Source organism: Agromyces sp. NPDC058110 (assembly GCF_042884735.1).
GTDB lineage: Bacteria > Actinomycetota > Actinomycetes > Actinomycetales > Microbacteriaceae > Agromyces.
This window is the reverse complement of sequence record NZ_JBHVTI010000002.1, coordinates 167219-396325: the sequence shown is the minus strand read 5'-3', so window position 1 is coordinate 396325 and position 229107 is coordinate 167219. Positions and strand designations below refer to the sequence as shown.

The window sequence follows — 229107 nt, the reverse complement described above, 5'->3', positions numbered from 1 at the left end:
CGCGCGGCGCGGCTGGCGACCCTGACGGGTGCGGGCCGGGGCGGCGGGGGCCTCGGCGGGAGCCGCCTCGACGGGGGCGTCGACGGCCTCGTCGGCGCCCACGGCGGGGGCCGCGGGCTCGGCCTGGATCTCGACGACGGGCGCCTCGACGACGGGCGCCTCGACGACGGCCTGAGCCGCGTCGCCCTCGGCCGCGGTCTCGCCCGCCTGGTGGTCGGCGATGAGGTCGACGAGCTCGCCCTTGCGGCGCTTGGAGGCGCCGGCGATGCCGAGCGAGGCCGCGAGCTCCTGGAGCTCGGCCACCTTCAGGGCGGACAGTCGGGTGCGGTTGGCCGCGCTCTGATCGGCGTGGTCGGTTGCGTTGGTCACTGGGTATGTTCCTTTCCCCTGGTGGCAAGAGCTGCCGACCCAGGAGAGCTGGTCGCCGGCGCGTCAGCGGTCATGCGCGAAGCGCAGACGTGCGCGAGTGCGAAAGCAATGGGATTGCGGGAATTGCACGATGCGACGTTGAACGCAAACGGTGCGTCGCTCGTCGGGTGCTCTTCCATGCTATCACCCGACGAGCGCTGCGCCGACTCGCGACGCACCTGTGGAGAACGGAAACGGAGAGCGGGCTCCCCGCGGTCAGTCAGCCGCCGGCGCGACCGTCGCCCCGAGGAAGTCGACCGCCAGGGGCAGCGGCTGCCATGCCGTCTCGGCCTCGTCCTCGACGAGCCGGATGGCGTCGGCCCGTGCGCTCGGATCGCTCGCGAGCACCAGGATCGACGGCCCGGCACCCGACACCACGGCCGGGTGGCCAGCGGCGCGGAGCACGCGGATCAGCCGGTCGGTCTCGGGCATCGCCTGTGCGCGGTAGTTCTGGTGCAGCTTGTCTTCGGTTGCCTGGAGCAGCAGCTCGGGGCTCTGGATGAGGGCGGCGATGAGCAGCGCCGAACGCGACACGTTGAACACGGCGTCTTCGTGGGGCACCGACTCGGGCTGCAGCGAACGCGCGAGCGCCGTGGACATCTCGTGCTCGGGCACGAGCACGAGCGGGGAGACGCCGCGGTGCACGATGAGCTTCTTGTGCCGCGGCCCCTCGGGGGTGACCCACGCGATCGTGAGCCCGCCGAAGAGCGCGGGCGCGACGTTGTCGGGGTGGCCCTCGAGCTCGGTCGCGATCTCGAGCAGGTCGTCGGCGCTGAAGTCGACGACGCCCTCGAGCAGACCGGATGCCGCGACCACGCCGGCGACGATCGCCGCACCCGACGAGCCGAGCCCGCGCCCGTGCGGGATGCTGTTGTGCGCCACGAGGCGGATCGAGGGGAGCTCGACGCCCGCGCGGGCGAACGTGTGCGCGATGGCGCGCACCACGAGGTGCGTCTCGTCGAGCGGCACCTCGCCCTCGCCGACGCCGTGCACGTGGATCTCGTGGGCCGCCGCATCGGTCGCCTCGACCTCGAGCTCGTCGTACCGCGCGAGCGCGAGGCCGAGCGTGTCGAACCCGGGGCCGAGGTTGGCGCTCGTCGCGGGGACCTTGACCTGCACCCGACGACCGACGAGGTCTGCGGGGCCGGTCGCCGTCGACGCGGCCGACATGCTCATGAGGTGAGTCCGAGCACGGCGGCGACCTGGGCCGTGTCGACGGGCACGATCGTGGGCTGCACGTCGGAGCCGTCGGCCGTGCGGAGGGCCCACTGGGGGTCCTTCAGGCCGTGGCCGGTGACCGTGAGCACCACGCGCGCGCCCGCGGGGATGACGCCGGCGGCGGAGCGCTCGAGCAGGCCGGCGACCGAGATGGCCGACGCGGGCTCGACGAAGATGCCGACCTCGGCCGAGAGGATGCGCTGCGCCTCGAGGATCTTGTCGTCGTCGATCGCGCCGAAGTAGCCGTCGGTCTCGTCGCGGGCCGAGAGCGCGAGCTCCCAAGAGGCCGGGTTGCCGATGCGGATCGCACTCGCGATGGTCTCGGGGTTCCGCACCGGCTCGCCGCGCACGATCGGCGCGGAGCCCGAGGCCTGGAAGCCGAACATGCGGGGCATGCGCGTGGCGTTGCCCGCCGCGATGTCTTCACGGTAGCCACGCGTGTACGCGGTGTAGTTGCCCGCGTTGCCGACCGGGATGAAGTGGAAGTCGGGCGCGTCGCCGTGGGCCTCGACGATCTCGAAGGCCGCGGTCTTCTGCCCCTCGATGCGGTCGTTGTTGACCGAGTTGACCAGGTGCACCGGGTAGTTCGCCGCGAGGTCGCGGGCGATGTCGAGGCAGTCGTCGAAGTTGCCCTGCACCTGCAGGAGCTCGCCGTTGTGCGCGATGGCCTGGCTCAGCTTGCCCATCGCGATCTTGCCCTCGGGCACGAGCACGGCGGCCTTGATGCCGGCGTGCGTCGCGTAGGCCGCGGCCGAGGCCGAGGTGTTGCCGGTCGACGCGCAGATGACGACCTTCGCGCCGCGCTCGACCGCCTTCGTCACGGCCATGGTCATGCCGCGGTCCTTGAACGAGCCGGTCGGGTTCATGCCCTCGTACTTGACCCACACGTCGGCGCCCGTCCGGCGCGAGAGCGCCGGTGCCGGCAGGAGCGGCGTGCCGCCCTCGCCGAGCGTGACGACCGGCGTGGCCTCGGTGACGTCGAGGCGGTCGGCGTACTCGCGGATGACGCCGCGCCACTGACGCGAATCGGCCTTGGGGGTGATGGGGGTGTTCACAATGCTCCTTCGACTCGGAGGACGGACGCGACTGATGCGACGACGGGGTTCTCGGCGAGGGAGGTGACGGTCTCGGCGAGCGCGGACTCCGTCGCCTCGTGCGTCCCGATCACCAGCGTAGCCCGCTCGGAGCCTCCGCTCACCGTCTGCTGGAGTTGCTCGACGGACACGCCGTGCTCGCTGAAGACCCGGGCGATGCGCTCGAGCACGCCGGGCTCGTCGACGACCTCGAGCGTGATCGCGTACCGCGTCGTGATGCGGCCGATGTCGAACATCGGCAGCTCGGCGTGCGTGGACTCGGCCATGCCGGGGCCGCCGATGACGTGCCGGCGGGCGATGGCCACGAGGTCGCCGAGCACGGCCGAGGCGGTCTGCACGCCTCCGGCGCCGGCGCCGTAGAACATCAGCGGGCCGGCGGCGGATGCCTCGACGAAGACGGCGTTGTTCGCGCCGCGCACCGAGGCGAGCGGGTGCTCGCGCGGTACGAGTGCGGGGTAGACGCGTGCGGAGACGCCCTCCTCGCCGGTCTCGGCGTCGACGAGGCGCTCGCAGATCGCGAGGAGCTTCACGACGAAGCCGGCCCGACGGGCCGAGTCGACCTGCGCGGCGCTCACCTCGGTGATGCCCTCGCGGTGCACGGACTCGACCGGCACGTTCGTGTGGAAGGCGATGCTCGCGAGGATCGCGGCCTTCTGCGCGGCGTCGTAGCCGCCGATGTCGGCCGTGGGGTCGGCCTCGGCGTAGCCGAGCTCGGTGGCCGTCGCGAGGGCGTCTTCGAGGGACGCGCCCGTGGTGTCCATGCGGTCGAGGATGAAGTTCGTCGTGCCGTTCACGATGCCGAGGATGCGCTCGACGCGGTCGCCGGCGAGCGACTCGCGGAGCGGCCGGAGGATCGGGATCGCACCGCCGACGGCGGCCTCGTACGAGAGCTGCGCACCGACCTGCTCGGCAGCCGCGAAGAGCTCGGGGCCGTGGGTCGCGAGCAGCGCCTTGTTGCCGGTGACCACGTCGGCGCCCGAGGCGATCGCGCGCAGCACGAGCGTGCGCGCGGGCTCGAGGCCGCCCATGAGCTCGATGACGATGTCGGATCCGAGGATCAGGGCGTCGGCGTCGGTCGTGAGGAGCTCGCGTGGCAGGTCGACGTCGCGCTTCGCGTCGACGTCGCGCACCGCGATGCCGACGAGCTCGATGCGCGCGCCTATGCGCTGGGCGAGCTCGTCGCCGTGCTCGAGGAGGAGCCGGGCGACCTGCGAGCCGACCGAGCCGGCTCCGAGGAGGCCGACTCGGATGGAGCGGTACTCGATCATGCGGTGGTTCCTCCGGTGGAGTTCGGTGCGGAGTGCGGTGCAGCGTGAGGTGATGCGGGCGGTGCCGCGAGTCCGGCGTCGCGCGCGAGCAGGTCGTCGACCGTCTCGCCGTGCACGATCACGCGGGAGGCTCCGTCGCGCACGGCGACGACGGGCGGGCGGGGCACGTGGTTGTAGTTGTTCGCGAGCGACCAGCAGTAGGCGCCGGTGGCCGCGACGGCGACCAGGTCGCCGGGGCCGACGTCGTGCGGCAGGTAGTCGGCGTCGACGACGATGTCGCCCGACTCGCAGTGCTTGCCCGCGACGCGCACGAGCGACGGGCGTTCGTCGGAGATGCGGCCCGCGAGTCGCACCGTGTAGTCGGCGCCGTAGAGCGCGGTGCGGGCGTTGTCGCTCATGCCGCCGTCGACCGAGACGTAGTGGCGCCAGCCGCCCTCGATCGGCACGGGCTTCACGGTGCCGACCGTGTAGAGCGTGATGCCGGCCGGGCCGATGATCGAGCGGCCCGGCTCGAAGGCGAGCTTCGGCACGGGCACGCCGTGGTCGCGGCACGCGCGCGCGACGGCGTCGGCGATGCCCTGCGAGATCTGCTCGATCGGCGTCGGGTCGTCGGCCGACGTGTAGGCGATGCCGAAGCCGCCGCCGAGGTTCAGCTCGGGCAGGGGCGCGACGCGCGCGAGCTCGGCGTGCGCGGCGAGCAGGCGTTCGGCGGACTCGGCGAAGCCGGCCGAGTCGAAGATCTGCGAGCCGATGTGGCAGTGCAGGCCGAGGAAGTCGAGCGACGCGTGCGAGCGGATGCGCGTGCCGAGCTCGACCGCACGGTCGAGCGAGACGCCGAACTTCTGGTCTTCGTGCGCGGTCGCGAGGAACTCGTGCGTCGAGGCGTGCACGCCGCTGTTGACGCGCAGGCGCACGCGCTGCACGCGGCCGGCGCGTTCGGCGGCCTCGGCGACGCGCTCGATCTCGATCTCGGAGTCGAGGATGATCGCCCCGACGCCCGCGCCGACGGCGCGTTCGATCTCGGCGAGCGACTTGTTGTTGCCGTGGAACCCGATGCGGGCGGGGTCGGCCCCGGCTGCGAGGGCGACCGCGAGCTCGCCGCCGCTGCACACGTCGACCGCCAGGCCCTCGCCCGTGACCCAGCGCACGATCTCGCTCGAGAGGAAGGCCTTGCCCGCGTAGTAGACCGCGGCCGAGGTGCCGACGGATGCCGCGGCCGCCTCGAATGCGGCCAGCATGCGCCGTGCGCGGGCCCGGGCGTCGGCCTCGTCGACAACGTAGAGCGGCGTGCCGTAGGCGGCCGCGAGCGTCTCGGCGTCGACGCCGCCGACGACGATCCGGCCTGCGTCGTCGCGGTGCGCGCCGATGGGCCAGACCTGGTCGGCGAGCGCGTTGGCGTCGGCTGGCGCGTGCAGCCATCCGGGGACTGCGGTGGTCGTTGCCACGGGGAACCTTCGGGGACGTGGTGGATCGTGAGCCTCGCTCGCGGCGAGCGAACCCGGATCGATTCGGCGAAGCCTGCTGCGAACCGCCCTTGTGGAGCGGCCTCCGGCGAGTCTACCGAGTGCTCAGGCCGCGGCCGAATCGCGTGACGCCGACGTCAGTCGCAGCTGCCGGTGACCTCGAGCGACTCCTCGTCGAGCGCGAGATCGCGCGCCTGGAACGAGATGACGGCCTGCCCGGGCGTGACCTCGATGCCCGAGACCTCGGCCCCCTGCGGCAGGCGGTCGGCCACGCACACGTCGAGCGGGTTGCGGAGCAGACCGGGCAGGTCGTCGAGCACGAGCGAGCGGTCGCCCGACCCCAGCTCGACGCCGACGGGCGTCAGCAGCACCGACGTGCCGGCGGCCTCGGCTTCGGCAGTCACCGAGTAGCCGACCTCGATGCCGAGGAGCTCGATGCTGCCCCGATATCCGACGACGCCGTCGCCGAGCGTGATCTCGCCGTCGACGCCGGGCACGTCGACGAGCGCGTTGAGGGCGGCCTCGTCGGCGGTCACCGTGCCCTCGACGAAGTCGATCGTGCCGCCCTGCTGCACGGGCACGCCGTTCGCGACGAGGTGCACGGCGATCGGCGAGCCGTCGACCTGCAGGTCGGGCGCATCGGCGGTGATCCGGCCGATCGATCCGGTGAGCAGCTGCGCGAGCATGGAGAACCCGCCGATCTGCACGTCGACGTCGCCCTCGACCTGCTCGGGGAGTCCGGCCTCGGCCTGCTCGGAGATGCGCTGCTCGATGGCCGAGCGGGTGACCAGGTCGGCGATCACGAGGAGCGCCGCGACGACGAGCACGATCGCGCCGGCGATGATCCAGCCGCGCCCGGTGCGACGTCGACCGGCGCCCGACCCGGCGGCGGGGCGGCCGGTGTCTCGCGGCGCGGCGTCCCCGCCCACGCCCGCGCCAGCGCCGGCCGCGCCAGGAGCGCCGGCCGCGGTCGAGGAGGCAGCGCCCGCGGTCACGCCGTCAGGGATGACCTCGGTCGGCTGGTGATCGGCCGACAGCGGCTCGAGCACCGCGGTCGGCTGCAACTGCTCGTCGGGCTCGGGGGCCGCCCCGTCGGGCTCGGCCGCATCGGGCGCCCGGCCCGCGACCGCGGCGTCGTCGGACGCGCGGCCGCCCGCGGCATCCGTCTCGTCGAAGTCGTCGCGGGGTGTGCTCACGTGAACCTCCGTGCTGATGGTGCCTGGCGTGCGTGCGTGCCGGAGCAGCGTACCCGGGTCACATGCGCTCTGGCGCGGAGACCCCCAGCAGGTCGAGGCCGTTGCGGATGACCTGGCCGGTCGCGTCGTTCAGCCACAGGCGAGTACGGTGCAGGTCGCCGATGGGCTCCTCGCCGAGCGGCAGCACGCGGCAGTTGTCGTACCAGCGGTGGTAGAGACCCGCCAGTTCTTCGATGTAGCGCGCGACGCGGTGCGGCTCGCGCAGCTCGGCCGCCTGGGCCACGATGCGCGGGAACTCCTGCAGCGCGCCCAGCAGGGCCGACTCGGTCTCGTGCTCGAGCAGCTCGGGCGCGAAGCTCGAGCGATCGACGCCGACGGATGCCGCGTTGCGATCGACCGCACAGGTGCGGGCGTGGGCGTACTGCACGTAGAAGACGGGGTTGTCGTTCGTGCGGCGCGTGAGGATCTCGGGGTCGATCGTGAGCGGCGAGTCGGCCGGGTAGCGCGCGAGCGTGTAGCGCAGCGCGTCGGTGCCGAGCCAGGCCTGCAGATCGTCGAGCTCGATGATGTTGCCCGCGCGCTTGGAGAGCTTCGCGCCGTTGATCGAGACGAGCTGCCCGATGAGCACCTCGATGTCGCGCTCGGGGTCGTCGCCCGCGGCGCCGGCGAGCGCCTTCAGGCGGTGCACGTAGCCGTGGTGGTCCGCCCCGAGCAGGTAGATCTTGTGGCCGAAGCCGCGGTCGCCCTTGTCGAGGTAATAGGCGGCGTCGGCCGCGAAGTACGTGTACACGCCGTTGCCGCGGCGGATCACGCGGTCCTTGTCGTCGCCGAAGTCGGTGGTCTGCACCCAGACCGCGTCATCCTTGTCGTAGACGTGCCCCTGCGCGCGCAGGCGCTCGACGGCGGTGTCGACGTCGGACAAGCCGTCGTCGTTCTTCGCGTGCAGGCGGCGCTCGCTGGTCCAGATGTCGAAGTGCACGTTGAAGCGCTCGAGCGACGCCTCGATCTCCCCGAGCTGCAGCTCGTAGGCGATCTCGGTCGCGGTGTGCAGCGCTACGTCGTCGGCGAGCGAGAGCAGGTTCGGCTCGCGCGCCAGCACGCGCTGCGCGAGGTCGGCGATGTAGCTGCCCGGGTAGCCGCCCTCGGGCGTCGGCTCGCCCTTGGCCGCGGCCAGCACCGAGAGGCCGAAGTTCTGCATCTGGTTGCCCGCGTCGTTGATGTAGTACTCGTTCGCTACGTCGGCGCCCGCCGCGCGCAGCACGCGCGAGATGGCGTCGCCGAGGGCGGCCCAGCGGGTGTGGCCGATGTGCAGCGGCCCGGTCGGGTTGGCCGACACGAACTCGAGGTTGATGCGCGAGCCGGCCAGCTTGTCGGTGCGTCCGTAGGCGGCGCCCGCGTCGACGATGGCCTTGGCCAGCGCACCGGCGGCGGCCGCGTCGAGGCGCACGTTGATGAAGCCGGGGCCGGCGACCTCGGCGCTCGTGATGCCGTCGACCTCGGCGAGGCCCTCGGCCAGGTCGGTCGCGATCTCTCGCGGGTTGGAGCCGAGCGGCTTCGCGAGGCGCATCGCGATGTTCGACGCCCAGTCGCCGTGGTCGCGGTTCTTGGGGCGCTCGAGCACGATCTGCTCGGGCGTCAGGGCCACCTCGACCTCGGCGCCGGCGTGCCGACGTCGCTCGACCATGGCGGTCACGAGGTCGAACAGGGCGCGCGAGAGGTCGTCGGGAGTCACCCGCAAATCCTACCGTTCGACGTTGTACAGTCTGTCCATGCCCCGCCCTGCCGTGCTCCAGCCCGCCCGCCGACTCCGTTCCGCGCTCGGAACGACGCTGCTCGTCGCGGCATCCGTGGCGCTGCTGGCGGGGTGCAGCCCCTCCGGCGCAGACCCGAGCACGACGGCGGAGCCCGGTGCGTCGGGGGCACCGGCGGCGACCGAACCCGGTGCGACGACGGAGCCCTCGCCCGTCGAGACCGTCGAACCGCCGACGCCCTTCGAGATCGCCTGCGACGCGCTGGTCACGCCCGACCAGCTGTACGCGTTCAACCCGAACTTCGGCGCCGCGCCCGACTACGAGCCCGAGGCGGCCACGGTCGTGACGGTGGCGACGGATGCCGCGGGCACCGCGTGCGGCTACCTGAACCAGACGAGCGGCGAACTCGTCGAGGTGGCCGTGGCGACGCCCTCCGCCGACGCGCTCACCGGCTACGCGAACGACGCCGCGACGAGCAGCAACGCCGTGCCCACGTACGGCACCCCGCCCGAGGTCTCGGGCTACTTCGAACAGGGCGGCAGCCACGGCCAGGTGCAGGTGTTCACCGGCGACTACTGGGTCGTGCTCGACTCGACCGACTTCTTCGAGCCCGGCGACGCGCAGGGACTCGTCGAGGCCGTGATCTCGAACCTGCCGACGAGCTGACCCGCAACCCGACCCGCAGAGGAGCGACGCATGGCGGCCAACACGCCCGGTACCCCGTCCTGGCTGGGGGCCGTCAACGACCGGGCGGGCCTCTCGGTGCTGCTCGACCACGGTCCGCTCACGCGCAACCGCATCTGCGAGCTCGTCGGCGTCTCCAAGCCGACCGCGTCGCAGATGATGAGCCGCCTGCTGCAGCTCGGCGCCGTCGAGGAGCAGGGCCTGCTCGCGGGGTCCGCCGGGCGCGCCGCCGTCGTGTACGCCGCCCGCACCGACCGGCGCGTGGGCGTCGCGCTCGACCTCGACGCCTTCGAGCTCCGGGCGACCGTCGTCGACGCCGCAGGCACCGACCGGCCGGTCGTGCGAATGCCGCTCCCGCGCGACCCCACCGCCCGCTCGGCCGTCGAGGAGGTGCGTCGGGCCATCGACGCGGCGAGCGAGGCCGCGGGCACCTCCCCCGACGCGGTGCACACGGTGTGCCTCGGGATCCCCGGGTACGTCGACCCGGGGGCGGGCGGCGAGCTCTTCAGCGAGACCCTGCCCGGATGGCCGGTGCGCGGGCTCCGCACGATCCTCGAGGACGACCTCGGACGCACCGTGCTCATCGAGAACGACGTCAACCTGGCCGCCCTCGCCGAGCGCGAGTTCGGCGCCGCCGTCGGCGGCGACGTGTTCGCGCTGCTCTGGCTCGGCAACGGCGTCGGCGCCTCGTTCGACGTGGCGGGCGACCTGCACCGGGGCTCCTACGGCGGCGCCGGCGAGATCGGGTTCCTCCCCGTCTCGAGCGAGGCGAGCGCGCTCGACCCCGCCGCGCGCACCGTCCAGGACCTCGTGGGCGGCCGCGCGGTCGCCCTCCTCGCCCAGCGGCACGGCATCGACGCCGACGGGTTCCACGCCGCACGCGAGGCGCTCGCCGATCCCGGTGCCGACGACGCGCGCCGGGCGGTCTTCGACGACCTCGCCGAGCGCGTCGCCCACATCGCGCTCCCCGTCATCGCGACGCTCGATCCACGGCTGATCGTGCTCGCCGGCCCGACCGCCAACCTCGGCGGCGACGCCTTCGCGCAGGCGGTGGCGGGCGGCATCCGACGCATCAGCCGCTGGTACCCCGAGGTGCGCGCGACGAGCGTCGAGGGCGACGCCGTGCTGCGCGGGGCGCGGAGCCTGCTCGGAAGCCGGGTGCGCGAGGAACTGCTCGACTCGGTCGCGGCGCTCGGGCGCGTCTGAGCCCGCGCAAACGGTGCTAGTGTTGACGGCTGTGCGCCTCCGTAGCTCAGGGGATAGAGCGCCGGTTTCCGGTACCGTAGGTCGGGGGTTCGAATCCCTCCGGGGGCACAGATCCCGTCGTCGTTCGACGGTCACCCAACGAAACGCGTCGTTCGTTCGTCTCTTCAGGTGACGGCGGATCCTCCGCCGTCGGGAGGAGCCCCGATTGGCCCGCACGTGGGACGCCGTCGCGACCAGACTCGTCGCCGAACGCGGTGATGCGCTCACGCGCTACGCGTTCCTGCTGACGGGCGACGCCGACGACGCGTCCGACCTCGTGCAGGACGCGCTGGTGCGCACGTTCGGCACCCCGCGCGTGCGGCTCGACCTGCCGCGCGCCGACGCGTACGTGCGCCGGGCCATCCTGAACGCGGTCATCGACCGGTCGCGGCGCGACAGCACCTGGCGTCGCGTGCGCCACCTCGCGGTCGCCCCCGCGTCGGCCGACCCCGAGTCGGAGCGCACCGACGAGCGGCTCGACCTCATGCACCGCATCCGCGCGCTCGCGCCCCGTCAGGCCGCCTGCATCGTGCTGCGGTACTACGAGGACCTCACGGTCGACCAGGTCGCGGCGACGCTCGGGCTGAGCTCCGGTGCCGTCAAGCGCTACCTGAGCGACGCGCTGCGGGCGCTCTCCTCCTCGATCCGAGCCTCCGACGCGCCCGCACCGCGCCCGGCTCCGACCCGAACGGAGGGCGATCATGTCGCCTGACCCAGACCCCCGGTTCGATCCCGACGACCTCTCGAGGGCGCTCGCCCGCGAGGCGGATGCCGCGGGCGGCCGCCCCGTCGACCTCGACGCCGTGCTCCGCGGCAGCCGGGCGCGGCGGCACCGACGTCGTCGGGCCGTGATCGGCGTCACGGCGTCGGTCTCGGGCCTCCTGGTCGTCGGTGCGCTCGCGTTCGGCGTCGCATCGCTCGGGGACGTCTCGACGACCGCGGGGTCGAGCGCCGAGTCCGCGTCCGCCCCCGCCGAGTCAGCCTCCGAGTCCGCCTCTGTCCCCGCCGACGGCGGCGAGGCGCAGGGGCAGGCGCCGGAGTTCGTCGCGCCGCAGGACGGCGACCAATTCGGCACCGACGGCCTGGTGGTCTCCCCCGACGCCCTGAACCGCTGCGGCGAGCCGGTCGCCCGCGCCACCGAGACCTCGACGAGCCCGCTCACGGCGACGGTGCTCGAGCCGACCGACCCGGTCGCGCCCGGCGCCCAGGGCGTCGTCCGGGTGCGCGTGGCCAACACGGGCACGACGGTCGTCGAGGGCTCGGTTCGCGCGGCACCGTCGATCACGGTCTCGGATGCCGGGACCACCGTGTGGCACCCGGCGCTCTCGATCGGCGACGCGCTCGTGCCCGTGCGCCTCGCGCCGGGCGAGCACGTCGACCTCGACGGACGGTTCACCGCGGCATCCTGCACCTCGGCCGACGAGCAGGACGGCACCATCGCCGCCTCGCTGCCGCCGCTCGCCCCCGGTTCGTACGACCTCTCGGCGGTGGTGCCGTTCGTCGCCTCCACCGGTGACGAGGCGATCCTCGTGGTCTCCCCGACCGCCCCGCTGACCGTCCGCTGAGAGCGCAGCGCCGCGGCATGGACGACGTCACCGGGGGCCCATAGACTCGGATCCGGTCCGTTCCCGGGGTCTGGAAGGCATTGGTGCATGACGTCGAACCGTCGTAGTCCGGCGATCATCGCGAGCGCGCTCGGCATCGTGCTCGCCCTCGCGGGGGTCGCCCCGGCGTGGGCCGAGACGCCCGTCGAGTTCGGGCAGAGCCCGATCGTCGACACCGTCGGAGCGCTCGACGGCCGCACCGACGACGTGCTCGCCGCCATCGAGCGCACCGCCGACGACACCGGGCGGCAGCTCTTCGTGGCGTACGTGAGCGAGTTCGAGAGCCCCGCGCAGGCCGACACCTGGGCGAACGACACCGCGGTCGCCAACAACATGGGCGACGAGGACTACCTGCTCGCCGTCGCCGTCGACGGCCGCGCCTACTACCTGTCTGCCGCCGACAACGCGCAGGTCTCCGCCGAGGAGATCCAGCGCATCAGCCTCGAGGAGATCGAGCCAGAGCTCGTCGACGGCGATTGGGCCGGCGCCGCGATCGCCGCGGCCGAGGCGCTCGACACGGGCGGCTCCGGCTCGGGGGGTTCCGGCTGGGGCTGGGTCTGGTTCCTCGTGGCGGCCGCCGCGATCGTCGCCGTCATCGCGATCGTGCTCTCGCGGCGTTCCAAGCGCTCCCGCACGACGGGTGGCCAGGGCAGCGGCCCGTCCGGTGCTCCCCCTGTTCCGCTCGACGACCTGCGCCGCACCGCGGGCTCGGCGCTCGTGCAGGCCGACGACGCCATGAAGACCAGCGAGGAGGAGCTCGGCTTCGCCACCGCCTCCTACGGCGACGACGCCACCTCCGCGTTCCGCGCGGCGCTCGCCGAGGCGAAGGCGAAGGTCGCCGACGCGTTCGGCCTGCAGCAGCGCCTCGACGACGACACGCCCGACTCCGATGCCGACCGGCGTGCCGCCTACGAGGGCATCATCCGCCTCACGGGCGAGGCCGACGCCCTCCTCGACGCGCAGGCCGAGGCGTTCGACGCGCTTCGCGACCTCGAGCGCAACGCGCCGGCCGAGCTCGAGCGCGTCGCCGCGGAGGCCGCGACCGCGGAGGCCGCCGTCGCGCCGGCCGCCGAGCGGCTGCGCGCACTCGGCGAGACCTATGCGGCGTCGGCGCTCGCGGCCGTGGCCGACAACCCGACCCAGGCGACCTCGCGCATCGCGTTCGCGACGGAGGCGCTCGCGCGGGCGCGCACCGCCGTCACGGCCTCGGAGACGGCGGATGCGGCCGTCGCGATCCGCGCCGCCGAGGAGTCCGCCGACCAGGCGGCGCTGCTGACCGCCGCCGTCGAGCGGCTCGCCGCCGACCTCGCGCAGGCCGATCGCGCCGTCGAGGCCGGCGTCGCCGACCTCGAGGCCGACGTGGTCGCCGCCCGCGCCCTCGGCGGCGACGCCGCGCAGACCGCCGAGCGCACGGCCACCGCCGCGGCCGAGCTGCGCGCGGGTGCGGGCGCAGCCCGACGCGACCCGCTCGCCGCCGTCGCGAGGCTGACGCAGGCGAACCAGGAGATCGACGCCGTCATCGCCGGGGCGCGCGCCGCAGCAGAGCAAGCGGCCAGGGCCGACGCGCTCCGCGAACGCGCCATCGGCAGCGCACGTGCGCAGGTGCAGACGGCCGAGGACTACCTCGTGGCGCGACGCGGCGCGGTCGGCACCGAGGCCCGCACACGGCTCGCCTCGGCGGCCCAGCTGCTCCAGCAGGCCCAGACCGCCGCCGACCCGTCGCCCGCCGTCGAATCGGCGCAGCGCGCCGAGCGGCTCGCCGCGGAGGCCCTCTCGCTCGCACGCAACGATGTCGAGGGCTTCGGCGGCGGGTTCGGCGGCATGGGCGCCGGCGCGGCCGGCGGCGGGTCGCGAGGCGGGTCGGGCGGCGACCTCATGGGAGCCGTGCTCGGCGGCATCCTCATCGACTCGATGCTCGGCGGCGGCCGCGGTCGCTCCGGCGGGTCCGGCGGCTTCGGCGGCTCGGGCGGCGGGTTCGGCGGATTCGGCGGCTCGGGCGGCGGCAGGTCCGGCGGCGGCCGCTCGGCCGGCAGCTTCGGCGGCAGCTCGACGCGAGGCCGACGCGGGAGCGGGGGCCGATTCTGAACCACCAGCGCCACGAGACGGACGACCGGCGCGGCATCCCGCACTCGGTCGCCGCCGGCGAACCGGGCAACACGTGCAGTACCTGACGATCACCTGACGAAAGGAACCACCATGACCAAGCAGTCCATCTTCGGGAGGATCTCGACCCTCCTGCGCGCGAACATCAACGCGCTCATCGACCAGGCCGAAGACCCGCAGAAGATGCTCGACCAGATGGTGCGCGACTTCACCAACAGCATCGCCGACGCCGAGGCCGCGATCGCCGAGACCATCGGCAACCTGCGCCTGCTCGAGGACGACCACCGCGAAGACGTCGAGGCCGCCCGCACCTGGGGCGAGAAGGCGATCGCCGCAAGCCGCAAGGGCGACGAACTGCGCGCCTCCGGCGACGCCGCCGGGGCCGACAAGTTCGACAACCTCGCCAAGGTCGCGCTCGGCCGCCAGATCTCCTCCGAGAACGAGGCCAAGGCCGCCGAACCGCAGATCGCCTCGCAGACCCAGGTCGTCGAGCAGCTGAAGTCCGGCCTGAACGGCATGAAGGAGAAGCTGGTCCAGCTGAAGAACAAGCGGTCCGAGCTGCTCGCGCGCGCCAAGACCGCCGAGGCGCAGCGCCAGGTGCACGACGCCGTCAAGTCGATCGACATCCTCGACCCCACGAGCGAGCTCGGTCGCTTCGAGGACAAGATCCGTCGCGAGGAGGCCGTCGTCCGCGGACAGGCCGAGCTCGCCGCATCGAGCCTCGACGCCCAGTTCAACGAGCTCGACGACCTCGGCGAGCTGACCGAGGTCGACGCCCGCCTGGCCGCGCTCAAGGCCGGCGGCAGCCAGGGAGCGATCTCGGGCTGACCTCCGCACGACCCGTCCACGGCGGGGTCGGTCGCGTCTGCGATCGACCCCGCCGCGGTCGTTCCGGCCCGTGCCGGTCGCGCAGCCCGAGTCGATCGCGCGATACTGGGCTCATGCCCGCTACCTTCGTCGTCGTCCCGCTCTGGCAGGGCTCCGTCTCCTCCCGCGCGATGAGCCTCGCCGACGGCGCCGCGGCGATCCTCGGCGACCTCCCCGCCGCCGCGACGGTGAGCGTCGACGTGCCGATCGAGGCGGGCGAGGCGCTCGGCACGGGCATCCGCCGCTACAGCGCCGTGCGGCGCACGCGCGAGCGCACCGAGGAGGCCCTCGCGGGCATCGCCGGCACCGCGATCACCGTGGGCGGCGACTGCGGGGTCGCCCTGCCGGGGGTCGCGCACGCGTCCAAGCGCTGGAGCGGCGAGCTGGCGGTGCTCTGGCTCGACGCGCATCCCGACCTGAACACCCCCGACTCGTCGCCCTCCGGCGGATTCGGCGGCATGGCGCTCCGGCACATCGCGGGCGACGGGGCCGACGGCCTCGCGCTCGACGACGACAGCCGGGTCGCCCCGAACCGGCTCGTGCTCGGCGGCGTGCGCGCGATCGACGCAGAGGAGCACCGGTTCATCGAGGAGCACGGCATCGACGTGCTCACCGTCGAGGACCTCTCCGACCCCACCGTGGTCATCGCCTCGCTCGAGGCCACGGGCGCCTCGCGGGTGTTCGTGCACATCGACCTCGACGTGCTCGATCCGTCGGCGCTGGCCGGCCTCTCGTACCCCATGCCGTTCGGCGTGGATGCCACGACGCTGGTGGCGCTCGTGAAGGCCGTGGTCGAGCGGTTCCCGTTGGCCGGGGCCGCGATCACCGGATTCGCGCCCAGCTCCCCCGAGGCCGCCGACGACGACCTGCCGACGATCCTGCGACTGCTCGGAGCGCTCGCGAGCGGTGCGCCCGCCGAGGGCCGCGCCGGCGACCCCGCGGCATCCGCTTCCGCATCGCGCTGACCGAGGGCCGGCCCGAGGCCGGAGGCCGCAGACGGCCCACCCGCGTTCGCACCGGCGCCACTGGCATCGGACCCGCCGGAGCGCAAGGGGTGCCCCCGGCGCTCCCCGCTGCCTAGGCTTGGGCCACTGGCCCGCACCCGCGGGTGCGAGAGGAGACCGATGCAACGCGAAGTCGACGTCGTCGTACTCGGGGCGGGGCCGGTGGGCGAGAACGTCGCCGACCGGGTGCGCGCCGCCGGACTCGACGTGGTGGTGGTCGAGCACGAGCTCGTCGGCGGCGAGTGCTCGTACTGGGCGTGCGTGCCCTCGAAGGTGCTGCTGCGCAGCGCCGCCGCCCTGCGCGCCGCCAAGCGCGTGCCCGGTGCCGCCGACGCGGTCACCGGCGGCCTCGACGTCGAGGCGGTGCTGCGCCGACGCGACTACTGGGTGTCGGACTGGAGCGACCACGGCGCGGTCGAATGGCTCGAGGGCGCGGGCATCGGGCTCGAGCGCGGCCACGGCCGGCTCGACGGCGCGCGCCGCGTCGTCATCGCGCACGACGACGGTCTCGACGATGCCGACGGCGCAGGAGGCTCCGACGCGGGCACGGCCGACGGCGCAGGAGGCTCCGACGCGGGCACGGCCGCCGGCGCCGTGACGCTCGTCGCACGCCATGCCGTCGTGGTGGCGACCGGCAGCGACCCGGTGATCCCGCCGATCCCGGGTCTGGCCGAGTCTGCCCCGTGGACCAGCCGGGAGGCCACCAGCGTCGAACGCGTTCCCCGCAGGCTCGCGATCATCGGCGGCGGCGTGGTCGCGTGCGAGATGGCCACCGCCTACGCCGGATTCGGCACCGAGGTCACGGTGCTCGCGCGCAGCAGCCTCCTCGGCGGCATGGAGCCCTTCGTCGGCGACGCCGTGGCCGAGGGCCTGCGCGGCCTGGGTGCCACCGTGCGCACCGGGGTGCAGGCGACAGCGGTCGAACGCACCGACGGCGGCGAGGTCGTGCTGACGCTCGACGACGGCAGCACCGTGTCCGCCGACGAGGTGCTCGTCGCGACCGGGCGCAAGCCGCGCACCGACGCCATCGGGCTCGAGACGGTCGGGCTCGTGCCGGGCGACTGGCTGCGCGTCGACGACAGCCTCAGGGTCGAGGGCGTCGAGGGCGTCGAGGGCGTCGAGGGCGTCGAGGTGGCCTCCGACGGCTCCGGCGGCGCCTCCGACGCCGAAGCGGCCCCGCCGTGGCTCTACGCCGCGGGCGACGTGAACCACCGGGCGCTGCTGACCCATCAGGGCAAGTATCAGGGTCGCGCGGTCGGCGACCTCGTCGCGGCCCGTGCCACGGGGCATCCGGTCGATCTCGCCGACTGGGGCGTGCACGTCGCCACCGCCGATCACGTCGCCGTCCCGCAGGTGGTGTTCGCCGAACCTGAGGCGGTCGCCGTGGGACTCACCGAGGCCCAGGCCGTGCGGTCGGGCCGTCGGGTGCGCACCGCCGAGGTCGCGATGACGTCGGCGAGCGGCACGGGCATCCTCGCCGACGGCGCGGACGGTCGGGCGAAGCTCGTGGTCGACGACGAGCGAGGCACGGTCGTGGGCGCCACCTTCACCGGACAGGACGTCGCCGAGCTGCTGCACGCGGCGACCGTCGCGATCGTCGGCGAGGTGCCGGTCGACCGCCTCTGGCACGCCGTGCCCGCGTTCCCGACCGTGAGCGAGATCTGGCTGCGGCTGCTCGAGGAGCTCGGCCGGCCCGAGGCGACCGCATGAGCCGGCGGACCCTCCGCCTGACCGATTCACCGATCAGCCGGGCCGGGTTCTGGTGGGCGACCTGCGTCGGGTTCGTCTGGGGCACGCTCTGGAGCACCGGGCGCGTGGAGCGCCGCCACGGCCTGCTCGTGTTCACCGGCATGCCCGGCTGGACCTTCGGCCGCGGCGGCTCGTGCGTCGGCGCCTGCTACCTCACGAACCGCAACGACTCCGACACGGTGCTCGGGCACGAGGCCGTGCACAAGCAGCAGTGGCTGAAGTACGGCATGCTGCTGCCCGTGCTCTACCTGCTCGCGGGGCGCGATCCGCTGAGGAACCGGTTCGAGATCGAGGCCGGGCTCGAGGCGGGCGGCTACCTGCCGAAGCGACGACGACGATCGGATGCCGCGGGGCGGGCGGCCTGAGCGACGTACGCGGTCGCGGGCGGCCGTGCCCGGGGCATCCGCTCGCCGTGCACCGACGACGAAGGCCGGCGCCCCGACTGGGAGCACCGGCCTTCGACAGCCTGCGCGACTACTCGGCGAGCGCCGCGGCGAGCGAGTCCACGAGCGCGGGCATGCCCGCCGGCCAGGTGAAGCTCAGCGCGGTGGGCGGCGAGACCGACGACACCGTGATGGGGTCGTAGACCTGCGCCACGCGACCCGCCTTGACGGCGGGGATCGCCTGCGTCTCGGGCTTCGTGAGCAGGGTCGCCGCCGTCGCCTCGTCGGACGAGTAGTTGACGATGACATCGGCGTCGAGCTTGTCGAGCTGCTCGTAGCTCAGCTCGTAGAAGAAGCCGCCGTCGCTCGTGTCGAGCTCTGCGACGCTCGGGGCGACCTCGAGGCCGAGCTCGGTGAGGATGCCGATGCGCGGGTCTGCGCCGGTGTAGACGTAGACGAGGCCGTCGCCGTCCCAGATGCCGGCGACCGTCTTGCCCTCGAACTCGGGGTGCGCGGCGGCCTGCTCGGCGAGGGTGTCGTCGATGTCGGCGAGCACCTGCTCGCCCTCGGCCTCACGGCCGAGCGCCTTCGCGGTGATCGAGATCGTGTCGTCCCAGTCGGTGGTCCAGGCGGCCTCGGGGTAGGCGACGACGGGGGCGATGTCGCTGAGCGTGTCGTACTGCTCCTCGGTGAGGCCCGAGTACGGGGCGACGATGAGGTCGGGCGCGGCCTCGATGAACTCCTCGTAGGGGATGGTCGCGCCGCCCTCGTCGTCGTTGATCACGACGGGGTGTTCGACGCCGGCGTCGTCGTAGGCCGCCTCGACCCACGGCAGGAGGTTGCCCTCGCCGACGGTCCAGCTCTGCTCGGCGACCGCCACGGGGTAGACGCCGACGGCGATCGCGGCCTCGGTCGAGCCCCAGCCCCAGGTGGCGACGCGCTCGGGCGCCTGCTCGACGACGGTCTCACCGAAGGCGTGCTCGATCGTGATCGGGAAGCCGGTGCCGACGGCCGAGTCGGATGCCGCGGTGGGCTCGTCGGTCGTGCCCGAGGCGCAGGCGGTCAGGGTCAGGGCCGTGGCGGCGATGCCGGCCAGGGCGATGAGCGGACGTCGAAGACGCACGGAGAACTCCTCGTTCGGTGTGTGGGGATAAGGAAAGGCTAACCTAAGTGCACCAGCGGGGCGAACCCGACCGGTCACGGACGCGTCACGATTCGGCGGCGGGCGGCTCTTCCGACGCGTCGGGCCCCGGCGCAGGCGCCGACGTTGACGCGGACGCGGCGGCTCCGAGCGCCGCCGTGTGGAACCGCCCGACCGGCACGATCATCGGCGACCCGGCGACCGGGTCGGGGATCACCGAGGCCTCGAGGGCGAACGCGCGCTGCACGGTCTCGGGCGTCAGGATGTCGCCCGGCCGCCCCTCGGCGATGATCGCCCCCGCCGACATGACGACGAGGTGGTCGGCGTAGCGCGCCGCGAGGTTGAGCTCGTGCAGCACCATCACCACCGTCGTGCCGCGCTCGCGGTTCAGTTGGGTGAGCAGGTCGAGCAGCTCGAGCTGGTGCGTCACGTCGAGGTAGGTCGTCGGCTCGTCGAGCAGCACGATGTCGGTCTGCTGCGCGAGCACCATGGCGATCCAGACGCGCTGGCGCTGGCCGCCCGACAGCTCCTCGAGCCGGCGGTCGGCGAGGTCGGCGATGCCGGTCGCGGCGAGCGCCTCGGCCACGAACCGGTCGTCGTCGCTCGAGTGCCGGCCGAACCAGCCCTGGTGGGGGTAGCGGCCGCGGCCCACCAGCTCGGCCACCCGCACGCCGTCGGGGGCGATCGACGACTGCGGCAGCACGCCGATGCGGCGTGCGAGCTCGCGGCGCGGCATCGCGGCCACGTCGCGGCCGTCGAGCGTGACGCGCCCGGCGTCGAGCTGGTGCAGCCGGGCGAACCCGCGGAGCAGGGTCGACTTGCCGCACGCGTTGGGGCCCACGATGGCCGTGATGCGACCCGTCGGGATCACGAGGTCGAGTCCGTCGATGACGCGGCGCCCGTCGTAGCCGAGGCCGACGCCGACTGCGGCGAGCCCGTCGGCGGCGGTCCCGGTCGCGGTCACGGCGGCGGTCGCGGTCGCGGTCGACGGAACGGATGCCGGCACGGAGGCGGTCATGCGCTGGCCTTTCTCTCGGAGCGGGCGAGCAGCCACAGCATGTACGGAGCACCGATGAGGCCGGTCACGATGCCGACCGGCGCGGTGAACTGGGGCAGGGCGAACTGGCCGACCACGTCGGCGCCGAGGGTGAGCACGGCGCCGGTCATGACCGAGGCCGCGAGCGCCGCTCCCCCGTCGTCGACGAGCCGCCTGGCGATGGCCGGGGCGATCAGCGCGACGAAGGCGATCGGCCCCGCGACCGAGGTCGCGACCGCGATGAGCAGCACCGCGATGAGCAGCAGGATGCCGCGGCGCACGTTCGTGCGCACGCCGAGCGAGCTCGCGTGGTCGTCGCCGAGCGCCAGCACCGGCAGCCCCTTCGCGAACACGGCGACGAGGAGGCATCCGACCAGGACCCCGGCGATGAGCAGGGTGAGCGCGTCGCCGCGCACGTCGGAGACGCTGCCGACCGTCCAGAGCAGCGCGGCCTGAGCCTGCCGCACCTCGGCGCGCGCGAGCTGCCAGGCGATGAGCGAGCCGCAGACGTACGCGAGGCCGACGCCGACGAGCACGAAGCGCACCCCGTGCAGGCCCTGGCGCCACGCGGCCGCACAGATGACGAACGCCACCAGGAGCGCGCCGGCGAGCGCGAAGCCCGACACCACGGCACCGGCGAGTCCGAGTCCGAGGATCGCCCACACCGCGCCGAGGCTCGCACCGGTCGAGACGCCGAGGATGTCGGGGCTCGCGAGCGGGTTGCGCAGCACGGCCTGGAACACGGCGCCCGCGAGGCCGAACGCCGCGCCGACGAAGACCGCCGCGAGGATCCGCGGCAGACGGAGCTTGAACACCACGAGCTGCTCCGTGCGATCGCCCTGGCCGAACAGGGTCGCGAGCACGCGATCGGGCGCGACGCTCGCCGCGCCCGACGAGATCGCGATGAGGGCGAAGACGAGCGCGAGCGCCGTGCCGATCGCCAGGGTCGTGATCAGTCGCCGCCGGTTGCGTCGTCGCACGGAGCCCACGAGGAGGCGGACGTCGTCGGCGGTCGGAGCTGAGGCCCCGGCCGGGGGCATCGGGGTCTTCGTGAGGTCGGCCGTCGTCATCAGAGGCCCGCCACGTTCCGGCTGCGGGCGATCGCGATGAGCACGGGCGCACCGAGGAAGGCCGTGACGACGCCGGCCTCGAGCTCGGCGTTCGGCACGATGAGGCGGCCGATGACGTCGGCCGCGAGCAGCATGATCGGCCCGAACAGCAGCGCGGTCGGCATGATCCACCGGTAGTCGGACCCGACGAGGCGACGGGCCGCGTGCGGCACGACGAGGCCCACGAGCGCGATGGGTCCGGCGAGCGCCGTCGCGGTGCCGCAGAGCAGCACGAGGGCGATGCCCGACACCGCACGGGTCGTGCCGACCCGCTGTCCGAGCGCGTTCGCCACGTCGTCGCCGAGGGCGATCAGGTTGAGGCGGTTCGCGAGCATGAAGGCGACGACGGCGCCCACCGCGATGAACGGCCAGAGGACGGCCGCGACGTCGAGCCCCCGACCGGTCAGCGAGCCGACGGCCCAGAACCGGTACTGGTTGAACGTCTCGGTGTCGCGCAGCAGCACGAGGGCGATGAGCGGGGTGATGAAGGCGGTCACGGCCGCGCCGACGAGGGCGAGCCGCACCGGCCTGCCGCGCCCGAGCGAGAACACGATCGCGGCCGCGGCGGCGGCGCCGGCGAACGCGAACCAGATGTAGCCGAGCGGCGAGCTGACGCCGAGGAGCGCGATGCAGAGCACGACCGCGAGCGAGGCGCCCGAGTTGAGGCCGAGCAGGCCGGGGTCGGCGATGGGGTTGCGCGTGACCCCCTGGATGAGCGTGCCTGCGAGCCCCAGGGCCACACCGGCGAGCAGGCCGATGACGGTGCGCGGCACGCGCAGCTGCCACACGACGTTGTGGTCGGCGTTCGCGGGGTCGGGCCCGATGATCGCCTGCCAGACGACGCCGGGGTCGATCGAGCGGACGCCGAGGGCGAGGCTCGCCGCGACGACCACGAGGAGTGCGAGTGCGCTGCCGACGAGCACGGCGATCGCGCGTCCGCTCCCGACGCGACGGGTGCGCCGCCGCCCGGGCGCGGCGCCGACCGGGTCGACCGGGTCGGCCGCCGGGGTCGCAGCCGTGGTGGCGCCCGCGTCGGCGGGCCGCACGGCGTCGTCGACGGGCATGCCGGTCTCCCGGTTCATTCGAGTTCGGCGCGCCCGCGGCGCCAGTACCCCATGAACGCGACCTGGCGGCGGTCGAGCCCCGCCTCGCGCACGAGGAACCTGCGCAGGCCCGTGATGACCGACGCCTCTCCGGCGAGCCAGGCGTAGCAGGCCCCGTCGAGGCTCTGCCCTGCGGGCACGTCCCAGAGCGGCGTGTCGGGCAGGTCGGCACGCTCGGCCGCGGCGAGCGCGGCGGCGGCCTCGTCGCCTCCGGCGCGGGTCACGCCGAGGTCGGCGAGGTGGCGCACGACCCAGTCGCGCACGGCGGGCGCGAGCAGCGCGCCGTGCTGGGCGTGCGCGTCATCGCCGACGCGGTCGGCGTGGGCACCGGTGTCGCGCGGGAGCCACCGCACGTCGACGCCGTCGGGCGCGCGCACCTCGAGCACGTCGCCCGACTCGGGCACCTCGAGGAACGCCGCCCCGACGGAGTTCTCGGGGAGCGATTCGAGGATCGCGCAGATCGCGGGCGTCGCGGTCTCGTCGCCGGCGAGCAGGAGGGTTCCGACGTCGCCGGGGCGCCAGTCGATACCGACCGTGCGGCCCGCGCCGAACTCGTCGGGGCCGATGAGCACGAGCTCGTCGCCCGGCTTCGCACGACCGGCCCATCGGGACGCCGGGCCGACGTCGCCGTGGCAGGCGAAGACGATGTCGACCTCGCGCCGGTCGGGCCGCACGGCGCGCACCGTGTAGGTGCGGAAGGGGTTGCGCAGCTCGGCGGGCAGTTCGCGCCACTGCGAGTACCAGTCCTCGCCGTCGGGGAACGACGCGAAGCCGTTCGACTCGAGCGGCAGCACGACCTTGACCCGCTGGTCGAGCCCGGCCGTGCCGAAGTCCACGAGGTCGTCCCCGGTGAACGTGACGTTCACGAAGGTCGGCGAGAGGGGTTCGACGCGCGCGACCGTGACGGCGAAGTTGCGGTATGCGGGCCGGTCGCGACGGGGGGCTTCGGCGACTGAGGTAAGCATTACCTAAGTGTCGCACACCGTCCCGCGGCATCCGAACCGGCCGGAGATCACCAGACGATCGGATGCCGCGGCGCACGCCGCAGCCGGCGCTCGAGATGCGCCGCGAGCGAGAACAGCGTCTCCTCGCCGCCCGGTCGGCCGATGAGCTGCACGCCCATCGGCACGCCCGCCTCCGTGAACTCCACCGGCACGGTGATCGCGGGCAGCCCCGCGACGTTCACGAACGACGTGAACGGCGTGACCTGCACCTGCTGGGCGAAGTTGCGCTCGCCGTCATCGGCGTCGTACCAGCCGACGGCGGGCGGTTCGAGCGCGAGCGCGGGCGTCAGCACGGCGTCGTACGACGCGAACCTCGCGATGACGCGCCGCTCGAAGTCCGAGAGCCACGAGAGCGCCTCGGCGAGCTGCCGCGCGGGCAGTGCCCGCCCCCGCTCCAGCAGCCACCGGGTGAGGGGCTCGAGCAGCGCGAAGCGCTCGTCGTCGACGGGGATCGAGGCCGCACCGGCCTGCCAGATCGTGCGGAACGCCCCGGCATAGCCGGGTTCCGGCGCCGGCGGCACCTCCTCGATGCCGTGACGGCCCTCGAGCACCGAGATCGCCCGCTCCAGCGCGGAGCGCGCGGCAGGCGCGATCGCGATGTCGTAGGCGTCGTCCCACGGGGTCTCGGTCATCACGCCGATCTGGAACCGGCCCTCGCCGCGGATCGCCGCGCCCAGGTAGGGGCCGTCGTCGCCGGGCGCCCGCACGGCGTAGGGGTGCGACGCCGGATACCCGGTCGGCGCGATCATGCCGTCGAGCAGCAGCGCCGCGTCGGCGACGGTGCGACCGATCGCGCCGGCCACACCGAGGCCCGCGAGCCCGCCGAGCCCCGACCCCGCAGGCACGCGCCCGCGGGAGGGCTTGATGCCCACGAGCCCGCAGACCGCCGCCGGGATGCGGATCGAACCGCCGCCGTCGGAGCCCGGCGCGAACGGCAGCATGCCCGACGCCACGGCCGACGCCGCTCCCCCGCTCGAGCCGCCCGCTCCGAGCGTCGGCGCCCACGGGTTGCGCGTCGGTCGCCCCACGAGCGCCTCGGTGTACGACGGCAGGCCGAACTCGGGCGTCGCGGTCTTGCCGAGGCTCACCGCGCCCGCCGCGTCGACGGCCCGCACGAGGTCGTCGGAGGCATCGGGCACGAACCCGGCGAACGCCCTCGACCCGTACGCGACGGGCACGCCCTCCCGCTCGTGCAGGTCCTTGTCGGCGAGCGGCATGCCCCACAGCGGAGCGGCCTTCGGCACCGACTCGGTCACGAACCTCGCGCGTTCGAGCGCACGTTCGGGCGTGATGGTCGCGAACGCGCCGAGCTCGGGGTCGAGCCGTTCGGCGCGATCGAGGTAGTGGCCCGCGAGTTCGACCGGCGACACCTCCCCGCGCTGCAGCAGCTGATGGAGTTCGAGTGCGGTGAGCTCGTGCAGTTCCACACCCTCGAGCCTACGACGGCGATCACCCGCGCCGCCCTCGCCGCCCTCGCAGCCCTCGCAGCCCGCACGGCTGCCGCTAGCATGGCGCCCGTGGGCACGAATCCGGGGGGCGCCGCGCTGGCGACGTCGATCACGCGGCATCCGCTGATCTGGGGCGTCGGCTGGAGCGTCGTGCTCGGCGCCGCGCTGGTGCTGTCGGTGGCGCTCGACGCGCACGGCCTGCTCGACTGGCTCCTCATCGCCCTGCTCGTGCTGCCGTCGACGGCGGCGACGATCGCCGTGCTCGTCGCGACGCCCAGGGCACACTTCGAGGCCATGTCGTCGGTGTTCTCGCACTTCTTCGTGCGCTACCTCGCGCTCGTCTTCGGCGTCGTCGCCTGGAGCGCCTCGGTCGTCGTCGGCGCGACGATCTCGCAGGCGATCCAGCTCGCCGCCGAAGGGCGCGAAGACGAGATCGTCGGCATCGGCTTCGACGTCATGCTCGTCATCGTGCCGGTCGTGGCCGCCGTGCTCTGGGGCGCGTTCGTGCTGCGCTGCGCGTGGTTCCTCGCGCGCGTGCGCGGCTGGGCCGAGTCGCCCTCGTCGCACCGGGTGCCCGCGCATCTGCTCGAGGGGCGCCCCGGCCTGCGTCGGGTCGTGGTCGGCCTCGCGCATCCGGCCCTGTTCGCGGCGACGGGCCTCGTCGTGTCCGTCGCCGTGCCGTTCGCGGCGGGAACCGTCGAGATCGCGCTCTGACGCCGGCTACTTCAGCGATCGCTGCAGGAGCACGGTGCCGAGCCAGCGGTCGAACTTGAACCCGACGCGCCCCATGCGGCCGATCTCGGTGAAGCCGAACTTCTCGTGCAGCGCGATCGAGGCCTCGGCGCCCTGGTCGGCGATGACGGCGAGCATCTCCTTCAGGCCCGCGGCCTTCGCGCGGGCGATCAGCTCGCCGAGCAGCGCGCGCCCGAGCCCCTTGCCCGCTGCCGCTGGGCCGAGGTAGATCGAGTTCTCGACGGTGAACCGGTAGGCGCGCTTGGGTTTCCACGGCGCGACGAGCGCGTAGCCGAGCAGCTGGCCGGAGGGCGACTCGGCGACCAGGAACGGCATGCCGAGCTTCGTCAGGTGGGCGAACTTCGCCTTCCACTCCTTCAGGGTCATCGCGTCTTCGTCGAACGTGACCGTGGAGTTCGCGACGTAGTAGTTGTAGATCTCGCGCACCGCGGGCAGGTCGGCGGCGACCGCGTCGCGGATCTCGAAGGAGAACGGCGCCTCGGGTTCGACGGGCTTGCGCAGGTGGCGCGGAAGTTCGCGGCGCGGCTGGTATTCCTCCTCGAGCATGCCGACCACCCTACGCCGCGCAGGTCGCCTGCGGATGTCGCGATCTCGGCCCTCGGGCGGGCAAGGGGGCGGATGCCACGGCATCCGCCCGGCGCATCGTCGAGCCGATCAGGCGATCGACCAGTCGACGGGCGCCGCACCCTGCGCGGCGAGCAGTTCGTCGGCGCGGCTGAACGGCCGCGAGCCGAAGAACCCGCGCCGCGCCGAGAGCGGACTCGGGTGCGCGGACTCGATGACCGGCGTCCCGCCGAGCAGCGGTCGCAGCTGCTGCGCGTCATTGCCCCAGAGGATCGCGACGAGCGGCGTGCCGCGTGCGGCGAGCACACGGATCGCGTGATCGGTGACCTGCTCCCAGCCCCTCCGGCGGTGCGAGCCCGCCTCGCCGGGGCGCACGGTCAGCACCCGGTTCAGCAGCATGACGCCGTTCGCCGTCCACGACGAGAGGTCGCCGTGCGCGGGCGGCTCGACGCCGAGGTCGGCGGCGAGCTCGGCGTAGACGTTCGAGAGGCTCCTGGGCAGTGGGCGCACGTGGCGTTCGACCGCGAACGAGAGGCCGATCGGATGCCCCGGGGTCGGGTACGGGTCCTGGCCCACGACGAGCACGCGGACGTCGTCGAGCGGCGCGGCGAACGCGCGGAGCACCAGGTCGGCCGCGGGGAGCACGCCGCGCCCGGCGGCGGACTCGGCGCGGAGGAACGCCTCGACCTCGGCGAGGGCGGGGGCGACGGGCTCGAGCGCCCTCGCCCAGCCGGGGTCGATGCGCCCGGCCGCGACGAGGTCGTCGAGCGTGCCGAGGCCGTCGAAGGCCGCGGGCACCGCGGTCGCGCCGCGCGCGGTCGGGTCGGCGAGGCCGTCGAACACGCCGAACCCGTCGAGCGGCTCGCCGCCCGCGGACGGCATGTCAGGCGCCGAGCGTCGAGACGAGCACGCCGCCGTCGGCGGGGAGCACGCGCCAGACGCTGCCGGATCCCACGACCCGCAGGCCGCCCTCGCCCACGATGAGCGCCGTGCGCTCGTCGATGCCGAGCGCGCTCTCGATGAGCCCGGCCTCGACCGCGGCGACGAGGCGCGACAGGTTTCCGCGCTGCGCGACATGCGCGTCGACCGCGACGTCGATGAGCCCGATGCCGGCCTCGACCTCGAACTCCTCACCCGGTTCGGAGGGGTCCTCGGGCGACACGACCACGCCGTCGATGCGCGAACCGCCGCCGAGCGAGCCCTCCGCGGCGATCATCGCCCCGGCCGAGACGCCGAGGTACGGCACGCCGGAGGCGACCTGTCGCCTGAGCTCGCCGAACACCGGCTCGATGCCCGCCCTGACCTCCTCGACGATGCCGCCGCCGACCACGATGGCGTCGACGTCGGCGATCGAGGCGAGGTCGACGGATCCGCCGCGCTCGGCAGCGGTCACGTGCGGCTCGAAGTCGCCTGCGGCGCGGAGCACGTCGACGAGCACCTCGGCCTGCTGCACGCCGGCCGGGTGCAGCGAGAGCACCGCGACGCGGGGCCGCTCGCGGCCCGCGGCCCGGCCGCGGGCGGTCGCCTCCGCGAGGAACGGCTCGTAGAGCGGGGCGTGCGCGGCGCTCAGCGCACCGCCGCCGACCAGGTGCACGCTCATGCGACCGACCCCGCCTCATCGGCGGCGTCGGCCGCGCCGAGCAGGTGCACGGGCGGCAGCGCGGACCAGGGGAACACGATCCAGTCGTCGGTGCGCTTGTAGTCGAAGTCGGGCTCGAGCACCGTGTGCGACTTGGTGTACAGCGTGGCGCTGCGCACCTCGGCGCCGGCGTCGCCGAGGATGCCGACGACCTTCGCGAGCGTGCGACCCGAGTCGGAGACGTCGTCGACGAGGAGCACGCGCTTGCCGCTCAGGGCCGGCGCATCGAGCATCGGCGGGTGCAGGATCGGCTCGTCGAGTCGCTCGTCGATGCCCGTGTAGAACTCCACGTTGATCGACCCGCACGCCTTCGTGCCGAGGGCGTAGGCGATCGACCCGGCGAACAGCAGGCCGCCGCGCGCGATCGCGATCACCACGTCGGGCTGGAACCCGGAGGCGAGCACCTCGGTCGCGACCTTTCGCGAGGCGACGGCGAAGTCGTCCCAGGTGAGGATCTCCTTGCGGATCGCATCGCCGGTCGTGCCGGCGTCATTCGCATCGAACGTCATGCGTCAAGGCTAGCCGTCCGGTCGGGGCTCGCGTTCGGCGTGATCCCGGGCGTCCGGTGGCCGCACCGCCGGCCGCCGTCCGCGTCAGCCCCGGGGCGCGTCGGGCGGGCCGCCTGCGTGCGATCCGCCCTCCGACTCGCCCTCGGCGGTGCCGGGGCCGCCGGGCGGTCGACCGGGCCCCGCCTCCTCGTCGGCCTCGGTCGGGTCGAACAGCTCGAGCATCGCCCCGGTGCCTCCGGTGCGCTGCGTGCGCACCTGGTTCACCCGGTCGCCGATGTACGAGATGACCGTCGCCGACGCCGTGCCCACGATCACGACCCCTCCCGCCATGAGGAACACCGCGTAGACGCGGCCCTCGGTCGTGATCGGGTACATGTCGCCGTACCCGACGGTGGCGAGGGTCACGATGGCCCACCAGACCGAGTCGCCGAACGTCGTGATCGTCGCCCCCGGCGCGTCGCGCTCGGCCTGGAGCGTGGCAAGCGAGACGAAGTAGACGAAGACGATCGCATAGGTCGTGCCGTAGATGATGATGTTCGCCCGCACGGCGGCGCCGTTGCGGCGTTGCAGGTACGGCACCTCGCGGAGCAGCGTGAGCACGCGGAAGGCCCGGAAGACGGGGATGACCGCCGAGAGCATGTCGATGGGGTGGGTGCGCACGAATCGCCACCTGCCGCCGCGCGGCGTGAGCGCGATGCGCACGACCACGTCGGTCACGAACACGAGCCAGGCCGCCATGAGCGCCAGGAACAGCGCGGACCCGGGTCCGCGCGGGATCCAGGGCGCGAGCACGTAGACCGTGTAGGCGACGATGAAGACCACGCCGAGCACCACGAGCGGCACCGTCGTGACGCGTTCCCATGCGTCGCGGCGCGGCGCCGGCGCGGGGGGCGCGGCGGCCATCACCCCTCCGAGCGCACGGTCAGGGGCCCCTTTGCGACCAGGTGCGGCGCCGACTGCGCCACGGGCTTCACGACGATCAGGTCGAGGTCGACGTGCCGCGGCTTCGTGATGGCATCGACGATGACCTCGGCGATGTCCTCCGCGACGAGCGGTTCGGGCACGCTGCTGTAGACGGCGTCCGCCCTGGCCCGGTCGCCGCCGAAGCGCACGAGGGCGAACTCGTCGGTCTTCACCATGCCGGGAGCGACCTCGATGACGCGCAGCGGCTCGCCGTTCAGCTCGAGCCGCAGCACCTCGGTGAGCGCGTGCGCGGCGAACTTGGCCGCGTTGTAGCCGCCGCCGCCGACGTACGCCGTGTGACCCGCGATGGAGGTCACGTTCAGGATGTCGGCGACCCCGCGGTCGACCGCGCCCCGGCGGAGCAACGGCAGCAGTGCCGAGATCACGCGCTTGACGGCGAGCACGTTGACCTCGAACATCCACGCCCAGTCGTCGACCGACGAGCCCTCGACGCTGTCGAGCCCCTTCGCGCCGCCCGCGTTGTTCACGAGGGCGTGCACCGGACCGGTGGCCTCGAGGTGGTCCCGCAGCGCGTCGACGTCGGACTGCACGGTGAGGTCGGCGACGAAGACCTCCGCCCCGGTCTCGGCGGCGAGCCCGCGCAGGCGGTCCTCGCGGCGGGCGACGCCGACGACCTGCCAGCCCGCGGCGCGGAACGCGCGCACGGTGGCCGCTCCGATGCCCGAACTCGCACCCGTCACGACCGCACGCAGATCACTCATGCGCCCATTCTGCCGTGCGGAGCGCGCACGCCGCGCGCACCCGCCGCGGAACGCGCCCGTCGGCGCCCGCCCTGCTGCCCAGTCGGCCTCGCCCCGCCGGGCCCGACCCGCCGTCGAGCCGACGCCGACCTGCGGCATCCGCTCCGCTGCGCTTGAATGGACGGATGCAGCCCACCGCCGCGCCGAAGCACCAGACCAGGCGACGGGTGCCCCTCTGGGACAACGCGCGCTGGATCGCCATCGCCCTCGTCGTGATCGGCCACGGCATCCTGCCGCTCATCGCCGAGTCCGACAGCGCGTACAGCGTGTACCTGTTCATCTACTCGTTCCACGTGGCCGTCTTCGTCACGGTGAGCGGGTACTTCGCGAAGTCGGGGCCGCCGAGCGCGAAGGCGCTGAAGCAGATCCTCACCGACATCGTGTTCCCGTACCTCATCTTCGAGACGATCTGGACGGTCATCAAGTGGGCGCTCGGCGGCGAGTTCGCGCTCGACTTCACGACCGCGTCGTGGACGCTCTGGTTCCTGATCGCGCTCGCGATCTGGCGCATCGTGCTCCCCTACCTCGTGCTGCTGCGGTACCCGCTGCTCATCGCGATCCTCATCTCGATCGGCGCGGGCTACACCGAGACGATCGACTCGACGCTCGCCCTCTCGCGCACGTTCGGCATGCTGCCGTTCTTCGTGTTCGGCTGGAAGCTGCGGCAGTGGCAGGTCACCGATCGCTGGCTCGACCTGTCGACGGCCGTCACGTGGCGCTGGCGAGCCGGCGCGATCGCGCTGCTCGGCGCCGTGCTGGTGTTCATGCCCGCGACGATCGAGACGCTCCGCGATCTGAAGCTGCGCAGGTTCATGCTCTACGACGAGTCGTACGTCGCTATCGGGTACGACGAGCCGTGGTCGGGGCTCATCCGGCTCGTGCTGCTGCTGGTCGCCATGGTGCTCGCGGTCGCGTTCCTGCTCCTCATGCCGCGCGGCAAGCACTGGTTCACGGCGTTCGGCGGCGCGACGATGTACATCTACCTGCTGCATCCGTTCGTGCTCTACCCGTTCCGCGAGACGCCGCTGCTCGAGGGCGATCAGCCGTTCTGGGTGCTGCCCGCGATGATGCTCTTCTGCGTCGGCATCTCGATCGTGCTCGCACTGAAGCCCGTCCGGCGGGTGTTCCGCCCCCTCGTCGAGCCCCGGGCGCGCTGGCTGTTCCGCCCCGAGCCGTCGACGGCGACGGGCACGATCGTGCTGCCGCCGCATCCGAACGACCCCTGACCGGCGGGCCGGCCGCCGAGAGCCTGCGCGACCTCGCGCGACCTCGCCGGTCGCGCCGTGACGCCGTGTTTCGCGGGCCGTTGCCGCCCGTGCCCGCCGAACGTAGCGTGTCCTCATCGCGGCGAGCCCGCACCCGAATCACGAGCACGCCCCAGAAGGAGAACACGATGAGCGACCGCGCCGCCGACTGGCGTTTCGAGACCAAGCAGGTGCACTCCGGCGCCGCGCCCGACCCGGTGACGCATGCGCGCGCGACGCCGATCTACCAGACCACGTCGTACGTGTTCGACAACGCGCAGCACGCGCAGAACCTCTTCGCGCTGGCCGAGTTCGGCAACATCTACACGCGCATCATGAACCCCACGCAGGCGGTCGTCGAGGAGCGCCTCGCCGCGCTCGAGGGCGGCTCGGGCGCGCTGCTCGTGGCTTCGGGCCAGGCGGCGGAGACCTTCGCGGTGCTGAACATCGCGCAGGCGGGCGACCACATCGTGTCGTCGAGCTCCATCTACGGCGGCACGTACAACCTCTTCAAGTACACCCTCGGCAAGCTCGGCATCGAGACCACCTTCGTCGAGAACCAGGACGACCCCGAGGAGTGGCGCCGCGCCGTGCGCCCGAACACGAAGCTCTTCTTCGCCGAGACGATCGGCAACCCGAAGATCAACGTGCTCGACATCGAGCTCGTCGCGGGCATCGCGCACGAGGCGGGCGTGCCGCTCATCGTCGACAACACGATCGCGACGCCGTACCTGATCCGCCCGTTCGAGCACGGCGCCGACATCATCGTGCACTCGGCCACGAAGTTCCTCGGCGGCCACGGCACGGTCATCGGCGGCATCATCGTCGACGGCGGAACGTTCGAGTGGTCGAAGAACGTCGAGAAGTTCCCGGGCCTGACCGAGCCCGACCCCTCGTACCACGGCGCGAGCTACACGGCCGCGGTCGGCGACCCACTCGCCTACATCATCAAGGCGCGCGTGCAGCTGCTGCGCGACCTCGGCGCGTCGATCGCCCCGGCGAGCGCGTGGCAGCTGATCCAGGGCATCGAGACGCTCTCGCTGCGCCTCGAGCGCCACGTGTCGAATGCGCAGGAGATCGCGGAGTGGCTCGACAACCACCCCGACGTCGCGAGCGTCAACTACTCCGGGCTTCCCTCGAGCCCGTGGTACGCCGCGGCGAACAAGTACGCCCCGAAGGGCGTCGGCGCGGTGCTGTCGTTCGAGCTCAAGGGCGGCGTCGACGCCGGCCGCGCGCTCGTCGACAACCTCGACCTGTTCAGCCATCTCGCGAACATCGGCGACGTGCGCTCGCTCGTGATCCACCCGGCGTCGACGACGCACTCGCAGCTCACGCCCGAGCAGCAGCTCACGACCGGCGTCACGCCGGGCCTCGTGCGCCTCTCGGTCGGCATCGAGAACGTCGACGACCTCAAGTCCGACCTCGAGGCGGGCTTCGCGGCGGCTCGCGCGGCGACGGCGGCCGCGCGCCTCTAGCGCCGACGCGGCCGGCCCCGGCCGGCACGACACGAAACGGCGGATGCCGCGGGCAGCACGCGCCCGCGGCATCCGCCGTTCCCCGTACCGCCCGAATCCGCCGGCGCGGCACCGGCGCACCCGCTCGTGTAACAAAGCCGCGGAGCGCCCCGGCATTCGGGAGAATCGAGAGCATGGACTGGCAGACCACGACCGACGCGACACCGGTGCCGATCATCCCCGAGGCGCAGATGCTCGCGGTCGCCGGTCGCGCGCCCGTGACCGGCGCGTGGCGGGCAGGCGACCCCGTCGGCGACCGCCGGTTCGTGCAGGTCGGCGATCTCGCGCTCGAGTCGGGGCGCACGCTGCCCGGCATCGGCATCGCCTACGAGTCGTGGGGCGAGCTCTCCCCCGCCCGCGACAACGCGGTGCTCGTGCTGCACGCCCTCACGGGCGACAGCCACGTGGTCGGGCCCACCGGGCCGGCTCACGCGAGCGCGGGCTGGTGGCCCGGCGTCGTCGGCCCCGGACTCGCCCTCGACACCGACCGCTGGTTCGTCGTCGCGCCCAACGTGCTCGGCGGGTGCCAGGGCTCGACCGGGCCGTCGTCGCTCGCGCCCGACGGCGCCGAGTGGGGGTCGCGGTTCCCGCTCCTCACGATCCGCGACCAGGTGCGGGCGCAGATCGCGTTCGCCCGCGAGCTCGGCATCGAGCGGTTCGCGGCGGTCGTCGGCGGCTCGATGGGCGCGATGCACGTGCTCGAGTGGGCGATCGAGGCGCCCGCCGCGGTCGAGCGCATCGCGGTGCTCGCCGCGCCGGCCGCGACCACCGCCGACCAGATCGCGCTGAACTCGGTGCAGCTCGAGGCCGTGCGCTCCGACCCCGCGTTCCGCGACGGCGACTACTACGACGCGCCCGACGGCGTCGGGCCCACGCGCGGCCTCGCGCTGGCGCGGCGCATGGCGATGCTGAACTACCGCACCGCAGCCGAGCTCAACGACCGGTTCGAGCGCAGCTGGCAGAGCGACCTCGACCCGCTCGGCGGCGGCGGCAGGTTCGCCGTGGAGTCCTACCTCGACTTCCACGGCAACAAGTTCACGCGCCGGTTCGACGCGAACAGCTACCTCGTGCTCACCGAGGCCATGAACTCGCACGACATCGCCCGCGGGCGGGGCAGTGTCGCCGACGCCCTCGCGCGCGTCGAGGCGAAGAGCCTCGTGCTCGGCATCGACAGCGACCGCTACTTCCCGCTCGCCGGGCAGGTCGAGCTCGCGGCGGGCCTGCCGCACAGCGTGCACGGCGCCGATCCCGTCGTCGTGCACTCCCCGTACGGCCACGACGCGTTCCTCATCGAGCACGAGGTCGTCGGCGCGGCACTGGCCGACCTGCTCGCCCGCTGACCGCGGGCGGCCTCTCCGGTAGGGTTCGAGGTGACGGGCCGTGCCACCCGGCACGGCAGCCGGAGGGGAACGGACGACGACGACCGTCGTGGTCGTGGCGCACACCGACGAGGGGGTGCAATGAAGCGCATCCACAAGGAACGCGATCGCCTGCTGCGGCGGCTCGCGCGCATCACCGGTGCCACGGGCGCCGTCTGCGCCTTCCTGTGCCTGCTCGTCCCGGGCTCGGCGAGCACGCCCGAGCTCGCGATCGCGCTCGCGTTGACGATCGTGCTCACCGGGCTCGTCTTCGTGTTCACCACCCGGGGCTCGCTCGCCGCCGCGGCCGGCGTGGTCGTGGCATCCGTCACCCTCCTGCTGACCCTCGGCTCGGCGCCCGTGGCCGACCCGGCCACCGTGACCGCGCTCGCCGTCACCGGCGGCGTCACGTCGGCGTCCATCGCGGCCCCGCTCGTCGTGCGCCCGCGCGGCGTGCTGCTCGTGTGCATCTCGGCCGCGCTCCTGGTGGTCTCGACCGTGATCGCCTCCGTGATCGCGGGGCACGGCCTCGCCGACGTCGTGCTGACCACGATCGTGGGCTGGTCGGCGCTCGCCGTGCTCGGCGCCTGGCTCGACAACGGCATCGGCATCGCCGAGGTGCGCATCGGCGAGGTCGGGCGCGCGCACGAGGCGGAGCGCATCGCCAGCGAGCTCGAGGCCCAGCAGCGTCAGGACGCGCGCGTGCTGCACGACACCGTGCTCGCCACGCTCTCGCTGCTCGCGCACTCCGGCGTCGGCGTCGGCGCGAACGCGCTGCGCGACCAGGCGGGCGACGACGCGCGCCTGCTGCGCCAGCTGCGCCTCGGCGTGCCGCTCGACAACGGGTCGAACGCGATCTTCTCGCCAGGCTCGCACGACGACCTGCTGAGCACCACCTTCGAGTCGGTGCGCCAGCGCTTCGTGCGCATGGGCCTCGACGTGAACTGGCACGGCGCGGGGCAGCTCATCCTGCCCCGCGAGACGCTCGATGCGCTGGTCGGCGCGCTGGGCGAGTGCCTCGAGAACGTTCGGCGGCACTCGGGCGTGTCCGAGGCCGACGTCACCATCACCGACGACGACCACGCCGTGCGTGCCATGGTCAGCGATGCCGGCACCGGGTTCGCGCCCGACTCGGTCGACCCGGCGCGACTCGGATACGCCGAGTCCGTGGTCGGGCGCCTGAACGCCGTCGGCGGGCGCGCCCGCGTCTTCTCCTCGCCCGGCTCCGGCACGACCGTCATGCTGGAGGTGCCGAAGCCATGAGCACCAGGCCCGGAGCCCTCGCCTCCACGTTCGGCGAGCACTCGTTCCTGCGCCCCGCGCGGTCGGCGCGGGCGGCGAGCAACATCCGCTCGAGCCACGGCGGGCGGCGGCTCGCGGTCGGCGCGACGATCGCGGCCGGCATCATCATCCTGGGCCACCTCGTGCACGCGTCGACCATGGCGCCGTACTTCCCGCCCGGGCTCGGCCCGTGGGCGGGCTGGATCGCCCTCGCGGTGGTCGTCACGGTCGGGTGCATCGGCTGGCAGGTGTTCCGGGGCATGCCCGACTGGCTGTACCTGCTGCTGCTCGCGGGGCTCATCGCGCCGGCCTGGCTCGACATCCAGGCCACCTCGGGCCTGGCGCAGATCGGGGTGCTGCCGACGGCCGCCCCGGCGATCGGCGCCGTGCTCATGCCCGTCTCGACGATCCGCTCGCGCGTGATCCCGATCGTGGTCGCGTGCGGGGTGGCGATCGCGATCGCGGTCGAGGCCGTCGCGCAGATCCCGACCGTGGGCGCGGCCGCCGTGCCGCTCTTCGCGATCGCGGTCGGCACCGTGCTGCCCGTGGCGGTGACGGTCGCGATGCTGCGCGGCTTCAGCCGGGTCGTGCGCCACGAGGCCGACCTCTCGCTCGTGCAGAGCACAGTCGGCACGGCGCGCTCGGCGGTCGGCATGCGCGCCTCCGAGGAGCTCGCCCAGCTCGACTTCGACGCCGAGAACCTGCTCGAGGACGTCGCGGCCGGTCGCATCGGGCTGCCGCTTTCGTCGACCGATGCCGCACGCGCCGGCGAGCTCGCCGCCCGCCTGCGCATCCGGCTCATCGAGGGGCGCAACGACACGTGGCTGCGGCACGCGGTCGCGGAGTCGCAGTACCTCAGCGGACGCGTGCAGGTCGACGACCCGACCGGGCTCGCCGGGCCGCTTTCGGCCGCGCAGCGCGAGGGCCTGCTGCTCGCGCTGTGGCTGCTCGTGGCCGATCCGGCGAAGCCGTCGGCCGTGCCCGCCTCGGTCGAGGTGAGCTGCCGCGAACCCGAGGAGCCCGCGATCGACGACGCCGATCCCGACGCCGACGTGGCGCACCTCGCGACCTCCGTCGACATCACGATCCACGTCGAGGGGGTCACACATCGACGCGTCGACCCCGCAACGTGGGACGCAGTCGCTAGTGTCGGAGTGCACCAGTTGGTCAGCGCTGCCTCGGGGTTCCGCATCGAGATCACCTGTCGCATCGAACCCGAGGCGCACGCGCCGGGCCAGATCCACCCGTCTGGCCGACCGATTGAGGAGAAGTCGAATGGCTGACACCGCTGAACCGATCCGGTTGGCGATCGTCGACGATCACCGCATGCTGCTCGGGGCGCTCTCCGAGTGGCTCCGCGGCACCGCGGCCGACATCGACCTCGTCGCCGCCGTGCCGTCGTGGTCCGAGCTGCTCGCCCACCCCGAGTTCCCGGTCGACGTGGTGCTCCTCGACCTCGACCTGCGCGACAACATCCCGGTCTCCCTCAAGCTGTCGATGCTGAAGTCGGCGGGCGTGCAGACCATGCTCATGAGCACCTACTCCGAGCCCGCCGTGGTGCGCGAGGCGCTGGGCTCGGGCGCGCTGGGCTACCTCGTGAAGTCCGAACCGGTCGAGAACATCGTCGAGGCGATCCGCGCGGCCCGCAACGGCGAGACCTACCTCACGCACGAGCTCGCGGTCGCGCTCGCGGCCGAGGGCACGGTGCCCAAGCTGTCGGCGCAGGAGCGCCGGGTGATGGCGCTCTACGGCGCGGGCCAGCCGGTCAAGGCGGTCGCCTTCCAGCTCGGCATCTCCGAAGAGACGGCGAAGAGCTACCTCAAGCGCATCCGCGAGAAGTACCGCCTGTCGGGCTTCGACGTGGGCACGAAGGTGGCGCTGCGCAAGCGGGCGATCCTCGACGGCATCCTGCTGCAGTCCGACTGAGCCTCACCGAGCGGATGCCGCGTGGCGCCGCCGTGGGCCGATCGACCCGTTCGACCGGCTCGCCGTTCAGGCGTCGACGGCCTCCATGGCCCCCGTCGCATACGGCACGACGACGCCGCGGCGACCGCGCGAACGGTCGATCGCGAACGACGCGAGCGCGAGCACGACGCCCGCGAACGTGAGGCCGAGTCCGATCCAGATGGGTGCCACGTAGCCGAGTCCGCCCGCGATCGCGATCCCGCCGAGCAGCGCGCCGAGGCTGTTGCCGATGTTCAGCGCCGAGTGGTTCAGGGCGGCGGCGATCGACTGGCTGTCGCGCGCGACATCCATGAGGCGTGCCTGGATCGTCGGCGAGAGCGCTGCCGAGGAGCCGCCGATGAGGAACACGCCGACGAAGAGGCCGACGGGGTACGCGGCGGTGAGCCCGAGCACGAACAGCGCGACGGCGAGCACCGCGAAGAACAGGTACATGCTGCGTCGCACGCTCCAGTCGGCGAGGCGCCCGCCGACGAGGTTGCCGATCGTCATCCCGAGGCCGAACGCGACGAGCACGACGGGCACCATCGCCGCGGGAAGGCCGGTGACCTCGGTCGCGAGCGGTGCGACGTAGCTGTACACGGCGAAGAGCCCGCCGAAGCCGATGGCGCCGATCGCGAGGGCGAACCAGACCTGCACGCGCGAGAAGGCCTTGAGCTCGCGCGCGAGCGTGGCGCCGGGGTCGCCCGGCTGCCAGGGCACGGCGATCGAGACGGCGACGAACGTGAGCGCGAAGATGCCCGCGACGGCGAGGTAGGCGGTGCGCCAGCCCTGCACCTGCCCGAGCCAGGTGATCAGCGGCACGCCGATGACGTTCGCGATCGTGAGGCCCGAGAGCACGAGGGCGACGCCGCGTGCGCGCTTGCCCGGGCCCATGAGGCTCGCGGCGACGAGCGAGGCGATGCCGAAGTACGCACCGTGCGGCAGCGCCGAGAGGAACCGCGCGGCGAGCACGAGCTCGAAGGTCGGCAGCACGGCCGAGGCGATCGTGCCGAGCGTGAACACGACGAGCAGGGTCATCAGCAGGCGCTTGCGCGGCCATCGGGCGGCGACGGCCGCGATGGTGGGTGCCCCGACTACGACGCCGAGCGCGTACGCCGAGATGATCCACCCGGCCTGGGCGTTCGCGTCGTCGGGCGAGCTCGCGGCGAGCGCGGGCAGCAGGTCGCGACCGATCTCGGGCAGCAGGCCCATGGCGACGAACTCGGTCGAGCCGATGCCGAACCCGCCGAGGGCGAGGGCGAGCAGCGCGAGGCGCACGCGGGTCGGCGACAGGGTCGACGTCTGGTCGGTTCGGCTACTCATCCGTCGATTGTCGCACAGGAATCGAATCGATTCGATGACGAGACGCGAGATGACGGCTCGGCACGCGGCCATGCCCCTCGCGAGGCCGGCGCGACCGCGTCGCAGACGTCAGCGCAGCTCAGGCGCCTCGGCGGAGGTCGCCGCGAGCTTCGGTCGCACCCGCCCCTTGACGAAGAAGATCGCGAGGAGCGCCAAGAGGATGTAGGCGTAGTTGAACAGCGCCGCCACCGAAAGCAGCCCGTCCGAGCCGCTCGTCGCACCGTGCGCGTCGATGCCGCCGGTGGCGAGGATCGTGGTCGGGTCGGTCGCCGCGTGCAGCAGCATCGCGTAGACGAGGCTGCCGGTGACGCGCATGGACAGGTACATCATGGCGCCGAAGCCGAACGCGTAGACGACGGTGACCACGACGTTCAGCACCGGCTGCCCGCTCAGCACGTTGACCGAGTGCAGCAGGCCGAACAGCAGCGACGAGAGCAGCATGACCACGCGCTCGCTGTACCCGCCCTTGCGGAGCAGGTTCACCCCGACGCCGCGCGTGATCAGCTCCTCGGCGAATCCGATGCAGAGGCCGAGCAGCAGGGTCGTGAGCACCACGGCGACCGAGTATGCCGACCAGTTCGTCGCGAACAGTCGGATCACGATCGGGATGACCACCAGGGCCACCGCGAGCCACATCCACGGGCGTCCGGCAATGGGCTGCCGACCGAGGATGCCCGGCCACCAGCCGACCGACCAGACGAACACGGCCAGCAGCGCGGCCGCGAGGACGATGGGGAGCGCGACACCGAAGAAGATGCTCGACGGATCGCCGAAAAGGTTCTGCTCGTCGATCAGGCCGCCGAACACCGCGCCGACCAGCCGCCCCAGCAATTCGTACACCGCCGCGTAGACGACGGTGATCAGGACCGCCCGCCACCACCCGCCACGGTTCCAGAAGCGCTTCCAAGCGGATCCGTTCTCCACGTGCACGGTCATGCGGGCATCCCTCTCGATCGACTCCGCCCAGTATGGACGGCGCGACGGCGCCGGGTCGAGAGGCGCGGCGGAGCCGGGCCGCCCGGGACTAGCCGGTCGCCTCGTCGTCGATCGCCGCCTCGAGCCGCTCGACCTTCGCGTCGAGCTCGCCCGAGTATCCGGGCCGGATGTCGGCCTTCAGCACGAGCGAGACGCGCGAGCCGTATGCACCGACCGCCTCGGTCGCCCGTCGCACCACGTCGAACACCTCGTCCCACTCGCCCTCGAGTTCGGTGAACATCGAGGTCGTGCGGTTCGGCAGGCCGGACTCCCGCACGATCCTGACGGCCGCGGCGACGGCGTCGTGCACGCTGCCGTCGCTGCGGCCCGTTCCGCTCGGTGCGACCGAGAATGCCACCAGCATGAGTCCTCCTCACGGGGTGCGCTCACCCGGTGATGGGCGCAGGTTCCCGCCTGACCCCAGCCTGCCACAGCGCCGCGACGGCCCACACGAGCAGTGTCGCGAGCAGCGCCACCTTGAGCGTCAGCACCAGCACGAACGCCGGGTCCGCGGCGAGCAGCCACCCGTACCAGTACGGGTAGATCACCTGCGTGCAGAGGGCGATCGCCGCAGCCAGCACGGCGGGCACCGCGAACCGCCTCGGGCGGTAGACGAGTCCGAGCACGACGGGGGCCGCCAGCCAGGCGATGAACTGCGGCGATCCCACCTTGTTCGCGAGCATGAGCACCACGACGAACGCGAGCGCGAGCGGCGGCAGCAGGCGCCCGATCGTCGCGCCCCGGCGCACGGCGCGCACCCCGAGCAGCACGACGGCGAGCACGCCCGCGGCCATGATCGGCGTCGTGAGCCCCGCCGCGGCATCCGCCCCGGGCCCCTCGATCTGGAACGTCAGGATCTCCCGCGAGTACTCGACGTTCACGTCGGGCGAGCCCGCGACGATCTGCCAGAGCCACACGACCGCGAGCGGCGCCTCGACCTGCAGGCCGCGACCGGCCTGCTCCTCGATGAAGCCGAACGCGTTGAGGCCGGCGCCCGCGAGCACGCTGACGCCGAGGATGCCGACGCTCAGGGCGACGGCGATGCCGACGACCTCGAGGCGCCGCCGACCGGCGATCACGAGCGCCGCGACGAGCGCAGCCGGCCACACCTTCACCCACGCGCCGATCGTGAGCAGCACGGCGGCGACCCGCGGACGGCCGGCGGCCATGAGCAGGCCCAGCACGGCGATGGGCACCGTGACCGCGTCGATGCGGCCGAGCGCGATCGGGCCGAGCAGCACGAGGAACCCGAGCCACCACCAGGCCGCCACGCGTCGCGTGCGCGAGAGGCGCGCCGAGCCGAGCAGCACCGAGAACGCGACGGCGTCGAGCACGGCCACGATCACGAGCCAGGTCTGCGCGTACCACGCCGAACCGAGCGCGAGCGAGGCCGCCATCGGCACGAACGCGAGGATCGGGTACACCCAGGGCGTGTCGATGCCCATGCGCACCCAGCCGTTCGCCGCGTTCTCGGCCCACACCCGGTAGACGCCGGTCACGTCGCCGAGCGGCAGGCCGGGCGCCGCGAGGTTCAGCCAGACGAGCAGGGCGTGCACGAGCACGAACGCGCCCCAGAGCGCGGCTCGCGTGCCCAGCAGACGACGGACGGATGCCGCGGGCGCGCCGCGCTCGCTCCCGTCCGTCATGACGGCGAGCCTATCCGAGTGTCACATTCCGCCACGCTCCGAGCGGGCGGGCCGTCGATCGACGAAGCTTGGAGCACGACCCCACCGGAGGCAGCCATGACCCGACGCCCACTCGCCGCGATCCTCGTCGCGGCATCCGCAGCCCTCGCCCTCGCGGCCTGCTCCTCCGGCGGCTCGGGCGACACCGGATCGTCCGACGACGCGTCCGCTTCGGGGTACGTCACCGAGGGCAAGTTCACCGTCGGCACCGGCGAGCCCGCGTACTTCCCGTGGGTCATCGACGACGCACCCGAATCGGGCGAGGGCTTCGAGCCCGCCGTGGCCTACGCGGTCGCCGAGCAGCTCGGCTTCTCGGCCGACGACGTCGTCTGGGTGCGCACGACCTTCGACCAGGCCATCGCGCCGGGCCCGAAGGACTTCGACATCAACCTCCAGCAGTTCTCGATCACGCCCGAGCGCGCCGAGAACGTCGACTTCTCGTCGCCGTACTACGAGACCACGCAGGTCGTCGTCACGATCGAGGGCTCGCCCGCGGCATCCGCCACCTCGATCGCCGACCTGAAAGACCTCCTGATCGGCGCGCAGGTGGGCACGACGAGCTTCGACGCGATCGAGAGCGAGATCGCGCCCTCGGCCGGTGCGCAGGTGTTCAACACGAACGACGACGCCAAGCTCGCGCTGCAGAACGGCACGGTCGACGCGATCGTCGTCGACCTGCCGACCGCGTTCTACCTGACGGGCGCCGAGCTCGACGGCGGCAAGATCGTGGGCCAGCTGCCCGCGACCTCCGGCGGCGACGAGTTCGGCCTCGTGCTGGCGAAGGACTCGCCGCTGACCGCGGATGTCACGGCCGCCGTCGACGCGCTGCGAGCAGACGGCACCCTCGACGAGCTCGCGACCACGTGGCTCGGCGGCGACGCGGCGCCGCTGCTCGACTGAGCGCTCCGGCCCCGATCGACTGAGACGACCGGCGGCGCACCCGGGCGATCGAGTGCGCCGCTACCTTTGCATGGTGGCTGAATCAACGAAGGCGGGCGGCTCGCGCCGCCCGGCCGACCCGGGCGCAGCGGGCGCGTCCGGCGCGTCCGCGTGGCGGCCGAGCGAGCTCGAGCTCTCGCGCCGCGCGTTCCGGCGCACGCAGACGCGACGCTCGGTCCTGGTCAGCGCGGTCTCCACGATCGTGTTCGCCGGCCTGCTGCTCTGGGCCGTCGCGGGCTCCCCCGGCTGGACGAAGGTGCGGGAGTCCTTCTTCGACCCCGAGGTCGCGATCGCGTCGCTGCCCCGCATCCTCGAGGGGCTCTGGCTGAACATCCAGGTGCTCGTCGTCGCGGCGATCGGCGTGGTGATCTTCGCGCTGCTGCTCGCGACGCTGCGCACGCTCCGCGGTCCGGTGTTCTTCCCGCTCCGCGCCCTCGCGGCGGGCTACACCGACCTGTTCCGCGGCATGCCGCTCATCATCGTGCTCTACCTCGTGGGCTACGGCATTCCGGGCCTCGACTTCTTCCCGCGCGTGCCCGTTGCGGTGTGGGGCACCATCGCGCTGATCCTCACGTACTCGGCGTACGTGTCCGAGGTGTTCCGCGCCGGCATCGAGGCGGTGCACCCGTCGCAGCGCCTCGCCGCGCGTTCGCTCGGCCTCAGCCACGGCCAGACCATGCGTCGCGTGGTGCTGCCGCAGGCGCTGCGCAAGGTCACCCCCGCGCTCATGAACGACTTCGTCGCCATGCAGAAGGACGTCGGCCTCATCTCGGTGCTCGGCGCGATCGACGCGGTGCGCGCCGCCCAGATCGAGGTCGCGCACTACTTCAACTTCACGCCGTACGTCGTGGCCGGGCTGCTGTTCGTGCTGCTCGCCTGGCCCATGATCCGGCTGACCGATTGGCTCACGGCGCGCATGCGCGTGCGGGAGCAGGGCGGGAGCATCGTATGAGCGCATCGACGCCGACCGGCGCACCGGCCCCGCAGCAGGCCGCGCCCGGCCTGCTGCGCCTGCGCGGCATCCGCCGCTCGTACGGCGAGAAGCTCGTGCTCGACGGGGTCGACCTCGACGTCGACGCGCACGAGGTGGTCGCGCTGGTCGGCGCCTCTGGCTCGGGCAAGTCGACGCTGCTGCGCACGATCAACCTGCTCGAGACCATCGACGACGGCGTGATCCTGCTCGACGGCGAAGACGTGAGCGACCCGCGCGTCGACGCCGACCGGGTGCGCGCGCGCATCGGCGTGGTCTTCCAGCACTACAACCTCTTCCCGCACCTCAGCGTGCTCGACAACGTCACGCTCGCCGCGCGGCTCGTGCACCGGATGCCGCGGGCGGCCGCCGAGGCGAAGGCGCTCGAGCTGCTCGGCTCGGTGGGCCTGGCCGAATTCGCGAAGGCGTTCCCCGACCGGCTCTCCGGCGGGCAGCAGCAGCGCGTCGCGATCGTGCGCGCCATCGCGACTGGGCCCGAGCTGCTGCTGCTCGACGAGGTCACGAGCGCACTCGACCCCGAGCTCGTCGGCGAGGTGCTCGCGCTGGTGCGCTCGCTCGCCGAGCGCGGCACGACGATCGTCATGGCGACGCATGAGATGGCGTTCGCGCGCGAGGTCGCCGACCGGGTCGTGTTCCTCGACGCGGGTCGCATCATCGAGGACGCGCCCGCGCAGAAGTTCTTCGCATCGCCCCGCGAGGCGCGCACGCGCGAGTTCCTCACGAGGTTCCTGGGCGCGTAGGCGGCCCGGGGGCTCCGGGCGTCAGCCGGCGCGGTGCGCGAGCAGGTCGCCGACGACTCCGGGCACGGCCTGCGCGATGTCGAGCGCGACGACGGGACCGCCGCCGTTCGCGGTGCTGGCGCGCAGCGCCGCCTCGCCCTGGATCCACGCGGCCGTCGCGGCGAGCGCGGTGAGCGGCTCGGCGCTCTCGGCGAGCTCGGCGTGATGGGTCGCCGCGAGCGAGCCGAGGATGCCGCCGAGCACGTCGCCGGTGCCGCCCGACGCGAGCCAGTGCGTCGGCGCCTCGACCCGGTACCGGTTGCCTGCGGGATCGCAGACGTGCGTGGTGGCGCCCTTCAGCAGCACGACGACGCCGAGTTCGCGCGCGGCCCGCTCGGCCCAGGCGGCGGGGTCGGCGCGGATCTGCTCGAGGCTCGAGGGCACCTCGCGCGCGGCCAGCAGCCTCGCGAGCTCCCGGAGATGCGGCGTGATCACGGTCGGGGCCGTGTGCGTGCCCACCAGGTCGAGCGCCCCCGCGTCGAGCACCACCGGCACGCCGTCGGCGAGCGCATGCTGCAGGTCGCCGAGCAGCACGAACGAGCGCCTCGTCGGGTCGATGCCCGAGCCGAGCACCCAGGCCTGCACGCGCCCGCGGCCGACGACCGTCTCGGGCCTGCGCAGCAGCACCGCGGCTCGCACGGTCCGCGGTCCGATGAATCGCACGAGTCCGACACCCGTGCGATGCGCGGCCTCCACGCCGAGCACCGCGGCGCCGGGGAACTGGATCGAGCCGGAGACCAGCCCGAGCACGCCCCGCGAGTACTTGTCGTCGTGGGCGCCCGGCGGCGTGATCCACGCGGCGGCGTCTGCAGCGGACCAGGTTCTCCACTCGGTGGCCATGCTCCAACGATAGGTTGGATGGCGATGTCAGCGACAGCCCTCGAACCCATCAGCCTCTCCCCTCGTGTCGTGGTCTTCGACTACGGCGAGGTCATCTCGCGGGCGCCGAGCGACGACGACCGCGCCGCGCTGGTGCGCCGCGCCGGCGCGACCGGCGGCGAGCCGGAGTTCTGGCGGGCGTACTGGCGCCATCGCGAAGCGCTCGACCAGGGCACCGCCTCGATCGCCGAGTACTGGGCGGCCGTCGCCCACGACCTCGGCGCCGACTGGACCCCGGTCGACGTGCACGAGCTCTGGGCCATCGACCACCGCGGCTGGCTGAGCGTCGACCCCGGCACGCTGGGCGTGCTGCACGCGCTGCGCGACGGCGGCACCCGGCTCGCCCTGCTGTCGAACGCGGGCGCCGACTACTCCGGCTGGCTCCGCTCGGGGTCCTTCGCCCCGCTGTTCGAGCGCGTGTTCGTGAGCGGCGAGCTCGGGCTCGTGAAGCCGGGCGCCGCGATCTACGAGCACGTCATCTCCGAACTCGGCATCGAGCCCGCGCAGTTCGTCTTCGTCGACAACAAGGCCGAGAACGTGGCCGGGTCGCTCGCGGTCGGCGGCGACGCGCACGTCTTCACCGATGCCGCGACGCTCGAGGCCTGGCTGAGGGAGCTCGCCGCATGAGCACCGCACCCCGCCCCGACGTCGCGCCCGAGGCATCCGCCCTCTTCACGCCGCTGACGATCAGGGGCCTCACGATCCGCAACCGCGTGTGGGTGCCGCCGCTCTGCCAGTACTCGGTGACCGAGCGCGACGGCGTGCCGCACGACTGGCACCTCGTGCACCTCGGATCGATGGCCGTGGGCGGGGCCGGCCTCGTGATCGCCGAGGCGACGGCGGTCAGCCCCGAGGGCCGCATCTCCGACTACGACACGGGCCTCTGGAACGACGAGCAGGCCGAGGCCTGGTCGCGCGTGACCCGCTTCATCAAGTCGCAGGGGGCCGCGGCCGGCATCCAGCTCGCGCACGCCGGGCGCAAGGCCTCCGTGTGGCCCGAGACGGTGCGCAAGCGCGGCTCGCAGCCGCTCGACGAGGGCGGATGGCAGACCGTGTCGGCGTCCGCGCAGGCCTTCCACGGCCTGCGCGAACCCGTCGCGCTCGACGAGGCCGGCATCCGCGGGGTCATCGACGACTTCCGCGCCGCCGCACGGCGTGCGCTCGACGCCGGCTTCGACCTGGTCGAGGTGCACGCCGCGCACGGCTACCTCGTGCACCAGTTCCTCTCGCCGCTGTCGAACCTGCGCGACGACGCCTGGGGCGGCGACCTCGCGGGGCGCGCGCGCCTGCTGCTCGAGATCGTCCGCGAGGTGCGCGCCGAGATCGGCGACGACGTGCCCCTGTTCGTGCGCTTCTCGGCGACCGACTGGGCCGAGGGCGGCTGGGACGAGGCGCAGACCGCCATCGTCGCACGCTGGTGCGAAGAGGCCGGGGCCGACTTCTTCGACGTGTCGACGGGCGGCCTCGTCGCCCACGCCGAGATCCCCGTCGGCCCGGGCTACCAGGCCGGGCACGCCGAGTACGTCGGCGAGCACGGCGAGGTCGCCGTCTCCGCCGTCGGCCGCATCACGAACGCCGCGCACGCCGAGCAGCTCGTCGCCTCGGGCGCCGCCGACGCCGTGATGTTCGGCAAGGCGATGATGCGCGACCCGCACTTCGCCCTGCGCGCGGCTCACGAACTCGGCGCGGGCAGCGAGATGTGGCCCGTGCAATACCTGCGGGCCAGGCCCGAGGTGAACGACGGCGAGTGGTGAGCGCCCCGCCGGACTGCTGGCGGTGCGCCCCCGGGCGGATCAGGCCGTTCCGGCGGAGGACTGCCGCATCCGCATCGCCTGCTCCATGCGCTCGGCCGAGAACTGCCCGAGCGCGAAGATGTTGCCCTCGCTGTCGGTGAACCACGCGCTCCGCTCGGTGCCGAAGTCGGCGACGCCGTCGACGGTCTTGAGGCCGGGCAGGTCGTAGTCCTCGAACACGACGCCGTGCGTACGCAGCGCGGTCATGTCGCGATCGAGATCGTCGGTCATGAGGTTGAACGCGGTGTTCTGCGCCGTGCCGGCGTAGTCGGTGCGGTAGACCATCACGATGGTTCCGCCGATCTCGTAGAAGAGCGCCTCGCCCTCCATGTCGTCGTAGACCGGATCGCAGGCCAGCACGTCGTGCCACCACGTCTTGGCCCGATCGAGGTCCGACGCAGGGAGCACGGCCGTCGCCATGAGTTTCTCGAACATGATGATTCCTCGACTCCTCGGGTCGGGCGCGAGTCTACGCCGGGCGCCCCGGCTCCGAACCGCGATCGGAACACGTGGCACTCCCCTGCAGGCATCCCGAGGATCAGCCTGCGAGTCGGTCGGCGAGGTCACGCGACGCGCACGCGAGGCGGGCCGGGCGCACGCGAACGGCCGACCGCGGCATCCGTTCGATCGGATGCCGCGGTCGGCCGTCTCAGCGTCGGAAGGCCCCGCTCGCACGGGGCACCCGATCACCCCCGCCTGGTCGCGTCCTGCACTTCGCCGACGAGCTCCTCGATGATGTCCTCGAGGAAGATCACGCCGGTCGTCGCACCCTGCTCGTCGAACGCCCGCGCGACGTGCGTGCCGAGGCGGCGCATCGTCGCGAGGGCGTCTTCGAGGTCGGTGCCGTCGAAGATCGACACGAGGCGACGCACGCGCTTCGCCGGGATCGGGTCGTCGAACTCGTCGTCGCGCAGGTCGATGACGTCCTTCAGGTGCACGTAGCCCTCGGGGTCGCCGTCGGCATCGACGATGACGTAGCGCGAGTAGCCGCGACGGGCGACGGCCCGCTCGACGTCGGCCGGCGTCGCCGTCTGCGGCAGGCTCACGAGCGTCGACAGCGGGAGCGCGACGTCCGCGACCCGCTTGGCCGTGAACTCGAACGCCGCCGTGAGCGTGCCGCTCGCGTCGGCGAGCACGCCCTCGGCGCGCGACCGGTCGACGATGGTCTGCACCTCGTCGAGCGTGAAGGTCGAGTTGGCCTCGCTCTTCGGCTCGACGCCGAACAGTCGCAGCACGCCGTTCGCGGTCGCGTTCAGGGCCACGATCACCGGCCGGAAGACCCGGGCGATGAACACCAGCGGCGGCGCGAGCAGCAGCACGGCGCGCTCCGGCAGCGAGAACGAGAGGTTCTTCGGCACCATCTCGCCGAACACCACGTGCAGGTACGACACGAGCACGAGCGTCACGATGAAGGCGACCGTCGAGATCACGGCCTCCGACCAGCCCGTGAGGTGCAGCGGCACCTCGAGCAGGTGGTGGATCGCCGGCTCCGACACGTTCAGGATCAGCAGGGAGCAGATCGTGATGCCGAGCTGGCTCATGGCCAGCATGAGCGTGGCGTGCTCCATGGCCCAGAGCGCGGTCTTCGCGCTCCGCCTGCCCTGCTCCGCGAGCGGTTCGATCTGCGAGCGGCGGGCCGAGATCACCGCGAACTCGGCGCCCACGAAGAAGGCGTTGGCGAGCAGCAGCACGACCAGCCAGACGATGCCCATCCAGTCGCTCATCGCTCACCACCTTCCTCCGCGTCGCCCTCGGGCTCGGGGTCGGGCACGTACTTCAGTCGGTCGATGCGGCGCCCTTCGAGGCGCTGCACGACGAGCGTGCCGGTCTCGATGCGCACCTCGTCGCCGATGGCCGGCAGGCGGCCGAGCTCGGAGATCACGTATCCGGCGACGGTCTCGTAGTCGCCGTTCTCTGGCACGCGGATGCCCGTGCGGTCGACGAGCTCGTCGGGGCGCAGGATGCCGGGGAAGGCGACCGAGTCGGCGCGGCGCACGATGCCGGCGCGCGTGCGGTCGTGCTCGTCGGCGACCTCGCCCACGAGCTCCTCGACCAGGTCTTCGAGGGTCGCGACGCCTGCGGTGCCGCCGTACTCGTCGACGACCACGGCCATCTGGTAGCCGCGGGCGCGGAGCTCGCCGAGCAGCACGTCGAGGGTCATCGTCTCGGGCACGCGCAGCGCCTCGGACTGGAGGGCGGATGCCGGGACATCCGCCCGTCGCTCGCGGGGCACCGCGACCGCCTGCTTGACGTGCACGAGCCCCACGACGTCGTCGAGGTTCTCGTCGTAGACCGGGAAGCGCGAGAAGCCCGTCTGGCGCGCGAGCTCGAGCACCGTCTCGGCCGAGTCCTGGCGCTGCACCGCCGAGACCGCCGGCCGCGGCGTCATGACATCGGATGCGTCGTGGTCGGCGAAGCGGAGGGTGCGGCCGAGGAGGGTCGCCGTGTCCTGCTCGAGCAGGCCCGCGCTCGCGGAACGGCGCACGAGCGAGGAGAGCTCCTCGGCCGAGCGTGCTCCGGAGAGCTCCTCCTTCGGCTCGATGCCGAACGCCCGGATCAGGCCGTTCGCGCTGCCGTTGAGCACCGCGATCGCCGGGCGGAAGACCCAGGTGAACGCCGTCTGGAACGGCATGACCACCTTGGCCGTGGCGAGCGGCAGCGCGAGCGCGAAGTTCTTCGGCACGAGCTCGCCGATCACCATGGAGAGCAGCGTCGCGATCACGACCGCCGTGATCGCACCGACCGGACGGATGACCGCCTCGGGCACGCCGATCGCGCCGAGCGGCCCCGCGAGCAGCGAGCTGATCGCGGGTTCCATCGTGTAGCCGGTGAGCAGCGTGGTCAGCGTGATGCCGAGCTGCGCGCTCGAGAGGTGCGTCGAGGTGATCTTCAACGCCGAGATGGTGAGCGAGAGCCTCGTCTCACCTCGCGAACGGCGCGCCTCGAGATCGGCGCGATCGAGGTTGACGAGCGCGAACTCGCTCGCAACGTACAAGCCCGTGCCGACCGTGAGGAGGAGTCCGATTCCGAGCAGGATCCACTCAGACATGGGCACCGCCCCGGTCGATCACGGGCGAGGGTCTATGACTGGGATTGGCAGAGGGAGGATCGTCCATTGTGGGATCGAGTATATCGGCGCCCCGCCGCCGGATTCCCGGCAATCTCGCGGCATCCGCTACCAACTGACCGGCAGTGCCTTGCCCTCCTCGTAGCCGGCGGCGGACTGGATGCCGACGCGGGCCCGCTCGCGGAACTGCGCGAGGTCGCGCGCGCCCGCGTAGGTGAACGAGCTGCGCACGCCGGAGGTGATCATGTCGAGCAGGTCCTCGAGCGAGGGCCGCAGCGGGTCGAGGTAGATCGACGACGACGAGATGCCCTCCGCGAAGAGCTCCTTCCGGGCCAGCTCGTACGGCGAGAGCCGGTCGAAGCGCTCCCGCACGGCCTTCGTCGACGCCATGCCCCAGCTCTCCTTGTAGAGCCGACCGTTCGCGTCGCGGGCCAGCGACCCGGGCGCCTCGATCGTGCCGGCGAACCACGAGCCGATCATGACCGACGACGCGCCCGCCGCGAGGGCGAGCGCCACGTCGCGCGGGTACCGCACGCCGCCGTCGGCCCACACCCTCGCGCCGAGCTCGCGCGCCGCCTCGGCGGTCTCGAGCACGGCCGAGAACTGCGGGCGCCCGACGGCGGTCATCATGCGGGTCGTGCACATCGCGCCGGGCCCGACGCCGACCTTGAGCACGTCGGCACCGGCGTCGACGAGATCGGCGACCGCGTCGGCCGTGACGATGTTGCCCGCGACGATCGGCACGCCGAGGTCGAGGTCGCGCACGATCGACACGGCGCGCACCATGCCCTCCTGATGGCCGTGCGCCGTGTCGAGCACGAGCATGTCGACGCCGGCGTCGACGAGCGCCGACGCCTTCGCGGCGACGTCGCCGTTGATGCCGACGGCTGCGGCCACCCGGAGGCGACCCTCGGCGTCGACGTTCGGCTCGTAGATCGTGCCGCGCAGCGCGCTGCGCCGGCTGAGCGTGCCGACGACGCGCCCGTGCTCGAGCACCGGCGCGAACTCGAGGCCGGCCTCGACCATGAGGTCGAAGGCGCGGCGGGGACTGTCCACATCGTCGGCGTCGAGCGAGGCGAGGCCGCCGTGCACGAGGTCGCCGAGCCGGGCGTCGAGCAGCGCGGTCGCGAGGCGTTCGGCCACGATGCAGCCGACGTACCCGCCGTCGGCGTCCTGCAGCACGATGCCCTGGCCCGCGACCGGCGGCAGCACCGCGAGCGCGTCGGCCGCGGTCGCGTCGGGCGCGAACGAGTAGGGGGTGTCGAAGCGCGGCGACTGCGCCTTGACCCAGCGGATCGACTCCGCGAGGTCCTGCAGGTGCAGGTCCTGCGGCAGCACGCCGATGCCGCCGCGCCTGGCCAGCGACGACGCGAGCCTCGGCCCGGTGATGGAGTTCATGTTCGCCGACACGATCGGCACCGAGGCGCCCGACCCGTCGTCGGGTGCGAGGGAGACGTCGAGGCGACTGGTCACCCCCGACCTGCTGGGCACGAGGAAGACGTCCGAATAGGTGAGGTCGTGGCTGGGTTCGGTGCGGTAGAACTCCATGGGCCTCACGCTACCGCGGCAGGCTGGAAGCCGAGCCCGTGGAAGGGGTTTAGGCTTGTCGAGGCGATCGGCGCTCTGCGAAGGGCAAAGTGTAGCGATCGCGCGAGTGAATCCAGAATCAACGGAGAGAGTGGGCGATCGGCTGTGTCGAGCCAATTGACCGGGTCGGGGTCTGAAGAGACCGCGGCAGGCGAATACGGAGCCAACGAATGGCTCGTCGACGAGATGTACGAGAAGTTCGTCGTCGACCCTGATTCCGTCGACAGGTCGTGGTGGCCGGTGCTCGAGTCCTACCGCGAGGCCAGGTCGGGCGCGGCTGCGCCCGCAGCGCCGACGACGGATGCGGCGCCCTCGCCCGCGCCCGCAGCAGCCCCCGCAGCCCCGGCCGCCGCCGAGGCCCCCGCCGCAGCCGCTCCCGCCGAGCCCGCGGCATCCGCCCCCGCGACGACGCCGAACGCCGTCATCGGCCAGGCGCCCGCCGCGCGCACCACCTCGGTCGCGCCCCGTTCGACCCCGGTGCCCGCCGACGTGCCCGTGACGAGCCCGCAGCAGGTCATCGACGACGGCGAGAAGCACGACGAGGTCGTGCCGCTCAAGGGCATGCCGAAGGCGCTCGCGGCCAACATGGACGCCTCGCTCACCGTGCCGACCGCGACGAGCGTGCGCACGGTGCCGGCGAAGCTCATGATCGACAACCGCATCGTCATCAACAACCACCTGCGCCGCACGCGCGGCGGCAAGGTCAGCTTCACGCACCTCATCGGGTGGGCGCTCATCCAGGCGCTCAAGGAGTTCCCGAGCCAGAACGTCTACTACAGCGAGGTCGACGGCAAGCCCAGCCTCGTCAAGCCCGCCCACATCGGCCTCGGCATCGCCATCGACGTGCCCAAGCCCGACGGCTCCCGCGCCCTGCTCGTGCCCGCCATCAAGCGCGCCGAGACCATGACGTTCAACGAGTTCCTGAACGCCTACGAAGACCTCGTGCAGCGCGCCCGCACGAACAAGCTCACGGCCGACGACTTCTCGGGCGCCACGATCTCGCTCACGAACCCCGGCGGCATCGGCACCGTGCACTCGGTGCCGCGCCTCATGAAGGGCCAGGGCTGCATCATCGGCGCTGGCGCCCTCGAGTACCCCGCCGAGTTCCAGGGCTCGTCCGAGAAGGTGCTCTCGAGCCTCGCCATCGGCAAGACCATCACGCTCACGTCGACGTACGACCACCGCGTGATCCAGGGCGCCGGATCCGGCGAGTTCCTGAAGAAGGTGCACGAGCTGCTCATCGGCCAGCGCGGCTTCTACGAGGACCTCTTCGCAGCCCTCCGCCTGCCGTACGAGCCCATCCACTGGGCGCCCGACATCTCGGTCGACATCGCGAGCGCCGTCGACAAGACCGCTCGCGTGCAGGAGCTCATCAACTCGTTCCGCGTGCGCGGCCACATGATGGCCGACACCGACCCGCTCGAGTACCAGCAGCGCTCGCACCCCGACCTGAACATCGAGAACCACGGCCTCACTTTCTGGGACCTCGACCGCGAGTTCGTGACCGGCGGATTCGGCAACACGCGCACGGCGCTGCTGCGCGACATCCTCGGCGTCCTGCGCGACTCGTACTGCCGCACGATCGGCATCGAGTACATGCACATCCAGGACCCCGAGCAGCGCCAGTGGATCCAGGAGCAGGTCGAGCGCAAGTACGAGAAGCCCACGCACGACGAGCAGATGCGCATCCTCGGCAAGCTCAACGAGGCCGAGGCGTTCGAGACGTTCCTGCAGACGAAGTACGTCGGCCAGAAGCGCTTCAGCCTCGAGGGCGGCGAGTCGGTCATCGCGCTGCTCGACGAGATCCTCCAGGGCGCCGCCAAGGAGAACCTCGACGAGGTCGCCATCGGCATGGCCCACCGCGGCCGCCTCAACGTGCTCACGAACATCGCGGGCAAGACCTACGGCCAGGTGTTCATGGAGTTCGAGGGCACCACCTCGGGCCAGGGCTCGGGCGACGTCAAGTACCACCTCGGCACCGAGGGCACCTTCACCGCCGACGACGGCGCGCAGATCCCGGTCTCGCTCGCCGCGAACCCGTCGCACCTCGAGGCCGTCGACGGCGTGCTCGAGGGCATCGTGCGCGCCAAGCAGGACCGCAAGCCGATCGGCACGTTCTCGACGCTGCCGATCCTCATCCACGGCGACGCGGCCATGGCCGGCCAGGGCGTCGTGATCGAGACCATGCAGATGTCGCAGCTGCGCGGCTACCGCACCGGCGGCACGATCCACGTCAACATCAACAACCAGGTCGGCTTCACGACGGTGCCGGGCGACGCGCGCTCCTCGATCTACTCGACGGATGTCGCCAAGGCCATCCAGGCTCCGATCTTCCACGTGAACGGCGACGACCCCGAGGCCGTCGTGCGCGTCGCGGAGCTCGCGTTCCGCTACCGCCAGGAGTTCCACCGCGACGTCGTCATCGACCTCGTCTGCTACCGTCGCCGCGGCCACAACGAGGGCGACGACCCCTCGATGACCCAGCCGCTGATGTACAACCTCATCGAGGCCAAGCGCTCGGTCCGCAAGCTCTACACCGAGGCGCTCGTCGGACGCGGCGACATCACCGAGGCCGAGTACGAAGAGGCGCACCGCGACTTCCAGGACCGGCTCGAGCGGGCGTTCGCCGAGACCCACGCCGCGCAGACCGGGTCGATCCCGGTCATCGGCGCGACCGAGTCGCTCGACCACGAGGCGCCCGCGACGGGCGAGCTCGAGACGACGGGCGTGTCGACCGAGGTCGTGCAGGCCATCGGCGACGCGTTCGGCAACAAGCCCGCCGGGTTCACCACGCATCCGAAGATCCAGCAGCTGCTCACCAAGCGCGTCGACATGAGCCGCAACGGCAAGATCGACTGGGGCTTCGGCGAGCTGCTCGCGCTCGGCTCGCTGCTCATCGAGGGCACGCCGGTGCGGTTCGCCGGCCAGGACGCCCGTCGCGGCACCTTCGTGCAGCGTCACGCGGTGCTCCACGACCGGGTGAACGGCCAGGAGTGGCTGCCGCTGCAGAACCTCTCCGAGAACCAGGCGCGCTTCTGGATCTACGACTCGCTCCTCAGCGAGTACGCGGCCATGGGCTTCGAGTACGGCTACTCGGTCGAGCGCGCCGACTCGCTCGTGCTCTGGGAGGCGCAGTTCGGCGACTTCGCCAACGGCGCGCAGACCATCATCGACGAGTTCATCTCGTCGGCCGAGCAGAAGTGGGGCCAGCGCTCGAGCGTCGTGCTGCTGCTCCCCCACGGCTACGAGGGCCAGGGCCCCGACCACTCGAGCGCCCGCATCGAGCGGTACCTCCAGCTCTGCGCGGAAGACAACATGACCGTGGCCCGTCCGTCGACGCCCGCGTCGTACTTCCACCTGCTGCGCCGTCAGGCCTACGCCCGCCCGCGTCGTCCGCTGGTGGTGTTCACGCCCAAGGCGATGCTGCGCCTGCGCGGAGCGACGAGCGAGGTCGACGACTTCACGAGCGGCCGCTTCGAGCCGGTCATCGACGACGCCCGCATCACCGACAAGGACGCCGTCAAGCGGATCGTCTTCGTCTCGGGCAAGCTCTACTACGACCTGCTCTCGGAGCTCGACAAGAACCCGAACCCCGAGGTCGCCCTCGTGCGCCTCGAGCAGCTGTACCCACTGCCGGCAGACGAGCTGAAGCGGGTCGCCTACAGCTACCCGAACGCCGAGTTCGTGTGGGCGCAGGACGAGCCCGAGAACCAGGGCGTGTGGCCGTACTTCATCGTCGAGACGAACAAGCTCGGCGACAAGCCCGTGCGCGTCGTCTCGCGCGCGGCGTCGGCCTCGCCCGCGACCGGCTCGGCCAAGCGCCACGCCGTCGAGCAGGCCGATCTCGTGAGCCGCGCGCTCACGCTCTGATCGCCTGAAGACCCGAAGAGGGCGGATGCCGCACGGCATCCGCCCTCTTCGTCTGCCCGGCCGCACGCGCCCACGCGTCGGCGGCCGAGCCGGCGACCCGGCCGCCCCGCTCCGGGGACGGCGGGGTCGGATCAGGCGCGGTGCGCCGGCGTGTGCGACTCGGACGTCGGCCCCGACCCGGGTGCTTCGTCGTCCGCGACGGCCGCCGCGGCATCCGCTCGTCGTTCACCGGCGTCGGGACCGGATCGCCACAGCTTCGACGGCCACCAGATCACCCGGCCGAGGTCGTACGAGAGGGCCGGCACGAGCAGCGAGCGCACGAGGAACGTGTCGAGCAGCACGCCGAACGCGACGATGAAGGCCAACTGCGCGAGGAACAGGATCGGCAGCACGCCGAGCGCCGCGAACGTGGCCGCGAGCACGAGGCCCGCCGAGGTGATCACGCCGCCGGTGACCACGAGCCCGCGCAGCACGCCCTGACGCGTGCCGTGCTTCGCGGACTCCTCGCGCACCCGCGTCATCAGGAAGATGTTGTAGTCCACGCCGAGGGCGACGAGGAACACGAACCCGAAGATCGGCACGACCGGGTCGGCGCCGGCGAAGCCGAACACGTCGTTGAAGACGAGTGCCGAGACCCCGAGCGCCGCACCGAACGAGAGCACGACGGTGCCGATGAGCAGCAGCGGGGCCACGATCGAGCGCAGGAGCAGCATGAGGATCACCAGGATGACGCCGAGCACGAGCGGGATGATCAGGTTCCGGTCATGGATCGACGCGACCTTCGTGTCGAGCGCGACGGCCGTGACGCCGCCGACGAGCACGGGGTGATCGGTCGTCGAGACGCCCTCGAGCCCGTCGCGGAGCGCGACCACCGTCGCCTCGGCCGCATCGGAGTCGCTCGCGTCCGCGAGCGTCGCATCGAGCTGCACCAGGCCGTCGACCACGGTCGGCTCCCCCGCCGGGGTTCCGGGCGGGCCGAGCGGCTGGATGCCCTCTTCGGTCACCGGCAGCGACCCGCTCGGAGAGTCCGCCGACACGACGCTGAGCGAATCGACGCCGTCGGTGGCGAGCACCACCTCGGCGACCGCGTCGAGGTCGCCCTCGGGGGCGATGATCACGGCCGGCGTCCCCGAGCCGCCCGGGAAGTGCTCGCTGAGGAGCTCCTGCCCGTCGCGCGCCTCGGACTGCCCGAGCACGAACTCGCTCGACGGCACGCCGTCGGCCTTCAGCTGCGTCACGCCGAGCGCCATGACGACGAGCAGGAGCGTCGACGCGATCCACGTCACGCGCGGACGGCGCGCCACGAGTCGCGCGACCTTCGGCCAGATGCCGCGGCGCGCGATGACGTCGTCGGCCTCGACGTGCGTGCCGGCCTTCGGCCGCACCGGCCAGAAGGCGGTCCGACCCGCCCAGAGCATGAGCGCCGGCAGCAGCGTCAACGATGTGAGCAGGGCGAACGCGATGCCGATCGCCGAGACCGGGCCGAGCAGCTTGTTCGAGTTGAGGTCGCTCGCGAGCAGCATCAGCAGGCCCGCGATGACGGTTCCGCCCGAGGCCAGGATGGGCTCCCGCGAGCCGCGGAGCGCCGCCCACGTGGCGTCCCACTTACGATCGTGCGTGTGCAGCGCCTCGCGGTAGCGCGCGATGTACAGCAGCGAGTAGTCGGTCGCGGCGCCGATCACGAGGATGAACAGGATGCCCTGGGTCTGCCCGTTGAGCACGAGCACGTCGGCCTTCGCGAGCGTGACGACCGCGAGCACCGAGGCGCAGAGCGCCGTGAGGCTCGTGCCGAGCACGATCACGGGCAGCAGCGGCGAGCGGTAGACGATCACGAGGATGAGGAACACGGCGCTGAAGGCCACGAGCAGCAGCAGGCCGTCGATACCGGCGAACGCGCCGGAGAGGTCGGTCGTGAAGCCGGCGGGGCCGGTCACTGCGGCCTCGAGCCCGTCGCCGGCGGTCTCGGCGACCCGCTCGCGCACCTCGCCGACGACCTCCTTGACCTCGGCGCCCGCGTCGACCTGCACGAAGACCTCCGCGGCTTCGCCGTCGTCGGACTCGACTGCCGGGGAGACGCCGTCGGAGAGCACCCCGTCGATGGAGGCGAACGCCTCCGCGTCGTCGGAGATCGCCGTGCGGTCGGCCTCGGTCAGTCCGCCGTCACGGGCGTACACGACGATCGCGGGGATCGCGTCATCACCGCGGAACTCGGACTGCAGAGCCTGCACCTCGGCCGACTCCGACGACGAGGGCAGGAACTGCGCCTGGTCGTTCTCGACGACGTCGCTGAGGGTGCCGAAGGAGGCACCGCCCGCCCCGAACGCGGCGAACCAGACGAGGATCAGGACGGTGGGCAGCAGCACCCGGAGCCAGGTCGGCACGCGACCGGAGCGGGTGTGGGCGGAAGACTTCTCGTTCATCACCCCCGACGCTACGCGCGCAGTTCTCGGGCGGGCGTCCGTCGAATGGTTGAAACGTCACCGACGCGGTCGGACTCGACCGCGTGCAGGGTCAGTCGGCCGCGACCCCGTGCCCGGCCTGCACGGTGCGGATCTGCGCCAGCACGAGCGTGCGGAGGGTCTCGGGAGCGCTCTCCTTGCACGCCCGCTGCATCACCTCGGTGATGGCGACGCCCACGCGCACCTCGTTCAGGCAGTCGGGGCAGTTCTCGACGTGCGCACGGATGTCGGCCGCATCGGCGCTGGCCAGTTCATGGTGCAGGTACTCCTCGAGCTCTGCACGGGCCTTCTCACAGCCGCAGTCGTTCATTTCGGGCTCCTCGGCATCTTCTGCCTCTTGGGGGTCGACGCTGACGCGGCAGTGGCGATGCCCTGCTCGCTCGCGTACTCGGCGAGGGACTCGCGCAGCAGCCGCCTGCCACGGTGCAGTCGGCTCATCACGGTCCCGATGGGGGTGTTCATCATGTCGGCGATCTCCTGGTAGGAGAAGCCCTCGACGTCGGCGAAGTAGACCGCGAGACGGAAATCCTCGGGCAGCGCCTGCAGGGCGTCCTTCACGGCGCTGTCGGGCAGGTGGTCGATCGCCTCCGCCTCGGCCGACCGGGTCGAGCGGGCGGTCGTCGACTCGGCACCGCCGAGCTGCCAGTCCTCGAGCTCGTCGATCGTGCCCTGGTACGGCTCGCGCTGCTTCTTGCGGTACGTGTTGATGAACGTGTTCGTGAGGATGCGGTACAGCCACGCCTTGAGGTTGGTGCCCTGCGTGAACTGCCCGAAGGCCGCGTAGGCCTTGACGAACGTCTCCTGCACGAGGTCCTGCGCATCGGCCGGGTTCTTCGTCATGCGGAGCGCCGCGGCGTACAACTGGTCGAGGTAGGGCAGCGCCTGCTCCTCGAACAGCTCGCCGAGCGGACGCTCGGACTCAGGTGCGGTGTCGATCTCGTCGCCAGTCATCACGGGCCATCCTAGGCCGTCGGACTGTGACGCCATCCGACGCCGCCTCGCCGATCGGGCCGTCGCCGGCGCGATCACCGACGGGGTGCGCACTTCTGCGACCGGCACGCGCATCAACTCCTTCCGCGTTCGTGAACGCTACTGTTGGTAACCGATGCAGATCTCGAAGTATTCCGAGCCCGAGTTCGATCCGTACGGCGACCGCCGCGAGACCGAACCCGACCCGGGCTGGCTCGCGCCCGTCGCGACCGCGCCGCTCGACTCGGTGCTCGCGCTGCCCGGGTCGAAGTCGCTGACGAACCGCGAACTCGTGCTCGCCGCCCTCGCCGACGGCCCGTCGACGCTGCACGCACCGCTCTGGTCGCGCGACAGCGAGCTCATGATCGACGCATTGCGAGCCCTCGGCACGACCTTCGAACGGATGCCGGGGGCCGGCGGGTTCGGCGACGACCTCCGCGTGATCCCGGCCGACGAGCTGCTCGGCTCCACGACCGTCGAATGCGGGCTGGCCGGCACGGTCATGCGGTTCGTGCCGCCCGTCGCGGCGCTCGCGCTCGGCCCCACGACCTTCGACGGCGACGAGGGCGCCAGGCGTCGCCCCATGGGCGGGTCCATCGACGGGCTCCGCGCGCTCGGCGTCGACCTCGACGACGACCGCCGCGGCGCCCTGCCGTTCACCGTGCACGGCACGGGTCGCGTCGAAGGCGGCGTCGTCGAGCTCGACGCCTCGGCCTCGAGCCAGTTCGTGTCGGGCCTGCTGCTCTCCGGCGCCCGGTTCGAGCGCGGCCTCGACCTGCGGCACACGGGCGAGCGACTGCCGAGCCTGCCGCACATCGAGATGACGATCGAGACCCTGCGGGCGCGGGGCATCGAGGTCGCCTCCCCCGAGCCCGGTCGCTGGGTCGTCGAACCCGGCCCCATCCGCGCGATCGACGTCGCGATCGAGCCCGACCTCTCGAACGCCGCGCCGTTCCTGGTCGCCGCCGTGGTCGCGGGCGGCCGCGTCACGGTCGCCGGCTGGCCCGAGACGACGACCCAGGTCGGCGCCCAGCTCGAGCAGCTGCTCCCCCGGTTCGGCGCGCGCGTCGAGCGCGAGGGCGACCGGCTCACCGTGCACGCGCCGGAGCGTTCGGGCGACGGAGGTCGCGGCATCCGCGGCGTCGACCTCGACCTGTCGGAGGCCGGCGAGCTCGTGCCGAACCTCGTCGCGCTCGCGGCCTTCGCCGACGGTCCGAGCACCATCACCGGAATCGGGCACATCCGCCACCACGAGACCGACCGCCTCGCGGCGCTCGTCGCCGAGCTGAACGGCCTGGGCGGCGACGTGCACGAGCTCGAAGACGGGCTCCGCATCGTGCCCGCGCCCCTGCACGGTGGCCCCTGGCGCGCATACGCCGACCATCGCATGGCCACCACCGGCGCGATCGTCGGCCTCGCGGTCGACGGCGTGATCGTCGACGACATCGGCTCGACGAGCAAGACCCTGCCCCAGTTCACCGCGCTCTGGGAGCAGATGCTCGCATGAGCTGGTGGGACGCGGACGACGACGACGAACCCGAGTTCGACGAATCGAGCGTACGCGTTCGGCCCAACCGACGCGGCAGCCGACCCCGCACCAAGGTCAGGCCGCAGCACGCCGACGCCGTCGTCGGACTCGTGCTGGGCGTGGACCGCGGCCGGTACAGCGTGCTCGTCGACGAGAACGGGCCCGACGAGCGCTCCATCACCGCGGCTCGCGCGAGCGAGCTCCGACGCAAGTCGGTCGTGACGGGCGACCACGTCGACCTCGTCGGCGACACGAGCGGCGACGAGGGCACTCTCGCCCGGATCGTGCGCGTCCGGGAGCGCAGCACGCTCCTGCGGCGCAGCGCCGACGACACCGACGACGTCGAGCGCGTGATCGTCGCCAACGCCGACCAGATGCTCATCGTGGTCGCGGCCGCGAACCCCGAGCCGCGCATCCGGCTCGTCGACCGCTACCTCGTGGCCGCCTACGACGCCCGGATCCAGCCGATCCTCTGCATCACCAAGACCGACCTCGCCGACCCCTCCCAGTTCCTCGAGAACTTCGCGGGCCTCGACCTGCCGATCGTGCGGTCGCGCACCGACGACATGCCGCTCGAGGAGATCGCGGCCCTGCTCGTCGAGCATCGCACGGTCTTCGTCGGCCACTCGGGTGTCGGCAAGTCGACGCTCGTGAACGCGCTCGTGCCGAGCGCGCGGCGCGCGACGGGCGTCGTCAACACCGTGACCGGACGCGGCCGCCACACGTCGTCGTCGACCGTGTCGCTGCGGCTCGAGTCGCCGACCGGGCGCGGATGGGTCATCGACACTCCGGGGGTGCGCTCGTTCGGGCTCGGACACGTCGACCCGTCGAACATCCTCGGCGCGTTCAGCGACCTCGCCGCCGTCGCCGAGGACTGCCCGCGCGGCTGCACGCACCTGCCCGACGCGCCCGACTGCGCCATCATCGAGGCCGTCGACGCCGGAGAGCTCGGCGACACCGGTCGCGCGCGGCTGGACTCCCTGCAGCGCCTGCTCGAGACCTTCCGCTGAGCGACGGCGGCGAAGCGGCCGAGGCCGCGGTTCGCCGACCCGTCCGTGCGCACGCCGCCCGCCCGCGGCATCCGGTGCTCCCCCATCGAAGCCGTGACACCATGGAGGCATGACCGACGCACGACTCGCCCCCGGCGACCTCGCACCAGACTTCACCCTGAACGACCAGCACGGCACCCCCGTCACCCTCTCTGACCTCCGCGGCGAACGCGTCGTGCTGTATTTCTACCCCGAGGCGATGACCCCCGGCTGCACCACCGAGGCGTGCGACTTCCGCGACAACCTCAACTCGTTCGCATCGGCCGGCGTTCGCGTCGTGGGCGTCTCGAAGGACCCCGTCGACAAGCTCGCCCGCTTCGCCGAGCGCGACGGACTGAACTTCACGCTGCTGTCCGACGAGGACCTCGCCGTGCAGCAGCGCTACGGCGTCTGGGGCGAGAAGCAGAACTACGGCAAGACCTACGTCGGCTCGATCCGCTCGACCCTCGTGATCGGCGCCGACGGCCTCATCGAACGCGCCTGGTACAACGTCAAGGCCACGGGTCACGTCGCGCGGGTGCGGCGCGAGCTCGGTCTCGACGGCTGACGCACGCGGCCGACGGCCGCACCGGTCCGCGCGCGCGTGCTTCCGCCCGGATCGGCACGATCACCGGCATCGGCACCTCAGGGGCGCCCACGACGTTCACGCGCCGTGCGGCGCCCGTTCGCCGTCGTCGCGCGAGTACGCGAGGCGCACCGGCGCCCAGAGCAGCAGCCCGATCACGGTGATCGCCGGCACGAGCAGCACCCACCCGATGTCCGCGCGGGCGAACATGCCCTGGAACGCGCCGACCGCGACGGAGACCTGCAGCACCTGCCAGACGATCGCCGACGCGCGCGACCACGGCGCCCGCCGCAGCGACCCGATCGCGATCGCGCCGACCCAGACCGCGGCCAGCACGACGAGCACGAGCAGTGCAACGGCCGTGGCGTACGACGAGGGCGCGAGCGACACCAGGTCGACGACCAGCCAGACGACGACCGCGACGAGCGCGGCAGCCTCGAGCAGGAGCAGGATCGAGACCGTGACCAGCGCGGCCCGCACCCCAGCCGAATCGGATGCGCCCTGCGGCATGTTCACGTCGTTCTCGTCGGTATTCACAGCGATATCCCATTCACGGCTATTGATTCGGTCTCGTCGCTATGCGAACATTTATGAGGCCGAATTGATGCTCACAGGGACGTGAGCCGATCGATACCGATCCTACTTCCCGTAATTCGGCCTTTCCCCCAAGCAGCACAGCCGGCTTCGGCTTGCGCAATCGTGCGCGTCTGCAAACGAAACGCATCAAAAGGAGCATCTTCATGGATTGGCGCGACAAGGCCGCCTGCCTCACGGCTGACCCGGAACTCTTCTTCCCGGTCGGCAACACTGGTCCCGCAGTCGACCAGATCGAGAAGGCGAAGGCCGTGTGCGCTCGATGCACCGTCACCGAGATCTGCCTGCAGTACGCCCTCGAGACCGGTCAGGACTCGGGCGTCTGGGGCGGACTCAGCGAAGACGAGCGCCGCGCCCTCAAGCGCCGCGCCGCGCGCGCCCGACGCGCCGGCTGACCCCAGCCCTGCACCACAGCACCCGGCGACGCCGCGACCTTCGGGTCGCGGCGTCGTTTCGTGCGCACGGGCGACGGCCCGACCGCGCGGCGGTGCGCTGACCGGTGACGCGGTGTCAACCACGGGGGCGCCGCGGAGGGCGCCGCCGGGGGCGACTCCGGCGTCGGACGCCGACCCGCGGCATCCGTTCGTCAGGCCGAGGTGATCCAGCGCAGCGGCACCTCGATGGTGACCTCGGTGCCCCGGCCCACGACCGTGTGCCAGTCGATGGTGCCGCCGAGCTCGCCCTGGATGAGCGTGCGGACGATCTGCGTGCCGAGTCCCTCGCCGACCTTGCCCTCGGGCAGGCCGGAACCGGTGTCGCGCACCTGCACCGTGAGCACGGTCTCGGACCGGTCGGCGCTGATCTCGACATCGCCCTCCTGGCCGGCCAGCCCGTGCTCGACCGCGTTCGTCACGAGCTCGGTCAGCGCGAGCGCGAGCGGCGTCGCGTACTCGCTCGGAAGCACCCCGAACGAGCCCGTGCGCTTCGGGTGGGCCGTCGTGTTGTGCGCCGAGGCGACCTCGGCCACGAGCAGCAGCGCACGGTCGAACACCTCGTCGAAGTCGACGTTCTGCGTCAGGCCCTCTGACAAGGTGTCGTGCACGACCGCGATCGCGCCGACGCGGCGCATGGCCTGGGTCAGGGCTTCGCGCGCCTCGTCGGAGTGCGTACGACGCGCCTGGATGCGCAGCAGCGAGGCCACGGTCTGCAGGTTGTTCTTGACCCGGTGGTGGATCTCGCGGATCGTCGCGTCTTTGGTGATGAGCTCCTGCTCCTGGTGGCGCAGCTCGGTCACGTCGCGGCTCAGGACGATCGCGCCGATGCGCTCGCCGTGCCGGCGGATGGGGATCGCGCGCAGCGAGACGGTGACGCCGCGCGACTCGACGTCGGTGCGCCACGGCGCACGGCCAGTCACGACCAGCGGGAGCGACTCGTCGACGACGAGCTTGCCGGTGAGCAGCCGCGTCGTCACCGCGGCGAGCGACTCGCCCTCGAGTTCGTCCTCGAAGCCCATGCGGTTGAACGCGGAGAGCGCATTCGGGCTCGCGAACGTCGTGATGCCGTCGACATCGAGCCGGATCAGGCCGTCGGATGCCCGGGGAGCTCCGCGACGCGGGCCGGTCGGGGCGCCGAGGTCGGGGAAGTCGCCCGAGGCGATCATCTCGAAGAGCTCGTCGACGCACTCGTTGAACGTGAGCTCCTGGCGGCTCGGCGTGCGCGTCGCGCCGAGGTTCGTGTGCCGCGTGATGACCGCCACGGGCTCGGGGGCGACCTTGGTGCCGGTCGCGGCGAGCCGGCGCATCACGGGCACGGCGCGAACTCGGGTGGGCATCTCCTCGTACCAGTCGGGGGCCGACGAATCGGCGATGCGTGCGCCCGTGAACGCGTCGCCGACGAGTTCACGCCACTGCGACTTGATCGGCTGCCCCACGAAGTCCCGGTAGAAGAGCGTGGCCGCGCTGGACGGACGAGAGTGCGCGACGGCGACGAAGTCGTCGTCGCCCGACGGCACCCAGAGCACGATGTCGGCGAACGCCAGGTCGGAGAGCAGCTGTAGGTCGCCAACGAGCATGTGCAGCCAGTCGACGTCGGCCTGACTGCTGCGGCCCTGGGCGAGGACGAGTTCACTGAGGGTCGACACCCCTCAAGCGTAGTGGTCGGATGCCGTGGCACCGCGTTCCGCGTCGGCTCGCTCCCCTGCACCGCCGCCCTCGCTCGGGAGCGGATCATGGCACCGCGACCGCGGCGCCGGCCCGCACCGGGCCGAATCGTCGCGCCCGCCGAGCCGGCCGGGCCGGCTCCGGCGGCAGGAACCCGTCGAGCGCGAAGTCGCGCAGGGCGGTGCGCAGCGGCGACTTCGGCGCGGCGTCGCGCAGCGTGCGCGCCGTCAGGATCGCCGCGTCGACCGCCCGACCGTCGTGCGGGAGCGTGACGACGTCGGAGAGCCCCGCGAACCGCCGCATGGTCTGCCGCACCTGGCCGTAGGCGTCGATGCCGAGTGCACTCGTGCGCACCCGGTTCACCACCACTCGCACGCGCGCGTCGCCGACGAGGTCGAGGAGCTCGACATGACCCCTGAGCAGGCGCGAGAGGCCGACCGGGTCGGCGAGGCCCACGGCGATCACCTCGTCTGCCAGACCGAGCACGGCGAACGTCGCGGCGTTGCGGCGCGGAGCGAACTGGTCGCTCGTGAGCTCCTCGTCGTGCTCGAGGCTGAACCCGGTGTCGACGACGACGTAGTCGACCCAGTCGCGGATGACGCCGAGCGCGGTCGTGACGCGGTCGCGCGAGAGCTCGGGCCACCTGCTCGGCCCGACGAGGCCCGTCAGCACCTCGAACGAGGCCCGCGACGAGGAGTAGCGCTGCGCGATGCGCTCGAGCTCCGCACGGTCGAGCGAGCCCGCCCCGGCCAGGCGGCAGGCCGATGCGAATCCGGGAGCCTCGTCGAGCAGCCCGAGCGACGGCGCGACGACACCGCCGTACGGATCGGCGTCGACGAGCGCGACCCGATGGCCCGCTGCGGCGAGCTCGGCCGCGACGTTCACCGCGACGGTCGTGCGCCCTGGCGCGCCGGCCGGCCCCCAGACCGCGATCATCGTCGCGGGTGCCCTCCCGGCCGGCTCTCCGGCGGAGTCTGCGGACGCCCGTGCGGGCACGGGCACGCCTCCGCTGACCACGGGCTCGAGCTCGAGCCACCCGGCGGCCACGTCGAACACCTCGTGCAGTCCGAGGTTGCGGGCATGCGCGCGGTCCGCGTCGCTCGCGGCGAGTGCGACGATCCGGATGCCGCGGACGTCGCAGGATTCGATCAGCGCGGGCCCGAGTGCAGTGCGGCCCGCCCCGACGAGCACCACGTCGGGTGCGATCTCGTCGAGGTTGCGCATGAGGGCGTCGCTCGCGAGGGCGCGGGCGACCACGAGGTGCCCGTGCTCGACGGCGTCGGGCAGGAGGCGGTCTTCGACCGACGGATCGAGCGCGAAGGCGAGCCGGCTCATCGCCCGGCCGCCGGTCGCGCCGGGACGAGGTCGATGACGTCGTCGGCGGCGAGCGCCTGGAGCAGCGCCGCGACACGATCGCGAGGCACGAGCAGTTCGACCGTGACACTGCCGTCGTCGACCATGCCGCCGCTGCCGGAGACCGCGGCGACCTCCGCCTCGGGCACGAGCACGACCGGCGGCTCGTATTCGCCGCGTTCGACGAGGCGCGCCGCCCAGACGTCGACCACGCTGCCGCGACTGACGCCCTCGGGCAGTGCCGTACGGCTGGCGACGACCACGGTGGCCAACCCGGCGCGATCGAGGTCGTCGACCGACGCGAGCGGAACGAGTTCGCCCTCGCGCACCGTGCTCGTCACGAGGAGCCCCGCTTCGGGCAGCGCGTCGGGTTCGAGGTAGCGCTGGTCGCCCGAACCGAACCGCACGCGCTCGACGACCAGGTCGGCCGCGCGGATGCGGTCTCCGGGGGTGAACGTCTCGGCTGCCGTGTACACCTCGGTCGCGTCGTCGAGGCCGCTGACCAGGGCGAAGACACCGGCCGTCGACCCGACGACGAGCACGACGCCGATGATCAGGCGCGGGTCGATGCGGACGGATCCGCGCTCCGAACGACGAGGCATGAGCTTCCCTTCGGCGGCGCCCACCGCCGCACCCGGCCCATCGTTCCGGATGCCTGCCGAATCGCCGTGAAGTTATCCACATCGGGTCGCCGCTCGCCCCTCCCGGTCGATAATCGAGCAATGAGCACATCGGATGCGGGCGAGCTGGGGCGTTTCCTGTCGGTGGCCGACGCCGCGCAGCTGCTCGAAGTCGACGCCGCGACCATCAGCGAGCTCATCCGATCGGGCGAGCTCCCGGCCATCCGCGTCGGCGACAGCGGGCCGTGGCGCATCGAGCGCACCCAACTCGAGATCTGGATCGACTTCCGACTCGAGCAGACCCGTCGGGCCGCCCTCTGGGAGCAGGGCGAGTTCGCCGATATCGCCGACTTCTCGAACGTCACCGCGCTGGGGCCGCGTCGCCTGCACAGCTGAGCCGTTCCGCGCCGGCACGGCGAGGCACCGCTCGCGGCGAGCGAGCACGTCGGGCAAGGCGAGCGCGTCAGGCAGGGAGCGCACGTCAGGCGTAGCGATCGCGTCGGGCGAGGCGAGCAGATCGGGCGAGGCGATCTCCTGGGGTGAAGAGCCGGGCTACGCGACGTGTCCGAAGGACACGAGCAGGATGCGGTCGAGCGGCACGATCCGATACCCCTGCACGTCGCGCTCGCGACGCGGCGTGCCGACGGGATGCACCGCGAGGTCGAGGTGGTCGCGCGCGACCCGATCGATCGTGCCGTGCACCCTGCCCGCCTCGGTCAGCACGTGCACCGGGGCCCGGCGGCGGCTCAGGTCGCGCAGGGGGATCGAGATGCCCAGCCGATCGGTCAGGCTGGACCCGGCGGTGCCCTGCGGCTCGAGACTCCGTTCGAGCAGCGTCGGGCCCGCGAGGATCGCCTCGATCGCGTCGATCGGAACGATGCAGTGCCGACCGGTGCGGTCGCCGTCGAGCTGGTCGCCGCTCACCCAGTCGCGGCCGAACGCCGCCGGTCGAAGGGCGAGCGTGGGGCCCGATCGCACCTCGATGCGCACGAAGCCCGCGACGTCGTCGCCGATCGCACGGGCGATACCCGCGAGGCGGTCGCGGAGGACCAGACGACCGAGTCGCAGGCGCTCCTCCTCGAGTGCCAGGGCGCGCTCCTCATCGCGCTGCTCCTGGTCGAGTCGCGCCTCCAGGTCGTCGAACAGGAGGTCCCACCGCATGCCCGCACGTTACCGTTCGTGACGACTCCGGGAACCCCGTTCTCCACAGGTCGAAAGAGCCTCTTGACACGTATTCCGCCGCGCTCATACATTCATCGCAGGGTCGCCCGAATCGACCCCCGTTCGGGGGCAACGCTCCATCGCCCTCGATACCCCTGCCGCCCTCCCGATGGAGCACAGATGCCCGCACGCCCTGCCCTGCTCGCCGACGCTCGCCCTTCCGGCTCCTACCTCGACGAAGACGAGTTCTTCGGGCCTCAGGCCTCCCGCCGAGCCGAACTCCCCGACCCCGAGGCGCTGCTGCAGAGCCTGACGCACTGCGTCGTCGAGGTCATGGCCGGGGCGCGCGACCTCGAGCAGCTCGCCAGGTGGGTCACCGACGACGTCTATCGCAGCCTCTCGATGCGCGTGGTGCTCGCGAACCGCTCACGACGCGCGAAGGGCGTCGCACCTCAGCGTCCGGTCTTCCGGCTCGGCCGGGTGATCTGCACCGAGCCCGCCGACGGCGTCGTCGAGGCCGTCGTGATGGTGCACCAGCCGCACCGGGCGCGCGCGGTGGCCATCCGCCTCGAGGGGCTCGACCAGCGCTGGCGCGCGAGTGCGATCACCGTGCTCTGAGACGACGAACGGCCGGCGGTCCCGCGACGGCGTGCGCGGGCACGCGCCAACATGTCGGTGGCTCCAGTGGGCGACGCCAGCGACCGGCGCCGAAGTCCCCCGACGGCACCGCGGCGCCACGCGCCATCCCCGAACGTGAACGGGCCGGCCATCCGATCGGATGGCCGGCCCGTTCACTGCGTGATCAGTTGCCCTTGCGCTCCTGGGCGCGGCGCTCGGCGCGGTTCTGCGGTGCCGCAGCACCGTCGCCGCGCTGCCCGAACGCACCGCGCGGCTGGTCGGCCGGTTCCTGCGGCTGCGACTGCGACTCGGCGACGGCCCGGCGCGCACGCTGCGTGGCCGCCTGCTGCACCTGCCCGCGCTGGTTGCGCACCTCGACGCCGCCCGAGTCGCTCGGTGCCGTGTAGCTCAGCTTGTCGGCAGGTGCGTCGGACCGCGTGAGCCCCTTCGCCTCGATCGTGCCGGCGCCCTGCGGCGCGACCTCGACCTCGAGGTTGAACAGGAAGCCGACGGTCTCCTCGCGGATCGAGCCCATCATCTGCTGGAACATCGCGTAGCCCTCGCGCTGGTACTCGACCAGCGGGTCGCGCTGCGCCATGGCACGCAGGCCGATGCCGTCCTTCAGGTAGTCCATCTCGTAGAGGTGGTCGCGCCAGCGACGGTCGATCACCGAGAGCACGACACGACGCTCGAGTTCGCGCATGGCCGGGCTGCCGAGCTGCTGCTCGCGGCGCTCGTAGGCGAGCTTGGCGTCGGACATGATCTCGGTGCGGATGAACTGCCGGTTGACGCGGCCCTTCTCGCCGGCCTCGGCCACGACCTCGTCGATGGTGATGCCGATCGGGTAGAGCGTCTTGAGCTCGGTCCAGAGCGCGTCGAAGTCCCACTCGTCGGGGTTGCCCTCGGCCGTGTGCGAGTCGAGCACCTCGTCGATGACGTCTTCGAGGAACCGCTGCGTGCGCTCGTGCAGGTCGTCGCCCTCGAGCACGTGCCGGCGGTCGCCGTAGATGGCCTCGCGCTGGCGGTTCAGCACGTCGTCGTACTTGAGCACGTTCTTGCGGATCTCGGCGTTGCGCGCCTCGACCTGCGACTGCGCCGAGCGGATGGCGCGCGAGACGACCTTCGACTCGATGGCCACGTCGTCGGGCACGCCGCGCGACATGAGGCTCTCGGCCGCACCGGCGTTGAAGAGCCGCATGAGGTCGTCGGTGAGCGAGAGGTAGAACCGGCTCTCGCCGGGGTCGCCCTGACGGCCCGAACGGCCTCGCAGCTGGTTGTCGATGCGTCGGGACTCGTGGCGCTCGGTGCCGAGCACGTAGAGGCCGCCGGCCTCGAGGACCTTCTCGGCCTCGGTCGAGACCTCGGCCTTGACGGCGTCGAACACGCCGTCCCAGGCGGCCTCGTACTCCTCGGGGGTCTCGACGGGGCTGAGCCCGCGCTCGTGCATCTGCTGCACCGCGAGGAACTCGGCGTTGCCGCCGAGCATGACGTCGGTACCGCGACCGGCCATGTTCGTCGCAACCGTGACGGAGCCGTAGCGACCGGCCTGCGCGACGATCGCCGCCTCGCGGGCGTGGTTCTTCGCGTTCAGGACCTCGTGCCGGACGCCCTTCTTCGCGAGCAGGCGCGAGAGGTACTCGCTCTTCTCGACGCTCGTGGTGCCGACCAGCACGGGCTGGCCCTTCTGGTGGCGCTCGACGATGTCCTCGACGACCTGCGCGAACTTGACCTCCTCGTTCTTGTAGACGAGGTCGGGCTGGTCGATGCGCAGCATCGGCTTGTTGGTCGGGATGGGCACGACGCCGAGCTTGTAGGTCGACATGAACTCGGCGGCCTCGGTCTCGGCGGTACCGGTCATGCCGGAGAGCTTGTCGTAGAGGCGGAAGTAGTTCTGCAGGGTGACGGTCGCGAGAGTCTGGTTCTCGGCCTTGACCTGCACGCCCTCCTTGGCCTCGATCGCCTGGTGGATGCCCTCGTTGTAGCGACGTCCGACGAGGATTCGGCCGGTGTGCTCGTCGACGATGAGCACCTCGCCGTTCATGACGACGTAGTCCTTGTCGCGCTTGAAGAGCGCCTTGGCCTTGATCGAGTTGTTGAGGAACGAGATGAGCGGGGTGTTCGCCGACTCGTAGAGGTTGTCGATGCCGAGGTAGTCCTCGACCTTCTCGATGCCGCCCTCGAGCACGCCGACGGTGCGCTTCTTCTCGTCGACCTCGTAGTCCTCGCCCGGCACGAGGCGCTTGGCGAGGTTCGCGAACTCGGCGAACCAGCGGTTCGCCTCGCCGGAGGCCGGGCCCGAGATGATGAGCGGCGTGCGGGCCTCGTCGATGAGGATCGAGTCGACCTCGTCGACGATCGCGAAGAAGTGGCCGCGCTGCACCATGTCGCTCGCCTGCCACGCCATGTTGTCGCGCAGGTAGTCGAAGCCGAACTCGTTGTTCGTGCCGTAGGTGATGTCGGCGGCGTACTGCTCGCGGCGCACCTGCGGGGTCTGGCCGGCCACGATGCATCCGGTCGTCATGCCGAGTGCGCGGAACACACGCCCCATGAGCTCGGACTGGTAGCTCGCGAGGAAGTCGTTGACCGTGATGACGTGCACACCGCGGCTCGCGAGCGCGTTGAGGTACGCGGCCGTGGTCGCGACGAGCGTCTTGCCCTCACCGGTCTTCATCTCGGCGATGTTGCCGAGGTGCAGGGCCGCGCCGCCCATGAGCTGCACGTCGAAGTGGCGCAGGCCGAGGGTTCGGCGGCTCGCCTCGCGCACGGCGGCGAACGCCTCGGGCAGCAGGTCGTCGAGCGACTCGCCGTTGGCGTAGCGCTCGCGGAACTCGACGGTCTCGTGCTTCAGTTCCTCGTCGCTGAGGTCTTTGAAGTCGTCTTCGAGCGCGTTGATGGCCGCCGCGTAGTTGTGCAGTCGCTTGAGGGTGCGACCCTCGCCGACGCGGAGGACCTTCTCCAGAATCGAAGCCACGAATGATCTCCTGTCATTGCGGCGCACCATGTTCTCGGAGGAACGTCCCTCGGGTGGAACGGCCGAAGGCGCACCGGTTTCGCCGTATCGACGGCATCATAGCCATGCTAGCGGGCACCGGGCTGGGCGACCTCGGCGAGCGGGCTGTGACTGCGCTGCTCGGCTTTCGCCCGTCGCGAACGCGGGCGGCCCGGCGGGCGCGTGGCCCATGCACCCGATCCGGCCCGAGCACGGCGAACGCCACCGACGGCGATGGACGGCGTCGGTGGCGTTGCCCGCCCTCTTCGGGGCGACGGATGCCGCGGCTAGGCGCTCGCGCGCTGCAGCGAGACCTCTTCGTCGTCGAACGCGTCGGCGTTCTCGTCGAGGCCGATCAGGCCGTAGTCCCATCCCTTGCGACGGTAGACGACGCTCGGCCGGCCGGTCTCGGAGTCGACGAAGAGGTAGAAGTCGTGACCGACGAGCTCCATGAACGAGAGCGCGTCGTCGACGGTCATGGGCGTCGTCGCGAAGACCTTGCGACGGATGACGACGGGGCAGTAGACGTCGTCGTCCTCATGCGACGCCGCGGTCTCGTCGATGACCGGGATCGACCCGGTGCGCACCTGCTCGAGCACCTCCGGGGTCGCCGCCTGCACACCGACCTCCGCGAATCCGAGATCCGTCGCCTCGCGGATGGAAGTGGGGCGATGCTGTCCTCGATGGACCTTCCTGCGGTCCTTCGCTCGGCGGATGCGTTCGAGCAGTCGGCCGAGGGCGACGTCGAACGCCGCGTACTTGTCTGATCCGTCGGCTTCGGCCCTGACGACGGGCCCCTTGCCGACGAGGGTGAGCTCGACCCGGTCGGGCCCGGTGTTGCCGTTCTTCTCGTGATGACGCGTGAGCTTCACGTCGAGACGAATGGCACGGTCGGCGAGGTGGGCGATCTTCTCCGACTTCTCAGTCGCATATGTACGGAATCGATCGGTGATTCCCAGGTTTCGTCCGACGATGTTCAGTTCCATGACGACCTCCATCCACCGACGTGTCACCCGGTTCTGAAGGGTGGTAGGACCACGCCTGTCCTGCCACCGTAGTCTGCGAACCTCCGGATGTCATCACCTGTTCACCGAGAGGATCCTGAACGCCGACTGTGCCGCAGGGGGGTCTCGGCGAGCACCGCGACGGCCACCACGCTCGCCCCTGCGGCGACGAGAGCACGCCTCGCCTCGCGGAGCGTGGACCCCGTCGTCAGCACGTCGTCGACGAGCAGGTACCGGCGACCGTCGAGGCGACGGGGCGCGACCAATCCGCCCCTGGCGTTCGCCGCACGGGCCTCGGCTCCGAGCCCGGCCTGGTCGTCGCGATCGCGGGCGAGGCGCAGCACGGGGGTTGCCCGCAGCCCGCACGCGGCGAGCAGGGCGGGCACCGGGCTGTATCCGCGGGCACGTCGCGCGGCAGCGGTCGACGGAATCGTCGCGATGAGCACGCCCGGCGGGACGCGCCGGCCCGAGCGAGCCGACCGGCGCCGACCGGCGCGGGCGACGGCGACGGCGTCGGCGTCGGCGTCGGCCCAACGGACGGCGGCGGCGGCGGCGGCGGGAGCCTCGGCCTCCGCGTTCGCCGCGGCGAGCGCCGCCTCGACGGCCGATGCCAGGGCCGGCGCGAGCACCCGCGCGACGTCGGGCCGCCCGCCGTCCTTGAACGCGCCGATGAGCGCGGCGGCCGCCCCGGCGTACTCGAGCCCGGCGTGCACCCGGAGGTCTCCGCGTGCGACGAGGGCCGGGCGGCGGCCTGCGACACCGGCGCGGCACGACGGGCAGACCGTTCGGTCCGGCGCACCGCACCCGGCGCAGTCCACAGGCAGCAGGGTGGCGATCGCGTCGTCGAGCGCCCCGCCGACGACGGATCGCCAGACGTCGATCCTGGTGCGGTTCAGCGGTTCGGGGGCGCGGGCAGGGGATGCATCGGACACGCGCTCGAGCATGACGGCCGCCCGCGGCATCCGACCGTCCGCCCTCCGCCCCGGTCTCGGGCGCGGCCCAGCCCTCGGTGGGGAGGACCGGTCGCCCCGGTCGGGATCAGCCGGGCAACTGCGCCGCGACGAACCGAACGCCGGTCGCTCGCTCCTGCCAGCCGACGCCGCTCTGCACGACGAGTTCGCCCGACTCGAGCCGCACCCGGACGTCGCGCACGCTGTTGGCCGCGTCGAGCTGCGCTCCGCCGTCGGGCCCGTCGCGGGTGGACGCGACACCGCCGAGGAACTGCGTCACGATGCGCGTGGCGTCGCCGCCGGTCCGCGTCAGCGAGGCGACGGTGCGGCCGTCGACCCAGGCCACGTCGAGCGGGACGCCGTCGACCGAGGCGAGCCGCAGCACGGTGCTGCCGAGCTCGACGGGCATGCCGTCGGCGTCGCGGTGGATGGCGGCGACCACGAAGGAGGTCCCGGTGCCGTCGGCGAGCTGGGCGAGCAGGCGCGTGCCGTCTCGCGAGACCTCGATCGCGGCGATCGACGACCCCGACCACGGCACCTCGACCCGCCCGTTCAGCTGGCCGTCGGAGCTGAACCAGGCCAGGTCGCTCGGCGCATCGGCCGGCACCGTCCAGACGACCCCGGCCCGATCGTAGGCGGGGGTGATGAGCCCGTCGCGCGGGTCGAGCAGCAGCGGCTCGTCGTCGCCGACCGTCAGGACCGAGACGCCGTCGGCGTCGAGGATCGCCGTCGACGTCGCATCGGGCCCGATCGCCGCCCCGATCGCATCGGCCCGGACGACCTGCTCCGACAGTCCCTCGATGGGCGTGATGCCGTCTCCGGAGGAGGAGAGGTAGCCGAGCGTCTCGCCGTCGAACACGACCGGCCGCGGGTCGACGCGCGGGTCGCGCACGGCAGGGTTCGACGGCACGCCGGCATCCGATTCGACGCCGTTCAGGATCAGCTCGACGCTGCCGACGTTGCGCACGCTGCCGATGAGGCTCTCGTCGAGTTGCAGCTGCATGCGCTGGGCGGCTGCGAGGTCGTCGAATGCGGCGCCGGTGAGCGACACCTCCGCGACGCGCGACGTGACCGGCACCGCGGCCGGCGACAGCTCGGTGCCCTCGGGGAACGCCGTCTCGACGCCGGGATCGAGCCACTCTGCCGGGCCGGAGAGCAGGGCCTGCACGACGCTGGTCTGCGCCGAGTCGCGCCCGGCGAACCACCGCGAATCGGGCACGAGGTACCGGTACGTCGGGTCGAAGAAGTAGAGGGTGTACTCGCGGAAGACCTGCGCGAAGTTCGCCTGGTCGATGACGATGCCCTGCGGTGCGCTCGAGATGCGCCACTGCCCGTCGATCTGCTCGAAGTCGTAGGTGAGCTGCAGCGGCGTCGCCGACGAGGCGACCTCGTACTGCCCCTTGTTGCGCAGCGAGGCCGCGGGAGTCGCGGTCATGCCGATGCGCGTGTCGGAGACCTCCTCGAACTCGCGGTCGGCGAACACGTCGATCGTCGCGCCGTCGTCTGCCCGCCATTCCTCGGCGAACGTCGGGGTGAGGAACTCGTAGGCCCGCTGGTAGTTGTTGCGCGGGCTGAGCGCGGCGGTGAGGAACCCCTGCAGGATCTCCTGCTGCGTGCCGTCGACCTTCGGCGGGTCGACGATGATGTCGAGGTCGAGCGACGAGGCGTCGGTCGGCGCGGGATCGCCCTGCTGCACCTTGCCCGAGCTGGGGATCGCCACGCACCCGGTGAGCAGGAGCGCGAGCACCACGGCGGATGCCGCGAGCAGCCGTCTACGCATCGTGCACCTCTCGCTCGTCGTCGGGCAGGATCGCGCCGACCGAGGCCGTGGGCGGCGGGCCCGACGCCTCGGGGTCGTGCGGCTCGAGCGGCAGCGGGGACTCGACGCCTGCGGCGCCGGCCTCGGTGCGCGCCTTCGACGAACGCGGCAACGTGAGCCGGAAGACGCTGCCCTGTCCGGGGTGCGACCACACGTCGAGGCGGCCCTCGTGCGCGACGGCGTCCTCGAGCGAGATCGCGAGGCCGAGACCGGTGCCGCCGATCGTGCGCACCCGACTCGGGTCGGCGCGCCAGAACCGGTCGAACACGCGCTCGGCGGCCTCGGCCGTCATGCCGAGGCCGTAGTCGCGCACCGACAGCGCGACGGCGGTCGCGTTGCTGTCGACGGCGACCACGATCGGCCGGCCCTCGCCGTGCTCGATGGCGTTGCCGAGCAGGTTCGTCACGATGCGGCGGATGCGACGCGGGTCGACGTCGGCGTCGAGGTGCCCGCCCGGCGCCTCGAGCCGCACCTCCGAGCCGCGCTCGCGTGCGAGCCCGTGCATCTCCTCGATGACATCGCCCGCGAGGTGCACGAGGTTCGTCGGCTCGGTCGCGAGGGTCACGGACCCGGCGTCGTAGCGGCTGATCTCGAGCAGGTCGCCGAGCAGGCGTTCGAAGCGCTCGGTCTGGGTGTGCAGGAGCTCGACGGTGCGCGCGGTCGGTCCGGCGAAGTCCTCGCGCTGGCCGTAGAGCACGTCGCCGGCGAGCCGGATGGTGGTGAGCGGCGTGCGGAGCTCGTGCGAGACATCCGACACGAAGCGCTGCTGCATGACCGAGAGCTCGGCGAGCTCGCGGATGCGCGCCTGGAGGCTGTCGGCCATGCCGTTGAAGGATGCCGCGAGCGAGGCGAGCTCGTCTTCGCCGCGTTCGGGGATGCGCACGCCGAGGTCGCCCGCCGCGAGCCGTCGGCTCGTCGACGCCGTGGTGCGAATGGGCTCGATCACGCCGCGCACGACGACGAGCGTGATCGCGCTGAGCAGCGCGATGAGCGCGATCGCGCCGACGGTGCCGGTGACCTGCATGAACGCCAGCGTCTGCTGCGCCTCGGCGAGGTTGTAGCCGAGGTAGAGCTCGTACCGGCCCACCCCTGCCGGGAACTGCAGGGCGCTGCCGACCACGATGCCGGGGTCCGTGCCGCCGGTGGCGTTCTCGAGCGCGACCGACTGCCAGTACTGGCTCTCGGGGTGCGCCTGCAGCTGCGAGCGCAGATCCGACGAGATGACGCCCGCGAGGTCGGGACTCAGCTGGTCGGGCGGCGCGATGCTGAGGGCCCCGGCTGCGGGATCGCGGAAGATCGCGACGACGTCGGTGCCCGCGATGTTCGTGACGGTGTCGAGCGTCGCCTGCATGAGCAGCTGCAGCGATCCGCGGTCGGCGGCATCGGAGGAGTCGAGGATCAGCTGCGCCGCCGTCGTGGCGTTGTTCGAGGCCGCGAGCACGCGCGAGCGCTGGTCCTGGAACAGGTTCGAGGCGACGCTGAACGAGATGTAGAGGCCGATGACGAGGATCGCGAGGGTCGACAGGCCGATCGTGATGAACACGGTGCGCACCTGCAGCGAACGCCGCCACGTGGACCTGACCCCCGCCCAGAGGCGCCGTGGAAGTTCGCGCCACGAGCCGGTGGCGCGCGATTCGTCTGCGGCGGCCATTCCCGTCAGGTGGTCGCGCCGGCGCGATAGCCGACGCCGCGCACGGTCATGACGATGCGCGGGTTGTCGGGGTCGTGCTCGACCTTGGCGCGCAGGCGCTGCACGTGCACGTTCACGAGTCGCGTGTCGGCCTTGTAGTGGTAGCCCCAGACCTGCTCGAGCAGCATCTCTCGCGTGAACACCTGCTGCGGCTTCGAGGCGAGCGTGAGCAGCAGGTCGAACTCGAGCGGCGTGAGCGAGATGCGCTCGTCGCCGCGGCGCACCTCGTGGCCGGCGGCGTCGATCGTGAGGTCGCCGACCGCGTACGTCTCGACGGAGGACTCGGGAGTCGGGCGGAGCCTCGTGCGGATGCGCGCGACGAGCTCCTTCGGGTTGAACGGCTTGACCATGTAGTCGTCGGCGCCGGACTCGAGGCCCTTGACCACGTCGGCGGTGTCGCTCTTGGCCGTCAGCATGATGATGGGCGTGCCGGACTCCGCGCGGATGCGCCCGCAGACCTCGATGCCGTCCATGCCGGGCAGCATGAGGTCGAGCAGCACGAGGTCGGGGCGGCTCTCGCGGAACGCCGCCACGGCGCTCGCGCCGTCGCCGCAGAAGACGGGGTCGAAGCCCTCGGTGCGCAGCACGATGCCGATCATCTCGGCGAGGGCCGTGTCGTCGTCGACGACGAGTACGCGTGAAGTCATCGGTTCTTCCTGTGATCTGCGCCTTCCGGCACGGTGGACCGGTCACACAAGCGTAGTCGTTCGCCCCGGCAAGGGGGGCGGATGCCGCATCCGGGCGCTGCGGGCGTGCGCGCCCGTCCGCGGGTTGTGAACGCGGCCGGTGCGCCGCGGCCCGATATGCGAGCATGGGAATGCGCAGCGGAAGGAGCTCGACGAGGTGGCCGAACACGACTGGCGAGCGCCCGGAGCGCCCGAGCCGCAGCCCGAATCCGCGACGCCGCAGACCGGCGCGCCGGCACCGCAGCCGCAGGCGCCCTCCGGTTCGCCGCAGTCGCCCTACGGCGCACCGCAGTACGGAGCGCCGCAGTCCCCGTACGGAGCGCCGCAGTACGGCGCACCGCAGCCCCCGTACGGAGCGCCGCAGTACGGAGCGCCGCAGTACGGCGCGCCGGGCAGCCAGGCCTGGACCGCTCCCCCGAAGCCGGGCCTGCTGCCGCTGCGCCCGCTGGGCTTCGGCACCCTGCTCTGGGCCCCGTTCCGCACGCTTCGGCGCAATCCGGCCCCGACGTTCGGCAGCGGCCTGCTCGTGCAGCTCGCGGCGGTCCTGCTCGCCGCCGCGGTCATGGTGCCCGTCTTCGTGTGGATGTTCGGGCGCCTCGATTCGGCGACGCCCGCTCAGGCCGAGGAGCTCCTGCCGGGGTCGATCGCGGCCGTCGTGCTCGCGATGCTGTTCGCCGTAGGCCTGTCGGTCGTGGCCGGCGCCTTCCTGCAGGGCGTCATGGTCGTCGAGGTCGCCACCGGCACGCTGGGCGAGAAGCTCGCGCTCGGAGCCCTGTGGCGTCGCGCGATGCCGCGCATCGGCGCGCTCATCGGGTGGACCCTGCTCGTCACGCTCGCCCTGTTCGTCGTGCTGGCGGCGCTCGTCGGCATCATCGTCGTCGGGGCGGTCACGGCCTCGCCCGTCGGCCTGGCGGTGAGCATCGTGGTCGTCGTGCTGCTCTCGCTCGGCCTCGCCGTGCTCGGCTGGTGGATCGGCGTGCGGCTCTCGCTCGTGCCGAGCATCATCGTGCTCGAGCGCGCGGGCATCGCGACGGCGATGCGCCGCTCGTGGGGACTCACGATCGGCTACTTCTGGCGCACGCTCGGCACGCTGCTGCTCGTCGGGCTCATCCTGAACGTCGCCTCGCAGGTCGTCGTGCAGCCGATCTCCTTCATCGGCGGACTGCTCCCCGCGCTCATCGACCCGACGAACACGGGGTCGGCGGTCGCGATCAGCATCGTGATCGGGGTCGTGACGATCGTGCTGTCGGTCGTCATCGGGGCGATCACGACGGTCGTGCAGGCGGCCGTGATCGGGGTCATCTACATCGACCTGCGCATGCGCACCGAGGGCCTCGACCTCGAGCTCGCCCGGTACGTCGAGCGCCGCGACGCGGGTCAGACTGTGGGCGACCCGTGGGCGGTGCCCGAGCCCAGCCCCGTGCCGTCCGGCGGCATCCCGGCATGATCGCGGTCGCGGCGGTGCGCGCGATCGGCGCCCGGGCGGATCCGCTCGAGCCCGACGCCGACGAAGCCCGCCGCTGGGTGCTCGACGAGCTCTCGAAGCCGAGGTATCGCGCGGCCGAACCGAACGCGCTCGACGTGTTCGCCCGGTCCGTGCGCGACTGGTTCGCCGACCTGCTGAACGGAGCCGGGGCCGTTCCTGCCGAGGTCGTCGCGCTGCTCGTGGTGCTCGTCGCGCTCGTGCTCGTCGTGGTCGGCCTGCTCGTGTTCGGGCTCCCGCGCCTGCGCCGGCGACGGCGCTCCGTCGGATCCCCGGCGTTCGAGGGCGACCTGCGCGATGCCGCGACGATCCGACGTGCCGCCGAGGCCGCGGCACGCGCGGGCGACTGGGCGCTCGCGATCGAGGAGCGCTTCCGGGCCATCGTGCGGCAGCTGGTCGAGCGCGAGATCGTGCACGTCCACCCCGGCACGACGGCGCATGCGGTGGCGGATGCCGCGGCCCGCCCGTTCCCCGACGCGCGCGCCGAACTGGAGGCCGCCGCCGTCGCGTTCGACCGGGTGCGCTACCTCGGCGACGCGGGCGACGCGGCCGCCTCCGACCGCATGACCGCGCTCGACGTGCGGCTCGGTTCGGCGCGCCCCGCGCGGGAGACCGCTCCGATGGCCGGGGCTGCGTCCGGGTCGGGATTCGAGGCGGTCCGATGAACGCGCCCGCCGGCGCCGCTCCCCCGGCCGAGACCGCTGCCGAGACCGCTGCCGAGACCGCTGCCGACACCGCTGCCGCGGCATCCGGTGCCCCCGCATCGCGCTCGACGTCCCTCGGCGACGAGCGGGGCGCTCCGACCGATGCCGCGGCGCTCACGCCGACGCCGCGGGCGCTGCTGCGTCGCGGGCGCACGTGGCTCGTGCTCGCCGGCGTGCTCGCGATCGGGGTGGTCGGGCTGCTCGTGCTCCAGGGCGGCATCGGTGCGCCTGGCGGCCGGCTCGACCCCGGAAGCCCCGGCGCCGCAGGGTCCGGCGCCGTCGTCGAGGTGCTCCGCGCGCACGACGTCGAGGTGACCGTCGCGCGCTCGCTCGACTCGGCGCTCGACGCCGTCGACCGCGCCGGCGAGGCCACCGTGCTCCTCTACGACGAGTTCGGCACGCTCGACGGCGCGCGGCTCGACGAACTCGCCGGCAGCGGCGCGCGCCTCGTGGTCGTCGAACCCGGGTTCCGCGCGCTCGAGGTGCTCGCCCCCGGCGTGCGCCTGGCCGGCGCCGCAGACGGCCCGATCGACGCCGCGTCGTGCGACGTCGGGGCGGCGGTGCGAGCCGTGGGCCTCTCCGACGGGCAGCGACTGCTGACGATCGACGCCGAGGCGCGCGGGGCCGGCTGGCAGGGCTGCTTCGCGCAGGGCGACGGCTTCGCGGCGGCGATCGGTCGAGGCCCGGTCGCCGGGTCATCCGACGCCGTGTCGCTCGTCGCGGCGACCACCGTGTTCGAGAACTCGCGCATCGACGAGGCGGGCAACGCCGCCTTCGCGATCGGGGTGCTCGGCGCGACCCCCGACCTGGTCTGGTACCTGCCGGGCCCCGGCGACACCGAGGCCGTCGACGCGCCCACGCTCGGTGAGCTCACGCCCGGCTGGGTGAGCCCGGTGCTCGTGCTCGCCGTGGTCGTGACCGTGGTCGCCGGGCTCTGGCGGGGCCGCCGGTTCGGTCCGCTCGTCGTCGAACGCCTGCCCGTCACGGTGCCGGCCGGCGAGACCACGCAGGGGCGCGCGCGGCTCTACGCTCGCTCCGCGCAGCGCACGCACGCGCTCGATCAGATGCGCATGGCGTCGATCGGGCGGCTCGCCGCCTTGATGCGACTGCCTCGCACGGTCGACGTGACGGCGGTCGCGCAGGCGGCGGCGACCGCGACCGGCCGCGACGCGGCATCCGTCGTGCACCTGCTCGTCGACGAGCAGCCCGACCGCGACGGCCGGTTCGTCGAGCTCGCCCGCGCCCTCGACGACCTCGAGCGCGACGTGGCCGCGTCGATCCGGCCCGATCCGGCCCGGTACGGCCGGCAGACCCCGGAGACCACCTCAGACGACCCGCCAGGAAGGCAGCGATGACCGACACCTCACCCACGAGCACCACGGACGACGACCCTGCGGGCGGCGGGCAGCAGCCCGGCATCGCCTCCGAGGCCCCCCGCGACGACGCCGGGCTGCGCGACGCGCTGAACCGGGTGCGCCTCGAGGTCGGCAAGGCCGTCGTCGGCCAGGACGGCGCCGTCACGGGTCTCATCATCGCCCTGCTCGCGCGCGGCCACGTACTGCTCGAGGGCGTGCCCGGCGTCGCCAAGACCCTGCTGGTGCGCACGCTCACCCGCACGCTCGACCTCGACACCAGGCGGCTGCAGTTCACGCCGGACCTGATGCCGGGCGACGTCACGGGTTCGCTCGCGTTCGACCCCCGCACGGGCGAGTTCGCGTTCCGCGAGGGTCCGGTGTTCACCAACATCCTGCTCGCCGACGAGATCAACCGCACACCGCCGAAGACGCAGTCCGCGCTGCTCGAGGCGATGGAGGAGCGCCAGGTCTCGGCCGACGGCGTCACGCGACCGCTGCCCGAGCCGTTCCTCGTGGCCGCCACCCAGAACCCCATCGAGTACGAGGGCACGTACTCGCTGCCCGAGGCGCAGCTCGACCGGTTCCTGCTGAAGCTCGTGCTCGACGTGCCGGAGCGCGAGTCCGAGTTCGCGATCCTGCGCCGCCACGCCGACGGCTTCGACCCGCACGACCTCGCCGCCGCAGGTGTCGAGGCGGTCCTCGGCACCGCCGAGCTCGAAGCCGCGCGGCAGGCGGCGGCATCCGTGCGCGTCTCCGACGACGTGCTCGCGTACGTCGTCGACCTGGCCCGCGCGAGCCGCCGCAGCCCGTCGCTCCGGCTCGGCGTCAGCCCGCGCGCCTCGACGGGGCTGCTCGCGGCCGCCAAGGCCTGGGCCTGGCTCTCGGGCTACGAGTCGGTGACGCCCGACCACGTGCAGGCGATGCTGCTGCCGGTCTGGCGGCACCGCGTGCAGCTGCGGCCCGAGGCCGAGCTCGAGGGCGTCTCGGTCGACGCGGTGCTGCGCGCGATCATGCAGCAGGTGCAGGTGCCGCTCTGACATGACGGTCACCGGTCGGTTCGTGCTGCTCGTCGCCCTCGGCGTCGTGCCCGTCGTCGTCGCGGGGCTCTCGGGGGCGGATGCCGCGTGGCTCGCGCTGCTCGGCTGGCTCGCCGTGACGATCGGGCTGGGCGCGCTCGACCTGTCGCTCGCGGGCTCGCCGCGACGGGTCTCGCTCGTGCGCGACCTGCCCGAGCGGGTGCGCCTGGGCGAGGCCGCGACCTCGACGCTCACGGTCGTCAACACGGGCGAGCGGATGCTGCGCGCCACCGTCCGCGACGGCTGGGAGCCGTCGGCCGGGGTCGCCGGGTCGAACCGCACCCGGCTCGACGTCGCTGCAGGCGAGCGGCGGAGCCTGCGGCTGCAGCTCGAACCGTGGCGCCGCGGCGATCGGCGAACGGAGGCCGTGACGATCCGCTCGGCCGGGCCGTTGGGCCTGTGGTGCCGACAGGCGACGCTCGCGGCGCCGGGGCGCCTGCGCGTGCTGCCGCCGTTCCACTCGCGCGTGCACCTGCCGTCGCGGCTCACGCGCCTGCGCGAGCTCGACGGCCGCACGCCCATGCTGGTGCGCGGCCAGGGCACCGAGTTCGACTCGATCCGCGAGTACGTGCGCGGCGACGACGTGCGCTCCATCGACTGGCGTGCCACCGCGCGCCACGTCGATCCGGCGGCCCGTGGCGGCGCGAAGCTCATGGTGCGCACCTGGCGGCCCGAACGCGACCGCCGCATCGTGATCGTCGCCGACACCTCGCGCACGGCGGCCGCGCGGGTGGCCGACGAACCCCGGCTCGACACCGCGTGGGAGTCCACCCTGCTGCTCGCCGCGCTCGCGACGCACGCCGGCGACCGCGTCGATTTCTTCGCGTGGGACCGACGGGCGCGCGCCAGGGTGACCGGGGTGACGGGCCCCCAACTGCTGCCCCGTCTCGTCGAGGCGATGGCCGGCGTCGAGGCCGAGCTCATCGAGGCCGACTGGACGGGCCTACCGGCCCGGATCCGGGCCACGACGAGCCGACGCGCGCTCGTCGTGCTGCTCACGGCCGCCGACTCTCCCGGGGCGACGCGCGGGCTGCTCTCGGTGCTGCCGCAATTGACGGCCAGGCACACCGTGCTCGTCGCGTCGGTGCTGGATCCCGAGTCGGCCGCCTCGGCCGCGCGCCGCGGCACGCTCGACGAGGCGTACCTCGCCGGCTCGGCCGAGCGTGCTCGCCTCGACGTCGACCGCGTGGCGGCGGCGATCCGGCAGTCGGGCGCCCATGCGGTCTCGGCGGCCCCTCGCGACCTGCCGCCGGCACTCGCCGATCGGTACCTCGACCTGAAGGCCGCTGGACTGCTCTGACCCGGCGCCGACGTCCGAGACCGACCAGCGGGTCCGGACATCGAACATCGCATAACGATTCGGTCATGCGACCCCGGATGTCCCGATCGAGCGGCGCGCGCTCGCTATGGTCGCAACGAACCGCGGCTCGGGGGCGCCGCGTTCCACTCGGCACTGCTCATGCACACGCGCTTCGAACCCTCCCTACGAAAGGATCGGTCATGTCCACCACGTCCACTCCCGTCGCCTCACCGTCGACGGTCCAGAAACTCACCTCGGAGGTGCTCGGCACCTTCATCCTCGTCTTCGGCGTGATCGGCACCGCGATCTTCGCGGCCGGATTCGCCGGCGGCGAGGGCGGCCTGAACGTCGGCTTCCTCGGCGTCGCGCTCGCGCTCGGCCTGAGCGTCGTGGTCGGGGCCTACGCGTTCGGCCCGATCTCGGGTGGGCATTTCAACCCGGCCGTGACCCTCGGGCTCGCGGTCGCCGGCCACTTCGCGTGGCGCGAGGTGCTCGGCTACATCGCCGCGCAGCTCGTCGGCGGCATTCTGGCGTCGACGGCGCTGCTCGGCATCCTCGCGACCGGCCCGGTCTTCGACATCGCCGTGTTCCAGGGCGCCTCGACCGGGTACGGCGAACTGTCGCCGGGCGGCTACGGCCTCGTGTCCGTGTTCCTCGTCGAGACGATCGCGACCGCGGTCTTCCTCTTCGTGATCCTCAGCGTGACCAGCTCCGGCCGCGTGGCCGCGAACTTCGCGCCGCTGGCGATCGGCCTGACCCTCACGGTCATCGCGCTCGTCGCGATCCCGGTCTCGAACGGCTCGTTCAACCCGGCCCGTTCGATCGCGACCGCGATCTTCGGCGGGGCAGAAGCGCTGAGCCAGGTCTGGCTCTCGATCGTCGCCCCGATCCTCGGCGCGGTCATCGCGGGCTTCATCTTCAAGGCGGTCTTCGACCGGCCCGCGAAGCTCGCGGCCTAGTCCGGCACCACGAACGGCGGATGTCCCACGCGGGACCTCCGCCGTTCGCCGTCTCCCGCGGGTGCTGTGAGCACCGGAACGGATGCGGGTCAGCCGGCGATGATGCGGGTCGCTCCCGCCTCGAACTCCTCGAGGTCGCCGGTCGCGCTCGCCCGTGTCGCCCGACCGCCGAGCACGAGCATGTATGCGAGGAACCCGCCGAGCGCGAGCACGCCGATGCCGATCTTCACGGGCCACGGCCACGGGGCGGGCGTCACGAACCCCTCGATGAGTCCCGAGACGAACAGGAAGAACACGAGCCCGATCGCGACCGTGAACAGGGCGCGCGCCTCTTGGGCCAGCGCGACGCCGCGCGGACGCCGGCCCGGAGCGACCCACGCCCAGAAGATGCGGAGGCCGGCGGCCGCGGCGACGAACACGCACGTGAGCTCCAGCAGGCCGTGGGGCGTGATGTAGAGGAAGAACGTGTCGGCCTCGTCGTAGGCGAACATGATGGCCGCCGTGATGCCGAGGTTCTGGGCGTTCTGCATGATCACCACTGGCACCCACACGCCGGTGATGCCGAACGCGACGCACTGCGCGGCGATCCACGCGTTGTTCGTCCACACGGCGCCGGCGAACGAGGCCGCCGGGTTCTCCGAGTAGTACGACACGAAACCCTCGTCGGCGAGCTGCTGCAGGTCGGCCTCGTCGCCGAGCGATGCGAGCACCCGAGGGTCGGCGGCGATCCACCACGCATACAGCGCGGCGACGACCACGGTCGCCACGGCGACCGCGAGCGTCAGCCACCGCACCCGGTACAGGGCGGCCGGCAGATCGACCAGCGCGAACCGCGTGAAGAGCTTCAGCGGGTTCTCGGAGGCGCCGGTGAACCGCAGGCGCGCCCTCGCGAGCCCGATCGAGAGCCGGTCGCCGAGCGCCGTCGAGCCGACCGTCGTCTGCACGAGCGAGAGATCGGAGGCGGCGCCCTGGTAGCGCTCGATGAGCTCGTCGGCCTCGGGGCCCGAGAGCCGACTCGCACGCCCGAGCGCGTCGAGCCGCTGCCATTCGTCGTGGCGTGCTGAGGCGAGCGCGTCGAGGTCCATCTGCTTGAATACTAGCCATGGTCGACGCCACGCACGCCCGCAGCGGCGCCGCCCGTCACGACGAGGAGGGCGTGGTCATCGGCGAGGCCGTCGCGCTCGACCTTCGACCGGCATCGGCGCTCATGCGCGGCGGCGGCACCATCATCGACGTGCTCGTCTCGATCGCGCTCCTCGTCGGCATGGCCCTCATCGCCACGGGCGCCGGGCTCACGGTCGACGGCGCGGCGTTCCGGGCGATCGCGATCGGCGGCGTCGTGCTCGTCATCATCGTCGTGCCGACCGCGGTCGAGACGGCCTCGCGCGGTCGTTCGCTCGGCAAGCTCGCGATGGGCCTGCGCGTCGTGCGCGACGACGGCGGCGCGATCGGGTTCCGGCACGCCTTCATCCGGGCCCTCACCGGCGTGCTCGAGATCTACCTCACCCTCGGCGGGCTCGCCGTGCTCGTCGGATTCCTGAACCCCTCGTCGAAGCGACTCGGCGACCTGCTCGCCGGCACCCACGCCCAGGTCGAGCGCACGCCCGCCGTGCCGTCGAACCCCTTCGACGTGCCGACGGCGCTCGTGCCGTGGGCCTCGATCGCCGACGTCGCTCGACTGCCCGACCCGCTGGCGCGCCGCGTCGCCTCGTTCTTCGAGAACGTCGGGCAGCTCTCGCCCGAGAGCCGCGCCCGCCTCGCGGCATCGCTCGCGGCCGAGGTCGCGCCGTTCGTCTCGCCGGTGCCGGATGCCGCGCCCGAGCCGTTCCTGGCCGGCGTGGTCGCCCTCCGCCGCACGCGCGACGCCCGGGCGCTCGAACTCGAACGCGCCCGTCTCGCCGCGCTCGAACCCGTGCTGTCGGCCGCTCCCGCGGGGTTCCCGCGGCGCTGAGCCCGCGAGTCCCCGCACGCCGCGCGGGCTCGTCGGCCGGCCTCCGCACGCGGGTCTCGCCGAGCGCGCAGGACAACCACGGAACGAGAGCGGGGCGGATGCCGCAGGCCTGCGCCCGCGGCATCCGCCCCGCCCATGCGAGACCGACCGATCAGTACCGGTAGTGGTCGACCTTGTACGGGCCCTCGACCGGCACGCCGATGTAGGCGGCCTGCTCGGGGCTGAGCTCGGTGAGCTGCACGCCGAGGGAGTCGAGGTGCAGGCGCGCGACCTTCTCGTCGAGGTGCTTCGGCAGCACGTAGACGCCGACGGGGTACTGCTCGGGCCGGGTCCAGAGCTCGATCTGCGCGAGCACCTGGTTGGTGAACGAGTTCGACATGACGAACGACGGGTGACCGGTCGCGTTGCCGAGGTTCATGAGGCGACCCTCGGAGAGCACGAGGATCGACCGGCCGGTCGGCAGGCGCCACTCGTGCACCTGCGGCTTGATCTCGACCTTCTCGACGCCCTCGAGCGCCTCGAGGCCCGCCATGTCGATCTCGTTGTCGAAGTGGCCGACGTTCGAGACGATCGCGAGGTGCTTCATGGCGAGCATGTGCTCGAGGCGCAGCACGTCCTTGTTGCCCGTGCAGGTCACGAAGATGTCGACCTCGCCGACCACGTCTTCGACGCGCGCGACCTGGTAGCCGTCCATGGCCGCCTGCAGCGCGCAGATCGGGTCGACCTCGCTGACGATGACGCGCGCGCCCTGGCCGCGCAGCGCCTCGGCCGCTCCCTTGCCGACGTCGCCGTACCCGACGACGAACGCGACCTTGCCGCCCATGAGCACGTCGGTCGCGCGGTTCAGGCCGTCGGGCAGCGAGTGGCGGATGCCGTACTTGTTGTCGAACTTCGACTTCGTGACCGAGTCGTTGACGTTGATCGCCGGGAAGCGCAGCTCGCCCTTGGCGTGCAGCTCGTAGAGGCGGTGCACGCCGGTCGTCGTCTCTTCGGTGACGCCCTTGAGCTCATCGGCGATGCGGGTCCAGCGGTCGGAGCTCGCCTCCAGCGACCGGCGGAGCGTGTCGAGCACCACGCCGTACTCGTGGCTGGCGTCGGCGGGCGTCGCGGGCACGGCGCCCGCGAGCTCGAACGCGCGGCCGTCGTGCACCAGCAGCGTGGCGTCGCCGCCGTCGTCGAGGATCATGTTCGGGCCGATCCAGTCGGCACCTGCGGCGGCCGCCTCCGCGCTCCAGTCGAAGATGCGGTCGGTGCACCACCAGTACTCCTCGAGGGTCTCGCCCTTCCAGGCGAACACCGGAACCCCCTTGGGGTCGTCGACGGTTCCCTCGGGGCCGACCGCGATCGCCGCGGCCGCCTCGTTCTGCGTCGAGAAGATGTTGCAGCTCGCCCAGCGCACCTGCGCGCCGAGGGCCACGAGCGTCTCGATGAGCACCGCGGTCTGCACGGTCATGTGCAGGCTGCCCGCGATGCGAGCGCCCGCGAGCGGCTGCGAGGGGCCGAACTCCTCGCGGAGGGCCATGAGGCCGGGCATCTCGTTCTCGGCGAGGCGGAGCTGGTGGCGCCCCGCCGCGGCGAGCGAGAGGTCGGCGACCTTGAACGGGAGGGCGGAGGTCTCGGCGATGGTCATGCGTCCATTGTCGCAGGCGCCCGGCCGACTGGGCAGCCGACCCGATCAGGCGCGGATGAGGGCGAGCACCTCGTCGCGCACGACGGCCATGGTCGAGGCATCCGCACCCTCGACGTTCAGGCGCAGCAGCGGCTCGGTGTTCGACGGGCGCACGTTGAACCACCAGAACGGCTCGTCTTCGGCCGTGATGCCGAACACCGTGAGTCCGTCGAGCTCGTCGAACTCCCCTCGGCCCTGGAACGCCTCGACCACCCGGGTGTACGCCGACGGCACGTCGTCGACGACCGAGTTGATCTCTCCGGAGAGCGCGTACGGCGTGAACCGGTCGGCGAGCTCCGACAGCGGCGCCCGCTGCGACCCGAACTCGGCGAGCACGTGCATCGCGGCGAGCATGCCGTTGTCGGCGCCCCAGAAGTCGCGGAAGTAGTAGTGCGCGGAGTGCTCGCCGCCGAAGACCGCGCCGGTCTCCTTCATGCGGTCCTTGATGAGCGAGTGGCCGACGCGCGTGCGAACCGGGTTCGCGCCCGCCTGCTCGATCGTCTCGGGCACGAAGCGCGACGTGATGAGGTTGTGGATCACGTTCACGTCGGTCTCGCCGAGGGCCGTGACCCTGGCGATCTCGCGCACCGCGACGATCGCGGCGACCGCCGACGGGGTGACCGCCGCGCCGCGCTCGTCGACGACGAAGCAACGGTCGGCGTCGCCGTCGAAGGCGAGCCCGAGGTCTGCACCGTGCTCGACCACCGCGGCCTGCAGGTCGACGAGGTTCGCGGGCTCGAGCGGGTTGGCCTCGTGGTTGGGGAACGTGCCGTCGAGCTCGAAGTACAGCGGCACGATCTCGAGCGGCAGCTCGGACAGGCCCGCCGCGGTGCCGAGCACTGCGGGCACCGTGAGCCCGCCCATGCCGTTGCCCGCGTCGACGACGACCTTGAGCGGGCGGATGCCGGAGAGGTCGACCAGCGAGCGCAGGTAGGCGGCGTAGTCGGCCAGCACGTCGAGCGGCTGCACCGAACCGGTGGCCTCGACGGGGAGGATGCCCTGCTCGAGGTAGTCGCCCGCACGGTCGCGGATCGCCGCGAGCCCGGTGTCGAGCGAGATGCCCTGCGCCCCTGCCCGCGAGAACTTGATGCCGTTGTAGGCGGCCGGGTTGTGGCTGGCCGTGAACATCGCGGCGGGCGCGTGCAGCGCACCCGATGCGTAGTAGCTCTCGTCGGTCGAGCAGAGCCCGATCGCGACCACGTCGGCCCCGCGGGCCGTCGCGCCGCGTGCGAACGCTGCGGCGAACACCGGGGAGGAATCGCGCATGTCGTGGCCGACGACCACCTTGCCGCCGGCAGCGCCGACCTCGTCGACGAAGGCGGCCGCGAGGGCTTCGACCGACTGCTCGGTGAGCGCGTCGCCCACGATCCCACGGACGTCGTATGCCTTCACGATGGAGCTCAGGCGCTCGCGGTCGACCGGGTTCGAGGCGTTCGTCATGCGGTGGAATCTACCCGACCCGGCGTGACATATCGAACGACCTGCCAGCCGACCGGCGCGGAGGTGCGCTCGGCGTGGGTGGCGCAGAGGTCGTAGCCGTGGGGCTCGCGGGTCACCGACAGGGGGCCGAGCACGGCCATCGAGTCGGCGTAGTCGAAGGTGAGGGTCGCGACCGCCTCGGCGGGGCACGCGGTGCGCGAACATCGTCTCTTCATGGCTCGACCATGGTAGCGACGCTGCCGGACATTACGATGGAGGGCATGCCCCGATCCCGTCGTGTCGCCACCCCGCGCTCGCCCCGGCGACTCGCCCGCGACCGGCACGGCCGGGGCATGCGCTCGGCAGTCACCGGCCCCCACCTCGAGCCCCTCACGACCCGCATCGAGGAGTTCGATGCGACGGTCGCGGCGACGGCGTCGTACCTGCGCGGCCTCTGGCCCGAACTCGAGGGCGTCGTCTTCGAGGTCACGCAGGCTCCGGCGGAGGCGATCCACGGCGACCACATCGATCGTTGGAAGGTCGTGCACGACGAGCGGCGCATCACGTTCCACCGGTTGCCGATCGTGCGGTTCCTGCGCCTCCAGGAGGGCGAGGAGCGCGACGAGAAGCTGCTCATCGAGAGCTGCGTGTTCCGCGCCGTCGCCGAGTTCCTCGACCGCGACCCGTGGGAGCTCGCACCGGGGCGCTACCGCCACCTCTGACGTGCGCTGCCGCCCCCGCGGCACGTCGCCTGGCCGGTCCCTGCGCACCGTCGGACGGCGCAGGGCGCAGGCACCGTCGGACGCAACGCACCCGGGACGACTGCCCCGGCCGGCCCCGCGGCATCCGATCAGCGCGGGTACACCCTGATCGGCGAGTCGAGGGGGCCCGGCGGGGCGACGGGGAACGAGGCGAGCGCGTCGGCACCGCGGAACGAGACGGAGGCCCGTACTCCTTCGGCTCCGGTGAGCACCGCGGTTCCGCGTTCGAGCGGCACCGAGACCGCGCCGGACGGCGGCACCTCGACCTCGACCTCGTCGCCGCCGACGGTGACCGTGACGGAGGCCGTGTCCGAGGCATCGGCATCGAGCGCGAGGTGCAGGGCGGGCGACGGTCCGGACGGGATCGCGAGCACCGCGGAGTCGAGCAGGGGCTGCGCGGCGGCGAACCAGGCGAGATCGGCCGGCACCCCGGCATCCGTCGCCGCGTCGTCGTCGCCGGGGGGTGCGGCGACCGTCGACCGGGCGGCGGCGACGATCGGGCCGTCGGCGTCGATGCGCACCGTGTAGGCGCCTTCGGGGAGGTCGCCGAGCGGGATGTCGCTCACCTTGCCCGGCTGCAGGTCGGCGTCGATGGAATCGCCGGCGCCGCCGTCGACCGGCACCACGGAGATCACCGCCTCGACCTCGTCGCCGCTCGGGCTGTAGAGCCGGAGCGCCGGGAACGCATCGCCGTCGGCGTGGTCCTCGTCGGCGGCCACGCCCGTGCCGCCGTCGATCAGCACACCCGGGATCACCTGGGTCTCCGCGGGCGGCGCCGTCGGGCCGGAGATCTCGACGCCCGCAGGCGCCAGCCCCTCGACCACCGACTGCTCGAGTGAGGCGGCGATCGCCCCGCCGCTGCTCGTGACGTGCACGACGGGCGATGCGACGTTGGGCGCGAGGCCCGCGAGCGAGAGCACGCGCTGCGTCTTCGCGGGCACGGTGATGCCGATCGCCGAGCGTGCCTCGACAGGGCCGGCTTCGCCGATCACCCGCACGTCGACCGTCGCCGCGACGTCGCTCGCGTTCGAGAGCAGCACGAGGCTGCTGCGGCCGACGGTGGTCGCACCGGCGACGAGCCATGACTCGGCGGCGCCCTCGGTGCAGGATGCCGCGGCGAACCCGCCGATCGTCTCGGACCGTTCCGTCTGCGACTGGGCGCCCGCGAGCATGCCCGGGTCGACGGCGCCCGCCGCCGCGTCGATCACGAGCGGGCCGGAATCCTCCGCCGCCCCGGGATCGTCGGACATCGCCAGCCACGACAGTTCGAGGTCGACGTCGTCGGGCTGCGTCGCGGTGACGACCGACGCCGTGCCGACCACGTCGATCGCGGTCGCCTCCGCCGCGTCGGCGCCGAGCGCGAGGATCGGGCCGGGGCAGACGCGCTGCTGGCTCACGGCCTCGGGCTGCACGACCGTCGACGGCGGCTCCGCCCGGTGGGCGGGCCAGGTGCCGAGGGTCGCGGCACCGACGAGGCCGACCGCCACGGCCGCGGTCGCGACGGCCGCGAGCGAGCGCACTCCGATCCGAACGAGCTTCCTGCGATCAGCGGGCATCGGGGGCCTCCCCTGCATCGGGTCGGTCGGGAGATTCGGGATCGGGTTCGGACTCGGGTTCGGCTTCGGACTGTGGTTCAGGCTCGGACTCCGGCTCCGGTTCGGACGCCGGCTCAGGGTCAGGCTCGGATACCGATTCGGGCTCCGCCTCGGGCTCCGAATCGGGCTCGGCCTCAGTCTCGGTGTCAGCCGGCTCCACCGGCTCAGCTTCGGGCTCGGACTCAGGTACCGATGCGGACTCCGCCGCGGGCTCCGAATCGCGCTCGGACTCAGTCTCGGCCTCGACCTCGGTCTCGGCCCGCCCCACCGGCTCCCGCCTGGTGCGCCGCATGCGCGACGCCCGCTGGGGCCGCCGATCCAGCTCTCGTCCGGCACCGGTCGGGATCGACAGCAGCAGGGTCACGAGCAGCACGAGCAGCTGCACGGCCGTCACGAGGCCACCGACCCAGCCGGTGTCGGTCGGGATCTGGGCGGCCGCGGCATCCGGCTCGGCGTCGACGAAGCGCCACAGGGTGCCGTAGTCGGTGTCGCCGACCGGGGTGAGCGCCGCATTGCCGTCGAGGGCGACGCGGGCTCGCTCGGCGGTCGCATTCGAATCGCCGTCGGCCGCTCCGGCGAGCAGCACGAACGAGATGCCGTACTCGCCCACCGCGGCGTCGGCGTCGAACCCGCTGCGGCTCGCGAGGTTGCCGGCGATGTCGGCGATCTGCAGCTCGTCGTCGGTGAGCTCGGTGCGCGTCTGCGCGAGGGTCGACTGGTCGTCGAGGGTCTCGCCGAGCCCGTGCACGAGCGTCGCGCGGAGGCCGCCGTCGGGGAGCGGCTGCATCCGGAGCGTCGTGACCCGGGGATCGGCGTCGGCCTCGGCGACCACGTACGCGGGCACGGAGCGCTCGGCCGCAGGCCCCACCACCGCCGACCCCGTGGCGAGGGCCCCGAGCGTGGGCATCACCGCGACGACCGCGCAGAGGGCGACCACCGCGACCACCCAGCCGCGGAAGCGCCGAAGGGCGTCTGCGCCCACCACGACCGCCACGACCAGTCCGAGCCAGGCGAGGCTCAGCCCGGCACCGGCCCAGATCGCGATCGACTCCGACCCTGCGGTCGCGACCGACAGCAGCGTCGCGGCGAACGCGGTCGCGAAGCCCGCGATCGCGGTCGCGACGGCGAGGAGCACCGTGCGGATGCCGCGGGCGAAGAACGCGCCGAGCCCGACGAGCAGAAGCGGCACGAGCAGGGCCGACAGCACGAACATGAGCGTGCGCGCGTCGAGGCCCGCGAGCACCGGGATCGATGCGACGGCATCGGGCCAACCACCCCAGCCCGCCTCGGGCAGGCCGAGCGCGAGCTCCCACGGGGTCGGCGACACGCTGCCGAGCGGCAGCCCCGGGTCGGCGAGCAGGCCGAGCGGGTTGCCCGCCGAGATCTGCTCGAGCACGAGCGGCAGGGCGAGCGCGAGCGCGGGCACCGGGAGCCAGGCGAAGCGCACCGCCGCGCGGCCGCTGGTCGCGAGGGCGACGACCCAGCCGAGCAGCAGGGCGGGCGCGAGGCTCGGTGCCGCGGCGAGCACTGCGGCGAAGAGCAACGACGCGGTCGCGGCCGACGACCACGATCGGGCGGCGCCGAGCATCGCGTAGGCGAGCCAGCCGAGCAGCACGTGCGCCAGCACGGCACCCGGGCGCCCCTCGGCGAGCGCCGCGAGGAACATCGGCGCCAGCATCCAGACGATCGCGGCGAGTGCGCGCACCCACCCGCGTTCCGTCAGCCTCGACGCGGCGAACCACGCGCCGAGCGCGGCGGCGGGCAGCGCGAGCAGCCAGAGTCCGACGAGCGCCGCCGACGGCGCCCAGAACGTGATCGACCCGAGCACGGCGAGCATGCCGGCGAACGGGTCTGCGGCGCCGACGAACCCGGCACCGATGTCGCGCCAGCCGTACGCCGCGTTGCGCCAGAGCTCGGCGAGGCCGTTCGACAGGGGCAGCAGTCCGCCGCCGCCGACGCCTCCTGCGCCGAGCAGCCAGGAGAACAGCACCACGGATGCCACGACCGACACGAGCAGCACCCAGCCGCCGCCCGTGCCGATGAACGCCACGTCGTCGGTGCGTCCGCGCGCGCGGATGCGGCGCGCCTCCACCGCGGCATCGCGGCGTCGCCTGGCCTCGTCGGGCTGCAGCCGGAGCGGCGCGACGGCCGACCATCCGGTGGTCTTCGCCGAAGCGAGCACCCGACGCGACCTGGGCACGCGCATGCCGCCGAACATGGTCGCGAAGGCCGCCGTGAACTCCCCCGGGATCGCGCCGGGGCGCTTGCCGAGCAGCGCGACGACCGAACGGACGAGCGCGAGCGGCAGGAACGTGAGCCAGTGCAGCGGCACCGCGGCGGCGGGCGCGTACACGAGCCGCCGGTGCAGGGCGGCGGCGCGCGCGAGACGGTCCGTCCGACGGCGGGAGGAAGCCCGGTCGCCCGCCTGCGGGCCGGCGACGCCGTCGCGCGCGAAGCGCACGCGCGCCTCGGGCACCACGACGACCCGGTTGCCGGCGAGGCGCGCTCGCACGCCGAGGTCGAGTCCGTCGTCGACGACGGGCAGCGCGGGGTCGAAGCCGTCGAGCGCCTGCCACGCCTGGTGGCGTACGAGCAGTCCTGCCGGGTCGAGCCCAAGCACGTCGCTCTGGTCGTCGTGCTGCCCCTGGTCGAGCTCCTCGGGGACCACGGGCACGGAGCGACCGAGTCGCGTCATGGTGCGACCGAGGCTCGAGAGCCGATCGGGGGCGTCCCAGCGCACGAGCTTGGGTCCGGCGACGGCGATCGAGCGGCCGTTCACGAGCGTCGCGAGCAGCGCCTCGAGCGCGTCGGGCTCGGGGGCCGAGTCCTCGGCGAGGAGCCAGAGCGCGTCGGCCTCGTCGGCCGGGGGCTCGAGTACGCGCTCGCCCGCGCGCACGGCCTCGCCGAACGAGAGCGTCTCGTTCGACTCGACGAGGTGGGTCGCGCCCGCGGAGGCGGCGATCTCGCGAGCATCGGCCTCGGGCCTCGTGAGCACGATGACGAGCGCGTCGGGCGGTCGGCCCTGCGCACGGAGGGCGTCCAACGTGTGCCGTAGGCGGTCGCCGCCGTGGCGAGCGACGAGGACGGCGGTGACTCTGGGGAACATCGGGGCCAGCCTAGGCGGCGCCGTGCGCGTGATCCGGAACTGCCCGGGCGCGCCTCGAATCCGATGGGAGCCCCGGAACGACGAACGCGCCGCCACCCTCAGGTGACGGCGCGTGCTCGTTCAGACCGCCCGTTTGCGGAGCTTGCGACGTTCGCGTTCGGACAGTCCACCCCAGATGCCGAACCGCTCGTCGTTGCCCAACGCGTATTCGAGGCACTGCGCCCGGACCTCGCAGCCCGTGCAGATCTTCTTCGCGTCGCGCGTGGAACCGCCCTTCTCGGGGAAGAACGCCTCCGGATCGGTCTGCGCGCACAGTGCGTCGCTCTGCCATGCCAGCGGATTGTCGTCGCCAGCTCCCGGACGAACCCCAGGAACGCCGAGCCGAACCGGATCGACGAACCAATCGTCAGGTACTCCAGAACGATATTCAGGATTGCTCATATCGTCTCCCACCCAGTTGTACCGACCACCCAAAGGGTGTGTCATGACCAATTACACCGGTGTAGTTCGTGAGAGTCAAGTCGCAGATCGTAAACCCTCGATCGGTCATCGAGGCTTCGACACGCGATCGACACGCCGAGGGCGTTGGCGAGTTGTGATCTGATCCGGAGCGCGGATGCCGCGCGTCGACGCCTAGGCGTCGGTCGCCGCCCGGCGGGCCTCCCAGGCGGTCGTCACCATGTCGGCCAGCGAGTGCCGCATGCGCCAGTCGAGGTCGCGCGCGGCGAGCTCGCCGGAGGCGACGATCCGGGCGGGGTCGCCGGTGCGGCGCGGCGCGGCATCCGGGACGAAGTCGATGCCCGTCGCGTCGGCGACCGCGGTCATGATCTCGCCGACCGAGACGCCGTCGCCTGAGCCGAGGTTGTACACGGGCTCGAGGGGCTCGCCGTCGTCGAGGCGTCGCGCCGCCACGACGTGGGCCTCGGCGAGGTCGGCGACGTGGATGTAGTCGCGCACGCAGGTGCCGTCGGGCGTCGGGTAGTCGGTGCCGTTGATGCGGGGCGTGCGCCCGTCGAGGAGGGCGTCGAACACGAGCGGGAAGAGGTTGTGCGGGCTCGCGTCGTAGACCTCGGTCGTGCCGGAGCCGACGACGTTGAAGTACCGCAGGCTGGTGTGGCGCAGCCCCGTCGCCCGCCCCTGATCGGCGATGATCCACTCGCCGATCAGCTTGGACTCGCCGTAGGGCGACTCCGGGTGCTTCGCGGTCGCCTCGGTGACGAGGTCGACATCGGGCGTGCCGTACACCGCGGCGCTCGACGAGAACACGAGGCGGTCGACGCCCGTGCTCGCCATGGCGGCGAGGAGGGTCGCCGTGCCCGTCACGTTCTGCTCGTACGTGTGCAGCGGCCGGTTCACCGAGACGCCCGCGTACTTGAAGCCCGCGAGGTGCACGACGCCCTGCACGTCGTGGTCGGTCATGGCCTGCTCCAGGAGCGCGCCGTCGAGGATCGATCCGCGCACGAGCGGGACGCCCTCGGGGACGAACGCCTCCTTGCCGGAGGAGAGGTCGTCGATCACGACCGCGTCGATGCCCTGCGCACGGAACGCGCGAACGACGTGCGCTCCGATGTATCCGGCGCCTCCGGTGACGAGCCAGCTCATTTCCTGCCTTTCCGGGCGCGCCCGGTGGCAGGCCTCAGTCGATGCTAACGGGGGTTCGGCGATACCCGTCGCGGGCGTCGAGGCGGTGGTAGCCGTCGCGGGTCGCCGAGAGGACTGCTCCGGCGACCGCCCAGACGGCCAGTGCGGCGATGGTGAGGATCAGGAGAATGGTCATGGCAGAAAGTCTCGCTCTTGTCATATCCTGCCGAAAGTGGCAGGGTTGACAACCACCGACCACTTTCTGCCAAGGAGGCTGCCACGTGCTCCGATCCGTCGCCTGCATCGCCCTCGACCAGATGGCGCCGTTCGAGTTCGGCGTCGTGTGCGAGGTCTTCGGCATCGACCGCACCGCGCAGGGCGGGCCGACATTCGACTTCCACGTCGTCGCCGCAGACCCCGGCCCGATCCACACCAAGCTCGGCTTCGACGTGGTCGTGCACGAGGACCTCTCCTTCGCCTACGAGGCCGACCTCGTCGCGGTTCCCGCCTCGCTCATCGGCAGCGAGCCCGACGAGCGCGTGCTCGACGTGATCCGCTCGGCCGTCGACCGCGGCGCCTGGGTGCTCTCGGTCTGCTCCGGCGCGTTCACGCTGGGCCACGCGGGAGTGCTGGCCGGTCGCCGCGCGACCACCCACTGGATGTACACCGACCTCATGGCCGAGACCTTCCCCGACACGGTCGTCGACCCCGACGTGCTCTTCGTGCAGGACGAGAAGGTCGTCACCGGCGCGGGCACCGCTGCCGGCATCGACGCCGCACTGCACATCGTGCGCACCGAGCTCGGAGCCGCCGCCGCGAACATCGTCGCGCGGCGCATGGTCGTTCCGCCGCAGCGCGACGGCGGGCAGTCCCAGTTCATCCAGACCCCCGTGCCCGAATGCCGCACCGATTCGTTCGCCACGGTCACGGCCTGGATGCTCGAGCACCTCGACGAGGACCTCACGGTCGACCTGCTCGCCCGGAAGGCGCTCATGTCGCCGCGCACGTTCGCACGGCGGTTCCGCGCCGAGACCGGCACGACGCCGAACGCCTGGCTCAACCGCCAGCGCCTGCTGCGCGCGCAGCAGCTCCTCGAGGAGACCTCGCTGTCGCTCGAGGAGATCGCCCGCGAGACCGGGTTCGGCGCCGCCGCCGTCATGCGCCACCACTTCGTGAAGGTGCTGCAGACGACGCCCACGGCCTACCGCCGCGTGTTCGGCGGTCGTCCGGCGGCTGCGACCGCAGAGCCCGAGCTCGCCAGGCTCGCCTGACGACCCGAGCCCGCGGCAGCGTCAGACGACCCGGGTCGTCGAGGGCCGCGCCGTCGGGTCCAGGTGCCGCGCGTCGGCGAGCAACTGCTCCAGCTCCCGCGTGATCGGCCCCGGCACCCGCGAGTGCACCTCGACCGACTCGAGCAGCCCGGCGCCGAGCAGGAACCGGAGGTCGCGGGGCGAGGCGGCGAAGCACTCGAGCGGCACCGCGGTCGCCCGGTCCGCCCAGAACGGCAGCCGCACGTGCACCGTGCCGTCGACCGACACGGGGCGGTGCCGCAGCAGGTCGAGGCCGCCCTGCTCGACGAACGAGGTCGCGGCCGCCCGATCATCGACCAGGATCAGGTGGAAGAGCACCTTCATGGCGGCAGGCACGCGCCGCCAGATCGTGGTCTGCTCGAACCCGGGGGCGAACGCGATCAACCCGTCGCGCAACGCCAGGTAGGCGTCATCCCCCATCACGGCGACCTGGCCGGCCGCGATCCCCAGGTCGTTCTCGAGGAACTGCACGAGCCGGTGCCGCGCCAGCGACGGCGACCCCTCCCTCGCCAGCACCCGGATCACCTCCTCGCTCGTCCGGAACCGGTCGGCGACCTGCCGTGGCGACGCGACCTGCTGCGTCATCGACGAGCCGTCGGACCGCACCCGCCACGACACGACCGGGCGGCTCATGACGTCGAACGCCGTCGAACGCGCGTAGGCCTTCGCGCTCACGATCTGGTCGTTGAAGTGCCCGCCCTCGGGGAACCGCAGTCCCGCGGCGTTCCAGAACGACCTGCGGTACACCTTGCTCCACTGCACCGCGTTCACGAGCATCGCGGGCGAACGCTCGGCGGTCGTCGCGTCGACGTCGACCGCGTGCGCATCAGAGATCCAGAAGGCCGCGGGCGTGCGCCGCCCGCCCGCGAGCCGGTCGTAGGAGCCCGCCACGAAATCGGACCCCGAGGCCTCGAGCCTGCGGACCATGTCGCGGTAGGCGTGCTCGAGCAGCACGTCGTCGCCGTCGAGGAACGCGAGGTACTCCGCCCGCGCCGCGCCGAGCGCGAGGTTGCGCGCCGCGTTCGGGTCGTGCGCGACCGTGCGCAGCACCCGCACGCGGCCGTCGCGGGCCGCCCAGCGACGCAGGATCTCGGCTGTGCCGTCGGTCGAGTCGTCGTCGACGACCAGGAGGTTCACGCGCCAGTGGCTCTGCCCGAGCACCGAGCGGATGCTCTCGTCGACGTACTCCCCCACGTCGCGCACCGGCATGACCACGTCGATCCAGCCCCGGCGTCGCCCGTGCAGCGGCACCCGGGCCGCCAGACGGGCGTTGCGCCGGGCACTCGCTCGGAGAAGCACGTCGCGAGCCGAGTCGCGGAGCCCCCTCACCGAGGCTCGCAACGGACGGACGGCACTGCGCGACGAGGGCATGACCAGAGGCAATCGCCCGAAGATGACCGGACGGAGAACTCCCGGCGACGGCTGCGTGCACAGCCGCGGAATGCTGCGACGACCGTTCTAAGCTCGCCGGGTGAACGCCCCGCGAACCCCGACGCTGTCCGTGATCATCCCGACGCACGACGTGGCGACGTGGATCGAGGAGACGCTCGAATCGGTGCTCGCCCAGCACGTGCCCGGCGGGCTCGAGGTGCTCGTGGTCGACGATCACTCCACCGACCGGACGGTCGCGCTCGTCGAGTCGATCGCGGCCTCCGACCCGCGGGTGCGCCTCGTCCGGGCGACCGCGAGGGGCGGCGGCTCGGCACGCAACGCCGGGGTCGCGGCGGCGCACGGCCGATACGTCGCCTTCTGCGACGGCGACGACCTCGTGCCCGACGGCGCCTACGCCGCGCTGCTCTCGAGCCTCGAGGCATCCGGCTCCGACCTCGCCTTCGGCGACTACCTCAAGTTCTCGCCCACGCGCACCTGGCGTCCGACCGGGGCATGGCCCGCCTACGAGCGGCCGGGGAGCGGGTTCGCGGTAGCCGACCGCCCCTCGCTGCTGTTCGGGCGCGCCTGCTGGAACAAGGTCTTCCGGCGGGACTTCTGGGATGCAGCCGACCTCTCGTTCCCCGACGTGCCCCGCTCGAACGACATCGTCCCCATGACGCGCGCCTACCTCGCCGCCCGCTCCGTCGACCTCGTCGAGGACGTCGTCTACCTCTATCGCGAGCGCCTCGGAACCGGATCCATGACGTCGAGGGCCTCGTCGGCCGAATCGATCATCAGCTACCTCGAGCAGGAGCTCTCGTGCGCCGAGCTCATCGCGCGGAGCGGGGCGGACCCGCTCCGCAGCGCCCACGCGTCCCTCATCGTCGAACGCGACGGCTGGGTGCACTTCGCCGGATGGCTCCGCGCGAGCGAGCGCGATGCCGAGACCGACGAGCGGGTCGTCTCGCTCTTCGCACGCCTGCTCGCGTCGAGCGGTCGCGGCATCGACTCGATGCCCTCGAGCGCCAGGCGGGCCACGCTCACCCTCGCCCTCACCGGCGCGCTCCGCACCGCCTCGCTGCACGCGGCGATCACGTCGGGCAAGGTCGTCTCGACGGACGGGCAGATCACGGCGTGGCAGCGCGTCATCACCGCCGCCTGCGAGGAGGGCGTCCGGCTCGACGAGACGACCGAACTCGTGGAGGGCAGCGTCGAGTCGATCGCGCGCGCGCTCTCCGGGGACGGCCCCGTCGGGGTCGACGAGGTCGCAGACCTCGTCGACCTCGTGGCCGAGAAGGCCGGCACTGCGTCGCTGGCCGTCCTGCCGGAATTCAAGGGGATCGCGTTCGACCGCCCCGCGGAGGTGCGCCGCCGGATCGGAGAGCTCGCGTCACACCCGGCCGCGCCGATCGTGCGGCTCCGCACCGGCCGACGCATCGAGGCCGTCGTCGCCCGAGGCGCGCACGCCGTGCTCCTCGACGAGACGGACGACCGGCTCATCGAGTTCGCGCACCGCGACCCCGACACCGGGGTGCACCGCATCGCCGTGCGCGACCTGCCCATCGACCACCGCCTGCGGCTCGCCGTCCGCGACGACGACCGGATCCGCACCGCACGACCGCCCGCCTCGACGAGCGAGTACAGCCGGTTCGACGGCGTGCTCTACCACTTCGACCGGCGCGGCCTGACGCTCAGCAGGCGCCGGCACTGGGTCGCCCGTGCCGGGCGCGCCGTCACGCCGCCGGGTGTGCGCCGACGGCTTGCCGCGATCGCCCGGCGGGGGCGCTGAGGTCCTGCCGGGCGTCGCCGCCGCCCGGGACGGCGAGGCCGAGGCCGTCGACGCGGGCCCCAGCCACGACCCCCTCGAGCGCGCGCGCATACGCCTGCGAGATGCGCCACGGCGAGCGCTCCCGCACGAACCGCCGGCAGTCGAGGCGCCCGGGCTCGCCCACGGGCCTCGCGAGCGACCGGGTGATCGCCGACGCGAAGAGCGACGGGTCGGAGACATCCGCGAACCGCACCCATTCGTGCTCGCCGAACTGGCGGACGAGGTGGGGCTCGTCGGGGAGCAGGACCGGGACCCCGTACGTCGCCGCGAGGTGCACGCTGCCCGAGTTCAGGATCGCGCGATACGGGAAGACCGCGACATCCGCGGCACCGAACCACCCGCCGACCTCGCGGTCGGGGATGAACTCGAACCGCGCGATCGTGCGGGCGCGGCGGGGCAGCGCCGCGAGGATCGCCTCGCGCTGCACCCGGTCGGCCGAGCCGGCGAGCAGCAGCACGGGGAGATCCCGACCCGAGCGGTCGAGGTGCTCGATTGCGGCGAGCAGGAGCTCGATGCCCTTGTACGGCCGCATCTGGCCCAGGAACAGCACCGTCGGCTCGTCGGGCGCGACGCCGAGCGCCGACCTGGCCTCCGCCGCCGGGGTCGGCGGCCCGTACACGCCGGCGTAGCTCGGGTGCGGGATCCGCAGCGTCCGCGTGGGGTCGATGGCGCACACGTCGGCGAGCAGCTCCGGCGTGTCCGGGGCCATGACGTGCACCGCGTCGGCACGGTCCGCGAGCAGGCGGTGCAACGCGATCTCGGGCTCGCGGTGCTCGAGCTCGTGCGGCAGCCGGTTGTGCACGGTCCACAGCATCTTCGCGCCGCGGCGACGGAGGCGGTCGAGCAGTGCGCGGACCTCGTCGACGGCCCGCCATGCGGCCGCCTCGGTGGGCGCGGCCTGCACGATGGGCGTGGTCCAGTGCACGTGCAGCACGTCACCGGCCCGCAGCTGCTCGGCCGCCGCGAGCAGCGAGGCGAACGTGGTCGCGCCGCGCACGTCGCATCCGGCGGCCCGCGGGGCGAGCGACAGCAGGTTGAGGAACGGGTTGTCCTCCCAAGCCGGGAACACGAGCACACGACGGATGTTTCGCATTCGCCGGAACCTACCCGCCGAGTGTGTCCTGCCGGTGAACGGTCCGTGACCCCGCTCGCCGCCGCCGGCCGGCTAGCGCCCGGTGGTCGCCACCCACGCGATGCCCGGCCCGGAGACGGTGATCGAACCCTCGTCGGGCGTGACGTACAGCGAGCCGCCGCGGGCGACGGATGCCGCGCCCGAGGCACCGGCCACGCGCACCGCATCGCCCTCGGCGACCACGATCGCGGGGCCGTCGAGCGCGATGGGCGCGGATGCGGCATCCGACACCATCGAGCCCTCGACGCGGTAGAGCACGAAGTCGGGCACGTCCGGCCGGAACGCCTCGACGCGGTCGCCCACGGGCTCGGGCGCGAGGCGCGGCGGAGCGATGGGCGTGAAGTCGAGCACGTCGAGCAGTTCGTCGACGTCGATGTGCTTGGGCGTGAGGCCGCCGCGCATGACGTTGTCGCTCGAGGCCATGAGCTCGATGCCGAGACCCTCGAGGTAGGCGTGGATGTTGCCCGCGGCGAGGTACAGGGACTCGCCGCGCACGAGCCGCACGCGGTTCAGCAGCAGCGACAGCACGATGCCCGGGTCGCCGGGGTAGGCCTCGGCGAGCGCGCCGACGGTCTCGAACGAGAGCGCGTACGCCGACGACCGCGCGAGGTCGGACGCGGCGAGCGCCGTCACGCGTTCGACCACCCATGCGACCTCGCCCGTGTCGCCGCCGCGGCCGTCGCGGAGCAGCCACTCGACGGTGTCGCGGAGGGGCTCGGCGGTCGCGAGGCGCGCCGCGAGGAGGTCGAGCGCACCGGGCTGCGGCTCGCCCGCGGCGCCGGCCGCATCGGCCTCGCGCAGCACCTGCAGCAGGCCGGCGACCTCGTCGAGCGGGCGGAAGCCCGAGAGCGCGTCGAACGTGTCGCTCACCGCGACGATGAGCTCGGGCTTGTGGAACTCGTCCTTGTAGTTGCGGTCGAACGCCGTGAGCGGGATGCCCTCCGCCTCCTCGCGGGCGAAGCCGGCTCGAGCCTGCTCGGGCGTCGGGTGCGCCTGGAGCGAGAGCGGCTCGGCCGCCGCGAGCACCTTGAGCAGGAACGGCAGGCGCACGCCCTTCGCCGCGAGCTCCGGGCCGAGCGCGGCCGCCGGGTCGGCGGCGATCCACTCGGCGAGGTCGCCGTACCCGAGCGGTTCCGCCCCGACCGAGTCGGGATCTACGATGCGCGCGGGCGACCCGGCATGCGCGCCGAGCCACAGCTCGGCCTCCGGGGCGCCCGACGCGGGCACCCCGCGGAACCCGGCGATCGCGGTCGTCGATCCCCACGCGTAATCGCGCGGGGTGTTGCCGATGGACACAAACATCGTGGGGAGCCCCTTCCGAGAATTCAGTCAAAACTACCAACGGGCCCGAGGCCCGGAAGACCGCCGACGTAGGCTCGGGGCTTCCGACGACGCATTGGAGCAGTCATGACCTTCGAGCCGCTCGCGAGCGACTTCTACTCGTACGCAAACCTCCTCACCGAGCGTGAGCAGCAGGCCATCGCCGAGCTGCGCGCGTGGCTCGAGTCCGACGTGAAGCCCATCATCAACGGGTACTGGGACCGCGCCGAGTTCCCCATGCAGGTCGTGAAGCCCCTCGCCGACCTCGGCGTGCTCTCGTTCGCGTGGGACGAGACGGCGCCGTTCGAGAACTCCGCCGTGTTCCGCGGGTTCGTCGCCATGGAGCTCGCCCGCGTCGACGCCTCGGTCGCGACGTTCGTCGGCGTGCAGAACGGCCTCGCGACCGGCAGCATCAGCGTCTGCGGATCGAAGGAGCAGCGCGACGAGTGGATCCCGAAGCTCGCGAGCGGCGAGGTCATCGGCGCGTTCGGCCTCACCGAGCCGCTCTCGGGCTCGGACTCGGCGCAGGGCCTGCGCACGACCGCGAAGCGCGACGGCGACACCTGGGTGCTGAACGGCGAGAAGCGCTGGATCGGCAACGCGACCTTCAGCGACATCACGATCATCTGGGCGAAGGACGTCGACGACAACCAGGTCAAGGGCTTCATCGTGCCCACCTCGACCCCCGGCTACACCGCCACGAAGATCGAGGGCAAGATCAGCCTCCGCGCGGTGCAGAACGCGAACATCGTGCTCGAGGACGTGATCGTGCCCGAGTCGCTGCGCCTGCAGAACGCGAACTCGTTCCGCGACACCGCGAGCGTGCTGCGCCTCACCCGGGCCGAGGTCGCCTGGGAGGCCGTCGGCACGGCCGTCGGCGCCTACGAGGCCGCCGTGAAGTACGCGGGCGAGCGCGTGCAGTTCGGCAAGCCCATCGCCTCGCACCAGCTCATCCAGGACCTCCTCGTGAAGAGCCTCGGCAACATCACGGCCTCGCTCGGCATGGTCGTGCGCGTCTCCGAGATGCTCGACCGCGGCGAGCAGCGCGACGAGCACTCGGCCCTCGCGAAGGCGTTCACGACCTCGCGCATGCGCGAGACCGTCGCCTGGGCGCGCGAGGTGTGCGGCGGCAACGGCATCACGCTCGAGTACGACGTCGCGCGCTTCTTCGCCGACGCCGAGGCGCTCTACTCCTACGAGGGCACGCGCGAGATGAACACCCTCATCGTGGGTCGCTCCATCACCGGCAAGGCCGCGTTCGTGTGACCCCGCGGGCGGCGGCGGCCGCCCGCACCACGACGGCGATCGGATGCCGCGGGCGAGCGTCTCGCCCGCGGCATCCGCCGTTCCCGTCCCGTTCACCGGCCGTCGTCCCGCGTTCACCGACGAGGGCTAGCCTGCCCGAATGCTCGAACGGATCCGCCTCCGCAGACGGCCGAGCGCCGTCGACCGACACGATGCGGTGCTCGCCGCGCTCGCCTCCCTCCGTGGCGACCTCTCCGACGTCCGCGGTCGCCTGGACGCGCTCGACGCCGCGATCGCCGCGCTGCCGGTCGACGAACTGACCGAACTGCGCAAGTCCACGCTGCCCGCCGTCGTCGCCACCACTCGCCGCGTCGTAGCACGGGCCGATCACGACGGGTACGAGCAGTTCGTCGCGTGGACGGAACTGCGCGAGCATCTCGGAGTGCCCGCGCCGTTCATGCCGTCGTTGCGCGGCTGGGCGGTCTCCCCCGACGCCCTCCGGGTGCTCGTGCGCCTCATCGACGAGATCCGCCCCGCACTCGTCGTCGAGTGCGGCAGCGGCGCGTCGTCGGTGTGGCTCGGGTACGCGTTGCGCCGAACGGGCGGGCGTCTCGTGGCGCTCGAACACGACGTGGAGTACGCCGAGCGGTCGCGACGGCTCGTCGACGAGCACGGCCTCGGCGACGTCGTCGAGGTGCGCGCCGCCCCGCTCGAGGCGTGGCAGGCGGCTCCCGGTGCGCCGTCGCAGCCGTGGTACGACCTCTCGGTGCTCCACGACCTCTCCGGCATCGGACTCGTCTTCGTCGACGGACCGCCGGCCGCCACCGGTGTCGAGGCGCGCTACCCGGCGGTGCCCGCCCTGTTCGATCGGTGCGCGCCGGGCGCCGCGTTCGTGCTCGACGACGCCGCGCGCGACGATGAGCGTGCGGTCGGCGAACGGTGGCTCGCGGAGTTCCCGGCTCTCGTGCTCGAGCGGATGCCCGCCGAGAAGGGGCTCGACGTGTTCACCGTCACGGCCAGTCCGTCGGCGTGACCGCGACCGGCGCGGCCGCGACCGCGCTCACCACACCGATGCGCCCGCCAGGCGGTTCCGCCGCGCGGTCCGCGGTACGCGGCGACATCCAGGGGCTCCGCGCCTTCGCCGTCGTCGTCGTCGTGCTCGACCACCTGTCGGGCTGGCCGCGCGGCGGATTCGTCGGCGTCGACGTCTTCTTCGTGATCTCGGGGTTCCTCATCACGTCGCACATCCTCCGCGAGCTCGACCGCAGCGGACGGCTGTCGCTCTCGGGGTTCTACCGCCGACGCATCCGCCGCATCGCCCCGGCGGCGACCGTCACGATCGCCGTGACGGTCGCCGTCGCTCTGCTCGTGCTGCCGCGGTCGAGGGCGATCTCGACGGCCGTCGACGGGCTGTGGGCGTTCCTCTTCGGGGCGAACTGGCGCATGATGCAGACGGGTACCGACTACTTCCAGCGCGGGCTGCCGCCGTCGCCGCTGCAGCACTTCTGGTCGCTCTCCGTCGAGGAGCAGTTCTACTTCGTCTGGCCGCTGCTCGCGATCGCCGTGTTCGCCGTGGGCGCTCGCGTCGACCGCTCCCGGGTGGACGGTTCCCGGCGGACGGCCGTGCTCGTGCTCGGCGCAGTCGTCGCGGCCTCGTTCGCCTGGGCCTGGCTCGAGACCGCCTCGAACCCGACGGCCGCGTACTTCTCGACCCTCACGCGGACCTGGGAGCTCGGAGCCGGGGCGCTGCTCGCGGCCGTCATCCTGCGGCGGCGGGTCGTGCTCCCGCACCTCGCCCGCGTGCTGCTGGCGTGGATCGGGCTGGCCGGGCTCGTCGCGAGCATCTTCGCCATCGACGCGGCGTCCGCGTTCCCGGCACCGGCCGCAGCGCTGCCGGTGCTCGCGACCGTCGCGGTCCTCGTCGCCGGCACCGACGCCGACGAGCGGTACCCGGGCAGGGTGTGGCCGCTCACGAACCGGGTGAGCCGGTACCTCGGCGACATCTCGTACTCGCTCTACCTGTGGCACTTCCCGGTGATCGTGCTGCTCGCCGCCCTGCTCCCCTCCGGGTCGAGCCGCACCCTCCTGATCGCCGTGGTGCTCATGGCCGTGCTCTCGGTGGCGTCGTACCACCTCGTCGAGCAGCCCGTCCGACGATCGGGATGGCTGCTGCCCCGCGACCCCGCCGACCCTCGCCGGGTGCGCCGCCGAACCCTCGTGGCGGCCGGTGCCGGCATCGCCGCGATCGCGGTCGTCTGCGCACTCGGGGCGGCGCGGCTCGTCGCCCCCGCAGCGACGCCGGCACCGGTCGCCGCGACCGGGTGCGTCGGTGCCGCGGCGGCCCCGGGCGCCGGCGGCGACTGCCCGAGGCCGACGAGCCTCGACGCGTCGCAGGTCGTGCCGTCGATCGACGCCCTTGCCGACGACACCGCCGGGGCGTACTCCTGCTGGCGCTCGCAGGGCGGGCCGCTCGCGTCATGCACCTTCGGGTCGGAGGGGCCGGATGCCGCGCGCGTCGCAGTCGTGGGCGACAGCCACGCGGCGGCGCTCCTCCCGGCGTTCCGCGACCTCGCGGCATCCGAGAACTGGTCGGTCGACACCTTCGTCGGATACGGCTGCCAGTGGATGGACCAAGCGGCCGGCAGCGACTGCGACCAGGTCGCCGACGAGACCCAGCAGCGGCTGCTCTCCGGCGGCTACGACCTCGTCCTCACCACGGCGGCACGCTGGGCGATCGCGGACGCGCCGATCGACGCGTTCACCGCGCGCTGGGACGCGGTGGTTGCCACCGGGTCGCGCGTGGTCGTCATCGCCGCCGCGCCCACCGTGCCCGATTCGACCTTCGAATGCCTGGCCCGGCTCGGCGCCGACGTGACGTCGTGCGGAGCGCCGCGCGCCGACGCGCTCGAGCCCTCCGATCGCCTCGGCGCCGCCGCCGCGGCCGACCCGCACGTGTCGCTCGTCGACCTCACCGACCTCTACTGCGACGAGTCGTGGTGCCCGGCCGTCATCGGCGGAGTCGTGGTCGCCCGCGACGCCGCCGGCCACCTGTCGGGAACCTACGCGAAGACCCTCGCGCCGATGCTGGCGGAGCGCATCGCGAAGGCCGGGGCGTGATCGCGTCGAGTCGCGCCGGGCCGCGGGCAACGCGCCCTCTCCGGAGCGACGGATCGGGCCCGACGGGACGGTGGAACCCGTCGCGCACCGGCGGATGCCAGCCGACAGCGGACTGATAGTGTTGCCGGTCGAACGAATCTCCCCGACCCCCCTCACCACGCTTGGAGTTCTATGTCGATCGTCCTCATCGGTGACATCGGATGGCGGAATCACTCCCATCTCGGCGACGATGCGATGACCGAGGCGGCGATCGCCGAACTCAAGGCGCGCGGTCGCGACGACGTGGTGCTCACGGCAGGACACCCCGACGCGGCCACGGAGGTGTACGGCCTGCCGGCCGTCCCTCGATTCGGCATCGCCGGCAGCTGGGATCGCGCCCGCGCCGTCGCCCGTGTCGACGAGATCGTGCAGACGGCCGACCGAGACCACCCGACCGTCGCCGCCATCGCCTCGGCCGACGCGTTGCTCATCGCGGGTGGCGGGAACCTCAATTCCCGATACCTCCACCTCGCCCTCGACCGGATCTGCGCCGTTCGCCTGGCGGAGAAGTTCGGCGTGCCGATCTTCGTCTCCAGCCAGACGGTCGGTCCGATCGTGTCCGATGAGGATCGCGCCCTGATCATGGAGATCCCCGAGAAGGCGACGCTGTTCGGCGCCCGGGACTCCGCGAGCGCTCGTGCCGTCGCCGGCGCGACCGGCGTCGTCCGGACCATGGACGATGCCGTGGCTCTCGCGCCGTCCGCTGTTGCCGGGCTGCCTGAACGGTTCGTCGTCGGAAGCTTCGCTCCGAACCCCGAGGGCTCAGGGCTCACTGCCGCCGAGTACGCGCGGGAGATCGCTCGAACCCTCGATGGCCTGTCATCGAGTCTCGACGCCGAGATCCTGCTGATCCCCCACATCGGCTCGCTCCTTCCCGGCACCGATGGCGTCGACCAGCGCATCCACGCGGAGATCATCGCCTCGAGCGGGAGCGGCCGACTGCGCGACACCGGGATGATGTCTGCGCGAGATGCGATCGCGTACTCCGAGCAGGCCCTGCTCTCCATCTCGACCCGCTACCATCCGACCGTGTTCGCGCCGATGGTCGGCACTCCGGCGATCGGAATCGCCCTCAACTACTACTCGTCCATTCGGATGCGTGGAGCGCTCGAGAACGTGGGACTGGAAGACTTCGTCGCGCCGGCTGAGACCTGGCTCAGCGGCGGCGTCGAGGCCATGGCGACCGAACTCGTCGCTCGCTCCGATGAATTCTCCACGCACATGGCGGAGGTCCGAGTCACACGTGAGCGGGAACTCGCGGTCTGGTGGGACGCACTCGCCGCGGGAATGAGCGGCGCAACCGTGCCCGCACCGCCCGACCTCGCCGAGGTCCCGAACTTCGAACCGCGGGGAGAGTGGGGGGTGCCGCTGCGCCCGGTCACCCGCGTGTCAGACCAGCTCGGACTGGAACGGCTGCAGGGCGAGCGGCAAGCCGCCCAGATCGAGGAGCTCCAGGCCGCGCAGACGGCGCTTTCGTCGAAGGTCTCGACGATGCAGGGCGATCTGGCAGCGTCCCGTGCCCAGCTGGAATCGAGTCTCGGCAAGAACGCGAAGCAGGAGCGAGAACTGACCGGCCTTCGATCCGCGCTCGCGGAGCGTGAGACCGAACTGGACGTTGCACGTTCGCGGCGATCCGTCCGTATCGCCGATGCACTCGGAAGCCTGCTCCGCGGCAAGCGCTGATCACGTCGCACCGCCCCCTCCCCCCGGGCGCGGAACCGAACATCGACTCGGATAGACTCGCTGAGTGAACACGTGGTTGGGAAGCAAGCAATGAGCCGAGTACTCGTCGTCGGCTACGGTACGGCCGGGATCGGCATCGCCAACGACGCCCGTGCCCACGGCGACGAGGTCGTCGGGTTCCTCGACGACGTGCAGCAGGGTGCACTGGTGCTCGGGCGACTTCCGGAGGTCAACCGAGTCGTCACCGAGCACGCCGTCGATGCGGTGTACTTCGCGATCCCGACGATCGATGGTCCCCGGCTGCGCGAGTTCCTCACCGGGCTCGAGCAGACCGGCCTGCAGTTGTCGATGCTGCCGCGCACCTACGACACCATCAGTCGTGAGACGGTGAAGGTCAGCGACCTGACGGATGTCGACGTCCTGCAGTTGGTCGGCCGCAAGCCGGTCAAGCACGACCTGCTCGAAGCGCGGGAGCTGGTCGCCGGCCGGCGGGCCCTCGTGACCGGCGCCGCGGGTTCGATCGGCTCGCGGCTCGTCGAGCACCTCCTCAACCTCGGCGTCGAGAAGGTCGTCGCGCTCGACTGGTGGGAGACGGGGTTGTTCCACCTCGCGAACCGGCTCGATGACGAGCGTCTCGAGGTCGTCGTCGTCGACGTCAAGAACGTGCCTCGGCTCGAGCGGATCTTCGACGCCCAACGCCCTGAGCTGGTCTTCCACGCCGCAGCCTACAAACACGTTCCGCTCATGGAGGAGAACCCGGCTGAGGCGATCGCCAACAACGCGCTCGGGGCTGAGAACGTCCTGAAGCAGGCGATCGCGGCGGGTGCGAGTCATGCCGTCTACGTCTCCACCGACAAGGCCGTTCGACCTGCGAACGTCATGGGCGCGACGAAGCGGTTGGGTGAGCTGCTCCTCGGAGACCTCGCCCAGGACTCCGGTTCGACGAAGCTCAGTGCCGTCCGGTTCGGCAACGTGCTGCAGAGCAACGGCAGCGTCATGGAGACCTTCCGTCGCCAGATCGAACAGGGCGGCCCGCTCACGGTCACGCATCCCGACGTCACCCGCTTCTTCATGACGATCGACGAAGCGGCGCACCTCATCATCCAGTCGGCACTCCTCGGGGCCAACGGCGACATCTGCGTGCTCGACATGGGCGAGCCGGTGCGTGTGATGGATCTCGCGCAGAGCCTCGTGCACGCCACGGCGCCCCACATCGAGATCAAGGTCACGCAACTGCGCCCGGGCGAGAAGCTCTACGAGGAGCTGACGTACAACCCCGAGCTTGCGACGAGCACCGCCAACAGCAAGGTCTACATCCTCCAGGTGGAAGAGGAGATGGACGTCCCGGTCGACGACATCCGTCGAACGCTGGAGCGTGCGAAGTCCGGAGAGCTCTCCGACGATGAGGCGCGCGCTGCGCTCGTGGAGATGGGCTTCAGCATCGATCCACGCCGATCGCAAGGCTGAACGTGCCTGAGACGCAGGAGAGCGGCACAGTCCTCGTCACAGGCGGAAGGGGGCGGCTCGGTCGCCTCTTCGTGCGCGAACTGCGCTCGTCGGGGCTCCGAGCGGTATCTCTCGGACGGACGCCCGTCGATGGCCACCCCGACGATGTGGTCGTCGACCTCCGCGATGCGGAATCGGTGGCAGACGTCGTGCGCGCGGCGGGCGCCGACACCATCGTGCACCTGGCGTCCGTCCTCCACGGAGACGACCTCGTCGCGCAGAACCGTCTCATCGATGCCGCGGTCGCAGGAGCAGCGCTCGCGATCGATGCCGGCCGCATCATCCACGTCTCGTCTGCCGCTGTCTACGGGACCGCATCAGCAGGCGCCCGCCACGAGGACTCCGAGCTCGCCGGCGACAGCGCGTATGCGCGGTCGAAGATCGAGGGAGAAGCGCTCTTCCGCCGCCTCGCCGCGGACTCCACCGGAACCGCAGTCACGACGCTTCGGATCTTCAACGTCGCCGGCCCCGACTTCCCCGATTCGCTCGTGCACAAGCTGGCCACTGCTGCGCCCCGAGATCCCGTGACCGTCGTGGCTCCCGACCACTTCATCCGCGACTACATCCACCAACAGGACGTCTCGGCCGTGCTCCTGGCAGCCACGAACTCGAAGCACCAGGGACACCGGGTGTTGAACGTCGGCGCCGGGGCCGCGGTTTCGACGAGGATGCTGCTGCAGAGCCTTCGGGTCGACGGATCGAGCTACATCGAGCGAGCCGGTGCACCGAGTTCCAGTTGGGCCGATGTCTCGCGCATGAGATCCGAGCTCGGCGTGTCGCCGACCCCCTATCCGACGCTCGCCTGGGAGTCGGCACACCTCCCGCGCTAGGCCTGCGCAGGGCGCTTGCCGAACACCGATTCGCCCCACAGCGCCGTGCCGGCGCGTGCGGGGCGAATCGGAGTGCGTTCGGAGCGCCTCCCGAGGTCAGGCTCCGTCGCCCACTCGCTTCTCCAGCGCACGGATCGCGGCCACCGTTCGCTCCGATGCCCGACCATCGCGGAACGCGAACGCCTCTCGGATGCGATCGCCGTACTCACGGTCGAAGGCATCGGCGTCGAGGACGGCCGACTCGATCGCTTCGACCGCTTCCTCGTGCGTGCGGACCACTGGGCCGAATCCGTCGGCCTCATAGCTGAACTCGCCCCGACGGAAGGCATGGCTGCCGGAGAAGAACGCATCGCGGTCGAACTGGTAGTAGACCACGCCCGACCCGACGTAGGCGGCCTCGAAGGCGAGCGACGAGTAGTCGGTCACGGCGAGCTTCGAACGCGCGATCCAGGTCTTGATGTCGGAGTCCCGATACGAGACGAGCTGGACCCAGTCGGGAACGTCCGCGGGAAGGATGTGGCCCTGCATGTTCGGGTGGGGGGCGAACGCGATCTGGAGCCCGGCCTGCTCGGCGGCGCGTCGGAGGCTGTCGCTCGCGACCACGTCCATCCACGACCGGAAGTACTGCGACTCGCGGAACCCGTCCAGCGCAGCGCGGTTGTTGGTCTGCCCATCGACGAGCTGCAGGAGCGTCTTCCGCCACGTCGGCATGATCAGGAGGAGGTCGCGCCGGCTCGTCGATGCCATCTCCTCGAGCTCGTCGTGCCTCGCGAAACCGGTCAGGACGACCTCTTTGGACGTGAGCTTGTACGGGCTCCCGGACCTGACGAACTCATGCGCTTCCTGCGCGGTCGCCGCGGTCGTGAGGGCGATGGGCTTCGCGTTCATCCAGCGCGACAGATCGTTGTGCGTCACGCCGTGCGAGAGGAACGTGAACGTCGGAACGGGTCGTTGGTACGCCGCCTGCGAGAACGGATGAAGGATGTAGTGGTCGATCTGCGACGAGATCAGGTGACGCGCGTGGAACAAGAGGGCGAGGTGCTCGCGCGACCGGTGCGCCACGACGCGGAATCCTTCGCTCTGCAACCGCGAGTAGTCGGGCGCTTCGCGGTTGACCACGAAGTAGGCGTTGATGCCGGGCTCGTGCTTCGCGATGTACCGGTAGAGGGATTCCGCGTTGTCCCGGCCCATCGAATCCCGGTCGATGAGCAACCACGCGTTCCGGTACTTCTTAGCCGACGCGGACGACTTGGCGTGCATGAGCCAGAAGCGCTGCCGCAGCCCGCCGAGTTCACGCCGCGCCCGACCCATCAGGCGGCGAAGGAAGCTCCTGCGGACATGGACCGGTTCGACACGTCGCGGCTGGTTCGGGAACGGAGGGATCCGCTGTCGGAGCTTCTGCCAGATGTGCCCGGGCGTGGCTTCCAGGATCGACTGGCCCTGGTGCCCGAACCTCAGTCGCCCGGGAATGGCCTGACCGGGGAGCTGGACGGAGAGGTCCTGCATCGCGGGCACCCAGACGATGCGCTCCCAGACCCACGCTTCCTTGAAGTAGACGATCGCACGGGTCTTGGACGCGAACGGCTCGACCACGACGCCGTCGAGTCGAATCGTCTCGGTGCTCTCGACGGAGTCGGTGAAGTACCGGAGGCAGACCAAGCCGCGAGCGACGTCGAGGTCTGCGACGTGCACCTCCTGCTCAGAGGTCGTCCCCGTGCTGCGAACCAGCCACGCCTCCCGGATGTGCGGAGGGATGTCGGTGACGTTGAACTCCTGGATGACACGGGCCGAGATGAAGCCGAGGTATCGCTCGAATCGCCGGTTGATCGCAGCGCACTCCTCAGCGCTGAGGCCGGCCGTCGGCGAATCGTTGCGCAGATCCATCTTGAAGTACCACTGCAGGTCGTACATCATCATGTACTGCAGCCACCGCGGCACCTCCCGGTCGGCGAAGTACTTGCCTGCGACTCGGGCGAAGCCGTGTTCCAGCGCGCCGTCGAATCGATCCGCCCGCGTCCACGCGTTGTCGAGCTGCGACGTCCCGTCGTCGCGCTTCCGATAGAAGTACTCCGCCGCAGCGACGAACGCGACCCTGCGACGAGGGAGGTTCGCGAGGAGTTCGGCCGTGAAGACGCCGTCCTCGACCGTAGAGACCCGGTCATCGAACTCGAGCGGGATCGATCGGATCAGGTCGGTCTTGAACAGCGCCGAGTTCACCGCGAAGGGGAAGAAGCGGGGCGACTCATCGATGTCCACGATCCGGGTTCCGCGTGCGAAGCGGAATCCGAAGGAGTGGTTGTCGGTCGCGCTGGCGGGGTCTCCGAAGAAGGGCAGGAACCTGGCCACGGCCACGTCGACGTCTTCGCGCTCGACGAAGTCCACCAGAGCGCGGACGTACCCCTTGCCGAGGACGTCGTCGGGGTCGGGGAAGCTGATCCAGACGCCGGTCGCAACGGCCATCCCGGCGTTCCGTGCGCTGCTGAGCCCGCCGTTCTCCTTCGTGACGATCTGGACCCGGACCTGCTGATGCCGGTCGACCCAGTCCCGGATGACCCGCTCGCTCCCGTCGGTCGCTCCGTCGATCGCGAACACCAGCTCGGCGGATTCCAGCGCGGTCCCCTGAGCGGCGATGCTCTCGAGGAAGGCGGGAAGCCAGCGTTCGACGTTGTAGACAGGGATCACCAGCGAGAGTGTGGGACGTGCTGGGGTCATCGGGGAGGCCTCCGAGTGTGGGGAAGGAAAAGTCATGACCGCTCACGGGCGGACGCAGCTCCCGAGCGCAGCACGAGTCGCGCGGCGGTAGGAGAGCCGCTGGACATTCTACGATTGTTCGAGCGCGTTCTCGTCTCGGGTGCGATTCTCCCGCCCTGTCCGCCGCTCGACCGTACCTGGCACCTCACGTCTCGGAGGAGTGTTCCGCTTGCACCACCCGATCCTCGACATCCTCGCCCACGACTCGTTGCTGCCGCTGCGCGAACGGGTTCGTGCCGGCCTGGGCTGGGCGCGAGGTGTACGCCTTCGGGCGTTCGGCGGCTTCCGGTCGGGTGCCGGTCTCCTCAGCGTGATCGTTCCGGCCTACGGCGTCGAGTCCTACATCGAGGAGTGCCTCTCGTCGCTCAGGCAGCAGAACTACCGCGACGTCGAGATCATCGTCGTCGATGACGGCTCACCCGACCGCAGCGGCCGACTCGCGGAGCGCATCGCGAAACGCGACCCGCGGGTGCGCGTGATCCGTCAGCAGAACGGCGGCCTGAGCGCCGCGCGCAACACCGGCGCGGCAGTCGCACGCGGTGAGTTCATCACGTTCGTCGACAGCGACGATGTCGTCGACCGGCACGTCTTCACGCAGGCGATCGAGTCCCTCCGGGCGTCGGGGTCGGACTTCGCGGTGTCGCCGTATCGGCGAATGCTTCGCGACGGGTTCCCTCCCGCAGCGCCATGGATCCACCACGCTCATGCGCAGGACCGCTTCGCGTGCACGCTCGAGGAGTTTCCCGACATCCTGGTGAACGCGGTCGCCTGGAGCAAGGTCTACCGTCGCTCCTTCTGGACGGACTCCGAGCTCTCGTTCCCCGTCGGCGTGCTCTACGAGGACCAGGCGGTGTCGACCCGGGCCTACGCCATGGCACGCAGCTTCGACGTCCTGTCACGGGTGTCGATCAACTGGCGGATCCGCGAGGACCGGAGTTCGATCTCGCAGCAGGTCACGAGTGTCAGGAACATCACCGATCACTGGCGCGCCGTACGCGAGTCGCTGTCGGTCCTCGACGAGTACGGGCATGTCGAGGCCAAGCAGGCTCGGATCGCGCAGGTCATCTCGAACAACATGACCGAGTTCTTCCTGCTGATCCCGGAGATGACGGATGAAGCGTGGGCCGTCTTCGTCGACTCGATGCGATACCTCGTCGACCAGATCGACGACGACGGCGTCTGGAGTCGGATCGATGCCCGCAGCAAGGTGCTCACGCACCTCACGGTGGCAGGAGATCGAACGACCGCTCTCCGGTTCCTCGCTCACGGATGGGAGAGGGAGCACTACCGAGCGGAACGCCGCGGCGACGGTCTCTACGCGCGCCCCGACCAGGTCGTCGACCTCTCGGAATTGCCCGATTCGGCATTCCGTCTCTCGCCTCGCGAGTCCTCCCTCGTCGCGGAGGTCATCGGAGCCGAACGCACCGAGCACTCGCTCGTCCTCTCCGTGATCGCGTACATCGGCGGGCTCGAATCCGCCGAAGAGCCGATGGCGATCGCCGAACTCGTCCCGGAGCGCGGAGAACGCGCGGCACCGCTGCCGACGGAGTGGTCGCGCGGCGCCGCCGCGCTCGCCGCGCATTCGACCCCGTACACCGACCGCTCCGGCGCGCTGCTCCGGGTGAAGGTCCCGTTCACGGCGTTCTCCGGGCACGCGGAGGACTACCGCATCCGGCTGACCCTCAGCGTCGGCTCCCTCGTTCGGAGCGCCCGAGTCGCTCGGCCACGACCGCATCCGACCTTCGACGCGGTTGAACTCGGCGAGCGTCTCGTCGTGGATCTCGTGTCGTCACCGGATGGGACGGCCGTACTCCGCTCCCGACGGACGGACGGGTACGTCGCAGCATGGACGAGACATGGTGATACCGCGACGTTGACGCTGGAGGGCGGCGAGTTCTCGCGGGTGTCGCTCGTCAGCCCCATGGATCGCTTCGGTCGCCGTCGTCGCGAAGCCCCGATCCGCCGCGTCGACGGAGCCCAGCGGGCGACGCTCGAGGTCGAGCCGCTCGCACCGGCGTCCGGGCACGGGCCCGGAGACTGGTACGTGACGGCTCAGGACGGGAACGGCGATTGGCACTGGATGGGCGTGGCCGAGGCGCGCGCGGACATCGACCCCGACCTCGCATCGCTGAGAACCCGGACGACCACGGCTGCCACGCTCGACGTGCCCGCCGGCACCGCCGTCGTCCAGGGACCGGGAGCCCGCCTGACCGCGGTGGAGCTCGCGACGGGCGGCCTGCGTCTCGCGGTCGAGGGCACGCCGGTCGGTGCCGTGCACGCGGTGGACGGCAGCCGGCGAGTGCCGGTTCACGTCGACGCCTCGACCGGAGATCTCACGCTGCCCCTCTCGATCGAAGAGTTCGGGCGTCCGGAGGTGCCGCTGCCGAGCGGGCTCTATCGCATCAACGGCGCGGGCCGGTTCGTCATCGACCAGGACCTTCATCGGCGACTTCCGATGGCAGTCGAGACCGACACCCAACTCGTCACGGTCCGAGCGGACGACTGGACGACGCTCGTCATCGATGTCGATGTCCTCCGACCGCCGGCACGGTGATCGACGTCACCGATCATCCCGATGTCGACGACCTGATGCTCGCATCGGACGCGGCCGTCCTCGACTACTCGTCCCGGAGATTCGACTACGCGCTCACCGACAAGCCGATGGTCTTCTTCACGCCGGATCGCGAGCGCTCCCTCACCGAATGACCCGACCGCTGACGAAGCGCGGATCCGCCATGCTGCTAAAATCGCGAGGTTGCCCGCCGAAGGAACCGCGGTGCGGGCCGAGAAGGAGTCCCACGCAGTGAGCAGCTCAACGACTGTCGCCGTCGTCCTCGCCGGAGGAGTCGGCACCCGAGTCGGTCTCGGCATTCCCAAGCAGCTCATCCGCATCGCGGGAAAGGCGATCGTCGACCACACGCTCGAGGCGCTCAGCGGGAGCGAGCACATCGACGAGATCCTCGTCATGATGAACGCGGACTCCATCCACGAGCTCGACTATCTGGGGAGCGATCCCCGGTTCCCGAAGCTGCGCGCGGTGCTTCCAGGCGGGGACACCCGGAACGACACGACCAAACTGGCCCTCGACGCCCTGCCCGACGATCCCGACATCAAGGTGCTCTTCCATGATGCGGTCCGCCCGTTCATCGACGAACGGATCATCGAAGACTGCGTTGCCGCGCTCGACGAGTTCGACGCGGTCGACACGGCGATTCCGTCGGCCGACACGATCATCGAGGTCGAGGACGGACGGATCACCGACATCCCGGTGCGATCGCGGTTGCGCCGTGGGCAGACACCGCAGGGCTTCCGCCTGGGCACGATCCGCCGCGCGTACGAACTCGCCGCGGGAGATCCGGCATTCGCCGCGACCGATGACTGCGGCGTCGTGTTCACCTACCTGCCGGAGGTCGCGATACGGGTGGTCGACGGAAGCCCCGAGAACATGAAGATCACGGAGCCGCTCGACCTGCACATCGCCGACAAGCTCTTCCAGCTGCAGAGCGCGCAGATCACCCACGACACGGTCGCCGACGATCTCGATCTCACCGGCAAGGGGATCGTCGTGTTCGGCGGCAGCTACGGCATCGGAGCGAGTGTGGCCGATCTGGCCCGCTCGGCCGGGGCGCGAGTCTACGCGTTCAGCCGCTCCACCACGAAGACCGACGTGACGAAGCGCAAGTCGATCCGCAGGGCGCTCGCGCAGGCCGCGAAGTCGGGTCCGATCGATTACGTCGTCGTGACGGCCGGCGTGCTGTCCATCTCGCCGCTCGCCGATACGTCGAAGCGCACACTGAGCGACACCATCGCGATCAATCTCCTCGGCCCGGCGAAGGTCGCGCAGGAGGCGCTCCCCCATCTCGAGGCCACGAACGGGCAACTGCTGTTCTTCACGTCGAGTTCGTACACGCGCGGTCGCGCCGGATACAGCATGTACTCGGCGGCGAAGGCCGGTGTGGTGAACATGACGCAGGCCCTCGCAGACGAGTGGACCGAACGTGTGCGCGTGAACTGCATCAATCCGCAGCGTACGAACACCCCGATGCGCACGAACGCGTTCGGCGAGGAGCCGAGCGGCACGCTGCTCGACCCGGCCGTCGTGGCGGCCGTCAGCCTGCGCGTGCTCACGAGCGACATCACCGGTCAAGTCGTCGACGTCCGCGTCAGCGGCTGAGCTGCCGCACGACCGACCGGGTTCTCCCCCGCCCCGTCGCCTCAGCTCGCGGGTCGGTTCGCGCCGAGGCGCTCGACCACGACGTCGTAGAGCTCGGCGATGCGCCGCGAGTCCTTGCGAAGTTCGTCGATCTCGCGCTGCAGTTGTTCGATCGTCGCCTCGAGCGCCGCGATGCGGTCCTGCTCGGACGAGGCGGGTCGGGCCGGCTGCGCGGCCTTCCGGATGCGGTTCAACTCGATCTCCTCGATTCGATGGACGATTCGGCTGCATGGATGCTGATGTGCACGAACCTTCTGACGCCGGCGCTGGTGCGGCGGAGCGTGCGGCGATGCAGGGTGTACGCGAGCCCGTGTCGATGGAGTTCTGCACTCAGCCAGCTGAGCGGGAGGTGCCACGTGTCGGGTCGCAGGTGCTCGTAACGGCGGGTCGCGCGGTCGGGGAACGTCGCGACGGCGATGCCGCGCTCGCCGATCACGGCGCGGATGAGCCGGAAGACGTTCGCCCTGGAATCCTCGGGCAGGTACGCGAGCACGTCGCGGAGCAGGACGCTCGTGCCCTCGGGTTCGCGCTGACGGGAGATGAGGTCGAGCACGGCTCGCCCGTCTGCCAGATTGACCCGCTCGACGTCGAAGCGCCCGCGTGACCGTTCGACGGCCGCTTCGACCGCCGTGGTCGCGAAGTCGATCGCGGTCACCCGGCGTCGGTGGCCCGCGAGCACTGCGGCGGCGGCGCCCCGGCCCGCTCCGACGTCGAGGACCGAATCCCCACGCCGCGTGCGCCGCAGGATGTGCCGCACGTCGGCACCGCGCCCCCGTGCACGGCGTCCGCGCCGCCCGCGTGCGGCACGCGCCTCCCAGAAGTGCCGGGTGAAGTCGTACGTGCCGAACCAGTTCTCGAAGCGACGCCGGGTGGCGATCGGGGTCTCGAACGAGAACGCGGGATCGGGCACCCGCCAGGTCGGGCCGTAGCAGGCGGCGAGCCACGCCTCCGGGTCCGCGACCGAGGGAACCTCGCGGCCTCCCAAGCGGATGCCGGTGATCGGCAGGATCGCTTCGACCGGGAGATCGCCGCGGACGTGGATGGGCTGGCTGTAGACGCCTCGATCGTGGAATCCCATGAAGACGTCGACGTGCGCGCTGATGCCTGCTGCAGTGGGCTGGAGCATGATCTGGAGGTGGGCGTCGCTGTGTCGGATCACGGTGTGGCCCGATGCGATGAGGAGCCGCTCGACCCGGTACGACGCGAGCGACACCTCCGTGGGTGAGGCTTCGCCGAGGTAGAGCAGGAGATCGGAGTCGTCGTCGCGCTCGAGGATGTCGCCCGACCTGACGGCGCCGAGCAGCGTGCCTCCGGTGATGGCGACCACGAAACCCACGGCCTGGAGCTCGCCGACGATGCGCTCGGTTCCGTCCAGGAGGGCATCGTGGAGCTCCTGATTGGCTGCCGGGACCAGCTTCCCCCACTTGTCGAGCACGGTTCCGGCCTCGGCGAGCCGTCGCAGGCTCCTCCGGCGTTCGCGCGCGAACCGGTAGCGCCCCTCTGCGATCACCGGTCCGCCGGACGCGCGGACGCGGAGGGTGCCCGATCCTCGGAGGTACGGGCGGAGCGGCGCGGGCCAGGAGACGACCCGCCGTCCGTCGAGGGGCTCGGGCAGGTGTTCGGACCACAGCCGGCGGCCGTCGACCTCGATGTCGATGGCCGCGCCGGGTTCGGTGGCATCGGCGGCCCACTCGATCGACGCCGTGCTCACCCGGGCCTCGCGAACGGCCCGGTCGACGTCGGCGGCTCGCCTCGCGGCGTCACCAGGTTCTCCATTGGGCATTCAGGACATTCTACGGCTCGTGCCCCCGCCGCTTCGCGCGTCTGATCGTCGGTCCCCGACCCCCCGCACGATACCCTTGTCCCCATGACCCCGGCCCGTCGCCCCGCCCTCGTGGGCGCCTACGCGACGTTCGTCATCTTCACGGCCATGGCCGGCCAGTTCTGGCGCAACCTCCTCGGTTGGTGGGGATTCGGCGCCGCGGTCGCGGTGGTCGTGGTCGGCGGCATCCTGCTGCTGGTGCACACGCGCCCCGGCTGGAAGTGGCGCCGCACCCCGAAGTCCACGCTCGCGTTCCTGCTCCTCGCGGTGCTCTCGCTCGCCTGGTCGTTCTACCCGGGTGCAACGGCGCTCGGCCTCGGCATCCTGCTCGTCACGACGTTCGCTGCGGTCACGCTCGTGCTCTGCCTCCCCTGGGCGCGCATCGTCCTGTCGCTGGCGTCGGCGCTCAAGTGGATCCTCGCGCTCTCGCTGGCGTTCGAGCTGTGGGTCGCCGTCTTCGTGCGCGAACCGCTGCTGCCGAACTTCCCCGACTTCGAGGTCACGGGCGAGAAGCTGCCGATGGCCTTCTACTGGTCCCGTGGACTGCTGCTCCACGGCGGCCCGATCGAGGGCATCATCGCGAGCCGGAACTTGCTCGGCATGGCCGCGCTGCTCGCCCTCATCGTCTTCGGCTGCTTGCTGGCCGCCGGCAGTATGCGCCGCGCCCCCGGCATCGCCTGGCTCGTGACCGCGGGTCTCGTGTTCGCGCTCACGCGGTCGTCGACCATGATCCTCGTGGCGGGGGTCGTCGCGATCGTGTTCGTGTTCGCGCTCTGGACCCGCAGAGTCGGCCCGCAGGGTCGCCGCAAGGTCTACTGGGCCGCAGCGGGCGTGGCCGCGGCATCCGTCGCCGCCTTCATCGCCGGCTGGAACCTGCTGCTGCAGCTGTTCGGCAAGGGCGACGACCTCACCGGGCGGACGGACATCTGGGCGAGCGTCATCGGCCTCGCCCAGCAACGGCCGATCGCCGGCTGGGGATACGTCGGCTATTGGGTGCCCTGGGTGGAGCCGTTCGACGGCCTCGCCGTGCGCAAGGGCGTCGTCTACCTGCAGGCGCACAACGCGTGGCTCGACGTGTGGATGCAGCTCGGCGTCATCGGCCTCATCACCTTCGCCGCCATCGTCATCGGCGCGCTCTGGCGTTCGTGGTTCCTCGCGGTGGATCAGCCACGGGATGCCGCAGGCCGCCCGGTTCCCTACTCCCCCGCGTCGCTCGTGCCGATCCTCGTGCTCATCGCCCTGCTCGGGCAGAGCCTGGCGGAGAGCCGCCTGCTCATCGAGAGCGGCTGGCTGCTGCTCGTCGCGATCGCCTGGGCGACCAAGCGACGGCAGTGGACGAACCATCCCCTGCCCGCGCAACCGCGTCCCGCGAGGTCGCACGCCGTCGCCCTCGCCGAACCCCCCGCAGCGCAGCGGCCGGCCGCACCGCCGCGCGCATGATCGACGCCGGCACGGGATCGGCGCTGCGGGAGTTCGTCGGGTCCGCGAGGTTCGCGCAGGCGCTCTCGATGGCGGCCATCGGCACCGCCTTGTCGACGCACCTGATCCGCAGCCTCATCGGCTGGCCGGGCCTGCTCGCGATGCTCGCGCTCCTCATCGCGCTCTGCGCGGTGTCGCTCGTCGCACGCTGGCGCGCGGTCGAGTGGTACGGCATCCTCCCGCTCACCATCCTCGTGTTCGTCGGGTGGTGCGCGGCATCGGTGCTGTGGAGCAACACGACCACGCTGAGCGCGATCCGGGTCGCGTACCTCATCACGTTCGGCGTGATCGGCGTGTACGTCGCGCTCATGCGCGACACCATCCAGATCGTGCGCGCATTCGGGGGCGTGGTCCGCGTCCTCCTCGGCGTCTCGCTCGCACTCGAGGTGGTGTCCGGCATCCTGCTCGACGTGCCCATCGCGTTCCTCGGCATCGAGGGCGACATCGCCTCGCTCGGCCCGATCCAGGGCATCTACGGATCGCGCAACATGCTCGGGTTCATCGCACTCATCGGCCTGCTCACGTTCATCGTCGAGTGGCGCACCAAGCTGCTGAACCGTGGGCGCGCGATCGGCTGGATCACGGTCGCCGCGCTGACCATCCTCCTCACGGGTTCGCCGACGACCTGGATCGCGCTGGCCGTCTCGCTCGTCGCCCTCGCGGCGATCTACGGGCTCCGACGGGTCGACGCCGCGACCCGCTGGCGATGGCAGATCGCGCTCCTCGCGGCATCCGTCGTCGCGCTCGTGACCGTCTGGGTGCTGCGGCTGCGCATCATCGAACTGCTCGACGCACGCGCCGACTTCGACGTGCGGCTCGACGTGTGGCGCGAGGCCTCGCGCTACCTCGCCCTCAATCCGCTGCAGGGCTGGGGCTGGGTGGGGGCCTGGCCCGATGCCGCGCCCTACCTCTGGCTCGAGTTCGCCACGGGGCGCCAGCACGTGTCGGCGCTCTCGGCCTACGTCGACGTCTACTTCCAGATCGGCGTCATCGGGCTGCTGCTCTTCGCGGCGCTCCTCGGCGTCGCGCTCGTGCGAGCCTGGCTCCTCGCCACGGGCCGTCGGAGCGTCGTGTACCTCTGGCCCGCGCTCATGCTCGTGGCGATCACGGTCACGTCCTTCGCCGAGAGCTTCGTGCTCCTCGAGGGCGGGTGGATGCTGCTGGTCGTCTGCGCGGTGAAGTCCGCGAGGGACATGAGTTGGCGTGACGCGCTCGCGGCCGCACGCGTAGGCTGACCGCAGGAGCCGGATCCGGTTCCGTCCGGACCCGAGACCGCGGCGCGCGCCACCTCACGTTCGCGCCGGATGAAAGGCTTCCGTGCGCAGTGCTCTGATCGGCCACACCGGTTTCGTCGGCTCCAACATCGCGTCCCGGCACGTGTTCGATGCGTACTTCAACACGACGAACATCGATCGCATCGACGGGGACGCCTACGATCTGGTGGTGACTGCGGGCACTCGAGCGGATTCGCACCGGATCAACCGTCAGGGTGCCGCCGACCGAGCCGAGATCGACGGACTGGTCGACCGTCTCGCGCGCGTGCGGATCGGCCGTCTCGTGCTGATCTCGACGGTGTGCGTCTATGCGGGCGACAGCAGCCCGACGGAATCGACGCCGACCTCTGAAGCGGGGCTGACCCCGTACGGTGCGAACCGCCTGCACCAGGAACGCCGACTCGCCGCCGAGCACGACACGCTGGTGATGCGACTGCCCCAGCTCTACGGCGACGGACTCAAGAAGGGCATCGTCTACGACCTGGCGAACGACCACCGGGTCGAGTTCATCAGGCCCGAGGCGGAGTTCCAGTACTACGACGTCCGGCACCTCTGGCGCGACATCGGCGTCGCGCTCGATGCAGGGCTGCGATCCATGAACCTCGCGACCCCGGCGATCCGCAACGAGGTCGTCGCCCGCGACGCGTTCGGCGTGGACGTCACCGGCAACGATCCCGGGCCGGCTGATCCGTTCGCGGCGATGTACACGCGGGACATGCGGACCGAGCACGCCGAGCTCTACGGCGCGGACGGCGACTACCTGCTCGATGCGGAATCCGAACTCGCCGGCATCCGCGCCTTCGCCGCGTCGATCCGGAGCGTGCGCTGATGCGCGCCGACCTCCGGGTGTCGGCGATCGTCACGTGCGCCGGCAAGGGGACTCGCTTCGGATCGAACAAGCTCCTCGCGACCATCGACGGCGTCACGGTGATCGAACGGACCGTCAGGGCGATGGCCACGCCGAGCGTCGACGAACTCATCGTGGCCGTGAGCGCCGACCACACCGACGAGTACCGGCGCATCCTCATCGACGAGGGCGGTCTCGACGTCGTGCTCGTCGAGGGCGACCGGGAGCGGCACCTGTCGGCCATGCGGGGCCTCGCCGCCTCCACCGGCGACATCATCGTGACCCATGACGGCGTGCGCCCGTTCACGACTCCGGAGCTGGTCGACCGGGTGATCGACGGGGCGATCGAGCACGGCGCGGCGATGCTCGGGCTGCCGAGCATGGTGCAGGTGAAGCTCGTCGACGACGACGGGTTCATCGGGGGCTCGCTCGACCGTTCGCGTTCGTGGCTCGGCCAGACGCCGCAGGCGTTCCAACGGGATCTCCTCGAGACGGCCTACCGCCTGGCGGTCGAATCCGGCTACGATCGCGTGAGCGACGACGCCGACATCGTCGCCGAGTTCTGCGGCGCTCGGGTGCGCATCCTCGAGGGGCACGTGAACAACATCAAGATCACCACCCCGCAGGATCTCGGAACCGCCCGGCTCATCGTCGAGCACCTGATCGAATCCGACTGATGGACGGCCGCATCGAGGTCAGCGTCGTCGTCGCGACTTTCTCGCCGCCTGCCGTCGGCCTGGAGCGGCTGGTCATGTCCCTCGACGCCCAGACGCTGCCGGCCGACGAGTTCGAGGTCGTGTTCGTCGACGACGGTTCGCCGGACGACACGGTCGAACGGCTCCGCGCCGTCGCGGCGACCCGACCGAACGTGCGCGTCGAGCGCATCGAGAACTCGGGCTGGGCGTCTCGCCCGCGCAATGTGGGCATCGAGCTCGCACGCGGACGCTACGTGCTCTTCATGGACCACGACGACGTGCTGTACCCCCGGGCGCTGGAATCGGCGACGGCCTTCGCCAGGCGGCACGACGCCGACGTCGTCAACGGCAAGGAGGCCCGCACCCACGACGCCGGCTGGGCGATCGCGTCGTACCGCGCCGACTCCGCGAACGACGTCGGGCGGGTCGATCAGCACCCGCTCGTGCCGATGAATCCGCACAAGCTGTACCGCACCGAATTCCTGCGCGAGCACGGCATCCGGTTCCCGGAGGGTCGACGCGTGCTCTGGGAGGACATCGCCTTCAACACCTCGGTCGCACGGCACGCCCGCGTCGTGTCGACGCTCGCGACGGTCCCGTTCTACCACTGGGTGCAGACGCCCGGGTCGGGCTCGACGACCTTCCGCCGCTCCGATCCCGAATGGTGGGACCGCCTCGATCAGGTCGTCGAAGCCATCGACCGCGAGCTCGCCGAGCAGGCGACGGCCCGCCGCCAGCTCCTCCGGCACCAGTACGTCTCGCGGGTGCTCGCCTCGTTCACTCCCGCGTTCGTCGACCGACCTGCCGAGGAGCAGCGCATGATCGTCGATCGTGCGAGCGTGATGCAGAGCCGGTACTTCACGACGGGCCTCGATGACGAGCTCGACGCCTCCGCGCGCGTCGTCGCCCGTGCGCTGCGCCACGGCGATCGCGAACTGCTCGACGCGGTGGCCGCCCAGGCCGGCCGCGACCGGTTCGCCGATGCCCGGATCACCTCGGCGGAATGGCATGACGGCCGTCTGCACCTGACGGGCCTGGCGGCGACCGTGCCGCGGCTGCCGGGCGGCGGCACGTTCGAGGTCGTCGACGGAGCCATGCTGCCGATGTCCGCAGAGGTGTGCCTCGAACTCGGCACCCCGGCGGACTTCGATGTGCGGGGAGAACTCGAGTCCACCCGGGTCGAGCTGCTGACGCGTGGTCGCTCGTCGCGCGTGGTGTGGCAGTTGCCGTCCGCCGCGCACGAGGTCGAGATCGAGGTCTCGGCCGACGGCCGCGAGGCCGCGGCGTCCATCCGGGTCTCGGCCGTGCTCGACGTCGCCGACGCCGCGCTCGGCTCGCCGCTGGAGACCGAGGTGCAGGACCTCGCTCTCCGAACCGAGCGAGCCGGGCGCGTGCAGGCCCCGCGCGTCGCGACCGCTGTGCGAACCGCCTCTGCGATCGTCGACGGCCGAACTGCGACGGTCTACGCGAATCGGGAGGGTCTCGCGAGCCTCGATATCGGCGACCGGGTGACGTCGGTCTTCGACAGCGTGCGGCCGCTCGAGGTTATGGGCACGAGCCGCGACGGCGACCGCACGGTCGTCCGGCTCGGAGTCGTCGGCCTCTCGCTGCGAGGCGAACGCCCCGCGACCGGGACGGTAATGCTCTCGGCGCGACGACTCGGCTGGTTCGCCCGCGTCGGCGCCGTCGTGCGCCACCGGCTCGGGCGTTCCCGACCCGCGGATCGCCATCGCGTCACCATCGTGCCGCTCCTCGCCGGACGGGCGGGCGCTGCATCCGTCTCGATCCGACTCCGCGACGGCGTCTACCGATGGCACCCCGCCGAACGCTCGGCGCACCTCGCGCCGTGGACGCTCCGGGTCCGGGGCGAACGGGTCGACCTGCGGCTGCATCGATGACGGCGCCGCAGGCGCCCGACATCACCGTGGTGGTGCCGACCTACCGATCGGGTGCTCCGCTCGAGCGGTTGCTGGCCTCGCTCGATGCGCAGACCCTGCCGTCTTCGCGGTTCGAGGTCCTGCTCGTCGACGACGGGTCTCCTGCCGAGGACCTGGCACGGATCCACCGCATCGCGGGCGGCCATCCTGGCGTCGTCGTGCACGAGGCGCCTCATTCCGGTTGGCCGAGCAGGCCGCGCAACCTCGGCATCGACCTCGCTCGCGGCGCGTACGTGTTGTTCGCAGACCATGACGACCACCTGTACCCCGAGTCGCTCGCCACAGCGCTCGCCGACCTCGAGCGCACCGGCGCCGACGTATTCGCGGGCAAGGAGGCCCGCACCGATCAGCCGAAGTGGGCGCTCGCGGCCTTCGACCGGAACCGCGACGATGCGCGCGGCCGCGGTGACGTCCACGCCCTCGAACCCACGAATCCGCACAAGCTCTACCGGGTCGCGATGCTGCGGGAGCACGCCATCCGCTTTCCGGACTCCGCCCGCGCCCTCTGGGAGGACGTCCACTTCAACGTCGACGTCGCGCGGCACGCGCAGGCGGTGACGATCCGGGCCGACATGCCGTTCTACCACTGGGTCCGGGAGGGCGTCACCGCGTCGACGGGCTTCACCGACGACCCGAACGAATGGTGGGCGGCACTGCGGGGCGTCGTCGATCACATCGCCGACGCCCTCGGCGCAGCGCCCGACCGTCGACCCGATCACGACCTCCTGATGGCCGCGCAGTTCCGCGAGCGCGTCCTCCCGGCCCTCGGGCCCGGCCTGCTCCGACGTCCGGAACCCGAACGTGCGGTCGTGCTCGCGCACGCCCGCGGGATCGTCGACCGGCACTGGAGCGACGCGCTCGACCGGCGGATGCCGCGGCATCTCGCCGCGCGCGCGAACCTGTTGATGCGGGGTCGCCCCGATCTGGTCGAACGGCTCGCCCGATACGACGAGGGCCTCCTCGGCGTGGCCTCCGCGCGCCGGGTCGAAGCCGGCGACGACGGCACGGTGCTCGTCCGCACGCTCGTCCGCTGGACCGCGCACCATGGCGGGTTCCCCGATCTCGTGGTCGACGACGACGGCCGGATCAGGCGGGCGCTCGACGACGAACTGCTGCGGCTGCTCGATCCGCGCGACGTCGACGTCACCGACGACCTGCGCACCGCGACCGCAGACGTGGGGGTGCGCTCCCGCGAGAGCACGATGACCTGGCTCGTGCCGACGACCGGGGAGCTCACGGTGTCGACGACGCCCGGCTACCCCGACGTCGTGATGCGCGCGACCGCGGTGCTCGAGCCCGCGACGGCCTGCGCGGGCCGTCCGATGCCCGACGGGTACTGGGACCTCAACACCAGGGCCATGCTCTTCGGCGTCGTCAACCATCGGGCGGTGCGCGCGAACGACGTCTCAGACTTCCGGCACCTCGCGAACGGTCGACGGCTTCGCGTATACCCGAACATCCACGGCAACCTCAGCCTGCTCGTGCGTTGAGGCCGGCCCGGGTGCGCGGGCCGACCTGGTTCAGTCCTTCGGATCGTCCGCGCGGTCGACGCTCGCCTCTGCGGGGTCGACGTCGAGGCGCAATGCCGTGGCTTTGAGGGGCGTGTCCTCCTGCAGCCGGGCGAAGACGAGATCGTACAGCTCGACGACGCGGCGGTTGTCACGCCGGACCTCATTGAGCTCGGCCCGCAACTCCCGCACCTGCTCGTCGAGCGACACGAGGGTCGCGATGACCGACTCCCCGCCGTCGTTCATCGTCGACAGGAGCTGGAGGTTGCTGTAAGTGCGGGGCATCGCCTTGCTGGCGAGGCGACCGATGGTGCGCTTCATGCTGTGCCTCCTGCGACGGTGCGCCCGTCGATTCGATCGGATCGGATGCTGAACTGCCGGACGTCTCGCGGGCCGTCCTTCGTCAGGAGGCGGCGCCGGTCGCCGAACTCGAGGGAGAGGTCGTGCACCGCGATCTCCTCGACGAACCACTCGTCGGGATAATGCCAGGTCGTGGGATCCCCGTGCCGGTAGGACCGCGGCAAGTCGGTCGGCACCGTGCCGATTGCCGTCGCCCCGCCACGGAGCACGAGCTCCAGCAGGTGGAACACGTTGTGCCGGTTGGTGCGCGAAATACCGTGGAGCACGTCCGCCATGCGCACGAACCAGATCTCACCGGTCGCGAGCAGCTGCGCGCCGAGCGCGAGCGCCTCGTGCCGGTCGTTGAGGTTGAGGTAGGCGAACCGCGCCCCGGGCGCTGCGCCTGCGGCCGCGATCGCGAGCGCCTCGTGGCTGTAGTCGACGCCGAGGACCGGGTGCCCGGCTCTCGCGATCTCGTTCGTCGCCGCACCGCTTCCGCAGCCCAGGTCGAGCACATGCGCACCGTCGGGAATCGAGTCGAGGAACCGCCCGAGCTCGACGGGATCATCGACCGGCGTCGCCGCCCCATCGCGCGCCAGCCATTTCTTCTCCCAGAAGACGCGGCCGCGGTTGAAGACCCCGAAACTGTTCTCGAATCGCCGGCTCGTCCACTGGTTCGTGACGAACGTGAACGACGGGTCGGGGATCGGCCAGTCCGGTCCGTACGCGTACTCGAGCCAGGCATCGGGTCGAGCGGGAGCCGGAAGGAGCACCCCGTCGACCTCGACGCGCTGCACGGGCACGAGGTCGTCGCGCCCGACCTCGGGACCGCGAAGGGCGAACGGCTGGCAGTAGAGGCCGTCGCGGAAGTACCCGGTGAAGATGTCGACATAGTGCTCGACGTGACCGTGCTCGTCGAAGGCGTCGACCTCGAGGTGCGTGAGGCTGTGACGCACGACGGCCTGGCCGGCCTCCCGCAGCACCCGCTCGAGCCGGTACCCGTCGAGCGCGATGTCGCCGGGATCCGAGTGGTCGCTGAGGAACGCGAAGTCGATGTCGTCGTCGTGCGGCATGAGCCCGCCGCTCCGGCGATATCCGAGCAGGCTGCCGCCGACGATGTAGAGCGTATACCCGGCTGTCTCCGCGATGTCGACGATCTTCGCCGCGTGCTGCAGGAGACGATCCCGCAACCCGGAGTCGCCGCCCTCGAACACCGGTCCGAGGCGGTTCCACTTGTTCATCGCGAGCGGACGGCCGACCGCATCACGCGGGTCGACGCGGGTTCGACTCGCATCGAACGCGACCTCGAGTGTCGCGAGGATGCGCTGGTCGGCGGAGTCGCGCACGACGAGCGTCGTGGAACCGACGAGGTGCGGCGTCAGCGCTGCCGGCCAGTGAAGCTCGCCGTCGTGCACCGCCCCCACAGCGGTCGACCACAGTCGGCGGCCGTCGAACACCAGGTCGATCGCATGCACGCCCTCCAGCGTGCTCTGGTCGATGCTCAGTGCATGACGGCTGGCCTTCACTTCGCGTTCATCACCTCGACCGCTTCAGCGACCGGGCCGTCGAACACCTTCTTCCCCTTGCGGATCACGATCCCACGGTCGCACAGTTCCTTGACCATCGCCATGTTGTGGCTGACGATCAGCATCGTCTTGCCCTCCTTGGCGAGCTCGTTGATCTTCTCCGTGCACTTCTTGCGGAACGGCGCGTCGCCGACCGAGAGGATCTCGTCGACGAGGAGCACATCGAGTTCGACGTGAATGGCGACGGCGAAGGCGAGTCGCAGGAACATGCCCGACGAGTAGTGCTTGACCTTCTGGTCGATGAACTCGCCGATCTCGGAGAACTCGACGATCGCGTCGTACCGCTCGTCGATCTCGTGCTTCTGCATGCCGAGGATCGCGGCGTTGAGGTAGACGTTCTCGCGCCCCGAGAGATCGGGATGGAACCCGGCGCCGACCTCGATGAGGCCTGCGACGCGTCCGCGGGTGAGCACCTTGCCCTTGTCGGGCTCGAGCACGCCGGAGACGAGCTTCAGGAGGGTCGACTTGCCCGACCCGTTGAAGCCGAGCACGGCGACGCTCTCCCCCTCGCCGACCGTGAACGACACGTCGTCGAGCGCCTTGAAGGGCGTGGCACCGCTCTTCTCGCGCTTGATCCGCGCGAGGAACGCCTCTTTCATCGAGTGCGTGTGGCGGATCAGGAAGGTCTTCTGGACGTTCTCGACGATGATGCTCGGACGTCGCTGCATGGTGGTCTCGCTCATAGGTCTTGTGCAAAGCTCCGTTCGAACCGGCGGAACACCAGCTGGCCGATCACGACGAACACGATCGAGATGCCGAGCGACAGGAAGATGTCGGTGCCGATCGACGGCGCGAGCACGGCGGCCGGGTCGTCGGCGCTCGTGGTCGGCGACCAGAAGGCGAAGTGGAACAGCTCGACCGCGGTGGTGAGCGGGTTCAGCATGTAGAGATCGAAGGCCCACTTCGGCAACGCGGTCTGCACCATGGCGACCGTGTAGAGCACGGGCGACGCCCAGGTCGACATCATGCGGATGATCTCGACGAAGTTCTGCGCGTCGCGGTAGCGCACGTTGAGCGCACCGAAGAGCAATCCGAGGCCGAGGCTGACCATCAGGATGATGAGCAGGCCGAGCAGGAACGCCCCGACGGCCGCGAACGTCGGCGTCCAGCCGAGGAAGAGGCACGCGATCAGCAGGATCACGACCTGCGGCAGGAAGTGGATGAGCGCGACGATGATCGACGCCACCGGGAACATCTCGCGTGGCAGGTAGATCTTCCGCACCAGGGCCCGATTGTCGACGATCGAGTGCGTCGCGTTGTTGAACGCCTCGTTGAAGAGGTTGATCGCGACCACGCCCGCGAAGAGGTAGATCGCGAAATTCTCGACGTCGCGATGGAACTGGAGCACGACGCCCATCACGAAGTAGTAGATGAAGAACTGTGCAGCGGGCTTGACGTACGACCAGCCCCAGCCGAGCACCGAGTTGCGATAGCGCGTCGAGGTGCCCTTGCGGATCAGGAGCTGGAGCAGGTACCGCCGGCGGAAGACATCGACGATGCCCTTCCCGCGGCCGGGGGCCTGAAAGCCGCTCAAATCGACAGATGTCATATGACCGTGAACTTTCGAGTATCCAAAAGGGCTCCGATTCGTTCGAAGCCCCCCGGCATACTAGCCGAGAAACCTGATCCGAATGCCTCACGGCGAGGCGGCGAGCATGCCCGCCACCGTGCGCGTGTCGAGCGTCAGCACCGTCGCGCCCGCCGGAAGCGCCGTTGCGGCGACGGCCACGAGCTTTCCGCCCGTCGGCAGGTAGAGCCCACCGGTCGACGCATCCTTCAGCACGAGTCCCGAACGGATGTCGAGCGTCGACTTCGCGAGCGTCGCCCCCGTCGCTTCCGTCAGCTCGGTGATCGCGAATCCGGCCGCGAGCTCCGGCGCGATCTTGTTGAGCTTGCCGGCGGAGGCGGCGTAGGTCTGGCCGCCGGTCTTGACGAACACGCCGAGCGGCGGGTTCTCGGTCTTGAGCAGTGCGGGCTCCGCCGGATGCACGACCGAGTACCGCGCGGTGATGCCGAGGTCGGCGGCCACGCCCCAGTTGGGGAGCGCGTGCCTTCCGGAGCCGTCGACGAAGTACACGGCGCCGGAGTTCGAGCCCTTGACGAGCGTGCCCGTGGCAGGCTTCGCTCCGCGCGCGGGGAGCGCCGCCATCGCGTCGGCCGACACCGCGAGCGGCGCGGGGCGGACTCCCGCGTTCGCCTCGAGCATCCCGGCGGACGTGATCGGCGCGAACCCGCCCGCGACGGCGACCCGGTACTCCGACCCGGCGGCGAGGAACAACGGCCCGTCGATCCTCGCGCCTCGCACTGGGATCTTCGCGCAGAGGACGTTCTGCAGGGTGGTGAACGGGTTGCCGGCGAGCGCGACGGCGCCGACGCCCTGCCTGGCACCGCCGGTGACCGCGAAGACGTCGGTCGGACCGCACTTCGCGAAGGTGCCGAGCGGACTGGCGGCATCGGAGTAGCCGTCACGACGGTCCACCGTGACGGGGACCGCCCTCCGCGGGAACCCGTACTGCTCGGACGTGGCCCACTTGTGGACCCGCACCAGCTGCCACCCGTTCACGAGGAAGACGTCGGAGCTCGCGCCGAACTTCACGAACGAGCCGACGTCGAGCGCCTGGGGGCCTCTGGTGATCTTCGCGAGCGTCGTGGGTGCGACCTTCACGATCGTGGGCTGGTATCCGCCGTTCTGGGCGGCCGACTGCGCAGGCGACGAGAGCTGCCGGAGCTTCGCGGAGCGGACGAGGTTCACCACGGAGGCGCCGTTGGCCTGTAGGAACAGCGGACCCGAGACGCTCGCGGCCGACTTCTTGAGCAGCGCGCAGTTCTCGGCGGCGAGTGCCGCGACCGGAAGCCCGCCCGAACCCGCCTTCAACCGCACGAACGACCCGTTCGACGCGGCGTACACGTTCGATCCGCACGAGACGACGAGCCCTACGGCGCCCGATTTCGTGTAGGCCTTCACCACGCTGTCGTCGACGGCCAGCGCCGACTTCGAGAGACCGTATTCGGGCGCGTAGGTCCAGTCGTTGATCGGCCGCAGCCGATCACGGCCGTCAACGTAGTACACCTGGGCGCCGCCGGTCTTCGACTTGATGTAGGTGTGCGGCGCGGCGAGTGTGCGGCCGACCTGGTACGAGGCCAGCAGGGTGCTGGAGATCTTCGCCATGTACGGGACCTTGCCGCCGTTGAACGCCTTCGGCGCCGAGCCGACGAGCTTCGCCGCCGCCGGGCGCTCGAGCATGCGGGCGCTCCCGTCGGGCGCCGTGCCGAACTTCGTCATCGACGCGCCGACCTTGTACCTCGTGAAGAGCGAGTCGGGCACGTCGAGGTACCCGGAGGCCCCGCAGTTCGAACCCCAGAGCCCCACGAGGTCGCAGTTCGCGAACCAGTGCGTCGCCCCGCCCTGAAGCAGCGCGAGCTTGCCGGTCTTGGTGTTGCGCAGGAAGAGCGTCGCGTTCCGCCCGGTCGGCATGCTGTCGAAGAACGCCTTGCTGATGATCCGGATCCCGCCGAGTCCGGTCGCGAACTCGGTGAGGTCGGCCGGCGTCGTGATGTAGTGCTTCGTGCCGGCCGAGACCAGGTACACCCGCGAGTCGCCCTCGGCCCTCGCGATCATGTTGTCCATGCCGCCGTGCGTGCTGCCGAACCAGTCGGTGAACATGCGCCAGAAGTTGCGGTTGCCGTACGAGGAGCAGCCGTCGCCCGTTCCGTAGAGGTTCGCGAGCGCCGCCGCGTTCGGCCGGTACGGCGTGTAGAGGTAGAGCCCGGCGGTCGCCTGGTTCTGGATGTACACGCTCGACGTGCCGCATCCGGCATTCGGATGCCAGTAGATCGTGTTCCAGCGTCCGGCGACGTACAGGCGGTCGGGGCGCGCCCGATACTTCTTGAACTGCCAGGAGGCGTTGTACACCTGGTTGAAGAACCCGTAGTACTGCGCATCGCAGTCGGCCGTGTCGGGGCATCCGTAGCCCGTCGCCGATCGGTACTGGCGCGAGGTGGGCCAGGTGTCGCTCACCAGGCCCTGCTCCTTCTCGAGCAGCACGATGAGCACGCGCGGGTTGATGCCGCAGGCCCTGCCCACCCGCACGATGATCGACGCGGCGGTCTCGTTCGTCGTCGCGCCCATCGCGGCGCATCCCTCGGACCTGGCGGGCTGGGCCGAGGTGTTCTGCCGGTAGCTCTTCAGGCAGGTGTACCCGGTGCGGCACGTGGGCACCCTGGCGTTCAGGAACGCCTGGACCTGCGCGACGGACATCGTGCCGCTGTCGTAGAAGACGCCGTCGCTGATGATGTCGCCGGGGTTGAACTGGGATCCGACCGCGGCGCTCGCGGGCTGCGCCCCGGGTCCGCCGATCGTGGGAATCGCGCTCAGCAACCCCGCGATCAGGCCGACCGATGCAACGATGCCCGCGATCCGACGCCACCCCATGTGCACAACCCCCGTTGTCCTGCCGCGTCCCCCGAATGAGCGGCAGTACCTGTCATGGTAGGGCTCGATCGCGCCGAGAGCGAGGAATGAGCCATCCCGCGCGCCCCGGATAGACTGTGCGGGGCCTGTCCGGTCCGACGGCGAAAGCGCCGCTCACCGGCCCGGACGACGGCCTCGATCCCCCGCAGACGACCGATCCCGGAGCACCGACATCATGCAAGGCAACGTCCTGATCACCGGCGGCGCCGGCTTCATCGGAAGCCGCCTCGCGCGGCGATTCGTCGACGAGGGCTACCGGGTGACCGTGCTCGACAGCCTCATCCCGCAGGTGCACGGCGACGATCCCGAGACCACCTCGCCGCTGCTCGCGTCGATCCGCGACATCGCCACCGTCATCCGCGGCACGGTGACCGACCGCGACGCCGTCGAACGGGCGATCGCCGACCAGGACATCATCGTGCACCTGGCCGCCGAGACCGGAACCGGGCAGTCGATGTACGAGATCGACCGCTACGTCGAGGCGAACGTGGGCGGCACCGCCAAGATCCTCGACGCGCTCGCGAACGGCGAGCACCACGTGCGCCGCATCGTCATCGCCTCGTCGCGCTCGATCTACGGCGAGGGCGCCTACCGCACGCTGACCGGCGACCTCGTGTACCCGCCGCACCGCGCCGACGAGGCTATGGCCGCCGGCGACTTCGACGTGCACCAGCCCGGCGTGGCGGGTCCGCTCGAGCTCGTGGCGACCACCGAGGCCGCGACGATCCACCCGTCGTCGGTGTACGGCATCACCAAGCACGTGCAGGAATCGCTCATCATGACCGTGTCGCCCACGATCGGCATCGAGCCGGTGGCGCTGCGGTACCAGAACGTCTACGGCCCCGGCCAGTCGCTCAAGAACCCGTACACGGGCATCCTCTCGATCTTCTCGACCCTCATCCGCCAGGGCAAGGCGATCAACATCTTCGAAGACGGCGAGGAGAGCCGCGACTTCGTCTTCATCGACGACGTCGTGAACGCCACCTACCTCGCCTCGACGGTTCCGGATGCCGCGGGGCGCATCATCAACGTCGGCAGCGGGGTCGCGACCACCGTGTCCGAGGTCGTCGCGGCGCTCTTCGACGCGTTCGGCACCGAAGTGCCGACCAGCATCTCGGGCAACTACCGCCTCGGCGACATCCGCCACAACTTCGCCGACACGACGCTGCTCGCCGAGGTGCTCGGCCTCGAGGCGACCGTCGAGTTCCGCGAGGGCGTCCGGCGGTTCGTCGAGTGGGTGCTCACCGAACCCGTCGAGGGCGACAACTACCAGCGTTCGCTCGACGAGATGGCTGCCAGGAACCTCCTGAAGTGACCGTCCCCCGACTCCTCACCGGCAACCCGTTCCCCGCGAGGGCGAACAGCCTCAACATGTTCCGGCTGGTCCTGGCCGCCCTCGTGCTCTTCGCCCACGCGTGGTTCACGGCGGGCGAGGGCGGCGGGCCGAGCATCCAGGGCGAGAGCCTGGGCGGGTGGGCGGTCGCCGGCTTCTTCGTGGTCAGCGGCTTCCTCATCACGACGAGCCGGTTCACGAACACGGCGGGCGACTTCCTGGTGCACCGCATCGCACGCATCTTCCCGGCGTTCATCGTCTGCCTGATCGTGATGGCGCTCGTGTTCGCGCCGATCGCGGCCCTCGTCGAGCGCGGCACGCTCGCGGGCTTCCTCACCACGCCGACGACGCCGCTGAACTTCATCTGGGCGAACTCGGGCCTGAAGATGGTGCACTACGACATCGCGGGAACGCTCTCGACGGTGCCGTATCCGAACGCGTGGAACGGGTCGCTCTGGACCCTGTACTACGAGTTCCTCTGCTACCTCACGATCTGGCTCCTCGGGTCGCTCGCGGTCGTGCGGCGCTCCCCCGTCATCGTGACGTCGGTCTTCGTGCTGAGCGTCGTGGCCTACGCGAACATCGACCTGGCCCGTCGCCTCGGCCTCAACGAGGACTTCGCACTGTTCATGCGGCTGCTGCCGTTCTTCATGGGCGGCTCGATCGTCTACTACGTCATCCGCCGCTTCGGCGTCAGCGCGACCGTCGGCATCGCCTCGCTCGTGATCATGGTCGTGCTCATCGCCCTCATCCCCCGGTGGGGCGGGCAGCTGTCGGCGCCGTTCATGGCCTACGGCCTGCTGTATCTCTCGACGGTGATCCCGCAGCCGAAGTTCATCGCGAAGAACGACATCTCCTACGGCTTCTACATCTACGCGTGGCCGATGCAGCAGCTGCTCATGCTGCCGGCGCTCGCCCAGTACGGCATGGCGGTCTACATCGGGGCCACGGCCGTGCTCACCACACTCTTCGCGGCGGCGAGCTGGTTCCTCGTCGAACGGCCCGTGATGCGCATCGCACGGGGACGTCGGCCGGTGAAGCCCCGCCCGGTGGGCATCGCGGCCTGAGCGACGCGGTCGAGCGTCACGCCCGGCGCAGCCTCCGTCGCGCCTCCGACCTGGCCCGCACGAGCATCCAGCGCGATCCGAGTGCCGCGCGGATGCCTCGGGGCCGCGGCGTCGACGCGTTCGACTCGTGCACCCGGCGCTGCAGGGTCGGCGCCTCGAGGTGCACGATCGAGCGGGCCTCGTTCGCGGCCATCGCGATCCAGAGGTCGTGCGACTCGGTGAGGAACGCGGGGAACGGGGTCACGAGCGCGAGCGCCTCGCGGCGCAGCCCCATCGTGCATCCGAAGTAGGGCGCGTCGCCGAGCATGATGCGCAGCACGTTGCCGCGGTGATCGGTCGACTGCCCGCCCTCGAGACGCCACGGACGCCCCGTGACGGGCGACGGCAGCGGTTCGCCGGTGCCGAGCACCACGAGGTTCGACGCCACGACGAGGGCTCCGGAGCGGTCGAGTGCATCGAGCATGGCATCGACCCGGCCCGGCGTCCAGAGGTCGTCCTGGTCGGCCAGCAGCAGCACGTCGCCGGCGGCAGCCCCGAGTGCGGCCTCGAAGGTGCGCACGTAGCCGGCGTTCGCGGCAGCGCGCGTGAGGCGGATGCGCGGATCGCCGATCGCCTCGACCGCCTCGACGGTGCCGTCGGTGCTCGCGTCGTCGATGACGACGACCTCGTCGGTCGGCCCGAGCTGCTCGAGGATCGAGTCGAGCTGCTCGCGCACGTACGCGGCGCCGTTGTACGTCGCCATGCACACGCTCACCCGTGGTCTCGGATGCTCCACGTCGAATCTGCTCCCGGTGAATCGCGTCGGATCGAGCGACATAGACTGTCGGTCGATGAGATCTGTCCTCTTGAGGTTAGCCGGATTCACGGGAGCACCGATCCTGTCGGCCCTCGCGCCGTTCCTGCTCCTGCCGATCATCTCCCGCGTGACCGGCCCCGGCGGCTGGGCGGACTTCTCGGCGGGCCAGTCCATCGGCATCCTCGGCATGGTCGTCGTCTTCTTCGGCTGGGGCGTCGTGGGCCCGGTGCGCATCGCCCGCACGACGGATGCCTCGGAGCGCGCGCAGATCCTCCGTGAGAGCCTCGTCTCCCGCTCCATCACGACCGTCGTCGCGATCCCGCTCGTGATCGCCGCGACGGCGCTGGTGACGGGTGCCGACTTCAAGGCCGAGTCCATCGCGATGGCCGTCGCGATGACGCTCGCCGGGCTCTCGCCGTCGTGGTTCTGCATCGGCGCCGCCCGCCCGATCGACCTCATGATCTACGACGCGGGTCCGAAGCTCGTCGCGGCCGTCGCAGCGATGCCGGTGCTGCTGCTCGGCGGCCCCGTGCTCTTCTACCCGCTGGTGCTCGCCGTCGTGACCGTCGTCGCGGCGGTCGCCCACGCGGTGCGCAACCTCAAGGGCATGCCGGGTCGGCGGGTCGGGCTCGGCGGCGGCTTCCGCGTGCTCCGCACACTGCTGCCGACCGCGGCGATCGACGCCGCGGGCAACGCGTACGGCACCACGCCGGTGCCGATCGCGACGGCCGGGCTCCCGCCCGCCGAGGCGAGCTCGTTCGCCTCGGCCGACCGCATCTACCGCGTGGGCGTGCTCGCCGTCATCGCGCTCGGCAACGCGTTCCAGGCCTGGGTGCTCGAACCCGACGCGACCAGCCCGGTGCGCCGCCACCGTGCGGCGATCCTCGCCCACCTGGGGCTCGGCGTGGTCGGGGCGCTCGGGCTGGCGATCCTCGGCCCTTGGGCGTCGGGCTTCATCTTCGGCGCGGATGTCGCGGCGAACGGCCTGACGTGCGTGCTGTTCGGCGTGGCCTTCTTCTGCATCTCGAGCGCGACGCCGTTCATCCGGAATATCCTCATCCCCCACGGCCGCTACCGGTTCGTGCTGGCCACGACGCTCACCGCGTCGGTGGTGGGCGTCACGATCATGGCGATCGGCTCCTTCAACGGCTACGAGGCCGTCGTCGCGGCCGGCGTGGCGGCGGCCGAGGCGACGTCGCTGCTGATCCTCGTGGTGCCCGGCCTCCGTCTCATGGCGACGCCGGCTCCGCATCCCGTGACCGTGCAGACGGCAGAGGTCGAGGGCTCGCCAAGCAGCTGGTGAGCCCCGAGCGGCTCCTGACGGCCGCTGAACGTCCTGGCAGCGCGATTCCGCGTCGGACCGGTCCGCGTCGGACCGGTCCGCGCTGGACCGGGCCGCGCCGGGCCGAGGGCTCAGCGGTCGGCGAAGGGGGCGTCGTCGCGACGCTGCACGCGCGGCGTGGCCCAGCGGATGCCGGCGGCATCCTGCATCGTCCGCTCGTCGGCGCGGCCCATGCGCCCGGCGCGCGCGTCTCGCACGGCGGTGCGGTAGATGCGCCAGAGTGCGCGGCGGGGGCGGGCCAGGGTCGCGGCGACGGCGAAGTGCAGCGACTCCACGATCGTGTCGCGGGCGACCCACGCCCGGTGCTCGCGCCGGAACTCGCGGTTGACGACGATGCGGTTGCGCACCCGGTAGTAATAGCGGAACGGCGTGCTGAGCGTGACGTCGCGCGGACCGCGGCCGAGCGTGACCACGCGAAGCCAGGCCGGGCGCTCGTACGCGGCGCCGAGCGAGTGCGGCAGCCGGAGGCCGGGCGCCGCGACCCCGCGCAGGCCGGCAGCACGGCACCTGAGCTCGAACTCGGTGTCGACGAGGTCGATGAACAGGTCGGAGCGCAGCGTGCCGACCGCGTCGAACGTCGTGACGGGTACGAGCATGCCCGACTGGATCGAGTGCAGCGTGAAGAGGGTGCCGTCGTCGGCCCGCTCGGAGACCTGGCTGACCGAGGCGAACAACTCGGGAACGGCGAACGCGGCACGGTGCCCGCGCGCGGCGGCGCGGTCGAGCGCCGAGACCAGGTCGGTGACGGATGCCGCTGGCAGGCGCGAGTCCTGGTCGAGCGTCAGCACGTGGTCGGCGCCGAGGCCGCGCACGTGCTCGATGCCGGCGTTCAGCGCGGCCGCGATCCCGGAGTTCTCGGGCAGGCGCAGCACGGTGGCACCCGTACGCTCGAGGTCGGCGAGCACGTCGTCGGCCGCGCTTCCGCTGCCGTCGTCGACGACGACGACCGAGGCGACCTGGTCGCGGAGTTCGCCGACCGCCTCGATCAGCGCCTGCTCCGGTCGGAATGCGGAGATCACCGCGTGGATGCCGGCCGGGGCCGACGCGGCATTCACCTGGCTCGGTCCTCGTCGTGCCCGCGAACGCCGTCGGCCGTCTCGACCGGTGCGGGCGACTCGCCGGTCGGTGCGGCGTTCGCGGATGCGGCGGTCGTCGCGACGGGCGTCGTCGTGGCGGGGTTCGTGCGCTCGAGTTCGGCGAGGCGCTCGGCGAGCCGCTCGACCTCGGTGTTCAGCAGTGCGGTCTCTTCAGCCACGCGCCGGATCTCGTCTTCGGCCTGCGAGATCTCCCAGGACAGGTGCAGGCTCACGCCGAGCAGCAGCACGATCGCGAGCGAGAAGAGGAGGTTGGAGGGCACCTGCACCCCGAGCGCGAGGGTCAGGCCCTCGAGCAGTTGCGGGAAGATGCCGAGCACCAGCACCACGAGGCCGATGACGATCCAGAAGAACGCGTACTTCTCGCGGAGCTTCCGGGTGAGCAGCATGTAGACCACGATGCTGACCAGGACGAGGGCGAGGGCGATGCCCAGGAAGACGATCATGCGGTCTGGCCTCCCGTGGCCTTGCCCGGACGCATGAGCGCCAGGCCCAGCGCGAAGATCGAGCGGAACAGGTAGATGCTCGCACCGATCGGATTCTGGCTCGGGTTGCCGTGCACGCGCTGTCGCATGGCGACCGGCACCTGCGTGACCGAGAGCCCGGAGTGCACGGCCGCGACGAGCGAGTCGATGGTGTCGCCGAGGTACTCGGCCGGGTAGTAGCGCACGTACTGGTCGATCGCCCGGCGGTTCGCGGCGCGGAAGCCCGAGGTCACGTCGGTGAGCCGCGTGCCCGCGACCCTCGACATGACGCCGGCGAGGAACAGCATCGCCCAGCGACGCGGGCCCTTCACCGAGTAGTCGCCCTTGTCGGCGAACCGGGCGCCGATCGAGATGTCGGAGCCGTGCAGGCCGTCGAGCACCCGGCCGATCTCCGCGGGATCGTGCTGGCCGTCGGCGTCGACCTGGATCGCCGCGTCGTAGTCGTGCCGCTGCGCGTAGGTGAACCCGGCGCGCATCGCCCCGCCCACACCGAGGTTGAACGGCAGCGCGATGACCGTGGCGCCGGCGTCTCGTGCCGCAGCGGCGGTCTGATCGGTGGATCCGTCGTCGATGACGACCACGTCGAGCCCGGTGGTGCGGTCGAGGATCTCGCGCACCGTGTTGCCGACATTCGCCTGCTCGTTCCACGCCGGGACGATGACGAGCACACGCCCGAGCGAGTCATTCATGATGGGGTCGAGCATACCAACGGCGCCCGGTCCGCTCTGCGCGCCGTCGATCATCCGAGCCCTCCGCATGCCGTGATCTCGTAGAGCCGTGCGTCGCCGATCTCCCGCACGAGCTCGACGTTGTCGGAGGTCGCGAGCTCGTCGAACCCGGTGTAGACGTGCTTGCCGCCGTGCACCTCGCGTGCGCCGAAGTCGAGCACGAACCCGACGTTCTCGGCGTCGAGCGCGGCGCACAGCGCCGATCCGGCGTCGACGTCGTCGAGCTCGTCGTTGATGGTCGCGACGTCGTCGGAGATGTCCATGAGCGTGTGCGGCATCAGCACGCGACGGTCGCTGATGGCGTAGGCGAGCCCGGCCCCGGTCCACGGGCTGCCGGCCACGGCGACATCCTCGGGCACCAGTTCGGGCAGCTCCTCCAGCAGCGCCAGCTCGTCGGAGCTGAGGAGCGCCGACTTCTCGGTGATGCGGTACGACTGCGCCGCGCCGTCGATGGCGCCGGTGATGCTGCGCCCCTGCATCGTGAGCCCGAGCAGCACGACGGCGAGCACGGCCACGACCACGCGCACCGCGCGCCCGCGGCCGGCGACGATCCGGTCGAACCACGCGGCGTCGACGATCTTCTGCCAGACGCCCGCGACGCCGATCGCGGCGAGGGGCACCACGGCGATCACGACGAGTGCCGCGAGACGCGGCGTGTTGTTGTACCACGACGCGGTGATGAGGTTGCGGATCGTCGCGCTCGAGACGCCCGCGACGATGATGTAGAGGAACCCCGACACCGCCAGCAGCGAGATCGCGATCCAGTCGGCGTACCTGCGGCGGATCGCCGCGAACACGACGCCGGTGATCATCGCGACCGCGACGATCTCGGCGATCGGCGTGTGGTACATCGAGACGGTGATCACCTCGCCGAGCGCCTGCCCGGCGAGGCCGATCGCGGGCCACAGCGTCGCCTCGAGCGGCGGGCGCAGCACGCGGATCGCGACGAACCCGATGAGCAGGTACACGGCGAATCCGGAGAAGGCGATGACGCGGGTCCGCGTGCTCGGGCGCGAGCGCAGGAGCCGCACGAGCGCGATCACCGCGATCGGCAGCGAGAACGCGAGCCAGGCCATGAACGCACCGGGGTGGGTCAGGGCGAGCGCGGGCAGCGCTCCCGCGAGCACGACCGCCGACCACACGGGGTCGAGTCCGGTTTGCTCGCGGCCGAGGCGGAACAGCGCGACTGTGGCCGCGATCGCCGCGGGCACGAGGGCCACGCCGGCGTGGTACGGGTAGAGCACGCCGTAGTCGACGAGCAGGTACGGGAACGCCGGCACGGATGCCGCGGCCAGGCCGGCCGCGATGGCGACGGCGGGCTTCGTGCCGCCGAGCACGCGCGCGAGCAGCACGATGCCGAGGGGCCACGCCACCGCCGAGAACACGATCCAGGTGGTGTTCACCGCCACCGGGATGGCCACCCCGGTGAGCTGCACGACCAGCGTCGCGACGTCGTGCCAGCCGACGGGGTAGAACCACAGGCCGGCCGAGGTCATCGCACCGACGTCGAGCGGCGAGCCGCTGCCGGTGTCGAGGATGTACCGCACCGCATTCAGGTGGTAGATGTTGTCGAACGTCTGCGAGATGCCGCCGGGCTCGCCGATGATCTGCACGGACCTCGCAGCGATCAGCGCGGCGGCCAGCAGCACGCCGACGGCGAAGGCCCACGAGGCGGCCGACCGCACGGGTGCGACCTCAGCAGGCGCAGACCCTGCAGGCGAAGCGGATGCCGCGGCATCCGCTCTCCCTCGCGATGCCGTCAGGCGGCGAGCGCCCCACAGCACCGCCGCGAGCACGAGCGTGAACGCCACGGCGGGGATCCACGACCAGGTCAGGCCGACGAACGGCGCCACGAGCGCGGCGAGCGCGATCGCCGTCACCGAGAACGGCGCGGAGAGGCCCCACATCCACACGCCGCGGAGCCCGACGACCCGCGCGAGGAGCAATCCGGGGAGCACCATGATCGCCGTTGCGACGGTCGATGCCCACGCAAGATCGAACCACGTCATCTCAGGTCGCATCCCTTCACGCTTCCGGAGATCGGCGGCGTCGGAGAACAAGGATACCGCCAGCCTCCTGCGCCGGCGCCCAACACCGCCGGCGGCTTCGCGACCGTCGCCCGCGACCCGCGAACGGGCGGTCACGACCGCGCGACGGCCAAGCCGGTCGGAGGCCGCGGACCGGCATGCGAGCATTGACGGGTGACTCTCGACATCATGATGCCGTTCTACGGTCGCATCGACCATTTCAAGCTCGCGGTCCGGAGCGTGCTCGCCCAGACCGACCCCGACTGGCGCCTGGTGATCGTCGACGACGTCTACCCCGACCTGAGCGCCGGCGAATGGGCGGCAGCGATCGACGACCCGCGCGTGACCTACCTCCGCAACGAGGAGAACCTGCGCCCCAGCCGCAACTACCGCAAGTGCGTCGGCCTCATGGAGAACCCGTTCGCGGTCATCATGGGCTGCGACGACCTCATGCTCCCCGGGTACGTCGCACGCGTGAACGCGTTGACCGCACGGTTCCCGAACGCCGCGGTGATCCAGCCCGGCGTCGAGGTCATCGACTCCGACGGCGCACTGCACCGCCCCCTCGCAGACCGCGTCAAGGGATGGTACGAGCCCAGGGGCTCCGGCATCCGCGTCATCGAGGGCGAGACGATGGCCAGGAGCCTGCTGCGCGGCAACTGGACCTACTTCCCGTCGCTCGTGTGGAACGTCGAACGGCTCCGCCGCCACGAGTTCCGCACCGATCTCGATGTCGTGCAGGACCTCGCGATGCTGCTCGAGCTCGCGAAGGACGGCGGCTCGCTGGTCGTCGACGACGACATCGTGTTCCGGTACCGCCGGCACGCCGAGAGCGTCTCGGCAGTGACGGCGCCCGACGGTTCGAAGTTCGCGCAGGAGCGCGTCGTCTTCGGCGAGGCCGCTCGAGACCTCGCCGCGCTCGGATGGCACGGCGCGGCCCGCGCCGCCCGCCTGCACCTCACCTCGCGACTGCACGCCGCCGCGGACCTCCCGAAGGCCGTGCTCGCACGCGACGCGTCGGGCTTCCGGAGTCTCGCCAGGCACACCTTCGGCGGTTCGAAGGCGGACTGAGCCGAGGCTCGCCAACGGCGAACGGCCGGTCGGAAGCACGAGGGCTCGACCGGCCGTTCGCCGTTCGGACTACTTCGAGGTGCCCCGAAGCGACCGGGACCAGGTCTCGGCCGACGTGATCGCGGGGAGCTGGTCGCGGTACTGCGCCGAGAGCTTGTTCCAGTCGCGGCGGGTGCGGAGGTTCAGCCGCACCGCGTCGACCGCCATCTTGCGGAAGCGTCGCGGGTCGCGGATGTGCCAGGTCGCCCCCGACCCCTCGGCGTTGCTGATGAGCACGCTGTCGTAGCGGCTGACCTCGAACCAGCGGGCGTCCTGGTACGGCAGGTGCGCCTCGGGCCTGGTCGCGGCCGCGGCGCCGGGCCGGCGCCATGCGTGCCGCCAGGCCGTCTTGGCCAGCCAGGACACGAAGCGGAGGCCGCGGGGTCCGGGATTCGGGCGCCCGGTCGTGATCTCGGGAACCTCGCGAGCCGCGAACTTCGGCATCTCGGCGGGGTCGCGCAGGAGCTTCGACTCGGTGAACCCGGAGCCGAGCGCGCGCACCCGGGGCAGCCGGTCGAGCATGTCGGTGTGCAGCCGGCTCGGTCCCTCGAAGACGTTGCGGATCGCCGCGTGCCGCATGGCCACCGTGTAGTAGTCCATGGTGAACAGGTTCTTGATGTCGATCGCGAGGTTCGCGCGCCAGAGCTTGCCACCCTTGGCCATCGGCGAGTGCAGCAGCGCCGCGACGAGGCGGTTGCGCGCATGGAAGAACGCCTGCCAGTCGTGCGAGTCGTCCTTGTCGACCCACGAGACGTGCCAGACCGCGGCGCCGGGGAGGCTCACGGTGGGGTGGCCGTGCGCACGTGCGCGCAGGGCGTACTCGGCGTCGTCCCACTTGATGAAGACCGGCAACGAGAGGCCGATCTCCTCGACGATCGAGATCGGGATCAGCGACATCCACCAGCCGTTGTAGTCGACGTCGAACCGACGGTGCAGCCAGTTCGTCTGACGGAGGTTGGACTCGGCGAGGTCGTGACGCGCCGGGGTGAACGGCCCCCACATGAACGGCCCCCAGTGGATGCCCTCGGCGAAGGCGTGCAGCTTCGACTTGTCGTACATGTCGAACATGTGGCCGCCCACGATCGTGGGCTTCGTGCAGTGGTTGGCGAAGAGCACGGCCCGGCGCAGGCTCTCGGGCTCGATCTCGACGTCGTCGTCGAGCAGGATGACGTAGTCGGACACGCCGGCCTCGCTCGTCTCGAGCATGCCGCGGGAGAACCCGCCCGACCCGCCGACGTTCGCCTGCTCGATCACCTGCAGGCGATCGCCCAGGCGTTCGGACGCGAGCGCGAAGCCCTCGTTCTCGACGATCTTCTCGCTGCCCTGGTCGACCACGAGCACCCGGTCGATGTAGCGCATGGCGTCGTCGTCGTCGCCGATCTCGGCGAGGAGCTTGGTGCAGTACGCACCCCGGTTGAGCGTCGTGATCGAGACGGTCGCGGAACCGTCGGTGACCGGGCCCTCGCCGTCGAGCGCGAGCCAGTCGGCCTGCACGAGCGAGAGCTCCGCGTCGCCGGCGATGAGGTCGAACCACAGCCACCCTCCGTCGAGGAAGGAGTTGAACGGCAGCACGAACTCGCTCGTCGTGGACCCGGAGACCTCGACGCCGTCGACCCGCTGGATCACGCCGCGCGCGTTCGAGCGGAACACGACGACCCGACCTGGACCCTCCGTCCGCACCCGCAGGCGGGTGCCGCTGAGCGAGGTCCACGCGTTCCAATAGCTCGCGGGGAACGCGTTGAAGTACGACGCGAACGACACGGTCTCGGAGGCGGGGAGATTCAGGCCCCGGCGGCCGCTCAGCCAGCTGAGGCCGTTGCGGCTGGTGACCCGCGAGGGCCGCCGGTCGTGCCCCTCGGTGAAGAGCCCGCGCGCCTTCGCGAGCAGGTCGTCGTCGTTGTCGCCCGAGTACGACCACGACCAGGTCTCGGCGTCGAGGTAGAGCGGGAGCGCCTGGGGGTCGCCGTGCTCCGGGAAGATCACTCGCTGCAGGACGATGGGATCGATGGTCATGGTTTCCTTCGGAGTCGGAGACGGCACGCGGCGAGCGGCCGCGTGTCAGCCGAACGCAGGCTTGAGCTTGTTCTCGTACATCGACAGCGCCGACCCGATGGCCATGTGCATGTCGAGGTACTGGTAGGTGCCGAGGCGGCCGCCGAAGTAGACGTCGGACTCGCCCTTCGCGAGCTCGCGGTAGGCGAGCAGCTTCTCGCGGTCGCTCGGCGTGTTGACCGGGTAGTACGGCTCGTCGTCGCGTTCCGCGAAGCGCGAGTACTCGCGCATGATGATGGTCTTGTCGGCCGGGTGCTCGCGCTCGGGGTGGAAGTGCCGGAACTCGTGGATGCGCGTGTAGGGCGTGTCGGCATCGGCGTAGTTCATGACCGACGTGCCTTGGTAGTCGCCGACCGGGAGCACCTCGCGCTCGAAGTCGAGCGTGCGCCAGGCGAGCTCGCCCTCGGAGTAGTCGAAGTACCGGTCGACCGGTCCGGTGTAGACGATCGGCACCTTGCCGACGAGGGCCCGCTTGTTGATCGGCTGCGACTCGTCGAAGAAGTCGGTCGACAGCCGGACCTCGATGAGGGGGTGGTCGGCCATGCGCTCGATCCACGCGGTGTAGCCGTCGACCGGCAGCCCCTCGTGGTCGTCGTTGAAGTAGCGGTTGTCGTAGGTGTACCGCACGGGCAGGCGCGAAATGATCTCGGCGGGCAGCTCGCTCGGCGGGGTCTGCCACTGCTTCGCGGTGTAGTCGCGGATGAACGCCTCGTAGAGCGGGCGCCCGATCAGCGAGATCGCCTTCTCCTCGAGGTTCGCCACGTCGGCCGAGTCGACCTCGGCCGCCTGCTCCGCCACGAGGTCGCGCGCCGACGAGGGGCCGTGCGCGGAGCGGAAGAACTGGTTGATCGTGCCGAGGTTGATCGGGAGCGGATAGACCTCGCCCTTGTGGGTCGTGTAGACCTTGTGCACGTAGCTCGTGAACTCGGTGAACCGGTTGACGTACTCCCACACGCTCGGGTTCGAGGTGTGGAACAGGTGGGCGCCGTACCGGTGCACTTCGATGCCCGTCTCGGGGTCGGCCTCGCTGTAGGCGTTGCCGCCGATGTGGTCGCGGCGGTCGATGACCAGGACGCGCTTGCCCAGTTCGGCGGCGCAGCGCTCGGCGACGGTCAGGCCGAAGAAGCCGGACCCGACCACCACGAGATCGACGTCAGTCGTCACGGTTTCTCCAATTCGTTCTCTACGGCCGCGCCCGGCGCGGCCGACCCCCGATCATACCCGGACGTCTCTCGTGCGGGCTGCACGGCGACCTCGGCGGCGGATGCCCCGACGACCCCACCGTGGGGGTGCTCAGCGCTCGGCGAGCAGGCGGGTCAGGTAGGTGCCGTAGCCGCTCTTCACGAGCGGGGCGGCGAGCTCTGCAAGCTGCGCGTCGTCGATCCACCCGGCGCGCCAGGCGATCTCCTCGATGCAGCCGATCTTGAACCCCTGGCGCTCCTCGATGACGCGCACGTAGTCGCTCGCCTGCATCATCGACTCGAACGTGCCGGTGTCGAGCCAGGCCGTTCCGCGGTCGAGGACCTGCACCTGCAGGCGCCCGCGCTCGAGGTAGCGCTCGTTCACCGTGCTGATCTCGAGCTCGCCGCGGGCGCTCGGCTCGACGTTCTTCGCGATCTCGACCACGTCGTTGTCGTAGAAGTAGAGGCCGGGCACCGCGTAGTTGCTCTTCGGCTGCTCGGGCTTCTCCTCGATGGAGACCGCGCGGAACCCGTCGTCGAACTCGACGACGCCGTAGGCCCTGGGGTTGCTCACGTGGTAGGCGAAGATCAGGGCGCCGTCGATGTCGGTGTTGCCGCGGAGGGCCGTGCCGAGTCCGGCGCCGTGGAAGATGTTGTCGCCGAGCACGAGTGCGACCGACTCGTCGCCGATGAACTCCTCGCCGATGATGAACGCCTGTGCGAGGCCGTCGGGCGAGGGCTGCACCGCGTACTCGAGGCGCATGCCGAGGTTCGACCCGTCGCCGAGCAGCGCCCGGAACTGGTCGGAGTACTCGGGCGTGGTGATGATGAGGACCTCGTTGATGCCCGCCATCATGAGCGTGGAGAGCGGGTAGTAGATCATCGGCTTGTCGTAGATGGGCATCAGCTGCTTGGAGATGCCCTTGGTGATCGGCCAGAGGCGGGTGCCCGAACCGCCCGCGAGGATGATGCCCCGCATCAGCTCGCCGTTCCGAGGGTCTCGTAGAACGCCTTCGCTTGGTCCCACGTGGGCAGCAGGCCCGCGGCCCGAGCCTCCTCGAGGCCGGGCGCGACCTCGTCCTTCGGCGACAGCAGCGGCGTGCCGGCCTCGGCGGGGAACTCGAGCGCGATCGCGGGGTCGAGCGGATTGATGCCGTGCTCGCGCTCGGCGTTGAACGGCGCGCTGACCAGGTAGCTCACGGTCGCGTCGTCGGTCAGCGCGACGAAGCAGTGGCCGAGGCCCTCGGAGATGAAGATCGCGCGACGGTCGACGTCGTCGAGGAGCACCGAGTCCCACTGGCCGTACGTCGGCGATCCGACGCGGATGTCGATGACGAAGTCGAGCACGGCTCCGCGCGTCGCGGTGACGTACTTCGCCTGGCTCGGGGCGATTTCCGCGAAGTGGATGCCGCGCACGACGCCGCGCTTGGAGACCGAGGTGTTCGACTGCGCGATCGGGAACCGACGCCCGATGGCCTGCTCGAGGTGATCGGCCCTGAACCACTCGAGGAACACGCCCCGGTCATCGCCGAACTGCTTGGGGGTGATCTCATAGCTGTCGGGAATCTTCAGTTCACGGATCTGCACCGCAGGAGTCTACCAAGCGGCCGTGGCGTGGCCTCACCGGGAGTTGCGGCTCCTGAGCGCGGCGCCCACCCGCCGCACCGGGGCGGTGATGCGCCAGCTCGTGCTCGACTCGAGGTCGGCGACGCGGCGCTCGGCGTCGGCGAGTCCCGCCGACGCCGCGGCATATCGTGCGGCGTCGGCCCACGCGACCGCGGCGTCGCTGATCCGGCGGCCGCGCTCGTAGTAGAAGGCCCTGATCGCCGCGCCCTCGACGCGCCCGGCGGCGAGGAACGCCTCGAGGCGCGGCGGCACGTTCTCGCCCACCGCGAGCACGCCGAGGCCGTGGCCGTGCTCGAACCCGAACGACGGGTGACGATCGCGGATCTCGTCCCAGAACTTCCAGACGCCGAAGTCGCGCTTGCGCTCGGTCGTGTCGTGGAAGAGCACGACGCCCCGGTCGGAGACGGTCGGGAGCCACGTCTCGTAGTCGTGGCGGACGTCCTCGTAGCGGTGCCGGCCGTCGATGTGCAGGATGTCGACGCTGCCCTCCGCCGTGGTCGGGGCGAACTCGTCGAAGTACCCGCGGTGCAGTTCGCCGATGTCGGCGTAGTGCGCGGCGGTCGTCTCCGCGACGGCGTCGTACACGGCCTGGCCGTAGAAGCCCGCGTGCTCGTCGCCCATCCATCCGTCGGTCGCCGTCACGGTGGTGTCGAGTCCGAGGCGTTTCACCGCCTCGCAGAACACGAAGAAGGAGAACCCGTTGTGGGTGCCGAGCTCGACCACGGTCCGCGGCTCGATCGCGTCGACGAGCCAGGAGGCGAACGGCGCGTGCTGGTACCACGCCGAGCCGGCGAATCGGGCCGGTTCCCAGTACGACGCGGCGCTCTTCCACGGATGCTCTCGCATGGATCCTCCTCATCGGCGTCCGACGTCACGGCGGGGTCCGAGTCGGCTCACGTTAGACTCTCGCAGTCAGGGCTCGATCACAAGGAAGGCACCCATGAAGATCCTCGTCACCGGAGGCGCCGGGTTCATCGGCTCGAACTTCGTGCACTTCGTGCTGGCGAACACCGATCACACGGTGACCGTGCTCGACAAGCTGACGTACGCCGGCAACCTGAGGTCGCTCGACGGGCTGCCCGAAGACCGGTTCGCCTTCGTGCAGGGCGACATCGCCGACGCCGCGCTCGTGGACTCGCTCGTGCCCGCCCATGACGCGGTCGTCCACTACGCGGCCGAGAGCCACAACGACAACTCGCTCGACGATCCCCGTCCGTTCCTCGAGACCAACATCATCGGCACGTACACGCTGATCGAGGCGGCCCGTCGCCACGGCGTGCGCTTCCACCACATCTCGACCGACGAGGTCTACGGCGACCTCGAACTCGACGACCCGGCGCGCTTCACCGAGCAGACGCCGTACAACCCGTCGAGCCCCTACTCGTCGACGAAGGCCGGCAGCGACCTGCTCGTGCGCGCATGGGTGCGCTCCTTCGGCCTGCAGGCGACCATCTCGAACTGCTCGAACAACTACGGGCCGTACCAGCACGTCGAGAAGTTCATCCCCCGCCAGATCACGAACGTGCTCCGGGGCGAGCGGCCGAAGCTCTACGGCCGCGGCGAGAACGTTCGCGACTGGATCCACGCGAACGACCACTCCTCGGCGGTGCTCACGATCCTCGAGCACGGTCGCATCGGCGAGACCTATCTCATCGGCGCCGACGGCGAGAAGAACAACAAGGAGGTCGTCGAGCTCATCCTCACCGAGCTCGGGCAGCCCGCCGACGCCTACGACCTCGTGACCGATCGCCCGGGCCACGACCTCCGCTACGCGATCGACTCGACGAAGCTGCGCACCGAGCTCGGCTGGACACCGGCCTTCTCCGACTTCGCCGCCGGCCTGGCGGACACCATCGCGTGGTACCGCGATCACGAGGACTGGTGGGCCCCGCAGAAGGACGCGACCGAGGCCCGCTACCTGGCGCAGGGGCAGTAGGCCGATGCGCTACCTCGTCACCGGCGCCGCCGGCATGCTCGGACGTGACGTGCAGGCCGCGCTCGCAGGGCGCGACGTCACGGCGCTCACACGCGCCGATCTCGACATCACCGACGAGGCCGCCGTTCGCGCGGCGGCGGCCGGACACGACGTGATCATCAACTGCGCGGCCTACACCAAGGTCGACGACGCCGAGGCGCACGAAGACGACGCCTACGCGATCAATGCGACGGGCACGCGCAATCTCGCGGTCGCCGCCGCGGAGCTCGGGGCCAAGCTCATCACCGTCTCGACCGACTACGTCTTCGACGGCACGGCCGCGGAGCCCTACGCCGAAGACCTCGAGCGCGACCCGATCAACGCCTACGGCCGCACGAAGGCTGCCGGCGAGGAGCTCGCGCTGGCCGCGCACCCCGACGGCACGTACGTCGTGCGCACCGCGTGGCTCTACGGCGCGCACGGGCCGAACTTCGCGACCACGATGCTGAAGCTCGCCGCCTCGAAGGACACCTGGTCGGTCGTCGACGATCAGGTGGGCCAACCGACGTGGACCCTCGACCTGGCCCGCCGACTCGTCGCGCTCGCCGACGCCGACGCGCCCGCAGGCGTCTACCACGGCACGAACTCGGGCCGCACGAGCTGGTTCGGCTTCGCCCGCGCCGTGCTCGAGGAGGCCGGGCTCGACCCGGAGCGCATCCGGCCGACCACGAGTGCGGAGTTCGTGCGCCCCGCGCCCAGGCCTGCGTTCAGCGTGCTCGGACACGACGCCTGGAAGGCCGCCGGCCTCGAGCCGATGCGCGACTGGCGCGAAGCGCTCAGCGCCTCTGGCATCGCCGCACCCGCTGCATCCTGATCACGGGCCGTCGGGGCCACGAGCCGTCGGGCCCCGACTGTCGGCGGTCAAGCCGCAGGCGGTCAGCGGCAGGCGGTCAGCGGTCGATGCTCGAGCCGCCCGCGATGAACCTGCGGTACGCGGCCTTGCGCACGGACTCGGGCACGAAGCGGTAGACGCCCCGCACGCCGACGTTCCGGAGGAACTGGGCGCGCGTCGTGAAGCGGATGTCGCGGAGCGCCCGCTGCAGCGCGAGCTCGCTGCGCCACTGCGCCCGCCCGCCCCGTCGCGCGTAGGCGCCCGCCCCGACCCGGTACATGACGAGCGGATCGGGCATGTTGCCGACCGCTGCGCCGTCGGCGATCATGCGTGCGAACAGCCAGTAGTCCTCCATGAGGCCCATGGGCTGGTATCCCCCGACGCGGTCGACGGCCGAGCGACGATAGACGACGGTCGGGTGGCTGAACGGGTCGTGGAAGCGCGCGTACGCCGCGATGTCGGCGGCGTCGGTGCGGGGCACGCGCCGGCCGACGATCGAGCCGTCGTCGTCGAGGAACTCGAACATGCCGGTGCCCACCAGCTCGAGCCCGCTCTCGATGAGCGGGAGCTGCTTGGCGAAGCGCTCTGGCAGGGAGATGTCGTCGGCGTCCATGCGCGCGACGATGTCGTGCTCGCTCAGGGCGAGCCCCTCGGTGAGCGCGGCGGTCAGCCCGACGTTCTCGGTGAGGCGATGGTGCAGCACCGGCACCTCGGATGCGGCGACCACGGCGTCGATCGCGGCCGCGAGCTCGTCGCCGACGGGTCCGTCCTGCACGAGCACCACCTGGGCGGGTCGTCGGGTCTGCTCGCCGACGCTCGACGAGAATGCCTTGGCGAAGTGCGCTGCGTCATCGCCGCGGTAGACGGGCATGAGCAGCGCGAACGGCTCGGCCATCAGCCCTCCACCGCGCGGACGGCCAGGGTCGCGTCGCCGAGTCCGTCGAGCGACATGGCGTTGGGCCTCGGGCGGGTGCGCGTGCCGTCGCGGTAGCCGCGGCGCCATCCGTCGCGCAGCACGGCGCGGTCGTCGGAGCGGACGAACGTCTTGATCCAGCGGCGGATGCTCGAGGCGCCGTAGACCGCCTTCTCGAACGGCGAGAGGCTCTGCGACCTGCGGAACATCCAGAGCTTGTTGCGCACCTCGTAGTAGAAGCGCGGGCCGGGGTCGGCGTCGGTCGAGCCGAGCACCTTGGTCTTGTGCACGACCACCGAGGCGGGCACGTGGATGCCGCGCCGACCGCGGAGCACGCGCGTCGAGTACTCGAAGTCGTCGTTCCAGATGAAGTAGTCGGCGATCGGGAGCCCGACCTCGCGCACGACGTCGGCGCGCACGAGCATCGAGACGAACGACGTGCTGCGCACGGCGATCCCGCCGGCCTTCGCCGCGGCGATGCGTTCGGGCTTGCCGACGAAGGGCTTCTGCCGCGGCGTGTTCATCGGGTGCTCGGTGCCGTCGGTCCAGATCACGCGGGATCCGGCGGCGACGATCTCGGTGCCCTCGACGGCGGCGAGCAGCGCCTCGAGCGCCCCGGCGGTCGGCACGGTGTCGTCGTCCATGAGCCAGAGCCACTCGGGGTCGTGGCGGTCGAGCGCCAGCGCCATGCCCGCCGCGAAACCGCCGGCCCCGCCCGTGTTGCGCGCGAGCGTCGTGAGGTCGACCAGGTCGCCTGCCGCGCGGGCGACCTCGATCGTGTCGTCGGTCGAGGCGTTGTCGACCACCACGACCTTCGCGACCGGCGTGCGCTGCGCGGCGAGCGCGTCGAGCACCTCGCCGAGCAGGTCGCGACGGTTGTAGGCGACCACGACCGGGACGACGCGCGGGGGCAGGGGGGTCTGGTTCATCGGTCTCTCTGGACGGTGTGCGGGTGACATTCCATCTTGCCCTGCATCCGGGACCGCTGCCGACCATGGGGAGGGGTTCCCGTCGGATTCGCAGCGGTGCTGCGGGTAGATTGAACGGGTTGCCGCGAACCAGCTGAAGGAGATGCATGCCCATCACGCTCCGGATGATCGTCGACCAGGTCGTCGCACCCGTGCCCGGTCCGCTCGGCAGGTACACCCAGGCGTTGACCTCCGCGCTCATCGCGAGCACACCGAGCGGATGCCAGGTCGAGGCGGTCGTCTCGTCGTCGCCGCCCACCGACTACGCGCGGATCGAGGCGATGTTCCCCGGCCTGTCGGGTCTGTACAAGACCTCGCTGGCGCGTCGCGAGCTGGCCGGAGCGTGGCAGCTCGGGCTCACGACCTCCCCCGGCGGCGGCATGATCCACGCCCCGAGCCTGTTCGCACCGCTGCGTCGGCACGACCGGACGGTGTCGGGCGACCAGGTCGTCGTGACCGTGCACGACCTCACGGCGTGGACGCATCCCGAGGCGCTGACCTCGACCACGGTGTCGTGGACCAAGGCCATGCTGAAGCGCGCGCGCCGGCACGCCGACGCCGTCGTGGTGCCGACGCACGCCCTCGCCGAGCGGCTGGCCGACATCGCGGACTTCGGCGAACGCGTGCGCGTGATCGGCACCGCGCCCCGCGTCGGACTCGTGATGCCCGGCGACGGCGAGGGTTCGATCCGCCGCGCCCGCCTCGGTCTGCCCGACGAGTACCTCGTCGCCCGCGGCACGCTCGAGGCGCGAACCGGGCTCGTCGAACTGCTCGAGGCGCTCGGTCGCCCCGGCGTGCCGCAGATCCCGCTCGTCGTGCTCGGCCCCGACTCGTGGGGCGAGGTGCACCTCGCGACGGTCGCCGAGGATTCCGGGGTCGATGCGCGTCGGGTGCACGCCCTGCAGATCGACGACCCGTCGGACCTCGCCGCCGTGCTCGCCGGTGCGACCGCCGTGGTCGCGCCGGGCCACGAGGAGGGCGCCGCCACCGACCTCATCGAGGCGTTCAGCATGGGCGCGCCGGTGATCCACTCCGACACCGCGACGCATCTCGAGGTCGCCGCCGAGGCAGGCCTCGCGGTGACCGTGGGGTCGGGCGGATTCGTGGAGCGGCTGGCCGCGGCCGTCACCTCGGTGATCGAGCACCCCTCGCTGGCCGACCGGCTCGCGGTCACCTCCGGCGACCGGGCGAGGGCCTTCAGCTGGCGCGACTCCGCCGAGCGCGTCTGGCAGCTGCACGCCGACCTCTGAACCTCGACCGGCCGCGGTCCGCCGGGACCACGAGAGACGCCGGCACCCCGAGAGACCCGGTGGCCGCGCTCACACGCGAGCGGTTACCGCCGCCTACTCGGCGGGCGCCTCGGTTGGCGGCACGAGCGCATCGGCGATGAGCTGCCGCACGTACTCGTAGTCGGGGTCCTCGGCCGAGTCGACGCCGTTCTCGGGTGTGAGCGCCACCGAGATGATCGGCAGCTCCTTCGTCTTCAGGCCGAGGTTCACGAAGTAGCCGAGCATGGACTGCGGGATGTCGGTCTTCACGGTGTCGGCACCCGCCGACGCGATGTCCTGGAACTTCGTCAGCACCGTCGTGGGCGTGAACTGCTCGAGGATCGCCGTCTGGAGGTTGTGCTGGCGCTGCATGCGCTCGTAGTCGCCGCCGGCGACGCCGTACCTGGCGCGGCCGTACCAGAGCGCGTGGTACCCGTTGAGGTGGTACTGCCCCGGCTCGATCCAGCTGTCGACGCCCTCGTTGTTCTCGTCGCCGCCGATCGGGATGCGCGTCTCGACGTTGACGTCGATGCCGCCGAGGGCGTCGATGAGCTGCTCGAAGCCCTGCATGTCGATGAGCACGTAGTACTGCACGGTGAGGCCGGTGATGCCCTCGACGGCGTCGCGCATGCCCTCGATTCCGGGCTCGCTGCCCTCGGCGACGGCGTCCGGGTACATCTCGGGCGACTTCAGCTCGACCTCGGTGTACACCGAGTTGAGCTGGCAGACGTCGACCTCGCAACCGTCGATCGAGCCGTAGCCCTCGGGGTAGACCTGGTGCAGCGGGGAGTCCTCGTCGAACGGGAAGTCGACGAAGTCGCGCGGAAGGCCGATGGTCACGGCCTGTCCGGTCTCGGCGTCGATGCTCACGAGGCTCATGCTGTCGGGGCGCATGCCCTCGCGGTCGGGTCCGGAGTCGCCGCCGAGCAGCAGGATGTTGTACCGGCCGTCGACGGGCGGCGCACTGGGTCCGGCGACGAACACCGACGAGAGGAATCCGCTCGTCGTGGTCGCGAAGTAGGCGCCGTACGCGGCGGTGCCGGAGACGACCGCCATGGCCGCGACCGAGAGCAGGGCGACCCAGGCCCTGGCAGAGGGCGCCGTCTTCACGAGGCGCACCAGGCGGAGGGTGTCGAGGGTGAGCACGACCCACAGCACCGCGTAGAAGAGCGCGACGGCGGCGATGATCCAGAGCGTGACGCTCGTCGAGACCACGGTGTACAGCACGGTCGGCCAGATGAGCCAGACCACGAGCGCGATGACGGCGAGGGTCCAGAGCGCGAGCGTCGCGCCGAGCCCGAAGCGCCCGAGCCGACGGTCGCCCGCGAGCGCCTGCACGGATCCGGGGATCAGCAGGTTGAGCCCCACGAGCCACCACGCGCGCCGGGTCATCACGGTGCGCGATGCGGCGTCGGGATACCGGATCGGGCTGGCGGCGAGGGTCATCGGGTCGACTTCAACCGTTCGTTCTTCTCCTCGACGAGCGCGGCGAGCGACTCGGCGTAGGCGGCGAGCGCGTCGGTGAGCGCGGGGTCGGCGGTGGCGAGGATCTTCGCGGCGATGAGCCCGGCGTTCTTGGCTCCGCCGATCGACACGGTCGCGACGGGCACCCCGGCGGGCATCTGCACGATCGAGAGCAGCGAGTCGAGGCCGTCGAGTCGCGAGAGCGGCACGGGCACCCCGACGACGGGCAGCGTGGTGACGGAGGCCAGCATGCCGGGCAGGTGCGCGGCACCGCCGGCGCCCGCGATGATGACCTTGAGGCCGCGCGAGGAGGCCTGCTTGCCGTAGGCGATCATCTTCTCGGGCGTGCGGTGGGCCGAGACGACCTCGACCTCGTGGGCGATGCCGAACTCGTCGAGGAGGGCGGATGCCTCGCTCATGACGTTCCAGTCGGAGTCGGAACCCATCACGACGCCCACGAGCGGGGCGATGTTCGTCTCAGTCACTTGATCGAGTGTACGGCCGAGCGCTGGGAGATCCCCGCAACGACACCGGAAGGACGCCGCGCGAACACCCGCCGCGCGACCACCCGCCGCGCGACCGCCCGGCGCGCCGCCGGCATCCGATCAGTCCTGGAAGGCCGCCGCGGCCGCGCGAGCCTCGTAGACGACGGCGTCGAGGTCGTCGCCGATCGCGGTGACGTGCCCGACCTTGCGCCCCGGGCGGGGCGCCTTGCCGTAGTTGTGCAGCTTGACGGTGGGGTGCTGGGCGAGCGCATCGGCGTAGCGGTCGGCGAGCGTGCCCTCGACCGGCCCGCCGAGCACGTTGACCATGACCGACCAGTCGGCGTGCGTGCCGGTGCCGCCGAGCGGGAGGTCGAGCACCGCGCGCAGGTGCTGCTCGAACTGCCCCGTGGTCGCGCCGTCCGTAGACCAGTGGCCGCTGTTGTGCGGTCGCATGGCCAGCTCGTTCACGAGGATGCGCTCGTCGGTGGTCTCGAAGAGCTCGACGGCCATCACGCCGGTCACGCCGAGGCCCTCGGCCACGGCGAACGCGATCTCGGCCGCGACGTCGGACATCCTGCCCGCCGAGTGCGGGGCCGGTGCGATGACCTCGCTGCACACGCCGCCGACCTGCACGGTCTCGACGAGCGGCCACGCGACGATCTCGCCGGACGGGCGCCGGGCGACGAGCTGGGCGAGCTCGCGACGGAAGTCGACGAGCTCCTCGACGAGCAGGGCGCCGTCACGGCCGTCTTCGGATGCCGCGGCGAACCACTCGGCGACCTCGGCCGCCGTGCGCACGACCCGCACGCCCTTGCCGTCGTACCCGCCGCGCGGGGTCTTCACGACCGCGGCGCCGCCGTGCGCGGCGATGAACTCGTCGAGCTCGGCGGGCGTCTCGATGCGCGCCCAGTCGGGCACGGGCAGGCCGAGCTCGGAGAGGCGTTCGCGCATGAGGAGCTTGTCCTGCGCGAAGCGGAGCGGGTCGGGGCCCGGGCGCACGGCGACGCCGGCGTCGACGAGCGCGCGCAGCACGTCCTGCGGCACGTGCTCGTGGTCGAACGTGATGACGTCGACCTCGCGGGCGAAGGCCAGCACGGTCGAGGCGTCGGTGTAGTCGCCGACCCGGTCGGCCGCGATCGCCGCGGACATGCCGTCGGCCTCGGCGAGCACGCGGATGTCGACGCCGAGCTCGATGGCCGCGGGGATCATCATCCGGGCGAGCTGTCCGCCGCCGATCACTCCGACTCGCACGCGATCGCTCCTTACGGTTCTGGGGTTCTGCTCGCGGGGCGCGCGTGTCGCGCTGGCCCGCCGGAGCCGTCTGGGCGGCACCCGTTCAGTCTAGGCGGCATCCTCGCGGCATAGGATGTGCCGGTGCCCAGCCCCGAACCCAGCAGCCAGCGCAGCACGCTCGCGCGCGTGTGGGACGGCCTGCTCGCCTACCTCGTGAAGTTCGGCGTGGTCGGGCTCATCGGCCTCGTCATCGACGTGGCACTGTTCAACCTGCTGCGCATCGGCGTGTTCGGCGACGACCACTGGGCGCAGTCCGCGATCGGCGCGAAGACCATCTCGACGAGCGTCGCGATCATCTTCAACTGGCTCGGAAACCGGTACTGGACCTTCCGCAGGCACCGCCGACGCAACTACCTGCGGGAGTTCGTCGAGTACGTCGTGGTGTCGCTCGGCGGCATGGCGATCGCGCTCGGCTGCCTGTGGGTCAGCCACCACTGGCTCGGCTACACCAGCCTGGTGGCCGACAACATCGCGACGAACGTCGTCGGCCTCGGGCTCGGCACGGCGTTCCGCTTCGTGCTCTACCGCTACTGGGTCTACGGCCACCATCGGGCCGACGGGCTGTCGAACCTCGATCGGGTCGAGGAGGCGCAGCGCACGCTCTTCGAGGAGCCCGAGCACGAGCCCGGAACGGATGCCGCGGGCGGCCCGCCGACTCACCCGGGCCCCGATCCGGCTGACGGCCAGGGCCCGGCCGCGCTCAGCTCTCGCTGACCGCGCCGCCATTCGGCTGGAAGTACGGCGGGTGCACCGCCACGCGCGTGCGCAGGTCGAACGCGTCGAGCACGGCCTTCACGCGGTCGCGCACGCGGTCGTTGCCGACGGCGATGAGCAGCACGCGCTCGAGCGGAAGCGCGTCGTGCACGAGGAACTCGGCCGACGCGAGCTGGGCGCCGTCGTCGTCGCGGTGGATGCGCTGCAGCGCGCGCAGCACGTCGGGCCACGCCGAGTCGACGACCGAGCCGGTGGCCGCGACATCCGCACCGGTGACCGCGACGGCGCCGACCTGCTCGGTGCGGGCGCCGACGGCCTTCTCGATGGAGGTGACGAACAGCACGTGGTCGGATGCGGGGCGCGCGGTCGCGCCCGCAGCCAGCCGCGGATCCGGCGAACCCGTGCGCAGCGACTCCCAGACGTGGGCGTCGGTCGAGAGCAGGAACGGCACGTAGTCGGCGACGACGTGGTCGGTGCCCTCGACGGGTGCCGAACGACGGAACTCGCGCGCGGCGGGCGCCGAGAGGTCGACCTCGGGCTCGGCGCCGGCCGTGTCGGCGAGGATCGCGCCCGCGCCGAAGATCGACGCCAGGTTCTCGACGTGCGTCACGTGGTAGATGCGCACCGTCTTCGGGTCGATCGGCGCGTGGGTGGCCACGGCGCGGGCGCCGGGCACGCGAGCGGGCGGGCGGGTCGACGTGCGGGTCGTGCCGCCGCGCACCGACGTCGTCGTGCGGGGTGCGCGCACCGTCGCCGTCGCGGGCTTGGCCGCCGGCTCGGGTGGGGGGAAGCACGTGGCGCACATGCCTGCTTCGAATCCGTGCCTGCATTCGTCCACGGGAGACCTCCATAGCTCGGCCCGCGCTCGGGGGCGCGCGAGTCCGACCTTCTAGGGTAAGCCTTGAAACCGGATGCCGCGTGCGAGGCGCCTCACGGCGTGCACCGGCCGCGGTTCAGGGCCGATGCCAGGCGACCGTGTCGCCGTCGAGGCCCGCCCTGACGGCACGTCGATGCTCGAGCGCGGCCGGGCTCGAGGGGTCCATCAGCTCCTGCAGCGCGGCCTGCACGAGTTCGGGCCGCGGCACGTCGCGCAGCACGAACGTGCGGTCGTGCGCGGTGTTGATCCGCACGTCGCCTGAGCCGAACATCGACGCGACCCACCCGGCGCGCACGTCGACGTCGGTGGCGCGGCTGTTCAGCAGCTCCTGCCGTACTCGCGAGAAGACCCCGTGGCGCAGCACCACCCGCCTGGTGGTGATGGTCGTGCGCCTCGCGAGCCAGGCGACGAACGGGAGCACGCAGCCGACGAGCACCACGAGCACCGCGGCGACGAGGATGCCGAGCCGCACCCACGGGTCGTCGAACACGCCGATCGCGTAGGCGGTCGCTCCGGACACCGCCACGAGCAGCAGCGCCGAGGGGATCAGGCGCCTCGCGTGCGAGCGCACGCGGGCGACCACGCGCTCGGGGCGCACGGCGGGCGCGACCCCGCTCGCCTGATATCCGGTCGAGGTTCGCCCGCGGCTTCCCGCGGTCGGGCTCGGTGCGCCGGCGGTCGCGCCGGCGTCGCCGCGGCCCGCTCGGCCCGTCGTCGCGCCGGACGACGTCGCGTCGTCGGCGCGCGCCCCGCCACGCGCGGCACCCTTCACCGCCCGCGAACCGCTCCCCCTCGCCATACGCCCATTAATACCTCAGGTGGGTCACATCCCCGGCGGCGACAGCCTGCTCCTCGCCGTTCTCACGGGCACGCACCACGAGCCGACCGTCGGCGTCGAGGCGCTCGGCCGTGCCGAGCAGCTCCTCGTCGCCGGGCAGCTCGACGCGCACCTCGGAGCCGAGCGTGCCGCAGAGGCCGGCCACGACGGCGGCGACGCCGCTCGCCTCGGCGTCGCCGCCCGCCGCGGCGAACGCGTCGAACAGGCGCGCGAACCCGGCGAGGTAGTCGGCGAGCACCGCGTCGGCGTCGGGCGCGACGCCCGTCGCGAGCAGCAGCGAGGTCGAGGTGAGCGTCGGCAGATCGTGCTCGTCGAGCGTGAGGTTGAGGCCCGCGCCGACGATCACGGCGCCCGACTCGGGCAGCAGCTCCGACAGGATGCCGCACACCTTGAAGCCCGACACGAGCACGTCGTTCGGCCACTTGAGCGCGACCTCGACGCCCCCGGAGGTGTCGTCGGGGTCGGCGGGCGGAGCGGAGGCCCCGGCCGCGGCGACCGCCCGTGTCACCGCCTCGGTCATCGCGGCGCCGGCGATCAGGGGGATCCAGCCGTACGCGTCGGACGGCAGGGGCCCACCCGCGACATCCTGCGGGCGCAGCAGCACCGAGATGGCGAGGGTCTTGCCCGTCGGCGCCAGCCAGGTGCGCCCGAGACGCCCCCGCCCCCGCGTCTGGTCGTCGGTGACGAGCACGGCGCCGTGCGGCCAGCCCGCGGCATCCGCCCCGCCCGCCGCCTCGCGGAGCGCGTCGTTCGTCGACGTGGCCGTGACCAGGAACTCGAGACGGGGGGCGACGGCGCGCGACTTCGGAAGGTCCATGCCGACAGTCTCCCGCAGGAGCCCGCGCGGAACGCACACTTGCGGGCCGCCGATTTGTAGGAATCCCTCAACGAAGACGGCCGGATGGGCAACGGTAGAGTGAATCGCGTGACCGAAGCGACTGACGGCCCCGACCTCTTCACCACTGCTGGCAAGCTCGCCGACCTGCGCGCGCGCTACCACGAGGCGGTGACCGCGAGCGGCGAGGCCGCCATCGAGAAGCAGCACGCCAAGGGCAAGATGACGGCCCGCGAGCGCATCGCCGAGCTGCTCGATCCCGGCTCGTTCGTCGAGCTCGACGAGTTCGTGCGCCACCGCACGCACGCGTTCGGCATGGAGGCCAAGCGCCCCTACGGCGACGCCGTCGTCACGGGCACCGGCACCATCCACGGCCGGCAGGTCGCCGTGTACTCCCAGGACTTCACGATCTTCGGCGGCTCGCTCGGCGAGGTCGCCGGCGAGAAGATCATCAAGGTCATGGAGCTCGCCCTGAAGACCGGCGTGCCCATCATCGGCATCCTCGACTCCGGCGGAGCGCGCATCCAGGAGGGCGTCGTCGCGCTCGGCAAGTACGGCGAGATCTTCCGCCGCAACACGGCCGCGTCGGGCGTCATCCCGCAGATCTCGATCGTCTGCGGCCCCGCAGCCGGCGGCGCGGTCTACTCCCCCGCGCTCACCGACTTCGTGATCATGGTCGACAAGACCAGCCAGATGTTCGTCACCGGCCCCGACGTCATCAAGACCGTCACCGGCGAAGACGTCGGCATGGAGGAGCTCGGCGGCGCGCTCACCCACAACTCCGTCTCGGGCGTCGCGCACTACCTCGCGAGCGACGAGTCCGACGCGCTCGACTACGCGCGCACGCTCATCTCGTTCCTGCCCGACAACAACATGACCGACGCGCCGGTGTACGACACCGAGTCCGCGCTCGAGATCACCGACGAAGATCTTCGGCTGAACACGCTGATCCCCGACTCGCCGAACCAGCCGTACGACATGCACGCCGTCATCGAGGGCGTCGTCGACCACGGCGACTTCCTCGAGGTGCAGCCGCTGTTCGCGCCGAACATCGTCATCGGCTTCGCGCGCATCGAGGGCCGCTCGGTCGGCATCATCGCCAACCAGCCGTCGCAGATGGCCGGCACCCTGAACATCGCCGCGGGCGAGAAGGCCTCGCGGTTCGTGCGCTTCTGCGACGCGTTCTCCATCCCGATCCTCACGCTCGTCGACGTGCCCGGCTACCTGCCCGGCACCGACCAGGAGTGGACCGGCGTCATCCGCCGCGGTGCGAAGCTGCTCTACGCCTACGCCGAGGCGACCGTGCCGCTCGTCACGGTCATCACCCGCAAGGCCTACGGCGGCGCGTACATCGTCATGGGCTCCAAGCAACTCGGCGCCGACATCAACCTCGCGTGGCCGACCGCCGAGATCGCCGTCATGGGCGGCCAGGGCGCCGTGAACATCCTCTACCGCGGCGAGATCAAGCGCGCCGAGGAGGCCGGCGAAGACGTCGCCGCGGTGCGCACCAAGCTCGCGAACGAGTACACCTACAACGTGGCCTCGCCGTTCCTCGCGGCCGAGCGCGGCGAGCTCGACGGCGTCATCGAGCCCGCGGCCACGCGCGTCGCGGTGCTGAAGGCCCTGCGGTCGCTGCGCACCAAGCGCGCGAGCCTGCCGCCCAAGAAGCACGGCAACATCCCGCTGTAAGGGGCGACATGAGCACGCGAGACGAAGACACCACCGAGACGGATGCCGCGGCGCGCGCGGCGGCGATCCAGTTCACCACGCGCGGGGTCACCGACGAGGAGGCCGCGGCCGTGACGGCGGTGCTGCTGGCCGCGATCGACGCCGAGGCCGACGCGGCCGAGGGGATCGACCCCGGACGCAGCGCGTGGGCCCGCAGCGCGGGTTCGATGCGCGGCGCCGACCTCCGCAGCACGCGGTGGAACCGCAGCGCGGGCTGACCGGCCCAGCGGGCTGATCCGCAGCGCGGGCTGATCGGCCCCGCACGCTGATCATTCGCGTTCCGGCGCGCGTTCCGACGGGTGTCCCCCATCTGTCCCCCTGCGTGTCCCCCGAAAAGCCGACTGTCGGGCTTGCGGTGCGTTTGTGAACATGGTTCATGCAGGCTCCCTCAGGGAGCCGCCGCCCTCGTCGGTCGGGTAACCGGCGAGTGGTTGGGGGCGAGTCAGGGCGATATTCGGGTTGTCGCCGTGGCTCGGGCTTGTTGGGGGGTTCGGCCATCGGCCGGCCCCCCAACCTTCGTTTCGGGGGCGTGCACGCCGCCGCGGCGGATCACGGGCGAGCGCGTTCAGACGGTGCCGATGGAATCCTGACGCGGGATCTCGAGCCACAGCTCGACGTCGAGGTCGTCGGGGTCCTCGACGTGCGCCGCCGGGTCGGGCTGCACCAGGCCGACGACGGTCACCGCGGTCGACGAGGTCTCGGCCGCCGTGCGGACCACGATGCGGTCGGCCTGCGACGACGCGATCGCCTGCGCCACGTGCGCGAGCACGCGCTCCCGGTCGACGGCCGCGAGGTCGTCGATGCCGCCCTCGTCGAGCAGGGTCACGACGGCGCCGCGTTCGCGCGCGGCCTGCACCCGCGCCCGCACGTCGTCGGTGAGCAGCATCCGCCCCCGGATCTCGTCGCGGATCGCCGCCTCGAGCATGCGGCACTCCCGTCGTTGCTGCGCCGTGAGCACCCCGCCGCGATCGGCGATGCGTCGCAGCATCGGCGCGGCGATGCGGTCGGTCTGCACGAGCCTGGTCTGGCCCACGAAGAGGTGCGCGTCCTGCGCGGCCTGCCACTCCGCGGCCTCGCGCTCGGCGTGCGCGTACCGCCTGGCCTCGCGGGCGGCGGTGCCGAGGGCCGCCGAGAGCATGTGGGCGATCGCGACCCAGGCGATGCTGCCGATGACGCCGAGCGTGCCGAGGGCGATGGGCCCGGCCCAGACGACCGTCTGCACGGCGAGCGCGATCACGCCGAGCCACGCCGCGGTGAGCTGCCGTCTGGCTGCCGCGATGGTCATGAGCGTTCCGACCGCGGCGACGTACCACGTCGCGTAGCCGTTGCGATCGTCGGGGTCGAGCTGGCTCGTCACGAGCAGCGGCAGCACGATGCTCACGGCGAGGTCGAACGCGGCGAGCCAGTCGGGCATGCGCACGCGCGAGCCGATCGAGAGGCTCGCGATGGTGGCGACGACGTAGAGCACGAGCGCGACCATCGTCGGCCAGGGCGAGGCCGGCACGTCGATCGACGAGATCGCGAGCGCCACGTGGTACGCCGAGAACAGCGCCGCGAGCACGAGCAGCAGTGAGCGCGGGATGGCGATCATCGTCCGCCCTCCGCTCCGGCGGGCCAGGCGAGCGACACCGTGGTGCCGAGCCCCGGGGTCGACTCGATCGAGGCGGCTCCGCCGACGTTCGCCATGCGCTCGATCACCGAGACCCGCACGCCGAGGCGTTCGGCGGGCACCGATCCGACCTCGAATCCGGCGCCGTTGTCGCCGACCTCGATGATGCAGCCGCCGGTGCGGATGCCGCGCACGCGGAGTTCGCGACGGACGACGCGGCCCGGCTCGTCGGCGTGCTGCATGCTGTTGACCATCGCCTGCACGGCCGCCGCGTAGAGCGCCTCGCCGGCGTCGGCGGGCAGGTCGACGCCGCCCGTGTTCACGACGCGCACGGTGAACGGCGCGGCGAACGAGGCGAGCGCCGCACGGAGCCGGCGCACGAGCACGGGAAGCCGCATCCGGTCGTCGGCGAGCGGCTGCGCCGCGCCGGCCTCGTCGAGCCGGTGCATCGCGTCGCGCGCCATGCGGGCGGCGAGCGCCTGCTCGTCGGGCGAGTCGGCGGCGGCGGCCGAGAGCAGGGTGGTGAGCACGCTGTCGTGCACGAGCGCGTCGACCTTCGCCCGCTCGAGCTCGGACGCGTGCAGGCGCACCGCGTGCTCGTAGCGCTGCAGTGCGGCCTCCTGCGCGATGTCGACGGCCTTGGCGGCGTTCCGGAGCATGGTCACGATGATCAGCACGACCGCACCGAGGATGAGCGCGTACATGGCGTCGAGCAGCGCGACCAGGGGTGTGGCCGATCCGCCCGTCGGCAGCAGGCGCACGACGCCGTACATCGCCGGCACGAGCACCGTGTAGGCGGCCGCCCACGGCGTCGGCAGGGCGACCACGGCCGCGGTCGTCGCGACCGTGCACAGGTAGTACAGCCAGGGCGGCGACGACGACACGACGGACTCGTCGACGACCACGAACGGCCAGACGACGATCGAGGCCGCGTAGAGCAGGGCGAACGTGAACGCGGCGCTGCGCATGGCCGTCCGGCTGAGCGCGGCGAGCCCGATCGCGAGGATCGCGCCGTAGAGGAACGCGATGATCGCCGCGCCGGCACCCGGCCGGAGGCCCGCGGTCTGGTCGAGCGCGAGCGGCAGCGCCTGGAGTCCGAACACGACGCCGAAGATGCCGAGCGCCCGGCTCGCGACGGTCTCGACCTGCTCCCGCGTCACCGCCGTGCGGCGCCGCACCACCGCACGCGATGCGCGCGCCTCAGCGCCGGGCGTCTCCGCCGTCACCGTCGAGCCCCGGGAGGATGCCGTCTTCGACCGCACGGCGCAGCAGGTCGACCTTGGTCGGCGCGGGCCGCCCGACCTCGACGTACTTCGCGCGGATGCGGTCGAGGTACTCGCGCGCGGTGGAGTGCGCGATGCCGAGCTGCGCCGCGACGAGCTTCAGGGGCAGGCCCGACGCGTACAGGTGCAGCACGTCGTGCTCGCGGCGCCCGAGCTGCGCCTTGGCGAACTCGCGGTCGGCCTCGATCGCGCTCGCCCACTCGACGTTGTTCAGCGCCTCGCCGCGCGCGACGGTCGCGATGGCGGCGATGACGGAGGCCATGGGCGAGGCCTTGGGGATCACGCCGGCCGCACCCGCGGCGAGCGCCTCGCGAACCGCGGCGACCCGGTCGGCGATGCTGTGCACGAGCACCGCGCTGCCCGTCGCCAGGATGCTGCGCACGTTCTCGGTCACGCTCGAGCCGTCGCCGAGCGAGAGGTCGAGCACGACGACGTCGCAGTACTGCCGCTCGCTCGCGGCGAGGGCCGCGAGGAGCTCGGGCACGTCGGCCGTCTCGGCGACGACGTCGTAGCCCGCATCGCGGCACGCCGCCCGGAGCCCGAGCCGCACCGCCTCGTGGTCATCGACGATCGCGACGGTCGCGCGGTCTGCCTGTGCTGCACCCGACAACGGATCCCCCTTCTGTCCGGTCAGTCACACGATAGCGGCCAGCCGGGCCACCGCCTCGACATGGTGCGTGTTCGGGAACAGGTCGACGGCCTGCAGCTCCTCGAGCTCGTAGCCGCGCTCGCGCAGCAGCCCGATGTCGCGGGCGAGCGCCACCGGGTCGCAGGCCACGTAGACGAGCTGCCGCGGCTGCAGGGCGACGAGCCGATCGACGACGTCGCGCCCGGCGCCCGAACGCGGAGGGTCGAGCACGACGGTCGCGTCGCGCAGGCGCGCGCGCTCGCCCGGGCCTGCGCCGTCCTCGAGCTCGGCGAGGTAGCGGTCGACGCGCGCGGTCACGGCCCTGGCCCCCACCCAGTCGGCGAGGTTGGCGCCCGCGTGCGTGGTCGCCCGCTCGTCGGACTCGACGCTCGTGATGCGCACGGTCTCGCCGAAGCGGTCGCCGACGGCGGCGGCGAGGAGGCCCACACCGCCGTAGAGGTCGAGGTTCGCGGCCCGCGGGTCGAACCGGTCGGCATCGACGAGCTCCTGCACGGCCTTCGACAGCGTCGCCGCGGCACCGCGGTGCACCTGCCAGAACCCGTCGCGATCGACCGCGAAGCTGCGGTCGCCGACGATCTCGGTCGTCACCGGACGCCGGCCCCGCGGCATCCGCTCGCCCTCGTCGACGACGATCACCTGCGGATCGGCGCCGCTCGGGGCGACGAGGTCGACCGTGCGCGCGCCGGGGAACCGATCGGCGAGCGGCGCGAGGTCGGCGAGCTCGTCGACGGCCAGCGGAACGGATGCCACGGGCACGACGGTGTGGCTGCGTGCGGCGTACGGCCCGACCCGGCCCTGGTCGTCGACCTGGAGACGCACGCGCGTGCGCCAGCCCGTGCCGTCGGCGCGCACGCCGGGCGCGAAGTCGGCCTGCACCGGCAGCACCTCGACCTCGCGGTCGACGCCGCCCATGCGGCGCAGCGCGTCGACGAGCACCTCGGCCTTCAGCGCGCGCTGGCGCTCGGGCGAGATGTGGCCGAACTCGGCTCCGCCCGCGCGGCGCTCGGGCGCCCGGTCGATCGACGCCTCGGCCCACACGTGCGGTCGCCGGTCGTCGGAGGCGGTGAGCACCTCGAGCGCATCGGCGCGCCAGAATCGCGCGTGCGCCGAATCGGTGACCCTCGCCCTGACCCGCTCGCCCGGGATCGCGTCGGCGACGAACACCACGCGTCCCTCGTGGTGGGCGACCGCGACCCCGCCGTGCGCGATGCGCTCGACGTCGAGCTCGAGCACCGGGCCGTCGGTGGCGACGGGCGTCGAGGGGCGGCGTCCGCGCGCGGCGGCCGACGTGCGGCCGGGGTTCGAGCGGTCGGACTTCGAGCGCGCGGAGTTCGCGCGGGCGGGGCGTTGCTGGCGGGGCATGCCTCGAGCATTCCACAGCCCGGCTGGGAGCGGCAGGATGGAGGCATGCGCCTCTACCTCGCCTCGACCTCGCCCGCCCGCCTGCAGACGCTCCGCGCGGCCGGTGTCGAGCCCGTCGCGATCGCGCCGGGAGTCGTCGAGGAGGCCGTCGTCGCCGCAGCCGAGGCCGAGGCCGGGCGAGCGCTCGAGGCGCCCGAGATGGTGCAGCTGCTCGCGCAGGCCAAGGCCGAGGCCGTCGTGGGCGCCGAGGTCGACGGCGAGCCGATCGACGGGTTCATCCTCGGCGGCGACTCGGCGTTCCTCGTGGGCGGTCGCATCCACGGCAAGCCCCATCGGCCCGAGGTCGCGAAGGCGCGCTGGCTCGAGCAGAACGGCTCGCACGGCGACCTCTGGTCGGGGCACTGGCTCATCGACCACCGCGGCGGCCGGGTGCACGGCGCGGTCGGGCGTGCGGATGTCGCGACGGTGCGGTTCGCGGCCCTCGACGAGCCCGAGATCGACGCCTACATCGCCTCGGGCGAGCCGCTGCTCGTGGCCGGTGCGTTCACGGTCGACAGCCTCGGCGGACCGTTCATCCGGCGTGTCGAAGGCGATCCGTCGACCGTCGTCGGGCTGTCGCTCTCGACGCTCCGCGACCTCGTGCGCGAGCTCGGCGCCGACTGGCCCGCCTTCTGGAACCGTCGCTGACGGAGCGCCCCGGCACCCTCGCCATTGTCGACACCCGCAAGGGCTGAACCCCTTTCTTGTCGGTCGTACCCAAAGGCAGGGCGCCCGAGGTGAATAGGCTGAAAGGCATGCCGCGTATCACCAAGGTCCTCATCGCCAACCGCGGGGAGATCGCCGTCCGCATCATCCGCGCCGCCCGCGACGCCGGACTCGGTTCCGTCGCGATCTACGCCGACCAGGACCGCGACGCCCGGCACGCCAAGCTCGCCGACGAGGCCTACGCGCTCGAGGGCACCACGAGCGCCGAGACATACCTCGTCGTCGACAAGATCCTCTCGATCGCCCGCCGCTCGGGCGCCGACGCCGTGCACCCCGGCTACGGCTTCCTCGCCGAGAACCCCGACTTCGCCCGCGCGGTCATCGCCGCGGGCCTCACCTGGATCGGCCCGTCGCCCGAGGCCATCGAGCGCCTCGGCGACAAGGTCTCCGCGCGCCACGTCGCCGAGAAGGTCGGCGCCCCGCTCGCGCCCGGCACGCTGAACCCGGTCGCCGACGCGGCCGAGGTGCTCGAGTTCGTCGACGTGCACGGCCTGCCGGTGGCGATCAAGGCCGCGTTCGGCGGCGGCGGCCGCGGACTCAAGGTCGCCCGCACCCGCGAAGAGGTGCCCGAGCTGTTCGACTCGGCCACGCGCGAGGCGGTTGCGGCGTTCGGCCGCGGCGAGTGCTTCGTCGAGAAGTACCTCGACAAGCCGCGTCACGTCGAGACGCAGTGCCTCGCCGACGAGCACGGCAACGTCGTCGTCGTCTCGACCCGCGACTGCTCGCTGCAGCGCCGCCACCAGAAGCTGGTCGAGGAGGCGCCCGCGCCGTTCCTCACCGAGGCGCAGACCGAGGCCCTCTACACGGCCTCGAAGGCCATCCTCAAGGAGGTCGGCTATGTCGGCGCCGGCACCTGCGAGTTCCTCATCGGCCAGGACGGCACCGTCTCGTTCCTCGAGGTCAACACGCGCCTCCAGGTCGAGCACCCCGTCTCCGAGGAGGTCACGGGCATCGACCTGGTGCGCGAGCAGTTCCGCATCGCCGAGGGCGGCGTGCTCGACTACGCCGACCCGGTCGCGGTCGGCCACTCGATCGAGTTCCGCATCAACGGCGAAGACCCCGGTCGCAACTTCCTCCCGGCTCCCGGCCCGGTGCACCAGCTCCGGTTCCCCGGCGGCCCCGGCATCCGCATCGACTCCGGTGTCACGAGCGGCGACGAGATCTCGGGCGCCTTCGACTCGCTGCTCGCGAAGCTCATCGTGACGGGGTCGACCCGCAAGGACGCGATCGAGCGCGCACGCCGCGCCCTCGACGAGTTCGAGGTCATCGGCCTGCCCACCGTGCTGCCCTTCCACCGCGACATCGTGCGCAACGAGGCCTTCGCCCCCGCCGGCGACGAGCCGTTCTCGGTCTACACCCGCTGGATCGAGACCGAGTACGACAACCGGCTCGAGCCGTGGTCGGGCGAACTCGCCGCACCCACCGCGGCGACCGCCCGCACGAGCCTCGTCGTCGAGGTCGGCGGCCGCCGCATCGGCGTGACCCTGCCCGCGAAGCTCGCGGGCGGCACCTCGTCGTCGCCCACCGCCGGTGCCGCGCCCCGCCGTCGCACCGCGTCGCACGTCGCCGACACCGCGACCGGAGACGCGGTCAAGGCGCCCATGCAGGCCACCGTCGTGAAGGTCGCCGTCACCGAGGGCGACAAGGTCGTCAAGGGCGACCTCGTGCTCGTGCTCGAAGCCATGAAGATGGAGCAGCCGATCGTCGCCCACAAGGACGGCGTCGTCGGCCTCGTCAACGCCGAGCCCGGCGCGACCGTCTCGAGCGGCCACCTGCTGCTGTCGATCGCCGACGCCTGACGCCTCGCCGGGGCGGCGCCCGCGCGCTCAGCGCTCGGCGCTGCCTTGCGGCGTCGGCAGCTCGACCTCGCTGACGCGCTCCCCCGCCAGGCGCGAGTGGCGACGCCCGTAGAGCAGGTACACGACGATGCCGAGCGCGAGCCACACCAGGAACCGCACCCAGGTGAGCGTCGTGAGGTTCAGCATCAGCCAGAAGCACAGCACGGCCGAGAGGATCGGCAGCACGGGCGACCACGGCACGCGGAAGCCGCGCGGCAGGTCGGGGCGCGTGCGTCGCAGCACCACGATGCCGAGGCTGACCAGCACGAACGCCGAGAGCGTGCCGATGTTGATCATCTCCTCGAGCAGGCCCACGTCGGTGAACGCGGCCACGAAGGCGACGGTCGCACCGCCGATGATCTGGATGCGCGCCGGCGTCTTCGTGTGCGAGGTCGTCTTCGACAGCCACCGCGGCAGCAGCCCGTCGCGGCTCAGCGCGAACACGATGCGCGAGAGGCCGAGCAGCAGCACCATGATGACCGTCGTGAGCCCGGCGAGCGCCCCGACCGAGATGACGGCCGACGCCCAGTCCTGGCCGACCAGGCGGAACGCGGTCGCGAGCGACGGCGACTCCTCCTCGGCGAGCTCGGTGTACGAGACCATGCCCGTCATCACGATCGAGACCAGCACGTAGAGCGCCGTCACGATGCCGAGGCCCAGGAAGATGCCGCGGGGCAGGCGCTTCTGGGGCTCGCGCACCTCCTCGGCGCTCGTGGCCACCACGTCGAAGCCGATGAAGGCGAAGAAGACGAGGGATGCCGCGGCGAGCAGTCCGAAGATGCCGTACTGCGCCGGTGCAGCACCCGTCGCCCACGAGAACAGGGACTGCGTCCAGGCATCCGCCGATCCGCCCTCCGACGGCACCGCCTCGGGGATGAAGGGCACGTAGTTCGCCGCGTTCACGAAGAAGAAGCCGACGACGATGACGAAGAGCACGATCACGACCTTGATGATCGTGAACACCGCGCCGACCCTGGCCGTGAGCTTCGTGCCGGCCACGAGCAGCGCGGTGAACACGGCCACGACGAGGAATGCGGGCCAGCTGACCTCGACCGACCCGATCGTGAACGTCGACGGGAACGGCAGCCCGAACGCGAGCAGCGCCTCGCCGAGGTAGACGCCCCAGTACTTCGCGATGACCGCGGCCGCGGTGAACATCTCGAGGATGAGGTCCCAGCCGATGATCCACGCGAGGAGCTCGCCCATCGTCGCGTACGTGAAGGTGTACGCGCTGCCCGCGACGGGCACGGTCGAGGCGAACTCGGCGTAGCACATGATCGCCAGCCCGCACGTGACGGCAGCCAGCACGAACGAGACGATCACGCTCGGCCCGGCGAAGTTGGCGGCGGCCTGCGCGCCGACCGAGAAGATGCCCGCGCCCACCGCGACGGCGATGCCCATGAGCGCGAGGTCCCACGTGCCGAGCGAGCGCTTGAGGCTCCGCTCGACGTCGTCGGCGTCGGCCATCGACGCCTCGACGGACTTCACCCGCAGGTTCATGTCGTTCCCCCGAACCGCGCCGCCCCCGCGACGCCCGTGGGCCCTAGCGTACGACGTGCATGGCCCGCGCGGCATCCGTCAGCGAACCCGTCAGCGACGGGTACACCGGGAACGCCTCGGCGAACTGGTCGACCGTGAGCCGGTGCTCGACCGCGAGGGCGAGCGGGAAGATGAGCTCGGACGCCTTCGGGGCGACGATCACGCCGCCGATGATCGAGCCCGATCCGGTCGACGCGAACAGCTTCACGAAGCCGTCGCGGATGCCCATCATCTTCGCGCGCGGGTTCGACGCGAGCGGCAGCTTGTACACCGCGCCCGAGACGACGCCGTCCTCGATCTCGCGCTGGGTCCAGCCGACCGTGGCGATCTCGGGCTGCGTGAAGACGTTCGAGGTGATGTTGCGGTTCTCGGGCGGGTTCACCACGTCGCCCATGGCGTGGAACACGGCCGTGCGGCCCTGCATCGACGCGACCGAGGCGAGCGGCATGAACGTGGTGCAGTCGCCGGCGGCGTAGATGTTCGGGATCGACGTGCGCGCCACCCGGTTGACCCGGATGTGGCCGATGTCCGACAGCTGCACGCCGGCCTCCTCGAGGCCGATGCCGTTCGTGTTCGGCACCGACCCGACGGCCATGAGGCAGTGCGAGCCGCGAACCTCTCGCCCGTCGCCGAGCGTGGCGACCACCTCGTCGCCGTCTCGCACGACCGACTCGGCGCGCGACTTGTTCAGCACCTTCATGCCGTTGCGCGTGAACACCTTCTCGATGACGGATGCCGCGTCGGCGTCTTCGCCCGGCAGCACCTGGTCGCGACTCGAGATGAGCGTCACCTTCGCGCCGAGGGCGCGGTACGCCGACGCGAACTCGGCGCCCGTGACGCCGGAGCCCACAACGATGAGGTGCTCGGGCACCTGCTGCAGGTTGTAGAGCTGGGTCCAGGTGAGGATGCGCTCGCCGTCGGGCACCGCCGACGGCAGCACGCGCGGAGTCGCCCCGACCGAGATGACGATGGTGTCGGCCTCGATGCGGTCGAAGTCGGTGCCGCCCTTCGCGGTCGACGCGATCACGGCGTTCGGCCCGTCGAGACGGCCCTCGCCGTGCACGAGGTGCACGCCCGCGTCGAGCAGGTTGCGACGCATGTCGTCGGACTGCTGCGCGGCGAGCCCGAGCAGGCGCTTGTTGACGGCGGCGAGGTTGATCGCGACCTTCGGCTTCACGGCCTTGTCGGAGTCGCCCTTGGCGTAGAACTGCACGCCGAGGTCGGCGGCCTCCTTCACGGCGTTCGACGCCTCCGCGGTCGCGATGAGCGACTTCGACGGCACGACGTCGGTGAGCACCGCCGAGCCGCCGACCCCGGCGCGCTCGACGAGCGTGACCTCGGCGCCGAGCTGGGCGGCCGCGAGCGCCGCCTCGTACCCGCCGGGCCCGCCCCCGAGGACGGCGATCCGTTGTGTGCGCTCGAACTCGGAGACCATGCTCATATTCTGCCAGCCCTCGTGCCGCGGCCGACACACGAGCAGCGCCCTGCCGGGGCATCCGCCCGCTGATTAGAGTGGTGGGATGACCGAAGCAAACGTGCTCGACGACCCCGCTGCAGACCCCTTCGCCGTCGCCGCCGACGCCGCGGCCCGCATCGCGGAGCTCACCGGGGTCGAGCACCACGACATCGCCCTGACCCTCGGCAGCGGCTGGGGCCGCGCGGCCGAGCTGATCGGCGAGACCACGCACACGCTCGCCGCGACCGACGTGCCCGGATTCTCCAAGCCCGCGCTCGAGGGCCACGTGGGCACGCTGCGCTCGGTGCTGCTGCCGAGCGGCAAGCGCGCACTCGTCATCGGCGCCCGCACGCACTACTACGAGAGCCACGGCGTGCGCCGGGTCGTGCACTCGGTGCGCACGGCCGCCGCGACCGGAGCGAAGACGATGATCCTCACGAACGGTGCGGGCGGCATCAAGGAGCACTGGACGCCAGGCACGCCCGTGCTCATCAGCGACCACATCAACCTCACGGCCGACTCGCCGCTCGAGGGTGCCACGTTCGTCGACCTCACCGATCTCTACTCCAAGCGCCTGCGCGACCTCGCGCACACGATCGACCCGACCCTCGACGAAGGCGTCTACTGCCAGTTCCGCGGACCGCACTACGAGACGCCCGCCGAGGTGCAGATGGCGAAGACCATCGGCGGCCACATCGTGGGCATGTCGACCGCGCTCGAGGCCATCGCCGCCCGGCAGGCCGGCATGGAGGTGCTGGGCATGTCGCTCATCACGAACCTCGCCGCCGGCATCCAGCAGACCCCGCTCAGCCACGAGGAGGTCATCGAGGCCGGCAAGCTCGCCGAGCCCGTGATCTCGTCGCTGCTCGCGAAGATCGTCGCAGAGCTCTAGGAGCATCGGATGCCGCAGCCAGACGCCCCCTCGCCCGACTCCCCCTCGTCGGGCTCGCCGTCGACGCCATCCGTCGACGACGCCCGACGCATCGACCTCGCCCGAGCCTGGGCGGCGCAGGACCCCGACCCCGAGACGCGCGTCGAGCTCGACGAGCTCGTCGCCCGCGTGCAGTCGGGCGACGCCGCGGCATCCGCCGACCTCGCCGACCGCTTCGACCAGCGGCTCGCGTTCGGCACCGCCGGCCTCCGCGGCGAGATCGCGGCCGGGCCCAACCGCATGAACCGGGTGCTCGTGTCGCAGGCCGCGGCGGGGCTCGGGGCATTCCTGCTCGAGCGTGCGCCGGGCACGACGCCGTCGGTCGTGATCGGCTACGACGGACGCCGCAACTCCGCAGTCTTCGCCCGCGACTCGGCCGAGATCCTCGCGGGCGCCGGCATCCGCGCGATCCTGCTGCCGCGCCTGCTGCCGACGCCCGTGCTCGCGTTCGCCGTGCGCCACCTCGACGTGTCGGCCGGCATCATGGTCACGGCCTCGCACAACCCGCCGAACGACAACGGCTACAAGGTCTACCTCGGCGGCCCCGACCACGGCTCGCAGATCGTCTCGCCCTCCGACGCCGAGATCGCCGCGCACATCGCGGGCGTCGCGGCGACCACCCTCGTGACCGACCTGCCGCGCGGCGAGTTCGAGACGGCCGAGGAGTCGCTCGTCGAGGCCTACGTGCACGCGACGGCCCTCGAGGCGGGCTACGCCCCGCCCGTGCAGCCCTCGGTCGTGTACACCGCCATGCACGGTGTCGGATGGGAGACCACGGCGCGCGTGCTCTCCGCGGCCGGGTTCGACGCACCGGCGCTCGTGGAGCAGCAGATCGAGCCCGACGCGGCGTTCCCGACGGTGTCGTTCCCGAACCCCGAGGAGCCCGGCGCGATGGACCTCGCGTTCGCACGCGCACGCGAGGTCGGCGCGGAGCTCATCGTCGCCAACGACCCCGACGCCGACCGGCTCGCGATCGCGATCCCCGACGCCGGTGCCGCCGACGGCTACCGGCGGCTCACGGGCAACGAGGTCGGGCTCCTGCTCGGCTGGCGGGCGGCGCGCAAGGCGGCCGACGACACCGGTGACGGCGCGTCCGACGGCACGCTCGCCTGCTCGATCGTCTCCTCGCCCGGCCTCGAGGCCATCGCGAAGGCGTACGACCTCGACTTCGAGGCGACGCTCACCGGGTTCAAGTGGATCTCCCGTGCCCCGAACCTGGTGTTCGGGTTCGAGGAGGCGCTCGGCTACCTCGTGAACCCGGGCACCGTGCGCGATAAGGACGGCATCTCCGCGGCCGTCGCGTTCCTCTCCCTCGCGGCCGACCTGCATGCCACGGGGCGCACGGTCGCCGACCACCTCGACGAGTTCGTCGAGCGGTTCGGATGCCACGCCTCCGGCCAGATCTCCCTGCGCGTCACCGACCTCAGCCGCATCGGCGCCATCATGTCGCGACTGCGCGCCGAGCCGCCGGCGTCGGTGGGCGGCATCGCCGTCGACCGCATCGAGGACCTCTCCGACGGGTTCGGCTCGCTCGCCCCGAGCGACGTGCTGCGCATCATCCTCGTCGACGGCTCGCGCATCATGGTGCGCCCGAGCGGCACCGAGCCGAAGCTCAAGATCTACCTCGACGTCGTCTCGCACGAGGGTTCGGTCGCCGAACGGCGCGCCGCGGCATCCGACACGCTGTCGAAGCTCGAGGCGGGCATGCGCGAGCTCACCGCCTGAACCGGCTCGCGGATCGGCCCCGCCGCGTCTCTGCTGCGGGGCCGATCGGGTTCAGCCGAGCGAACGCCCGAGCTTGGCGCCGATCTCCTCGACGTCGAAGTAGTTCGCGATCTCGATGATCTCGGCGAAGGTGCGGCCGAGGCGCTCGCGCACGGCCGCGGCGAGCTCGCTCGACGTGAGCACGACCTGGGCGTCGGCCGCGGCCTCCGCCACCGAGGCGAGATCGCTCGCGTCGACCGACGCCGTGAGCCCGAGGCGGTCGAGGGCGCGCTCGGCGTTGACCTTGAGGATCGCGGAGGTGCCGATGCCCTCGCCGCAGACCGCGATGATCTTCATGCGCCGGACCCGGGGGCCACGCCGAGCAGGGCACGCACCTCGTCGGCGGTGGTCGCGCTGGCGATGCGGTCGATGACCCCGAGGTCGTTGAAGACGTTCGCCAGCCGTGCGACCGACGCGACGTGCTCCTCGGCGTTCGAGACCGCGAGGCCGATCACCACCCGCACGGGGTCGTTGTGCGGGTGTCCGAAGTCGACCGGGGTCGCGAGCGTGACGACCGACAGGCCCTCGCCCAGCACGTCGGGACCGGGTCGCGCGTGCGCCAGGGCGAGCCCGGGGGCGATCACCACGTAGGCCCCGAACTCCTCGATCACGCCGATCATGCGCTCGGTGTACTCGGGCCTGGTCACCTTCGCGCGCGTGAGCGCATGGCCGGACTCGCGCACCGCGGCACGCCAGTCGTCGACGTCGGCACCGAGGACGACCGCCGTGTCGGGCAGTGGCGTCGTGGTCATGGGTGGTTCCGTTCCGGCGGGGACTCTCGCATCGAGCTCGAGTGGTGGTCGTTCGTCGGTTCTGGGGTGGTGGATCTGCGATCGGCAGGTGCCGGGAGGTCGCGTCCCTGCGCGGGATCAGGCTTCGTCGAAGCCCTCGCGGATCACCTCGGCGAGCTCGTCGCGGTCGTCGAGCGGGAGGAACGCGGCCGCGGCCGCGTTGAGCTGGAACGTCTCGAAGTCGTCGAGGTCGTAGCCGAAGGCATCGGCCAGCAGGGCGAGCTCGCGCGTGAGCGAGGTGGCCGACTGCAGTCGGTTGTCGGTGTTGACCGTCACCCGGAAGCCCAGCTGGTACAGCAGATCGAAGGGGTGGTCGATGAGCTCCTCGCCCCACGCCTCGATCGCACCGGTCTGCAGGTTCGACGACGGGCTGAGCTCGAGGGCGATCTCGCGGTCGCGCACCCACTGGGCGATCGGACCGAGCGAGACGTAGGTGTTCTCGTCGTCCTGACGCTCGATCGTCAGGTCTTCGGCGAGACGCACGCCGTGGCCCAGGCGCAGCGCGCGGCCGTCGAAGAGGGCGCTGCGGATGGACTCGAGGCCGTCGGCCTCGCCCGCGTGCACCGTGACGGGCAGGTACTGGCCGGCCAGGAAGTCGAACGCGGTGCGGTGCCGGCTCGCCGGGAACCCGGCCTCCGCGCCGGCGATGTCGAAGCCCACGACGCCGCGGTCGCGGTGCCGCACGGCGAGCTCGGCGATCTCGAGTCCGCGGTCGGCGTGCCGCATCGCGGTGACGAGCTGGCCGGTGCGAATGGCGTGACCGAGGTTGCGGGCGTCGTCGACGCCCTCGTCGAGACCGGTCTGCACGGCCTCGACGACCTCGTCGAGGCTCAGCCCGCGGGCGAGGTGCTGTTCGGGCGCCCATCGGATCTCGCCGTAGACCACGCCGTCGGCCGCGAGGTCCTGGACGAACTCGCGCGCCACCCGCGTGAGTCCCTCGCGGGTCTGCATGACGGCCGTCGTGAGGTCGAAGGTCTTCAGGTACTCGACGAGCGAGCCCGAGTCGGCCTTGTCGGCGAACCACGTGCCGAGCTCGTCGGCGTCGTGCACCGGAACGTCGACGCCGGCGGCATCGGCGAGCTCGATGATGGTCTGCGGTCGCAGGCCTCCGTCGAGGTGGTCGTGCAGCGACACCTTCGGCAGAGCCTGGATGTTCGCGCCGTCGCCCTCGAGCCGGTATTCCGTCGGAATCGTGTTCACGTGTCCACGATAGCGGCGAGGCCGCCGGGAAGTCTCGGCAATCTCGAAGCTGGGCGCCCGCGACGGCCCCGCCCGATGCCTCCGATCAGCCCGTGATGCGATCCGCGATGAGCGGTCCGCCGTCGAGCACGGGCTCGCCGGCGTCGCCGATGCGGTACGCGCCCTCGACGGCGTCGAGCGCCCTGGCGAAACGGGCGGGCTCGTCGGCGAGCAGTGTGAAGAGCGGGTCGCCCTTGCGCACGGCGTCGCCGGGCTTCGCGTGCAGGTCGATGCCCGCTGCATGGTGCACGGGGTCCTCCTTGCGCGCGCGGCCCGCGCCGAGCCGCCACGCGGCGATGCCGAAGGGCAGCGCCTGCTGCTCGACGAGCACGCCGTCGCGGTCGGCGACGACGGTGTGCGTCTCGCGCGCGACGGGCATGGCCGCATCGGGGTCGCCGCCCTGGGCCACGACGAAGGCGCGCCACGAGTCCATGGCCCGTCCGTCGTCGAGCGCCGCCTCGACGTCGGCGTCGTGCACGCCGGCGAGCTCGAGCATCTCGCGTGCGAGGGCGATGGTGAGCTCGCGCACGTCGGCGGGCCCGCCGCCGGCGAGCACCTCGACCGATTCGCGGACCTCGTTCGCGTTGCCGATCGTGAGGCCGAGCGGCACGTTCATGTTCGTGATGAGGGCGGATGTCGCGACGCCGGCGTCTGCGCCGAGCGCGACCATCGTGCGGGCGAGCTCGCGCGAGCGGTCGATGTCTTGGAGGAACGCGCCCGACCCGAACTTCACGTCGAGCACGAGCGCCCCGGTGCCCTCGGCGATCTTCTTCGACATGATCGAGCTGGCGATCAGCGGGATCGCCTCGACCGTGCCCGTGATGTCGCGCAGCGCGTAGAGCTTCTTGTCGGCGGGCGCGAGGCCGGACCCTGCGGCGCAGATCACGCCGCCCATGTCGCGCAGCTGGGCGAACATCTCCTCGTTGCTGAGGTCCGCGCGCCAGCCGGGGATCGACTCGAGCTTGTCGAGGGTGCCGCCCGTGTGCCCGAGCCCGCGTCCCGAGAGCTGCGGCACCGCGACGCCGAAGCTCGCGACCAACGGCATGAGCGGCAGGGTGATCTTGTCGCCCACCCCGCCCGTCGAGTGCTTGTCGGAGGTGGGCTTGCCGAGCCCGCTGAAGTCCATGCGCTCCCCCGAGGCGATCATCGCCATGGTGAGGTCGCGGATCTCGCGGCGGCTCATGCCGTTCAGGAAGATCGCCATGGTCATCGCCGACATCTGCTCGTCTGCGACGTAGCCGCGCGTGTACGCGTCGACCAGCCAGTCGATCTCGCGCGTGTCGAGCTCGTGCCCGTCGCGCTTGGCGCGGATCAGGTCGACCGCGTCGAATGCCTCGATGCCGCTCATGCGCCGGCCCCCTTGAACTCTGCGAGCTGCCGCGGACCGAACGCGTCGGGCAGCACCTCGTCGATGGTCTTGATGCCCGAGACGGTCTCGAGCAGCATGCCGTCGGCCGAGTGCTCGTACAGCAGCTGGCGGCATCGCCCGCACGGCATGAGCACGTTGCCGTGGCCGTCGACGCACGAGAACGCCACCAGCTTGCCGCCGCCCGACATCACGAGCGCCGACACGAGCGAGCACTCGGCGCAGAGGGTGACGCCGTACGAGGCGTTCTCGACGTTGCACCCGCTCACGATGCGGCCGTCGTCGACGACGGCGGCCGCTCCGACCGGGAACTCGGAGTACGGCACGTAGGCCTTCGCCATCGCCTCGCGCGCGCGCTCGCGCAGATCGGTCCAGTCGATCGCATCCGTTGCGGTCATGGTGCTCCCCCTCGAGATGTGGGCGTCGGATGCCCCGGGGTCGCCGGGGCATCCGGTCAGGATTTGATGTACGGCTTGCCGGCGGCCGCGGGACCCCGGACCTTGCCGACCAGGCCGGCCACCGCGACGATGGTCACGACGTACGGCAGCATGAGCATGAACTCGCTCGGAACGGGAGATCCGATGACCGAGAGCGTGTTCTGCAGGTTCGACGCGAAGCCGAAGAGCAGTGCCGCGAGGGTCGCCCTGATCGGATCCCAGCCGCCGAAGATGACGGCCGCGAGCGCGATGAAGCCCGCACCGGCGGTCATCTCCTTGTTGAAGGCGATGCCCGAGCCGATCGTGAAGAACGTGCCGCCGAAGCCGGCGATCGCGCCGGCGAGGGCGACGTTCCAGAAGCGCGTGCGGTTCACGTTGATGCCGACCGTGTCGGCGGCCTGCGGGTGCTCGCCGACCGCGCGGAGGCGGAGGCCCCAGCGGGTGTGGAAGAGGCCGATGTAGACCGCCGCGACGGCGATGTACATGATGTAGACGACCAGGGTCTGGCGGAAGAACACCGGCCCGATGATCGGGATGTCGCTCAGCAGCGGGATCGGCAGGCGCGGGAAGCGCGGCGGGGAGTTCAGCACGGCCGCGTTGTCGGAGAGCACCTGCGAGAAGAAGAAGCTCGTGAGTCCGGTGACCAGCACGTTCAGCACGACGCCGACGATGACCTGGTCGACGAAGTACTTGATCGAGAAGGTCGCGAGCACCATGCCGACGAGCATGCCCGCGATCATGGCGCCGATGGAGCCCGACAGCAGGCCGACCCACGGGGAACCGGTGGCCGAGGCGACCGCCGAGGCGACGACGGCCGACGAGAACGCACCGGCGAGCAGCTGGCCCTCGATCGCGATGTTGACGACGCCGACGCGTTCGCCCATGACGCCGGCCAGCGAGCCGAAGATGAGCGGCACCGCGAGGCTGAGCGAGCCGAAGAGGAGGCCGATCATCGGCAGCGTGGCCCCGGCGCCCGCCCAGGTGAGGAAGCCGAACAGGAACAGCACCGCGAAGATCACGGTCACCCAGAGCGGCACCCGGCGCTTGGCCGTGGTCGCCCAGACCGCGTACGCGGTGATCGCGGCGAGCAGCACCACGACGGTCCAGAGCGCGGGCATCGCGGGCACCGAGATGTTGGCGAGCTTGATCGCGTCGTCGTCGCTGGCGACGAGGCGGTAGGTCGTGTCGCCCTCGCGCGGGGCGAACACCGCGAGGGCCAGGGCGACGAGCGTGAAGACGCCGTACGCGATCGCGACCTTCCAGCTGACGACGACCGTCTTCGCGAGGGCGTCGGGCTGGGGTGCGACCTTGTGGTGCTCGGTGACCGTGCTCACTTCGCCGCCACCTCCTTCGTGACGATCGGGCGCTGTCGTTTCGGACCGCGCGCCGGGTCGGGCAGGCGGAAGATCGTACGGACGAGCGGCGGCGCAGCGATGAAGAGCACGATGAGCGACTGCACGACGAGCACGATGTCGATCGGCACGCCCTCGGCGGCCTGCATCGAGTAGCCGCCGGCCTTGAACGCGCCGAACAGGATGCCTGCGAGGAAGATGCCGCCCGGGGTCGAACGCCCGAGGAGCGCCACCGTGATCGCGTCGAATCCGACGCCCGCGTCGATGCCCGCCGTGAACCCGGTGGTCACGGTGCCGAGCACCTGGCTGACGCCCGCGAGACCGAGCAGCGCGCCCGAGATGAGCATGCCGTAGACGTACATCGAGGGCACGTTGATGCCCGCGACGCGCGCCGCGTTCGGGTTCTCGCCCACGGCCCGGAAGCGGAAGCCGAGGCTCGAGCGGCTGAGGATCCACCACACGAGGATGGTGGCCGCGACCGCGAGCACGAATCCGAAGTGCAGGTTGTAGCCGATGCTCTTGAGGTTCCAGAAGATCGCGTTGTCGTTCATGGGCGGTGTCTTCGGGTTCGACGAACCGGGAGCCTGCAGCAGGCCGGGGGTGCGCAGCATCCACGAGACGAGGTAGAACGCGACGAAGTTCAGCATGATCGTGACGATCACCTCGTGCGCACCCGTCTTGGCCTTCAACAGACCGGCGATGCCGCCCCAGAGGGCGCCGCCGAGCAGGCCGCCGATGAGGGCGACGAACATGTGCAGGCCGGGCGGCAGGTCGAAGCCGAAGCCGATCCAGCCGGCGACCGATGCGGCGATGAGCATCTGCCCGCGGCCGCCGATGTTGAACATGCCGACGCGGAACGCGAGGCCGACGCCGAGGCCGCCCGCGATGAGCGGCGTCGCGAAGGTGAGCGTGTCGGTGAGCGGCTTGATGCCCGCGGCGAAGGTGTCGCGGCGGAAGTTGTAGATCGAGCCTTGGAAGAGCGCGGCGTAGGCGCCCGACACCGAGTTCCAGATCGCGATGAACGTGTCGCCCGGGCGTGCGAAGAAGTACACGCTGGCCTGCTGCACGTCTTCGTCGGTGAAGGCGATCATGATGGCGCCGACGACGAGCGCGAGCACGACCGCGAGCACCGAGATGATCGCGTTGCCCGTGGCGATCTGCTGCCACATGGTGTGCCAGCGCGAGGGCTCCGGCACCTCGGGAGCCGGCTGCTTCGGCGCCTCGGCGGCCGGGGCGGCGGCGGTCGGGACCTCGGATGCCTCGGGCTTCGCCTCGGACGGGGTCTGGGCGTCGCTCATGCTGCGGCTCCTTCTGGCTGCTCGCCGGCCATCATGAGGCCGAGCACATCGCGCGGGGTGTCGCCGGGCACGATGCCGACGACCTTGCCGCGGTACATGACCATGATGCGATCGGCGAGGGCGGCGACCTCGTCGAGCTCGGTCGACACGACCACGACGGGGACACCGCGGTCGCGGGTCTCGACGATGCGCTTGTGGATGAACTCGATCGAGCCGACGTCGACGCCGCGGGTGGGCTGCGCGGCGACGAGCAGGCTCAACTCGCGGCTGAGCTCGCGCGCGAGCACGACCTTCTGGGCATTGCCGCCCGAGAGCTGCCGCACCTTCTCGTCGATGCCCTGCGTGCGGACGTCGAACTCCTTGACCTTCTCGCGGGCGAACTCGGCGAGCAGGCCGCGCTGGATGTTGCCGGCCTTCACGAACGGAGCTCCGTCGGAGCGGTCGAGCATCAGGTTCTCGGCGATGGTGAACTCGCCGACGAGGCCGTCTTCGTTTCGGTCTTCGGGCACGAAGCCGACGCCCGAGTCGAGGATCTTGCGCACGCCCTCGGTGGTGAGCTCGACCCCGTCGAGCTTGATCGACCCGCGCACGCGGGGCTGCAGGCCGACGAGCGCCTCGGTGAGCTCGGTCTGGCCGTTGCCCTGCACGCCGGCGACCGCGAGGATCTCGCCCTGGCGCACCTCGAAGCTCACGTCGTTGACGACGAGCTGGCCGATCGCGTCGATGACGGTGAGTCCCTCGACCACGAGCAGCGGCTCGCCGAGCTTCGGTTCGTCTTTCTGCACGGTGAGCTCGACCGCGCGGCCGACCATGAGCGAGGCGAGCTCGCTGTTCGACGCCGTCGGCGAGGCCTCGCCGACGACCTTGCCGAGGCGGATGACGGTGATGCGGTCGGCGACCTCGCGGACCTCGCGGAGCTTGTGGGTGATGAAGACGATCGAGGTGCCGGACTCCTTGAGCTGGCGCATGATCTGCATGAGCTCGTCGGTCTCCTGCGGCGTGAGCACGGCCGTCGGCTCGTCGAAGACGAGCACCCTGGCGTCGCGCGAGAGCGCCTTGATGATCTCGACGCGCTGCTGCACGCCGACCGGGAGGTCGTCGACGAGCGCGTCGGGGTCGACGTCGAACCCGAACCGCTCGCTGATCTCGCGCACGCGGCGCCGCGCGGAGTCGAGGTCGAGGAACCCGCCGCCCTTGGTCGCCTCGTTGCCGAGCATGACGTTCTCGGCAACCGTGAACACGGGGATGAGCATGAAGTGCTGGTGCACCATGCCGATGCCGGCGGCCATCGCGTCGCCCGGGCCGGCGAAGTGCTGCACCTGGTCGTCGAGCAGGATCTCGCCCTCGTCGGCCTGGTAGAGGCCGTAGAGCACGTTCATCAGGGTCGACTTGCCTGCGCCGTTCTCGCCGAGCAGGCAGTGGATCTCGCCGGCCTCGACGGTGAGGTCGATATGGTCGTTCGCGACCAGGCTGCCGAACCGCTTCGTGATACCGCGAAGTTCGAGCTTCATGTCCCCGATCCTAGTGAGAGGGCTGCATTTGCAGCAGAGGTTGCGCGGATGTCGGGCAGCCGCGGAGCTCAACGCTCAGATGTTGCGAACGGGCGACGGATGCGTCGATACAGCGCACGCGCCACCCGGAATGCAGATCGGGGAGACCGGCGAACCGGCCTCCCCGATCTGCATGCGTCGGACCTACTGGTTGAGGTACGACTTGACTTCCACGTCGCCCGAGATGATCTGGGCCTGCAGGTCGTCGAGCTCGCCCTGGAGCGTGTCGGACACCTTCGACTCGAAGTCGTGGAACGGCGCGATGCCGACGCCCTCGTTCTCGAGCGTGCCGACGTAGGGAGCCGGGTCGAAGTCGCCCTTGCCCGCTGCGAGCACCGAGTCGTAGGTCGCCACGTCGATGCCCTTGAGGATCGAGGTGAGGATCAGGTCGGCGACCGAGGGGTCGGTCTGGGTGAGGTCGGCGTCGACGCCGATCATGGCGATGTCACGGCCGGAGTCGCGGATCGCGGCAGCACCCGACTGGTAGATCGGGCCGCCGACGGGCAGCAGCACGTCGATGTTCTGGTCGATGAGCGCCTGCGCGGTCTGGCGGGCCTGGTCGTTGGCCTCGAAGCCGCCGGTGAAGGAGCCGTCCTGCTTGGCGGTGTCCCAGCCGACGACCTTGACGTCGGTGCCCTTGGCCTCGTCGTAGAACTGGACGCCCTGCGCGAAGCCGTCCATGAAGATCGAGACCGTCGGGAAGTTCATGCCGCCGTAGGTGCCGACGACGCCGGTCTCGGTGAAGTCCGCCGCCGCGTAGCCGGCGAGGAACGCGGCCTGCGCGGTGTCGAAGAGGATCGGCTTGATGTTGTCGGCGTCGACGGTGCCGTCGAAGTCGTTGTCGGCTGCGTCGTCGATGATGACGTACTCGACGTCGGGGTTGGCCGTGGCCGACTCGACGGTCGCGGCCGAGAGCGCGAAGCCGACGGTCACGATGACGGTGCAGCCCTGGTCGACGAGGCTCGCGAGGTTCGGCGCGTACTCGGTCTCGTCCTTCGACTCGACCGTGATCGCCTCGACGCCGAGCTCGTCGGCGGCCTTGGTGATGCCCTCGAAGCCGAGCTGGTTGAAGGACTTGTCGTCGAAGCCGCCCGCGTCGGAGACCATGCAGGGCTGGAAGCCCTCGATCGCCTCGGCCGTGGGAGCCGCGGACTCTTCGGGCGCCGACGCGCAACCGGCGAGCAGAGCGACGCTGCCGAGCAGCGCGAGACCGGCGATTCCGGCCTTCTTGGTCGTGACCTTCACTGTGTCCTCCAAATAGTGCGCCCCGGACAGAGAGCGGGGGCTGTGGGCACACGTTACCGAATGTTGCGCGCACGCTCCCACGACTTTGCGGACGCGACATCCAATGGTTATGAAGACGCGACATTCTGCTCATATGAGCACGGGGCGTCACCCCCGCGCGGGGGTGATCCAGGTCGGCGGCGGCCTCTATCAGGGCGCGCTGGGCGACTCGACGACGATGTCGCCCGCGATGATCGCCTGCCGCAGGCCCTCGATCTCGGCGTCGAGGTCGACGCTCACGAGCGCCTCGAGCTCGTGGTACGGCGCGATCTCGACGCCGCCGTTCTCGAGCGTGCCGACGTAGGGGTCGTTCGTGAACGCCCCCTGCTGCACGTCGCCGACGATCTGCACCATAGCGTCTTGAGTGTTCTTCAGCACGCTCGTGAGCACGATCGGCCGGAACTCCGCCGGCAGGGTGTCGTAACCGTCGCTGTCGACCCAGATCACCGAGACGCCGTCGTGCTCGAGCGCGGCCGCGGCCGCACCCTCGCCCACCTGGCCGGCCACCGGCAGGATCACGTCGGCGCCCTGATCGATGAAGCCCTGCGTGAGGGTCTTGCCCTTGTTCACGTCTTCGAAGTCGCCCGTGAACGCGCCGTCCTGCGCCGCCTTGTCCCACCCGAGCGCCCGCACCGCGGTGCCGTGCACCTCGTTGTACTTCGCGACGCCGTCGACGAAGCCGTCCATGAAGAGCGTCACGGGCGGCTGGTTGCCGCCGCCGAACGTGGCGACGACGCCGGACTTGGTGACCCCGGCCGCGAGGTACCCGGCGAGGTACGACGCCTGCGCGGTGTCGAAGACGACGGGCTTGACGTTCTCGGCGTCGACGCTCTCGTCGACGATCGCGAACGACACGTCGGGGTTCGCCCCCGCCTCCGCGAGCGTCGGGTCGGCCAGCTCCCAGCCCACGGTCACGACGAGCTCGCAGCCGGAATCGACCGCCTGCTCGACGTTCGGGGCGAGGTCGGTCTCGCCGGTCGAGACGATCGCCTCGGCATCGACGCCGAGCTCGGCCTCGGCCTGCTGCAGGCCCTCCCAGCTCGACTGGTTGAAGGAGCGGTCCTCGAGGCCGCCCGAGTTCGTCACCATGCGCACGCAGCCGGCGTCGTCGGTCGGCTCCGTGCCGCCGGGTGCCGCCTGGCAGCCCGCCAGGGCGACGGATGCCGCGACGAGCGCGATGCCGAATCCGAACCTCTTGCGCGACATCCGTCTCTCCTTCGCCTGCACGTGCCGTTCGTTCGATTGTGGCGCGGCCGGCGCCGGTCGGCCAGTGCCAGCGCCCGGCGCCCTGCCGGGACCCGTCGTCAGAGCACGTCGCCCGAACCGCCGAGGCGGAGCGCGTCGACGACGGCCTTCACGCGCTGGGCGTGCTCGCTCGTGGTCACGAGCAGCGCGTCGGGCGTGTCGACCACGACGATGTCCTGCACCCCGATGAGGCTGATGACGCGCTTGGACCGGCTGACGACGATGCCGCTCGAGGCGTCGGCGAGCACCCTGGCGTGCTCGCCGAGGATCGCGAGCTCGCCGGAGCGGCCCGACGAGTTCAGCTTGGCGAGCGACGCGAAGTCGCCGACGTCGTCCCACTGGAAGTGGCCGCGCACGACCACGAGCCGGCCCGCGTCGGCCGCGGGCTCGGCCACCGAGTAGTCGATCGCGATCTTCTCGAGCTTCGGCCAGATGCGATCGACGGCCGGGCCGCGGGTCGCGGTGTCGTCCCACGCCGCGGCGAGCTCGAGGAGCCCGGCGTGCAGCTCGGGCTTCGTGCGCGCGATCTCGTCGAGCAGGGTCGACGCCTTCGCGATGAACATGCCCGCGTTCCAGAGATGGGCGCCGCCCTCGACGTAGCGGCGGGCGGTGTCGAGGTCGGGCTTCTCGACGAAGCTCCGCACGAGCTCGACGCGCTTGGCGCCGTCGACGCCCAGCTCGGGCCCGCACTCGATGTAGCCGAACCCGACCGCCGGCTCGGTCGGCGTGATGCCGATCGTCGCGATGTACCCGGCGCGCGCGGCGGCGACCGCATCGGCGACGGCCGACCGGAACAGGGCCTCGCCGGAGATCACGTGGTCGGCCGCGAACGACCCGATGATCACGCCGGGCTCGCGCCGCTCGAGGATCGCCGCGGCGAGGCCGATCGCGGCCGTCGAGTCGCGCGGCTCGCTCTCGAGCACGACGTTCTCGTCGACGAGGTCTGGCAGCTGCGCCTCGACCGCGGCGCGGTGCGCGCGACCCGTGACCACCATGACCCGCTGCTCGCCCGAGAGCGGCGCGAGGCGGTCCCACGTGTCCTTGAGCAGGGTCTGCCCCGACCCCGTGAGGTCGTGCAGGAACTTCGGGGCGTCGGCTCGGGAGAGCGGCCACAGCCGCGACCCGACCCCGCCCGCGGGGATCACGCTGTAGAAGTCGTCGAGAGGTTCTGCACGCGGAGACATGAGTCAGAGGATACCGGGCGGCCTCGACATCCGACCCGCGGAATTCCGCAGCCCGAACGGCGACGATATCTCGACATCGAGAGAGTTAGGGCGCCCTAAGCGGCGGCGCGGCGACCCCGGGACTACAATCGCATCGGGTCGTTCGGCCCGTTCGCGCCCTGAAGTCGCAGGGCCTTTCACACAGCCAGGGAGGGTTGTTCATGCCAGAGAACTCGGCAGGAACCCTGGCCGCACCCGCGAAGCCGGCGAAGCAGAAGCCGGGCGGCACGCTGTATCGCGGCCGCGAGGGAATGTGGTCGTGGGTACTGCACCGGATCACCGGTGTCGCCATCTTCTTCTTCCTCCTGGTGCACATCCTCGACACCGCGCTGGTGCGGGTGAGCCCCGAGGCGTACAACGCCGTCATCGGCACCTACCAGACGCCGATCATGGGCCTGGGCGAGGTGGCGCTCGTTGGCGCGATCGTCTTCCACGCGTTCAACGGCATCCGCATCATCCTGGTCGACCTCTGGTCCTGGGCGACGCGCAACCAGAAGGTGCTGTTCTACATCGTCATCGCCCTCTGGGTCGTTACGATGCTCGGCTTCGCGCCCCGCCACCTCATGAACGTCTTCAGCCACTAAGGAGCCGCCGACATGTCCGTCATCGAAGCGCCTCGCAGTCAGGCACCCCGCACCCGCACCCGCGGGCCGAACCTCGAGAAGTGGGGCTGGATCTACATGCGCGCGAGCGGCGTGGTGCTGCTCGTGCTCATCTTCGGCCACCTCTTCGTGAACCTCCTCGTCGGCGAGGGCGTCAAGGCCATCGACTTCGGCTTCGTCGGAGGCAAGTGGGCCGACCCGTTCTGGCAGTGGTGGGACGTGCTGATGCTCTGGCTCGCCCTCATCCACGGCGCCAACGGCATGCGCACCATCGTGAACGACTACACGAACCCCGGCACGACGCAGAAGGTGCTGAAGGGCGCCCTGTTCCTCGCGGCGACCGTGCTCATCGTGCTCGGCACGCTCGTGGTGTTCACGTTCGACCCGTGCCCCGCAGGCTCCCCCGCCGACCTGCTCCCCTCGTTCTGCCCCGCTGCCTAGGAGAACCGTGACGTCCCAGAGCGCACACGTCGAGACGAAGGTCGTCGACGGAGTCCACTACCACCAGTACGACATCGTCATCGTCGGCGCCGGCGGCGCGGGCATGCGTGCCGCGATCGAGGCCGGCCCCGGCGCGAAGACCGCGGTGATCTCGAAGCTCTACCCGACGCGCTCCCACACGGGCGCCGCGCAGGGCGGCATGGCCGCCGCCCTCGCGAACGTCGAGGAGGACAGCTGGGAGTGGCACACCTTCGACACCGTCAAGGGCGGCGACTACCTCGTCGACCAGGACGCGGCCGAGATCCTCGCGAAGGAGGCGATCGACGCGGTCATCGACCTCGAGAACATGGGCCTGCCGTTCAACCGCACGCCCGAGGGCAAGATCGACCAGCGCCGCTTCGGCGGCCACACGCGCGACCACGGCAAGGCGCCCGTGCGTCGTGCGTGCTACGCCGCCGACCGCACGGGCCACATGATCCTGCAGACGCTGTTCCAGAACTGCGTCAAGCTCGGCATCGAGTTCTACAACGAGTACTACGCCCTCGATCTCGTCATGACCGAGGTCGACGGCGTCGAGCAGCCCTCGGGCATCGTCGCGTACGAGCTCGCGACGGGCGAGCTGCACGTCTTCCAGGCGAAGGCGATCATCTTCGCCACCGGCGGCTTCGGCAAGATCTACAAGACCACCTCGAACGCGCACACCCTCACGGGCGACGGCGTCGGCATCATCTGGCGCAAGGGCCTGCCGCTCGAGGACATGGAGTTCTTCCAGTTCCACCCGACCGGCCTCGCCGGCCTCGGCATCCTCCTCACCGAGGGCGCCCGCGGCGAGGGCGCGATCCTGCGCAACGCCTCGGGCGAGCGGTTCATGGAGCGCTACGCCCCCACCATCAAAGACCTGGCGCCGCGCGACATCGTCGCCCGCTGCATGGTGCAGGAGGTGGCCGAGGGCCGAGGCGCGGGCCCCCACAAGGACTACGTGCTGCTCGACTGCACGCACCTCGGCGCCGAGGTGCTCGAGACCAAGCTCCCCGACATCACGGAGTTCGCGCGCACCTACCTCGGCGTCGACCCGGTGTACGAGCCCGTGCCCGTGATGCCGACCGCGCACTACGCCATGGGCGGCATCCCCACCAACGTGGCCGCCGAGGTGCTGCGCGACAACGACACCGTCGTACCCGGCCTCTACGCGGCCGGCGAGTGCGCCTGCGTCTCGGTGCACGGCTCCAACCGCCTCGGCACGAACTCGCTGCTCGACATCAACGTCTTCGGCAAGCGCGCGGGCCGCAACGCGGTCGAGTACGTCAACTCGGGCGTCGACTTCACGCCGCTGCCCGACGACCCCGCCGCCGGCATCCGCGACATGCTGCAGCTGCTGCGCGACTCGAACGGCACCGAGCGCATCGCCGCGATCCGCAAGGAGCTGCAGGACGAGATGGACAAGAACGCCCAGGTGTTCCGCACCGACGAGTCCCTCGCCCACGTGACGAACGTCATCGCGGGCCTGCGCGAGCGCTACAAGAACGTCGCCGTGCAGGACAAGGGCAAGCGGTTCAACACCGACCTGCTCGAGGCCGTCGAGCTCGGCTTCCTGCTCGACCTCGCCGAGGTCGTCGTCTTCTCGGCGCGCAACCGCCAGGAGAGCCGCGGCGGCCACATGCGCGACGACTTCCCGAAGCGCGACGACGAGAACTTCATGCAGCACACGATGGCCTACCTCTCGGGCGATGCGCACTCGGCCGACGCGGCCGACCACATCCGGCTCGACTGGAAACCCGTCACCATCACCCGTTACCAGCCGATGGAGAGGAAGTACTGATCGTGAGCACCGCCACGCTCGAGCAGCCGCCGGCAGCAGAGGCCGCCATCCAGTCGTTCACCGTCACGTTCCTGATCCGCCGGTTCGACCCCGACGTCGACACCGAGCCGCGCTGGCAGGACTTCGACGTCGAGATGTACGCGACCGACCGCGTGCTCGACGCCCTGCACAAGATCAAGTGGGAGCAGGACGGCTCGCTGACCTTCCGCCGTTCGTGCGCTCACGGCATCTGCGGATCCGACGCGATGCGCATCAACGGCCGCAACCGGCTCGCGTGCAAGACGCTCATCAAGGACCTCGACATCTCGAAGCCCATCTACGTGGAGGCCATCAAGGGCCTGCCGCTCGAGAAGGACCTCGTCGTCGACATGGAGCCGTTCTTCGCGAGCTACCGCGAGGTGCAGCCGTTCCTCATCGCCAACTCGAAGCCCGAGGCCGGCAAGGAGCGCGTGCAGTCGATCGCCAAGCGCGAGATCTTCGACGACACGACCAAGTGCATCCTCTGCGCCGCGTGCACCTCGTCGTGCCCCGTGTTCTGGACCGACGGCCAGTACTTCGGCCCCGCCGCCATCGTGAACGCGCACCGGTTCATCTTCGACGACCGCGACGACGCCGCGAACGTGCGCCTCGACATCCTGAACGACAAGGAGGGAGTGTGGCGCTGCCGCACGACCTTCAACTGCACCGACGCGTGCCCCCGCGGCATCGAGGTGACCAAGGCCATCGCCGAGGTCAAGCAGGCCATCATGCGCGGCAAGCCCTGAGCGAACCCGCAGCGACACCGTCGCACGAAGAAGGGCCGATGCGTTCGCATCGGCCCTTCCTCGTTCCCGGTCGCGTTCCCCCTCGCGACCCGGGTGCCGGTCGCGGCCCGACGGGTTCACCCACCGCCGGGCCGCAGCTGATCAGTCGCCTGCGGTCTCCCGTCGGCGCCGGACGACCGCCCACGTCACCGCCAGGCCTCCGAGGATCACGAGGCCCGCGGCCCCCCAGATCCAAGGCCCGCCGGCGAATCCGGTGACGGCGGTGCCTCCGAGGAGCACGGTGACCGTGTCGTCGGCGCACTCGGTCACGGGATCGGGATCGTCGGCCGTCTGCCAACAGACCTCGCCCGTGTTGTCGATCGACGACAGCTTGGTGCCCTCCCTCACGTGCACCGCGAGGTCGATCACCGGTGCAGTGACGAAGTTCGGCCCGAGCTGGCCCAGCAGCTCGCAGTGCAGCGTGCCGCCGTATCCGGCCGAGTCCTTGCCGGTGACCTCGCAGTCCTCCCAGCGCGGGAACGCGGGAGCCGGGGCCGTCGTGATCGCGTCGACGCGGAGGTCGGCCGGGATCTCGTCGAACACCTCGGTCGGGTTCGTCGCCCCGGTGCCCACCGACGTCACCTGCAGCGAGTAGGTGTAGTCGCCGCCCGCCTTCGTGTTCGTGACGCTCGCCGTCTTGTCGATCTGGAGTTCGGCCGGACGGTCGAGAGCACAGGTCGGGAGCGCCTGCGGGTAGACCGCGAGCACGCTCTGGCTCGGGTTCACCGAGAAGGTCACCGAGACGGGCTCCTTCGTCACCGTGTAGGGGTTCGACGGATCGCCGGTCGGCGTGTACGTCTCACCGCGCCACGGGAACGTCGCGTCGTCCTCGTCGAGGATCAGGTCGAGGAACCGGAACCCCGGCACCACCGACGACGGATCCGCGAGGTCGGCCTCGGTGATCGGACGCCATCCGGGGAACGCGAACGGCACGCCCTCGGCGTCGACCTCGGCACCCGGCCACAGCAGCCGGCCGTTCCGCTCGTCCCACGGGATCGTCTGCACCTTGGTGAGCGTTCCGTCGGCCGACTTCCAGGTGACCGTGATGTCACCGGGGGTGACGTTCTCGGTCGCCCGCACGTCGAAGTACAGCCACGGGACATCCGCGATGCACCTGACGTACACGCCGGCGTCGATCTTCTTGACCGGCACCTCGGCGTCGGCGCAGTCGTTGTCGGGGAAGATGTCGCCGATGTTGCCCTCGGGGACCTCGATCGCCAGTGCCGCGATCCCGGGCGCCGGGGGCTCGTAGCCGCTGGTCGCCACGCAGGCCGTGTTCGGGATCACCTGGTTCTCGGGGAACGGGGGCAGGACCGGAGGCGGGTCGTCGGGACCGACCGCCGGCGGGGCCTCGGCCTCGGACGGCAGCACCCGCACCGGGATCGTGATCGTCGTGACCTGACCCTCCTCGTACGTGCCCGTGTAGTTCGCCGTGAACTGGTTGCCCACGGTCGACTCGGTCCAGTTCTCGGGGGCCTCGAACGTCGCCGGGCCGGTGATCTCGAGCGACGGATCGATGAGGTCCGTCACCTCGAGGTCCTGCACCGGGATTCCGTGGTTCGTGACCGTGAGCACCCAGTCGAACTCGGCATCGCCGGTGTCGTCCACCGCGGTCACGCCGTCGGGCAGCCTGGGCGTCTTCTCGATGCCGACGTCGACGACGGGGATGTCGACGCAGGCCGAGATCGGCGTCGTGACCGTGCCCGTGGTGAACTCGCCGCCGTTGTAGAAGCCGTGGCCCTCGGTGTTCTCGAGGCACTTCGCGTCGTCGGTGTTCGTGATCGTGTCGACCTGCACCGTTGCGGTGATGGTCCAGACCTCCGTCGTGCCTGCCGGGAGCGCGCGGCCGTCGGCGAGCACGGTCCCGTCGGGATCGCCTCCTGCGACGCCGGTCCAGGTCGGGACCGGGCCGTCGGGACCGCTCGCCGTTGCCGTGAACGTCGTGCCCTCCGGGAAGGCGGGCGTGTCGCTCAGGTCGTAGTACTGGTCCTTCTCGCTGTCGTTGGTCACCGTGATCTCGTACGAGACGTCGAACGAGCCGTCGCCGTTGTAGACCGGTGCGCCGAGGACCGACTTGACGGCGGTCGACGTGCCCGGCTCGTCGCAGTCGGTGACGACCGTGGGCAGTTCGCCGATCGTGACCGTGGCCACATTGCGGAACCCGCCCTCGCCGAACATCTCGCCCGTCGTGCAGACCGTGGTCTCCTCGGTCCAGGCGTCTGCGGTCACCGTCGCGACGACCTCCACCTCGAAGGTGTCGGTGTCACCGGCGCCGAGCGGCTGGTCGGTCGCGAGCGTCTCCTCGAGCGTGTCGGGGAGGCCGTCCCACGTGCCGCTGTCGCCGTACGACGAGCTCCACGAGGCCTCGTCGATCGTGATGCCCTCTCCGAAGTTCGAGAGGTCGTCGGTCAGGTCGTACTCGAGGGGCGAGACGCCGCTCGTGTTCTCGACCGTGATCGTGTACGCGATCGCCCACGTGCCGTCGGGCTGCTGCTCGGCCGAGTCGACGGTCTTGTCGACGACGTAGGTCGCCGGCTTCGCCGTGTTCGTGATCGAGCAGTAGACGTCCTGTCCGGGCTGCAGCGTCACCGCGTCGTCGTCGAGGACCACCGCCGTCGGCGGCTCCTGGCTCTCGTCGACGCAGATCCAGGTTCCGGCCTCGAACTCACCGACCTCGGGGAAGTCGGCGGTCTCGGCGAGATCGTACGGCGTGTTCGACATGACGTCGCCGCTCGCGCCGCCGTCGCCCTCGACGACCGGGGTCCCGTTGTCGCTCGCACTCAGGTGCCACAGCGTCGGCGGGAAGTCCTCGGCCACCTCGTCGGGCGCGACGAACTTCTCGAGTTCGAGCGTCGGCGCGATGTCCGAGTTCTCGATCTCGCAGTCGACGCTCGCGCCGTAGGTGTTCACCGTGAGCGTCGCGTTCACGGAACCCGGCGTGCTCACGAGCGTGAAGGCGTCATCGCCGCTCTCGGACTCGCAGGTCCAGGTCGCCGTGACCTCGTACTCGACGCCGTTCTCCCAGATGGTCGAGACCTCGTTGAGGGTGTACCCGACGCCGACGTCGACCGGCCCGCTCGCGGTGCCCGGTCCGCCGAAGCCGTCGTCGAGCCCGCTCGCGGAGACGGTCCAGTCCGCCGGGACGGCGGTGCCGCCGTTCGGGTTCTGCACGATCTTCTCGAGCGTCACCGTCTGCGTGCACTCGACGATGTTCGTGACCGTGAACGTGTTGTGCGTGTCGACGAGTTCGTGATCGCCGAGCCCGTCGGCCTCGACGAGCCGGCAGCCGTCGGGAACCTCGACTCCGGACTCCGCGACGTTCACCTCGTCGTGCAGCACGTACGGACCGTACTCCGTGTCCCACTCGACCGTTCCGCCGTCGAGCACCGCGGTGGCGCCGAACCCGTCGGGCAGCTCGTCGCTGTCCCACGCGATCGGGTCGCCGCCGTTGATGACCCACTCCTTGTGCAGGTCGACCACGACGGGCACGTCGTAGCAGGCGTCGTCGGTGTAGCTGTCACCCGAGACCACCTCGGCCCAGTTCAGCAGGCCCTTGCCGCCTTCGCCCTCGCAGAGCAGTTCGTCGCTGCCCTCCGCGTCGGCGACGGTGAACGAGGCGACCACGGTGAACGTGTGGATCGCGCCGCCGGCCAGCGCCTGGTCCTCGACGATCGTGTCGGTCGAGGGCGATGCGCCGTTCCAGGCCGGGTCCACCGTGACATCCGCGCTGGAGACCTCGCGATCGGTGATCGTGACGTCGCCCGCGAAGTCGGGGGTGTCGGACAGGTCGTACACCAGCTCCTGGTCGGGGCTGAGGTTCGAGACCGTGATCCGGTAGGTCGCCTCCCAGTGGTCGCCGACCTGGGTCACCGCCCCGACCGTGCTCTTGTCGATCTCGGGCTCGGCCGGGAGTCCGCAGCCGGTGTCGGTCGACGTGATGCCGTTCGACGTCAGCGCGACCTCGTTGAGGAACCCGACATCCGGGTCGTTCTCGGTGAATGCGCACGTGTTCGTCGTCGGCAGTTCGAACGCCGCGGCGTCGACCGTGGCCGTGACCGTCACGGTGTACGTGTGCACCGCGTCGATGCCGATCACCTTGTTCGTCGGCACGAGCTCGGCCGTCGGGTCGGCGGTCGGGTCGGCCCACGATCCGCTCGTCTCACCGGTCCACGAGGCCGACTGGATGTCGATCCCGGGGCCGAAGCGGAGCGTGTCGTCGAGCGTGTACCGCGACACGAACTCCGAGTTGCCCGTGACGGTGATGTCGTACTCGATCGTCCAGACCCCGTCGCCGTCCTGGGTCACCGTCGGGTCGTCCTTCACGACCGTCGGCTCGCCGCCGCGGCTGATGTTGGTGCAGTCGTCGTCGGACCGCGTGATCTCGCCCGACGTCACGGTCGCCTCGTTGAGGAAGCCGACGCCTTCGGGGTTGTCCTGGTTCGCGCACTCGAGCTGCTCGGGCTCGATGTCGCCCACGGGGGCCTCGACGTTGAAGACCAGCGTGTAGACCGCCTGGTCACCGGCCAGGAGGGGCACGTTCGTCGCCAGGGCGATCGCCCCGCCGGCGTACGGCACCGCGGCGGCGCCGTTGATCGACACCGTGTTGTACACGACGCCCGCCGGGAAGGCCGGGGTGTCGCTCAGCGAGTAGTACACGGGCTTCGCACCGGGAGCCGAGTTGTCGACCGTGACGGTGTAGCTGACGTTCCACGTGCCGTCGCCCTGCTGCACGGCCGTCGCACCGGACTTGGCGATCGTGGGTGCGCTCGGCGAGTCGCAGGCCGACTTGTCGGTCGTGACGCCCGCGACCTCGAGGGTCGCGGTGTTGTTGAACGCGCCGTCGCTGCTGTCGCTGGGGCAGGCCGTCTGCGCCGGGGTCAGGTCGGGCCCGTCGAGCGCGATGCCCGCGACCGTGATGCGGTAGGTGGTGGCGGTTGCCGCAGCCAGGTAGGCGTCGTCGACGAGGTCGCCGCTGCCCGCCCACGGGGTCGCGTAGGGCGCGCCGTCCTTCGTCACGACGTAGCTCGCGCCGCTCAGGTCGACGCCCGCGCCGAAGTGCAGCTCGTCGACGAGCGAGTACGTGCCGCCCACCGTGCCGCTGTTCGTCACGACGACGTCGTAGGCGATCGTCCAGGTGCCGTCGGCGCCCTGCACGACCGAGCCGGGAACGACGGCCTTCGTGTGCGTGATGTTCGGCGTGTTGACCGTCACGCAGCCCGTGACGTCCGTGGTCTGGTTGCCCGAGACGAGCGTGGCGTCGTTGTTCAGGCCGCCGCTGCTCGGACACGTGTACGCCGGGTCGTCGGCGCCGATGCGCACCACGACCGAGATCTGGTAGACGTGGGCCGCAGCCCCGCCCGCGATGGACACGTCGTCGGCGAGCAGGGTGTTCGGCGCTGCGCCCGTCCACCCCGCGACCGGGGTCACCCCGGGCGGGGCGGACACGACCGTCGGGTCGCCGACCTGATCGACCGAGGCCGGGAGGTCGAGCTGGTCGATGAGGTCGTAGACGACACCGGTCGTCGCCGACGGGTTCACCACGGTGATCGTGTACGGGAGCGTCCACGTGCCGTCACCGTTGTCGACGGCCGTGCCGCCGACCTTCGTGATCACCGGGTTCACCGGCAGCGCGCAGTCCTGCGCCGGGTAGTCGACCCCCGCGACGGTCATGACGGCCGTGTTGAGGAATCCGACCGTGCCCGGGGTTCCCGCATCGCAGGCGGTCGGGCTCGTGCCGCCGAAGTCGGCGCCCGGGTCGACGGTCGCGGTGACCGTCACGTGCCAGGTGTGCGACGTGCCCTTCACGAGGGTCGGCTCGCCGGTGAAGGCCTGCTCGTCGGTGAACGGCACGCTCCACGACGTGCTCGCTCCCGGAGGTGCGGGCAGGGTGCGCTGGTAGGACGCGCTGTCGACCGTCACGTCGCCGCCGAAGTCCAGCGTGTCGGTGAGCTGGTACGTCAGGTCGAGGAAGTTGCTCGGGTTCGTCACCACGATGTCGTACCCGATGGTCCACGAGCCGTCGGCGTTCGCCGTCGGGATCGCCGCCGTCTTCGTGATGGTCGGCACGACGGGCTTCAGGGTGTTGGTCACGACGCAGGATGCCTCGTCGCCGGGCGCGAGCGCCGGGAGCAGCGGACCGCCGATCGGCGCGCCCCCGTTCACGGTGCACTGCCACGTTCCGGCCTGGAACTCGCCCGAGTTCGGCAGCCCGGTGGTCTCCATGAGGTTGAACGCCACGCCGGAGGGCACGTCCACGAATCCGTCGGTGCCGCCCGCTCCGCTCGCCACGACAGCGGCGTTGTCGGCGCGCGTCGCGGTCAGCGTCCACGAGGTCTTGTCGGCGACGCCCGACGGCGCCACGACCTTGTCGAGCGAGAGCTTCGGCAGCGTCGCGATGTTCGTGAACACGCAGATCGCGGAGTCGGTCGGAGGAAGGTTCACGCTCGTCGCGTCGACGTACGTGTCATCGGGGCCGGTGTTGCACTGCAGCGACTGCTGCTCGTAGCCCGCGGGGCCGTTCAGCTCCGAGAGGTCGTACGTCGAGCCGGGGCGCAGGTAGACGGTCGTGCCGGACTTCACGGTCGAGGTCACCTCGCCGTTGGCCGTGCTCGTCGGAGTCGTGCGCAGGTCCCAGTCGTTCGGGACCGCGGTGCCGCCGTTGCTCGGATCGACGACCTTGTTCAGCTGCACCTGCGAGGTCTGGTTGACCGCCGTGCACCCGACCCAGGTGCCGAAGGGCACGCGCACGCCGCCGTTCAGGCCGCCCGCGTTGTTGCCCGCGCCTCCGGTGCCGCCCTCGGCATTGAGCGTGACGCAGTTCCAGGTGCCGCTCGACCCCGGTACGCGCTGGGCGGGGTCACCCGTGAACGGCTGCACGTAGAGCGCGGTGTTCGGCGTGTTGCCGGTCTCCGAGAGCGGGTAGTACGCCGTCGGGGTGACGTTCGCGACGACGCCGCTTCCGGTGTCTGCGCCGGTCGGGCCCGGCAGGTACGGCCCGCCTGGGCCGTCGACCGGAGGCAGCGACGTCAGGGTCCAGTCGCCCTTCGCGGCCGGCCCGCCCTGCACGGTCTTGAAGAGGGTCAGCTTGGTCGGACACGACACGGTGTTCGTGATCTCGTACGTGTTCAGGCCCGCGACGAGCGTCGCCGCGTAGGTCTTGCCCGCCGACACGTCGACGTTGGTGCCGGTGCCGTTCGCCTTGGTCAGGGTCTGGCTCGTGATCGTGCAGAGCAGCGGCAGCTGGCCGAGCGACTCGCCGATCGGCACGACCTGGCCCTGCGAGAACCCGCCCTGCTGGTTGCCGAAGCCGACCTGCGAGCCGTTGATGGTCGAGATGCCGGTAAGGCTCGGGTCCTGCGACCCGTGCGGCACGGCGGGTGCACCGTTCACGGCCCAGAGCTTGTTCACCACGACCTGCGCCGCGGGATTCGGTGCTCGGTTGTAGAACGTGCAGCTGATGGCGGATGTCGCGGACACCGGCACGACCACGCCCGGCTGTCCGGCGACGACGGGCGCATTCGTGACCGGCACGTTCGTCGCGGGAGTCGTCGAGAGGTCGCGGCAGACCGCGTTGAAGCCGCCCTGCTGCTCGTTCGTGTAGCCGGCCTGCTGGGTCTCGCGGATGGTCACGCTGCCCGTGGTGCCGCCGGGGAAGTCGAGCGGGTAGCTGATGGCGCCGGTTCCGTCGGTCTGGCCGTTGGCGGGGTTCGGCGACCCGACCGTGATGCCGTTGGTCGGGTTGCTGGCACCGATCGCCCAACCGGCGGCCGGCTGCGCGTTGGCGACCGTGCCGGCCGGCGGGATGACCTGCTTGACGACGCTCACGCCGCCCGTGCAGTTGCCGAGCGCCAGCGCGCGGAGCGCGGCCGCCGCGGCCGTGTAGCTGGCCTCCTGGTAGTAGTCGGCCGTCGCGGAGTTCGATCCGTTGTACTTCGTCGGGCCCGAGATCGCCGCGAGGTTGAGCGCGGTCGACGGGGCGGTGACACCGCTGCCGACGCCGAGCGCGATGACGCGGGTCCCCTCCTTCTTGATGGCGTTCGCCGAGAAGATCGCGTTCTCGACCTCGCGGATGCGGGTGAAGTTGCCCGGTGCCGTCTCGGTGCCGTACACCGTCGGGTTGCCGTCGGTGAGCACGATTGCCACGTCGTACGAGGCCGCGCTCGTGGCGACCTGGTACATGCCGCGGTCCCAGTTCGTCGAGCCGTTCGCAGTGAGGCCGTTGATCCACCCGGAGACGATCGCGCCGCCCGCGGGCGTCGAGACGGCGGTGATCGGCCGGTTCTGGTTGTTCGCACCGGACTGCGGAGCGGTCGGGCCGAACGTGAAGAGCCCGACGCGCGAGGGCGTGCCCTCGAGCGCCTGCACGAGGCTCACGCCGGCGGCGCGCGCCTGCACGATCGAGGGGCTCACCGAACCGGAGAGGTCCATGACGAGCGCGACGTCAAGGCCGCACTGCTGGGGAAGCGCGATGTTGTTGCGCGAGGTCTGCCAGGTGCCGCCGGAGGCCGAGCGGTTCGTGTTGCCGGTGCCGACCATGAACTGCGCCGTGCTGTTGTAGGTCGTGCCGCCGCGCAGCTGGTACGAGTTGGCGGCGTTGCCGATGCGGAAGCTGTACGGGGTCTGCTGGCTGTTGCCGCCGTCGGCGTCGCCCGTGCGGATGAGCGGGTTCGCGAAGTACCCGGTCGGCGCGCCCACCTGGCGCACCCACAGTTCGCGGTCGCGGTTGGCGTTGTTCGGCGCCGTGCCGGTGTTCGGGATCTGGAACCAGCAGTCGCCGGCCGAGTCGGAGACGCAGGTCGCCCACGGGTCGGCGAGCTGGGTGCCGCCCGTCTGCGCCGTGAACAGCGCGAGCGTGACGCCCTCGAGCGGGTTGATGGTTCCGGCGTTGGCGAGGTCGCGGTCGTCGCCGACCTTGACCACGACGACCGACGTGGTCGGCGTGTTCGGGGGCGGCGCCAGCAGGGCGGCAGCGTCGGCCTTCTCGAGCTGCGGTGCCGCCGCCTTCGCCGACTTGAGCGGCGCCGTCGTCGGCTCGGGCTGCTCGCTCGGGGTCTCCTCGACCGGCGCCTCCGACGGCTCCTCGCTCGGCGCCTCCGAAGGCTCCTCGCTCGGCGTCTCGGACGGCTCGTCGCTCGGCGGCTCGGTCGGCTCGTCGGTCGGCTCAGCGGCATCCGTCGGCTCCGCGGCATCCGTCGCCTCGGTCGTCGTCTCGCTGGTGACGGCGGGATCGGTCGCCGGGTCGGTGGCCTCGGCGAACGCCATGGTCGGCAGTCCGACCACGATCAGCGCGCCCACGGCGATCGAGGCGATCAGGCCGCGTGCGGACCGGGAGCGTTCGCGTTCACGACGGCGTCGAGAGCGGCGCGGGTGCAGTGCGCGCTCGTCGTCTCGAGTACCGAACCAGTTGTTCATCATCATTGAACCTTCGCGTCGGGTCAGACTGCCGGAAATGTTGAGGAATTCGCAGGTCTTGGCAGTCAAGCACTGCGACGCGAGCGCGCGACAGGTTCGGGCTGTGACCAATACGGGGGACACGCTCCGCTTCTGCCCCCCGGTTGCACGGGAAGCCGCCTCCCGTGTCCCCCGAAGACGGGGTGCGCGTGGTCGCGGTCATTTCGATGCGAACGCATCGACGGCCCCGGCTCCCCGGCCCGGCCCGGCCCGCTCAGTACTGTGGAAGCGTGAACGCGAACACCCCGACCGGCCGCGGCTCCGGGCACCGCTCGGGCCGGTCGGCGGTCGACCCCGCAGTTCGCGGAGCGGCCTCGGCCTCGGCCTCGGCCGAGACATCCGCCGCCCCGTCGATCGACGAACCCGCCCCGCTGACCGCACGCGAGCGGTTCGACGAGCTCAGCGGTCCGCTGCGCGACCGGTTCGAGGAGCCGATCAACCGGGTCACGAAGGTCACGCGACGCACGATGGCGCTCTTCCCGGTGCGCGTCTGGCGGTACTTCCTCGCGCAGAACGGCTTCATCCTCTCGTCGGGCATGAGCTACCAGGCGCTGTTCGGAATCTTCGCCGCCATCTACGTGGTGTTCGCGGTGTTCGGCATCTGGCTGACCTCCAACGACGAGACCCTGGACGCGTTCGTGGCGCTGCTCAACACCTACGCGCCCGGATTGATCGGCGACAACGGCATCATCACCGACCAGGACATCCAGAAGATCGCGACCTCGAGCTCGAGCGCGCTCGGCATCACGGGCGGTGTCGCACTGCTCGGCCTCGCCTGGACCGCGATCGGGTGGGTGACGTACACGCGCATCGGCGTGCGCAGCACCTTCGGTCTGCCGAAGGACGAGCGCTCCTACCTGCTGCTGAAGGCGCGCGACCTGCTCGCCGGCCTCAGCTTCGGCATCGTGCTCATCGTCGCCGCCGCCCTCTCGGTCGCGACCACCGGGTTCATGCAGTGGCTCATGAGCCTCGTCGGGCTCGACCCGAGCTCGAGCTGGACCGCCTTCTTCGTGCAGGTCGGCGCGGTCATCGTCGTGTTCGTGATCGACACGGTCGCGCTCGCGGTGCTCTTCAGGTTCCTGTCGGGGGCGGCGATGCCCTGGCGCCGCATGGTCGTCGGCTCGCTGCTCGGATCGGCCGCACTGTCGGTCATGCAGCTGCTCGGCGGGTTCCTCATCACCTTCGCGAGCAGCAACCCGCTGCTCGCGACCTTCGCCGTGTTCATCGCGCTGCTCTTCTGGTTCCGCATGACGAGCATCGTGATCCTCGTGGCCGCGAGCTGGATCGCGGTCGAGGCGTCCGACGCGAACGAGAGCCTCCGCGAACTCACCCCCGAGCAGGTCGAGGCCGAGCGTCGGGCGATCGAGGCGCAGGCCGCCGTCACCGTCGCCCGCGTGCACCTGCGCGAGGCCGAGGCCGCCGCCGAGGCCGCGAGCTGGATCACCGGGTTCCGCGCGCGGCGGGCGGTGGCCCGTGCGCAGCTCGATCTCGACGAGGCCCAGGCCGCAGCGGAGCGGGTGCAGCGCCCGAAGCGCACGCTCGACTTCTGAACGCCCCTGTCGGCGGCCTCCATTAAGATCGAGGGCATGCCTTCGCCCTCCCGCCTCCGTGTCGCCAGCGTCAACGTCAACGGAGTGCGAGCCGCATATCGGCGCGGAATGGGCGAATGGCTCGAGGCTCGCGACGTCGACCTGCTCGCACTGCAGGAGGTGCGCGCCTCGACCGAAGACCTCCAGGGCCTGCTCGGCGACGAGTGGAGCATCCTGCACGATCCCGCCACAGCGAAGGGCCGTGCGGGCGTCGCCATCGCGAGCCGCAATCGCGCGACCATTCACCGCGTCGACCTCGGCGCTCACGACTTCGACACCGCGGGCCGCTGGCTCGAGGCCGACTACGAGGTCGGCGGGCGCATCGTCACCGTCGTGAGCGCGTACGTGCACTCCGGCGAGGTCGACACCCCGAAGCAGGTCGAGAAGTTCAAGTTCCTCGACGCCATGCAGGCGCGCCTGCCCGAACTCGCGGCGCACTCCGAGCTCGCGCTGGTGGTCGGCGACCTCAATGTCGGGCACCGCACGCTCGACATCAAGAACTGGAAGGGCAACGTCAAGCGCGCCGGCTTCCTACCGGAAGAGCGCGCCTACTTCGACCGGTTCGTCGGCGCCGAGGGCTCCGACGACACGGGTCTCGGCTGGGTCGATGTGGGGCGCCGCTTCGCGGGCGAGGTCGACGGGCCGTACACCTGGTGGTCGTGGCGCGGCAAGGCGTTCGACAACGACAGCGGCTGGCGCATCGACTACCAGCTCGCGACGCCCGCCCTCGCCGAACTGGTGACCGACTACACCGTCGACCGCGCGGCGACCTACGACGCCCGATTCTCCGATCACTCCCCCGTCGTCGTCGACTACGCCGTCTGAGCGGATGCCGCGGCGAGCCGCATCCGGTCACGAAGACCTCCCTCGATCTCTCCTCTCTCCATGAAAGAGCCACGCACATGAACACCGCCCGCCCCGTCGTCTTCTCGGGAATGCAGCCCTCGAGCGATTCGCTCCACCTCGGCAACTACCTCGGCGCGCTCGTGAACTGGGTCGCGCTGCAAGACGACTACGACCCGATCTACTGCGTCGTCGACCTGCACGCCATCACCGTGGCGCAAGACCCGAAGCTCCTCCACGAGAACGTGCGCCGCACCGCCGCCCAGTACCTCGCCGCGGGCGTCGACCTCCAGCGCTCGACGCTGTTCGTGCAGTCGCACGTGCCCGCGCACGCCGAGCTGGCCTGGGTGCTCAGCACCATCACCGGGTTCGGCGAGGCCGGCCGCATGACCCAGTTCAAGGACAAGTCGGCCAAGCAGGGCGCAGACGCGACGACCGTCGGCCTCTTCACGTACCCCGTGCTCATGGCCGCCGACATCCTGCTCTACGGCACGAACGCCGTGCCGGTCGGCGACGACCAGCGCCAGCACCTCGAGCTCACGCGCGACCTCGCGGGCCGGTTCAACGCCCGCTACGGCGAGACCTTCGTGGTGCCCGAGGCGCTGATCCCCAAGGAGTCCGCGCGCATCTACGACCTGCAGGACCCCACCTCCAAGATGTCGAAGTCGGCGGCCTCGGAGGCCGGCCTCGTGAAGCTCCTCGACGAGCCGGCGGTCACCGCCAAGAAGTTCAAGAGCGCGGTCACCGACACCGGTCGCGAGGTGCGGTACGACCGCGACGAGAAGCCCGGCATCTCGAACCTGCTCGACATCTACTCGGCGCTCGCCGGGCGCCCCATCGCCGAGATCGAGGCCGAGTACGACGGACGCGGCTACGGCGACTTCAAGAGGGACCTCGCCGAGGTCGTCGTCGACCGGCTCACGCCGATCCGCGCCCGCACGCTCGAACTGCTCGACGACCCCGCCGAGCTCGATCGGCTGCTGGGCGTCGGTGCCGACAAGGCCGCCGAGCGCGCCGAGACCGTGCTGCGCACGGTCTACGACCGCGTCGGCTTCGTGCGCCGGCGCTGACAGGCGGGAGCGCACGATGCACCCGGTGGAGATCGTCACCGATCGGCTGCTGCTCGACCTGCCCGTGAGGGGCGACGTCGACCTCGTGACGCGGTACTGCCAGGATCCCTTCTTCGAGGAGTACCTCACCACGCCGTGGCCCTACTCCCGCTCCGACGGCGAAGGATTCCTCGGCGTGCATGTACCCGCCGGCTGGGCGTCGGGCTCCGAGTTCACGTGGGCGTTGCGCACCGTGCGCGGCGGCCCGCTCCTCGGCGTGATCAGCGTGCGCGAGACCCAGCACGAGATCGGGTTCTGGATGGGTGCCGAGCACCGGGGCGCCGGACTCATGGGCGAGGCGGCCTCGGCGGTGTGCGAGTGGGTGCTTGCGGGCGGCATCGACGGCGCGACGACCGTCTTCTGGCGTGCCGTCGAGGGAAACGTCGGGTCGGCGAAGGTCGCGAGAGCCGCAGGATTCCGGCATATTCGACCCGAGAACCCGACGGTGCCGACGCGCGACGGGGTCGGAACCCTACCCGCCTGGTACGGCGTTCGCGAGGCTGTCATCGACCCGAGGGCCGAAGCCAGCTGGGACCCCGTGCTCGGCCCGCGCGCGTGACTCCCGTGCACGCGGGCACGGTCGTGCTCTTCGACCTCGACGACACGCTCATGGCGCACCGCGAGGCGGTCGCCCGCGGCATCCTTCGTCACATGCGCGAGCGTGCATACGCGGGCGACGACACGGCCTCGCAGCACCTCTGGCACGAGCTCGAGGAACGGCACTACCACCGCTACCTCGCGGGCGAGGTGACGTTCGAGGGCCAGCGGCGCGCCCGCGCACGGGACTTCGCACGCGCGCACGGCGACGAACTCGACGATGACGGCGCGGGCGACTGGTTCGACCGCTACTTCGAGCGCTACCGCGACGCCTGGAGCCTGCACGGCGACGCACTGCCGGCGCTCGACGAGCTCGTCTCGACGCTGCCGGGCGTGCGGCTCGGCATCATCACGAACGGCGAGCCCGACTTCCAGCGCGCCAAGCTCGACCGGCTCGGCATCTCCGACCGGTTCGACCACGTCATCGCATCGGGCGCGCTCGGGGTGACGAAGCCCGACCGGCGCATCTTCGATGCCGCGATCGAGGTGTTCGCGGCCGAGGCTCCGGTCGATCGTGCCGCGTACGTCGGCGACCGCCTGCGCACCGACGCGCTCGGCGCCGCTGCCGCCGGACTCGACGGTGTCTGGCTCGACCGGTTCGGCGTCGAGCTCGACGCCGACGAGGCGGCCGAGGTGCGCGAGGCGCGCGTCATGGTGATGTCGAGCCTCGAGGGGCTCGCGAGGCGGCTCGCCGCCCGATGGGGAACGGCGCCCGACGCACGTTGAGCCGCGGCATCCGCCGGCCGTGTCCCGCCCGGGGGCGGCGCCGCAGACGACGGCCGGAGACGAGAATGGGCCGGTCGCACCCCCATGCGACCGGCCCGTCGTCCCACACTAACCGGTGGAACAGGTGTGCGACGTTACGCGACGTCGCCGTCGACCCAATCGAGGGTCTTCGTGACGGCCTTCTTCCAGCTGCGGTCGAGGCGGTCGCGCTCGGCCTCGTCCATCGACGGGGTCCAGCGCTTGTCCTCCTGCCAGTTCTTGGCGAGGTCGTCGAGACCCGACCAGAAGCCGACGGCGAGGCCGGCGGCGTAGGCGGCACCGAGTGCCGTGGTCTCCGCGACGACCGGTCGCACGACCGGCACGCCGAGGATGTCGGCCTGGAACTGGAGCAGTGTGTCGTTCGCCGTGGCGCCGCCGTCGACCCGGAGCTCGCTCAGGTCGATCCCCGCGTCGGCGTTCACCGCCTCGACCACGTCGCGCGTCTGGAACGCGATCGCCTCGAGTGCCGCACGCGCGATGTGCCCCTTGTTCACGTAGCGCGTGAGGCCCACGAGCGCGCCTCGCGCGTCGGGCCGCCAGTACGGGGCGAACAGGCCGGAGAACGCGGGCACGAAGTACGCGCCGCCGTTGTCCTCGACGCTGTTCGCGAGCGCCTCGACCTCGGAGGCCGAGGAGATGAGCCCGAGGTTGTCGCGGAGCCACTGGATCAGCGACCCGGTGACGGCGATCGACCCTTCGAGCGCGTAGTGCACGGGCTCGTCGCCCAGCTTGTAGCCGACGGTCGTGAGCAGGCCGTTCTTCGAGTGCACGATCTCGGTGCCCGTGTTGAAGATCAGGAAGTTGCCCGTGCCGTACGTGTTCTTCGCTTCGCCGGCCTCGAACGCGGCCTGTCCGAAGGTCGCGGCCTGCTGGTCGCCGAGGATGCCGGCGATCGGCGTCTCGCGGAGCAGCGAGTGCTCGTTGGCGACGCCGTAGACCTCGGACGACGAGCGGATCTCGGGGAGCATCGAGCGAGGCACGTCGAACGCCGCGAGGATCTCGTCGTCCCACTGCAGCGTCTCGAGGTCCATGAAGAGCGTGCGGCTGGCGTTCGTGACATCGGTGGCGTGCACGCCGCCGTCGACTCCGCCGGTCAGGTTCCACAGGACCCAGGTGTCGGTGGTGCCGAACAGCAGGTCGCCCGCCTCGGCCTTCTCGCGCGCCCCGGGCACGTTCTCGAGGATCCACACGATCTTGGTGCCCGAGAAGTAGGTGGCGAGGGGCAGGCCGACCTTGGCCTTGAAGCGCTCGACGCCGCCGTCGGCCGCGAGCCGGTCGACGATCGACTGCGTGCGGGTGTCCTGCCAGACGATCGCGTTGTAGACGGGCTCGCCCGTGTTCTTGTCCCAGACCACCGCGGTCTCGCGCTGGTTGGTGATGCCCACCGCGGCGATGTCGTGACGGGTCAGGTTCGCCTTGCCGAGCGCCTGGCCGATGACCTCGCCCGTGTTGCGCCAGATCTCGGCGGCGTCGTGCTCGACCCAGCCGGCCTTGGGGAAGATCTGCTCGTGCTCGAGCTGCCCGGTCGAGACGATCGATCCGGCCTTGTCGAAGATGATCGCGCGCGACGAGGTGGTGCCCTGGTCGATCGCGAGGATGTAGTCGCTCATCTGAGAACTCCGTTGCTGTCAGTGAATGGGTTTGGGTGGGGTGGGACGGATGCCGCGGGTCAGCCGAGCAGCGGCAGCAGCGGGATCGCGGCGAAGCCGGCGACGACGCCGCCGATGATGGGGCCGACGACCGGCACCCACGAGTACGACCAGTCGCTGCCGCCCTTGCCCTTGATGGGCAGGAGGGCGTGCACGATGCGGGGGCCGAGGTCGCGGGCGGGGTTGATGGCGTACCCGGTCGGGCCGCCGAGCGAGGCGCCGATCGCGATCACGAGGAACGCGACGGGGATCGCACCGAGTTCGGCGGGGGTGCCGCCGTTCGTGAAGCCGATGATGACGAAGACGAGCACGAAGGTGCCGATGATCTCGGTGACGAGGTTCCACCCGTAGGAGCGGATCGCGGGCCCCGTCGAGAAGACGCCGAGCTTGGTCGCGGCATCGGGCTCCGCGTCGAAGTGCTGCTTGTAGGCGAGCCAGCAGAAGACCGCACCGAGCATGGCGCCGATCATCTGGGCGCCGATGTAGGTGAGCACCGAGAGGCCGCCGACGGGCACGCCCTGGCCGAACTCGGTCGCGCCGTTCGCGACGAGCCCGAGCGTGACGGCCGGGTTGAGGTGCGCGCCGGAGGCGTACGAGACCACGACGCCGGCGAAGACCGCGAGGCCCCAGCCGATGTTGATCATGAGGGTGCCGCCGCCGAGGCCCTTCGTCTTGGCGAGGATGACGTTGGCGACCACGCCGCAGCCGAGGAGCACGAGCATGGCCGTGCCGACGAGTTCCGACAGGAAGTCGATTCCGAGATTGTCCACGTTGACCTTTCTGGTGTGATGCGAGCCGAGCGGCCCGGGCGAGCCGAGCGGCCCCGATGAAACGTATCCGTCGAAACTCCCGATGCCGGGCGTTTCGGCGTGCACATCCGTGCAGATTCGATCGGGGCCGGTGCCCTTACGCTGCGGGCGCGAGGGCCTCGAGCACGACCCCGTGGCGCTCGGTCATGAGCGTCGCGGTCGCTTCGATCTCGGCCTCGCGACGCGCGTCGTCCCAGCCGAGCTCGTCGCCCGCGATGCCCGCGAGCTCGACGAGCAGGGGCGCGGTGAGCGTGCCCGTGAACGCGATGCTCGTGCGGCGCAGCACGAGGTCGGCCAGGTGCACGACGCGCTCGTTGCGCACCAGCCAGGCGATCTCGCCCCGCGTGTAACCGTCGTGGTGGTCGAGCGCGCGCTCGGTGTCGCCGTCGACCTCGTCGAGGTAGGCCTCGGCGCGGGTGCCGTACCGCTCGAGCAGCGCGTCGGCGCGCTCGCGGCCCACCTCGTCGTCGTGCGACACGAGCCACACGAGGCGTGCGTCGTCGGTCGTCGGGTAGCCCGCGCCGCCGCCGATCGCGAGGCCCTCGGTCGAGCGCACGCGCGTCGCGCCGAGCAGTTCGAGCACCTCGTTCGAGAGGTGCTCGGCGAGCGCGCGGAACGTGGTCCACTTGCCGCCGACGAGGCTCAGCAGGGTCGTGCCCGGGCGTGCCGCGACATCCGCCCGCTCGATGCGGTAGTCGCGGCTGACGAAGCCGGGCTGGGTGTCGTCGTGGCGCGGCAGCGGCCGCACGCCCGAGAAGCGGTAGACGATCTGCGAGCGGTCGACGGCGATGGCTGGGAAAACGTGCGCGATGAGCTCGAAGAAGTAGTCGACCTCGGCCTCGGTGCACACGGCGGGCTCGCGCATGTCGTGCTCGAGGTCGGTCGTGCCGACCATCACGCGGCCCTTGAGCGGGTAGATGAGCACGATGCGGCCGTCCTCGTGCTCGAAGAAGATCTCGCGTCCGCCGGTGGCCTCGAGCAGCTCGGGGTGGTCGAGCACGATGTGCGAGCCCTTGGTGCCGCCCATGAAGCGGGTTTCGCGACCGAGGTCGGCGTTGGTCAGGTCGGTCCAGGGTCCGGAGGTGTTCACGACCACGTCTGCGGCGATCGAGAACTCCTCGCCGGTGAGGCCGTCGCGCACGCGCACGCCGTCGGCGTCGAGGCCGACCGCGCCGAGGTGGTTGGCGGCACGCGCGTGCGGGCCTGCCGCGAGCCCGTCGAAGAGCACGTCGAGCGCGAGCCGCTCGGGGTCGTGCATGCTCGCGTCGTAGTAGGTGGCCGTGTACTTGATCTTCGGGTCGAGCGCGGGCAGCTCGGCGAGCGAGCGGGTGCGGCCGTGGAAGCGGTGGCGGGGCACCGAGCCCCCGTCGCGTGAGAACGCGTCGTAGATCGTGAGACCGGTCTTGATGAGCGCGGCGCCGCGCTCGGTCGGCTTGCCCTGCTTGTGGGTGAGGAACCGCATGGGCGCCGAGAGGATGCCGGAGAACGTCGAGTAGATCGGCACGGTCGTCTCGAGCGGCTTGACGTAGTGCGGGGCGATGCGGATGAGCGCGTTGCGCTCGGTGACCGACTCCTTCACGAGGCGGAACTCGCCGTTCTCGAGGTAGCGGATGCCGCCGTGGATCATGTGCGACGAGGCCGACGAGGCGCCCGAGACGAAGTCGTCGCGCTCGACGAGCACGACGTCGACGCCCTGCAGCGCGAGGTCGCGGAAGGTCGCGATGCCGTTGATGCCGCCGCCGATGATGACGACCGAGGCGTTCGGCCGGGCGCGGAGCGCGGCGACCTCGGCTCGGGCGGCGGGGGCGGCCTGGCCGCTCGCGGGGGTGTTCGGCTGCGTGATCGGGTGCGATGACATCGCTGTCCTCTCGGTTCGAGCGCGGGGTCTCGCCGCGGCTTGCGCGGACCGGCCCCGATGTGGATGAATACATCGTCGACTCGACCGCACGCAGTTGCAAGCCGCGTGCACAAACGTGCAAGGGTAGGGATATGAACGAGAAGCACGGACCCAACGCGACCCAGGGCGCCGAGGCGGTCTCGGACAAGACGCGCGAGGCGCTGCGCGCGGCCCACCTGTACTACATGCAGGACCTCACGATGGATGCGATCGCGCACGAGCTGCACACCTCGCGATCCTCGGTTTCGCGCCTGTTGAGCCACGCCCGCGCGAGCGGGCTCGTCGAGATCTCCATCCACTCGCCGCACGATCTGCCGAGCCGCATCGAGCAGGAGATCCTCGGCCGGTTCGGCATCGTCGCGCACGTCGTGCCCGTTCCCGACCATGCGAGCGACGTCGACCGCCTCGACCGCGTCGCCCTCTCGGCTGCACGGATTCTCGGGCGGTTCGTCGACTCGAACCAGGTGATCGGCATCGCCTGGGGCTCGACCATGAGCGCGATGAGCCGCCACCTCGTGCCGAAGTCGACGCACAACACCGAGATCGTGCAGCTGAACGGCGCGGGCAACGGCCGCACCACGGGCATCGTGTACGCGAGCGAGCTGCTGCGGCGCTTCGGCGACGCGTTCGGCGCGCGCGTGCAGCAGTTCCCCGTGCCCGCGTTCTTCGACGACCCCGAGACCCGCCGCGCGTTCTGGCGGGAGCGCAGCACCCAGCGCCTGCTCGACCTGCAGGCCGGCATGGACGTCGCGCTCTTCGGCGTCGGATCGCCGTTCGCCGAGGTGCCGAGCCACGTGTACCAGGGCGGCTACCTCGACCCGGCCGACTACGCGGGGCTCAGCCGCGAGGGAGCCGTCGGCGACGTCGCCACCGTGTTCTACCGCGCCGACGGCAGCACCGACGGCATCGCGCTGAACGACCGTGCGACCGGCCCCGACTTCTCGGTGCTGCGCCGTGCGCCGAGGCGCGTCTGCGTCGTCTCGGGCCGCGCCAAGCTCGCGAGCCTCTCTGGTGCGCTCGCGGCCGACCTCATCACCGACCTCATCGTCGACGAGGGCACGGCCCGCGCGCTGCTCGAGCACTGACGGAGCGAGCGGATGCCGCGGCGGGCCGCCGTGCCGACCCGGCCGCCTGCGGCATCCGCCCCACGACGCCGGAGCGCTCCATTGCGCCGAACGACGGGGAATACGACGGCCGATGCGGCGTTGAGTAGAATCGACACGAACAACGTGCTCCGGGGTCGGTGTAATTCCGAGCCGGCGGTGACAGTCCGCGAACTGCGGGTGCGAGGTCTTCGGCCTCACTCCCCTGGTTGATCCGGTGGAATTCCGGAACCGACGGTGAAAGTCCGGATGGGAGGCGGCACGTGTCGGCGGTGCTGTGCACCGTCGGCGTTCTCGGCGTTGCCGAACATCCCCGGAGCCTGACGACAGGACCACGGATGACGACGGCGGCGCACCACGACCGCGGCACGCGCGAGGCACTCGCGATGCGCCGCGCGCTCGAGCTCGCCGCCAACGGCCCCGAGCGCGGCGTGAACCCGCGCGTGGGCTGCGTGCTGCTCTCCCCCGACGGCCGCGTGCTCGCCGAGGGCTGGCATCGCGGCGCCGGGACCGCGCACGCCGAGGTCGACGCGCTCAGCCGCCTGGCTCCGGGCGAGGCCGTCGGCGCGACCGCCGTCGTGACGCTCGAGCCGTGCAACCACACCGGCCGCACCGGCCCGTGCGCCGAGGCGCTCATCGCCGCGGGCGTCGCACGCGTGGTCTACGCGGTCGCCGACCCCGGCGAGCACTCCTCGGGCGGCGCCGACCGCCTGCGCGCCGCGGGCGTCGACGTCGAACTCGCCGACGCGGCGATCGTCGACGAGGCCGAGGTCTTCCTGGGCGACTGGCTGTTCGCCGCGCGCATGCACCGCCCGCGGATCATCCTGAAGTGGGCCTCGAGCCTCGACGGCCGCGCCGCGGCCGACGACGGCACCAGCCAGTGGATCACCGGGCCCGAGGCCCGCCGCGACGTGCACACGCGCCGGTCCGCCGCCGACGCGATCGCCGTCGGCACGGGCACCGTGCTGGCCGACGACCCCTCGCTCACGGCCCGCGGCGCCGACGGCGCGCTGCTCGACGCCCAACCGATCCCGGTCGTGTTCGGGCGACGCGAGGTCCCCGCCGGTGCGGCGATCGAGCGCCACCCGGAGGCCGCCTCGCTCGTGCGGCTCGACGGCACCGACCTCACCGCCGACCTGCGCGACCTGGCGAAGCGCGGCATCCGCTCGCTCTTCGTCGAGGGAGGGCCGACGCTCGCGAGCGCGTTCATCGCGGCCGCGTACGCCGACGAGGTGCTCGTCTACCTCGCGCCCGCGCTGCTCGGCGGCGGCCGCCTCGCACTCCTCGATCTCGGCGTCACCACCATCGGCGAGGCCCGCCGCTACGACTTCGCCGCCATCGAGCGGCTCGGCGACGACGTGCTGCTCGTCGCCCACCCGGTCTCGAGCCGCGCCCCGCGCGCCTCGATCAGCACCACGGAAGGGAACTGACATGTTCACCGGAATCATCGAAGACCTGGGCACCGTCACCGGCGTCGAGCACGGCGCCGACGCCGCACGCATCACGGTGCGCGGCCCGCTCGCCGTCACCGGCGCCAAGCACGGCGACTCGATCTCGGTCTCTGGCGTGTGCCTGACCGTCGTCGCGTTCGACGACGAGTCGTTCACGGCCGACGTCATGGCGCAGACCCTCGCGATGTCGACGCTCGACTCCGTCGAGGCCGGGCGCCGGGTCAACCTGGAGCGCGCGGCCCTCGTCGGCGACCGCCTCGGCGGCCACATCGTGCAGGGGCACATCGACGGCACCGCACGGGTGCTCGAGATCCGGCCGGGCGACGCGTGGCGGGTCATCCGCTTCTCGCTCGACGCCGCGCACGCCCCGCTCGTGGTCGACAAGGGCTCGATCGCGGTCGACGGCGTCTCGCTCACGGTCAGCGCGCTCGGCGACGAGCCCGACGGCTCGTGGTTCGAGGTCTCCCTCATCCCCGAGACCCTCACAGCCACGACGCTCGGCGGGCTCGAGGTCGGCGACCGCGTGAACATCGAGACCGACATCCTCGCCAGGCACGTCGAGCGGATGCTGCGCCTCGACGCGCACCGATCGCTGCCGTCGTCGCTCGCCGCACCCGTCGAGCCCGTCGCGCCCGCTGCCGACCCCGCCGCCGAACCGGCACCCGCCACGATCGGAGGCGCACGATGACGCTCGCGACCATGCCGGAGGTGCTCGACGCGCTGCGCGCGGGCAAGCCCGTGATCGTCGCCGACGACGAGGGCCGCGAGAACGAGGGCGACGCGATCATGGCCGCCGAGTTCGCCACGCGCGAGTGGATCGCCTGGATGGTGCGCCACACGAGCGGGTACCTCTGCGCCCCCATGCCGAACGCCTACGCCGACCGCCTCGAGCTGCCGCTCATGGTCGAGCGCAACGAAGACGCGCGCACCACCGCCTACACGATCTCGGTCGACGCGGCCGACCGCACCTCGACGGGCATCAGCGCGAGCGACCGCGCCCACACCCTGCGCGTGCTCGCCGACCCCGAGTCGACGCCCGACCGCCTCGTGCGGCCCGGCCACGTCATCCCGCTGCGCGCCGTCGAGGGCGGCGTGCGCGAGCGCGCCGGGCACACCGAGGCGGCCGTCGACCTCATGCGCCTCGCCGGGCTGTCGCCCGTGGGCGTCATCGGCGAGATCGTGACCGACGACGGCGACATGATGCGACTGCCCGGCCTCATCGAGTTCGGCGAGCGCGAGGGGCTGCCCGTCACGACGGTCGCGGCGCTCATCGACTGGCTGCAGACCTGGCACGCGGGCCACGACCTCGACGGCGGACCCGTGCTGACCACGGTTCCCGAGTCCTCCCCCGTGACCTTCGAGGTCGAGACCGGCCTGCCCACGGTGCACGGCGACTTCCGGGTGCGCGCCTACCGCGACCAGGAGACGGGCGCCGACCACGTGGCCATCATCGCCGGCGATCCGGCGACGGATGCCGCGGGCGCCGTCGTGCGCGTGCACTCGGAGTGCCTGACCGGCGAGGCCTTCGGCTCGCTCAAGTGCGAGTGCGGACCCCAGCTCGACGCCGCCCTGCAGGAGATCCAGCACGCCGGCGGTGTGGTGGTCTACCTGCGCGGGCACGAGGGGCGCGGCATCGGCCTCATCAACAAGCTGCGCGCCTACCGCCTGCAGGAGGACGGCCTCGACACGCTCGACGCGAACGTCGCGCTCGGCCTGCCGGCCGACGCGCGCGACTACCGCGCCGCGAGCGCGATCCTCGCCGACCTCGGCGTCGAGCGCGTGCGGCTGCTGACGAACAACCCCGAGAAAGTGCGCCAGCTCGAGGCGCACGGCATCCGGGTGGTCGAGCGGCTGCCGCTCGTCGTCGGCGTCGGGGCCGTCAACACCGGGTACCTCGAGACCAAGCGTCGCCGCATGGGCCACGCGATCGACGACGCCCAGCTCGCGGATGCCGCGGCTGAGGCCCTTCTGGAAGGACACGCATCATGAGCGGAGCAGGCTCCCCCACTCTCGACGTCGACGGCACGGGCCTCGACGTGACGATCGTCGCCGGCAGCTGGCACGACGTGATCACCGACGCGCTCATCGCGAGCGCGCAGCGCACGCTCGACGAGGCGGGGGCCTCGCACACGCTCGTGCGCGTGCCGGGCAGCTTCGAGCTGCCCGTGGTCTCGAAGGCCGCGCTCGAGGCCGGGGCCGACGCGGTCGTGGCGCTCGGCGTCATCATCCGCGGCGGCACCCCGCACTTCGAGTACGTCTCGGCCGCGGCGACCGACGGCCTGACGCGCGTCGCGCTCGACACCGGCAAGCCCGTCGGATTCGGCGTGCTCACCCTCGACGACGAGCAGCAGGGCATCGACCGTTCGGGCCTGCCCGGCTCGAAGGAGGACAAGGGCCGCGAGGCGGCCGAGGCGGCGATCGCGACTGTGCGCGCCCTGCGCGCGGTGCGCGGCTGAGCCCCTCGGCGGCCGCCCGCCGCCGTCGAACCTTGATGGGTGCGACGTCGGGTGCGGCGCGCGCGCTCCACCTTTCGATGGGTCGTTTCGACACCGCGTAGAACTAGACTCGCGGTATGGAGATCCTGCGCCACATCGTCGTGTTCATCCACCTCATCGGGTTCGCCCTGCTCTTCGGATCCTGGGCCGTCGAGGCGGTGAACCGTCGCTACGGCGTGACCCGCCTCATGAACTGGGGGCTGCTCATCGCGGCCGTCGCCGGCCTCGCGCTGGCCGCGCCGTGGGGCATCGAGTACGACCTGAACTACGCCAAGATCGGCACGAAGCTCGTCGTGCTCCTCGTCATCGGCGCGTTCATCGGCATCGGGTCGGCCCGCCAGAAGCGCGACCAGGCCGTGCCGCGGTGGATGTTCTGGGCGATCGGCATCCTGACGGCGCTGAACGCCGCGCTCGCGGTCATCTGGCGCTGACGCCGCCGCGGCGGCGTGCACGCTCCGCGATCACCCTTCCGAACGGTCGGATGCCTCGGCATCCGGCCGTTCGTCGCATTATCGCCACCGCTCGTCGCATGGAGGTGCCGCTTGGGGCGCCGGCCGGCTCGCCTCGACGTAGGCTCTGTCGGTTGCCACAAGCGACGATTCCCCCACTTCTGCCGCGCGGCCCGGCCGGACCGACCTGCCGCGATGCGCAGCGTCCGACCAACGGACCGTCAGCACCACCCTGGAGTCTTCGCACCTGATGTCTGCATCATCCGCGGCCACGGCCGCACCCGCACCGAGCACGACCCCCGCCAATCCGCGCAGCCGCGTGATCCTCGCGAGCCTCATCGGCACGACGATCGAGTTCTACGACTTCTACGTCTACGCCACGGCCGCGGTGCTCGTGTTCCCGCACCTGTTCTTCCCGACCGGAGACGCCACCACGGCGCTGCTCTCGTCGTTCGCGGTCTTCGGCGCCGCGATGGTCGCGCGCCCGCTCGGCGCGGTCGTCTTCGGCCACCTCGGCGACAAGCACGGCCGCAAGGCGACGCTCGTCGGCGCGCTGCTCACCATGGGCATCGCGACGTTCCTCATCGGCGTGCTGCCGACGTACGCGCTCGTCGGCTGGCTCGCCCCGCTGCTGCTCGTGATCCTCCGCATCGCGCAGGGCTTCGCGCTCGGCGGCGAATGGTCGGGCGCCGCGCTCGTCGCGACCGAGAACGCCCCGCAGGGCAAGCGCGCCTGGTACGGCACGTTCCCGCAGCTCGGCGCGCCGATCGGCTTCATCATCGCGAACGGCCTGTTCCTCATCATCGCCGCGGTGCTGCCGAGCGACGACCCGTCGATGCCGTCGCAGGCGTTCCTCGACTGGGGCTGGCGCATCCCGTTCCTGTTCTCGGTGGTCATGGTGGCCGTCGGCCTCTGGGTGCGGCTGCGCCTCGTCGAGTCGACCGCGTTCGCGAAGGCGTCGAAGCAGGGCAAGCTGAAGCGCCTGCCGCTCGCGACCGTGTTCAAGAGCTACTGGAAGCAGCTCATCCTCGGCACCTTCTTCATGCTCGCGACCTACGTGCTCTTCTACCTGATGACGACGTTCTCGCTGAGCTATGGCCGCGCCCCGGTCGAAGCGGCGGAGGGCGCGCTGCCCGGTCTCGGCTACTCGTACTCGACGTTCGTGCTCATGCTCATCGGCGGCGTGCTCTTCTTCGGCGTGTTCACGCTCGTCTCGGGCCCCCTCGCCGACCGCTGGGGCCGTCGCAAGACGCTCATCTGGGTCACGCTCGGCATCATCGTGTTCGGCCTGGTCTGGGTGCCGCTGCTGAACGCGGGCTTCGCGGGCGTCATGATCTGGCTCGTCGTGGGCTTCTCGCTCATGGGCCTCACGTTCGGCCCCATGGGCGCGCTGCTGCCCGAGCTGTTCCCGACCAACGTGCGCTACACGGGCTCGGGCATCTCGTACAACGTGTCGTCGATCCTCGGTGCCGCGGTCGCTCCCTTCATTGCGGTCGCGCTCTGGCAGGCCGGCGGCGGCAGCCCGTTCTGGGTCGGCGTCTACCTGTCGGTCATGGCCGTGCTGACGCTCATCGCCCTGCTCGTCTCGAAGGAGACGAAGGACGTCGACCTCGACGCGTAGAAGGGTTCGCACGACGGATGCCGCGGCATCCGTCATCCCGAAGGGCGGATGTCTCGGCATCCGCCCTTCGTGCATGCCGGGGGTGTCCGCTCACCGACGGGCTCCGCCCCGTGCACCGTGAGCCGCCGTTCACACGATCGTCACGCCCGGGCCTTCAGGCCATGATCGCCGCGGCGTAGCATGGCGCGCACAGGGCAGCCGAGTCATCCGCCGCCGAACCGTCGGCGCTCGAGGCCCGGAGAGCGGGCGTGCGATGAACATGACGATGGACATGATGAAGGGCGCGATGTCGTCGTCGGAGATGCCCATGCAGGGCATGGATCCGATGATGATGCAGGAGTGTCTCGAGGCGCTCTCGGCGTGCGTGCAGGCGTGCGTCATGTGCGCCGACGCCGACGCATCCGAGGGCATGGGGCGCTGCGCCTCCATGTGCGCGAACTGCGCCGACATGTGCGACACCATGATGAAGATGATGCTGCGCATGCACGGCTGGGACATGGGCGTGATGATGTCGATGATGCAGTCGACCGCGATGATGGCGCGCGCCTGCTCGGCCGAGTGCATGATGCACGCCGCGATGAGCGAGCACTGCCGCATGTGCGCGATGGCCTGCGATCAGGTAGTCATGTCGATGGAGAAGATGATGGGCATGATGAGCGAGGCCATGCCCATGGCGTGAGCCCGACCGCCTTCGAAGGTGCGGGTTCCGCGTGCGCCGGGCGGTCAGGCGTCGGCGACGCTGAAGCGCTGATCGCCCGCGACGAGCACGCCGTACAGGCCGTGCAGTGCGACCGGGTCGCCGACTGCGAGCGCGCCCTCGAACGCCTCGTGATGCCAGACGCGGCGGATGCCCCCGTCGAGCGTCGCGAGCCACACGAACCCGTCGGCGCGCACCGACGTGACGACCGCGTCGATCCACTTGCTGGGCGTCGCCGCAGCGAGGCGCGCCTGCACGGCGTTGAGCCCGTGGCCCGGACGATCGCTCGCGCACTCGGCCGCCCGCTCGCAGCCGCGCATGCCCATGACCTCGCCCGTGCGGGGCGTGGTGACGGCGTGCGGCTCGCGGTGCGACATGAGGGCTCCTCGGTTCTCGTGGTTCGCGGTGCAGGCGACGTTACGCCCCCGATCTGCGGATGTCGCGGGCACCCGTCACACGCCGACACACGCCGCCGGACGGCTCGCCGGTCGCCCGGTGCCTGCGTCGACCGCCTCGCCCTACGATGACGCCATGCAGCCATCGACAGCCGGCATCCGCATCTCCGACGAGGTCCGCGACGCGCTTGCGGCCGGGCGCCCCGTGCTCGCCCTCGAGTCGACGATCCTCACGCACGGACTGCCGCATCCGCGGAACCTCGAGGTCGGGCTCGCGTCGGAGGCGCAGGTGCGCGACCTCGGCGTGACGCCCGCGACGATCGGCGTGATCGACGGCACGCCCGTCGTCGGCCTGGCGCCCGCCGAGATCGAGCGCCTGTGCGGCGAGTCCGACGGCAGCCCGGCCGCGCCGACACGGGTCGTGAAGGCGAGCCTGCGCGACCTGCCGATCGCCCGGGCGAAGCGGCTCGACGCCGGCACGACCGTGGCGGCGACCGCGTGGCTCGCGCACCGCGCGGGCATCCGCGTGATGTCGACCGGAGGGCTCGGCGGCGTGCACCGCGGTGCGAGCGAGACGTTCGACGAGTCGGCCGACCTCGGCACGCTCGCGACGACGCCGATCACGCTCGTGAGCGCGGGCGTCAAGTCGATCCTCGACATCGGCGCGACGCTCGAACGCCTCGAGACGCTGAACATCCCGGTGGTCGGGTATCGAACCGACCGGTATCCGGCGTTCTACGTCACCGACTCGGGCTTCGCGCTCGACTACCGCATCGAGAGCCCCGCGGATGCCGCTGCGCTGGCGCAGGCGCGCGACGAACTCGGGTTGCCGCAGGCCGTGCTCGTGGCCAACCCGGTCGACGAGGCCCTGCAGCTCGACCCCGCGCTGCACGACCGGGCGCTGGCCGAAGGGCTCGCCGCGGCATCCGCCCAGGGCGTCACCGGCCACGACACGACGCCGTTCCTGCTCGACCACGTGCAGCGGGCGACGGGCGGGCGCAGCCTCGAGGTGAACCTCGAGGTGTACCGCGGCAACGTCGCCCTCGGTTCGGAGATCGCGCGTGCCGTCGCCGGGTGAGCCGGCGGTCGGCGCGGTGGGCGCGGCCGACGCCGTCGAACCGGTCGACGCGGCGTGCGCCCGCGGCGTGCTCGCCGTCGCGGGCGACCTCGTCGAGGACATCGTCGTGTGGGCCAGCGAGCCCGTGCACCGTGCGACCGACACTGCGGCCCGCGTGTTCCGCGCCCGCGGCGGCAGCGCGGCGAACGTGGCCGCGCTCGCGGCCCCGCTCGCGCCGACGCGGTTCATCGGCCGGGTCGGGGCGGATGCCGCGGGCGACGCCCTCGCGACCGCCCTCGCCGAGAGCGGGGTCGACGTGCGCGTGCAGCGCGCCGGTCGCACGGGCACCGTCGTGCTGCTCGTCGACGTCGACGGCGAACGCACGATGTATCCCGACCGCGGCGCCTCGGCCGTGCTCGAGGGGGTGGATGCCGCGTGGCTCAACGGCGTCGCCTGGCTGCACCTGCCCGCCTACGGGCTCGAGCGCGAGCCGATGCGCGGCGAGCTGGCCCGGCTCGCCGAGCTCGCCCGCGATCGCGGCGCTGGCGTGTCGGTCGACGCCTCGTCGACGGGGCTCCTCGACGGGCTCGGCGTGGAGTTCGCGCTCGAGCTCGTGCGCGGCATCCGCCCCGACGTGCTCTTCGCGAACGAGGACGAGGCCGCGCTGCTCGGGCTCTCCGGGGGCGGGCCGGCCGCGGCATCCGTCGCCCCGACCGTGGTCGTCAAGCACGGCGCGCTGCCCACCGACGTGATCTCGGGCGGGGTGCTCGTGGCGCGCGTCGACGTCGAGCCGGTGACGGGCATCCGCGACCTCACGGGTGCGGGCGACGCGTTCGCGGCCGGGTACCTCGCGGCGTCGATCAGCGGGGCCGATGCCGCTGCGGCCGCACTCGCCGGGCATCGCGCCGCGGCATCCGTGCTGACGAATCCGGGGGCGCACACGTCCTGACGACACCGGGCGCCGGCTGTCATGGGAGGCCGCCTGCCGCGCACAACGAGACGCGTCGCGCACGCCGGCGTCAATCAAAGTTGACGTCAGGCAAGGCGTCAACTACGGTTGACGCCATGGATGACACGACCCTCCGCACCGCCATCGCCGCGGCCGACGGCGACGACCCCTACCGCGCCCTCCGCGACCTGCACCACGCGCGCATCGCGGTGAACCTCGAGCTCGACCGGGCCGAGGCCGTCGCCGTGCGCAAGGCCCGCGCCACGGGTGCGAGCTGGCAGCTGATCGCCCTCGCCCTCGAGGTGTCCAAGCAGGCCGTGCACAAGAAGTACGGGCGCAGCTGAGCAGGTCGGCCCGCACACGGCGGACCCTCAGAGTGGGGGGTCGTAGGCTGGTTCGGGCGATTCGCGCGAACCGGTCGGCGGCGACATCCGACGCACGCGCGCCCAGGAAGAGAAGATGAGCCAGACGCAGAACCGACCCGCCCGACGCAGCCCCTTCGCACGCCCCGCCAAGACCGAGGGCCCCCGCGCCTCGTTCTCGCAACTGCTGCCGTTCATCTTCGAGCACCGCCCCGTGCTCATCTGGGTCGCGCTGCTGTCGATCATCGCCGCGATCGCGAGCCTCGCCCAGCCGCTGCTCGTGAGCCAGGTCATCACCGTCGTCGAGGCCGGCGACGCCCTCGGCGGCATCGTCTGGGCGCTCGTCGCGCTCGTCGTCGTGAACGCCGTCATCACCGGCTACCAGCACTACCTGCTGCAGCGCACCGGCGAGGGCATCGTGCTCTCGAGCCGCAAGCGGCTCGCCGCGAAGATGCTGAACCTGCCCATCGCCGAGTTCGACACGCGCCGCACGGGCGACCTCGTCTCGCGCGTCGGCAGCGACACCACGATGCTCAGGGCCGTGCTCACGCAAGGGCTCGTCGAGGCCATCGGCGGCACGGTCACCTTCATCGGCGCGCTCATCGCGATGCTCGTCATCGACCCCGTGCTGCTCGGACTCACGGTGCTCGTCATCGCGATCGCGATCGTCACCGTGACGCTGCTGTCGATGCGCGTGCGCGACGCCTCGCACGCCGCGCAGGAGCGCGTCGGCGCGGTCGCCGCATCCGTCGAGCGCGCCATCAGCTCGGTGCGCACCATCCGCGCCGCCGGAGCGACCGAGCGCGAGGTCCGCACGATCGACGCCGAAGCGGAGGGCGCCTGGCAGAAGGGCGTCGACGTCGCGAAGATCTCGGCGCTCATCGTGCCCGTCGCGGGCATCGCCATGCAGGTGTCGTTCCTCGTCGTGCTCGGCGTCGGCGGCTACCGCGTCGCCTCGGGCGCCATCGAGATCGCCGACCTCGTCGCGTTCATCCTGTTCCTGTTCATGATGATCATGCCGCTCGGCCTCTTCTTCGGTGCCATCACCTCGGTCAACCAGGCCCTCGGCGCGCTCGGCCGCATCCAGGAGATCCTCGACCTGCCCGACGAAGACGCGCACGACCGCGACCTCGCGCCGCTCGCGCTCATGGTCGGCGAGGCCAACGCGGGCGTGCTGCCCGACGCTCCGGCCGTCAGCTTCGACGACGTGCACTTCGCCTACGCGTCGACCCCGAACGACCCCGCCGACCCCGCGAACGACTCCCCCGACTCGGTGCGGGCCGAGCCGTCGGTCACCGAACGTCAGCCGGTGCTGCGCGGCGTCTCGTTCGACGTGCCGCGCGGGCAGCGCGTCGCGCTCGTCGGCCCGTCGGGCGCGGGCAAGTCGACCATCCTCGCGCTCGTCGAGCGGTTCTACGACCCGTCGGTCGGCACCGTGCGCATGGGCGGGCTCGACCTGCGCTCGCTCGAGCGCCGCGACCTCCGCGCCCAGATCGGGTACGTCGAGCAGGACGCGCCCGTGCTCGCCGGCACCCTGCGCGACAACCTGATGCTCGGCAGCCCCGACGCGACCGACGCCGAGTGCGAGCACGTGCTGCGCGCCGTGAACCTCGGCAGCGTGCTCGACCGCGACGCCCGCGGCCTCGACGCCGCCGTCGGCGAAGACGGCATCATGCTCTCGGGCGGCGAGCGCCAGCGCCTCGCGATCGCGCGGGCGCTGCTCGCGGCTCCCCCGATCCTGCTGCTCGACGAGTCGACGTCGTCGCTCGACGGCGTCAACGAGCGCATGATGCGCGAGGCCATCGATGCGGTCGCCGCCGAGCGAACGCTCATCGTCATCGCCCACCGCCTCTCGACCGTGGTCGACTCCGACCGCATCGTCGTGCTCGACGGCGGCCGCGTCATCGGGGAGGGCACGCACGGCGAGCTCGTCGAGTCGGTGCCGCTGTACCGCGAGCTCGCGGAGCACCAGCTGCTCGTCTGAGCGGTTCAGCAGCACGGCGGATGCCGCGGCGCGGGCGCTCTTCACGGGCACGGCGCCGCGGCATCCGTCGTCTCGGGCTTCGGCGCTGACGGCGAGCCCGTCGGGCCCGACGGTCGCAGCGGCATCTCGGGGCTGACCCGAGCAAACCTCAGGGTCTGCTCGGATGGAGCGGATGCCGCGCGTTCGTAGCGTGTGGTTCTGCGTCCGAAGTCCGGATGCCAGCGACATCCGCACCGAAGGAATCCCCATCATGAGCATCGCCCCCGTGACCGACCTGCGCGACGTCCGCGACGCACGCGCGGCGACGAGCCTCGACCGGCTGCCCGTCGACCTCATCGAGGACCTGCCGAACGCCGTCGCTGACGAGAGCCCCGCCCGCCGCGGGCACGGCGACTCGTTCGACCGCGTGCAGTCCAGCCTGCAGGCCTGGCTGCGCACGTGGCAGCCGCAGCGGCTGCCCGCGTTCACGCCCGTGCGCGACGTCGCGCCGACCGGCCTCGCGGGCGCATCGGCGCTGCGGTCGTCGGCCTCGGCACCCGACGGCGCCGTGCGCGTGACCGCCTCGCTCTACGACCCGCCCACCCGCGGCGAGGGCGCACTCACCTGGTCGCGCAACTGGGCGAGCACCGCGGTGCTGCCTCCGGCCCGCGAGTCGGGTCGCCTCTTCTACCGCTTCCGCGCGTCGAGCCGCCTCGTGCTCGACGGCCAGGCCGACCTCGGCCTCATGTCGACGAGCGTGCACTTCGGCATCGTGGCGGACGCCGCGAAGGCCAGCCCCTTCGAGACCCCCGGGTTCCGCACGCCCATCGTCCGGCCGCTCGTGGGCGTACCGTGCAAGGCCGACCAGGACGCCTCGGCGTCGCACGTGTTCGAGGGTTCGATCGCCGTGCGCCAAGGCGAGACCCCGGCGCTCGCCTTCGTCGTCGGCACGGAGCTGCTCTTCGAGAACGGCTGGGTGCGCGTGCACGAGGGCACCAGCACGTGGATCGGCCCCGTCGAACCCGGTGCGACCGGCACCGTCGAGTACCGCTACGCGCCGACCGCGCTGCTGCGCGTGCTCGGGCACCTCGACTGAGCCGGTCGGCCGCACCGCTCGCCGGTCGGTCGCGACCCGCCGCTCCAGACCCGGAGGCGCGGCGCATCGCGACCGATCGGCGTCTCTCCGCCCGAACGGTTCAGCCGGCGGCACGGGCGGCGGACCCCTGCCCGGCCTCGGCCGGTTCGTCATCGACGCCGGCACGCTTCTGCCACGGCCACCGACCCGAGATCTCGAGCTCGAGCGACCAGCTGAGGAACGTCCGGATGACCACGATGATCGCCAGCACGCCGACCGACTCGAGCGTCGGCGTCACGGCCACGGTCTTGATGATGTCGGCCGCGACGAGCAGTTCGAGCCCGAGCAGGATCGCCCGTCCGAGCACCCGACGGAACCGCGTGTAGACGGGGCTGCGCCGACGCAGCCCCCGGAAGGCGGCATCGAGGGAGGCGTACAGCACGCCGACCACGATCGCGACGACGCCGAGCACGTCGATGACCTCGCCGACCGATTCGATGAACGTGCCGAATCCGAATTCGCCCATGTCGCCCCCTTGCGCCACACGCTAGCGGCGCGGTCGGCGAGCCGACGCGCGACGTGCCGGTGGCGCGAACCGCTCCCCACGAACGGATACCGCGGGCCGGCGCACCTTCCCGTGCACGCCGGCCCGCGGCATCCGCCCTTCGCATCGACGACGCGCCCCGTCCCCCTGGGGCGCGTCGTCAGATGCCGTCTGCGCTACGCGACCTGGTGCTCCAGGTGGTAGCGCAGGCTCGCGAGCTCGGCGCGGAGGGCCGCCGGCACGCGATCGCCGAACTGCTCGAAGTACTCCTCGGTCAGTGCGCATTCGGCGAGCCAGGAGTCGCGGTCGACGTCGAACAGCTGCTCGAGCGCCGCGTCCTCGATCTCGAGGCCGTCGAGGTTCAGGGCGCCGGATGCCGGCAGCAGGCCGATCGGCGTCTCCTGCACGTCTGCGGTGCCCTCGATGCGACCGACGATCCACTCGAGCACCCGGGCGTTCTCGCCGAACCCGGGCCAGAGGAAGTCGCCGTCGGCGCCCTTGCGGAACCAGTTGACTTGGAAAATGCGCGGCGCGTTCGTGCCGAGCGTGCGCCCCATCTTGACCCAGTGGCTCCAGTAGTCGGCCATGTTGTACCCGCAGAACGGGAGCATCGCGAAGGGGTCGCGGCGGAGCTCGCCGACGGTGCCCTCTGCGGCCGCCGTCTTCTCGCTCGAGATGGTCGCGCCCATGAACACGCCGTGCTTCCACGAGCGGGCCTCGGCGACGAGCGGCACGTTCGTCGCGCGGCGACCGCCGAACAGGATCGCGTCGATCGGCACGCCGTCGTGGGCGTCCCAGTCGTCGGCGATCTGCGGGCACTGCTGCGCGGCCACCGTGAAGCGCGAGTTCGGGTGCGCTGCGGGCCGGCCTGATGCCGGGGTCCACGGGTTGCCCTCCCAGTCGGTGAGCTCGGCGGGCACCTCGTCGGTCAGCCCCTCCCACCAGACGTCGCCGTCGGGGCGGAGCGCCACGTTCGTGAAGATCGTGTTGCCCCAGAGCGTGTCGACCGCGGTCGGGTTGGTCGACGCGCCGGTGCCCGGCGCGACGCCGAAGAAGCCGGCCTCGGGGTTGATCGCGTACAGGCGCCCGTCGGCACCGGGTCGCATCCAGGCGATGTCGTCGCCGATCGTCTCGACCGTCCAGCCGGGGATCGTCGGCTGCAGCATGGCGAGGTTCGTCTTGCCGCACGCCGACGGGAACGCCGCGGCCACGTGGTAGACGCCGCCCTCGGGCGAGGTGATCTTGATGAGCAGCATGTGCTCGGCGAGCCACCCCTCGTCACGCGCCATGACGCTCGCGATGCGGAGCGCGAAGCACTTCTTCGCGAGCAGCGCGTTGCCGCCGTAGCCCGAGCCGTACGACCAGATCTCACGCGAATCCGGGAACTGCACGATGTACTTGGTCTCGTTGCACGGCCAGTCGACCTCGGCGACGCGGTGGCCGACGCCGTCGACGAGCGGGTGGCCGACCGAGTGCACGGTGCGCACCCACGGCTCGCCGGCCTCGATGAGGCGGTAGACCTGAGCGCCCATGCGCGTCATGATGCCCATCGACAGCACGACGTACGGCGAGTCGGTGATCTCGACGCCGAGCTGGCTGATCGGGCCGCCGAGCGGGCCCATCGAGAACGGCACGACGTACATCGTGCGGCCCTTCATCGAGCCGTCGAACACGTCGTCGAGCTCGCCGCGCATGGCCTTGGGGTCGCGCCAGTTGTTCGTCGGGCCGGCGTCCTCCTCGTAGGTCGAGCAGATGAAGGTGCGGTCCTCGACCCGGGCGACGTCGCGGGGGTCGGTGCGTGCGAGATAGCTGTTGGGACGCCACTCGGGGTTCAGCTTGATGAGCTTGCCCTCGGCCACGAGCTGCTTGGTCAGCAGGTCGGCCTCGTGCTTCGACCCGTCGCACCAGACGATCTCGTCGGGCTTGGTCAGCGCGGCGATCTCGGCGACCCACGCGCGGAGGTCGTGGTCGGTCGTGCCGTGCGGCGCGGGGGCGGATGCTTCGACGGATGCCTCGGTGCCGGGCGTGAACTCGGAGATGGTCATCGTCGTCCCTTCTGTGGTGCCGGATCGCCTCGTGGCGGCCCCGGAATCGGTTCGTATTTCCAGAATGCGGCAGATCGAGACATCCGAAAGGCCATTTCGCGTGTTAAGAATCGTTCTTCTTTCGATAGGCTTAAGGCATGAAGGCCGGAACCACCGATCTCGCGACCCTTGGTCAGCGCATCCGCCATTTCCGCGGCGAGCGCGGCATGACCCTCGACCAGACGGGCGAGGCGGTCGGGCTCGCCGGCTCGCAGCTCTCGCTCATCGAGAACGGCAAGCGGGAGCCGAAGCTCTCGACGCTCGACGCGCTCGCGACGGCGTTCGGCATCGGGCTCGAAGACCTCCTCTCGCGCGAGGCGCCGAGCCCGCGCGCCGCCCTCGAGCTCGAGCTCGGCCGCGCGCAGGCGAGCCCGCTCTACGCGAGCCTCGGGCTGCCGGCGATCCGCGCCGGCCGCGGCATCGGCGACGAGACCCTCGAGGCGATCGTGGGGCTGCACCGCGAGCTGCAGCGGCGGGCGAGCCAGGCCATCGCGACGCCCGAAGAGGCACGGCGCGCCAACACCCAACTGCGCGAGCGCATGCGCGACCGCCACAACCACCTGCCCGAGATCGAGCAGCTCGCCGAGGAGCAGGTGCGCGCCGCCGGCCACCGCACGGGCGCCGTGACGCACCGCGAGGTGAGCGTCATGGCCGAACGACTCGGGTTCCAGCTCATCTACGTCAACGACCTGCCCGACTCGACGCGGTCGATCACCGACCTCTCGAACGGGCGCATCTACCTGCCTCCGGCGTCGATCCCCGGCGGGCACGGCCTGCGCTCGATGGCGCTGCAGGCCATGGCCCACCGCCTGCTCGGGCACCAGCCGCCCGCGAGCTACGACGAGTTCCTCTGGCAGCGGCTCGAGATCAACTATTTCGCGGCGGCGTGCCTCATGCCGCGCGACGCGTCGGTCGCGTTCCTCCAGCAGGCGAAGAAGGAGAAGCGGCTCGCCATCGAGGACTTCCGCGACGCGTTCGGCGTCACGCACGAGGCCGCGGCCCTGCGCTTCACGAACCTCGGCACCGAGTACCTCGACATGACCGTGCACTTCCTGCGCGTGGCCGGCGACGGCGCACTGCTCAAGGGCTACGAGAACGACGGGCTGCCCCTGCCCACCGATGTCACGGGTTCGATCGAGGGGCAGTGGGTGTGCAAGAAGTGGAGCGCGCGCACCGCGTTCGAGCACACGAACCGCACGACCGAGAACTACCAGTACACCGACACACCCGCGGGCACCTTCTGGTGCGCCACCCAGACCGGCCGAACGGATGCCGCGGAGTTCTCGATCTCGGTCGGCGTGCCGTTCGCCCAGGCCAAGTGGTTCCGCGGCCGCGAGACCACCGTGCGCGCCGTGTCGACGTGCCCCGACGAGGCCTGCTGCCGCCGGGCGCCCGAGGGCCTCGCCGAGCGCTGGGCCGGCCGGGCCTGGCCGAGTGCACGCCTGCACGCCCACGTGCTGTCGCCGCTGCCGTCCGGCACGTTCCCCGGCGTCGACGACGCCGAGGTGTACGCGTTCCTCGAGGAGCACGCCGGGCAGTAGGGCGCGACGGGAGTCGCGACGGGCCGAGCCCGGAGACTTCGCATGACGGATGCCGCGGCGGGCTGCCGCGGCATCCGTCACGTTATAGCGCCTATTGCAATAGTGTGCGACGCACAGTATCGTGTCAGTCATGGACATCGATGAGACGACGACCGCGCACCTGCAGGAGCTGCGCCGCGGCACCGT

194 protein-coding genes, 1 tRNA gene, 1 pseudogene and 1 riboswitch (2 of these 197 only partly in view) are annotated in these 229107 nt (G+C 71.5%); of the genes and pseudogenes, 92 read left to right on the top strand and 104 right to left on the bottom strand.

Annotation, left to right across the window (positions count from 1 at the left end):
• From rho to ACFVS8_RS06360, 7 genes are all read right to left on the bottom strand, one after another.
• On the bottom strand, positions 1 to 369 hold the 5' end (the start) of the coding sequence (rho, locus tag ACFVS8_RS06390; RefSeq protein WP_387059102.1) for a transcription termination factor Rho. The gene continues 1743 nt to the left of window position 1, outside the view; 369 of the gene's 2112 nt are visible here — the first part of the coding sequence; its start codon is at positions 367 to 369; its stop codon lies off the left edge, out of view.
• A gap of 255 nt (positions 370 to 624) precedes the next feature.
• A complete protein-coding gene (gene thrB / locus ACFVS8_RS06385; protein WP_387059099.1) occupies positions 625 to 1584 on the bottom strand; it encodes a homoserine kinase in 960 nt (319 codons plus the stop codon).
• Positions 1581 to 2681 (bottom strand): threonine synthase, encoded by a 1101-nt coding sequence (thrC, locus tag ACFVS8_RS06380; RefSeq protein ID WP_387059096.1) that lies wholly within the window; start codon positions 2679 to 2681, stop codon positions 1581 to 1583. The genes thrB and thrC overlap by 4 nt, the downstream gene beginning before the upstream one ends.
• On the bottom strand, positions 2678 to 3988 hold the full coding sequence (locus ACFVS8_RS06375; RefSeq protein WP_387059094.1) for a homoserine dehydrogenase: 1311 nt from the start codon (positions 3986 to 3988) through the stop codon (positions 2678 to 2680). Before ACFVS8_RS06375 ends, thrC begins: the two co-directional genes overlap by 4 nt.
• Positions 3985 to 5433, bottom strand: a complete 1449-nt coding sequence (lysA, locus tag ACFVS8_RS06370) for a diaminopimelate decarboxylase (protein WP_387059092.1) — start codon at positions 5431 to 5433, stop codon at positions 3985 to 3987. Before lysA ends, ACFVS8_RS06375 begins: the two co-directional genes overlap by 4 nt.
• Positions 5434 to 5588: 155 nt before the next feature.
• Positions 5589 to 6647, bottom strand: coding sequence for a DUF2993 domain-containing protein (locus tag ACFVS8_RS06365; RefSeq protein ID WP_387059089.1), 1059 nt, complete (start codon positions 6645 to 6647; stop codon positions 5589 to 5591).
• A 58-nt stretch (positions 6648 to 6705) separates the two neighbouring features.
• Positions 6706 to 8379, bottom strand: coding sequence for an arginine--tRNA ligase (locus ACFVS8_RS06360; protein WP_387059086.1), 1674 nt, complete (start codon positions 8377 to 8379; stop codon positions 6706 to 6708).
• 37 nt (positions 8380 to 8416) lie between these two features.
• Between ACFVS8_RS06360 and ACFVS8_RS06355 the strand changes: the two genes are divergently transcribed.
• From ACFVS8_RS06355 to ACFVS8_RS06310, 10 genes are all read left to right on the top strand, one after another.
• Complete coding sequence (locus tag ACFVS8_RS06355; RefSeq protein WP_387059083.1) at positions 8417 to 9064, top strand: iron ABC transporter ATP-binding protein; 648 nt, start codon at positions 8417 to 8419, stop codon at positions 9062 to 9064.
• Between the two features lie 30 nt (positions 9065 to 9094).
• Positions 9095 to 10288 carry an ROK family protein gene (locus ACFVS8_RS06350; RefSeq protein WP_387059080.1) on the top strand — a complete coding sequence of 398 codons (1194 nt, stop codon included), beginning with the start codon at positions 9095 to 9097 and terminating at the stop codon, positions 10286 to 10288.
• Positions 10289 to 10323: 35 nt separating this feature from the next.
• Positions 10324 to 10396, top strand: a tRNA-Arg gene (locus tag ACFVS8_RS06345).
• Between the two features lie 97 nt (positions 10397 to 10493).
• The gene (locus tag ACFVS8_RS06340) at positions 10494 to 11039 is read left to right on the top strand and encodes a sigma-70 family RNA polymerase sigma factor (RefSeq protein WP_387059077.1); all 546 of its coding nucleotides are present in this window, start codon (positions 10494 to 10496) and stop codon (positions 11037 to 11039) included.
• Entirely contained in the window at positions 11029 to 11892 is an 864-nt protein-coding gene (locus tag ACFVS8_RS06335) for a hypothetical protein (RefSeq protein ID WP_387059074.1), read from the top strand. The genes ACFVS8_RS06340 and ACFVS8_RS06335 overlap by 11 nt, the downstream gene beginning before the upstream one ends.
• Positions 11893 to 11979: 87 nt before the next feature.
• Positions 11980 to 14016, top strand: coding sequence for a TPM domain-containing protein (locus tag ACFVS8_RS06330; protein WP_387059072.1), 2037 nt, complete (start codon positions 11980 to 11982; stop codon positions 14014 to 14016).
• 111 nt (positions 14017 to 14127) lie between these two features.
• Entirely contained in the window at positions 14128 to 14862 is a 735-nt protein-coding gene (locus tag ACFVS8_RS06325; protein WP_387059070.1) for a PspA/IM30 family protein, read from the top strand.
• Between the two features lie 113 nt (positions 14863 to 14975).
• Positions 14976 to 15866, top strand: coding sequence for an arginase family protein (locus ACFVS8_RS06320; RefSeq protein ID WP_387059067.1), 891 nt, complete (start codon positions 14976 to 14978; stop codon positions 15864 to 15866).
• Positions 15867 to 16025: 159 nt separating this feature from the next.
• Positions 16026 to 17615, top strand: a complete 1590-nt coding sequence (locus ACFVS8_RS06315; RefSeq protein ID WP_387059064.1) for a dihydrolipoyl dehydrogenase family protein — start codon at positions 16026 to 16028, stop codon at positions 17613 to 17615.
• A complete protein-coding gene (locus ACFVS8_RS06310; RefSeq protein ID WP_387059061.1) occupies positions 17612 to 18019 on the top strand; it encodes a Fe-S oxidoreductase in 408 nt (135 codons plus the stop codon). The genes ACFVS8_RS06315 and ACFVS8_RS06310 overlap by 4 nt, the downstream gene beginning before the upstream one ends.
• A 109-nt stretch (positions 18020 to 18128) precedes the next feature.
• Here ACFVS8_RS06310 and ACFVS8_RS06305 read toward each other — a convergent pair whose 3' ends face one another.
• The 6 genes from ACFVS8_RS06305 to ACFVS8_RS06280 form a co-directional block, all read right to left on the bottom strand.
• Entirely contained in the window at positions 18129 to 19160 is a 1032-nt protein-coding gene (locus ACFVS8_RS06305) for an iron-siderophore ABC transporter substrate-binding protein (protein ID WP_387059059.1), read from the bottom strand.
• 85 nt (positions 19161 to 19245) lie between these two features.
• Entirely contained in the window at positions 19246 to 20196 is a 951-nt protein-coding gene (locus tag ACFVS8_RS06300) for an ABC transporter ATP-binding protein (RefSeq protein ID WP_387059057.1), read from the bottom strand.
• Entirely contained in the window at positions 20193 to 21284 is a 1092-nt protein-coding gene (locus ACFVS8_RS06295; RefSeq protein ID WP_387059054.1) for a FecCD family ABC transporter permease, read from the bottom strand. The genes ACFVS8_RS06300 and ACFVS8_RS06295 overlap by 4 nt, the downstream gene beginning before the upstream one ends.
• Positions 21284 to 22387 carry a FecCD family ABC transporter permease gene (locus ACFVS8_RS06290; protein ID WP_387059051.1) on the bottom strand — a complete coding sequence of 368 codons (1104 nt, stop codon included), beginning with the start codon at positions 22385 to 22387 and terminating at the stop codon, positions 21284 to 21286. Before ACFVS8_RS06290 ends, ACFVS8_RS06295 begins: the two co-directional genes overlap by 1 nt.
• Before the next feature lie 14 nt (positions 22388 to 22401).
• A complete protein-coding gene (locus ACFVS8_RS06285; protein ID WP_387059048.1) occupies positions 22402 to 23391 on the bottom strand; it encodes a siderophore-interacting protein in 990 nt (329 codons plus the stop codon).
• 47 nt (positions 23392 to 23438) lie between these two features.
• The gene (locus ACFVS8_RS06280; protein ID WP_387059045.1) at positions 23439 to 24857 is read right to left on the bottom strand and encodes an amidase; all 1419 of its coding nucleotides are present in this window, start codon (positions 24855 to 24857) and stop codon (positions 23439 to 23441) included.
• Between the two features lie 90 nt (positions 24858 to 24947).
• On the opposite strand from ACFVS8_RS06280, the gene ACFVS8_RS06275 reads away from it, so the two are divergent.
• Positions 24948 to 25592 carry a hypothetical protein gene (locus ACFVS8_RS06275; protein WP_387059043.1) on the top strand — a complete coding sequence of 215 codons (645 nt, stop codon included), beginning with the start codon at positions 24948 to 24950 and terminating at the stop codon, positions 25590 to 25592.
• 6 nt (positions 25593 to 25598) lie between these two features.
• Here the strand turns inward: ACFVS8_RS06275 and ACFVS8_RS06270 are convergent, their stop codons facing one another.
• The 6 genes from ACFVS8_RS06270 to ACFVS8_RS06245 all read right to left on the bottom strand — a co-directional run bounded on the left by ACFVS8_RS06270 (position 25599) and on the right by ACFVS8_RS06245 (position 30028).
• A complete protein-coding gene (locus ACFVS8_RS06270; RefSeq protein WP_387059040.1) occupies positions 25599 to 26177 on the bottom strand; it encodes a GNAT family N-acetyltransferase in 579 nt (192 codons plus the stop codon).
• A 108-nt stretch (positions 26178 to 26285) separates the two neighbouring features.
• Entirely contained in the window at positions 26286 to 27077 is a 792-nt protein-coding gene (locus tag ACFVS8_RS06265) for a uracil-DNA glycosylase (RefSeq protein ID WP_387059037.1), read from the bottom strand.
• Position 27078: 1 nt separating this feature from the next.
• Positions 27079 to 27795 carry a Type 1 glutamine amidotransferase-like domain-containing protein gene (locus ACFVS8_RS06260; protein ID WP_387059034.1) on the bottom strand — a complete coding sequence of 239 codons (717 nt, stop codon included), beginning with the start codon at positions 27793 to 27795 and terminating at the stop codon, positions 27079 to 27081.
• On the bottom strand, positions 27792 to 28343 hold the full coding sequence (locus ACFVS8_RS06255; protein WP_387059032.1) for a phosphoribosyltransferase: 552 nt from the start codon (positions 28341 to 28343) through the stop codon (positions 27792 to 27794). Before ACFVS8_RS06255 ends, ACFVS8_RS06260 begins: the two co-directional genes overlap by 4 nt.
• An 84-nt stretch (positions 28344 to 28427) precedes the next feature.
• Entirely contained in the window at positions 28428 to 29246 is an 819-nt protein-coding gene (locus ACFVS8_RS06250) for a potassium channel family protein (protein ID WP_387059029.1), read from the bottom strand.
• A complete protein-coding gene (locus ACFVS8_RS06245) occupies positions 29246 to 30028 on the bottom strand; it encodes an SDR family oxidoreductase (RefSeq protein WP_387059026.1) in 783 nt (260 codons plus the stop codon). The genes ACFVS8_RS06250 and ACFVS8_RS06245 overlap by 1 nt, the downstream gene beginning before the upstream one ends.
• Before the next feature lie 164 nt (positions 30029 to 30192).
• On the opposite strand from ACFVS8_RS06245, the gene ACFVS8_RS06240 reads away from it, so the two are divergent.
• From ACFVS8_RS06240 to ACFVS8_RS06215, 6 genes are all read left to right on the top strand, one after another.
• Positions 30193 to 31293 carry an acyltransferase family protein gene (locus tag ACFVS8_RS06240; protein ID WP_387059023.1) on the top strand — a complete coding sequence of 367 codons (1101 nt, stop codon included), beginning with the start codon at positions 30193 to 30195 and terminating at the stop codon, positions 31291 to 31293.
• Positions 31294 to 31460: 167 nt separating this feature from the next.
• Positions 31461 to 32786, top strand: coding sequence for a bifunctional o-acetylhomoserine/o-acetylserine sulfhydrylase (locus tag ACFVS8_RS06235; RefSeq protein ID WP_387059021.1), 1326 nt, complete (start codon positions 31461 to 31463; stop codon positions 32784 to 32786).
• A gap of 173 nt (positions 32787 to 32959) precedes the next feature.
• Positions 32960 to 34165 carry a homoserine O-acetyltransferase gene (locus ACFVS8_RS06230; protein WP_387059018.1) on the top strand — a complete coding sequence of 402 codons (1206 nt, stop codon included), beginning with the start codon at positions 32960 to 32962 and terminating at the stop codon, positions 34163 to 34165.
• 120 nt (positions 34166 to 34285) lie between these two features.
• Positions 34286 to 35446 (top strand): sensor histidine kinase, encoded by a 1161-nt coding sequence (locus ACFVS8_RS06225; protein WP_387059016.1) that lies wholly within the window; start codon positions 34286 to 34288, stop codon positions 35444 to 35446.
• Positions 35443 to 36747 (top strand): hypothetical protein, encoded by a 1305-nt coding sequence (locus ACFVS8_RS06220; RefSeq protein WP_387059013.1) that lies wholly within the window; start codon positions 35443 to 35445, stop codon positions 36745 to 36747. The genes ACFVS8_RS06225 and ACFVS8_RS06220 overlap by 4 nt, the downstream gene beginning before the upstream one ends.
• On the top strand, positions 36740 to 37390 hold the full coding sequence (locus ACFVS8_RS06215) for a response regulator (RefSeq protein ID WP_387059011.1): 651 nt from the start codon (positions 36740 to 36742) through the stop codon (positions 37388 to 37390). Before ACFVS8_RS06220 ends, ACFVS8_RS06215 begins: the two co-directional genes overlap by 8 nt.
• 66 nt (positions 37391 to 37456) lie before the next feature.
• On the opposite strand, the gene ACFVS8_RS06210 is transcribed toward ACFVS8_RS06215, so the two are convergent.
• From ACFVS8_RS06210 to ACFVS8_RS06195, 4 genes are all read right to left on the bottom strand, one after another.
• Positions 37457 to 38731 (bottom strand): MFS transporter, encoded by a 1275-nt coding sequence (locus ACFVS8_RS06210; RefSeq protein ID WP_387059008.1) that lies wholly within the window; start codon positions 38729 to 38731, stop codon positions 37457 to 37459.
• Positions 38732 to 38839: 108 nt separating this feature from the next.
• Positions 38840 to 39706, bottom strand: a complete 867-nt coding sequence (locus ACFVS8_RS06205) for a type II CAAX prenyl endopeptidase Rce1 family protein (RefSeq protein WP_387059005.1) — start codon at positions 39704 to 39706, stop codon at positions 38840 to 38842.
• An 88-nt stretch (positions 39707 to 39794) separates the two neighbouring features.
• Positions 39795 to 40109 (bottom strand): MTH1187 family thiamine-binding protein, encoded by a 315-nt coding sequence (locus tag ACFVS8_RS06200; protein ID WP_387059002.1) that lies wholly within the window; start codon positions 40107 to 40109, stop codon positions 39795 to 39797.
• A gap of 22 nt (positions 40110 to 40131) precedes the next feature.
• Entirely contained in the window at positions 40132 to 41391 is a 1260-nt protein-coding gene (locus ACFVS8_RS06195; protein WP_387058999.1) for a glycosyltransferase 87 family protein, read from the bottom strand.
• A gap of 96 nt (positions 41392 to 41487) precedes the next feature.
• Between ACFVS8_RS06195 and ACFVS8_RS06190 the strand changes: the two genes are divergently transcribed.
• The 3 genes from ACFVS8_RS06190 (at position 41488) to ACFVS8_RS06180 (ending at position 44100) form a co-directional block, all read left to right on the top strand.
• Positions 41488 to 42330, top strand: a complete 843-nt coding sequence (locus ACFVS8_RS06190; RefSeq protein WP_387058996.1) for an ABC transporter substrate-binding protein — start codon at positions 41488 to 41490, stop codon at positions 42328 to 42330.
• Between the two features lie 73 nt (positions 42331 to 42403).
• Positions 42404 to 43321 carry an amino acid ABC transporter permease gene (locus ACFVS8_RS06185; protein WP_387058993.1) on the top strand — a complete coding sequence of 306 codons (918 nt, stop codon included), beginning with the start codon at positions 42404 to 42406 and terminating at the stop codon, positions 43319 to 43321.
• Positions 43318 to 44100, top strand: coding sequence for an amino acid ABC transporter ATP-binding protein (locus tag ACFVS8_RS06180; RefSeq protein ID WP_387058990.1), 783 nt, complete (start codon positions 43318 to 43320; stop codon positions 44098 to 44100). The genes ACFVS8_RS06185 and ACFVS8_RS06180 overlap by 4 nt, the downstream gene beginning before the upstream one ends.
• A gap of 21 nt (positions 44101 to 44121) precedes the next feature.
• Here the strand turns inward: ACFVS8_RS06180 and ACFVS8_RS06175 are convergent, their stop codons facing one another.
• The gene (locus tag ACFVS8_RS06175; RefSeq protein WP_387058988.1) at positions 44122 to 44979 is read right to left on the bottom strand and encodes an NAD(P)H-hydrate dehydratase; all 858 of its coding nucleotides are present in this window, start codon (positions 44977 to 44979) and stop codon (positions 44122 to 44124) included.
• 24 nt (positions 44980 to 45003) lie between these two features.
• On the opposite strand from ACFVS8_RS06175, the gene ACFVS8_RS06170 reads away from it, so the two are divergent.
• Positions 45004 to 45645, top strand: a complete 642-nt coding sequence (locus ACFVS8_RS06170; protein WP_387058984.1) for an HAD family hydrolase — start codon at positions 45004 to 45006, stop codon at positions 45643 to 45645.
• Positions 45642 to 46772 carry an NADH:flavin oxidoreductase/NADH oxidase gene (locus tag ACFVS8_RS06165; RefSeq protein WP_387058981.1) on the top strand — a complete coding sequence of 377 codons (1131 nt, stop codon included), beginning with the start codon at positions 45642 to 45644 and terminating at the stop codon, positions 46770 to 46772. Before ACFVS8_RS06170 ends, ACFVS8_RS06165 begins: the two co-directional genes overlap by 4 nt.
• Positions 46773 to 46811: 39 nt before the next feature.
• Here the strand turns inward: ACFVS8_RS06165 and ACFVS8_RS06160 are convergent, their stop codons facing one another.
• The 4 genes from ACFVS8_RS06160 to ACFVS8_RS06145 all read right to left on the bottom strand — a co-directional run bounded on the left by ACFVS8_RS06160 (position 46812) and on the right by ACFVS8_RS06145 (position 51426).
• Complete coding sequence (locus ACFVS8_RS06160) at positions 46812 to 47246, bottom strand: VOC family protein (RefSeq protein ID WP_387058978.1); 435 nt, start codon at positions 47244 to 47246, stop codon at positions 46812 to 46814.
• Between the two features lie 251 nt (positions 47247 to 47497).
• Positions 47498 to 48535, bottom strand: coding sequence for a hemolysin family protein (locus tag ACFVS8_RS06155; RefSeq protein ID WP_387058976.1), 1038 nt, complete (start codon positions 48533 to 48535; stop codon positions 47498 to 47500).
• Positions 48532 to 49860, bottom strand: a complete 1329-nt coding sequence (locus tag ACFVS8_RS06150) for a hemolysin family protein (RefSeq protein ID WP_387058973.1) — start codon at positions 49858 to 49860, stop codon at positions 48532 to 48534. The genes ACFVS8_RS06155 and ACFVS8_RS06150 overlap by 4 nt, the downstream gene beginning before the upstream one ends.
• A gap of 126 nt (positions 49861 to 49986) precedes the next feature.
• Positions 49987 to 51426, bottom strand: a complete 1440-nt coding sequence (locus tag ACFVS8_RS06145; protein WP_387058970.1) for a GuaB1 family IMP dehydrogenase-related protein — start codon at positions 51424 to 51426, stop codon at positions 49987 to 49989.
• A 144-nt stretch (positions 51427 to 51570) separates the two neighbouring features.
• On the opposite strand from ACFVS8_RS06145, the gene ACFVS8_RS06140 reads away from it, so the two are divergent.
• Positions 51571 to 55335 (top strand): multifunctional oxoglutarate decarboxylase/oxoglutarate dehydrogenase thiamine pyrophosphate-binding subunit/dihydrolipoyllysine-residue succinyltransferase subunit, encoded by a 3765-nt coding sequence (locus ACFVS8_RS06140; protein WP_387058967.1) that lies wholly within the window; start codon positions 51571 to 51573, stop codon positions 55333 to 55335.
• 131 nt (positions 55336 to 55466) lie between these two features.
• Here ACFVS8_RS06140 and ACFVS8_RS06135 read toward each other — a convergent pair whose 3' ends face one another.
• The 3 genes from ACFVS8_RS06135 to ACFVS8_RS06125 form a co-directional block, all read right to left on the bottom strand.
• Positions 55467 to 57755: an MMPL family transporter gene (locus ACFVS8_RS06135; RefSeq protein ID WP_387058964.1), complete on the bottom strand. Its 2289-nt coding sequence runs from the start codon at positions 57753 to 57755 to the stop codon at positions 55467 to 55469.
• Between the two features lie 91 nt (positions 57756 to 57846).
• Positions 57847 to 58104 (bottom strand): mycothiol system anti-sigma-R factor, encoded by a 258-nt coding sequence (rsrA, locus tag ACFVS8_RS06130; RefSeq protein ID WP_387058961.1) that lies wholly within the window; start codon positions 58102 to 58104, stop codon positions 57847 to 57849.
• Entirely contained in the window at positions 58101 to 58745 is a 645-nt protein-coding gene (locus ACFVS8_RS06125) for a sigma-70 family RNA polymerase sigma factor (RefSeq protein WP_387058958.1), read from the bottom strand. The genes rsrA and ACFVS8_RS06125 overlap by 4 nt, the downstream gene beginning before the upstream one ends.
• Positions 58746 to 58899: 154 nt before the next feature.
• On the opposite strand from ACFVS8_RS06125, the gene aroA reads away from it, so the two are divergent.
• From aroA to bcp, 3 genes are all read left to right on the top strand, one after another.
• The gene (aroA, locus tag ACFVS8_RS06120; protein ID WP_387058955.1) at positions 58900 to 60270 is read left to right on the top strand and encodes a 3-phosphoshikimate 1-carboxyvinyltransferase; all 1371 of its coding nucleotides are present in this window, start codon (positions 58900 to 58902) and stop codon (positions 60268 to 60270) included.
• Positions 60267 to 61301, top strand: coding sequence for a ribosome small subunit-dependent GTPase A (gene rsgA / locus ACFVS8_RS06115; RefSeq protein ID WP_387058952.1), 1035 nt, complete (start codon positions 60267 to 60269; stop codon positions 61299 to 61301). The genes aroA and rsgA overlap by 4 nt, the downstream gene beginning before the upstream one ends.
• Positions 61302 to 61410: 109 nt before the next feature.
• The gene (gene bcp / locus ACFVS8_RS06110; protein WP_387058949.1) at positions 61411 to 61887 is read left to right on the top strand and encodes a thioredoxin-dependent thiol peroxidase; all 477 of its coding nucleotides are present in this window, start codon (positions 61411 to 61413) and stop codon (positions 61885 to 61887) included.
• Between the two features lie 96 nt (positions 61888 to 61983).
• On the opposite strand, the gene ACFVS8_RS06105 is transcribed toward bcp, so the two are convergent.
• The gene (locus ACFVS8_RS06105; protein WP_387058946.1) at positions 61984 to 62442 is read right to left on the bottom strand and encodes a hypothetical protein; all 459 of its coding nucleotides are present in this window, start codon (positions 62440 to 62442) and stop codon (positions 61984 to 61986) included.
• Positions 62443 to 62645: 203 nt separating this feature from the next.
• Here ACFVS8_RS06105 and ACFVS8_RS06100 point away from each other — a divergent pair, with 203 nt between their 5' ends.
• The gene (locus tag ACFVS8_RS06100) at positions 62646 to 62894 is read left to right on the top strand and encodes a WhiB family transcriptional regulator (protein ID WP_055859573.1); all 249 of its coding nucleotides are present in this window, start codon (positions 62646 to 62648) and stop codon (positions 62892 to 62894) included.
• A 191-nt stretch (positions 62895 to 63085) separates the two neighbouring features.
• On the opposite strand, the gene ACFVS8_RS06095 is transcribed toward ACFVS8_RS06100, so the two are convergent.
• The 3 genes from ACFVS8_RS06095 to ACFVS8_RS06085 form a co-directional block, all read right to left on the bottom strand.
• Positions 63086 to 64579, bottom strand: a complete 1494-nt coding sequence (locus ACFVS8_RS06095; RefSeq protein ID WP_387058943.1) for a sensor histidine kinase — start codon at positions 64577 to 64579, stop codon at positions 63086 to 63088.
• A gap of 85 nt (positions 64580 to 64664) precedes the next feature.
• Positions 64665 to 65933 carry a CpaE family protein gene (locus ACFVS8_RS06090; RefSeq protein WP_387058941.1) on the bottom strand — a complete coding sequence of 423 codons (1269 nt, stop codon included), beginning with the start codon at positions 65931 to 65933 and terminating at the stop codon, positions 64665 to 64667.
• Complete coding sequence (locus ACFVS8_RS06085) at positions 65930 to 66553, bottom strand: hypothetical protein (RefSeq protein WP_387058938.1); 624 nt, start codon at positions 66551 to 66553, stop codon at positions 65930 to 65932. The genes ACFVS8_RS06090 and ACFVS8_RS06085 overlap by 4 nt, the downstream gene beginning before the upstream one ends.
• A 120-nt stretch (positions 66554 to 66673) precedes the next feature.
• Here ACFVS8_RS06085 and ACFVS8_RS06080 point away from each other — a divergent pair, with 120 nt between their 5' ends.
• Entirely contained in the window at positions 66674 to 66967 is a 294-nt protein-coding gene (locus tag ACFVS8_RS06080; RefSeq protein WP_387058935.1) for a helix-turn-helix domain-containing protein, read from the top strand.
• A 156-nt stretch (positions 66968 to 67123) separates the two neighbouring features.
• On the opposite strand, the gene ACFVS8_RS06075 is transcribed toward ACFVS8_RS06080, so the two are convergent.
• Positions 67124 to 67732 (bottom strand): hypothetical protein, encoded by a 609-nt coding sequence (locus ACFVS8_RS06075; RefSeq protein ID WP_387058932.1) that lies wholly within the window; start codon positions 67730 to 67732, stop codon positions 67124 to 67126.
• Positions 67733 to 67912: 180 nt separating this feature from the next.
• Between ACFVS8_RS06075 and ACFVS8_RS06070 the strand changes: the two genes are divergently transcribed.
• Entirely contained in the window at positions 67913 to 68350 is a 438-nt protein-coding gene (locus tag ACFVS8_RS06070; protein WP_387058930.1) for an Rv3235 family protein, read from the top strand.
• Between the two features lie 184 nt (positions 68351 to 68534).
• Here ACFVS8_RS06070 and secA read toward each other — a convergent pair whose 3' ends face one another.
• From secA to mtrA, 6 genes are all read right to left on the bottom strand, one after another.
• A complete protein-coding gene (secA, locus tag ACFVS8_RS06065) occupies positions 68535 to 71321 on the bottom strand; it encodes a preprotein translocase subunit SecA (protein WP_387058927.1) in 2787 nt (928 codons plus the stop codon).
• A gap of 305 nt (positions 71322 to 71626) precedes the next feature.
• Positions 71627 to 72325, bottom strand: a complete 699-nt coding sequence (hpf, locus tag ACFVS8_RS06060; protein WP_387058924.1) for a ribosome hibernation-promoting factor, HPF/YfiA family — start codon at positions 72323 to 72325, stop codon at positions 71627 to 71629.
• A 101-nt stretch (positions 72326 to 72426) separates the two neighbouring features.
• The gene (locus ACFVS8_RS06055) at positions 72427 to 73275 is read right to left on the bottom strand and encodes a ComF family protein (protein WP_387058922.1); all 849 of its coding nucleotides are present in this window, start codon (positions 73273 to 73275) and stop codon (positions 72427 to 72429) included.
• Positions 73276 to 73381: 106 nt separating this feature from the next.
• On the bottom strand, positions 73382 to 75073 hold the full coding sequence (locus tag ACFVS8_RS06050) for a GerMN domain-containing protein (RefSeq protein WP_387058920.1): 1692 nt from the start codon (positions 75071 to 75073) through the stop codon (positions 73382 to 73384).
• Positions 75066 to 76763 carry an MtrAB system histidine kinase MtrB gene (gene mtrB / locus ACFVS8_RS06045; RefSeq protein ID WP_387058917.1) on the bottom strand — a complete coding sequence of 566 codons (1698 nt, stop codon included), beginning with the start codon at positions 76761 to 76763 and terminating at the stop codon, positions 75066 to 75068. Before mtrB ends, ACFVS8_RS06050 begins: the two co-directional genes overlap by 8 nt.
• 5 nt (positions 76764 to 76768) lie before the next feature.
• Positions 76769 to 77449 carry an MtrAB system response regulator MtrA gene (mtrA, locus tag ACFVS8_RS06040; protein ID WP_387058914.1) on the bottom strand — a complete coding sequence of 227 codons (681 nt, stop codon included), beginning with the start codon at positions 77447 to 77449 and terminating at the stop codon, positions 76769 to 76771.
• Positions 77450 to 77645: 196 nt separating this feature from the next.
• On the opposite strand from mtrA, the gene ACFVS8_RS06035 reads away from it, so the two are divergent.
• The 6 genes from ACFVS8_RS06035 to ACFVS8_RS06010 all read left to right on the top strand — a co-directional run bounded on the left by ACFVS8_RS06035 (position 77646) and on the right by ACFVS8_RS06010 (position 84365).
• Complete coding sequence (locus ACFVS8_RS06035; RefSeq protein ID WP_387058911.1) at positions 77646 to 78935, top strand: hypothetical protein; 1290 nt, start codon at positions 77646 to 77648, stop codon at positions 78933 to 78935.
• On the top strand, positions 78932 to 79636 hold the full coding sequence (locus tag ACFVS8_RS06030) for a DUF4129 domain-containing protein (RefSeq protein WP_387058908.1): 705 nt from the start codon (positions 78932 to 78934) through the stop codon (positions 79634 to 79636). The genes ACFVS8_RS06035 and ACFVS8_RS06030 overlap by 4 nt, the downstream gene beginning before the upstream one ends.
• Entirely contained in the window at positions 79633 to 81030 is a 1398-nt protein-coding gene (locus ACFVS8_RS06025; RefSeq protein ID WP_387058905.1) for a DUF4350 domain-containing protein, read from the top strand. Before ACFVS8_RS06030 ends, ACFVS8_RS06025 begins: the two co-directional genes overlap by 4 nt.
• Positions 81027 to 82067, top strand: coding sequence for an AAA family ATPase (locus tag ACFVS8_RS06020; RefSeq protein ID WP_387058903.1), 1041 nt, complete (start codon positions 81027 to 81029; stop codon positions 82065 to 82067). Before ACFVS8_RS06025 ends, ACFVS8_RS06020 begins: the two co-directional genes overlap by 4 nt.
• 1 nt (position 82068) lies before the next feature.
• Positions 82069 to 83406: a DUF58 domain-containing protein gene (locus ACFVS8_RS06015; protein WP_387058900.1), complete on the top strand. Its 1338-nt coding sequence runs from the start codon at positions 82069 to 82071 to the stop codon at positions 83404 to 83406.
• 200 nt (positions 83407 to 83606) lie between these two features.
• Positions 83607 to 84365 (top strand): aquaporin, encoded by a 759-nt coding sequence (locus ACFVS8_RS06010; RefSeq protein WP_387058897.1) that lies wholly within the window; start codon positions 83607 to 83609, stop codon positions 84363 to 84365.
• 89 nt (positions 84366 to 84454) lie between these two features.
• On the opposite strand, the gene ACFVS8_RS06005 is transcribed toward ACFVS8_RS06010, so the two are convergent.
• Positions 84455 to 85450 carry a stage II sporulation protein M gene (locus ACFVS8_RS06005; RefSeq protein WP_387058894.1) on the bottom strand — a complete coding sequence of 332 codons (996 nt, stop codon included), beginning with the start codon at positions 85448 to 85450 and terminating at the stop codon, positions 84455 to 84457.
• 17 nt (positions 85451 to 85467) lie between these two features.
• On the opposite strand from ACFVS8_RS06005, the gene ACFVS8_RS06000 reads away from it, so the two are divergent.
• Complete coding sequence (locus ACFVS8_RS06000; protein WP_387058891.1) at positions 85468 to 86316, top strand: RDD family protein; 849 nt, start codon at positions 85468 to 85470, stop codon at positions 86314 to 86316.
• A 151-nt stretch (positions 86317 to 86467) separates the two neighbouring features.
• Here the strand turns inward: ACFVS8_RS06000 and ahcY are convergent, their stop codons facing one another.
• The 3 genes and pseudogenes from ahcY to ACFVS8_RS05985 all read right to left on the bottom strand — a co-directional run.
• Complete coding sequence (gene ahcY, locus ACFVS8_RS05995; protein WP_387058888.1) at positions 86468 to 87946, bottom strand: adenosylhomocysteinase; 1479 nt, start codon at positions 87944 to 87946, stop codon at positions 86468 to 86470.
• Positions 87947 to 87991: 45 nt separating this feature from the next.
• Positions 87992 to 89425 carry a phosphomannomutase/phosphoglucomutase gene (locus ACFVS8_RS05990; protein ID WP_387058886.1) on the bottom strand — a complete coding sequence of 478 codons (1434 nt, stop codon included), beginning with the start codon at positions 89423 to 89425 and terminating at the stop codon, positions 87992 to 87994.
• Between the two features lie 32 nt (positions 89426 to 89457).
• A pseudogene (locus tag ACFVS8_RS05985) lies at positions 89458 to 89640 on the bottom strand (DUF3499 family protein); the annotation flags it as partial.
• Between the two features lie 45 nt (positions 89641 to 89685).
• Here ACFVS8_RS05985 and ACFVS8_RS05980 point away from each other — a divergent pair.
• Positions 89686 to 90126, top strand: coding sequence for a hypothetical protein (locus tag ACFVS8_RS05980; RefSeq protein ID WP_387058883.1), 441 nt, complete (start codon positions 89686 to 89688; stop codon positions 90124 to 90126).
• 128 nt (positions 90127 to 90254) lie between these two features.
• Here the strand turns inward: ACFVS8_RS05980 and ACFVS8_RS05975 are convergent, their stop codons facing one another.
• From ACFVS8_RS05975 to ACFVS8_RS05955, 5 genes are all read right to left on the bottom strand, one after another.
• Positions 90255 to 91721 carry a DUF5719 family protein gene (locus ACFVS8_RS05975; protein ID WP_387058880.1) on the bottom strand — a complete coding sequence of 489 codons (1467 nt, stop codon included), beginning with the start codon at positions 91719 to 91721 and terminating at the stop codon, positions 90255 to 90257.
• Positions 91711 to 94866: a glycosyltransferase gene (locus ACFVS8_RS05970; RefSeq protein WP_387058878.1), complete on the bottom strand. Its 3156-nt coding sequence runs from the start codon at positions 94864 to 94866 to the stop codon at positions 91711 to 91713. The genes ACFVS8_RS05975 and ACFVS8_RS05970 overlap by 11 nt, the downstream gene beginning before the upstream one ends.
• 120 nt (positions 94867 to 94986) lie before the next feature.
• On the bottom strand, positions 94987 to 95307 hold the full coding sequence (locus ACFVS8_RS05965) for a WhiB family transcriptional regulator (protein ID WP_082462249.1): 321 nt from the start codon (positions 95305 to 95307) through the stop codon (positions 94987 to 94989).
• Between the two features lie 192 nt (positions 95308 to 95499).
• Positions 95500 to 96468: a UDP-glucose 4-epimerase GalE gene (gene galE / locus ACFVS8_RS05960; protein ID WP_387058875.1), complete on the bottom strand. Its 969-nt coding sequence runs from the start codon at positions 96466 to 96468 to the stop codon at positions 95500 to 95502.
• Between the two features lie 34 nt (positions 96469 to 96502).
• Positions 96503 to 96643, bottom strand: coding sequence for a hypothetical protein (locus ACFVS8_RS05955; RefSeq protein ID WP_387058872.1), 141 nt, complete (start codon positions 96641 to 96643; stop codon positions 96503 to 96505).
• 85 nt (positions 96644 to 96728) lie between these two features.
• On the opposite strand from ACFVS8_RS05955, the gene ACFVS8_RS05950 reads away from it, so the two are divergent.
• Positions 96729 to 97718: a GlxA family transcriptional regulator gene (locus ACFVS8_RS05950; RefSeq protein WP_387058870.1), complete on the top strand. Its 990-nt coding sequence runs from the start codon at positions 96729 to 96731 to the stop codon at positions 97716 to 97718.
• 21 nt (positions 97719 to 97739) lie between these two features.
• On the opposite strand, the gene ACFVS8_RS05945 is transcribed toward ACFVS8_RS05950, so the two are convergent.
• Positions 97740 to 99056, bottom strand: coding sequence for a glycosyltransferase family 2 protein (locus tag ACFVS8_RS05945; RefSeq protein ID WP_387058867.1), 1317 nt, complete (start codon positions 99054 to 99056; stop codon positions 97740 to 97742).
• A gap of 172 nt (positions 99057 to 99228) precedes the next feature.
• Here ACFVS8_RS05945 and ACFVS8_RS05940 point away from each other — a divergent pair, with 172 nt between their 5' ends.
• Positions 99229 to 100917, top strand: coding sequence for a glycosyltransferase family 2 protein (locus ACFVS8_RS05940; RefSeq protein WP_387058864.1), 1689 nt, complete (start codon positions 99229 to 99231; stop codon positions 100915 to 100917).
• On the opposite strand, the gene ACFVS8_RS05935 is transcribed toward ACFVS8_RS05940, so the two are convergent.
• Both ACFVS8_RS05935 and manA read right to left on the bottom strand, forming a co-directional pair.
• On the bottom strand, positions 100862 to 102049 hold the full coding sequence (locus ACFVS8_RS05935; protein ID WP_387058861.1) for a glycosyltransferase: 1188 nt from the start codon (positions 102047 to 102049) through the stop codon (positions 100862 to 100864). The two genes, ACFVS8_RS05940 and ACFVS8_RS05935, sit on opposite strands and share 56 nt — an antisense overlap.
• Positions 102050 to 102121: 72 nt before the next feature.
• Entirely contained in the window at positions 102122 to 103390 is a 1269-nt protein-coding gene (manA, locus tag ACFVS8_RS05930) for a mannose-6-phosphate isomerase, class I (protein ID WP_387058858.1), read from the bottom strand.
• Positions 103391 to 103495: 105 nt separating this feature from the next.
• On the opposite strand from manA, the gene ACFVS8_RS05925 reads away from it, so the two are divergent.
• The 6 genes from ACFVS8_RS05925 to ACFVS8_RS05900 all read left to right on the top strand — a co-directional run bounded on the left by ACFVS8_RS05925 (position 103496) and on the right by ACFVS8_RS05900 (position 111828).
• The gene (locus ACFVS8_RS05925; protein ID WP_387058855.1) at positions 103496 to 104674 is read left to right on the top strand and encodes an acyl-CoA dehydrogenase family protein; all 1179 of its coding nucleotides are present in this window, start codon (positions 103496 to 103498) and stop codon (positions 104672 to 104674) included.
• Between the two features lie 139 nt (positions 104675 to 104813).
• On the top strand, positions 104814 to 105686 hold the full coding sequence (locus ACFVS8_RS05920) for a class I SAM-dependent methyltransferase (RefSeq protein ID WP_387058852.1): 873 nt from the start codon (positions 104814 to 104816) through the stop codon (positions 105684 to 105686).
• A complete protein-coding gene (locus ACFVS8_RS05915) occupies positions 105683 to 107770 on the top strand; it encodes an acyltransferase family protein (RefSeq protein WP_387058849.1) in 2088 nt (695 codons plus the stop codon). Before ACFVS8_RS05920 ends, ACFVS8_RS05915 begins: the two co-directional genes overlap by 4 nt.
• A 171-nt stretch (positions 107771 to 107941) precedes the next feature.
• Complete coding sequence (locus ACFVS8_RS05910) at positions 107942 to 109492, top strand: polysaccharide pyruvyl transferase family protein (RefSeq protein ID WP_387058846.1); 1551 nt, start codon at positions 107942 to 107944, stop codon at positions 109490 to 109492.
• A gap of 90 nt (positions 109493 to 109582) precedes the next feature.
• On the top strand, positions 109583 to 110959 hold the full coding sequence (locus ACFVS8_RS05905) for a polysaccharide biosynthesis protein (protein ID WP_387058843.1): 1377 nt from the start codon (positions 109583 to 109585) through the stop codon (positions 110957 to 110959).
• Between the two features lie 2 nt (positions 110960 to 110961).
• On the top strand, positions 110962 to 111828 hold the full coding sequence (locus ACFVS8_RS05900) for an NAD-dependent epimerase/dehydratase family protein (RefSeq protein WP_387058840.1): 867 nt from the start codon (positions 110962 to 110964) through the stop codon (positions 111826 to 111828).
• Between the two features lie 96 nt (positions 111829 to 111924).
• On the opposite strand, the gene ACFVS8_RS05895 is transcribed toward ACFVS8_RS05900, so the two are convergent.
• Positions 111925 to 114540 carry a CDP-glycerol glycerophosphotransferase family protein gene (locus ACFVS8_RS05895; protein WP_387058837.1) on the bottom strand — a complete coding sequence of 872 codons (2616 nt, stop codon included), beginning with the start codon at positions 114538 to 114540 and terminating at the stop codon, positions 111925 to 111927.
• Between the two features lie 208 nt (positions 114541 to 114748).
• Between ACFVS8_RS05895 and ACFVS8_RS05890 the strand changes: the two genes are divergently transcribed.
• From ACFVS8_RS05890 to ACFVS8_RS05880, 3 genes are all read left to right on the top strand, one after another.
• Positions 114749 to 117133 carry a glycosyltransferase gene (locus ACFVS8_RS05890; RefSeq protein ID WP_387058834.1) on the top strand — a complete coding sequence of 795 codons (2385 nt, stop codon included), beginning with the start codon at positions 114749 to 114751 and terminating at the stop codon, positions 117131 to 117133.
• Positions 117130 to 117285: a CDP-glycerol glycerophosphotransferase family protein gene (locus ACFVS8_RS05885; RefSeq protein WP_387058832.1), complete on the top strand. Its 156-nt coding sequence runs from the start codon at positions 117130 to 117132 to the stop codon at positions 117283 to 117285. The genes ACFVS8_RS05890 and ACFVS8_RS05885 overlap by 4 nt, the downstream gene beginning before the upstream one ends.
• A 97-nt stretch (positions 117286 to 117382) precedes the next feature.
• Positions 117383 to 118753, top strand: a complete 1371-nt coding sequence (locus tag ACFVS8_RS05880; protein WP_387058829.1) for an SDR family NAD(P)-dependent oxidoreductase — start codon at positions 117383 to 117385, stop codon at positions 118751 to 118753.
• Between the two features lie 41 nt (positions 118754 to 118794).
• Here ACFVS8_RS05880 and ACFVS8_RS05875 read toward each other — a convergent pair whose 3' ends face one another.
• Positions 118795 to 118986 (bottom strand): hypothetical protein, encoded by a 192-nt coding sequence (locus ACFVS8_RS05875; protein ID WP_387058827.1) that lies wholly within the window; start codon positions 118984 to 118986, stop codon positions 118795 to 118797.
• Positions 118983 to 120575 carry a hypothetical protein gene (locus tag ACFVS8_RS05870; RefSeq protein WP_387058825.1) on the bottom strand — a complete coding sequence of 531 codons (1593 nt, stop codon included), beginning with the start codon at positions 120573 to 120575 and terminating at the stop codon, positions 118983 to 118985. Before ACFVS8_RS05870 ends, ACFVS8_RS05875 begins: the two co-directional genes overlap by 4 nt.
• Before the next feature lie 84 nt (positions 120576 to 120659).
• Between ACFVS8_RS05870 and ACFVS8_RS05865 the strand changes: the two genes are divergently transcribed.
• From ACFVS8_RS05865 to ACFVS8_RS05840, 6 genes are all read left to right on the top strand, one after another.
• Complete coding sequence (locus ACFVS8_RS05865; protein WP_387058822.1) at positions 120660 to 122054, top strand: O-antigen ligase family protein; 1395 nt, start codon at positions 120660 to 120662, stop codon at positions 122052 to 122054.
• A complete protein-coding gene (locus ACFVS8_RS05860; RefSeq protein ID WP_387058819.1) occupies positions 122051 to 123328 on the top strand; it encodes an O-antigen ligase family protein in 1278 nt (425 codons plus the stop codon). Before ACFVS8_RS05865 ends, ACFVS8_RS05860 begins: the two co-directional genes overlap by 4 nt.
• A gap of 82 nt (positions 123329 to 123410) precedes the next feature.
• Entirely contained in the window at positions 123411 to 124196 is a 786-nt protein-coding gene (locus tag ACFVS8_RS05855; protein ID WP_387058816.1) for an NAD-dependent epimerase/dehydratase family protein, read from the top strand.
• Positions 124196 to 124891 carry a 2-C-methyl-D-erythritol 4-phosphate cytidylyltransferase gene (locus ACFVS8_RS05850; RefSeq protein ID WP_387058815.1) on the top strand — a complete coding sequence of 232 codons (696 nt, stop codon included), beginning with the start codon at positions 124196 to 124198 and terminating at the stop codon, positions 124889 to 124891. The genes ACFVS8_RS05855 and ACFVS8_RS05850 overlap by 1 nt, the downstream gene beginning before the upstream one ends.
• A complete protein-coding gene (locus tag ACFVS8_RS05845) occupies positions 124891 to 126807 on the top strand; it encodes a glycosyltransferase (RefSeq protein ID WP_387058812.1) in 1917 nt (638 codons plus the stop codon). The genes ACFVS8_RS05850 and ACFVS8_RS05845 overlap by 1 nt, the downstream gene beginning before the upstream one ends.
• Entirely contained in the window at positions 126804 to 128336 is a 1533-nt protein-coding gene (locus ACFVS8_RS05840) for a glycosyltransferase family 2 protein (RefSeq protein WP_387058810.1), read from the top strand. The genes ACFVS8_RS05845 and ACFVS8_RS05840 overlap by 4 nt, the downstream gene beginning before the upstream one ends.
• 30 nt (positions 128337 to 128366) lie before the next feature.
• Here the strand turns inward: ACFVS8_RS05840 and ACFVS8_RS05835 are convergent, their stop codons facing one another.
• The 5 genes from ACFVS8_RS05835 to ACFVS8_RS05815 form a co-directional block, all read right to left on the bottom strand.
• Entirely contained in the window at positions 128367 to 128675 is a 309-nt protein-coding gene (locus tag ACFVS8_RS05835) for a hypothetical protein (RefSeq protein WP_387058807.1), read from the bottom strand.
• A complete protein-coding gene (locus ACFVS8_RS05830; RefSeq protein ID WP_387058805.1) occupies positions 128672 to 130168 on the bottom strand; it encodes a methyltransferase domain-containing protein in 1497 nt (498 codons plus the stop codon). The genes ACFVS8_RS05835 and ACFVS8_RS05830 overlap by 4 nt, the downstream gene beginning before the upstream one ends.
• A 47-nt stretch (positions 130169 to 130215) precedes the next feature.
• A complete protein-coding gene (locus ACFVS8_RS05825; protein WP_387058802.1) occupies positions 130216 to 130962 on the bottom strand; it encodes an ABC transporter ATP-binding protein in 747 nt (248 codons plus the stop codon).
• On the bottom strand, positions 130959 to 131828 hold the full coding sequence (locus ACFVS8_RS05820; protein WP_387058800.1) for an ABC transporter permease: 870 nt from the start codon (positions 131826 to 131828) through the stop codon (positions 130959 to 130961). Before ACFVS8_RS05820 ends, ACFVS8_RS05825 begins: the two co-directional genes overlap by 4 nt.
• Before the next feature lie 87 nt (positions 131829 to 131915).
• Positions 131916 to 134711 carry a hypothetical protein gene (locus tag ACFVS8_RS05815; RefSeq protein ID WP_387058797.1) on the bottom strand — a complete coding sequence of 932 codons (2796 nt, stop codon included), beginning with the start codon at positions 134709 to 134711 and terminating at the stop codon, positions 131916 to 131918.
• A gap of 214 nt (positions 134712 to 134925) precedes the next feature.
• On the opposite strand from ACFVS8_RS05815, the gene ACFVS8_RS05810 reads away from it, so the two are divergent.
• Positions 134926 to 136065: an NAD-dependent epimerase/dehydratase family protein gene (locus ACFVS8_RS05810; RefSeq protein ID WP_387058795.1), complete on the top strand. Its 1140-nt coding sequence runs from the start codon at positions 134926 to 134928 to the stop codon at positions 136063 to 136065.
• Positions 136062 to 137150 (top strand): acyltransferase family protein, encoded by a 1089-nt coding sequence (locus ACFVS8_RS05805; RefSeq protein ID WP_387058792.1) that lies wholly within the window; start codon positions 136062 to 136064, stop codon positions 137148 to 137150. The genes ACFVS8_RS05810 and ACFVS8_RS05805 overlap by 4 nt, the downstream gene beginning before the upstream one ends.
• A 16-nt stretch (positions 137151 to 137166) precedes the next feature.
• Here ACFVS8_RS05805 and ACFVS8_RS05800 read toward each other — a convergent pair whose 3' ends face one another.
• On the bottom strand, positions 137167 to 137967 hold the full coding sequence (locus ACFVS8_RS05800; RefSeq protein ID WP_387058789.1) for a glycosyltransferase: 801 nt from the start codon (positions 137965 to 137967) through the stop codon (positions 137167 to 137169).
• A 13-nt stretch (positions 137968 to 137980) separates the two neighbouring features.
• Here ACFVS8_RS05800 and ACFVS8_RS05795 point away from each other — a divergent pair, with 13 nt between their 5' ends.
• Positions 137981 to 139249, top strand: coding sequence for a lipopolysaccharide biosynthesis protein (locus ACFVS8_RS05795; protein WP_387058786.1), 1269 nt, complete (start codon positions 137981 to 137983; stop codon positions 139247 to 139249).
• Positions 139250 to 139359: 110 nt separating this feature from the next.
• On the opposite strand, the gene ACFVS8_RS05790 is transcribed toward ACFVS8_RS05795, so the two are convergent.
• From ACFVS8_RS05790 to ACFVS8_RS05775, 4 genes are read right to left on the bottom strand one after another with little or no spacing between them, the layout of a single operon-like run.
• Positions 139360 to 140343 carry a glycosyltransferase gene (locus ACFVS8_RS05790; RefSeq protein WP_387058783.1) on the bottom strand — a complete coding sequence of 328 codons (984 nt, stop codon included), beginning with the start codon at positions 140341 to 140343 and terminating at the stop codon, positions 139360 to 139362.
• Positions 140340 to 140828, bottom strand: a complete 489-nt coding sequence (locus ACFVS8_RS05785) for a DUF2304 domain-containing protein (protein WP_387058780.1) — start codon at positions 140826 to 140828, stop codon at positions 140340 to 140342. Before ACFVS8_RS05785 ends, ACFVS8_RS05790 begins: the two co-directional genes overlap by 4 nt.
• A complete protein-coding gene (locus ACFVS8_RS05780; RefSeq protein WP_387058777.1) occupies positions 140825 to 141556 on the bottom strand; it encodes a glycosyltransferase family 2 protein in 732 nt (243 codons plus the stop codon). The genes ACFVS8_RS05785 and ACFVS8_RS05780 overlap by 4 nt, the downstream gene beginning before the upstream one ends.
• A 50-nt stretch (positions 141557 to 141606) precedes the next feature.
• Positions 141607 to 143604 (bottom strand): DUF6541 family protein, encoded by a 1998-nt coding sequence (locus ACFVS8_RS05775; RefSeq protein ID WP_387058775.1) that lies wholly within the window; start codon positions 143602 to 143604, stop codon positions 141607 to 141609.
• Between the two features lie 192 nt (positions 143605 to 143796).
• Between ACFVS8_RS05775 and ACFVS8_RS05770 the strand changes: the two genes are divergently transcribed.
• Positions 143797 to 144693 (top strand): glycosyltransferase family 2 protein, encoded by an 897-nt coding sequence (locus ACFVS8_RS05770; RefSeq protein WP_387058772.1) that lies wholly within the window; start codon positions 143797 to 143799, stop codon positions 144691 to 144693.
• A 69-nt stretch (positions 144694 to 144762) separates the two neighbouring features.
• On the opposite strand, the gene ACFVS8_RS05765 is transcribed toward ACFVS8_RS05770, so the two are convergent.
• The 5 genes from ACFVS8_RS05765 to ACFVS8_RS05745 form a co-directional block, all read right to left on the bottom strand.
• Positions 144763 to 146745, bottom strand: a complete 1983-nt coding sequence (locus ACFVS8_RS05765; protein ID WP_387058770.1) for a glycosyltransferase — start codon at positions 146743 to 146745, stop codon at positions 144763 to 144765.
• Positions 146746 to 146790: 45 nt separating this feature from the next.
• Positions 146791 to 147948, bottom strand: coding sequence for a UDP-galactopyranose mutase (glf, locus tag ACFVS8_RS05760; protein ID WP_387058768.1), 1158 nt, complete (start codon positions 147946 to 147948; stop codon positions 146791 to 146793).
• Positions 147949 to 148077: 129 nt separating this feature from the next.
• Positions 148078 to 148944 carry a glucose-1-phosphate thymidylyltransferase RfbA gene (gene rfbA, locus ACFVS8_RS05755; RefSeq protein ID WP_387058764.1) on the bottom strand — a complete coding sequence of 289 codons (867 nt, stop codon included), beginning with the start codon at positions 148942 to 148944 and terminating at the stop codon, positions 148078 to 148080.
• Positions 148944 to 149552 carry a dTDP-4-dehydrorhamnose 3,5-epimerase family protein gene (locus ACFVS8_RS05750; RefSeq protein WP_387058761.1) on the bottom strand — a complete coding sequence of 203 codons (609 nt, stop codon included), beginning with the start codon at positions 149550 to 149552 and terminating at the stop codon, positions 148944 to 148946. The genes rfbA and ACFVS8_RS05750 overlap by 1 nt, the downstream gene beginning before the upstream one ends.
• 33 nt (positions 149553 to 149585) lie before the next feature.
• On the bottom strand, positions 149586 to 150437 hold the full coding sequence (locus ACFVS8_RS05745) for a class I SAM-dependent methyltransferase (protein ID WP_387058759.1): 852 nt from the start codon (positions 150435 to 150437) through the stop codon (positions 149586 to 149588).
• Between the two features lie 94 nt (positions 150438 to 150531).
• Here ACFVS8_RS05745 and rfbB point away from each other — a divergent pair, with 94 nt between their 5' ends.
• Together rfbB and rfbD are read left to right on the top strand one after the other, a co-directional pair.
• The gene (gene rfbB, locus ACFVS8_RS05740) at positions 150532 to 151527 is read left to right on the top strand and encodes a dTDP-glucose 4,6-dehydratase (protein ID WP_387058756.1); all 996 of its coding nucleotides are present in this window, start codon (positions 150532 to 150534) and stop codon (positions 151525 to 151527) included.
• Positions 151528 to 151531: 4 nt separating this feature from the next.
• On the top strand, positions 151532 to 152380 hold the full coding sequence (rfbD, locus tag ACFVS8_RS05735; RefSeq protein WP_387058753.1) for a dTDP-4-dehydrorhamnose reductase: 849 nt from the start codon (positions 151532 to 151534) through the stop codon (positions 152378 to 152380).
• Between the two features lie 76 nt (positions 152381 to 152456).
• Here the strand turns inward: rfbD and ACFVS8_RS05730 are convergent, their stop codons facing one another.
• Together ACFVS8_RS05730 and ACFVS8_RS05725 are read right to left on the bottom strand one after the other, a co-directional pair.
• The gene (locus tag ACFVS8_RS05730) at positions 152457 to 153293 is read right to left on the bottom strand and encodes a glycosyltransferase (RefSeq protein WP_387058751.1); all 837 of its coding nucleotides are present in this window, start codon (positions 153291 to 153293) and stop codon (positions 152457 to 152459) included.
• The gene (locus tag ACFVS8_RS05725; RefSeq protein ID WP_387058749.1) at positions 153293 to 154240 is read right to left on the bottom strand and encodes a glycosyltransferase; all 948 of its coding nucleotides are present in this window, start codon (positions 154238 to 154240) and stop codon (positions 153293 to 153295) included. Before ACFVS8_RS05725 ends, ACFVS8_RS05730 begins: the two co-directional genes overlap by 1 nt.
• A 146-nt stretch (positions 154241 to 154386) precedes the next feature.
• On the opposite strand from ACFVS8_RS05725, the gene ACFVS8_RS05720 reads away from it, so the two are divergent.
• On the top strand, positions 154387 to 155529 hold the full coding sequence (locus ACFVS8_RS05720) for a glycosyltransferase (protein WP_387058747.1): 1143 nt from the start codon (positions 154387 to 154389) through the stop codon (positions 155527 to 155529).
• Positions 155530 to 155622: 93 nt separating this feature from the next.
• On the opposite strand, the gene ACFVS8_RS05715 is transcribed toward ACFVS8_RS05720, so the two are convergent.
• The 3 genes from ACFVS8_RS05715 to ACFVS8_RS05705 all read right to left on the bottom strand — a co-directional run bounded on the left by ACFVS8_RS05715 (position 155623) and on the right by ACFVS8_RS05705 (position 158828).
• Positions 155623 to 156993: an LCP family protein gene (locus ACFVS8_RS05715; RefSeq protein WP_387058745.1), complete on the bottom strand. Its 1371-nt coding sequence runs from the start codon at positions 156991 to 156993 to the stop codon at positions 155623 to 155625.
• A complete protein-coding gene (gene purE / locus ACFVS8_RS05710; protein ID WP_387059743.1) occupies positions 156990 to 157457 on the bottom strand; it encodes a 5-(carboxyamino)imidazole ribonucleotide mutase in 468 nt (155 codons plus the stop codon). Before purE ends, ACFVS8_RS05715 begins: the two co-directional genes overlap by 4 nt.
• Before the next feature lie 159 nt (positions 157458 to 157616).
• On the bottom strand, positions 157617 to 158828 hold the full coding sequence (locus ACFVS8_RS05705; RefSeq protein ID WP_387058742.1) for a 5-(carboxyamino)imidazole ribonucleotide synthase: 1212 nt from the start codon (positions 158826 to 158828) through the stop codon (positions 157617 to 157619).
• Between the two features lie 42 nt (positions 158829 to 158870).
• On the opposite strand from ACFVS8_RS05705, the gene ACFVS8_RS05700 reads away from it, so the two are divergent.
• Positions 158871 to 159503: a GtrA family protein gene (locus ACFVS8_RS05700; protein WP_387058739.1), complete on the top strand. Its 633-nt coding sequence runs from the start codon at positions 158871 to 158873 to the stop codon at positions 159501 to 159503.
• Here ACFVS8_RS05700 and ACFVS8_RS05695 read toward each other — a convergent pair.
• The 3 genes from ACFVS8_RS05695 to ACFVS8_RS05685 all read right to left on the bottom strand — a co-directional run bounded on the left by ACFVS8_RS05695 (position 159490) and on the right by ACFVS8_RS05685 (position 162035).
• Entirely contained in the window at positions 159490 to 160308 is an 819-nt protein-coding gene (locus tag ACFVS8_RS05695) for a DarT ssDNA thymidine ADP-ribosyltransferase family protein (RefSeq protein ID WP_387058737.1), read from the bottom strand. The genes ACFVS8_RS05700 and ACFVS8_RS05695 overlap by 14 nt on opposite strands.
• A 148-nt stretch (positions 160309 to 160456) precedes the next feature.
• Entirely contained in the window at positions 160457 to 161179 is a 723-nt protein-coding gene (locus ACFVS8_RS05690) for a PH domain-containing protein (RefSeq protein ID WP_387058734.1), read from the bottom strand.
• Between the two features lie 7 nt (positions 161180 to 161186).
• The gene (locus ACFVS8_RS05685) at positions 161187 to 162035 is read right to left on the bottom strand and encodes a biotin--[acetyl-CoA-carboxylase] ligase (RefSeq protein WP_387058731.1); all 849 of its coding nucleotides are present in this window, start codon (positions 162033 to 162035) and stop codon (positions 161187 to 161189) included.
• 108 nt (positions 162036 to 162143) lie between these two features.
• Between ACFVS8_RS05685 and ACFVS8_RS05680 the strand changes: the two genes are divergently transcribed.
• Both ACFVS8_RS05680 and ACFVS8_RS05675 read left to right on the top strand, forming a co-directional pair.
• A complete protein-coding gene (locus tag ACFVS8_RS05680) occupies positions 162144 to 163742 on the top strand; it encodes an acyl-CoA carboxylase subunit beta (RefSeq protein WP_387058729.1) in 1599 nt (532 codons plus the stop codon).
• 8 nt (positions 163743 to 163750) lie between these two features.
• Positions 163751 to 163999 (top strand): acyl-CoA carboxylase epsilon subunit, encoded by a 249-nt coding sequence (locus ACFVS8_RS05675; RefSeq protein ID WP_387058726.1) that lies wholly within the window; start codon positions 163751 to 163753, stop codon positions 163997 to 163999.
• A gap of 347 nt (positions 164000 to 164346) precedes the next feature.
• Here ACFVS8_RS05675 and ACFVS8_RS05670 read toward each other — a convergent pair whose 3' ends face one another.
• Genes ACFVS8_RS05670 through ACFVS8_RS05655 form a run of 4 tightly spaced genes read right to left on the bottom strand, consistent with a single transcriptional unit; the run spans position 164347 to position 168684 of the window.
• A complete protein-coding gene (locus ACFVS8_RS05670; protein ID WP_387058723.1) occupies positions 164347 to 165372 on the bottom strand; it encodes a hypothetical protein in 1026 nt (341 codons plus the stop codon).
• Complete coding sequence (locus ACFVS8_RS05665) at positions 165369 to 166568, bottom strand: sensor histidine kinase (protein WP_387058721.1); 1200 nt, start codon at positions 166566 to 166568, stop codon at positions 165369 to 165371. Before ACFVS8_RS05665 ends, ACFVS8_RS05670 begins: the two co-directional genes overlap by 4 nt.
• 22 nt (positions 166569 to 166590) lie before the next feature.
• Entirely contained in the window at positions 166591 to 167283 is a 693-nt protein-coding gene (locus tag ACFVS8_RS05660) for a response regulator (RefSeq protein ID WP_387058719.1), read from the bottom strand.
• Positions 167284 to 167307: 24 nt separating this feature from the next.
• Positions 167308 to 168684, bottom strand: a complete 1377-nt coding sequence (locus ACFVS8_RS05655) for a class I SAM-dependent RNA methyltransferase (protein WP_387058716.1) — start codon at positions 168682 to 168684, stop codon at positions 167308 to 167310.
• A 45-nt stretch (positions 168685 to 168729) separates the two neighbouring features.
• On the opposite strand from ACFVS8_RS05655, the gene ACFVS8_RS05650 reads away from it, so the two are divergent.
• Positions 168730 to 169371 (top strand): Maf family protein, encoded by a 642-nt coding sequence (locus ACFVS8_RS05650; RefSeq protein WP_387058714.1) that lies wholly within the window; start codon positions 168730 to 168732, stop codon positions 169369 to 169371.
• Between the two features lie 107 nt (positions 169372 to 169478).
• Positions 169479 to 171248, top strand: a complete 1770-nt coding sequence (locus ACFVS8_RS05645; protein WP_387058711.1) for an acetyl/propionyl/methylcrotonyl-CoA carboxylase subunit alpha — start codon at positions 169479 to 169481, stop codon at positions 171246 to 171248.
• Positions 171249 to 171275: 27 nt separating this feature from the next.
• Here the strand turns inward: ACFVS8_RS05645 and ACFVS8_RS05640 are convergent, their stop codons facing one another.
• The gene (locus ACFVS8_RS05640; protein ID WP_387058708.1) at positions 171276 to 172787 is read right to left on the bottom strand and encodes an APC family permease; all 1512 of its coding nucleotides are present in this window, start codon (positions 172785 to 172787) and stop codon (positions 171276 to 171278) included.
• A 43-nt stretch (positions 172788 to 172830) separates the two neighbouring features.
• Entirely contained in the window at positions 172831 to 174261 is a 1431-nt protein-coding gene (locus tag ACFVS8_RS05635) for an NAD(P)H-quinone dehydrogenase (protein ID WP_387058705.1), read from the bottom strand.
• Positions 174262 to 174346: 85 nt separating this feature from the next.
• Between ACFVS8_RS05635 and ACFVS8_RS05630 the strand changes: the two genes are divergently transcribed.
• Together ACFVS8_RS05630 and ACFVS8_RS05625 are read left to right on the top strand one after the other, a co-directional pair.
• The gene (locus ACFVS8_RS05630; protein WP_387058702.1) at positions 174347 to 175174 is read left to right on the top strand and encodes a purine-nucleoside phosphorylase; all 828 of its coding nucleotides are present in this window, start codon (positions 174347 to 174349) and stop codon (positions 175172 to 175174) included.
• Between the two features lie 9 nt (positions 175175 to 175183).
• Positions 175184 to 176938, top strand: coding sequence for a phospho-sugar mutase (locus ACFVS8_RS05625; RefSeq protein WP_387058699.1), 1755 nt, complete (start codon positions 175184 to 175186; stop codon positions 176936 to 176938).
• A 51-nt stretch (positions 176939 to 176989) separates the two neighbouring features.
• On the opposite strand, the gene ACFVS8_RS05620 is transcribed toward ACFVS8_RS05625, so the two are convergent.
• The 11 genes from ACFVS8_RS05620 to ACFVS8_RS05570 all read right to left on the bottom strand — a co-directional run bounded on the left by ACFVS8_RS05620 (position 176990) and on the right by ACFVS8_RS05570 (position 188723).
• Positions 176990 to 177274, bottom strand: coding sequence for a PTS sugar transporter subunit IIB (locus ACFVS8_RS05620; RefSeq protein ID WP_387058696.1), 285 nt, complete (start codon positions 177272 to 177274; stop codon positions 176990 to 176992).
• Complete coding sequence (locus ACFVS8_RS05615; RefSeq protein ID WP_387058693.1) at positions 177271 to 177729, bottom strand: PTS sugar transporter subunit IIA; 459 nt, start codon at positions 177727 to 177729, stop codon at positions 177271 to 177273. The genes ACFVS8_RS05620 and ACFVS8_RS05615 overlap by 4 nt, the downstream gene beginning before the upstream one ends.
• 117 nt (positions 177730 to 177846) lie before the next feature.
• Positions 177847 to 178959, bottom strand: coding sequence for an adenosine deaminase (locus ACFVS8_RS05610; protein ID WP_387059740.1), 1113 nt, complete (start codon positions 178957 to 178959; stop codon positions 177847 to 177849).
• 94 nt (positions 178960 to 179053) lie between these two features.
• On the bottom strand, positions 179054 to 180355 hold the full coding sequence (locus tag ACFVS8_RS05605; protein WP_387058691.1) for a thymidine phosphorylase: 1302 nt from the start codon (positions 180353 to 180355) through the stop codon (positions 179054 to 179056).
• Positions 180352 to 180771: a cytidine deaminase gene (locus ACFVS8_RS05600; RefSeq protein ID WP_387058688.1), complete on the bottom strand. Its 420-nt coding sequence runs from the start codon at positions 180769 to 180771 to the stop codon at positions 180352 to 180354. Before ACFVS8_RS05600 ends, ACFVS8_RS05605 begins: the two co-directional genes overlap by 4 nt.
• 56 nt (positions 180772 to 180827) lie before the next feature.
• Positions 180828 to 182144 carry an ABC transporter permease gene (locus ACFVS8_RS05595; RefSeq protein WP_387058685.1) on the bottom strand — a complete coding sequence of 439 codons (1317 nt, stop codon included), beginning with the start codon at positions 182142 to 182144 and terminating at the stop codon, positions 180828 to 180830.
• The gene (locus ACFVS8_RS05590) at positions 182141 to 183460 is read right to left on the bottom strand and encodes an ABC transporter permease (RefSeq protein WP_387058683.1); all 1320 of its coding nucleotides are present in this window, start codon (positions 183458 to 183460) and stop codon (positions 182141 to 182143) included. Before ACFVS8_RS05590 ends, ACFVS8_RS05595 begins: the two co-directional genes overlap by 4 nt.
• Positions 183457 to 184971 carry an ABC transporter ATP-binding protein gene (locus tag ACFVS8_RS05585; RefSeq protein WP_387058680.1) on the bottom strand — a complete coding sequence of 505 codons (1515 nt, stop codon included), beginning with the start codon at positions 184969 to 184971 and terminating at the stop codon, positions 183457 to 183459. Before ACFVS8_RS05585 ends, ACFVS8_RS05590 begins: the two co-directional genes overlap by 4 nt.
• Positions 184972 to 185154: 183 nt before the next feature.
• Entirely contained in the window at positions 185155 to 186255 is a 1101-nt protein-coding gene (locus tag ACFVS8_RS05580; protein WP_387058678.1) for a BMP family protein, read from the bottom strand.
• 189 nt (positions 186256 to 186444) lie between these two features.
• The gene (locus tag ACFVS8_RS05575; RefSeq protein ID WP_387058675.1) at positions 186445 to 187500 is read right to left on the bottom strand and encodes a BMP family protein; all 1056 of its coding nucleotides are present in this window, start codon (positions 187498 to 187500) and stop codon (positions 186445 to 186447) included.
• A 98-nt stretch (positions 187501 to 187598) separates the two neighbouring features.
• Positions 187599 to 188723 (bottom strand): mannose-1-phosphate guanylyltransferase, encoded by a 1125-nt coding sequence (locus ACFVS8_RS05570; protein WP_387058672.1) that lies wholly within the window; start codon positions 188721 to 188723, stop codon positions 187599 to 187601.
• Between the two features lie 200 nt (positions 188724 to 188923).
• On the opposite strand from ACFVS8_RS05570, the gene sdhC reads away from it, so the two are divergent.
• The 4 genes from sdhC to ACFVS8_RS05550 are packed head-to-tail and all read left to right on the top strand — an operon-like array spanning position 188924 to position 192388.
• Positions 188924 to 189346 carry a succinate dehydrogenase, cytochrome b556 subunit gene (gene sdhC / locus ACFVS8_RS05565; RefSeq protein ID WP_092967951.1) on the top strand — a complete coding sequence of 141 codons (423 nt, stop codon included), beginning with the start codon at positions 188924 to 188926 and terminating at the stop codon, positions 189344 to 189346.
• A gap of 12 nt (positions 189347 to 189358) precedes the next feature.
• Positions 189359 to 189805 (top strand): succinate dehydrogenase hydrophobic membrane anchor subunit, encoded by a 447-nt coding sequence (locus ACFVS8_RS05560; protein WP_092967949.1) that lies wholly within the window; start codon positions 189359 to 189361, stop codon positions 189803 to 189805.
• 7 nt (positions 189806 to 189812) lie between these two features.
• On the top strand, positions 189813 to 191624 hold the full coding sequence (sdhA, locus tag ACFVS8_RS05555) for a succinate dehydrogenase flavoprotein subunit (RefSeq protein WP_387058669.1): 1812 nt from the start codon (positions 189813 to 189815) through the stop codon (positions 191622 to 191624).
• A gap of 2 nt (positions 191625 to 191626) precedes the next feature.
• The gene (locus ACFVS8_RS05550) at positions 191627 to 192388 is read left to right on the top strand and encodes a succinate dehydrogenase iron-sulfur subunit (RefSeq protein ID WP_387058666.1); all 762 of its coding nucleotides are present in this window, start codon (positions 191627 to 191629) and stop codon (positions 192386 to 192388) included.
• A 141-nt stretch (positions 192389 to 192529) separates the two neighbouring features.
• Here ACFVS8_RS05550 and ACFVS8_RS05545 read toward each other — a convergent pair whose 3' ends face one another.
• Positions 192530 to 201838 carry a hypothetical protein gene (locus ACFVS8_RS05545; protein WP_387058663.1) on the bottom strand — a complete coding sequence of 3103 codons (9309 nt, stop codon included), beginning with the start codon at positions 201836 to 201838 and terminating at the stop codon, positions 192530 to 192532.
• Positions 201839 to 202107: 269 nt separating this feature from the next.
• Here ACFVS8_RS05545 and ACFVS8_RS05540 point away from each other — a divergent pair, with 269 nt between their 5' ends.
• The 5 genes from ACFVS8_RS05540 to ACFVS8_RS05520 all read left to right on the top strand — a co-directional run bounded on the left by ACFVS8_RS05540 (position 202108) and on the right by ACFVS8_RS05520 (position 206741).
• Positions 202108 to 203427 carry a YihY/virulence factor BrkB family protein gene (locus ACFVS8_RS05540; RefSeq protein WP_387058660.1) on the top strand — a complete coding sequence of 440 codons (1320 nt, stop codon included), beginning with the start codon at positions 202108 to 202110 and terminating at the stop codon, positions 203425 to 203427.
• A 36-nt stretch (positions 203428 to 203463) separates the two neighbouring features.
• Positions 203464 to 204291, top strand: a complete 828-nt coding sequence (locus ACFVS8_RS05535; protein WP_387058657.1) for an exodeoxyribonuclease III — start codon at positions 203464 to 203466, stop codon at positions 204289 to 204291.
• 77 nt (positions 204292 to 204368) lie between these two features.
• Positions 204369 to 205379 carry a tryptophan--tRNA ligase gene (gene trpS / locus ACFVS8_RS05530; RefSeq protein WP_387058655.1) on the top strand — a complete coding sequence of 337 codons (1011 nt, stop codon included), beginning with the start codon at positions 204369 to 204371 and terminating at the stop codon, positions 205377 to 205379.
• A 25-nt stretch (positions 205380 to 205404) separates the two neighbouring features.
• Positions 205405 to 205977 (top strand): GNAT family N-acetyltransferase, encoded by a 573-nt coding sequence (locus ACFVS8_RS05525; RefSeq protein WP_387058652.1) that lies wholly within the window; start codon positions 205405 to 205407, stop codon positions 205975 to 205977.
• Complete coding sequence (locus ACFVS8_RS05520) at positions 205974 to 206741, top strand: HAD family hydrolase (RefSeq protein ID WP_387058649.1); 768 nt, start codon at positions 205974 to 205976, stop codon at positions 206739 to 206741. The genes ACFVS8_RS05525 and ACFVS8_RS05520 overlap by 4 nt, the downstream gene beginning before the upstream one ends.
• Before the next feature lie 134 nt (positions 206742 to 206875).
• On the opposite strand, the gene glpK is transcribed toward ACFVS8_RS05520, so the two are convergent.
• The 3 genes from glpK to ACFVS8_RS05505 all read right to left on the bottom strand — a co-directional run bounded on the left by glpK (position 206876) and on the right by ACFVS8_RS05505 (position 211096).
• Positions 206876 to 208390: a glycerol kinase GlpK gene (glpK, locus tag ACFVS8_RS05515; RefSeq protein ID WP_387058646.1), complete on the bottom strand. Its 1515-nt coding sequence runs from the start codon at positions 208388 to 208390 to the stop codon at positions 206876 to 206878.
• Between the two features lie 59 nt (positions 208391 to 208449).
• Positions 208450 to 209151, bottom strand: coding sequence for an MIP/aquaporin family protein (locus tag ACFVS8_RS05510; RefSeq protein WP_387059738.1), 702 nt, complete (start codon positions 209149 to 209151; stop codon positions 208450 to 208452).
• Between the two features lie 184 nt (positions 209152 to 209335).
• A complete protein-coding gene (locus ACFVS8_RS05505; RefSeq protein ID WP_387058643.1) occupies positions 209336 to 211096 on the bottom strand; it encodes a glycerol-3-phosphate dehydrogenase/oxidase in 1761 nt (586 codons plus the stop codon).
• Between the two features lie 131 nt (positions 211097 to 211227).
• On the opposite strand from ACFVS8_RS05505, the gene ACFVS8_RS05500 reads away from it, so the two are divergent.
• The 8 genes from ACFVS8_RS05500 to ACFVS8_RS05465 all read left to right on the top strand — a co-directional run bounded on the left by ACFVS8_RS05500 (position 211228) and on the right by ACFVS8_RS05465 (position 218933).
• Positions 211228 to 212220, top strand: a complete 993-nt coding sequence (locus tag ACFVS8_RS05500) for a sugar-binding transcriptional regulator (RefSeq protein WP_387058640.1) — start codon at positions 211228 to 211230, stop codon at positions 212218 to 212220.
• A 140-nt stretch (positions 212221 to 212360) separates the two neighbouring features.
• A riboswitch (FMN riboswitch) is annotated at positions 212361 to 212505 on the top strand.
• A gap of 71 nt (positions 212506 to 212576) precedes the next feature.
• The gene (gene ribD, locus ACFVS8_RS05495; protein ID WP_387058637.1) at positions 212577 to 213668 is read left to right on the top strand and encodes a bifunctional diaminohydroxyphosphoribosylaminopyrimidine deaminase/5-amino-6-(5-phosphoribosylamino)uracil reductase RibD; all 1092 of its coding nucleotides are present in this window, start codon (positions 212577 to 212579) and stop codon (positions 213666 to 213668) included.
• A gap of 1 nt (position 213669) precedes the next feature.
• On the top strand, positions 213670 to 214377 hold the full coding sequence (locus ACFVS8_RS05490) for a riboflavin synthase (RefSeq protein ID WP_387058634.1): 708 nt from the start codon (positions 213670 to 213672) through the stop codon (positions 214375 to 214377).
• Entirely contained in the window at positions 214374 to 215678 is a 1305-nt protein-coding gene (gene ribA, locus ACFVS8_RS05485) for a GTP cyclohydrolase II (RefSeq protein ID WP_387058631.1), read from the top strand. The genes ACFVS8_RS05490 and ribA overlap by 4 nt, the downstream gene beginning before the upstream one ends.
• Positions 215675 to 216145, top strand: a complete 471-nt coding sequence (gene ribH / locus ACFVS8_RS05480) for a 6,7-dimethyl-8-ribityllumazine synthase (RefSeq protein ID WP_387058628.1) — start codon at positions 215675 to 215677, stop codon at positions 216143 to 216145. The genes ribA and ribH overlap by 4 nt, the downstream gene beginning before the upstream one ends.
• A gap of 116 nt (positions 216146 to 216261) precedes the next feature.
• Positions 216262 to 216615: a Fe-S protein gene (locus ACFVS8_RS05475; RefSeq protein ID WP_387058625.1), complete on the top strand. Its 354-nt coding sequence runs from the start codon at positions 216262 to 216264 to the stop codon at positions 216613 to 216615.
• A 268-nt stretch (positions 216616 to 216883) separates the two neighbouring features.
• On the top strand, positions 216884 to 218254 hold the full coding sequence (locus ACFVS8_RS05470) for an MFS transporter (RefSeq protein WP_387058622.1): 1371 nt from the start codon (positions 216884 to 216886) through the stop codon (positions 218252 to 218254).
• Between the two features lie 271 nt (positions 218255 to 218525).
• Complete coding sequence (locus ACFVS8_RS05465) at positions 218526 to 218933, top strand: hypothetical protein (RefSeq protein ID WP_387058620.1); 408 nt, start codon at positions 218526 to 218528, stop codon at positions 218931 to 218933.
• Positions 218934 to 218977: 44 nt separating this feature from the next.
• Here ACFVS8_RS05465 and ACFVS8_RS05460 read toward each other — a convergent pair whose 3' ends face one another.
• Positions 218978 to 219328 (bottom strand): hypothetical protein, encoded by a 351-nt coding sequence (locus tag ACFVS8_RS05460; protein ID WP_387058617.1) that lies wholly within the window; start codon positions 219326 to 219328, stop codon positions 218978 to 218980.
• 154 nt (positions 219329 to 219482) lie between these two features.
• On the opposite strand from ACFVS8_RS05460, the gene ACFVS8_RS05455 reads away from it, so the two are divergent.
• The 5 genes from ACFVS8_RS05455 (at position 219483) to ACFVS8_RS05435 (ending at position 224773) form a co-directional block, all read left to right on the top strand.
• On the top strand, positions 219483 to 220424 hold the full coding sequence (locus ACFVS8_RS05455; RefSeq protein ID WP_387058614.1) for a pseudouridine-5'-phosphate glycosidase: 942 nt from the start codon (positions 219483 to 219485) through the stop codon (positions 220422 to 220424).
• Positions 220408 to 221352, top strand: a complete 945-nt coding sequence (locus ACFVS8_RS05450; protein ID WP_387058611.1) for a carbohydrate kinase family protein — start codon at positions 220408 to 220410, stop codon at positions 221350 to 221352. Before ACFVS8_RS05455 ends, ACFVS8_RS05450 begins: the two co-directional genes overlap by 17 nt.
• Before the next feature lie 116 nt (positions 221353 to 221468).
• Positions 221469 to 221696: a hypothetical protein gene (locus ACFVS8_RS05445; RefSeq protein ID WP_387058608.1), complete on the top strand. Its 228-nt coding sequence runs from the start codon at positions 221469 to 221471 to the stop codon at positions 221694 to 221696.
• A gap of 115 nt (positions 221697 to 221811) precedes the next feature.
• A complete protein-coding gene (locus ACFVS8_RS05440) occupies positions 221812 to 223698 on the top strand; it encodes an ABC transporter ATP-binding protein (RefSeq protein ID WP_387058605.1) in 1887 nt (628 codons plus the stop codon).
• 250 nt (positions 223699 to 223948) lie between these two features.
• Positions 223949 to 224773 (top strand): hypothetical protein, encoded by an 825-nt coding sequence (locus ACFVS8_RS05435; protein ID WP_387058602.1) that lies wholly within the window; start codon positions 223949 to 223951, stop codon positions 224771 to 224773.
• A gap of 100 nt (positions 224774 to 224873) precedes the next feature.
• Here ACFVS8_RS05435 and ACFVS8_RS05430 read toward each other — a convergent pair whose 3' ends face one another.
• The gene (locus ACFVS8_RS05430; RefSeq protein WP_387058599.1) at positions 224874 to 225278 is read right to left on the bottom strand and encodes a DUF1622 domain-containing protein; all 405 of its coding nucleotides are present in this window, start codon (positions 225276 to 225278) and stop codon (positions 224874 to 224876) included.
• A gap of 194 nt (positions 225279 to 225472) precedes the next feature.
• Complete coding sequence (locus tag ACFVS8_RS05425) at positions 225473 to 227341, bottom strand: phosphoenolpyruvate carboxykinase (GTP) (RefSeq protein WP_387058596.1); 1869 nt, start codon at positions 227339 to 227341, stop codon at positions 225473 to 225475.
• A gap of 137 nt (positions 227342 to 227478) precedes the next feature.
• On the opposite strand from ACFVS8_RS05425, the gene ACFVS8_RS05420 reads away from it, so the two are divergent.
• Both ACFVS8_RS05420 and ACFVS8_RS05415 read left to right on the top strand, forming a co-directional pair.
• Positions 227479 to 228921 (top strand): helix-turn-helix domain-containing protein, encoded by a 1443-nt coding sequence (locus tag ACFVS8_RS05420; RefSeq protein WP_387058594.1) that lies wholly within the window; start codon positions 227479 to 227481, stop codon positions 228919 to 228921.
• A 130-nt stretch (positions 228922 to 229051) separates the two neighbouring features.
• A protein-coding gene (locus ACFVS8_RS05415; protein WP_387058591.1) for a PadR family transcriptional regulator crosses the window boundary here: on the top strand, positions 229052 to 229107 show its 5' end (the start). It continues 301 nt past the right edge of the window; the window shows 56 of its 357 coding nt (coding positions 1–56); it begins with the start codon at positions 229052 to 229054; its stop codon lies off the right edge, out of view.

Excerpts from the sequence above, each read along its gene's own strand:
- thrB (WP_387059099.1), bottom strand. The coding sequence starts at position 1,584 with ATGAGCATGTCGGCCGCGTCGACGGCGACCGGCCCCGCAGACCTCGTC.
- ACFVS8_RS06375 (WP_387059094.1), bottom strand. The coding sequence starts at position 3,988 with ATGATCGAGTACCGCTCCATCCGAGTCGGCCTCCTCGGAGCCGGCTCG.
- ACFVS8_RS06355 (WP_387059083.1), top strand. The coding sequence starts at position 8,417 with ATGCCCCGCCCTGCCGTGCTCCAGCCCGCCCGCCGACTCCGTTCCGCG.
- ACFVS8_RS06350 (WP_387059080.1), top strand. The coding sequence starts at position 9,095 with ATGGCGGCCAACACGCCCGGTACCCCGTCCTGGCTGGGGGCCGTCAAC.
- ACFVS8_RS06335 (WP_387059074.1), top strand. The coding sequence starts at position 11,029 with ATGTCGCCTGACCCAGACCCCCGGTTCGATCCCGACGACCTCTCGAGG.
- ACFVS8_RS06330 (WP_387059072.1), top strand. The coding sequence starts at position 11,980 with ATGACGTCGAACCGTCGTAGTCCGGCGATCATCGCGAGCGCGCTCGGC.
- ACFVS8_RS06325 (WP_387059070.1), top strand. The coding sequence starts at position 14,128 with ATGACCAAGCAGTCCATCTTCGGGAGGATCTCGACCCTCCTGCGCGCG.
- ACFVS8_RS06320 (WP_387059067.1), top strand. The coding sequence starts at position 14,976 with ATGCCCGCTACCTTCGTCGTCGTCCCGCTCTGGCAGGGCTCCGTCTCC.
- ACFVS8_RS06315 (WP_387059064.1), top strand. The coding sequence starts at position 16,026 with ATGCAACGCGAAGTCGACGTCGTCGTACTCGGGGCGGGGCCGGTGGGC.
- ACFVS8_RS06310 (WP_387059061.1), top strand. The coding sequence starts at position 17,612 with ATGAGCCGGCGGACCCTCCGCCTGACCGATTCACCGATCAGCCGGGCC.
- ACFVS8_RS06300 (WP_387059057.1), bottom strand. The coding sequence starts at position 20,196 with ATGACCGCCTCCGTGCCGGCATCCGTTCCGTCGACCGCGACCGCGACC.
- ACFVS8_RS06295 (WP_387059054.1), bottom strand. The coding sequence starts at position 21,284 with ATGACGACGGCCGACCTCACGAAGACCCCGATGCCCCCGGCCGGGGCC.
- ACFVS8_RS06290 (WP_387059051.1), bottom strand. The coding sequence starts at position 22,387 with ATGCCCGTCGACGACGCCGTGCGGCCCGCCGACGCGGGCGCCACCACG.
- ACFVS8_RS06285 (WP_387059048.1), bottom strand. The coding sequence starts at position 23,391 with ATGCTTACCTCAGTCGCCGAAGCCCCCCGTCGCGACCGGCCCGCATAC.
- ACFVS8_RS06270 (WP_387059040.1), bottom strand. The coding sequence starts at position 26,177 with ATGCTCGAGGAGGAATACCAGCCGCGCCGCGAACTTCCGCGCCACCTG.
- ACFVS8_RS06265 (WP_387059037.1), bottom strand. The coding sequence starts at position 27,077 with ATGCCGTCCGCGGGCGGCGAGCCGCTCGACGGGTTCGGCGTGTTCGAC.
- ACFVS8_RS06260 (WP_387059034.1), bottom strand. The coding sequence starts at position 27,795 with ATGAGCGTGCACCTGGTCGGCGGCGGTGCGCTGAGCGCCGCGCACGCC.
- ACFVS8_RS06255 (WP_387059032.1), bottom strand. The coding sequence starts at position 28,343 with ATGACGTTCGATGCGAATGACGCCGGCACGACCGGCGATGCGATCCGC.
- ACFVS8_RS06250 (WP_387059029.1), bottom strand. The coding sequence starts at position 29,246 with ATGGCCGCCGCGCCCCCCGCGCCGGCGCCGCGCCGCGACGCATGGGAA.
- ACFVS8_RS06245 (WP_387059026.1), bottom strand. The coding sequence starts at position 30,028 with ATGAGTGATCTGCGTGCGGTCGTGACGGGTGCGAGTTCGGGCATCGGA.
- ACFVS8_RS06240 (WP_387059023.1), top strand. The coding sequence starts at position 30,193 with ATGCAGCCCACCGCCGCGCCGAAGCACCAGACCAGGCGACGGGTGCCC.
- ACFVS8_RS06235 (WP_387059021.1), top strand. The coding sequence starts at position 31,461 with ATGAGCGACCGCGCCGCCGACTGGCGTTTCGAGACCAAGCAGGTGCAC.
- ACFVS8_RS06230 (WP_387059018.1), top strand. The coding sequence starts at position 32,960 with ATGGACTGGCAGACCACGACCGACGCGACACCGGTGCCGATCATCCCC.
- ACFVS8_RS06225 (WP_387059016.1), top strand. The coding sequence starts at position 34,286 with ATGAAGCGCATCCACAAGGAACGCGATCGCCTGCTGCGGCGGCTCGCG.
- ACFVS8_RS06220 (WP_387059013.1), top strand. The coding sequence starts at position 35,443 with ATGAGCACCAGGCCCGGAGCCCTCGCCTCCACGTTCGGCGAGCACTCG.
- ACFVS8_RS06215 (WP_387059011.1), top strand. The coding sequence starts at position 36,740 with ATGGCTGACACCGCTGAACCGATCCGGTTGGCGATCGTCGACGATCAC.
- ACFVS8_RS06210 (WP_387059008.1), bottom strand. The coding sequence starts at position 38,731 with ATGAGTAGCCGAACCGACCAGACGTCGACCCTGTCGCCGACCCGCGTG.
- ACFVS8_RS06205 (WP_387059005.1), bottom strand. The coding sequence starts at position 39,706 with ATGACCGTGCACGTGGAGAACGGATCCGCTTGGAAGCGCTTCTGGAAC.
- ACFVS8_RS06200 (WP_387059002.1), bottom strand. The coding sequence starts at position 40,109 with ATGCTGGTGGCATTCTCGGTCGCACCGAGCGGAACGGGCCGCAGCGAC.
- ACFVS8_RS06195 (WP_387058999.1), bottom strand. The coding sequence starts at position 41,391 with ATGACGGACGGGAGCGAGCGCGGCGCGCCCGCGGCATCCGTCCGTCGT.
- ACFVS8_RS06190 (WP_387058996.1), top strand. The coding sequence starts at position 41,488 with ATGACCCGACGCCCACTCGCCGCGATCCTCGTCGCGGCATCCGCAGCC.
- ACFVS8_RS06180 (WP_387058990.1), top strand. The coding sequence starts at position 43,318 with ATGAGCGCATCGACGCCGACCGGCGCACCGGCCCCGCAGCAGGCCGCG.
- ACFVS8_RS06175 (WP_387058988.1), bottom strand. The coding sequence starts at position 44,979 with ATGGCCACCGAGTGGAGAACCTGGTCCGCTGCAGACGCCGCCGCGTGG.
- ACFVS8_RS06170 (WP_387058984.1), top strand. The coding sequence starts at position 45,004 with ATGTCAGCGACAGCCCTCGAACCCATCAGCCTCTCCCCTCGTGTCGTG.
- ACFVS8_RS06165 (WP_387058981.1), top strand. The coding sequence starts at position 45,642 with ATGAGCACCGCACCCCGCCCCGACGTCGCGCCCGAGGCATCCGCCCTC.
- ACFVS8_RS06160 (WP_387058978.1), bottom strand. The coding sequence starts at position 47,246 with ATGTTCGAGAAACTCATGGCGACGGCCGTGCTCCCTGCGTCGGACCTC.
- ACFVS8_RS06155 (WP_387058976.1), bottom strand. The coding sequence starts at position 48,535 with ATGAGCGACTGGATGGGCATCGTCTGGCTGGTCGTGCTGCTGCTCGCC.
- ACFVS8_RS06150 (WP_387058973.1), bottom strand. The coding sequence starts at position 49,860 with ATGTCTGAGTGGATCCTGCTCGGAATCGGACTCCTCCTCACGGTCGGC.
- ACFVS8_RS06145 (WP_387058970.1), bottom strand. The coding sequence starts at position 51,426 with ATGGAGTTCTACCGCACCGAACCCAGCCACGACCTCACCTATTCGGAC.
- ACFVS8_RS06135 (WP_387058964.1), bottom strand. The coding sequence starts at position 57,755 with ATGAACGAGAAGTCTTCCGCCCACACCCGCTCCGGTCGCGTGCCGACC.
- rsrA (WP_387058961.1), bottom strand. The coding sequence starts at position 58,104 with ATGAACGACTGCGGCTGTGAGAAGGCCCGTGCAGAGCTCGAGGAGTAC.
- ACFVS8_RS06125 (WP_387058958.1), bottom strand. The coding sequence starts at position 58,745 with ATGACTGGCGACGAGATCGACACCGCACCTGAGTCCGAGCGTCCGCTC.
- aroA (WP_387058955.1), top strand. The coding sequence starts at position 58,900 with ATGCAGATCTCGAAGTATTCCGAGCCCGAGTTCGATCCGTACGGCGAC.
- rsgA (WP_387058952.1), top strand. The coding sequence starts at position 60,267 with ATGAGCTGGTGGGACGCGGACGACGACGACGAACCCGAGTTCGACGAA.
- bcp (WP_387058949.1), top strand. The coding sequence starts at position 61,411 with ATGACCGACGCACGACTCGCCCCCGGCGACCTCGCACCAGACTTCACC.
- ACFVS8_RS06100 (WP_055859573.1), top strand. The coding sequence starts at position 62,646 with ATGGATTGGCGCGACAAGGCCGCCTGCCTCACGGCTGACCCGGAACTC.
- ACFVS8_RS06090 (WP_387058941.1), bottom strand. The coding sequence starts at position 65,933 with ATGAGCCGGCTCGCCTTCGCGCTCGATCCGTCGGTCGAAGACCGCCTC.
- ACFVS8_RS06085 (WP_387058938.1), bottom strand. The coding sequence starts at position 66,553 with ATGCCTCGTCGTTCGGAGCGCGGATCCGTCCGCATCGACCCGCGCCTG.
- ACFVS8_RS06080 (WP_387058935.1), top strand. The coding sequence starts at position 66,674 with ATGAGCACATCGGATGCGGGCGAGCTGGGGCGTTTCCTGTCGGTGGCC.
- ACFVS8_RS06075 (WP_387058932.1), bottom strand. The coding sequence starts at position 67,732 with ATGCGGTGGGACCTCCTGTTCGACGACCTGGAGGCGCGACTCGACCAG.
- ACFVS8_RS06070 (WP_387058930.1), top strand. The coding sequence starts at position 67,913 with ATGCCCGCACGCCCTGCCCTGCTCGCCGACGCTCGCCCTTCCGGCTCC.
- hpf (WP_387058924.1), bottom strand. The coding sequence starts at position 72,325 with ATGGAACTGAACATCGTCGGACGAAACCTGGGAATCACCGATCGATTC.
- ACFVS8_RS06050 (WP_387058920.1), bottom strand. The coding sequence starts at position 75,073 with ATGCGTAGACGGCTGCTCGCGGCATCCGCCGTGGTGCTCGCGCTCCTG.
- mtrB (WP_387058917.1), bottom strand. The coding sequence starts at position 76,763 with ATGGCCGCCGCAGACGAATCGCGCGCCACCGGCTCGTGGCGCGAACTT.
- mtrA (WP_387058914.1), bottom strand. The coding sequence starts at position 77,449 with ATGACTTCACGCGTACTCGTCGTCGACGACGACACGGCCCTCGCCGAG.
- ACFVS8_RS06030 (WP_387058908.1), top strand. The coding sequence starts at position 78,932 with ATGATCGCGGTCGCGGCGGTGCGCGCGATCGGCGCCCGGGCGGATCCG.
- ACFVS8_RS06025 (WP_387058905.1), top strand. The coding sequence starts at position 79,633 with ATGAACGCGCCCGCCGGCGCCGCTCCCCCGGCCGAGACCGCTGCCGAG.
- ACFVS8_RS06020 (WP_387058903.1), top strand. The coding sequence starts at position 81,027 with ATGACCGACACCTCACCCACGAGCACCACGGACGACGACCCTGCGGGC.
- ACFVS8_RS06015 (WP_387058900.1), top strand. The coding sequence starts at position 82,069 with ATGACGGTCACCGGTCGGTTCGTGCTGCTCGTCGCCCTCGGCGTCGTG.
- ACFVS8_RS06010 (WP_387058897.1), top strand. The coding sequence starts at position 83,607 with ATGTCCACCACGTCCACTCCCGTCGCCTCACCGTCGACGGTCCAGAAA.
- ACFVS8_RS06005 (WP_387058894.1), bottom strand. The coding sequence starts at position 85,450 with ATGGACCTCGACGCGCTCGCCTCAGCACGCCACGACGAATGGCAGCGG.
- ACFVS8_RS06000 (WP_387058891.1), top strand. The coding sequence starts at position 85,468 with ATGGTCGACGCCACGCACGCCCGCAGCGGCGCCGCCCGTCACGACGAG.
- ahcY (WP_387058888.1), bottom strand. The coding sequence starts at position 87,946 with ATGACCATCGCCGAGACCTCCGCCCTCCCGTTCAAGGTCGCCGACCTC.
- ACFVS8_RS05990 (WP_387058886.1), bottom strand. The coding sequence starts at position 89,425 with ATGACGAACGCCTCGAACCCGGTCGACCGCGAGCGCCTGAGCTCCATC.
- ACFVS8_RS05980 (WP_387058883.1), top strand. The coding sequence starts at position 89,686 with ATGCCCCGATCCCGTCGTGTCGCCACCCCGCGCTCGCCCCGGCGACTC.
- ACFVS8_RS05975 (WP_387058880.1), bottom strand. The coding sequence starts at position 91,721 with ATGCCCGCTGATCGCAGGAAGCTCGTTCGGATCGGAGTGCGCTCGCTC.
- ACFVS8_RS05970 (WP_387058878.1), bottom strand. The coding sequence starts at position 94,866 with ATGTTCCCCAGAGTCACCGCCGTCCTCGTCGCTCGCCACGGCGGCGAC.
- ACFVS8_RS05965 (WP_082462249.1), bottom strand. The coding sequence starts at position 95,307 with ATGAGCAATCCTGAATATCGTTCTGGAGTACCTGACGATTGGTTCGTC.
- galE (WP_387058875.1), bottom strand. The coding sequence starts at position 96,468 with ATGAGCTGGCTCGTCACCGGAGGCGCCGGATACATCGGAGCGCACGTC.
- ACFVS8_RS05955 (WP_387058872.1), bottom strand. The coding sequence starts at position 96,643 with ATGACCATTCTCCTGATCCTCACCATCGCCGCACTGGCCGTCTGGGCG.
- ACFVS8_RS05935 (WP_387058861.1), bottom strand. The coding sequence starts at position 102,049 with ATGCGAAACATCCGTCGTGTGCTCGTGTTCCCGGCTTGGGAGGACAAC.
- manA (WP_387058858.1), bottom strand. The coding sequence starts at position 103,390 with ATGTTTGTGTCCATCGGCAACACCCCGCGCGATTACGCGTGGGGATCG.
- ACFVS8_RS05925 (WP_387058855.1), top strand. The coding sequence starts at position 103,496 with ATGACCTTCGAGCCGCTCGCGAGCGACTTCTACTCGTACGCAAACCTC.
- ACFVS8_RS05920 (WP_387058852.1), top strand. The coding sequence starts at position 104,814 with ATGCTCGAACGGATCCGCCTCCGCAGACGGCCGAGCGCCGTCGACCGA.
- ACFVS8_RS05910 (WP_387058846.1), top strand. The coding sequence starts at position 107,942 with ATGTCGATCGTCCTCATCGGTGACATCGGATGGCGGAATCACTCCCAT.
- ACFVS8_RS05905 (WP_387058843.1), top strand. The coding sequence starts at position 109,583 with ATGAGCCGAGTACTCGTCGTCGGCTACGGTACGGCCGGGATCGGCATC.
- ACFVS8_RS05895 (WP_387058837.1), bottom strand. The coding sequence starts at position 114,540 with ATGACCCCAGCACGTCCCACACTCTCGCTGGTGATCCCTGTCTACAAC.
- ACFVS8_RS05870 (WP_387058825.1), bottom strand. The coding sequence starts at position 120,575 with ATGCCCAATGGAGAACCTGGTGACGCCGCGAGGCGAGCCGCCGACGTC.
- ACFVS8_RS05865 (WP_387058822.1), top strand. The coding sequence starts at position 120,660 with ATGACCCCGGCCCGTCGCCCCGCCCTCGTGGGCGCCTACGCGACGTTC.
- ACFVS8_RS05860 (WP_387058819.1), top strand. The coding sequence starts at position 122,051 with ATGATCGACGCCGGCACGGGATCGGCGCTGCGGGAGTTCGTCGGGTCC.
- ACFVS8_RS05850 (WP_387058815.1), top strand. The coding sequence starts at position 124,196 with ATGCGCGCCGACCTCCGGGTGTCGGCGATCGTCACGTGCGCCGGCAAG.
- ACFVS8_RS05845 (WP_387058812.1), top strand. The coding sequence starts at position 124,891 with ATGGACGGCCGCATCGAGGTCAGCGTCGTCGTCGCGACTTTCTCGCCG.
- ACFVS8_RS05840 (WP_387058810.1), top strand. The coding sequence starts at position 126,804 with ATGACGGCGCCGCAGGCGCCCGACATCACCGTGGTGGTGCCGACCTAC.
- ACFVS8_RS05835 (WP_387058807.1), bottom strand. The coding sequence starts at position 128,675 with ATGAAGCGCACCATCGGTCGCCTCGCCAGCAAGGCGATGCCCCGCACT.
- ACFVS8_RS05825 (WP_387058802.1), bottom strand. The coding sequence starts at position 130,962 with ATGAGCGAGACCACCATGCAGCGACGTCCGAGCATCATCGTCGAGAAC.
- ACFVS8_RS05820 (WP_387058800.1), bottom strand. The coding sequence starts at position 131,828 with ATGACATCTGTCGATTTGAGCGGCTTTCAGGCCCCCGGCCGCGGGAAG.
- ACFVS8_RS05815 (WP_387058797.1), bottom strand. The coding sequence starts at position 134,711 with ATGGGGTGGCGTCGGATCGCGGGCATCGTTGCATCGGTCGGCCTGATC.
- ACFVS8_RS05810 (WP_387058795.1), top strand. The coding sequence starts at position 134,926 with ATGCAAGGCAACGTCCTGATCACCGGCGGCGCCGGCTTCATCGGAAGC.
- ACFVS8_RS05800 (WP_387058789.1), bottom strand. The coding sequence starts at position 137,967 with ATGTCGCTCGATCCGACGCGATTCACCGGGAGCAGATTCGACGTGGAG.
- ACFVS8_RS05795 (WP_387058786.1), top strand. The coding sequence starts at position 137,981 with ATGAGATCTGTCCTCTTGAGGTTAGCCGGATTCACGGGAGCACCGATC.
- ACFVS8_RS05785 (WP_387058780.1), bottom strand. The coding sequence starts at position 140,828 with ATGATCGTCTTCCTGGGCATCGCCCTCGCCCTCGTCCTGGTCAGCATC.
- ACFVS8_RS05780 (WP_387058777.1), bottom strand. The coding sequence starts at position 141,556 with ATGAATGACTCGCTCGGGCGTGTGCTCGTCATCGTCCCGGCGTGGAAC.
- ACFVS8_RS05775 (WP_387058775.1), bottom strand. The coding sequence starts at position 143,604 with ATGACGTGGTTCGATCTTGCGTGGGCATCGACCGTCGCAACGGCGATC.
- ACFVS8_RS05765 (WP_387058770.1), bottom strand. The coding sequence starts at position 146,745 with ATGACCATCGATCCCATCGTCCTGCAGCGAGTGATCTTCCCGGAGCAC.
- rfbA (WP_387058764.1), bottom strand. The coding sequence starts at position 148,944 with ATGCGGGGCATCATCCTCGCGGGCGGTTCGGGCACCCGCCTCTGGCCG.
- ACFVS8_RS05745 (WP_387058759.1), bottom strand. The coding sequence starts at position 150,437 with ATGCGAGAGCATCCGTGGAAGAGCGCCGCGTCGTACTGGGAACCGGCC.
- rfbB (WP_387058756.1), top strand. The coding sequence starts at position 150,532 with ATGAAGATCCTCGTCACCGGAGGCGCCGGGTTCATCGGCTCGAACTTC.
- rfbD (WP_387058753.1), top strand. The coding sequence starts at position 151,532 with ATGCGCTACCTCGTCACCGGCGCCGCCGGCATGCTCGGACGTGACGTG.
- ACFVS8_RS05730 (WP_387058751.1), bottom strand. The coding sequence starts at position 153,293 with ATGGCCGAGCCGTTCGCGCTGCTCATGCCCGTCTACCGCGGCGATGAC.
- ACFVS8_RS05725 (WP_387058749.1), bottom strand. The coding sequence starts at position 154,240 with ATGAACCAGACCCCCCTGCCCCCGCGCGTCGTCCCGGTCGTGGTCGCC.
- ACFVS8_RS05720 (WP_387058747.1), top strand. The coding sequence starts at position 154,387 with ATGCCCATCACGCTCCGGATGATCGTCGACCAGGTCGTCGCACCCGTG.
- ACFVS8_RS05715 (WP_387058745.1), bottom strand. The coding sequence starts at position 156,993 with ATGACCCTCGCCGCCAGCCCGATCCGGTATCCCGACGCCGCATCGCGC.
- purE (WP_387059743.1), bottom strand. The coding sequence starts at position 157,457 with ATGGGTTCCGACTCCGACTGGAACGTCATGAGCGAGGCATCCGCCCTC.
- ACFVS8_RS05695 (WP_387058737.1), bottom strand. The coding sequence starts at position 160,308 with ATGTGCGCCACGTGCTTCCCCCCACCCGAGCCGGCGGCCAAGCCCGCG.
- ACFVS8_RS05690 (WP_387058734.1), bottom strand. The coding sequence starts at position 161,179 with ATGGCGAGGGGGAGCGGTTCGCGGGCGGTGAAGGGTGCCGCGCGTGGC.
- ACFVS8_RS05685 (WP_387058731.1), bottom strand. The coding sequence starts at position 162,035 with ATGGACCTTCCGAAGTCGCGCGCCGTCGCCCCCCGTCTCGAGTTCCTG.
- ACFVS8_RS05675 (WP_387058726.1), top strand. The coding sequence starts at position 163,751 with ATGAGCACGCGAGACGAAGACACCACCGAGACGGATGCCGCGGCGCGC.
- ACFVS8_RS05670 (WP_387058723.1), bottom strand. The coding sequence starts at position 165,372 with ATGATCGCCATCCCGCGCTCACTGCTGCTCGTGCTCGCGGCGCTGTTC.
- ACFVS8_RS05655 (WP_387058716.1), bottom strand. The coding sequence starts at position 168,684 with ATGCCCCGCCAGCAACGCCCCGCCCGCGCGAACTCCGCGCGCTCGAAG.
- ACFVS8_RS05650 (WP_387058714.1), top strand. The coding sequence starts at position 168,730 with ATGCGCCTCTACCTCGCCTCGACCTCGCCCGCCCGCCTGCAGACGCTC.
- ACFVS8_RS05645 (WP_387058711.1), top strand. The coding sequence starts at position 169,479 with ATGCCGCGTATCACCAAGGTCCTCATCGCCAACCGCGGGGAGATCGCC.
- ACFVS8_RS05640 (WP_387058708.1), bottom strand. The coding sequence starts at position 172,787 with ATGAACCTGCGGGTGAAGTCCGTCGAGGCGTCGATGGCCGACGCCGAC.
- ACFVS8_RS05635 (WP_387058705.1), bottom strand. The coding sequence starts at position 174,261 with ATGGTCTCCGAGTTCGAGCGCACACAACGGATCGCCGTCCTCGGGGGC.
- ACFVS8_RS05630 (WP_387058702.1), top strand. The coding sequence starts at position 174,347 with ATGACCGAAGCAAACGTGCTCGACGACCCCGCTGCAGACCCCTTCGCC.
- ACFVS8_RS05625 (WP_387058699.1), top strand. The coding sequence starts at position 175,184 with ATGCCGCAGCCAGACGCCCCCTCGCCCGACTCCCCCTCGTCGGGCTCG.
- ACFVS8_RS05620 (WP_387058696.1), bottom strand. The coding sequence starts at position 177,274 with ATGAAGATCATCGCGGTCTGCGGCGAGGGCATCGGCACCTCCGCGATC.
- ACFVS8_RS05615 (WP_387058693.1), bottom strand. The coding sequence starts at position 177,729 with ATGACCACGACGCCACTGCCCGACACGGCGGTCGTCCTCGGTGCCGAC.
- ACFVS8_RS05605 (WP_387058691.1), bottom strand. The coding sequence starts at position 180,355 with ATGAGCGGCATCGAGGCATTCGACGCGGTCGACCTGATCCGCGCCAAG.
- ACFVS8_RS05600 (WP_387058688.1), bottom strand. The coding sequence starts at position 180,771 with ATGACCGCAACGGATGCGATCGACTGGACCGATCTGCGCGAGCGCGCG.
- ACFVS8_RS05590 (WP_387058683.1), bottom strand. The coding sequence starts at position 183,460 with ATGAGCGACGCCCAGACCCCGTCCGAGGCGAAGCCCGAGGCATCCGAG.
- ACFVS8_RS05585 (WP_387058680.1), bottom strand. The coding sequence starts at position 184,971 with ATGAAGCTCGAACTTCGCGGTATCACGAAGCGGTTCGGCAGCCTGGTC.
- ACFVS8_RS05575 (WP_387058675.1), bottom strand. The coding sequence starts at position 187,500 with ATGTCGCGCAAGAGGTTCGGATTCGGCATCGCGCTCGTCGCGGCATCC.
- ACFVS8_RS05570 (WP_387058672.1), bottom strand. The coding sequence starts at position 188,723 with ATGTCTCCGCGTGCAGAACCTCTCGACGACTTCTACAGCGTGATCCCC.
- sdhC (WP_092967951.1), top strand. The coding sequence starts at position 188,924 with ATGCCAGAGAACTCGGCAGGAACCCTGGCCGCACCCGCGAAGCCGGCG.
- ACFVS8_RS05560 (WP_092967949.1), top strand. The coding sequence starts at position 189,359 with ATGTCCGTCATCGAAGCGCCTCGCAGTCAGGCACCCCGCACCCGCACC.
- ACFVS8_RS05545 (WP_387058663.1), bottom strand. The coding sequence starts at position 201,838 with ATGAACAACTGGTTCGGTACTCGAGACGACGAGCGCGCACTGCACCCG.
- ACFVS8_RS05535 (WP_387058657.1), top strand. The coding sequence starts at position 203,464 with ATGCCTTCGCCCTCCCGCCTCCGTGTCGCCAGCGTCAACGTCAACGGA.
- trpS (WP_387058655.1), top strand. The coding sequence starts at position 204,369 with ATGAACACCGCCCGCCCCGTCGTCTTCTCGGGAATGCAGCCCTCGAGC.
- glpK (WP_387058646.1), bottom strand. The coding sequence starts at position 208,390 with ATGAGCGACTACATCCTCGCGATCGACCAGGGCACCACCTCGTCGCGC.
- ACFVS8_RS05510 (WP_387059738.1), bottom strand. The coding sequence starts at position 209,151 with ATGCTCGTGCTCCTCGGCTGCGGCGTGGTCGCCAACGTCATCCTCGCC.
- ACFVS8_RS05505 (WP_387058643.1), bottom strand. The coding sequence starts at position 211,096 with ATGTCATCGCACCCGATCACGCAGCCGAACACCCCCGCGAGCGGCCAG.
- ACFVS8_RS05500 (WP_387058640.1), top strand. The coding sequence starts at position 211,228 with ATGAACGAGAAGCACGGACCCAACGCGACCCAGGGCGCCGAGGCGGTC.
- ribD (WP_387058637.1), top strand. The coding sequence starts at position 212,577 with ATGACGACGGCGGCGCACCACGACCGCGGCACGCGCGAGGCACTCGCG.
- ACFVS8_RS05490 (WP_387058634.1), top strand. The coding sequence starts at position 213,670 with ATGTTCACCGGAATCATCGAAGACCTGGGCACCGTCACCGGCGTCGAG.
- ribA (WP_387058631.1), top strand. The coding sequence starts at position 214,374 with ATGACGCTCGCGACCATGCCGGAGGTGCTCGACGCGCTGCGCGCGGGC.
- ribH (WP_387058628.1), top strand. The coding sequence starts at position 215,675 with ATGAGCGGAGCAGGCTCCCCCACTCTCGACGTCGACGGCACGGGCCTC.
- ACFVS8_RS05475 (WP_387058625.1), top strand. The coding sequence starts at position 216,262 with ATGGAGATCCTGCGCCACATCGTCGTGTTCATCCACCTCATCGGGTTC.
- ACFVS8_RS05470 (WP_387058622.1), top strand. The coding sequence starts at position 216,884 with ATGTCTGCATCATCCGCGGCCACGGCCGCACCCGCACCGAGCACGACC.
- ACFVS8_RS05465 (WP_387058620.1), top strand. The coding sequence starts at position 218,526 with ATGATGAAGGGCGCGATGTCGTCGTCGGAGATGCCCATGCAGGGCATG.
- ACFVS8_RS05460 (WP_387058617.1), bottom strand. The coding sequence starts at position 219,328 with ATGTCGCACCGCGAGCCGCACGCCGTCACCACGCCCCGCACGGGCGAG.
- ACFVS8_RS05455 (WP_387058614.1), top strand. The coding sequence starts at position 219,483 with ATGCAGCCATCGACAGCCGGCATCCGCATCTCCGACGAGGTCCGCGAC.
- ACFVS8_RS05445 (WP_387058608.1), top strand. The coding sequence starts at position 221,469 with ATGGATGACACGACCCTCCGCACCGCCATCGCCGCGGCCGACGGCGAC.
- ACFVS8_RS05440 (WP_387058605.1), top strand. The coding sequence starts at position 221,812 with ATGAGCCAGACGCAGAACCGACCCGCCCGACGCAGCCCCTTCGCACGC.
- ACFVS8_RS05435 (WP_387058602.1), top strand. The coding sequence starts at position 223,949 with ATGAGCATCGCCCCCGTGACCGACCTGCGCGACGTCCGCGACGCACGC.
- ACFVS8_RS05430 (WP_387058599.1), bottom strand. The coding sequence starts at position 225,278 with ATGGGCGAATTCGGATTCGGCACGTTCATCGAATCGGTCGGCGAGGTC.
- ACFVS8_RS05425 (WP_387058596.1), bottom strand. The coding sequence starts at position 227,341 with ATGACCATCTCCGAGTTCACGCCCGGCACCGAGGCATCCGTCGAAGCA.
- ACFVS8_RS05420 (WP_387058594.1), top strand. The coding sequence starts at position 227,479 with ATGAAGGCCGGAACCACCGATCTCGCGACCCTTGGTCAGCGCATCCGC.